Below are 223,877 nucleotides of genomic sequence, written 5' to 3'. Positions count from 1 at the left end.
CGATCCACGGGCCTTGGCAATGACGTCTTCGAGCGAAGCATCGGCCATGTCGGTGCCATCGATCGCGGCGTTCGTCTTGTCGATGTAGGCCTTGTGGTGCTTGCCGTGGTGGTAGCTCAGGGTTTCAGCCGAGATCGCCGGGGCGAGCGCGGTGTCGGAATAGGGCAAGGGCGTAACTTTGAATGCCATGATGAACTCCCGTCAGGTGTGTGCTTACTCGAAACCAATGCGCGAACCGGCCTCCGGTTGCGCGCCATCGTCCTTTTTTCGGTCGACCGCCGCCGCCAGTGCGACATTGGCCGTCACGTTGCCCAGCGTTCGCATGAGATCGGGCATCATCTCGACCGCGACCAGCAGTGCCAGCGGCTCGATCGGCACGCCCATCGCCAAGGCGATCGGGCCGACCGATACGACGAAACTTATGGTGCCGGGAAGGCTGACCGACCCCAGCGCGATTACCACCGCCACCGCTGCGCCTGCAATCAACGCAGCCGGAGACAGTTCGATACCCGCCAGGTGCGCGACGTAGATCGCCACAGCCATGTTCATCGCCGGGCTGGTTGCGCGGAAGATGGCGACCGCAAGGGGCAGCACGAATTCCGCGGTCTCCTCACGCAAGTTCAACCGTCCCGCACTGACGAGCATCGCCGGCAAGCTCGCCAGCGAGCTCTGCGTGGAGAGAGCCACCGTTTGCGCCGGCAAGAGGGCCTTGCCGAAGCGTACCGGCGAAATGCCGCCCGAAATCCAAGCCAGCAGGTAACCGCCGAAGAAGATCACCGAGCCCACCGCCACGACGATCAGGATGTAATGCGCCAACGTGGCAAACGCCGCCCCACCGCTTGCCGCGCCCACTCCGACCGCCAGTGCGAAAACCCCGAGCGGCGCGACCCACAGCACCCAGCCGATGATGATGAGCATGGCGTTTGCCAGCGCGCGGAACACGCCCAGCAGCGTGGTCCGCTGCCCTTCCGGCAGCCGCGTGATCGCCACGGCGAATGCCGCGAAGAACAGGGTCAGTGGCAGCATCGCGGTATCCGCCGCCGCCTTGATCACGTTTGCGGAGATCAGCGATTCCACGAAAGCCGCAAGACCGGGAACTTCCTGCGCTTCACCGCCAGTAGACAGGACGCCTGCCGCTGCGGCAGGCGGCGGAAAGAGGTCGAGCAGCAGCGGCGTAAGGAATGCGCTCATCAAGCCTGAGAAGGCAAGCACAGCGGCCACGATGACAAGCATCCGTCGCGCCGCCGCGCCAGCACGTGCGGCGAGCGCCATCTGGGCGATGCCGATCACCAGCAAGCCGGCGACAAGCGGCACGATCGTAGCCTGCAAAGCCCGCAGCCAGAGCGCTCCCAGCGGCGCGGTTACGGCCAGAACCTCATCCAGAACGTCGGCTCGGGACAGCACGATCCCGACCAGTAGGCCTGCGATCAATCCCGCCAGCGTCCACCCCGCGGGGATGCGCACCGTCACTAGTTGGCGCTCGGTGCGCCCGTCCGCTTCGTTCATGCGGCAGGGTGATAGCGGGTTTCGTGGCCTGTGCTAGTGACATCGCGCTCGCGTCGCGCCATTGCCGCAGTCAGGAAAACGAGGTTCGCAAACGACATGGCACGCAAGTATTTCGGCACCGACGGCATTCGCGGACGCACCAATGCTGGCGTCATGACCGCTGCCACCGCGATGCGCGTCGGCCAGGCGGCGGGACGCCATTTCCTGCGCGGCGATCATCGCCACCGCGTGGTCATCGGCAAGGATACCCGTCTGTCGGGCTACATGCTGGAAAATGCCCTGGTCGCCGGGTTCACTAGCGTGGGCATGGACGTCGTGATGACCGGCCCGCTACCCACCCCTGCCATCGCGATGCTCACGAGAGAGCTGCGTGCCGATGTGGGCGTGATGATCAGCGCCAGCCACAACCAGTACGAGGACAACGGGATCAAGTTGTTCGGCCCCGACGGCTTCAAGCTGTCCGACGAGGACGAACTGGCGATCGAAGCACTGATCGACATCGAGCCGGAACTGGCCGACGCGAGCGAAGTGGGCCGGGCTCGCCGGATCGACGACGCACGCGGGCGCTACATTCATGCTATCAAGCAGGCGGTAGCGAGCGATATCCGCTTCGACGACCTGAAGGTGGTGGTCGATTGCGCCAACGGCGCGGCGTATCAGGCCGCTCCTGCAGCGATCTGGGAACTGGGCGCTCGGGTCATTCCGCTGGGTGTCCACCCGAACGGCGTCAACATCAACCGCGACGTTGGTTCGACTTCGCTCGCCACGATCAAGGCCAAGGTCATCGAGGTGGGCGCCGATATCGGGATCGCGCTCGACGGCGATGCCGATCGGCTCATCGTGGTGGACGAGAAGGGCCAGACCGTCGACGGCGACCAGATCATGGCGCTGATCGCGTTGCGGATGATGGAGCGCGGTTCGCTGCGCGGTGGCGGTGTCGTCGCCACCGTCATGTCGAATCTCGGGCTCGAGCGGCATCTTGCCGCGCATGGCCTTAGCCTCGAGCGTACCGCGGTCGGCGACCGACACGTGCTCGAACGGATGCGCGACGGCGGATTCAACGTCGGCGGCGAGCAGTCGGGCCACATGATCCTGCTCGATCACGGCACCACCGGCGATGGGACGGTGGCGGCGCTGCGGGTGCTGGCCAGCCTCGTGCGGTCAGGCAAGCGGGCGAGCGAGTTGCTCCATCAGTTCGACCCTGTTCCGCAACTGCTCAAGAACGTGCGTTACGGGGCCGGAAAGCCGCTCGAAAACACTGCGGTCAAGGCCGTGATCGCCGATGCGGAAGCCGAGCTTGCCGGCAAGGGTCGGCTCGTCATCCGTGCATCGGGCACCGAGCCGCTTATCCGCGTCATGGCGGAAGGCGACGACGCAGCCCAGGTCGAGCGAGTCGTCGATACCATTTGCGATGCCGTGAAGGCGGCTGCCTGATGCTCGCCATGCGACCGGACTGCGAACGGTGCGGAGCGGACCTTCCCGCCGAAGCGCCGGGCGCGTTCATTTGCAGCTTCGAATGCACGTTCTGCGCCGAATGTGCCGACCAGCTCGACGATCGCTGCCCCAACTGCGGCGGCGAACTGATGGACCGGCCGACGCGGACGAAATTGCTGCAAGCGAAGTTCCCGGCTTCGACCGAGCGAAAGTTTCAGGGATGACCGCCGCTCCTCCCCGTGTGCTGGCGATCGCGGGCTCGGACAGCTCGGGCGGCGCGGGCATACAGGCCGACATCAAGACGATCACCATGCTCGGCGGTTATGCAATGACCGCGATTACCGCGGTGACCGCGCAGAACAGCGTCGGCGTACAGGCGATCGCTCCACTCAGCGGCGATGTCGTTGGCGAACAGATCGCATCCTGCATCGACGACATCGGCGTGGACGCGGTCAAGATCGGGATGCTGCACGACCGCGAGATCATCGCCGCGGTCGCAAAGGCGCTCGATGCCCTTCCCGATCACGTTCCGGTCGTGCTCGACCCGGTCATGATTGCCACTTCCGGTGCCACACTGATTGCGGAAGACGCTATCGCCGAAATGCGTGCGCGCCTGTTTCCACTGGCGACGCTGATCACGCCGAACCTGCCCGAACTCGAACACCTTGCCGGCCGAACGCTGCGCGACACCGTGGAAGTTGCGGATGCCGCTGCCGAGATCGCCCGCACCTATGCGTGCCACGTGCTCGCCAAGGGGGGACATACCGACGACGAGCGCATCATCGATACGCTCGTCGGGCCGGGTGAGGAGCGCTCGGCGGCGTTCGGCGACCCGCGGATCGACACACCCCACACTCACGGCACCGGCTGCACCCTGTCGTCGGCTGTCGCGACCCTATTGGGCCATGGCCTGCCTCTGGAACACGCGGTGCGGATCGGCCGGCAGTTCGTTCGCCGGGCAATCCTTGCCGCACCCGGCTTCGGCCAGGGCAACGGGCCGCTAGGGCACCAAGCCGTTAGGAATCAGTCGCCGAGTTCGTAGAACGCGCGAATGTGCGCCCAGGCTTCGTCGGCCGTCTCGCACCAGCGGAAGAGGTCGAGGTCGGCCTTCGAAATCGTACCTTCCTCGGCGAACGCTTCCCAGTCGATCACGCGCGTCCAGAAATCCTTGCCGAACAGCAGGATCGGCATTGGACGAATCTTGCCGGTCTGGATCAGCGTGAGCAGTTCAAAGAATTCGTCGAACGTACCGAACCCTCCCGGAAACACGGCGACTGCCTTCGCGCGCAGGAGGAAGTGCATCTTCCGCAACGCGAAGTAGTGGAACTGGAACGACAGGTACGGCGTCACGAACCGGTTGGGCGCCTGCTCGTGCGGCAGGACAATGTTGAGGCCGATCGATTCGGCCCCGGCATCGCTCGCACCGCGGTTCGCGGCTTCCATGATCGAAGGGCCGCCGCCCGAGCAGATCACGAACTGGCGCTTGCCGTTCTCCACGATCGCCCGCTCGCTGACCATCTTGGCCAGCTTGTAGGCCTCGTCGTAATATTTTGCCTTGGCGGCGAGCCGCTCGGCAACCGCCGCGTTTTCAGGCGCGGCATTCTTGACCAGAACGTCCGCGTGTTCGGGCGAGGGAATCCGCGCCGACCCATACATGACCAGCGTCGATCCCACGCCCGCCTCGTCCAGAAGCATCTCGGGCTTCAGCAGTTCGAGCTGGAACCGTATCGGACGCAGTTCTTCCCGAAGGAGGAAATCGGTATCCTGAAACGCCAGCCGGTAGGCCGGATGACGGGTCTGGGGGGTATCGGGAGTGCTCTTCTCGGAGAAGGCGGCTTCCTGCTCGGCCCGATAAAACTTGCGACTGCTGAGGTCGCGCTCTTCTCGTTCGGTCATCGAACGTCCGATAGGCGCGGCGCGTCGCCGGTTCAACGAGTTTGCGCGAATTGGATGCCCCGCAAGGATTCGAACCTTGATTGACGGAGTCAGAGTCCGCTCTCTTACCATTAGAGGACGGGGCATCACCGGTGTCGCGAGCGGCCTGCCGTATCGCGAGGGGGCGCACTTAGTTTCGCAAGCCTTCCGGGTCAAGGCCGCGCGCTTCAACGACCGCTCGGCACGCTTGCCGACTTGCCCGCGCGCCGCTAGCATCGGTTTCAGGTCCCCGGCGCACCTTTGGATCGTGTGCGGCGGGAGGAATAGAAAGTATTGAAATGGCGGGTCATTCTCCGCCGGACACGAGCAGGAATTCGGGAAGGAAGACTGGCGGCAAAAGGGGCAGATCGTCCGGCAAGGTAGCCGATTTCCGCTACAAACGTCCCTCGCAGTCCAAAACCCCACTCAATGGCGCGGTCGATCCGCAGGCAGGCTTGCTGCGCGATCACGCGTCGCGCCGTCAGGCGTACGCCGCCCTCGACCTTGGCACGAACAATTGCCGCCTTTTGATTGCGCGCCCCGAAGGTGAAAATTTCACCGTGATCGACGCCTTCAGCCGGGTAGTGCGACTCGGCGAAGGTCTAGCTGCTAGCGGTCGACTTAGCGACGAGGCGATGGACCGCGCACTCGGCGCACTTCAGGTCTGCGCGGAAAAACTGAAGCGCCGGAATGTGTTCCTGGCGCGCTCTGTCGCGACCGAAGCGTGTCGCCGCGCCGTGAACGGCGCCGATTTCATCGAACGCGTCCGCGCCGAGACCGGGATAGTCCTTGACATCATTTCCGCCCAGGAAGAGGCGCGGCTGGCGGTTCTGGGGTGCCATATCCTGCTCGAACAGGGCCACGGCCCGGCGGTGATCTTCGACATCGGCGGAGGATCGACCGAACTTGTGTTGATCGAGCCGGGTGAACGGGTGCCGAGGATAATCGACTGGGCGAGCGTGCCATGGGGCGTCGTGTCGCTCACCGACACCGTCGGGCGCGGCGAGGGCGCGACACAAGAGGACCGGCTCGAGCGGTATCGCGAAATGCGCCGGCTGGTTTCCGAGAGTTTCGCGCCGTTTGCCGAAAGAGTAGCGGAAGCCTCACGTGCGGTGGACATTCGCTTGCTCGGTACCAGCGGCACCGTCACGACGCTGGCCAGCCTGCATCTCGAGCTGCCGCAATACGATCGGCGCGCGGTCGACGGACTGATTGTGCCTGCCGAATCGATGCGCGACATCAGCGAACGTCTGTCGACCATGTCGCCGCAGGACCGACGTGCCCTGCCCTGCATCGGCAACGACAGGGCCGATCTTGTGGTGGCAGGCTGCGCGATCCTCGAATCGATAATGGATATCTGGCCGGCCGATCGCCTCGGCGTGGCGGATCGGGGTATCCGCGAGGGCATCCTGCGCAGCCTGATGGCCGGCGATCCGGCTCCCGCTCGCACCGGAGCGCGTGCAGGATGAGCCGCGGCGGAAAGGATCCGGGAAAGCGCGTCAAGACCGCACGCGGGCGGACGGCCTCCTCGAACCGCTGGCTGTCGCGCCAATTGAACGACCCATACGTCCGGCAAGCCAAGGCCGAGGGGTATCGCAGCCGCGCGGCATACAAGTTGATCGAACTCGACGAGAAGTTCGGTCTGCTCAGGGGCGCAAAGCGCGTGGTCGACCTTGGCGTAGCGCCCGGCGGTTGGGCGCAGGTCGTGCGCAAGAAGCGGCCGCAGGCCGCGCTCGTCGGGATCGACCTGCTGCCGACCGAGCCGCTCGAAGGCGCGACGTTCCTCGAAATGGATTTCATGGCCGACGAAGCGCCTGCCGCTCTTGTCGAAGCGCTGGGCGGCAAGGCCGACCTGATATTGTCGGACATGGCGGCCAATACCGTCGGCCACAAGGCGACCGACCACCTGCGAACAATGGGGCTTGTCGAAGCAGCGGCATGGTTCGCGGTCGAAAATCTCGACGAGGGCGGCGCCTTTGTGGCGAAAGTATTCGCAGGCGGCACCGACGCCGACATTCTTGCCCTGCTGAAGAAGCACTTCCGAACCGTGAAGCATGCCAAGCCGCCTGCCAGTCGCAAGGACTCGAGCGAATGGTATGTGATTGCCCAGGGCTTCAAGGGAATCGCGCCCGACTGAGGGAACGATTAACCGGGGCGAGCGGTTTCAGGTCGCCCGCCTACCCGGATCGGGAGGCGCGAGTGCAGCAATCCCGCCTGCCTCATCGGAGTCGCGAAGTCATGGAAACCCGGCTGATCATAGCCTACGCGCTCATCGCGCTTCTCTCGGCTGCCGTCTTGACGACGATCGTCTACTATCAGCGCAAGCGTGCCGCTCGGCGCAGGATCTGGGAAGGGCGCGGGCGTCGCTAGACCCCAAACGCCCGCCCGTGACCTCGATTACTGAACCGGAACGGTGCTCTTGGTCGCGCCTTCGCCGGCCGGAGCGGCAACCGCGCCGGCGGCGTCGGGACCAGCCGTCGTCGCCGGGCCGGCAGCGGCGGTCGGATCGCCAGCAGCCGGAGCTTCGGCGGCATCGGCTGCGGGCGCCTCGGCAGCGGCCGGAGTCGGCAGCGCCGGACCACCGCCCTGCTGCCTCATGTAAAGGATGATGTTCGCGCGGTCCTGCGCGTTCGAAAGGCCAGCAAAGCTCATCTTGGTGCCGGCTGCGAACGCCTTGGGACTCTTGAGCCACGCGTCCATGTTTTCGTAGGTCCAGTCGCCGCCATGGCCCGACAGCGCGCTCGAATAAGCGAAGCCTGCCGCGTGCTTGCCGATCGGCTTGCCCATCACCCCGAACAGATTCGGACCCTGCTTGGCAGCACCGCCCTGGTCGAAGGTGTGGCACGTGCCGCAGCGGCCCTGCGCCGCCGTCTCGCCTGCAGCCACATCGGCGGACGCCAGGAGGGTCGCGAGGTCCGGACCGGCGTCAGCCCCGCCTTCGCCTTCCTCGACGACGCCTTCGATCGGGTAACCCATTGTCTCAGGCCGTTCCGGCTTGTCGGCGTGAAAATACTTCCCGCTCAAGCTGGTGAGCCCGAGAGCGATGATGCCGGAAAACAGGACCCAGCCTGAGGCGGTGTTGAAATTGTCTTGCATGCGTGCAGTGATCCGCGGGTAAGAGTGGACGTGCGGGTTTGCGCCGCGCTCTAGTCAGCACCGTTCGCGCGCGCAAGGGTCCATCCGGTTTCTGGCCCCGCGAATTTGGCACTTTCATGGGTCATCGCTTGCGGGTGCATGGCCTCACAGCTACGCGCCCGGTCAGGATGACGACGACATGAGCAGCTTTCCCGCCCCGGCACGCGCATTGGTCGATGCGATGCAGGCGTCCGCGGCCCTGGACCCTGCCCGTGCGGTGGCATTCGCCGGCGCACCCGGGGCGAATTCGCACCGCGCCGCACTCGAAATGGTGCCGGGCTGCCTGCCACTGCCGTGCTTTTCTTTCGAGGACGCAATCGACGCGGTGAAGGCGGGCCGGGCCGGATGCGCCGCGATCCCCATCGAGAACAGCCAGCACGGGCGGGTCGCCGATATCCACTTTCTGCTTCCCGAAAGCGGGCTGCGGATCGTTGCAGAGCATTTCCTGCGGATCAACCACGCCCTCATGGCACTGTCCGATGGCCCGTTCGAGGCGGCCTACAGCCACCCGCAGGCGCTTGGCCAGTCGCGCCGCTACCTGCGCGATCGCGGTATCCTCCCGCTGAGCTATGCCGATACCGCCGGCGCAGCGGCGCATGTGGCCGAACGCGGCGAGACGAACATTGCGGCCATCGCTCCGCCGCTTGCGGCAGAGCTGTACGGCTTGCGAATCGTCGAGAACGACGTCGAGGACGCCGCCGACAATACGACCCGCTTCCTCCTGCTGGCGCCGGATGCGCTCGACCCCACAGGCATCGGGCGAACGGCCATGACGACCTTCGTGTTCGAAGTGAAAAACGTGCCCGCCGCACTCTACAAGGCGCTGGGTGGGTTTGCGACGAACGGCGTGAACATGACCAAGCTGGAAAGCTACCAGGCGGGCGCGAGTTTCTCGGCGACGATGTTCTATGCTGACATCATCGGCGCCCCAGGTGAGGTCGCGGTCGATCGCGCGCTCGAGGAACTGGCGTTCCATTGCAAGGAGCTGCGGATGCTCGGGACCTATCCGATGGAGCGTATTCGAGGCTAGGAAGTGGCCGTGGCGGACGAGAACGGCACACGCCGAGCCCGCCCGGCGTCGTCGATCAGGCTAGTCTACTTCTTCCATTCCATCTTGCGCAGGAGCATGTTGCCGTTGACCTCGCGATAGGTCGCGCGGCCCGCCGATTCCTCCTGCAGCTTCTCTTCGGTCCGCTTGTAGCGTGCCATCATCACCTGGCGGCGACGGTCGCCTTCGGCATTGTCGACGAACTTCGGGAAGTAGCGCACCAGATAGACATCGGGTTCGCCCTTGCGCGGGTATTCGTTGATCAGGATTTCGTACCGGGTGGTCCAGCCTTGCGAAACGGCGAAATCCTCGTTCGCGCGCCATTCTCCCGCTAGCCAGAGGGCATACTTGAGGTCGGCGCCGTCGGAGATATCGATGCCCGTGACGCTGACATAGTCCCCCCCATCGAACGGATACGGATCGTCCTGCGCCAGCGCCGGAATCGAAAATGCCATTGCGACCGCACCAATGGCGGCCAGTCCAGATTTCAACATCGTGTATTCTCCCCAAAGCGACCCGCGCAAAAGCGCGCCCCTACGTTGCTTTGGAGTCGGGCGACCCTGCGTTTCCTACCGCAAAAGGACGGCCCCAAGCGGGCGGACCTTACTCCGACGGCGGGAGGAGTCGAGTCCTGCCTGCCCCCCCTACGATGGGAGGTCATTCGTCGGAGAAAATCGCGACTTCGGACAGGCCTGCCGCAGTCGCACGGCCGCGGTACATTCCCTGTGAATTCATTGAAAAGACCGGTTCACCGCTCGGACTGACGACGATCACGCCGCCGCTCCCGCCAAGCTCGCCGACTTCGGCGATCACGCCGTCGACGATCCCCTGCAGGATTTCGGTCGTCAGCGGGACGTCCTGCGTCTCCCCTGCGATCGTCAACCTGCGCGCAGAGCGTACGCGCTCGCAGATCGTGTGGGCGACCGCCACACGGATGAAATATTCGCCCGAGCCTGTGGCGCTGACGGCGCAGGCAGTGTCGTCGGCATACGTGCCCGCACCGATCAACGGCGCATCGCCGATCCGGCCCCAGCGCTTACCGGTCATCCCGCCAGTCGAGGTGCCCGCAGCCAGACGCCCGGTGTTATCGCGCGCCACCGCGCCGACGGTACCGAACTTGAATTCTACCTCCAGGGCGGAAAGCTTGTCGGCCTTCACCATCTCGAGCTGCCGGCGACGCTCATCGGTGGCGAAGAATTCCGGCGGGACGATTTCGAGCCCGCGCTCGCTGGCGAATTCTTCCGCGCCGGGTCCGGACAGCAGGACATGGCGCCCCTCTTCCATGACGGCCTCAGCCAGCAGGATCGGATGGCGTACCGTGCGAACGCCGGCGACCGCGCCCGCCCTGCGACCCTTGCCGTCCATGATCGAAGCATCGAGGTCGTTGACGCCATCCCAAGTGAAAACCGCGCCGCGACCGGCGTTGAACTTGGGGTCGTCCTCCAGGATGACGATCGCCGCCGTGACCGCGTCGACGGCGCTGCCCCCGTCGCGCAGAACTTTCGCACCCGCGTCGAGCGCCACCTGCAATGCCACCCTATAGTCGGCCTGCTGCTGGGGCGTCATGTTCGCCCGCTGCAGCACGCCCGCCCCGCCATGGATCGCGAAACTCCAACTCTGCTCGTTGGGCGTGTCTTTCGCGGAGGCTGCTACGGCGAAGGTCATGGCGATTCCCAACAGGGCGAGTAGATGCAGGCGCATGGCAAGCGGATAGCTGCCCGCCAAGGCGCTGTCGACGACGACCGATCGAGAGGATGGAACCGCGCTATTCAATATCCGGCGTAAATCCCTTAGCCCCGCGAGCCATGAACCTGCGTCACGCCAATGCCGCCGATGTCCCCGCGCTCGTCGACCTGAGCCGCGCGAGTTTTACCGATGCATTCGGCCACCTGTACGACCTGTGCGACCTGGCCGCCTTTCTCGACGTGCATCGCGACCCGAAAAAGTTCGCCGCGGATATCGCATCTACCGACGCCTCGGTCATGCTGGCCGAAGAGGGGGATGAGCTGATCGGCTATTGCGTAGCCTTTTTCGGAGAGAGATTCGAAGGCCGGACAGAACCGCAACCCTCGAATCCGTGCATGCTGAGCCAGCTTTATTGCGCGCACGAGGCGACCGGACGCGGCATCGGGGCAGCATTCATGGAAGCGGTGATCGCCCAGGCACGCGAGCGCGGTTGCGATGCGATCCAGTTGTCGGTCTACAGCGAAAACTTCGGCGCGCAGCGGTTCTACGAACGCTACGGGTTCACGAAGGTTGCGAACATCCATTTCTGGGTGGGCAACCACCGCGACGACGAGTTTCTGCTCGAACGACGGCTCTAGCGCCGCGGCCGCGCTACATCCACTTCCACCGCCGGAAGAGATAGACCGTCACGATCGTGAATGCAGCGCACAGAGCGGTCACGAACCAGAAGCCCGATGGATGGCCGGATATGTCCGCCCACGGCATCCCGCCGACGTTGATCCCGAACAGACCGACAAGAAAGCTCAGCGGCAGGAAGACCGTGGCGACCAATGTCAGCCTCCGGTTGGTCTTTTCCGAGCGGGCAAGCGCCCGGCTTCGCAATTCGTCCATCAATACGACTGCGCTTTCCTTGCTGATGTCGATGTCGTCGATAAACCGGCGCAGTAGCGCGATCGTCTCTGCTATTTCCTGACGGTCGTGCTTCTCGAACCAGTCCGGCGCGTCGCGGCTGATCGATTCGAGCGCAACGTGCTCTGGGCCCATGTGCCGTTGAAGCGACAGCGCGCTTCGACGGATGGCGACGATCTCCGCCAGCATTTCTTCGTTGTCCGAGCGGTCGAATTCGCACTCTTCGAGCCGGTCGATCGCATCGTTCATGTCGACGATCACGCGGCTGATCCGGTTGACCATGTGCTGGGCCAGCGACGTTATCAGCGCGCCCGCATCCACCGGCCCCTTGCCTGCGTCGATTTCTGCCAGCACGTCGTTGGGGGTTTGCTGCGGATGACGCCGCAACGTCACGACCCGCTTGCCGTCAGACCAGAGCTGCATCGAGACCATGTCTTCGGGATCCGCGCCGGGATTGAAGTTGATCGAGCGCAGCGTGGCGACGAGCTGGTCCCCGTCGCGAAAGGCCCGCGGACGCGTGTCGTCGCTCGTCAGCATCTCCGCCGTCGTACGCGGCATGGCGAACTGGGACTGGAGCCAATGCGCGCGGCCGGGTTCGGTTCGGTCGAGGTGCAGCCACAGCACTTCCCCCGGATCGGCAGGTTGCCAGTCCTGGGCATCCTGCCACGATATGAAGCGGCCCCCGCCCTTGCCGTCGAGCACGCGCCCGATCAGCAAGGGCCCATCCGGGGAATGTTCGTCCGTGGGATCGCTGGGCGGTGTCATCGCGGCGATCCATGCCGCAACTTGGCCCAGCTGTCATTGCCCCTTCACGCCGCGCGGACTATATGCGCGCCCATGTCCTCGATCCGTCCTTGGCGCGATATCGCGCGCCGCCATTCGCGCCAGATCATGGTCGGCAAGGTTCCGGTCGGCGGCGATGCCCCGATCAGTGTCCAGACCATGACCAACACACCGACCGAAGACGTTGGCGCGACGATCGATCAGATCCGGCGTTGCGAGGACGCGGGCGTCGACATCATTCGCGTGTCTTGCCCCACCGAGGAATCGACGCGGCATTTCGACCGGATCACGCGCGCCGCGAATGTGCCGATCGTCGCCGACATCCATTTTCACTACAAGCGCGCGCTCGAGGCTGCCGACAAGGGCGCCGCCTGCCTCCGCATCAATCCGGGCAACATCGGGTCGAGCGAACGGGTGGCCGAGGTCATCCGCGCCGCCAAGGCCAACGGCTGCGCGATCCGCATCGGCGTGAACGCCGGAAGCCTGGAAAAGGACCTGCTGGAAAAATACGGCGAGCCATGTCCCGAGGCGCTTGTCGAAAGCGCGCTCGACCACATCAAGCTGCTGCAGGACCACGATTTCCACGAATTCAAGGTCGCGGTGAAAGCCAGCGACGTGTTTTTGGCGGTCGCCGCCTACATGCAGCTCGCCGAAACGGTCGACTGTCCGCTGCACCTCGGCATTACCGAGGCGGGTGGTCTGATCGGCGGCACCGTCAAGTCGAGCATCGGCATGGGCAACCTGCTCTGGGCCGGCATCGGCGATACGATCCGCGTCAGCCTTTCGGCAGAGCCCGAGCAGGAAGTGAAAGTCGGCTACGAAATTCTCAAGAGCCTGGGCCTGCGGACCCGCGGGGTGCGGATCGTGTCGTGCCCCTCGTGCAGCCGCCAGGGCTTCGACGTCATCCGCACGGTCGAGGCGCTGGAGAAGCGGCTAGAGCACATCAAGACCCCGATGAGCCTGTCCGTCCTCGGCTGCGTCGTCAATGGTCCAGGCGAGGCGCGCGAGACCGACATCGGCCTGACCGGCGGCGGCGCGGGCAAGCACATGGTCTATTTGTCGGGTGTGACCGACCATCACGTCCAGTCCGACGACATGCTCGATCACATCGTCGCCCTCGTCGAAAAGAAAGCCACGGAAATAGAGGCCGCGATGAGCGATGCCGGAAACGCCGACGGAGTGGCGGAGGCTGCCGAGTGATCGGTGTCCTGATCCGCCGCACGCGCGACGTCGCGGTCGACAGCTTTCGCATCTGGTGGCTGGCGCCCGTCATCCCACTGATCGCAGTACTACCGGAATTCGCGCAGCACGTGGCCGAAGTGCGGCTCGGGATGTTCGACAGTATCGAGCAGGCCCGCGCGATTGCCAACGATCCGACCCGCTGGGCGTTCGGTTATGCCAAGGTCGCCGGTCTCGTAGTCGCGATCCTTGCCGCGATCCGCTTATGGGCTGCGCACCGGCAAGGCGCATCGTGGTGGTCGCTAAAGGGCATTGCCTGGCGCGTACTCGCACTGGGCATCGGCGCAAACATTGCCATCAGCGTGCTGGGCAGCCTTCTGGAAAGCGCAGTCGCCGGTTTAACGGACACCGCGGCCTTCGCGATCACCTCGCTGTTCACGCTCGCGACCCTGCCGCTCATCATCCTTGTCGTGGCCGGTTTCGCGGGCGATCGCGAGGCCAGCCTTCGGTCGGTCTATATCACCGGATGGCCGGCCACTTTGCGCATTCTCGGCTTCAGCGCACTGGTGATCGCGCCGATGATGTGGCTCCATACGCTGAACCACCAGTGGGCGATGGGCGCCCCGCCGGTACTGTTGTGGGCGCTGATGATCTTCGATTCGCTGGTCGTCGGATTGCTGGCCGTGGGCTGGGGCACCGCGATCGAGCATGGCTATCGACCGCTCGGCGATGACGACCGTTCAGATTCGGTTAGCCAGACTGGGATCATAGTGCCGACATGAAGCGGCGCGATCTCCTCAAAGGAACGCTGGCCGCCGGCGCGGCGCTGGCGGCCCCTGCCGTACGCGCGCAGGTTCCTGCAACACCCGTGTCGCTCAGCCTGCGCGACCGCCGACTGTTTGCGATCGCCCAGGAACAGATGGCCAAGCACGGTGCCGGCTTGTGGCACCGCGACCTCGTCGGCGTGGTCGACTACGGTCTCCATTCCAGCCAGCCGCGGATGCATTTCGTCGATTTCGAGAAGGGCGCAGTCGAAAGCTACCGCTGCGCGCACGGCATGGGATCGGACCCCGAGCACGACGGCTGGCTCAACTGGTTTTCCAACGTTCCCGAATCGCTGTGCAGCAGCAAGGGCGCCTACATGACATTCGGCTGGTACACCGGGCGTTACGGAACCTCGGTCCGCCTTGAGGGTCTCGACGCCAGTTGCTCGAACGCGCTCGACCGCGCGATCGTCATGCATCGCGCCGATTACGCCGAGCCTTCGCACGTCGAGCGGTTCGGCAGACTCGGCCGCTCGAACGGCTGCTTTGCAATGAGCGACGCGGACTTCAAGCTTACCCTGCTACGCCTCGCCGGCGGCCGCCTGCTCTTCGCCGACAAGCTCGGCATCGGGCCCGACGGATCGACCATCAGCGAACCGCCGAAGGACCTAGCCCTCCTCGTGCCCGAAGGCGCGCCGCAACCACCGCTGGTCCCGGGCGCGTTCTAACTTGCCATACGTTCCGACGTTTGGTGGGAATGCTCTTGGCATCGCACCCGTCTTTGGAGCACTGGTCCCGGCGAGCATCATTGCAGCAGGCATCGGAATGGCCTGCTTGGGCGGTTGGCTGGTCCTTTTCAGCGGCGAATTCCCCGTTGGAGGCCCCAGCGAGATCATCGCCTCACTCGTTTTTCTGACATTTGCTCTGGCAGTCGGGATGGTAGGTGCGACATTCATAGTCGCGTTCTACCTATTCATATTCGGAGTTCCGGTCGCATTGCTGCTCGGCGACCGGATTCGCCATCCTGTTGCGCTGGGCGTCTCGCTCGTTGATGCATCCGCAGGAGCTGTTTTCGCAACCACAGGATCTAAGCTGGGCCTCTTGGGATCAGGCGAGTTCGCGCCGCAAGCTTTCGCGCTTGTGCTTTGTTTCGCGCTCCCTGCAGGCTATCTATTCCGGCGCAATATCATCGTCCTGCGCGAGCAGTTGGAATACACCTGAACCGCAATCTCAGGTCGTCTGCAGGTCGTCGACGATCTCGACGGCTTCCTCGCTCGTCGCGCGGGCGCGGTTCGCCTGGCGGGGCTTGTCGAAGCTGGCCAGCACCGGCGCGTCGCGGCCGTAGATGTCGCTGAATTCGCGCAGCCTGCCCTCGATATCGCGGCCCATCGTGAAATAGGTGATGTAGACCGGCATCGACTTCTGGATCGGCACGCGGGTGTACTTGCCGCTTGTACTAATTGCGACCGCCTCGTCCGCGGCGGCCTTCCGGGCTTCGGGCGTGTTCGCAAGGTTGCCGAGGATCGCCAGGGTGATGGCGAGTTCCTGCGCGCGCTCGGTACGGATGCAGCCGTGGCTCAGGGCGCGGTTTTCCTGGGAGAACAGGTTTCGCGCAGGTGTGTCGTGCAGGAAGATCGCGTGCGGATTGGGCATGTCGAGCTTCATCAGCCCGAGCGAGTTGTTCGCGCCGGGCTGCTGGACGACGGTCACGAACCCGGTCTTGGCGTCGCGCGATCCGCGATAGCCGTTGGCCTTCGCCCAACCCGGGTTGCCAAGGACGCGGGCACCCAGGCCCTCGCCCTTCACGATCGACTGCGGGACCGTCCAGGTCGGATTGAAGATGACACCTTCGACCGTCTCGGCAAGCTGCGGGGTCGCGGTGCGACCCGGCTTACCAACGATCGTGCGATACGTGCTGATGATCTTGTCGTTGACCGTCAGGCGAAGCTGGTACTCGGGCACGTTGGTGATGAGGTACTGCTGTCCGAGGTCCTTCGCCAGCCAGCGCCACCGATCCATGTTGGCGCGGATCAGCTTGCGCTTGGCGGGACTCGTGGCGCTCGCGAGTTCCGCCTTCAGCGCCGCGTAATCGGGATGCTCGGGTGCGAGCGCCATCAGGCTGTCGGCGACCGACCGGTTCGCCAGCGCTTCGGCCATGATATCTGCGGTACGGTAGCGATCAGGGTCGGGATCGACGACGAACCACTGCTTGCGCGCTTCCATCGGCGTGCGGCCGTCGCGGAGGTCCTCGACCAGCCAGGCGAAGCTGCGGCTTGCCGCTTGGTTGAGAGACTCACCGGGTCCGGTCGCAATAGCGGCGTCGAGTTCGCCCGGCATATAGTCATTGGGATCGAGACCTTCACTTCCGATCGACGCAATCACGCCGGCAAGAGCGCGGGCATTCGCGATGGACCATTCCTGCACCATCGGCGTGATCTGCTGAACGGTCGCGGCGGGCGTGACGGGGCTCGACTGCGCCTGTGCGGCGGGGGCCGTCGGCGATTCGGGCGGGAGAAGGTTTTCCGGCGTGCTCGACTGCGCCACCACGGCGCCCGGCAGCGCCACCAGCGCCGCACCGATCAGCCAAAACCGCTTGTTGCCTTCGATCACCGCAATAGCCCCTTGTGTCGTCAACGCGCTGACGCGCTCACCAAATAGATACAGCGCGCCATAGCGCCTCTGTCCCCTTTCCATCAACGCACGAGGCTGAAGCTCGGCTGAATCCCGCTTGACCGGTGGCGGGAATGTCACGAACGGCCAGCCGGAGATGCCGAACCGCGATCATCCCCTGCTTCCCGTGTTCGCGGCCATCGCGGCGATCGGGCTGCTGACGCTGATGGATGCGTTCATGAAAGCGGCGTCCCTGGCGATCGGGGCTTACAGCACGCTTTTGCTGCGAGCGCCGATCATATTTCTCCTCGCCGCACCCGCCTGGCGCTTGACCGGCGGCTCATGGCCGATCCGGCAAACGCTGCGGATCCATGTGATACGGGGGCTGGTGGTAACCGCGATGGGTTTCCTGTTCTTCTTCGGCCTGACCTATCTGCCGATGGCGCAGGCCATTGCGATCAGCTTCATTTCTCCGCTGATCGCGTTGTTTCTAGCCAGCATCCTGCTCGGCGAGAGGATCGGTCGGCGCGCGGTCATCGGCGCCTTGCTCGGCTTCGCGGGCGTGCTGGTCATCCTGGCGGGCAAGGTCTGGCGCGAAACCATGGGCGACGGCGCGCTGCTCGGGATTGCCGCCGTTCTGGGTTCTGCGCTGCTCTATGCATGGAACCTGGTGCTGCAGCGCCAGCAGGCGCTCGTGTCGAAGCCGCTCGAAGTCGTCGTATTCCAAAGCGCGATAGCGGGCATCGCCCTCGTCGGATTCGCACCGCTTTTTCTCGCCTTACCCGCAGAAACGGTCACCTGGCGGGATATCGCTATCAGCGCGGTCCTGTCGTTCGCGGGCGCGGCGCTGTTCACCTGGGGCTATGCCCGCGCCGAGACGCAGAAGCTGGTCCCGCTCGAATACAGCGGGTTCCTGTGGGCGGCGCTGTTCGGCTGGGTGTTCTTTGCCGAGGTTGTAACGGGGGCGACGATCGCGGGCGCCGCCCTGATTGTGGCGGGGTGCTGGATCGCCACCCGCGGCAAGCCGCCGGAACCCGAACAGACCGCCCTCTGAAGCCTCCCCCGCCCTTGACCTCGCCGGACGGGGCGCGCAGGAGCGCGGGCGCAATCACCACCTTCTTTTACGCACACTCAGGCCAAGGATTTACGCACGCATGACTCAGGTCGGCAAGGACTCGCTCGGAACCCGCAGCACGCTGACGGTGGGAGGTAAGGACTACGCCTACTACTCGCTCAACAAGGCAGCCGAGACTATCGGCGACATCTCCCGCCTTCCGTTCAGCATGAAGGTCCTGCTCGAGAACCTGCTCCGCTTCGAGGATGCAGGATTCACCGTTTCGGTCGGCCACATTCAGGCGCTCGCAGACTGGCAGAAGAATCCAGCCACCGGCGGCGAAATCCAGTACCGCCCAGCCCGCGTGCTGATGCAGGACTTTACAGGCGTCCCGTGCGTCGTCGATCTGGCGGCCATGCGCGATGCGATCGCCAAGCTTGGCGGCGATACCAAGAAGATCAATCCGCTCGTCCCGGTCCACCTGGTGATCGACCACTCGGTCATGGTCGACGAGTTCGGCCATCCCAAGGCATTCGAGAAGAACGTCGACCTGGAATACGCCCGCAATGCGGAGCGGTACGACTTCCTCAAATGGGGATCGAAGAGCCTCGACAACTTCAAGGCGGTCCCTCCGGGCACCGGCATCTGCCACCAGGTCAACCTGGAACACATCGCCCAGTGCGTATGGACGTCGAAGGACCAGGCGGGCGCGACCGTGGCCTATCCCGACACCTGCGTGGGCACCGACAGCCACACCACAATGATCAACGGGCTTGGCGTGCTGGGCTGGGGCGTGGGCGGTATCGAGGCGGAGGCCGCGATGCTCGGCCAGCCGGTCTCCATGCTCATCCCCGAAGTCGTCGGCTTCAAGATGACCGGCAAGCTTGCCGAGGGCGTGACCGCGACCGACCTCGTCCTCACCGCCACCCAGATGCTGCGCGCGCGCGGCGTCGTGGGCCGCTTCGTCGAATACTTCGGCCCCGGCCTCTCTTCGCTCAGCCTGGCCGACCGGGCCACGCTCGCCAACATGGCGCCCGAATACGGGGCGACCTGCGGCTTCTTCGGTATCGACGACAAGACCCTGGAGTATCTGCGTCTCACGGGTCGCGCCGAAGACCAGATCGCCCTTGTGGAGGCCTATGCCCGCGAACAGGGCCTGTGGATCGACCCCAAGGCCGCCGACCCGGTGTTCACCGATACGCTCGAGCTGGATCTTGGCAGCGTGGTGCCCTCGCTCGCCGGTCCCAAACGCCCGCAGGACAAGGTCATCCTCCCCGAAGTCGACGACCTGTTCAACGCGCAGCTCAAGGACGTCTACGGCAAGTCGGGGCCCAAGCGGTGCGCGGTCGACGACGCCGATCACGACATCGGCGATGGCGACGTGGTCATCGCCGCGATCACAAGCTGCACGAATACCAGCAACCCCGACGTGCTGATCGCCGCCGGCCTCGTCGCAAAGAAGGCGCACGAGAAGGGCCTGACGCCCAAGCCATGGGTCAAGACAAGCCTCGCTCCCGGATCGCAGGTCGTCACCGACTACTTGGTCAAGGCAGGTCTGCAGGCACACCTTGATGCGATCGGCTTCGACCTCGTCGGATATGGTTGCACCACGTGCATCGGCAATTCGGGCCCGCTGGCCGAGCCCATTTCGAAGGCGATCAACGGTAACGACATCGTTGCCGCCAGCGTCCTTTCGGGCAACCGCAACTTCGAGGGCCGCGTGTCGCCCGACGTGCGCGCCAACTTCCTCGCCTCGCCCCCCCTCGTCGTCGCCTACGCGCTGAAGGGCACCGTGACCGAGGACATGGTTTCGACCCCGATCGGCCAAGGCAGTGACGGCGCCGACGTTTATCTCAAGGACATCTGGCCGACCAACGACGAGATCGCGGCGATCCGTGCAACCGCGATCGACCGCAGCATGTTCGAGGCCCGCTACGCCGACGTCTACAAGGGCGACAAGCACTGGCAAGCGATCGACGTGACCGGATCGGACACGTACCAGTGGCGCGCCGGTTCGACCTACATCGCCAATCCGCCGTACTTCGAGGGGATGACGATGACCCCGGCACCGGTGGTCGACATCGTGGATGCAAAGCCGCTCGCGATCCTTGGAGATTCGGTCACCACCGATCACATCAGCCCGGCCGGATCGATCAAGGCCGACAGCCCGGCGGGCACCTATCTTCAGGAGCACCAAGTCGCACGCGCCGACTTCAACTCGTACGGCAGCCGCCGTGGCAACCATGACGTCATGATGCGCGGGACGTTCGCCAATATCCGCATCAAGAACGAGATGGTCCCCGGCGTCGAGGGCGGGATGACCCGCTATGGCGGCGAGACGATGGCGATCTACGACGCCGCGATGAAGCACAAGGCGGACGGCACGCCGCTGGTCGTCATCGCGGGCAAGGAATACGGCACCGGCTCCAGCCGCGACTGGGCGGCCAAGGGCACCAACCTTCTGGGCGTACGCGCGGTCATCGTGGAGAGCTTCGAGCGTATCCACCGTTCGAACCTCGTCGGGATGGGCGTGTTGCCGCTGCAGTTCCGCGATGGCGAAAGCCGCGCCTCGCTCGGCCTCACCGGTGACGACAGCTTCACGATCCGCGGCCTGGCCGAAATCCAGCCGGGCCAGGATGTCGAGGTCGAGGTGACCAAGACCGACGGGACGAAATCCACTTTCGTCGCCAAGTGCCGCATCGATACCGCCAACGAGCTGGAATACTACTTCAACGGCGGCATCCTGCACTACGTCCTGCGCAAGCTGGCCGCGTGATCGCTCGTTTCGCGCCCGTCGCGGGGACGGTGCTTTTGGCGCTGTCGCTTGCGGGTTGCACGGTGTCGGAGGCCAATACGCCCGACACCGCGCTTGCGGCAGTTGCGCAGGGTGTCGACGCGCTGGATGCCGGACAGCTGGCTACGCTGGTCTCCAGTGGCAAGGCCGTGCTGATCGACGTGCGAACGCCCGAAGAGTTCGCCGAAGGGCACATTGCAGGGGCGGTCAACATGCCGCTCGACAGTTTCGACCCTGCGGCAGTTCCGCTGGTGCCCGACAAGCAGACCGTCATCTATTGTCGTTCGGGCAAGCGGTCGCTGGAAGCCGCCCAGCGGCTCGCCGAGGAAACCGGCAGCGCGGTTCACCTCGCCGGCGGAACGATCGCCTGGTCATCGGCCGGCGGTCGCCTCACGCTCGCCGACTAACGTGAAAAGGGGTGACTTCCGTCAGGAAGCCACCCCTTCGCTCGGCGGAGCTGCTTCGAGGCTCAGTCCGCCTGCTTCGCTTGTTTCTTCCGCCTGATCAGCGCGGCAGCAGCGGCCGCACCAAACAGGATGGTCATCGGCGGCGCGGGCACCGGAGTGCCGCTGCTCGATCCGTGACCGCCGCTCGAGCTCGAGCTCGAGGAACTCGTGCTCGAACTGGTCGAGGAGGACGTGCTCGACGACGAACTGCTCGAGGTCGACGACGAAGTCGACGTGCTGCTCGTGATGTTCCCGGACGTCGAGGTGCTGGTCGACACGTTGCCCGATGTGCTGCTCGACACATCCCCTGAGGACGAGCTGGTGCTCGTGACGTTGCCGCTCGTCGTGGTGCTCGTGATGCCGCCGGTGGAGCTGGATGTCGAGGTCGATCCACCGGTGCTCGTCGAGGTGAACCCGCCGGTCGAGGTCGAAGTCGATCCGCCGGTCGTGGTGGAGGTGAACCCGCCAGTCGAGCTCGAGGTCGAGGTCGTCAGGCCGCCGGTCGAAGTAGAGGTCGAGCCGCCGTTGTTCGAATTGTCGATATCGATATCGATATCCTGCCCCTGGCCCTGACTGCCGCTGGTCGAGGTAGTCGACGTCACGGTCACATTGCCGCCGCTCGAACCGCCGCCGCCGAAGAATCCGCCGAAGAAGCCGCCAGAGCCGCCGAAACCTCCGCTACCACCGATAACCGTGACGCCGCCGCTGCTGCCGCCACCGACAGGTGCCGGGGGTGGGAGCATGATCGGCGCCATCGCATAGGCGAACGTGGGCGGGCAGGCGTGATCGGGCAGCGACTGCGCCGCGCCCGACGTGGTGCCATAGGCGCCGATCGCGGCCGGACCGGCGGGCACGCACTCGATCTCGCGGCGCACGGTGCGGACCTTCTGGCGAACCGGCTTGGCGACATGGCGCTTGGTCACGGTCCGATATTTCACCGTCTTGACCGGCTTGGCCTTAACCGACTTGACCGACTTCATCTGCTTCGGGCCGGCGGCCTGGGTTTCGGCCACGTGCGCCGCGCCGCCCACCAGGAGCGCGGTCCCGGCAGCGGTTGCGGACAGTTTCGCCAGAGCCATTTTGACCGACATGAGCTGTACTCTCGATTTCTTCGTCGGGTCGTCCGCCGGCGGGTCCGGTCGAAACGTGCCCCTGTCATCCGAGGAAACGGGAGTGTCGCGGCGGCGGCAATCAAATTAACCATGCCATGCGCCGCTAAGACGCTGATTTCCGATACGTTGGTCGGGTATCGGGCCTGTCTGTGCCAATACGGCACCGGTTGGCTAACCCGGCCTAACGTTCAAGCGCAATTCGAGGTCTGCCAACCACGACCCGGCGTTAGCCGCGAATCGCTATTTTGCCTGATCGAACAATCCGTTCTGGCCGGTCGAGGCGGGAGGCGGTCGCATGTCCAGGTGGGTCCAGCCCGCATCGTTGAGACAGCGCCCGCGCGCGGTGCGGGCGACCAGCCCCAGCTGAATCAGGTAAGGCTCGATCACTTCCTCGATCGTGTCGCGCGGTTCGGAGAGGCCCGCGGCGAGCGTCTCGACCCCCACCGGCCCGCCCTTGTAGATGCCCGCAATCATCCGCAGGTACCGCCGGTCCATCGCGTCGAGACCGAGGTTGTCGATCTCGAGCCGGGTCAGCGCGGCATCGGCCACGCTCGCCGTGACCGGACCGTCGCCGCCGACGTGCGCGAAGTCGCGGACCCGGCGCAGCAATCGCCCGGCGACGCGGGGCGTGCCGCGCGAACGGCGGGCAATCTCGCGCGCACCGCCCGGCCCCAGCGCCAGCCCCAGCAATCCCGCCCCGCGGGTGACTACGCGTTCCAGTTCCTCGACGGTGTAAAAGCTCAGCCGCACCGGAATCCCGAACCGGTCGCGCAAGGGCGTCGTCAGCAGCCCCTGCCGCGTGGTCGCGCCGATCAGGGTGAACGGCGGCAGGTCGATCCGCACGCTGCGCGCCGAGGGTCCCTCGCCGATGATGAGGTCGAGCGCGCGGTCCTCCATCGCCGGATAGAGCACTTCCTCGACCACCGGATTGAGCCGGTGAATCTCGTCGATGAACAGCACGTCGTTGGCTTCGAGGTTGGTGAGCAGCGCGGCAAGATCGCCCGCCTTGGCGATCACCGGGCCGGATGTTGCGCGGAACCCCACCCCCAGTTCGCGCGCGACGATCTGCGCCAGCGTGGTCTTGCCGAGGCCGGGCGGCCCGAAGAACAGCACGTGGTCCATCGCCTCGCCACGCGCTTTCGCCGCATCGACGAACACCCGCAGGTTCTCCCGCGCCGCCTCCTGGCCGACGAACTCACCGAGCGACTTCGGACGCAGCGCGGCGTCCGGGTCGTCGGGCAGGCGCTTGGGGGTGAGGTCGGGATTGTCGGTCATGGGACAGAGTAACCCACCTCTGCCAGCCGTATGCGCGCTGCATCCAGCACAATGTCGTCAAATCTATCGGGATGTTTCAGGGCGACCGCTTCGAACGAGAGATCCAGCAATGCTCTATCGTGAAGCATTTTGAACCCTTCGGAAGCCGAGCCCAAAATCAGGTCGGAAACACATTTTTGAACACCTTGCCGACCGATTTTCTGGCGAGTGCGAGAAAGCATAATCGTTTTCCCGCGTTCTTGTTTCAGAACATCTTCCAACGCAAAAATGGACTGCCAAACGGCGAATTCCAATGTGCCGGGGTCTTCCCCTGGAAGAATACTGTAGAGCTTCAATCGAGCGGCTCTCGCCAAATCCGGAACACCACGAATGTCGGCATTTTCAGCAATTTGCCGCAGCTTTTTCGCGTCCCCACAACTGGCAACAAATTCCATCATCTTCGAGACCTGATCAGTCACCCCGCCGCCCTCTTCAGCGCCACGCGGATAAGGTCCCCCTCGCCCGCTCCCTCGCCCAGTTCCTCGATCGCACGCGTCACGGCCTGTGCGGCAACCGCCGGCTTGAACCCGAGGTTCTGAAGCGCGCTGACCGCGTCGGCACTCGCCCCGCCCCTGGGCAGCGCGGGAGCCATGCCCGGACCGGCGGGCAGCGCGCCGGCTTTGTCCTTCAGTTCGTTGACGATGCGACTCGCCAGCTTGGGCCCCACGCCCTGCGCGCGGGCGACGGTCGCGGCGTCCTGCGCGGCGCACGCGCGTTGGAGTTCGTCGGGCGATAGGGCGGAGAGGATCGCCAGCGCGACCTTGCTGCCCACCCCCTGCACCTGCGTCAGCAGGCGGAACCAGTCGCGTTCGGTGCCCGATGCGAACCCGAGCAGGCGCATGTCGTTCTCGCTCACCTGCAAGTCCGTGTAAAGTGTGCAGCCCTCGCCCGTCTCGCCCAGCGCGGCGAGCGTCTTCGAGGAGCAGTGAACAAGATAGCCCACCCCCGCGACGTCGATCACCGCCCAGTCGGCGCCGGTTTCGTCGAGAATGCCCTTGAGCTTGGCGATCATGGGGCGGGGTTCGCAATCATGCTTTGTTCCTGCCCGACGCGTGCGCGTTTGGCCAGCATTGCCGACGCGTCATCCGCAGGCTCGTTCGCCGAGGGCATGTCACGCTTGTCACACTGTCCAGGGGAAACGTGTCACCTTGCGCGCGATGGCGTAACCTTGCGCGATTTCGCGTCGCCTTGAGCGGGGCCGGTGTCGCCTTGGCGCAGGTCGGTGCGAGAGAAGCAGGGCGGTTCATCGCGCCGACCATGCCAGCCGATCGGCAAGTAGGAAAATGCGCGTTCGGTTGCCGCATCCGGCCAAGCGACCTATCTGGGCGCGATGGACCGCCACCTGTTCCTGTCCCTGCGCCTGTGGGCGGCTGCGATGCTCGCGGTCATCGGGCTGCAGGCGATCCCGGTTCATTCCCTGCCCGAACGGCCGACCCAAGGCTCCGCGTTCAGCGCGAGCACGATCGACGTTGCGCTGGCCGCGAGGGAGGTGGCGGCAAACGAGGTCGCGCTCGATCCGGCTCCCGAGCCGCATCACCCGGCCGTCATCCCGATTTTCGCGCCGGTCCAGCCCGCGCTCCAGAGCGCCTGGCGGGCGCATCCCCAGACCGGCCCTCCCCTTCGCCCCGAGCCGTTGCGCAGCGGGCCCAGTCCCCGCGCGCCTCCCCTGCAGTCCTGATTTCGACACCCCGCGCGTCCCCGCTCCGGTGGGCGCGAACGCATTTTCGACATCACAGGACTGAAAACCATGACCGATACCCCACAGGGCGTCGCCGCGATCGGCGGCGACCGTTTCGATGCCGTCGAGGCCATGCTGGCCCGTTATCCCGACCTCACCGCGGCCGAGATCGACGATCTCAAGCTCTGGTTCCACAAGGAAGCGAGCGCGTTCGACGTAGCCAGCATGGCGGGCAAGGAAGCCATTGCAACCGGATACCGGGCATTCCGCGACGACCACATCGATCGGTTCACGGCGCGCGATCTTGTCACGGGCGCGATCATCGCGATCGTTGGCCTGGCGTTCGCCTATATGCTGCTCGCCCGCGCTTTCTGACCGACGGCGGAGGGGCGGCCTGGTGTTGCCCCTCCGCCTTTGGCGGCCAAGCACGGCTTTCTCCCGCCTTAGCAGCCGCCAATGGACTTGGGACCGCAGTTGCGGCATCCGGTTGCGGCATGAGCTGGAACACCTTCGGGCGCGTATTGCGCATGACCACCTGGGGCGAAAGCCACGGGCCGGCGCTGGGTGCGATCGTGGACGGCTGTCCTCCCGGACTGGCCCTGAGCGAGGCGGATATCCAGCCCTGGCTCGATGCGCGGCGCCCCGGGCAGAACAAGTTCACCACCCAGCGGCAGGAGCCCGATGCGGTCCGCGTGCTATCCGGCGTGTTCGAGGGGAAAACGACCGGCACCCCGATCAGCCTGATGATCGAGAACGTCGACCAGCGGTCGAAGGACTATTCCGAAGTCGCCAAAGCCTATCGCCCCGGCCATGCCGACTATGCCTATGACGCCAAGTACGGCTTTCGCGATTATCGCGGCGGCGGGCGCAGTTCGGCGCGCGAGACGGCCGCGCGGGTTGCGGCGGGTGCTGTCGCGCGGCTGGTCATCCCCGATGTCCGGATCGATGCCTACGTGGTGGAAATCGGCGGCGACGGCATCGACCGTGCGAGCTTCGACGCAGGCGAGATCGGCAACAACCCGTTCTGGTGCCCCGACCGCGCAGCCGCCGAACGCTGGGTCAAGGCGGTCGATGAGGCGCGGCTGGCCGGGTCATCGCTCGGCGCGGTGGTCGAATGCGTGGCGCACGGCGTGCCCGCCGGCTGGGGTGCGCCGATCTATGCCAAGCTCGATGCCGACCTGGCGGGCGCGATGATGGGGATCAACGCGGTCAAGGCGGTCGAGATCGGCGATGGTTTCGCCGCCGCGCGGCTGACCGGCGAGCAGAACGCGGACGCGATGCGTCCCGGCGGCGATGGACCAATATTCGAGGCGAACCATGCGGGCGGCATCGCCGGCGGTATCTCCACCGGCCAGCCGGTGGCGGTGCGCGTGGCGTTCAAGCCGACCAGTTCGATCCTCACCCCGGTCGAGACGATCGACCGCGACGGCAACGCCGCCGAGATCCGCACCAAGGGCCGCCACGACCCGTGCGTCGGCATCCGCGGCACGCCGGTCGTCGCCGCGATGATGGCGCTGGTCTTGGCGGACCACAAACTGCTGCACCGCGCGCAGTGCGGCCCGGAGCGCTAGCACCCCGGGCTAAAGCTTTGCGGACCAATGATATTGGCGTAGAATGGTCCCATGCTGCGTTTCGCCACCTTGGGATTGGCCGCGATTGTCATGGTCGCCGCAAGCGGCCTCTCGGCTGCGAGCGAGTGCGCGCTGAAGGAGCGTCAGACCTATGCGCGGATGGCCGATCTGCCTGCGGACGCAATGGCTGCGCTGAAGGTGCGGATGGCCGAGAAGGGCGCGCCCTACCAACGCTCGGACGTGATGCTGCACCCGAACCTGCCGCTGTATCGGTTCCTGCGTGCGGATCGGACGGGCTGCCGGCTTCGTATCGAATACCTGAAAGGCGGCTTCTTGCTGCAAAGCGGCGCATTTTTATTGAAACAATCCAATGGCAAATGGCGGTTGATCGCGAGTCGGTAGCCAACGTTGGGCATGGCTGCTGGGGACGATCCCGCCCGGTCCTTTGTCGTCGCCAGAGAGGCCGATCGGCGCTTACGCTTTAATCGACCGGCTCACTCAATCACGCGTGATTGATTTATTCGCTCAACCTTATCGGATGATCGCGTTTCCCGTGCAGCGCGCCGCTTGCTAGGGTGCAGCCATCATTTCCGCGCGGCATGAGTCGCGCGCATTCAACATATGTCAGGAGAGCCGACAATGGACGCCAAGACTGGATCGATCGAGGGCGGTTGCCCCATGGGACACGGCGACGGCGGCGTGCGCGGGCTGCTCGGCCGCACCAACAAGGACTGGTGGCCGGAAATGCTGGCGACCGAGATCCTCAACCCCAACGGCCCGTCGAACCCGATGGGCGACGATTTCGACTATGCCGAAGCTTTCAACGCGCTCGACTACAATGCGCTTAAGGCCGACCTGAAGGCGCTGATGACCGACAGCCAGCCGTGGTGGCCGGCGGACTATGGCCACTACGGCCCGTTCTTCATCCGCATGGCCTGGCACGCGGCGGGCACCTATCGCACGGCGGACGGCCGCGGCGGCGCCAATAGCGGACAGCAGCGTTTTGCCCCTCTCGATAGCTGGCCCGATAACGGCAACCTCGACAAGGCGCGCCGCCTGCTGTGGCCGATCAAGCAGAAGTACGGCAAGCACATCAGCTGGGCCGACCTGTTCATCCTCGCCGGCAATGTCGCGATCGAGGACATGGGCGGACCGGTGTTCGGCTTCGGCGGCGGCCGTGCCGACGTGTTCGAACCCGAGCGCGACATCTACTGGGGCAGCGAGGACAAGTGGGTCAACGAAGGCGTGCAGACCCGCATCGCGCCCGAGCATGGGATGCACGAACTGGAAGGTCCGCTCGCGGCGATCCAGATGGGCCTCATCTACGTCAACCCTGAAGGGCCGGGTGGCAACCCTGATCCGCTGCAGTCCGCGCGCGACATGCGCGCCACGTTCGAGCGGATGGCGATGAATTCGGAAGAAACCGTCGCGCTCACTGCCGGCGGCCACACCTTCGGCAAGGCGCACGGCAACGGTGATCCGTCGAAGCTGGGCGCGGCCCCGGCCGGCGGCGACCTCGTCGCACAGGGCTTCGGCTGGGTCAGCCAGAACGAAAGCGGGCACGGCGAGCATACCGTGACCAGCGGCATCGAAGGTTCGTGGGTCAACACGCCCACCGAATGGAGCGAGAACTACTTCCGCCTGCTGCTCGACTACGAGTACGAGTTGGTTCACTCGCCCGCCGGTGCGCAGCAGTGGCAGCCGATCAACCAGAAGCCCGAAGACATGGCGCCGGCGGCATGGGACCCGAACAAGAAGGTCCCGACCATGATGACCACCGCCGACATGGCGCTGAAGATGGACCCCGAATTCCGCGCGATCTCCGAGAAGTTCCGCAACGATCACGAGGCGTTCAAGAATGCCTTCGCGCGCGCTTGGTTCAAGCTGACGCACCGCGACATGGGGCCCAAGGTCCGCTACCTCGGACCCGAAGTCCCCGCCGAAGACCTGATCTGGCAGGACCCGATCCCTGCCGGCACCACGCCTTCGGAGGCGGACGTCGCTGCGGTGAAGGCGAAGATCGCCGACAGCGGCCTGACGGTCAGCCAGTTGATCAAGACCGCCTGGGCCTCGGCCTCGACCTATCGCAAGTCCGACCACCGCGGCGGTGCCAACGGTGCGCGCGTGGCGCTCACCCCGCAGAAGGACTGGGAAGTCAACGAGCCGGAAATGCTCGCAAAGGTGATCGACACGCTCAACGGCCTGCGCGGTTCGATGAGCCTGGCCGATGCGATCGTGCTGGGCGGCGTAGTCGGCCTGGAAAAGGCGATCAAGGATGCTGGCTTCAGCGTACCGGTGCCCTTCACCGGTGGCCGCGGCGACGCGACGCAGGACCAGACCGACGCCGACAGCTTCGCGGTGATGGAGCCCGAAGCCGATGCCTTCCGCAACTACGTCGGCAAGAAGAAGCTGGCTGTGAAGACCGAGGAAATGATGCTCGATCGGGCCAGCCTGCTCGGTCTCTCGGTGCCCGAGATGGTCGTGCTGGTGGGCGGTCTGCGCGTGCTCGGCGCCAACCACGGCGAGCGCGGCCACGGCCACTTCACCAAGCGGTCCGGCCAGCTGACCAACGACTTCTTCGTTAACCTCTACGACATGACCAACGTCTGGAGCGAGAGCGAGGGATCGAACGGCGAAGAGTATGTCGCAGTCGACCGCAAGGACGGCGGCACCAAGTGGAACGCTACCCGTGCCGACCTGATCTTCGGTTCCAATTCCGAGCTGCGCGCCGTGGGCGAGGTCTATGCGGAGACGGGTCACGAAGAGAAGTTCGTGAAGGACTTCGTCAAGGCCTGGACCAAGGTGATGAACGCCGACCGGTTCGACCTGAGCTACGCCAAGTACCACTGATCCGGCCCGACCGGGTTCGCAAAGGGGCCTCCGGCGGCAACGCCGGGGGCCCTTTTCGTTGGCGTGCAGATGACGCCCAATGCGGTGCGCGGTGGCGCAATCGAGTCGAGCCGCTGGCGCCTCGATTGCCCGCAAGCGGCGATGGAGGCATCCTCGTCGCCGGATCGGGATCGAGAAGGGGATAGCGTTCGTGGGCTGGAGACCGTCGCTGGCGGCCATCGCGCTTCTCGCGGCGCCGGCCCCGCTGCTGCCGCAGGACGATGTCGCCCGCATCGGCAGTGAGGCCTGCCCGGCCGAACCCGAAGCATTCGTGATGCCAACGACCGGGGCAGCTTTCACGCTTCCACCCGATCCGGATCAGGCGGCTTGCGCAGAGCCCGCTCCCCCGCCTCCTCCAATTAGGCCACCCGCCCCCAGCCTGTTCCGCATGGTCGCTCTGCCGGTCGGCGACACGGCACCAAGACAGAAATGGGAGCTGGCCCGGCTGGGTGAGGTGGCCGAGCATCGAGGCCCTTGGGACGAGCTTTTGTCGGAAGCGAGCCGCCTGCAATCGGGCGATATGATCGGCATGGTGAACCAGTGGGTCAACTGGCACGTTCGCTTCCGCGACGATGCTGCGGGCGACGAATGGGCGTCCGCGCCCGAGACCCTGCGCCGCGGTTTCGGCGACTGCGAGGATTTCGCGATGGCCAAGATGGGCCTGCTGCTGGCCCTCGGCGTCTCACCCGACGATATGTATCTCGTCCTGCTGCGCGACCAGCGGCAAGCCGAGCACGCAGTTCTCGTCGTCAACCGGGGCGGCCGCCTCGTCGTGCTGGACAATCGCACCGACAAGGTCCTGCCGGCGGAAGCGATATCGGACTACACGCCGATCCTCAGCTTCTCGGGGCAATTCGCCTGGACTTACGGACGACGCCTGGGCTGAACCCGGGCTCGCGAGCAGTCGCGATCAGCGTCCTCGCCTCAACACGATGTAGAGGGCGCCCTCCCCGCCGTGGCGAATATGCGCCTTGCGGATCGCGGCGATGGCCGGGGCGTGGCTCGAGGATGCGAGCCAGTCGAGCACCTTGGCCCGGATCGCGCCGCGCCGCTCGCCCCGGTCGGCGTGCTCCACGGGCCGCGACTTGCCTGCAATGAGCAGCACGACCCGCGCGCCGAGCGCACGCGCCTGCGAGAGGCCATCCATCAGGCGCGTGTGTGCTGTGTCGAGCGTATGCCCATGCAGGTCGAGCGTGAAGTCCGGGTCGATCGAACCAGCGCGAAAACGCCGGTCCCAATGCGAATCGAGCCCGGGATCAGGCCTAGGCGCCGAAGGGGGTGGAAGGGCCTTGCGCTGAGCGGGGCGATCGGGTGCCGACGGTTTCCTGGCGGGAGGCTTGTCCGCGACCTTCTCCGCTGGCGCCGCGGCAGCGGACGGCTTCGCGGCGAGCCTCTCCACGGCATCCGCACGCCGAACGAGGGGCGCGACCGTCGCGGCCACCTTCGCCCAGGCTTCCGCCTCTTCGGCACTGAGCCCGCGCGGCGGCTTCATCGCACCGGCCTCATCGCGAATTGATGCGTGCGACCGTCCCCTTGGGGAGGAAAAGCAGGGCCTTACCACGCGCGCTCATGCCGCCGGCAATTGTGCGCGCGTCTTCTCCTGCACCCCAGAAAGTGTCGAAGCGGTTGGCCCCCTTGATCGCTCCCCCGGTGTCCTGCGCGATCCACATGCCGTCGGCCTCGCTCCGGTCGAGATCGAGCCAGACGGGTGCGCCCAGTGGCACGAACGCCGGGTCGGCGGCGACGGAATGCTCGCGCCGTACCGGCACGCCGAGCGCACCCAGCGGTCCGTCGCCGGTCAGTTCGCGGAAGAAGATCCAGCTCTTGTTCTCGTTCATCACCGCGGCACCGCCGTCCGGCTGGTCGCGCAGGAAGGCCATCAGGCCCTGCATAGACGTGGCATAACCTGTGCCCTCGCCGATCAGTCCGCGATCGCGCAGCAGCTTGCCGATGCCGACGTACTCGCGACCGTTCTGGCCGGCATAGCCGATCCGCACCACGCGGCCTTCCGGATCGCGCAACCGGCCTGAGCCCTGGATCTGTAGGAAGAAGAATTCCACCGGGTCCGCGGCCCAGGCGATTTCCAGTCCGCGATTGGCGAGTGCGCCCGCCTCGATCTCGGACCGTTCGTAAAAGGGCACGAACTTGCCCGATGCATCGCGGCGGCCGAGCGGAGGTCGCCCCGTACGCTCGCCTTCCGGCACCTCGTCGGGCCAACCGCGTTCAAGTTCGGGTGGCAGGCTATAGACCGGGGCGTCGAAGCCGGGACGCCGTGTGCGGCTGCCCGCGATCTCAGGTTCGTAATACCCGGTTGCGAACGCCGTGCCTTCGCCGACTTGCGCGGTTTCGAAATAGCGGTCGAAGAACGCCAGCGCGCTACCCTGACCCCACATGGCCGCCGCGGTGCAGGCAGGCTCCCAATGGCTACCGCTGGTCAATCCACTGGCATCGTCGCGCGAGAGCAGCTTAGGGCAGGACTCGCGGAAACTGGCCAGCGCGCCGGACGCGTCCGATGCGCCGATGCCGAGCGAGGCGATCGTCGGGCCCGGCACGAGTCCGGCGGACAAGGCATTTGCAGCGACCGGCGCAGGAGGCGCGGTCACCGGCGGTGCGGCAGTTTCGGGAACCATTCGGCAGGCGCCGAGCGCAAGGGTCGTCAATGCGATCGACGCCGCAAGCCTCAACCGCATCCCAAATCCTCCGACTACAGTGAAAAATTAGGCTTCGTCGGTCTCGTCGAGCAGCCAGTGCGGATCGGCCTCGCGCACGTCGCGCTTGAAGGTCCAAAGATCGCGCGCCTCGATCGCATCGTCGAGCGAGCCGGCGACTACGGTGCCGTCCTTGTCGCGCGTGACGGCGGCGATGTCGGCGATGAACCGCATGCGAACGCGGGCGATCGGGCCGACCAGTTCGGCCATGTCGATCGTCGCATCCTCGATCCGCACGAGGCGATTGTCGAGTGTCTCGCCCGCAGCCTCGCGCGCGGAAATAGCACCCTCGAAACCGGCATAGACGTCGTCGTCGCACAGTTCGCGCAGCGTCTCGCGGTCGCCCGCCCAGAACGCTTCCAGGATCATGCCGTATGCGCCCTTGGCGCCCTCGACGAAGCCCGACACGTCGAACCGCTTGTCGGCCGCGGCGATGTCGCGCACGCCGCGCTCCACAGCCGGGAGCGCGCCTTCGAGCGCCGCAGGGCGAGCCGGCTGGGCCGGACGAAGCTGTCCCGCGCCTGCGGGCGGCAGTTCGGGAGACTCGAACCGGGTCGGCTCGGGCTGCTCCTCGTGCTCCGCACGGCGGCCGAGCACCGAGTAGAGGCGCAGCCCCAGGAACGCCGCGATCATGGCGAGAATGACGATCTGGAGTATCACGTTTCAGTCCGTTTCCGCTTTGGCCGGATCGGCGCGATATCCGCCGCCCGCCAGTCAAACAACCGTGCCCTAGATAGGCACGAAATACAAACGAACAACGCGCGAAGCCGCCATTCGGGTGCAGCGTTGCGGCAGGTCGCGCACGGTGCTAGGCGCGCCTCCGATTCCGCGCACCGCGACGGCGCGCGCCAACCAGCAGGATACCCGATCATCATGGCCGACGAAGGCGACGTTCTCACCGACCTCAACATGGACCCCGCAAGCGCGGGCAACGGCGCCGACAACCAGCCGGTCGCGGGCATCATCTCGCAGTACGTCAAGGACCTGTCGGTCGAGAACCCCAACGCACCGGCCTGTTTCCAATGGCAGGGTGCTCCCAACATCGACCTGCAGTTCAACATCGCCGCCGAGACGGTGAGCGACGAAGTCAGCGAAGTCGAACTGAAGATCAAGCTGACCGCGAAAGCCGAAGAGGGCGACCTGTACCTGGTCGAGCTCGCATATTGCGGCCTCGTCGGCATGCGCAACATGCCCGACGAGCACGCCCACGCGTTCCTTTATGCCGAAGCGCCGCGCATCCTGTTCCCCTTCGCCCGCCGCGTGGTGGCCGATGCGACGCGCGACCTGGGTTTCCAGCCGATGATGATCGACCCGATCGACTTCAACGGTCTTTACCTGTCGCAACTCCAGCGACGCGCCGAGGAAGAGGCTGCGGCTGCCGGGCAAGTGCCGGCTGGCGAAGCCTGAGGCCTCACCCGCCTCGGCTGAGGCCCTGGGCATGAGGCGATGAGCCTGCTCCGACACGTCGGGACGATCGGCGGGCTGACGATGGTCAGCCGCGTCGCCGGAATGGCGCGCGAGATGATCTTCAGCCGCGTGCTGGGCGCCAATGCGGTCACCGACGCGTGGTTCCAGGGGTTCATCATCCCGAACGTGTTCCGCCGCCTGTTCGCGGAAGGGGCGTTCTCGGCGGCGTTCGTGCCGATGTTTTCCAAGCGTCTCCACGGCGAGGGCGGGCTGGAAAGCGCGCGCAGTTTCTCCGACGACGTGCTCAGCGTGTTCCTGCCGATCCTCATCGCGTTGTGCGCGATCGTCGAGCTGGCGATGCCCGGAGTGATCTGGCTGCTGTCGGACAAGCCGGTCGATCCGACGGAGTTCGACCTCGGGGTCGATTTCGCGCGGATCATGTTCCCGTACATCGTGGTGATCAGCCTGGTGACGCTGTTCACCGGCATGCTCAACTCGGTGAGCCGGTTCGCGCCGGGGGCCAGCTTTCCGATCATCCTGAACATCCTGCTGATCGCAGCCTTGCTGGTCGGCGAGCGGGCGATCGACAACGGCGCGAGCATCGAGCAGGTCGCCTATGGCGTAGCCGCCACGGTTACCGCCGCGGGTGTGGTGCAGCTGATCTGGCTCTACGTCTGGGTGCGGGTCGAGGGATTCCGGCCCAAACTCCTGTGGCCCCGCCTGACGCCCGAGGTGAAGCGGCTGGGCATCATCGCGCTGCCGGCGGCGATCGGCGGCGGCGCATACCAGATCAACACCCTGCTCCAGCTTTACTTCCTCAACCAGCTCGAAAGCGGGTCGGTCAGCTACATGAATTATGCCGACCGGCTGAACCAGCTGCCGCTCGGCATCATCGGCATCGCGCTGTCGACTGCGATCCTGCCGACCCTGTCGAAGTTCGTGGGAGCCAAGAACCGCGAAGGGGCGGACCGAATCCAGTCCGACGCGATCGAGCTCGCCATGCTGCTGACCATCCCGGCCGCGGTTGCGCTCGCCGTCTGCGCGACGCCCTTCGTGACGATGATTTTCCAGGGCGGCCGGTTCGATGCTGCCGACGCCGCGCGGACGGGAGACGTGCTCGCGATGCTCGTCGCCGGGCTTCCGGCATACGTACTGGTCAAGGTGCTGGTGCCGAACTTCTACGCGCGGTCCGACACGCGAACGCCGGTCTATGCCGCCTTCATATCGCTCGCCGTCTTCGTCGCGTTCAACATGGCATTCCTCCAGCGCTTCGGCGTGGTGGGAGTGGCAGCGGCGAGCGTTATCGGTGCGTGGATCAACGTCGCCTATCTCTACATCGTACTGGCCCATCGCGGATATTACCGGATCCACGGCGCGCTCGTGCTGCGGATCGCCCGCCAGCTCGTGGCCGCGGCAGCAATGGGTGCGGCCATGTGGTACGCCCGCGACCTGTTGACCGTATATTTCGCGGCCGGCGTGATCGAGCGGCTGTTCGCGCTTCTGGTGCTCGTCACGGCATCGGTCGTCGTATATTTCGGCGTTGCGTGGATGGTCGGCGCGGTCGACCGCCAACGCATCGCTACCCTCACCAAGAAGGCATCCTGATCGTCATGCCCCCAAGCACCATGCACCCCCAAACCATGCGGGTCGTGTCCGGCATCCAGCCGACCGGCAACCTGCACCTCGGCAATTACCTGGGTGCGATCCGCAACTGGGTTCGCATGCAGGACCAAATTCCCGAAGACGGCCAGTGCCTGTTCTTCCTGGCCGATCTCCACGCAATCTCGATGCCGCATTCGCCCGATGAACTGCGCCGCGCCACGCTCGAGATGACGGCAGCATTGGTCGCCTGCGGCATCGATCCGGCCCGTTCGGTCCTGTTCAACCAGGCCCAGGTTCCCGCGCACGCCGAACTGCAATGGCTGCTCGGCGGAACGGCGCGGATGGGCTGGCTAAACCGCATGACCCAGTGGAAGGACAAGGCGGGCAAGAACCGCGAAGGGCAATCGGTCGCGCTGTTCACCTACCCGGTGCTGCAGGCTGCCGACGTCCTGCTCTATCAGGCGACCCACGTCCCGGTGGGCGACGACCAGAAGCAGCACCTCGAACTTGCGCGCGACATCGCGCAGAAGTTCAACAACGACTTCGCTTCGGAAGAGGCGCCGGTCTTCACCCTGCCCGAACCGATCACTCCGCCCGATGCCGCGCGGATCATGTCGCTGCGCGACGGATCGAAGAAGATGAGCAAGTCGGACCCGTCCGAGATGAGCCGGATCGAACTGGCCGATGATGCCGACACGATCATGCAGAAGATCAAGAAGGCCAAGACCGACCCCGAGCCGCTGCCATCGGAAGTGGCGGGGCTCGAGAGTCGGCCCGAGGCGCTCAATCTCGTCACGATCTACGGCGCCTTGTCGGGCGAAAACCCCGACGCAGTGTTGTCGCGGTTCGGCGGACAGGGTTTCGGGGCGTTCAAGCCCGCGCTGGGCGAGCTGCTGGTCGAGACGCTGGCGCCGATTTCGGCGCGCTTCCGCGACCTGCTCGAAGACCACGAGGCGCTCGACGCGATCCTCGCGCGCGGCGCCGCAAGGGCGCGCGAGATCGGCGTGCCGACGCTCGATGCCACCTATCGCGCGCTCGGTCTTGTCCGGTGATTCCAGGCGGCTGGCATAATCTTTGCTAAGTCGGCCATTCAAACTCGGTTCACCGCGAATCCTTTACTCCCTGCCTCAACGATGACAGCTTGCGTCGGAAGATGCCGGTGCAAGGGGCGCATTCGCCCGCCACTCGAAGGGTTACGCAGATGTCCACATTCACAAATTGGCAGCGCAAGCTGAAGCTGATCGCCGCGCCGCTCGCTCTCGGCGCGCTGGGCGCCTGCGCCACCCCGTTCAACGCCGACGTGCAACGCTTCCAGAGCGCGCTGCCCGCGCCGCAGGGACAGACCTTTGCGGTCGTGGCCGACGATCCGTCGCTCGCCGGCGGTCTCGAGTTCGCGCAGTATGCCGATTACGTCGAGAACAACCTGACGCGGATCGGCTACACCCAGGCCGCTTCGCCCGACAACGCAGACCTGCTGGTCCGGTTCGATTACGGCATCGACAAGGGCCGCGAGCGGGTGCGCCGCACCGGTTTCCGCGATCCGTTCTACGATCCCTGGTTCGGCTACAGCCGGCTCGGCTACAGCCGCTATGGCTATTCGCGCCGTTATTGGGGTCCGAGCTATTATGGCCGCGCCTACGGCCATCCGTGGAGCTACGGTTTCTACGACCCGTTCTTCGACAACGGGCTGGACGTCACCACCGTCTACACCAGCGGGATCGAGCTGAAGATCGACAGCCGCGCCACCGGCCAGCGCCTGTTCGAAGGCAAGGCGGAAGCCCTGTCGACCTCGAACCGGTTGCAGTACCTGGTGCCGAACCTGGTCGAGGCGATGTTCACCGACTTCCCGGGCCGTTCGGGAGAAACCAAGCGCATCTCGGTCGCGCCGGAGAACATGCCGGTCCAGCGCAACCAGCGCCGCTGACACGCCCTCAGGGAGAACATCGAGCGGGCGGGTCGTGGGAAGCCACGGCCCGCCCAATTTGTATTCGGCTGACCATCGACCTGGAAAGATCGTGACGGACCTACCAAAATGGGGCGGCGTTACCGCGAAGGGGAGTTAACCAGCAGCCCGCTCGCAAAGCTCGCCCGGTCGATCTCGTACATGACATGACGGACGGGCCCGCGCGGGGTGTCGGTGAAATCGATCGCGTTGGTCAGCCGGGCGCCGATATTCTCCATCGCGGAGCGCGAGATGATGTTGTCCTCGCCGACCCGGAACACGACCCGCTCGACCGATGCCAGGGCGTGGGTAAGCATGAGGCGCTTCATCTCGGCGTTCGCGCCCGTACCCCACAGGCGGCGGGCGAGAAACGTCCAGCCGATTTCCACGCTGCCGCCGTCGGCGGGATCGTAGCCCTGGAATCGGCTCGATCCGACGATCTCACCGCTCGTCTTTTCGATCACGGCGAGTGCGCCACGGTTGGCGAGCGCATCGTCGAAGAACAGACGGAAGACCTGCTCCTGCCAGCGATCGTGCATCGGGTGGCCCGCCCAGATCTGCGGATCGGCGGCGACCGCGAACAGTGCATCCCAGTCTTCAGCGCGCAGCGGTCGCAGCACAAGCCGCTCCCCTTCGAGGACCGGCTGGCGGTTCAAAACGGCGACACCGTCAGCCCGAAACCTCGGCCAGCCCGCGCACGAACTGGTCGATGTTGGCCGTCGTCAGCCCGGCTACGTTGATGCGACCAGACCCCGCCATGTAGACCCCGTGATCGGCGCGCAGCGCGGCGATCTGCTCCTTCGACAGCGGCAGGACGGAGAACAGGCCATTCTGTCTGCTGAGCGGCGTGAGGTCGATCGTGCCCGCGGTACCGGCCTCGGCGAGGCGCTCGCGCACCTGGCGCATCCGCGTCCGCATCGTTTCGAGTTCGTCGAGCCACTGGGCGGTAAGCGCCGAATCGCGCAGCACGATCCGCACCGCCGCGGCACCGTGATCGGGCGGCATCGACCAGTTAGCCCGCGCGAGCGCTGCGGCGTTCGACATGATCGCGGGCAACTGGCTGCCCTCTGCCGCCATGACGTAGAACGCCCCCACCCGGTCTCGGTAGAGGCCGAAGTTCTTGTCGCAGCTGTAGGCCACCAACGCTTCGGGGACGGCGGCCAAGACCTTGCGCAGGCCGGCGGCATCCTCGTCCATTCCGTGGCCGAGGCCCTGGTAGGCCACATCGATGATCGGCAATGCCTTGCCCGCAGCCAGCGCCGCGGCGATCCGATCCCACTGGTCGGGCGTGTAGTCGATCCCGGTCGGGTTGTGGCAGCAGCCGTGGAGCAGGATCGCGTCGGTGGCGTCCGCTCCCTCGATCGCGGCGATTACGGCATCGACGTTCGCGGTGCCGTCGGCGTTGGCGTGGTCGAACGCGGCCACCTCGAGGTCGAGATCGGCGAGGATTTGCGCGTGGTTGGGCCAGCTCGGCGTGCCCATCAGTACGCGGCGCACGCCCGCCGCCTTGGCCAGCGCGGTTGCAAGCCGCACCGCGCCGGTACCGCCGGGGGTCTGCATCCCTTCGATCCGCCCGCCCATCGTGGGGTTCGCGCCGAACACATAGGGCATCAGCGCCTCGACGAAGCCCATGTCTCCTTCGGGGCCGAGATAGGACTTGGACTCCTGCGTCTCGACCAGCCGGGCCTCCGCAGCCTTGATCGCGCCAAACACCGGGGTGTCGCCCTGGCCGGTGCGATAGACGCCCACGCCGAGGTCGATCTTGTCGGTCCGCGGATCGTCGCGGTGCAGCTTGATCAGCGCGAGCAGCGCATCGGGAGCCTGGGGAGCGAGACGGTCTAGCATGGCCGCCCCATTAGCCCATGCGCGAAGGGCCGCAACAGCTAAGCCGCCGCGACCCCGCGAACCGAAGGGCAGTTTTTCTTAAAGGCTCAAAACGGGAGCCAGCGCTGCTTCTTCGAAAATTTCATGTAGCCCGCGTTGACGCCGAGCCGCAGCCCCGCCCCGACGCGAATGGGAATCAGGACCACGTCGCCCTTTCGCATGTACGATGCGTTGAGCCCGCCGATCGCATAGGCCGCGCCTTCGCCCGAAGGATAGCGTTCGTACAGTTCCTCGCTGTCGTGGAGATTGTAGACGAGGACGAACGTGTTGCTCGCGTTCGCCCCCGCGTCGAAACCGACCGAAGGACCGGTCCAGTAAACCGGACGCTCGCCCTCCACCTTGTGGTGCAGCGTGCCCGATCCGTAGCGTGCGCCGACGACGAACGCGCCGCCCGCCTCACGCCCCACAATGTAGGCGTTGGGCTCGCCCTGCTTGGAGAGCAGGTCCTCGATCATCCGCGCGAGGCCCTCGGCACCCTTGCCGAAGACGCCCTCGGCCGCGCCGATCAGGTCGTCCTTCTTGTAGGTATCGCCTTGGACCGCGGCCACAGTGGGGTTCGCCGCAGCCTGCGAAGCGGCGGTGGAGGCGTTGGCGCTGGGCACGACCGGATCGCTCCATTCGGGAGCGACTTCGGCGGGCGCACCAGCGGGCGGGGTCGCCTGGTAGGTCGTCGAATTGTCGTAGGGGGCAGGCTCGCCTGGCGCTTCTGCCGGCTGCGCCAGATCGGCGTCGATGCCCGCGTTCGGGTCGATCGTCTGAATCTGCGCTACGCTCGGCGCGGCGACGAATGCGGCGGCGCCCAAAGCGGCCAACCAGCCACGGCGCGCGATTGCCTGTAACAAGGCCATGAAAATCCCTCCGTTCCCGCTATCGGGATGCGTCCAGCCCGCAAGAGAGTCCTTTGCCGGTGAAGCGGCAATGAACGCGCGACCAACCGAATCCGATTTGCGACGAGCCGAGTCGCAACTTGCTGCATTCGGCCCCTTGCCGCCCCTCCACCCCCTCGCTATAGCGCCCGCCTGCCGCAGGCCTGGAGACGTGGGTGAGTGGCTGAAACCAACGGTTTGCTAAACCGTCGTACTGGTAAATCCGGTACCGAGGGTTCGAATCCCTCCGTCTCCGCCATCGCCAATCTCAGCTGGTCCGACACGATCGCAGCGACCGCCAGGGAGGCCGCGGCTAATGCGTGGAGGCGAAGAAGGCCGCGGCAACAAAAGGAACCCGGCGCCCCTCCCCAGAATCCACGGGAGGGTCGATGACTTTAGCGCCCCACCTTGGCGGTAAGAGCCAATGCAGCCCCGACGAAGCTGCATAGCGCGGCACCGGCGAGCATCGCCGAGATGCCGCCCATGCCATCAAGCCAGCCAAGCGCGAGACCCCCAATCACCGTACCCAGATTGAGCACCGCCATGAACACCGCGAATTGCGTCGCAGCGATGGCAGGGGTGCAAAGGCGCATCGACAGCGCACCGCCGCCGACGAGACGCAGCGCGCGCACGATCTCGGTGACAAAAATCAGACCGATGAAAACGGCCGGGTCGGCCCAGTGCGCTTGCAGCGCCAGCATCGCTAGCGACGCCATCCCGGTTAGCACCGCAGCGATAATGAAAGTCTTCCGCGCGCCCCAGCGCGCCGCCACAAATCCGAACAGCAGCGCGGCGGGCAGCCCGGCAAGCAACTGCGCCTGGCTCGACCAGCTGGTGAAGGTATCTTTCTCCCAGCCCAGCACACCGGCAGCGAACAGAGGTTTGACCCCGTTCAAAATGCCCGGTGCCGTCATCGCTACCAAGAAAGCCATTATCAGAAGCATGATCTGCCGCTGCGTCATGGCCTTGAATAAGTCTCGGATGATCGGCCACAGCGCACCGAGATGGATGTCGAGATTCCGCTGCGAGGCTTGACCCGGCGTCCAAGGGAGAAGGCGCTCGCCCGCGCGTTCCCGAACTGTGACGACGAGCGCCAGTATGGCAACCAGAATGGCGGCCAACGCCAGCGCGGCGACGGGAATGCCCTGATAGGCGATCAAGGTGCCGCCGAGACCGGTGCCAACGGCGATACCTGCCATCTGGCCGCCGAACATCACGCCGTTGACGCGCTCAATTTCATGCTCTGGGAGGATGTCAGCGGCCAGCCCATCGACCGCAACGTCTTGAATTGCCGAACCCATGCCGAGCGCGAACGCGAAGGATGTGACCAGCGCCACTTCGGCGACGCCGGGATTCATCATCGCCATTCCAATAAAGGTCCCGACCATCCCAAGCTGGCCCAGCATGATCCAGGGCCGCCGCCGCCCCATTGCGAGGAAAGCGTAACGATCCATGACCACGCCATAAGCGAGCTTGAAGGTCCATGGCAGATTGGCCATCGCCAACACCGCGCCGACCTCTCCCGCCGAAGCCCCATTTTGCGCCAGCCAGCCGGGAAGCGCAAAGTTGATGAAGCCAAGTGGGAGGCCCTGCGCCACGTAGAGCAGAAACAGCGTCACGATGCGCAATATCCGATGCTCGCTGAGCGACTTGGGACGCGCCATGCGTAACACGACGGTGCCCGCGGTCATCGTCCGGCCTTCGTCAGAGCTAAGGTCGCGCGAACATTGTGATGCGAGGGCGATAGGGCGAAGGATGAGATCACCATGGACCGGCTCGCGACTTGTTTGCCGCGCCCCATGGCCGGACCGGCACAACCGCGTCGCAAACATACGTGAGGATGGTCAGTCATAGAAATGCCTTTCCTCTGCGATCAGGTTGTCTCGCACGGTGTTGAGCGCGATTTCGGTCAGGGATCGGCGCTCGCCGGTCAGCGGGTCGAGCGTGACGAGATCGAGAAAGAGCGCGAACTGGTCGCCGGTGACGAAGGGGCCATCGATCCCAATTTCGTCGACCAGCGCTGAGCCGAACCGGGCATCGCACTTGATCCGGGCGGCATCGATCCCGGTGACGCTTGCGCGAATACCTCCGGGCAGATCGGCCGGTTCGATGCTGACCACGTCGCTCGCCCAGTATTTCTCGCCCGCGTCTTCGAACCGACCGGCGCGCAGCATCGCGGTGAAATCGCCGGCGATCACGTCGATGGCCGTCATGGCATCGCTCCGCTGTCGAACCCCGATGGATGTGGCAGGCGGAGCGGGACTGTGCCCCGCCTGCCATGATCCCAGGGCCGTTGGCCTACTTCAGGATCATTTCCTGATATTGGACCGAACCCATCTGCTCGCGCATTTTGACGCGTTCAGCGCTGGCCGCGCCGGCCTTGCGATTGTCCTGTTGCAGCATCGCGCCAACCTTCTTGTTGAACGCCTCCCGCTGCGCGGTCGTTTGATAATCCTTGTATTCGATGATCAAAATCACGTCCGGTTCGCCAGCGCGCGGATTGGTGCTGGCCAGAACGTGATAGTCGACGACGATTCCATCGGCCTTCGCCAGCTCGTTCACCTGCTTCCACTGGCCAGCGAGCCAGTCCATGTAATTTTCGAACTGACCCGGCATCACGTCGATCCGGCCGACTTCCCAGACTGTCCCGCGCTTGTAGCTCGATTCCTGTGCCGCCGCGGGCATTGCCAGGGTCGTAGCAAGTGCAAGGGCGGCTCCGGTCACAAATGTCTTGATCCTGTTCATTGCCAATCTCCCCACGAAGCAGGCACGGCTTCGCCGCCGTCAAAAGTCGGATGGTCCGACTTTGCCAGATGCTTCGAATTGTATGCGATCCCCGGTCGCCATAGTGCGATGCCGTAGCGTCAGGGGTCAATCCGCCCCGTCGTCAATAAAGCGTCAATAGCGCGTCAATGCACCGCGGCCGGCGCGTTGCTGGGTAGAGGTAGCACGTCGGGCCAGCCATATTTGTCCCAGGCTGCAGCCATGCCGATCCGCTGGGCGAAGGGGATGAATTCGGGGTGTTGCCAGATCTGGCGGATGGGATCGACGTCGGCCCAGATCGACATCAGGCAACCCATATTCGCAGGCGATATGCGCTCTCCCAGCGTGCGGAAGAGCAGGTCGGCGTAGCCCATGAATACGGCCGGCAGCGTGATCGAGGAATCGGCGTTGTCGTACATGGTCAGGTGAAGGAAATCGAGCGTGCGGCAGTAGGCTTCGCGATCCTCGGCCACTCCGCTGCATACGCCCTTGGCCGCGACGAGCCAGTAGGCGTCCATGACTTCGGGCGTCATCGGAGAGGTGCCGACGGGCGGGAATATGGATTTGTTCAGCAGAAGCCGGGTTTGCTGGTATTGGTCGACGGCCGCTTCGTGCCGTCCCGCGGCGGCGCTCGCAACCGCCAGATGGATCGATGGAAAGCCCAGGTCGACTGCGCGCTGACCATCGGAGATCGCAGCAGCGATATCGCCTTGGTTCAACCGCCCGGCACACCGCAGCATGTATTTGCGGCCATCGATCGGATCCTGCGATATCGCCTCTTCGATGTACCGCATTCCGTCAGCGGTGCGGCCGCAGAACATGAGGTACGAGCCCAGTCGCATAGCGACCTGCGGGTTGTTCGGCTCCATCGCATATCCCTTGGATGCAAGGTCCAGCGCACCGACGAAGTCGTTCTGGCACAGTTGATGGAGGCCCAGCAGCGAATAGGCTTGTCCCAACCCAGACTTGATCGCCAGCGCCTTGTCGACGCACTGCGCCATCCGCGCCGATGCCGCAGGGCGGTCGAGGCAGGCCGTGTATATAGCAATCAGCTGGTGCACTTCGGCCATCACCAGCCAGGCCTCTGCGAAATCCGGATCCAAGATCACCGCCCGCTCGAGCAGCTCGACAGCCTTGTCGAGGGCGCCGTCGCCAAACGGCCGCACCGATAGCGATCGGCCCTGCAAGTAAAGGTCGTATGCCTCCTTGCTTTGCGTCAATCCGCGCAAGAGGGGTGGCTTCAAGGCGATTTTCAGTGCGTCGCCGATCGCCGCGGTGATTGCCTGTGCGACCTGCTCCTGGAACGTGAAGACATCGTCCATCGTGCCGTCGAAACGTGCGCCCCACAGCTCGATCCCGGTATCGCCGGCAATCAAATGGGCATGGATCCGCACCCGGTTACCCTGGCGCCCCACCGATCCCTCGATAAGATGCGATACCCCGAGTTCGGCTGCGATCGCTGACGGAGGCAGGTGACTGTCCCGGAAATGAAAAGACGATGTGCGGCCGGAAACGATCAGTTGCGGCACCTGGCCCATCGCAGTGATCAGTTCGTCTACCATCCCGTCAGCGAAATACGCTTGACCTTCGTCCTCGCCGATCCGTTGGAACGGTAAAACGGCAAGCCGCACTTTCCCGGTAGCCGCAGAAGGGGCCGGGTTTCCGGCAACTGTCGGATTGCGCAGCGACGAAGCCGCGACGAGCTGAGCGTGACCAGCCGAATTACCTTCGCGCAGCAGTGCGGCGAGAGCGCTCTGGACACCGGCCTGCAGTCGCGCCTCGGCATCGGCACGCTGGCGACCGAGCCACTGGTTGAACCCGTCCCCCAGTTCCATTTGGTCGAGGATCGGCTTGTTACCGATGGCGGAAAGCTGTGCCGTCGCTGTCGCAAAGTCGTCATTCGCGAGCGCCTGTTCCAGCCTCCCGAAAGCGGTCGTGATCGCGCCTGGGCGAAGCATCACGCTTGTTCGAGTAACGACCAACATTTCACTTCCGAAAGGCGCAAGCAGCTTGCCAAGCTCCAGCAAGCATTGGCGCAAGCTGGCCTTGGCGTGCGCCTCGAACCGCCCGGGCCACAGCAACTTGCTGAGAAAGTCGCGATCAAGCACCTCGCTTCTGGCGAGACACAGCATTCCCAGGAGTGTTCGAGCCCTGCGGTTTGTAATGACGATTTCACGACCGTTTGCCGCGCTGACCTGAAACCGACCGAATAGCGATGCAAAACAGGAACCTTGGGCCTGTTGAAAAGCCTCAGCCGGTTCGACCTGCCTCATCGTCGATCCACCCCCCTGTTATCGACTGTTTAAACCAACCGCGCGGCGCCACAAACGCTGAATCGAGTGTTCGCGATGGGTGCATTGGGGGATGCAACCCGCCTCGGGCGGCAGCTCTCGCTGACGCCATTCTGCCCCGCCGAGCGGCATTCTCTTGCTCGATTAGCGACTTGGCCCGGTTCCACCCCGTCGCCGAGACGCGCGTTCGTCAGAGATCCGCTTTTTGCTATACTGACATAGCAGCCTCCGATCGCTTGTCGGGCACATCCGCTGGCGCATCGCGTTCAGCATGTAAACGGATTTCGGGAGGGCCAGGTATGCCACGCAAGACGAATTACGATTTTGAGCGCCGTGAGCGCGAAAAACACAAGGCGGCAGAGGCTGCTAAGAAGGCACAGGCGAAAGCCGACAAGAAGGCGTCCGAGCGGATATTTTCAGACTTCAACCCGACGCCGGGCGTGTAGTCGATTGCCCACAATCAGCCAATGAAGCTCCCATGGAAGCTATGAGATCCACTCTTGTCCAGCTCGGCTGGAAGCCATTCTTTCGCGATCAACTTAAACCTGACGAAAGTCTAGGGTGCCAGCCCGCTCGCGTGATGTCGGTTCATCGCGGAATGGTGACAGTCTCAGGCGAGGGGTTCGAGGAATCCATCTCATCCAGCGTGCCGATGGCAGACGGCCCGGAGGGTCGACCCACCGTCGGCGACTGGTTGTTGATAGAAAGGCAGAGTCTAGCAATTCAGCGCATTCTGGGTCGTACGAGCCTTTTCAAGCGCCCCGCTCCGGGCGACGAGAGGCGAGTTCAGCTTATCGCTGCGAATGTCGATACGCTTTTTGTCGTCACATCGTGCGATCAAGACTTCAATGTTGCGCGCCTCGAGCGTTACCTCGTCCTGGCGCATGAAGTGGGCGTGCGTCCGGTCGTCGTGCTCACGAAGGCCGACCTTGTGGACAATCCGGCGACCTTCGTCGCAGCGGCAAAGTCTCTACACCCGCAGCTACACGTCGAACTCGTCAATGGCCTTAATGGCAGGAGCGTCGCTGCTCTCGCAACGTTCTGTCGAGCGGGCGAGACCGTCGCGCTGGTTGGCTCGTCCGGAGTCGGCAAGTCGACCTTGGTCAACACACTGAAAGGTTCGGACACCATCGCAACTCAGGCTGTGCGTGAAAGCGATGGCAAGGGTCTCCATACAACGACGGTACGCGAGATGCACCGCCTCGGAGGAGGGCTCGGGGGAGGCGGCTGGCTGATCGACACTCCGGGAATGCGTGAATTGCAGATGTCTGATGTAAGCTCAGGCGTCACCGAAATGTTTGACGACATCGTGGTGACGACCCTGGACTGCAGGTTCACAAATTGCGGTCATACTGACGAACCTGGATGCGCGATTCAGGCGGGTATCCTGGACCGAACCCTCGATCCCGCGCGCATCGCACGTTGGCGCAAGTTACGCGACGAAGATGCTGCAAGCACGGCAACAGCATCGGTTCAGCGCAGCCGGCGGGCAAGGCCGAACAGGCCAAGGTGACGGCGATCCGCGGCTGACTTGTTGCGCGTTGCTCTCGCACCATCTGGACGAAAAGGCGGAGATCGCCTTCATCGCTTTGGCAGGCTAGGTGGGCAACTCACCTTCCCGAAATCCAGGCGCGGACAAATGGCACGTAAACATTCAAAGCATGGAACACCGGTCGAGGTGCAAGATGACAATCCGTCGACAGGGCCTTCGGCTTGCTGGCTCTGCAGCCGGCCGCTCGGCAAGGTAACTGTCTGGCATCATCCCGTCCCGAAAAGCCGGGGCGGTCGCGATGTCGTGTCCATGCATCCCATTTGCCAACAAACTCTGATCGCGAACTTTACCAACTCGGAATTGCAGCGTCATGCTCTCGACGTCGATGCACTTTTGGCCAATCCCAGCGTGCGGAAATTCGTCGACTGGATCGCGAAGAAGGACCCCGACTTCACCGCCAGCGTTACGAAAAAGCATCGTTGAACACATGCTTGCTGCATGATCTCCGTAGGGCAAAGGCATTCCTGAAATGAGCGTAGCATTCCGCCGCGACAGTGATGAGGAGCACCTCGAGCCAAAATTTGAGCTGCCAATTCCAGCCGGTCCGAACCTGGTTACGGCTCGGGGGCTCATGTTGATCCAGCAGCGCATCGCAGACCTTGAGAGCGCATTGCGCACGGCAGATGAAACCACTGCGACTAATGTAAAGCGAGACCTTCCGTATTGGCAGGCGCGAAAGGCCACTGCCCAACTTGCTCCGGTACCATCGGGCGACAAGGTAGAGTTTGGGGTCAGGGTGAGCTTCAGCCTCAACGGCAAGCCGAAGACTTTCGTTCTGGTCGGGGACGATGAGGCTGAACCCGCCACGGGAAAGATTTCGTTTAAATCGCCGCTTAGCCAGGCGATGCTCGGCGCTGAGGTCGGCGAGACGTTGCCGTTCGGCAATGAAGAAAACGCGTTGCAGATATTGAGTATTGAGGTTCCGTCTGAAATCTCGACGGGCGTCTGAAGACCAACTCAAATGGCGAAGCCGCATGGCACCAGCCTCCACAGCTTCAATGATCGATCCAAATGGCAAGGAAGGCTGGGTGCACGGCAAATATCGGACTGCAATTTCAGCCAGCTAAATTCCGTATGCCGTCCTTCTTCCTGGATGACGCGCAGAAACCCTCAGTCGCATCCGACGCGAAATGTCGCTCTCCCGGTACACTGACCGCGTGATGCATTTTGATACAGGATCGCGCTTGCAAGCTGGCCGGGTATCCGCAAACGCTCGTAAGAAACCGAGTTAAAAGCTTTATGTTCGATTCTCTGCCGAGCCGCCGCAGCCTCTGGCTTGCGCTTTGTTGCTCGCTTGCGATTGCCGGGTGCGCGGGCAGTGAAGAGGGCTCGGATAGCGGTCGCCCCGTGCCGACAGTGGGTTATCTGGTAGTGCAGCCGAGCACTGCCGCGATCCCCACGACCCTTGCGGGTCGGGTCGTGGCGCAAGAAACGAGCGAGGTTCGCCCGCAGATTACGGGTCTGGTCCAGAGCATCAACTTCCAGCCGGGCGGATATGTGCGTGCCGGCCAGCCATTGTTCCGGATCGACGCCAGCTTGTATCAGGCGGCCGCCGCCGAAGCCCGAGCTGCGCTTGCAAGCGCTGAAGCCAACGCCCGTGCTGCGAACGCCCGCGCTGCCAGGTTCAAGCCGCTGGCCGACATGGAGGCCATTTCCAAACAGGAATACGACGATGCCGCCGCCGCCGCCGGTGCAGCCCGAGCGGCAGTCGCGCAGCAACGCGCCAGCCTAGATACGGCGCAGATCAATTTGCGCTTTACCAGCGTCCCGGCGCCGATCAGCGGTCGCATCGGGCGGCCTCTGGTGACGCAAGGCGCGCTTGTCAGCAGCAACCAGGCCGAACCCTTGGCGGTGATTCAGCGAACCGACAGCGTTTATGTCGATATGCAGCAATCCGCCGCTGATCTCACCCGTTTGCGCCGTGCCCTGGCTGCAACGAACAGCGGCACTACCGCGGGAAGCACGTCGGTGCGCCTCAAGTTCGACGACGGTACGGTCTATCCAGCCAGTGGAACCGTGCAGTTTTCCGAAGTCACCGTGAACGAAGGAACGGGCACAGTTACCTTGAGAGCGCGCTTCCCCAACGCGCAAGGCCTGCTTCTGCCCGGCATGTTCGTTACCGCCGAATTCGACCAGGCGATCGAAACAGGCGTATTCCTCGTCCCGCAGTCCGCGCTTCAGCGCGATTTCAATGGCGACGCATTCGTCTACGTGATCGGGAATGACGGCAAGGCCGTGCGCCGCGTAGTGCAGACCGAGCGCACGTCCGGGCAGAACTGGGTGGTGACCGGCGGCCTGAAGGCGGGAGAGCGCGTGATAGTCCAGGGTCTTAACGGCCTGAAGTCGGGCACCGAGGTCAAACCGGTGCCTGCCAATGCGCCGCAACGCATCGGCGCACCCGCACAGGGCGAAGCTGGCGCCAATCGGCGCGGGGGCTGAGGGCTTGTCGCGAATATTCATTGAGCGGCCGATCTTCGCCTGGGTTCTGGCGATCATCGTCATGCTCGGTGGGCTCGGCGCGCTCTATAGCCTGCCAGTCGAACAATACCCGGACATCGCGCCCACCAACGTCAGCATCCGCGCAAACTATCCCGGAGCATCGGCGGAAACCGTCGAAAACAGCGTTACGCAGATCATCGAGCAGCAACTCACCGGGCTAGACGGACTGCTCTACTTCAGCTCGCAATCGTCGTCGAACGGCGCAGCTTCGATCACCGCCACATTCGCGAAGGGAACCGACCCGGACATCGCGCAGGTCCAAGTCCAGAACAAGGTCCAGGCAGCCATCTCGCGCTTGCCACAGCAGGTCCAGCAGCAGGGCGTCCGGGTGACCAAGTCGAGCCCGGACCAGTTGTTGCTGGTCGTGGTTTATGACGAGACCGATACCCGGTCGAGCGATGCGGTATCCGATTACCTGACGTCCAATATCCAGGATCCGCTTTCGCGCATCGAGGGCGTCGGCGACATCAACGTCTATGGCGCGTCGAATGCGATGCGCATCTGGCTCGATCCCAATCGCCTCGCCGCGGTATCCTTGATGCCGAGCGACGTAATCGGCGCGGTGCAGGACCAGAATACCGAGATCGCGGCGGGCGAGATCGGCGGTCTGCCCGCCCCAGACCGCCAGATGTTGAGCGCTACCGTTACGGCGCTTTCCAAGCTCCAGACCGTGGACGAATTCCGTGCGATCGTGCTGAAGACCGAAGCCGACGGCTCCACTGTCCGACTAGGCGACGTGGCGCGGGTCGAGATCGGCTCGCAGAGCTACAGCTCGATGCGGCGGGTCAACGGTCATCCGGGTGCAGGCATCGCGATCTCGCTCGCGCCCGGCGCCGACGCCCTTCAGACCGCCGAACTGATCAAGGCCGAGGTGTCGCGCCTCGAGGCTGGCATGCCCGATGGGCTGGTGATCAGTTACGCCAACGACTCCACCGCCTTCATCCGCCTGTCGGTCAACGAAGTGGTGAAAGCGCTTCTGGAGGCAATCGTCCTGGTGGTGATTGTCATGTTCGTGTTCCTGCAAAGTTGGCGCGCGACACTGATCCCTGCAATCGCAGTGCCGGTCGTCCTGCTCGGGACTTTCGCGGTCTTCTGGATCGCCGGATTTTCGATCAACACGCTCACGCTGTTCGGGCTGGTGCTGGCGATCGGCCTGCTGGTCGACGACGCGATCGTGGTGGTCGAAAATGTCGAGCGGCTGATGGACGAAAATCCGGGTATGACCCCGCGCGAGGCAACCGTGCAGTCGATGAAAGACCTGCAGGTGGCGCTGATCGCGATCGCCCTTGTCCTTTCCGCGGTATTCCTGCCCATGGCCTTCTTTGGCGGTTCGACCGGCGTCATCTACCGCCAGTTCTCGATCACGATCATCTCGGCGATGGTGCTCTCGGTGCTGGTGGCGCTGATCCTCAGCCCCGCGCTCACCGCCAACCTGCTCAAGCGCAAGGACGCGGATGGCGCAGGCAACGGCTGGCTCGCCCGCAGGCATCCGCGCGCGCAGGCCGCGGTCATCAAGGCACAGGACCGCTTCAACACCGGCTTCGAGCGTCTCTCCAATCGCTACCGGGATTCGATCAGCACGATCGTCGACCGGCGCTGGCTGTTCATCGGCATCTACGCGGTGCTGGTAGCGGTGATGGCCGTGCTGTTCCTGCGCCTGCCGAGCGGTTTCCTGCCCAACGAAGATCAGGGCAGCGTATCGATCAATTACCAGTTGCCGCCGGGCGCCACCTTGGAGCGGACGCAGGAAACTGCACGGGCGATCGAGAAGTACTTGATGGAGACCGAGGGCGCGAACATCTCCACGCTGTTCATGGTGGCCGGCGGCGGACGCGGCGGCGGCGGGCAGAATCAGGGGTTCGGTTTCATGCGGCTCAAGCACTGGGACGAGCGGCCGGGGGAAGAGAATACCGCCCAGGCGATCGCCGACCGCACCAGTGCGGCCATGCGCGGGCTGCGCGATGCGCGCGTGTTCGTAAACGTGCCCGGCGCCATCCGCGGGCTGTCCTCGTCCAATGGGTTCTCGATGCAGTTCACCAACACCGGTGGGCTGGCGCGCGACAGCTTTGCCGCTTCGCGCGACGCGCTGCTCGCCGCTGCCAACGCCGCCGGCACGCTGGATCAGGTGCGTCTATCGGACCTGCCCGATCTCGCCACGCTCAAGGTCGATATCGATCCCCAGCGCCTTGCTGCATACGGTCTGTCGCAGGATGCGGTGAATTCCACGCTTTCGACCGCGTGGGGCGGGCGCTACGTCAATGACTTCATCGACAAGGGCCGGGTTAAACAGGTCTATGTCCAGGGCGACGCGCCCTATCGCTCGCAGCCGTCGGACCTGGGCCAATGGTATGTGCGCGGTCAATCGGGGCAGATGACTCCGTTTTCCGCTTTGGCTGAACTCGACTGGTCGTCCGCTCCCCCCAGCATTTCGCGTTTCAACGGGGTGCCGACGTACGAATTTTCGGGTCAGGCGGGATCTGGCACCAGTTCCGGCCAAGCAATGGACCAGATCGCCGCACTCGCCGCCGAATATCCCGGCACCAGCGTCGCCTGGTCCGGCGCATCCTATGAAGAACGCAATGCGTCGAGCCAGGCGCCGCTGCTCTACGCACTGTCTCTACTCGTAGTCTTTCTGTGCCTTGCCGCGCTTTACGAGAGCTGGTCGATCCCGGTCGCGGTTCTGCTCGTTATTCCGCTCGGCCTGCTGGGCGCGGTCCTGTTCACGTCGCTGCGAGGGCTCGAAAACGACGTTTACCTCCAGATCGGCTTGCTCACCACCATGGGACTCGCCGCCAAGAACGCCATCCTGATGATCGAATTCGCCGAGCAGGCCGAGCGCAAGGGTGCGCGGGTGATCGACGCGGCCCTGGAAGCGGCCCGCATCCGCCTGCGCCCGATCCTGATGACCAGCTTCGCCTTCATCTTCGGCGTGCTACCGCTCGCGCTGGCGACCGGAGCGGGCGCCAACAGCCGCATCGCAATCGGCACTTCGGTGATCGGCGGAATGCTCGCGGCGACGCTGCTGGCGATCTTTTACATACCGCTGTTCTTCGTCATGGTCCGGCGCGGCGTCCGCGACGGCCTAGCCGCCGCACGCGCCAAGCTTCAGCGCCGCAGCGAGGGCGATGAGGCCTTGGTGACATGAGCATCCTGATACGCGGCCTCGCAGCAAGCACCTGCTTGCTGGCGTCGGCCTGTTCGCTGGCCCCGCCCACATCGCTGCCACCACCACCGATCCCGCTTAGCTGGCCAGTCGGGGATTCCTATCTGGCGCAAAGCGAAGTGGCTCTCCCCACACTGTCCCATACCGAACTTTTTCGCGACGCGCGGCTGCAGCAGCTGATCGCAACGGCCTTGTCCGAGAACCGCGACCTCAGGATCGCCTTTGCCGACCTCGCCGCCGCCCGGGCGCAGGTGCGGGTCGTTCGCGCCGGGCAGTTTCCTTCGCTCGGGGTCGATGGTGGCATCACCGCTTCGCGAGCCGGTTCGGGTGGTAACGATCAGGATTACAATAGCGCACGTGGCTCCCGTGTCCGCTACACCCTCCAGGGCGGTGTATCGGGCTTCGAACTCGACCTTTTCGGCAAGCTCGCCAACGCGACCGAGGCACAGCGCAATCGCGCATTCGCGACCGAGGCCGTCGCGCGAACGGTCCGCATCGGACTGCTCGCCGATATCGCGCAGGCGTGGGCAACCTACGCCGCCGATCGCGACTTGCTCGCGATCGCCGAGGCGACCGCCGCCAACGCCCGAGAGAGCGTGCGCCTGACAGACCTGCGTTTGCGCGGCGGAGTTGCCCCACGGACCGACCTCAGCCAGGCCCAGCAGGTGCTCGCGAGCGCCGAGCTGGCTATCGCCGAGCAGCGGGCCGCGCTGGCCCAGGACGCGAACCTTTTGCGGCTCCTGGTCGGAGCCGACATCGATCCGGCGCTCCTCCCGAGCGGATTGGATGAAATCGCCGCGAGCTTCGCGCCCGTTCCCGCTGGGCTCGATTCCCGCATACTCTTGCGGCGGCCAGAGGTCATTGAAGCGGAGTATCTGCTGCGCGCAGCCAATGCCGACATCGGGGTGGCGCGCGCGCAAATGTTCCCCTCGCTCTCGCTGACCGGGTTGCTGGGTGTGGTCAGCACGGGACTGGGCAATCTGCTGTCCGGCGACGCGTTTAACTTCACCGCGGGCGCGAACGTCGGTTACTCGATTTTCGACGCGGGCGGCCGCCGTGCAAACGTTGCCGTCAGCCAGGCCCAACGCGAAGCGGCAATCGCCGTATATGAGCGCGCGATCCAGCGGGCGTTTCGCGAAACCGCCGACGCCCTCGCCGATCAGGGCAGCCTGGTATCTCGCCAGAAGGCCGCAAGCGACAACGCCGCCGCCGCCGCGACCACTGCTCGGCTGACCGAGGCACGCTATCGCAACGGCGTCGACAGTTTCCTCGACAGCCTCATCGCCCAGCGCAGCCTTTTCGCGGCGCGCCAGCAGCTTGTCGGAATTCGGCTGGCCGAACTGCAGAACCGGGCGACGCTCTACCGCGTGCTCGGAACGGTCGAGTAGGAACCAGTTTCGAAAAGTACGTTGCGCACGGAGTTTTATCGCGGACTCAACCGCCACTCAGCCGTGCGATTACAGACCTGTTCCCAGTGCTGCCGAGGGAGCTACCATCACGCTATGCGTTCGATAAGCAAGGTGGATTGGAACGATCGTCCGCACGTTCTCAATCCGGTAGCTGCATGGATCTTGCCGCTCAGTTGCTCCGCTCGGCCGCGATCCACGCATCGACGTTTTCCTCCAGGATCGACAGCGGCACCGGACCGCTTCTGAGCACGACGTCGTGGAATGCGCGGATGTCAAAGCTGTCTCCCAGCTCGCTTCGTGCCTTTTCGCGCAGCTCCATGATCTTGAGCTTGCCGATCATGTAGGCGGTCGCCTGCCCCGGATAGACGACGTAGCGTTCGATCGCCTTACGAATGTCGCCGTCCGGGTTCGGGGTATTCTGCTTCAAATAGTCGATTGCCCGCTCCCGGCTCCAGCGCTTCGAATGAATGCCCGTGTCGACCACAAGCCGGGCGGCGCGCCACAGTTCCATCCCCAGCCGGCCGAAGTCCGAATAGGGATCGGTATAGAGCCCCATGTCCTTGCCCAGTTCTTCGGCATAGAGGCCCCAACCCTCGGTATAGGCGGTGACCCCGCCGAAGCGACGGAAGGCGGGCACGTCGTCGCCCAATTCGGTCTGGACCGCACGCTGAAGGTGGTGGCCGGGCAATCCCTCGTGGTAATAGAGCGCCTCGAGTTCGTTGCGGCTCATGTCCTCGAGGCGATAGAGGTTCACGTAATAGGTGCCGGGCCGCGACCCATCGGGGGCAGGGCTCTGGTAAAACGCCTTGCCCGCGCTCTGCTCGCGGAATGCCTCGACCGGCTTCACCACCAGGGGCGCCTTGGGAAGCGTGGCGAAATAGCGCGGAAGGAGCGGCTCGACCTTGTCTTGCACCTCCTCGACCGCGGCGAGATAGTCTTCGCGCGACTTGAAATAGAACTTCGGATCGGTCCGCGCATACTCGAAAAATTGCTGCAGGGTGCCCTCGAACCCGACCTGGCGCATGATGTCGCGCATCTCGCGGTGTATGCGCGCAACCTCGTCCAGCCCGATCCGGTGGATTTCGTCGGCGGTAAGATCGGTGGTCGTGTAGTTGGAAAGCAGCGCGTCGTAATATGCGCGGCCCTGGGGAAAGCGCCAGACTCCGTCGACCGTGCCGGCGATCGATTGCTGCCGCTTCATCTCCCCGAGCAGTCTTTCATAAGCCGGTCGGGCAGATGCGGTCCAGGCATCCTCCGCGCGGGAAAGGAGCGCGTTCTTCTCTGCAGGTGCGATGTCGAGCTTGCCGACCTTGCCGGCGAAATCTTCGAGCATCGCGTTGTCCTTGCGAGCGTCGAGCAGGTTATCGATGTCGGAAATGACGTAAGGATAGACCCACTTGGGCGGCATGACGCCGCGTCCCGCGCGTTCGCGCGATTCGGCGGTCAGGATGTCGAGCACCGGCCCCATTCCCGCGATCCGCTCGATATAATCGTTGGCCTGGTCCGCGTTCGCCACCGAATGGATGTTGATGAGGAATGCGGGCAGGTCGCTCTGCGCACCGTTCATCTGGTCGAAGATGTAGCCGTAGTCGCGGAACTGGAAGGTTTGCGCGCTGCGCTTGGCCACCGCGTCGAACAGGCGAAAACTGAGTGCATCGTCGGTTTGCAGGGTGGCGGGAGAATAGTTCGCGCGCATCGTCGCCGCCGTCGCCTGAAGCAGCTCGTGCTGGGCGATCCGGCCCGCATCGGAGACGTCGCCCCACTCGCCGTAATCCTCGTCGCGAATTCCCCGGTAGGCCTTCGACCTGGGGGACTGTTCGAGCTGACGCTGGTCGTAGGCGTCAAACAGGGCATCGATGCCTCGTGCCGGTCGCTGGGTCGCCACATCGGCGCCCACCGCTTCCTGACGCTGCGTTGCGCAAGCCGAAAGCGCGAACGCACTGACCGAAAATGCGACTATGCGTAAAATGCGACCCATTGGTAACGAACCTCTTCTCGGTTTCCCAGACGTGGTCTTTGGCGAAATCGAGCGCGCTTAGCCAGCCGCGAGCAGCGACGCACCAATACTTTCAACGCCATCCGGTCAATTTGCTCACGGTCGCGGACGAGTCTCCGCTTCCGGACAATGGAATGCAGCCGTCAGATGCCCGAGAGGCGCGCAATGAAAGCCCGACGACAAGCTGACGACTGTAGAGCGACAGAAGCTAGCACGCTGGCTGAACCTGTTGAACGACCGGCAGCTTTTGAATGAGGCACTCAAAGATGAGTACGACAGCCTGTGCCGGATCGTGGCGGTGCTGGCAGGCTAACGCTAACTTATCTCCGGTTCGGGCCCCTACGGTGCGGCCAACCGGGGAGAGACCATGCGGCTGATCTCATTCAAACGGCACCGGTTCCCTCCGGACGTGATCCGGCACGCCGTGTGGCTGTACTTCCGGTTCACGCTGAGCATCCGAGACGTCGAGGAATTGCTGGCGCAACGGGGCGTGGAGGTCAGCCGCGAGGCGGTGCGCTGCTGGGTTAACAAGTTCGGCCCGTTGATCGCAGCCAACCTGCGCCGGCGCCGTGGGCCGCCGACCGGCCGCTGGCATCTGGACGAGATGGTGGTCAGAATCGGCGGCAAGCGGATGTATCTCTGGCGCGCGGTTGACGACGAGGGCGAGGTACTGGACGTCCTGGTCCAGAAGCGTCGCAACAAGGAAGCGGCGCTGAATCTGCTCCGGAAACTGCTGCGCAATCAGGGCATCCATCCGGAAACCATCACCACCGACAAGCTGGCGTCGTACCGGGCTGCGGCCAAGATCCTCGGCCTCACCAGCCGTCATCGACCAGGCGGGATGCGCGAGAACAACCGGGTTGAAAACTCCCACCTGGTCATCCGGCGACGAGAGCGAAAGCAGCAGAAATTCAAATCGCAGGGCTCAGCTCAGAGGTTCCTGGCCAGCCACTCCGCCGTCTACAACACGTTCAATATCCAACCCCACCTGATCTCCCGACCAAGTCTCCGGATCCTGCGCGCCCAAGCGGACAGGGCGTGGGAAGCCGCGACCGTCGCCGCCTGATCCAGGGGTAGGGAAGCGGCCCTTCCGACCAGGCCGACTTAACTTGTCAACACCCCGCGTTCCTACCTTTTCGTCGCCCAGGCAACGTGCGACAGAGCAGGTGAGCAAGCGGTACTGCCTTCAACGGGATTTCAATGGCCGGGACTACAACGAGCTACGTCGTCGAGAAGCTCGTGGGATCCATTCGGGTCAATCCAAAGAACCTGATTGCCACGATATACGGCGACATGCTGGTGCCCCATGGGGGCACTGCCTGGTTGGGAAGCCTGGTGAAGATGGCCCAGCCGTTCGGCATCTCCGAATACCTCTCCCGCACCACCGCCCTTCGCCTGGTAAATGACGGCTGGCTACATCCGACGCGGGTGGGAAAGCTGAGCTACTACTCCGTCACCGACGAGCACGTGCGCAACGTCATCGCCTACTATCCGAGGGTCTATGGTGAACCGGTTCGCAAGGCGAACGGCGTGTGGTGGCTGCTGCTCACCGGCGCCGCCGGGCTGAGCACAAAGGCGTATGCGAATCTTCGTCGGAACCTGCTGTGGAGCGGCGTGGGACAGGTGGCGCCCCACGTTTTCATCAGCGCGGCCGAGGACATCGCAACACTTGAGGCGCTGTTCGAGGATGCCGGCCTTCACGGCCGCATCCAGATCCTGCAAGCCGCCGCGACCTCGCCAGCCAGGCCGGACCTCATGCGCACCATCGTTGCCGACGCCTGGAACATCGCTGCCCTGGAGCAGAGCTACGGCGACTTTCTGGGCCTGTTTCGGCCCGTCTGGTCACACCTGGAGCGCAGCCGCTCGCTGGATCCCGAGGCGGCCTACATGATCCGGTCTCTGCTGATGATGGAGTACCGCCGCATCGCCCTTCGCGACCCGCGCCTGCCCCGCGACCACCTCCCGAACGTTTGGGCTGGCGAAGCAGCCTTCTCGCTATGCCGCAACGTGTACGAAGCCGTGCTGAGCCCCTCCGAGGCCTATCTGGCGGATGTGGTCCGCACCGCCGATGGGCCGATCCGCGGCGCATCGGCGGAGCTCTATGACCGCTTCGGGGGGCTTACGCCGCGCGAATGGCCGACCGCTTAGGCGGCCCCGGCCACCCGAAGCTCGAGTTCGGCGTCGTCCATGGCGTAGCCCATCCTCTGGTCGTAGTCGGGAACGACGTCCTCGACGTACTCGAGGCCGACGTCCTTCAGCCGCTCGCGCGCGAGTTCGAGGTACTGCGCCTGGCACTCCTCCGGCTTCATGATCTTCAGGCCCATCTCGTAATACTTGTCGAAGTACCGTGACTGGACCGAGCCCGGAGCGGACGGCCTTCCGTACATGCCCATGCCCATGGCCAGGAACTTCGGCACCCGCCGCTGGAGCTTTTCACGGGCAGGCTCGCCGCCGAATTCGATGATCCGCTTCACCGCCCAGACGCCGAACCCCATGTGGCCCACTTCTTCCCGGGCAATGCGTTCCGAAACGCGGGCCCAGGGCAGGTATGAGCATTTGGCGTACTGACCCAGAAAGATCACCGCGCCGGGCGTGGCTACGCACGACATCATGGCGACGTCTTCCCAGCACTGGAACTGCTCTCGCCAGTAAGGCCGGCGGAAGCCGTTGATGATGTTGACCTTTGCCGGGTCGGGATTTTCCGGGTTGTCGCGAAGCTCCTCCATGCGGGATTTCACGTCGACCCCGAGGTCCTCCAACAGGGTCCAGAGGTAGAAGGCGTGGCCGTACTCTTCCATCGTCTTCTTCGCCAGCCGGTAAGCCTCCTCCGGCCTGGGGGCGTACTGGATATTCTCACCCACCCGCTGCGCGCCGGCGTACTCGGAGTCCGCCTGGAAGGTCAGGAGGTGAAGCAGCGCGGCGCGGTACTCGGCCGGCAGGTCGTCGCCCTTCTCATACATCCTCATTATCAAACTCCATATAAGACAAGTTTCTTACATGGTATCACGTATTTGTCTCATGTAAACGCGCCGTCGCTCGCAACGCGGCCCAGCTGACAAGCTTTTCCCTCGGGCGAGGCGGCGCCGCGGACGATATCTCCGCCTGGTCGATGCGCTTCCAGGCCGCCCAGTCGAGGTATCCGGCGCCGGACGACGAGATCACCTCGTCAAGCCGTGCGCGCGCCGCCTGCCGAGGCACGGGCCGCATCGTTTCGAGCGCCTGCCGCACCACGCCCAGCGCCTGCGCCCTGCTCGCGGGGATGTCGCCCCGTTCGCCCGAGGCCCAGCCCACGGCATGGACCGCCTCCGATCCCGCCAATGCGGCTTGTTGGCCGATCGCGGAGATCAGCATGTCAGCGTCGAGCGCTTCGACCGACCCGTCCGCACGCTGGAAACGGACCTGCTCCAGGCATCCTTCACCGACGGCTTCACCGGCGGTCAGGCCGAAGCGGAAGCATATCCGCGTCGCCCCGGCGGGCGGAGTGGTCTCCAGAGCCGCAAGGGCCGCAACCACCGGCGCCGATCGATCCGCGCCGGACGGCAGCTCCACCTGGAACGCAGCCGCCTCAAGCCGTGAAAGCGCCTTCAGTTCAGTGGGGCTGAACCGCGTCGCCTCGGGGCCGCCGCGCGCGACGATGGTGATCGACCTGGCGCGGCCGCAAAGATGTCGCGCGTGGGCGCAAAGGTCTGAGGACTCCATCTCCCTCGGAGTCTTGGCCAGCACCCGCGCCACATCCAGGGCCACATTGCCGCCCCCGACGATCACCACCCGTTCCCCGATCCGCGGCTGCAGACTGGCATGGTCCGGATGGCCGTTCAGCCATCCCATGAAGCTGATGGCGGAGTACACGCCGGGCAGATCTTCACCCGCAACGCCGAGCCGTCGCGCGTGCGGCGCGCCGGTAGCCAGGAACACCATGTCGTAGGCGTCGGCCAGCAGTGATAGCGGAATGTCGCCGCCGACCTCGCAGTCGGCGACAAGGCGGACCCGGTCGGTCGCGAAGGCTCGCTCGAACTGACGGACGACGGCCTTCACGCCCTGGTGGTCGGGGGCCACTCCGCTGCGGACCAGCCCGAACGGCGTGGGCAGCCGCTCGAAGACGTCCACGCTTGCGCCCGGCGCCTCCCGCAGAAGGGCGCAGAGCGTGAACAGCCCGGCGGGACCGGCTCCGACAATCGCCACCCTCGGCGCGGCGCCGCTCACGCCAGGGCGTCCACGAAGCCCAGCAGGCTGCGGGCCACCGGCTCCGGCGTCAGCCAGGCGGGGAAATGCCCGCCGCGCTCGTGAACGTCCCACGCCACGACGTCGTAGGCCCGCTCGGCCCAACTGCGCGGCGGAACCGGGAAGAACCCGCCGCCGAACATGGCGAACCCGGTCGGCGTCAGCACCCGCTCGCCGGCCGCGAGGCCGATGCCGGCCACATGGCGATCGGCCCAATAGATCCAGTTGGCCGCGGGCAGGGATCCGAAGATCCAGTAGACGGTGGCGGCGGTCAGCACCGCGTCGCGATCGAAGGGGGGCGGCTGGTCCGGTCCCGCGCCCGACCATCCATGGTATTTCTCAACCAGCCAGGCGACCAGGGCGGCCGGCGAGTCCGAAAGGCCAACGCCGAGGGTGGTGGGCTTCGTCGCCTGTTGCTCGCGATAGCCTCCGTCCTGGTCCAACCGGCGCTTGGCTTCGGCGACCCACGCCAGCTCATCTTCGTCTAGCGGTCGCTCCGAGCGGCCCAGTGGCGGCCGCAGCCCCAGCATGCTCAGGTGGAGGCCGCGCACCGCTTCGGGATGGTCGAACGCCAGCCACGAACTCACCACCGCGCCCCAGTCGCCGCCATGGACCACGAATGCCGGGACCTGCAGCACATCGACCATCAGCTGGCGCCAGAGCTCGGCCATCCGCCGGGCCGCCATCGGGCTTCGGGGCGGCTGCGACAGCCCAAAGCCCGGGAGCTCGGCGGCGACGACCGTGACGGCGCTGCGAGGATCGGCCCCGTACCGCTCCGGAGCGGTCAGCCGCGCGATGAGATCGTGATATTCTATGAGGCTCGACGGCCACCCCGGAGTCATCAGCACGACAGGCGCGTCCGGGCGCGCCGCCCGCTGCACGATCAGGTGCACGTCGACCTGGCCGTCCTCCTCCGCGTCCAGCCGGGCCCGGTAGTGGGGCAGCTCGTTCAGGCGCCGTTCGGCCGCGCGCCAGTCGAAACTTTCGCGCCAGTAGTCGATGAGCGCCTTCAGGTATTGGCCGTCGACGCCATAACGCCAGCCCGCCCCGGCCGGCTCAGGGGGCGGCCTGTAGGCGGCCAGCCGGCGCCGGAGGTCCGCCATGGCCGCCTCGGGGGCGTCAAGGGAGAACGGCTTGAGCCGATCGAGCGACAAGGTCATGGAGCGCGGCCTCCGCTACGCCTGGCCGTCGGGCGAATACATCTGCGCCACGAGATCGGCGTAGGAATCGATCAGAACGCGGCGCTTCAGTTTCAGGGTCGGAGTCATCGCCTCGTCGGCCGGGCCGAACTGACGTGGGATGATCCTGAAGGTCTTCACGCCTTCGGCCCGCGAAAGCTTCCGGTTGGCTTCCGCGACAGCGTCGGCCACCAAGTCACGCGTGCTTTGCGCCTGCGCGAGTTCGGCGAAGGTCTCGTAGTGCTCGCCCCGTTCGGCCAGCGCCTGCCCCGCCACGGCGGGGTCGATCATGATCAGGGCCGCCACGTACTTGCGGCCGTCCCCCACGGCCACCGCATCGGCGACCACGGGCGAGGCCTTCAAGGCTCCCTCGACTTCCGATGGCGTGATGTTCTTGCCGCTCGAACTGATGATGATGTCCTTGATGCGGTCGAGGAGGATGAGGCGTCCCTCGTCGTCGAAGCGTCCGACGTCGCCGGTGCGGAACCAGCCGTAGCGAAACGCCTCGGCCGTCTTGTCCGGCAGGTTCAGATAGCCGGCGAACACATGAGGCCCGCGCACGAGGATCTCGCCGTCCGGCGCCAGCATCACCTCCCCGTGGGGGAACGGTCGACCGACCAGGCCCGGCGTGGTCCTGAAGTCCTGGTTGAAGGCGATCGTGCCGCACTCGGTCATGCCATAGATGTCGTCAACGCGGGCGCCGATGGCGTGCAGCCATTCGCCGAGCGCCACGGGGAACCGCGCGCCGCCCGACATCAGCATGGCCACGCGGTCCAGGCCCATGGCGGCGCGGAGCTCGGCCAGGACGGTCCTTTGGTCGCAGCGCCAGACCGCCGCCTCTTCGGACGAGAGCCGGCCTTCGGCGGATCTTTGGACGGCTTCCAACGCCCGCAACACGGCGGCATCTACCTGCTCGCGCCGCTCGGCCGGCAAACTGTTCAGCCACTCCTGGGCTTGCCCGTAGAGCTTTTCGTAGACGCGCGGCACCGCCAGGATGAAATGCGGGCGCATCGCGCCGATCGAGGCCATCAACTGGTTCGGGCCATCGACAAACCACGACACCATGCCGCTGGCCATGGCCATGTAGGTGAACATGCGCTCGGCAACGTGGCACAGCGGCAGGAAGCAGGGGCGGTTCCACCCGGCCTGCAGGCCCAGGCCGCCCGGCGCGTGCTCCAACTGGTAGAGAATATTGCCGTGGGTGACGATCGCGCCCTTGGGGGGGCCCGTGGTTCCGGACGTGTAGATCAGAATGGCCGGCGTTGACCGGCCCGCCGAGCGGCCCGCCTCGTCGACGGCGTCGGGCCGGGCGTCAAGCAGCGCGCACCCCTCGCGTCGCCATTCGGAAAGCTTGATGAACCACCTATCGTTGGCGGGCGCAGCGTCGTCGTCGATCACCACGACCGCTTCCACCCGCGGACACTCCGCCCGCACCGCCTTCAACTTGGCCACCTGCTCGGCGGAATCGACGAACACCACGCGCGCGCCGCAGTCGTTGAGCACGTAGGCCACCTTAGCCGCCGGCTCGGTCGGATATATGCCAGCGCTGACCAGGCCGCAGGCGAGCGCCCCGAGGTCGGCTTCCAGCCATTCCGGCCGGGTTTGCGCCAGGATGCAGACGGCGTCGCCGGGAGCCAGTCCGAACGCGAGCGCGCCGGCTGCGGTGTCCCGCACGGAGGTGGCCATTTCCGCCCAGGTGACGTCACGCCATCCTTCGGGAGTCCTGCTCCGGAAGGCGAGCATCCCGGCCCGCTCGCGGATCAGCGAATTTATCATGTCGGCCATGTTGGCGGGACGCGACGGGTCGGGCGCGTCCGCCAACGGCAGTGTTTGGGCTTCCATCATCAACCTCCCTTGGCATTATATTCTTATGCGTATGGTAGACTGGCGGCGCTCCACTCAAACCTCTTCCAGCCAGCCGCTTAGCCAGAGCAGCGCCTCCTCGTCGGGGAACGGCTGCGACGACGCGTCGATCTCGCACACCTCACCGGCCCGGCGAGCACACAACCGTTGCAGCAGCCGATCGAACTTCCAGGCGCCGCCGCAGAAGGTAGAATAGGTGCGGTCCCCGAGCCCGATCAGGCCGTACCGCAGGTGTGACAGGTCGGGCGCCCGCGCCTCGAGCCCGCAATAGGCGACGAGGAACTCGTCCGGCAGGTCGCCCTCCCCGTGGCTCGCCACACACGCGACGAGGACATCCGCCTCGGACAGCGCCCGGTCGATTTCGCACCCTTCGGGAAGGAGCTCCACGCGCGCTCCCGCAACGCCGCACAACCGCTTGGCCACCAGCTCCGCCACCATCAGCGCGTTGCCCGACTGGGTTCCGGCGACCACAGCGACCTTCAGCCCGGCCAGCCCTTGGCCTAGCGCGGATTCCCGCTCACCGATCAAGCCAGTCAAGTTCGCCACCACGCTATGATATAATACATATTAAGGCATCATACTTACATCAATGTCTTATATCAACCAGGGTGGAGGAGCATCGAAGCCGCATGCGCGCCTTGCCCTAACCGCGGGCTGCGCCATGCGAGTTCCCCCGAAATCGGAGGTGAGACGCGAATGACACAGGGTGGTATTTTCCAGACGGTAGCGTATTGTGTTGTGTTTGCATTATACGGGACCGTATGTATGTTTCGCGCACGGCCCAAGCCCGGGCCGGGAAAAGAAAATCTGAGGAGGGGGAGTAATGCCATTCAACCGGCGGACCTACTTATGCGGCGTGGCGCTTTCCACGATGGCTGTGACCGGCCTCTCGGGCCAAGCCGCGGCGCAGGCGCCGCAGCCCGCCGAGACGTCCGCGACGGCGGTCGAGGAAATCATCGTCACCGCCCGGAAGCGGGAAGAATCCGTGCGCGACGTGCCCGTCTCGGTGGCCGCCGTCTCGGGCGACACGCTGCGGGCCGAAAAGATCGTCAACCAAGTTGATCTCGCCCTGCGCGTGCCGAGCTTCAAGCAGACGACCGGTGGCGTTAATTCCTATACTTTCGTGCGCGGCGTCGGCTCGGGCGGGAACCCCTCGTTCGAACAGGCGGTCGCAACGTTCGTCGACGGCGTCTATGCCGGCCGGGGCCAACAGTCGCGCTTCCCCTACTACGACCTTGAACGGGTCGAGGTCCTGCGCGGGCCGCAGGTCGCCCTCTACGGCAACAGCGCCATCGCCGGCGCCATCAGCGTGATCTCGCGCAAGCCCGGCATGGAACTCAGCGGCGACCTCAGCGGCAGCTACGAGTTCCAGCACCAGGAGACTGTGGTGCAGGGCGGCGTGACCATTCCGGTCTCGGACACCCTGCGCCTGCGTATCGCAGGCTACGTCGGCGAGATGGACAAGGGCTGGCTGAGGACGATCCGTCCCACAAGCACAAGCCTGGATCCGAACCGCTCCGACCGGGCAGGCCGGATCATCGCCGTATTCGAGCCCACACCAGACCTGGACATGGAGTTCAAGTACGAATCCTATTCTCTCCTGACCATCGGCAACACCAACCAGGCGACCGGGAACATCGGTAACCCGTCGGTCGCCGAGTTCGCCTTCGACGACATCCGCTACATGGGCAACGGCGCGCCGCTGAACGGCAAGACGACCGATACGGCGCGGATGAAAAACCAGACCGTTCAGGCAACGGTGAACTACGAGGTCCCTCTCGGCACGCTGACCTCGGTGACCGCGTACAACTGGTACGGCTTCTCGCAGGACACCGAAGGGGACATGAGTCCGCTGCCGATCTTCGACTATGCCCACCACGAGCACTACAACCAGTTCAGCCAGGAGATCCGACTGACGTCGCCGGCCGGAGGGCGCCTGGACTACATCGTGGGCGCCTACTTCCAGCAGGACGATCTGATCGCCTCGGCCCGCAGTGACCTGAACCTCGCGGCGCAACCGGCTCCATTCGGAGCCCCCCTGCCGCCGTTCGCGCGCTTAAACTACATTGATCAGACGACGAACAACTATTCGGTGTTCTTCGACGTCAACTACCGGCTTTTCGATAACCTGAAGCTGAACGTCGCGGCGCGCTACATGAACGTGACCAAGGACGCCACCCAAAGCGCCCGGGGGACTTACATCACCACCCGCACCCCTTATCCCGGCATCGAGGCCCCGACGGGCCCCGGGGGCCGTTCGATCTACCAGATCGTCTTCGGCGCGCCGCATACCTTCACCGACTTGTCGCTGTCCGAATGGCACCTCATGCCGCAGGTCGGCCTGCAATACGACTTCGCCAATGGCGGGATGGCCTATGCGAAGGTTGTCAAGGGCGCGAAGGCGGGGGGCTTTGACTGGATCTACGCCGGCGCCAACCCGGCCGGAGCAATGTTCCTGCCCGAGAAGGCGATCTCCTACGAGATGGGCTATCGCGGCGACGCGTTTGACCGCCGCCTCCTGTTCGGTGTGACGGCGTACAGGATGGAGGTGGAGGACCTTCAGGTCAGCGTCTTCGACGGCGCCACGACCTACGTCGTGGGCAACGCCGCCGAGCAGCGCTCGCAGGGGATCGAAGCCGACTTCAGCTTGCGCCCGATCAGCCCCCTCACCATCAACGGCACCGTCGCCTACAGCGATGCGGTCTACGAGAGCTATCCGGACTCGGCCTGCTACATCGAGCAGCGCCTCGCCACCCCTGCGGGCACGGTGTGCCGGCAGGATCTGTCGGGAGCCCCCGCGCCGCTGAACTCGAAATGGACCTATGTGATCGGCGCCACCCATAAGGCCGAGGTCGGCGGGTTCGTCCTGACGTCCCAGGCCAGCTACAGCTATCGCAGCAAGTTCAACCTCGGCCTGTCCAACGACCCGCACCAAGTCCAGGAAGGCTTCGGGCTGCTGGACGCTCGGGTCGCGCTCTCGCCGGTTGACGAGCGATGGCAGGTCGCGCTGTTCGGCAGGAACCTGACCGATGAGCTGTACAGCGACTACGGTACTGATGCCCCCTCCGTGACCGGCGTGCGCTTCCGTAACACCCAACGTCCCCTCCAGATTGGTCTGGAGGTGAGCGCTCGCTTCTGATCGGCGATCCTCCCATGGCCGTGCGATGCACAGCCCTCACCTGGTCCCGGGGCGAACCCCCGGGACCTTTTTTTGTGACAGGGGGGCGCGGACGACGGGGAACGGGCGAGAGCGGCCGCCTGGCCGCACACTCGCTACCGGCAGCTAGAGGTCGAGCACGACCTTGCCCACGGTGCGGCCCTCGCCAAGTTCTTGCAGGGCCTGGCGATAATCTTCGAGCGGGAAGCGGGCGCCAACCAGGGGCCGTATCTCACCCGCTGCGGCGCGCTCGGCCAGCTCGGCCTGGATGCGCTCTATCAGAGGCCCGTCGTTTTCAAAGTTCCAATAGACGCCGACCGCGGCGGCGGCCTTCACCAGCAACCGGTTCGCCGGTATCTGCGCCGGTGCGCCCGATGCGAAGCCGACCAACAGCAACCGGCCGCGCCAGGCCAGGTGGTGAAGGCTCTGCAGCGTAATGTCGCCGCCGACCGGATCGACCACCATGTCGACCCCCCGAGGCGCCGCCGCCCGGACCATCCCGGTCCAGTCCGGCTCGCGGTAGTTCACCATGACGTCGGCCCCGTTTGCCTCGGCAACCGCGAGCTTTTGTGATGTGCTGGCGGTGGCGATCACCCAGGCGCCCGCCGCCTTCGCGAGCTGGGTGGCGGCCACCCCGATGCCGCCTGCGGCGGCGTGGACGAGCACTCTCTTGCCCAGCGCGATGCCCCCATCCCGGAACAGGGCGACGTGGGCGGTCGTATAGGACACGGGCAACGCCGCGCCTTGCGCGAAGCTAAGGTTCGGGGGCAGGCGGATGAGGCGGCGCTCTTCCACCGCGCAGTACTGTGCATAGGCGCCGGTCCAGACCTGGGCCGCCACCCTGTCGCCAGGCCGGAACTTCGAGTCGGGCGGCGCAACGGCCACCACCCCGGACAACTCGGCTCCGAGGATGAAGGGCAAGGGCGGCTTCACCTGGTACTTGCCGGCGATCATCAGCCCATCAGCGAAGTTGAGTCCCGCCGCCCGCACCTCGACAAGCACCTCGCCTGCCGAGAGCTCGGGAACCGACACGGACTCGAACCGGAGGTCGGACGGCGCGCCCCACTGGGGCAGTATCCACGCCTGCATGCGTTGGGGTATCGCGCTCACGCCGCCCCCGCCAGGTCAGGGTCCCCGAGCAGGGCCTCTGGCGTCTGGTCGTCTCCTCGCGCCAGCAGGCGGCGGAGGCGCGCCATTTCGCGGCCGCGGTTGAAGCTTACCGCCCCGCACAGCCGATCGTCGCTGAAGTGCAGCAGCACGCCCTCGCGGCCATCGAACGGCCGCGCCCAGCCGACTCGATCGCTCCGCGCGACCTCACCGACCGCCTGGATGTTCAACCCGAACTGATCGGACCAGAACCACTGCGGCTGAGGCGCGGGCGGAGCAAGGCCGAGGAGGGCCGCCGCCGTCTCGCGGGCCTGGACCTGGGCGTTCATGATCGTCTCGACCCGGCGGGCGGGCCCGCCACCCGGCGCGCGCCGCCTTGCTACGTCACCGACGGCGAACACCCCCGGCAGGGACGTGCGACAGGCGTCGTCGACCAGGATGCCGTCGTCGACCTCGGCCCCCGCCCCGCGCGCCAGCTCATCGTTGGCGGCCATGCCGATGCCCACCACCAGAACGTCGCACGGCAGCCTCTCGCCGTCTTCCAGCAGCAGCCCCTGGACGTGTGATCGCCCTTCGACCGCCGCAATGCCGGCGCCGAAGCGCATGTCCGCGCCTGCCTGCTGGCAGACCGTCGCCATGACATGCGCTGCTTCCGCGCCCAGGCAGCGCAGCATGGGCGCGGCCGCCACGTCGACAAGGGTCGTGGCGCAGCCTCGCCTGATTGCGCTCGAAGCGACTTCACAGCCGACCACGCCCGCGCCCATGACGACCACCTCGGCGCCGGGCGACAGGGCGGCCCGCAGGGCCAGGGCGTCGGCCTCGGTGCGCAGCACGTGAACGCCGTCGCGATGTTCGAACGCCGGCGAGCGCCGCGCGCGCCCCCCGGTGGCGATAACCATGACATCGGCGTCGACCTGGCGGCCCGACGACAATTCAACGCGCCCGGGCGCGATCCCACGCACCAGCGTTGCGAATTCGAGATCCAGGCGCAGATCCGCCAGTTCAGCGGCCGTAAGCAGCGGCGCCTCGCAGGCCTGGTCCATCTCGCCGATCAGCAGCGCTTTGGACAATGGGGGCCGTTCGTAGAGGGGGGCGGCCTCGGAGTCGAAGAGCAGGATCCTTCCCTCGAACCCCAGCCGACGAAGCTCCGCCGCCGTCGTCACACCGGCGACGTTGGCGCCAATGATCGCGATGGTCCCGATCATCCGATCGCCCGGATTTCCTGGCCACCGTCGCTGACGATGATCTGCCCCGTGATCGCCCTGGCGTTCTCACGCGATGCCAGCAACACGTAGGCGCCGGCATGGTCCTGGGGCTGCTGGGCAAACCCCAGCGGCAGTATCTTGGACACCGCCGCCGAGATATCCCCGACCTCCTGAATGCTGCGGCGGCCCTCATCCAGCGCATCGACGCCGGACAGCCCCGTCAGGGTCGCGCCCGGCGCCACGCCGTTGACGCGGATATCGGGCGACAGTTCAAGCGCGAGCTGGCGCACAAGGCCCACCACGGCATGCTTGGAAGCGGTGTATAGCACCCCGCCGCCCGCCGCGTTCAGCCCTGCCACCGACGTTGTCAGGATCACCGCGCCCCTGGACTGCCGCAGGGCGGTCTCGGCAGCTTTCACCGCCAGGAGATGGCCCTTCACGTTGATGGCGAAGATCTCGTCAAAGCTTCGCTCCAGCCGTTCGAGGCTGTAGCGGGGAAGCGGCCGCCAGAAGTCGAACACGCCGGCGTTGGCCACCAGCACGTCGACGCGGCCGAACCGCTCCTGCGCCAACGCCACGGCGTCGACATGGGCCTGCGGATCCCGGACGTCGCCAAAGACGCCGAACGCGCGGCCCGGATGGGCCTCGGCCAAGGCCGCCACCGAGGCTTCGTCGCGGTCGAGGACAACCACCTGCGCGCCCTCAGCCAGGTAGCGTTCGGCCACCGCCCGTCCGATGCCGCCGCCGGCGCCCGTGAGGACAGCGGTATAACCGTCAAGCCAACCCTGTTGCGCCATCGTCAGATGAAGGTGTTGAAGTTTTTCGACAAGAGCACCGTCTGGGTGAGGAAGACCCAGCGGCGGACCAGCTTGAGCCCATCGGGCGTCTCGCGGATCAGGTCCTCACGCCGGCCGCCAAGCCAGTTCTCCTCATCCTCGTTGCGAGTGCGCAGGCTTATGGCGACTGAGCGGACCAGCCAGTCCTGCGCCCCTTCAGCGGGGGCGATCTCGATGTTGGTCACATAGTGGACGTTGCGCGTGGGCGGGTCTTCGCTCCAGGCGGTCTTTTCCTTCCAACGTGAGGCCCGAAGCTTCAGCTCCGTGAGCGTATCGTCAAAATGCGCCATGCGACCAGGTTCGTAGGTCGGCTTCTTGTCGCGGCGATAGCGCGACTGGGGAACCGGAACCCAATAGGTGAAGTCCTCGGTCATCAACTCGAACCAGTCGTCGTAGCGCTGTTCGTCCAGCAGGCGGGCTTCGCGATAGAGGAACTGCTGAACCTCATGGACGAAGTCCAGGGAGGCGCGGCGACGCGGGGCCGGCTCGCGCTCCCGGTCGAGAGTGGCGTTTACTGACATTGTGCGGCTCCTCAGCGCTTGGGGACGTCGGCCCAGCGGGACGCGGACATCAGGTCGGCCCATCGCTGGTAGAAGGCGCGTTGGTTCGCGTCGTTCAGCTGCACGTGATAGACGGCGCCGGGAAATTCCTCGTGCTCCATCCTTGAGTCCAGCCCAAGCCCGTAGTGGAGCTTCTGGCGACGGGTGACGACGCCCGCGTTGGAATGGGTGCAGTGCTCCCAGTTCTCTCCGTCGTCGGACTCGAACATGCCGGTGGGCGAGAAGGTGCGGGATACGCCGCGGCGATAGGCCTCCTTGAGGCGTTTGGGCATGTCCCGGTTCACCAGCACCCACGTGTTCAGTTCGATCTCGTGCGGTCCCTTCGGAACCCAAACGCGCCATGTGTTCAGGCCGGTCAGGTAGGCGAGGTTCGGAAAGACATTCGACGAACTCATGGCGCCCACCATGCGCGAGCGCAGCTTGCCCAGCCGCTCGGCGAACCGGGCTTCGTTCTCCTTCAGGTATTCGACCACCTCTGGTTCGGCGAGCGCCATGGCGTTGCCGAACAGGTCGAGACCAAATTCCGTGCCGTGGCCATTGATGTTGGCCTGATAGGAGTGGGCCGGGTTCACCTTCACGTCGCGCTGGAAGAGCGCCGCCGCCGCCGAGGCGTGGGTCCAACCGGCATGATAGGCGTCACCGACAAAGTTCTCGGCCGCGAATTTCCAGTTGCAGCGCAGGCGGGACTTGACGTTGCCGTCGAGAAACTCCGTACCGCCCGGATCGTTGTCCAGCAGGACATCGAGATAGTAGCGATAGTCTCCAAGGTACTCATCCAGCGACGGGGCTTCCGGGTCGAAGGTCGCGAAGATCAGGCCCTTGTAGGTGGCGGTGCGCGCCCGGTGCAGCCCGAGCTTCGACTTGTCGAAGGTGGCGCACCGGGAATAGTGGTGCTCTTCATGGGCGCTGATCAGCCCGCCGTCGAGGCCGAACGCCCAGCCGTGGAAATTGCAGGTGAACTGGCGCGTGCTGCCGGTCTCGGCAAAGCAGACCCTGTTGCCGCGGTGAGTGCAGGAATTCAGGAAGACATTCACCTCGCCCCGCCGGTCCTTGGCGACGATCACGGCGTCCTGTCCGATATAGGTGGTGACGAAATCCCCAGGCGCCGCGAACTGCGACTCGTGGCCGACGAAAGCCCAGCAGCGGGCGAATATCCGCTCCAGTTCGAGCTGGTAGATGCCCTCGTCCCAGAAGATGCGCCTGTCGATCCAGCCGGCTTCAACGTCGACGAGACGGTGGAAGTCGAAGTCGGTCGCCGGAGCTGCGACGGGCGGTTGCAGGGTGTCAACCATTGGGATGTCCTTCACCGGATTGTCGGCCGGCGCCCGAAGCAGCGGGGTCGGTCCTTGCAGCGGAAATGTCCGCGATCAGCCGGCCGTCCTCGACCCACACCGGATAGGTGCGGATCGGGCGCGTGGCCGGAAAGCACAGCGCCTTGCCCGAGCGCACGTCGAACTCGCCCGAATGGGCGGGGCAGATGACGGTATGGCCCTCGAGCCAACCCTCGGTCAGGGAGGCGACGGCATGGGAGCAGAGATCGTCGGTGGCGAACCAGCCGCCCTCGACGCGGTAGACGGCGATCCGGCCGGCGCCCTCCACCGCGAACGCCTTCATCTCGCCCTCGGCGATCTCAGAGGCGTCGCCAAGCGGGACCACGTTCGACATTGCATCCCCGTCTGGCACCAAACGCGCCGTCATCATGCGGCCATGCCCAGTTCGGCGAACCCCAGGCCGGTCACCCCTCCGGGCCACGGCTCGTAGGCGATCACCCTGCCCGCCCCTCCGACAGCGCCCATGGCGCAGAGCAGTTGGCGGATCTCCATCGCGCCGTTGCCGCCGTTTTCCAGCACATGGTCGTCGGACAGGCCGATCAGGGCCTCGGGGTCGCCGCGCTCGACGGCGTCGAGGATCATCCTGTCGAAGGCCTTGTTGATGCGCCCCATCTGGGGCAGGCCGACCCAATGGCTAAGACCGCCGGACCCGATCACGACCACGCGGTCGGACCCGGAGAAAGTTTCGACCGCGCGCCGGATCGAACCGCCAAGGTCGAAGGCCCGGCGGGGGCGGATCAGCGGCTCGACGCCGGCCGCCAGATACACCGGAATCGTCGCCACCGAGCCGTCGGCCGGCAGGCAGCGCCGCACCGGCACACCGATCGAGTGGTCGACGGACATCGACTTCGCGGCCGCCCAGTCGAACCCCTCGCCGTGTCCGACATCCATGATGTGGCGGGCAAGGTCCGGGTTACCGCGGATAGGACCGCGGTCGACGCCAGGCAGGGGATCGACTGGACCTTGCACGTCTCCGATCCCGATCGCCATCTGCGGCAGGCAGGTCGGCCCGAAGAGGATGTAGTGGTCAGCCCCGATCACCACCGCGGCGGTGGCCTCGAGTTCCCGCACCCGCTCGCCGATGGCCTCGTAGGCCGCCAAGACAGGAGAAGGATCGACCTTGCGCGGATTGATGAACACCAGCGGGTCGTGGGACATCAGGAATCCGCCGACAATCGTGGCCATCAGACCTTCCCTCCGCGGCTATCGGAGACCGCCTTCAGATACTCGGGCAGGGCCTGGGGCCCGCGGACGCACATCCACAAGCCGATGGTGAGCATGGGGCTCACTCCGGCATCGAGCAGGGACGGAACGTCGAGGCCCTCCAGCATCGCCTGCTCGGGAGGCTCCAGGCCATACCCGCTCAGGACTTCCCGGGGCTCGGCCACAAAGCGTTTCCTGACGGCGCCCTTGGTCGTGATGTCGTAGAGCGCCATCTCCATGCCATGGACGCTCACGCTGGTGCCCCCTGCGCGATGCGGCGGGCCAGGAAGTCGCGGACCAGACCGATGAAGGCGTCCTCGCGCTCCAGCTGGACCCAGTGGCCGCAGTTGCCGAACACGTGCAGTTCGCTGTCGGGAAGGTTCCGCGCGGCATTCACCGCCACGTCCAGCGGAATGACGAAGTCCTCACGGCCGTGCAGCACCAAGGTGGGCTGGGTGATCGTCGCCAGCCGCTCATGCGGCATTCCGCGCACGATGCGCGGCGCGGTGTCGTCCGCCTTCGGCATCAGCGCCCGCAGCGCGGCATTGTCGGGGTGGAGCAGGCTCATTTCGTGGCGCGCGCGCACCATCTCGTCGGTGACGATGGAGGGGTCGTGCGGGAACCGCCGCAGGATCGCCCGCATATTTTCCAGGGACGGCTCGTACTCGGTCCCCTGGGCCAGGGCCCCGGTCTGTTCGAACTGGCCAGCGGGCGTGCCCATCAACACCAGCCCGCGCACCTTCTGGGGCGCGCGCAGGGCGGCCGCCAGCGACAGGCCGCCCCCGAAGGAATTGCCGACCAGGACCGCGGGGCCGATGTCCAGAGCCTCCAGGAAGCCCAGCAGCTGACCGACCCACATCTTGATGTCGAGCGGACGTTCGGCGTCGAACTCCGTCAGGCCGAAGCCGGCCATGTCCGGGGCGATGACCCGATAGCGGTCCGCCAGGCGCGGGATGACGCCGCCCCAGTTCTCCCAAGCGCTGACACCCGGTCCCGACCCGTGCAGGAGCACGACGGGCAGACCCGAGCCTTCGTCGTGGTAGTGGGTGCGGACGCCGTCCACCGCCACAAACGCCCCTTGCCGACTCGTCATAGTCCGCTCCCTTGCTGTTTGACGGGCGAAAACCATCCGCTACCGTATGTTCTGAATGTATGGCGAGGACGTGATTGTCAAGGACCCTTCCGACTAAGAATCCTCGGCCGGCGCGCGGTCGTTGAGTGTATGAACAGAACGGACGCAAGCGTATCCTGTACCGCCCAGGCGGTGACCGGCGAGGTCAGGCACGGTCGCTCACCTTGCCCGCAGCGGCGGCGGCGAGCTCGCGTTCCCGCAAGGCCTGTCGGGACACCTTCATGTTGGGCGTCCTGGGCAGATCATCCATGACTTCGAGTATCTTCGGCGCCTCTATGGGAGAGAGCTTGCCGGCAAGGTCGGCGCGAAGCTGCTCCAGGGTCAGCGTCTGCCCGGGCCGCAGCCGGACGATCGCCTTGACGGTTTCTCCGCGATAGGGATCCGGCGAGCCGATGACCGCCGCTTCGGCGATAGCCGGATGCTCGGCCAGGACACTCTCCACCTGCGCCGGATAGACATTGGCGCCACCCGCGATGATCACGTCCTTCAGGCGGTCGATGACGTGGACGAGGCCGGCCTCGGTGACATAGCCGACATCGCCGGTCCGCAAGAGGCCGTCCACGAACGAGGCCTCGTTCTCGTCGTCCCGCTTCCAGTAACCCCGGGTGACCTGTGGCCCGGCGAAGCACAGTTCACCGGCCTCGCCCAAGGGTACGCACTTGGACGGATCGTCCTTGGCGCGCACCTGCACCCGGGTGAGCGGCAGGGGGCAGCCCGTGGCGACGTCGCCGCCCGGTGCATTCGGCAGGCCGTACACGACGGCCGGGGACGTCTCCGTCATCCCGAACAGGTTGATCACCTGCTGTCCGGTCGCGGTCTCGAAGCGCCGCTTGAGTTCGGGGGTCAGCGGCGCGGCACCGCACTGCACCAGCTTCAGGCGGGTCCAGTCGACCGGCTGGCGGTCCATCAGATCGCCCATCGCCACCAGCATGGTCGGGGTCAGCAGCAGAACGCTCGTGCACCCCCCATCCACGCCTTTCAGAAGGTCCGCCGGATCGAACCGGGGCTGGATGACGATCTCACCCGCGATGTGGGTCATGAAGTTCAGAGTCGGGCTGATTCCGGCGATGTGCGTCAACGGCGCGCCCACGCACATCGATTCCGCCCCTGCCGTCAGCTGGGGATACCAGCTGTGCATCTGCTGGCAATTCATCGACAGGTTGGCATGGGTGAGCATCACCCCCTTCGGTGTGCCGGTGGTGCCGCCGGTGTAGGCCAGAACCGCCAGATCCTCCTCCGGCGCGATGGTGACGGCGGGAAGATCGCCGTCGGACACGAGCAGGTCGGACAGCAGCAGCGCACCCGCCGCCGCGGCGGCCTGCGAGACCCGGGGCGCGATGTGCATGTCGCCTTCGTCGTGGCGCACCAGCACCATTGCCGGGCGCTGCGGCCCCACCTCCCCGAGCACCAGGTACTGGTCACCCTGGGCCGGATCGTCGGTGGTGAGGATCACCTTCACCCCCGCATCGGCCGCCTGGTCGGCGAGGCGGTTCACCGGATAGAGTGGGTTCATGCTCACCCCCACCGCGCCAAGACGCCAAAGGGCGAAGTGCAGCACGCCGTAGATGGGATGGTTCGTCATACAAAAGCCGACCCGGTCCCCCTTCCCCACGCCCAGGCCAGCCAAGCCGACGGCGAGCCTTTCGGCCAGCTCCAACGATTCCGAGTACGTTATCGTATGGTCCAGGAAGGTGAGGTGCGGGCGCTCGCCGAAATGCCGAGCCGCCCAAAGGAGCATGTCGAAGAGGGCGTACGGCCGCAGCCGGTCGCCCCGCCGGGCGCGCTCGCCATAGTGCGCCCGCCAAGGCGCCGCTTCGTACAGGGCGCGAGGGTCGGCGGCCGGCGACGCGGCTCTGAGTTCAATGGCTTCGGACATGTGCGGCTCCTTGCGCCGGGCGGCGCTCGGTCATGCTGCGACTGGATGGCCGCAGCCTCACCTTCCGATCCGGCTGCCGACATCTAGCCCAGCACAAATCTCGACACAATCCGCCTGCGTATGGTTTTCGGCGCCGACGTGGGCTTGGAACTGCCCGTCACAGGCCGCCGGGGCGGCGGACGGACTTCAGCCGGGCCCGCCCTTCGCCGCCTTGGCGGCTGATCGCGGCTTGGCCCGCGCGGCGGCGGCCGCTTCGCGCGGCGGAGCAGGCGGCTTCTTGGCCACCGGCTCGTCGATCAGGAATTCCAGGAGGCGATCGAGGCGGCTGCGTTGGGCGCGCTTTGCCTCCTGCCGGAAGATGTTGCGCTCCCCGACCGCGAAGCCGAACAGCAAAGCGCCCCGCGCCTCCGCCTCTTCCTGGGAAAGGCCGCACTCGGCAAACAGCTTGGCCAGGTAGGCCATCCGATCACGGTCGCATTGAGTGAGCATTGTCCGCACACGAACCTCACGACGCCCCCAAGCGCGGATGGCCACCTCCATCCGCGCGAGCGGGTTCGTAGGCGACATGTCGATGGCGATATTGGCTAGCAGACGCAGCTTATGCAGAGGCCCCTCACCCTTGGCCTCAACGTAGCGGATCACGTTGTGGGTGGCGGTATCCCGCCAATAGTCCATGACTGCCTGCAGCAGATCGTCGCGATCCTGGAAGTGCCAATAGAAGCTGCCCTTGCTCACGTTCAGCGCGCGCGCCAGCGGCTCGACCCCGACGCTGTCCACACTCTGATCGACGAGCACTTCGAGGGCGGCCTTCACCCAGTCATCCCGATCCAGCCGCTTGCGCGGTTCAAGCCCTACCTTCATACGGCACCGTATTGACCGGGGCGCGGCCGCGCCCTAGTTTCAGAAGGACACCGGACCGTGCGTCCAGCACACATCCGGTTCGTCGAAGCTGCAAATCCCACATTTTTCTCCGAGGCCACATTTTTCTCCGAGGACCGCACCCATCCTCTTCTCCGTCCGGCGCCGCCAACCCAAGCCGAAACCATACGGTAGAGGATGGTGAGTCTTTCCGCCCAGTCACAAGGCTTTTCCGATGCTGCAGAACGTCACTCTAGAAGACAAGTACGAACTGGACGAAGGGCGCGTTTTCATCTCCGGCACGCAGGCCCTTACGCGCGTGCTGCTGGCTCAGAAGCGGGCCGACGCCGCCGCGGGGCTGAACACAGCGGGGTTCATTTCCGGCTACCGCGGCTCCCCCCTCGGCACGCTGGACATGGCGATGTGGCGAGGCCGCAAGCACCTGAAGAAGCACGACATTGTATTCCAACCCGGCGTGAACGAAGAACTCGCGGCCACGGCGGTCTACGGCGCCCAGCAACTCGCCTTCTTTGAGGGGGCGAAGTACGATGGCGTCTTTTCCGCATGGTACGGCAAGGGTCCTGGCGTCGATCGCGCCGGAGACGCCCTGAAGCACGGCAACCTGGCCGGAACCTCGGCCCACGGCGGCGTTCTGGTCTTCGCCGGCGACGACCACGCCGCCAAATCTTCCACGACCGCCCACCAGTCCGAACAGGCGCTGGCCGCGGCCCTGATTCCGGTTCTGTACCCCGCCAACGTCGAGGAGTTCCTGGAGTTCGGCGCGTTCGGCTACGCCCTGTCCCGCTATTCGGGCCTGTGGGTCGGCTTCAAATGCGTCAACGACACAGCCGACGCGACGATGAGCGCCCGCCTCGAGATGGCGGCGAGAAACTTCTACGCGCCAAACGACGTCGCCCTGCCCCCCGAGGGGCTGAATATAATCAAGGGCGAGTCGCAGCTCGGCATGGAGCGTCGCACGGTCCAGTTCCGGTTGCCCGCCGCCCAAGCCTACGCACGCGCCAACCACATCGACAAGGTGGTGTTTGACGCGCCGGACGGTGGCCTTGGCATCATCACGGCCGGAAAAGCCTACCTCGACGTGCGCGAGGCCCTGGCGGCCGCGGGCATCGATGAACGGCGGGCGCGGAAGCTGGGTGTCCGCCTGCTCAAGCTGGGCATGACCTGGCCGGTCGCTGGCGACACGGTGCGGGCCTTCGCCGCGGGGTGTCGCGAGATCCTCGTGATCGAGGAGAAGCGCGCCTTCATCGAGCCCCAGGTGAAGGAAGCGCTCTACCATATGCCGGCTGACCGGCGGCCGGCGGTGTCGGGCAAGACCACGCCCCAGGGGGGGGCCTTCCTGCCCAGCCACGGCGAGCTGTCGCCCGGCGCCGTCCTGCCCGCGATCGCCGAACGGCTTGAAGCGCTCGGCCTTGCGGACGAAGAGGCGCGGGCGGGATTCGAGGCCGCGCGCTCACGGCGCTCCGACGCGGCGCCTGCAGCCCTCACGGACCATACGCGAGCGCCCTTCTTCTGCTCCGGCTGCCCGCACAACACCTCGACGGTGGTGCCCGAAGGCAGCGTCGGCCTTTCCGGCATCGGCTGCCACGTGATGGCCGCGCTGATGCCCCACCGCAAGCACGCCTGGCCAGTCCAGATGGGTGGAGAGGGCGCCAACTGGATCGGCGCGGCGCCGTTCAGCGAAACGACCCACGTTTTCCAGAACCTCGGCGACGGCACCTACTTCCATTCCGGCATCCTCGCGATACGCGCGGCGATCGCAGCCGGCGTGAACATCACCTACAAGTTGCTCTACAACGACGCGGTGGCGATGACCGGCGGCCAGCCGGTGGAGGGCACGCTCACTCCCCTGCAGATCGCCCACGAACTGCGCGCCGAGGGCGTGGCCCGCCTGGTGATCGTCGCCGACGATCCCGGGCGCTATTCGGAGCTCTCGGCGCAGCTCGGGGACATCCCGCTGCTGGGCCGCGACCGCCTCGACGCCGTGCAAAAGGAGCTTCGGGAGATCAACGGCGTGACGGTCATCATCTATGACCAGGTATGCGCGGCCGAGAAGCGGCGCCGGCGCAAGCGGGGCGAATTCCCGGACCCGCCCAAGCGCGTCTTCATCAACGACCTGGTCTGCGAAGGGTGTGGCGACTGCAGCGTCAAGTCCAACTGCGTCAGTGTACAGCCCCTCGAGACGGAGTTCGGCCGCAAGCGCAAGATCGACCAGTCCTCCTGCAACAAGGACTTCAGCTGCGTAAACGGCTTTTGCCCGTCGTTCGTCACCGTGGAGGGCGGCCAGCCCCGCGCGCGCACCCAGACGCCGGGCGGGGTCTCCATACCTTCGCTCCCCGAGCCGGGCCAGGCCGTCGGCGCCAGCTCGATCCTGATCACGGGGATCGGCGGCACGGGCGTCATCACCGTGGGCGCGGTGCTCGGCATGGCCGCGCACCTGGATGGCATGGGCTGCTCGATCGTCGACATCACGGGGCTGTCGCAGAAGAACGGAGCCGTCCTCAGCCACCTGAAGATCGCTCCCAACGTCGATGAAGTATATGCGGCCCGGGTGGACACGGCGTCCGCCGACCTGCTCCTGGCCTGCGACATGATCACGGCCGGCGGCGCCGAGGCGGCGGGGATGGTGCGGCCCGGCGTCACCGCCGGGGTCGTCAACAGCGACGTCACGCCGACCGCCGCCTTCACCTTCCAGCGCTCCATCGACTTCCAGGAGAGCCAGACCGCGCGCAAGCTGCAGGCGCTCCTGAGCCCCTCGCGCGCCCTGTTTCTACCCGCCACCGAGATCGCGGAACGGCTGATCGGCGACTCCATCGCCACGAACATGATCATTGTCGGCGCCGCCTGTCAGATGGGCCTGCTGCCCGTGAGCCGCGATTCGATCGAAAGGGCCGTGCGCCTGAACGGGGTGGCCGTCGAGCAGAACCTCCTGGCCTTCAACCTTGGGCGCTGGGCCGTGTTCGACCCCGACGCCGTGGCCGAGCTCGTTGCGCCGGAGACCGCGGCTCAACCGGGCCCCGATCCCCTTGCGCCCGCCAACCTGGACGAATTGATCGAGCGGCGCGCCGGGTTCCTCGTCGGCTACCAGAGCCCGACCTATGCCGACAGCTACCGGGATTTCGTCGCCAAGGTCCGCGACGCCGAACAGATGCTGGCGCCGGGAAGCGAGGCGCTGAGCACGGCGGTTGCGCGCAACCTGTTCAAGCTGATGGCCTACAAGGACGAGTATGAGGTGGCCCGCCTCTATACCGACGGTGAGTTCGCCCGGAAGCTCAAGGCTCAGTTTGAAGGCGACCTCAAGCTCACCTTCCACCTGTCGCCGCCCATGGTGGCGCCCCGCAACCCCGACGATGGACTTCCCCGGAAGCTGACGTTCGGCCCATGGATGATGACGGCCTTCCGTGTGCTGGCCCGCCTCAAGCCGCTGCGCGGAACGCCCTTCGATCCCTTCGGCCGCACCCACGAACGCCGCATGGAGCGGCGCCTGATTCAGACCTATCGACAGGATCTGGAGCGGGTCTTGCGAAGCCTGAGCCCGGCGACGCTGCCCCAGGCGGTGGAACTGGCGGCGCTGCCCTCCGAAATCTACGGCTACGGCCATATCAAGGAGGGCCGAGTCGCGGAGGCCGAACGACTGCGGGCCCAGATCCTGGCCCGCATCGACCAGCCCCATCTCCTGGCGGCGGAGTGAGCCGCGGACCGCTCGCGCTGGCGGCTTTCAACATACGCACCAGTCTGTTTTCTGTTGCTGGGGTGTTGAATTTCTGTTGCTGGGGTGTTGAAAGCCGATAGATTGCCCTTGGAGTTGTCAGGAGGATCGGATGACCACATACGCCGCAGTCTGCATCGATAAGCGCAATGCGCAGGAGCTGCGGCTCGAACATCGCGAAGCGCATCTGGCCTATGCCCGCCGCAACCTGGACATACTGAAGCTCGGCGGGCCCTTCCTGGATGAGGACGGCGCCATGACGGGGTCCCTGCTGATCGTGGAAGTCGACAGCCTGGAAGCGGCGCAGGCCTTCGTCGATGGCGACCCTTACGTCCAAGCCGGCCTGTTCGAGCGGGTGGAGGTCCGGCCATGGCGCCCCCTCCTCGGCAAGATCTCCTAAGCGCCGGCCCCGCCGCAGCGCGGACCACACGTCGCCCGACCTAACAATGACTGTCATGGCCGCGGAGCCAGGAGGCGCACATGCAAGATCATAACAAGCACCCATCCGGACGTTTCACGGGGCTCGCGGAGTTCCAGCGGACGATCCCCGAGCCGCGCCCTCTCGCCGGACTGCTCGCCGATGCCGCCGACAGGTTTGCGGACCGGCCGCACCTGTCGTTCAAAAAACATACCTGGACGTATGCGCAGACAGCCGCGCTGACCCGCCGCATTTCTGAAGGGCTGCTGCGGCTGGGGGTGAAGGCGGAAAGCCGCGTTGCCCTGTGCATGTCCAACACGCCTCACTACGCCCTGATGTGCTTCGCGCTGTGGCGGATCGGTGCGGCGGGGGTGGGCATGAACCCGCTCTACTCCCTGCGCCAGCTCAAGCTGATCGCCTCCGACGCGGCGGTGGACTGGGTGGTTATCGGCGACGACGAGCCGTCGCTCGCCAAGGGGAGGGAACTGGCGGCCGAGACCGGCGCCCGGCTGATCGTCTGCCGCGCCGACGCCGCCGACCTGGCGGACCTTCAACCGGCGGCGACAGAGGGGAGCGAGGTCGCCCTCGCGACGCTGCTCGACGGCGCACCGGCGAGCGAGCCCGCGGCCCCGGCGGTCGATGCCCTGGCCATGATCCAGTATACGGGCGGCACCACGGGAGCGCCGAAAGGCGCGATGCTGAGCCACGCAAACATCTGGAGCGCCGCGCATCAGATCCGCAATTGGCTGCATCGGATCGAGGACGGCAGGGAGGCCTGGTACGCGGCCGCCCCGTTCTCCCACATCACCGGCCTGGTGAACTATATCGTCGAGCCGACCATCGTCGGCGGAGAGGCGATATTGACCGAGCGCTTCTCCCCCAGTGAGCTGCTTGAGCTGGTGCGCGCCGGCCGCGTCACCATCCTGACGGCCATTCCCACGATGCTGAGCGCGATCCTGGCCGAGTCCGAAGCTCGCGAACTGGACTGGAGCGGCATCATCCACGTGCTGGTGGGCGGTGCGCCGGTGCCTGTAGAACTCGCCCGGCGCTTTCATGACGCCACGGGGCTATGGCCACAGCAGGGCTACGCCATGACCGAAACGACGGGCAGCGGCGTTGCGATGCCGAATGTCAGGCTCGAGGGCCACGAGGGCGCCACCGGCGTTCCGATGGCCGAGACGCCCATAGAAATCCGCTCCCTGGCCGATCCCGCGGCGCGTGCGGCGCCCGGCGAGCAAGGCGAGGTCTGCTTCAGCGGCGCGAACGTGATCGCCAGCTACTGGAACCGGCCTTTGACGTCCGCCGAACTGACCCCCGACGGCTTCTTTCGCAGCGGCGACATCGGCTCGTTGAGCGCGGACGGCGTGCTCTATGTGGTCGACCGGCTGAAGGACGTGATCATCTGCAGCGGCTACAACGTCTATCCACGCGTGATCGAGGACGCCGTGCTCGAGCACCCCTCCGTCTCCGAGACCGTGGCGGTGGGCGTTCCGGACGACTATCGCGGCGAGACGGTGTTGTGCGTCGTTGCGCTGCGGCCGGGCGCGGAGCTCTCCCTGCCCGAACTGCAGGCGTTCCTGGACGGCAAGTTGTCGCCGATGGAAATGCCCAAGCGGCTTGAGATCCTGGAGGTCCTGCCCAAGACCGAGAACGCAAAGCTCTCGCGCCAGGCCATCAGAACCCTGTTCGCGAAGGGTGAGTCGGATGTCCCCGCCTGAGGACGGCCCGGCGGCGCCGGTGATCGACAGCCGCATCGAGGACGATGTCCTGACCGTGCGCCTCAACAAGCCCGACAAGATGAACGCCCTGACGATGGGCGACCTCGACGAGATCGGAGCACTATTGGAACGCTCCGCCCGTGACGATGCCGTCCGCTGCCTGCTGCTCACAGGCGCGGGACGCGCGTTCTGCGCGGGACGGGACCTATCCGAGGCCAGGGAGGGTGAAGACGCCCAGGCCCTCCTGTCGACGAGGATCAACCCCGTAATCGAGGCCCTCTATCATTTCCCCAAACCCACCGTAGCGGCCGTGAACGGCGCCGCGATGGGCATCGGCCTCGGCCTGTCCCTGGCCTGCGACATCGTCTACGCCGCCGAGGGCGCGCGATTTTCCTCTCCTTTCGCGCGGCTCGGCGCGGCCCTCGACAGCGGCGGCCATTACTTCCTGCCCCGCAGGATGTCGGCTGGGCGGGTCCTGGAGATGATCTACACCGGCGATGTGATCGACGGGGCCCAGGCGCACCGGCTGGGCCTGGCCGACCGCCTCGCCCCGGACTCGGTGCTCGCCGCGGCGGCGCGGGACCTGGCGCGTCGCATCGCGGACGGTCCCCAGGCCGCGCTCTGCGCTCAAAAGGCGCTCGTCAGGCGCAGCCTGGAAATGGACCTTGCCGAGGTGCTGGTCGAGGAGGCGAGAACCCAGGGCGCGTTGGCGCGCACCGCCGATTACGCGGAAGGCCTCGCGGCATTCCGGGAGCGGCGCCCGCCGCGGTTTGGGAGAATGGCATGACCGACAGTCCCATCCTGCTGGAACGCCACGGCGCGGTCGGACTGGTGAGGCTTAACCGGCCGCAGGCGCGCAACGCCCTGAACGCCAGCCTGATGCGGGCGCTGGAGGAGGCCTTGGGGGAACTGGAGGCCGACGTCGACATCGGCGCCATCGTGCTGACTGGCGGCCCGCAGATCTTTTCCGCCGGCGCCGACATCAAGGAGATGACGAACAAGACGTTCGCGCAGGCCTATCTGGAGGACTTCGTCACCCGCGACTGGGAGGCGCTTCTGAAGTGCCGCAAGCCGGTGATCGCGGCGGTGGCCGGCCCGGCGGTGGGCGGCGGATGCGAGGTGGCGATGATGTGCGACTTCATCGTCGCCGACGAGACGGCCCGCTTCGGTCAACCGGAGGTGCGGGTCGGCACCCTGCCGGGCGGCGGCGGCACCCAGCGCCTGGCGCGCCTGGTCGGCAAGAGCAAGGCCATGGAACTGTGCTTGACCGGCCGCATCATCGACGCTCACGAGGCCGAGCGCATCGGTATCGTCGCGCGCCTTGTCCCGGCCGGCCAGGCCGTGGCCGCCGCGCTCAGCGCCGGCGCCGAGATCGCCGAGAGCTCGCGCCCGATCGTGATGATGATCAAGGAAAGCGTGGACCGGGCGTTCGAAACGCCGCTGTCCGAGGGCCTGCGCTTCGAACGCCGCATGCTGCACGCGACCTTCGCCCTGGAAGACCAGACGGAGGCGATGACCGCGTTCGCGGAGCGCCGCCCCCCACGCTTCCGCCACCGTTGAGAGGGAGACTATCTGATGCAGACCGTCCGTAGCGCCAACGAGGGAGGACGACGTCAGCTGCTCGAACGATTCGGGTATGGCCTCGGGGATGCGGCCGCCAAGGCCGAGGCTGGATGGACGTTGCTCCATGCAGACTTCGCGCCCGGCGTCCCGATCCCGGCCTTGAGTGCTATGGATCCCCGGACGCGCCTTCTCGTCGAGGGCTATCTCGACCGCAGGGCGCGCCTGGACGTCCTGATGGATTCCTGTGACGCGGCCCATCTGCGGATTCTTCAGGAAGGCGCCAAGCCGACGCTTGTGGAGGCGTATGCAGGCGCCCGTGACGCATACGAGGATGCGGTCGAGGACTTCGGCGCCCATCGCGAACGCGTGCAAGAGGCGCTGGCGTCCGCCGCCGCCCTACCCGCGGCCGGTAGCGACGAGTCGCCGTTGGACTGACAACGCGGTGCTGTCAGGCAAACGCTAACCCGTCTCCACTAAGGGCTTGGTGGGTGGAGCGGAGGCTGCGTTGAGACCGATTTCCTACAAGCGGCACCGGTTTCCGCCGGAGGTGATCCGGCATGCGGTCTGGCTCTATTTCCGGTTCACGCTGAGTCTTCGAGACGTCGAAGAACTCCTCGCTCAACGGGGTGTAGAGGTCAGTTATGAGACCATCCGGTGCTGGACGCTCAAGTTTGGCCAGTTGTTCGCGCACAATCTCAGACGGTCACGACCAAGGCCCACCGGTCGATGGCACCTCGACGAGATGGTGGTGAAGATTGGCGGCAAGCGGATGTTCCTCTGGCGAGCCGTCGACGACGAAGGCGAGGTGCTGGACATGCTGGTTCAGGAACGCCGCAACAAGGGCGCAGCCCTTAGGCTGCTTCGGAAACTGCTGAGAAACCAGGGTGTCCGACCCGAGACGATCGTCACCGACAAACTCGCCTCGTACCGCGCCGCAGCCCGGGATCTGGGACTGACCAGCCGCCACCAGCCCGGCGGGATGCGTGAGAACAACCGGGCCGAAAACTCCCATCTCCCGATCCGCCGGCGGGAACGAAAGCAGCAGAAATTCAAGTCCAGGGCGTCAGCCCAGAAGTTCCTCGCCACCCACGCCGCCGTCTACAATGTCTTCAATCTCCAACCCCACCTGATCCGCCGGCCGACCCTCCGCCTCTTCCGAGCCGAGGCGCATAGCACGTGGGCGGCTGCGACCGCTGCTACTTGATCTCTATGGCGGAGTAGGGGGCTTTGCGACCCTGGCGAGTTAAGCTGACAAGACCCTATTCATGCAATGCGTCGACGTTGCGTACGTCGATGCCCATGCCTCGAGGTGGCCCCATGACATACGAATTCCGCCGTATGTCGGTGCCATAGCTGCGCGCAGACCGCAATTCGCTCTGAGCCAAGCATATGTCGCATCCGATTGTGGGCCGCAGTCAGAATGTCCGGCTTCAAGTGAACTAGATAGACATTTGAATGTCCGCAATTAGGGCGCAAATCTGCCATTAGTGCCGCACGGTCCACCAGTCCGGCCAGCGAACCTTTTCCGGCGTTCGTGCACTCTTCCAAACCTCTCTCTGCTCTTCGAATGACAGCTGCCTCCCCCCAAGTCGCGCCAGCGCGGCCTCGACGACCCAGGGATTGATCTCCCAGCGGACCCTTGCCTCGTCCGTCGGATACTTCAGCCGGGCGAGGTCGAGCGTGTCGAGGATCCCATCGGCTCCGCTGCCCACCGCTTTCCAGACGATTTTCGTGGGCCCAACATACTCGTTGCTCGTTTTGGCGCGCGCCGTCTCGATCGCCTCGAGCGACGCGCGAGCAGCCGTGCTGTCGCCGGCGAGGCCCTTCTGTGTGAGCTGGAGCAGGAACGCCTCGGCGGCGGTGACCCGCCGTTCGCGACCGTCCTCGCGTACAGTGACCATCTGCCCCAATAGGCCGTCATAGGGTATCTCTCGGCGGCGGTTGCGGGGCCGACCTTTCGGATTTCCTGACTGGCCCTTTCGGAAGCGCGAGGTCTTGGGAGGCCGGGCGTACCCCACCGCATCTTCCTCCATATTCACGCGATCCTCCCGCGCGGCCAACGGAGCTTTTCAGCATCGAACGTGAAGGACTTAATGTTCTCGACGTCCCTGGGAGAGATCTTCTTGCGTCCCGGGCGGCTGAGCGCCGCTTGCGTCGCCCAAGTTTGTACCTTCATGCGGCCCTTGAACCCGGGATCGTCGGTCGCGATGCGGAGAATGCGAAGCGCCTCATTCGCATTGTCCGAGCAGTGATGAAGCTCAACCTTTATTGGACCCGTTCGAGGCGGCGATTTACTGGCGAGTGCCGCTTCACGCTTCTCTATCATCTTGAGCACCTTGCGGATCGCCATCCTGCTGCCTTTGAGTGCGGCTTGGTATGTTTGCAGCTGGAGCGCCTCGTCGACCGTCAGCTCGCGCTCGACCCCGCCCTGGGTGACGGTCAGCGTCTTGTCGAAGATGATGTCGAACGCCGAGACATGCGGCCGCCGCTTCTTCGGTCGGCCTGCGGGATTGCCCGATTGCCCGGCACGGAACCGGGTGTCGCCGCCGCGGCTCATGCCGCCTGCTCCTGGTCCGCTCGGCAAACGAGAACGGCAGTCCTGCCGGTGATCTTCTCCCAGCGCTCGATCGCGACATCGACATAGGCTGGATCGATGTCGAGCCCGCGGAACTTGCGCCCCACCCGCTCAGCTGCGACCAGGCTGGTGCCCGAGCCAAGGAAGATGTCGAGTACCAGTTCGCCCTGGCGGGTCACGTCGCAGATTGCGTCGGCAACCATCGCGACCGGCTTTACAGTCGGGTGCAGCTCGAGATCTTCCCGCCGGCTGCCGCGCATCGAGTTGACCGAGGCGTAGTCCCACACGTTGGTGCGGTTGCGGCCATGCCGCCCGAGCTCGACGTTGTTGGTGTGGCTGGCGTCGCCCACGCGGTAGACAAACACCATCTCGTGCTTGGAGCGGTAGAGCGAGCCCATGCCGGCGTTGCTCTTGTTCCACACGCAGATGTTGAGGAGCGCGTTGTAGACCGCGCTTCCGACCACGCTGACATCGTCGAGATGGCGCCAGTCCATGCACACGAAGTGGACCGCGCCCCCGCGCGACACCCGCTCGCAGGCCGACAGTGTCTCACGCAAGAATATGCGGAAGGCGTCCGTGGTCATCTCACCCGAGGCCATCGCGAACTCGCGGTGGCGTCCTATGGCATTGGCGTGACCGTTGATCTTCACATTGTACGGCGGGTCGAGGAACGCGGCATCGACCCTCTGGCCTTCGCCGACGACCGATTGGAGGAAAGCAAGATCGCGCCCGTCGCCGCAGCCGATGCGGTGTTCGCCCAGCTGCCAGATGTCGCCGGGGCGAGCGCGCGGTTCGACCAGCATCGCGGGAATAACCTCCTCGTCGGGATCGACCGTCTCGCTGAGCACGACGTCGATCTCGCCGGTACTGAACCCGGTCAGGCCGAGATCGATCTCGAACTCGGGCAATGACAGGTCTGCAAGCTCGAGCTTGAGGATCTCGACGTCCCAGCCGGCGTTAAGCGCGATCTTGTTGTCGGCCAAGCGCAGCGCCTTCTTCTGCGCTTCGGTAAGCCCTGCGAGTTCGATCACCGGCACCTCGGCCAGCCCCGCCTGCTTTGCCGCCAGCAGCCGTCCATGACCGGCGATCAGCCGTCCCTCGGGATCGGCGAGGATCGGGTTGGTGAACCCGAACGCCTCGATCGAGGAGACGATCTGCTCGATTTGCCGCTTGGGATGGGTCCTCGCGTTGCGCGGATCAGGGATCAGGCTGGCGGTCGCCTTGTAGACGACGGCGAGCGGGCGATGGGTAGCGGCGGCTACCTCCTGGGGTTCAGTCACCATGCCGAGTACATTACCGGAACATCGGCGCGATTCCCAAGGGGCGCCGGCGGATTTTATCCCCAAAGAACTGCCCAGCCTCTTTCGACTGGACTGTCCCTGAACTCCGAGCATTGCTGGTCCTCGCCCGCGACGCGGGCTCGTGCCGGTAGCGGCGAGCTTTCTCGCCGCACGTACCGGAGAACGAAGATGACCAATACCGACAACCTCGCCCCGAAGCGGCAGCGCCGCATGGCGCGCGAGCCTCAGCCGCAAACCGGCTCATCGACCACCGAAGAGTCGTTTTTCGCTCGCGAGCCCAAGCCATCCAAGCTCGACCTGCTGCAGGCAATGCTCGTTCGGGACGGCGGCGCCAGTATCGCCGAGATCATGCTCGCAACCGCATGGCAGCAGCACTCGGTGCGCGGCGCAATGGCAGGCGCGCTCAGGAAGCGGGGTCTTGCGATCACCAGCGAGAAGATCGACGGCACGCGCCGCTACCGCGCGAGCAAACCGTCATGAGCGGCGCTGTCACTGTCGATCGTCTGGTTGCCGAAGTCGGTCGGATGGACCTCGACCAGCTTCGCACACTGTGGGGGGAGCGCTACGGCGCACCCCCACCGCTTCGCTCGGTGCCGATCATGCGCCAGCTGCTCGCATGGCGCCTGCAGGCCGAGGCGCACGGCGGACTGGATCCTGACACCCGGCGCGCACTGGCGCGAACCGGCAGCGTTGTTGCGGAAGGCAAGCACCTCGGGATCGGCGCGCGGCTCACCCGCAAGTGGAAGGGCCGCGAGGTCGAGGTCGTTGTTGAAGAGAAGGGCTTCCGCTGGAACGACCGCCACTTCCCCAGCCTGTCGGCCGCGGCCACCGCGATTGCCGGGTCGAAGTGGAACGGGCCGAGGTTCTTCGGACTGAGGGACGCCGCATGACCAAGTCGCTCCGCTGCGCGATTTACACCCGCAAGAGCTCGGACGAAGGGCTCGAGCAGTCGTTCAACAGCCTCGATGCGCAGCGCGAAGCGGGCGAGGCCTATGTCCGGAGCCAGGCGCACGAAGGCTGGAAGCTGCTGCCGGCCCGCTACGATGACGGCGGGTTCTCGGGCGGAACCATGGAGCGGCCCGGTCTTCGCAAGCTCCTCGCCGATGTCGAGGCCGGGCTCATCGACGTCGTGGTGGTCTACAAGATCGATCGCCTGACCCGCAGCCTCGCCGACTTCGCGCGGATCGTCGAGCTGTTCGACAAGCGCGAAGTCAGCTTCGTCTCGGTGACGCAGGCGTTCAACACGACCTCCTCGATGGGGCGGCTCACGCTCAACGTCCTGCTCTCGTTCGCGCAGTTCGAACGCGAGGTCACCGGCGAGCGGATCCGTGACAAGATCGCTGCCTCGAAGAAGAGGGGCATGTGGATGGGCGGGGTGCTGCCGCTGGGGTACGATCTTCCCGAGGCAGGTTCGCGAACGCTTCGGGTGAACGAGGTCGAGGCGCAGACGGTGCGGCAGATCTATGGCCAATACCTCGAGCTTGGATCCGTCCATGCATTGCAGCGAGAACTCGAGGCCGAAGAGATCCGGTCCAAGCGCCACGTCACGCTCAGCGGCAAGGCCCTCGGCGGCAAGCCGTTCAGCCGCGGAGCCCTGTTCCACCTGCTGCGCAACCGCATCTACCTCGGGCAGATAGTTCACAAGGGCGAGATCCACGAAGGCGGACACGATGCCGTCGTCAGTCCCGAGCTGTTCGACGCTGTGCAGACTGCTCTTGATGGACAGGCGCGGCGTCATCGCGCCTCGACCGAGCGGCGGGTGACAAGGGCGCCGCTCACCGGCAAGCTGTTCGATGCTGCCGGCGAACCCATGAGCCCGACGTTCTCGCAAGGGCGCGGTGGACGGGTCTATCGCTACTACGTCTCGGCATCGCTTCAGCAGGGGGCGGCGCCATCGGACAGCATTACAGTCAGGCGCCTTCCGGCCGGCGACATCGAGCGCATCATCGGCGATGCGATCCAGCGGTGGCTGACGCGGGGAGGGGACCCGTTTGAGCATCTTCGTGCCGCGCGCCTTGCTGGCGGCGGAATCGAGCTCGAGCTCAACGGCCTCGACGCCGAATCGATCGCCAGCCGGTTAGCAGGACAAGAGCGCATCACGCATGCTTCGACCCGCGCCTGCCGGGTGCTGCTGCCGCTGGTCTTGCCGCTTCGGGGCGGACGCCGTCTCGTGATTGCCGGCAGCCGGTCCTCACCGCGGCCCGATCGCACTCTGGTCGAGGCGCTGCGCAGGGCCCACCGGATGCTGTCGCGAGATCGGTCGGGACTTCCCACTATCGAGACGTCACCGCGGTCACCTTATGAGCGCAAGGTACTCCGGCTCGCATTCCTCGCTCCCGACATCCAGCGCGATATTCTCGAGGGACGCCAGCCGCGAACGCTGAACCTCGAGCAGTTGTTGCAGACGAGCATCCCGCCAGGTTGGGCAGAGCAGCGCAAGACCCTCGGATGGCGGTCCGCCAGATAACCCTGTTATGCCGCCGAACAGACCCTGTTCGGGCGATAAACGTCCCTGTTATGGCCGAATAAATAGCCTGTTATGGCGAATATCAGGGAAACGGCATTTTGCTCTTCGTAACCTGCTGATTAGGCGCGCAGTTTGAGCAGGCACTTCGGCCGAAAATCCTGGAATCAGCCTGATTTGGGCCGCAAATTTGCATTTTTCCCTGTTCTTTCCCTGTAATGCAGGGAAACCGAACCGATTACGATCCGCGCGGAGACTGCGCGCGCAAGATGTCCGTGAAAGCCGCGGAGACAGGGCTGGCATTGGCCAGCGGTGACGGATTGGGCCGCGCAAGCTCGCCTGTTCCGCGGCTTCGCGCGGAGACCCTGTTACCAGAGACTGGTGCTGGGGGTGCGTGGCGGAGAGGGTGTCTGCTCCGAGATTTGCCTATGTCATTGTCTGCGCTTACTTTTCCAAAGCCGCTTTTGAGCGGTCCCCACAGTACTCCCCACACCCTTGGTGCGATGAACAGAAGAGGCATCAAATTCTGGGGGAATTCTGTTTTTTTAACAGACACTTCGGGAATGTGGCTTTCCGAAAAAGCCCGGAAAAGGCCCGCAGAAAGCCAGTAACGTATTGGTTCGATGCCTTTTTAGGGACTCGGCACCCAATTTTGGCCCCCTCTGCCGGCGATCGATAAAACTCGCTTTGCGCCCTTAGCGGGCAGCGTGCCCTATCCCATCAAGTGGGTAAACGCACACTCGTTTCGAGATTGGTCGAAATATAACTTGACCGCTGCGATTACCGGCAATATTTCGATCCTCATGGAAATGAGTTCATCCGCTGCCGTCGAGGCGCTTGGCGCCCTTGCGCAGGAGCATCGCCTGGCACTGTTTCGCTTGCTGGTTCAGGCCGGCGATGACGGTATGCCCGCGGGCGCCATTGCCGAGACACTCGGTGTCCCCAATTCGTCCCTGTCGTTCCATCTGGCGCACCTCACGCGCGCAGAGCTGATCCAGCAGCGGCGGCAGGGACGCTCGCTCATCTACACGGCCGACTATGCGGCGATGAGCGCGCTGGTCGCCTACCTCATGGAGAATTGCTGCGGCGGTGCGGCCTGCGCGCCGGCGGCACAATGCGGCGAGGATGCCGCGCAGCCTCAGGAAAGGATTTCCGCATGAAGCGTCTGCATGTCCACGTCGGCGTCACCGATCTGAGCACGTCCATCGGGTTCTACTCGACCCTGTTTGGGGCGGAGCCGACCGTGACGAAGGATGATTATGCCAAGTGGATGCTGGAGGACCCCCGCGTCAATTTCGCGATCTCCTCGGGCAACCACGCTGCCAAAGGCATCGAGCATCTCGGCATCCAGGTCGAAAACGGCGAGGAACTGACCGAGGTTTATGATCGGCTCAAGGCAGCCGATCGTCCTGTACTGGAGGAAGGCGCGACCACCTGTTGCTACGCCAAGTCGGAAAAGAGCTGGATTGCCGATCCGGACGGCATCGTCTGGGAAGCCTTTCTCACCAATGGCGACGCCACAATCTACGGCGATAGCCCCGCACTGGCGGCTCTTTCCACCAATGCCGCCGACGGCGCATGCTGCGCTCCCACCGTGCCCGCTCAAACGGCGAGCTGCTGCGGATGAGCGTCACCATCTACCACAACCCGGCTTGCGGGACGTCGCGCAACACGTTGGCGCTGATCCGCGCAACGGGGACCGAGCCTCAAGTGATCCACTATCTGGAGACCCCGCCAAGCCGGGAGGAACTGGTTTCGCTTATTCGGCGCATGGGCATCGGCCCGCGCGATCTCCTTCGCGAAAAAGGCACGCCCTGCGTGGAGCTTGGGCTTGCGGAGCCGTCGCTCACGGACGATCAACTCATCGATGCGATGATAGAGCACCCAGTCCTGATCAACCGTCCGATCGTGGTGGGCCCGAATGGCGCAAAGCTCTGTCGGCCGTCCGAAGAGGTTCTCTCGGTCCTCGATCGGACACTCGACGCGGTTTTCGTGAAGGAAGACGGGGAGGTTGTGCCCGCCAATGGCTGATGCTGGATTGGCGGCGCGGCCCGCAATGTCGATGTTCGAGCGGTATCTTTCGGTATGGGTGCTGCTCTGCATCGGGGTCGGCATCGCTCTCGGGGCGGCCGTTCCGGGCGCCTTCGCGGCGATAGCCGCTGCGGAGATCGCGCGGGTCAACCTGCCCGTCGCGGTGCTCATCTGGCTGATGATCATTCCCATGCTGCTCAAGATCGATTTCGGGGCGCTCAGTTCGGTCCGGAAGCACTGGAAAGGCGTCGGCATCACCCTGTTCATCAATTGGGCAGTGAAGCCGTTCTCGATGGCGGCGCTGGGCACCTTCTTCATCGGCTGGCTGTTCGCGCCGCTGCTGCCGGCTGGGGAGATATCCTCCTATATCGCCGGCCTCATCATCCTGGCCGCGGCGCCGTGCACGGCGATGGTCTTCGTCTGGTCGAACCTTTGCGAAGGCGAGCCCAATTACACTCTCAGCCAGGTCGCGCTGAACGATCTCATCATGGTGTTCGCCTTCGCCCCCATCGTCGGGCTGCTGCTGGGCGTGGCGTCGATCACCGTGCCTTGGGACACGCTGATGCTCTCAGTTGTGCTTTACATTGTAATCCCGGTTGTGATCGCGCAGCTGATGCGCGCGCGCGTGCTGGCAACGGGCGGACAGCCTGCACTCGACAGATTGCTTGGGGTGCTTGGGCCGATTTCGCTCGTCTCATTGCTGACGACTCTTGTCTTGCTGTTCGGCTTCCAGGGTGAGCAGATCCTGGCCCAGCCGCTAGTCATCGTGCTGCTCGCCGTGCCGATCCTGATCCAGGTCTATTTCAACGCCGGCCTGGCATACTGGCTTAGCCGCAAGTTCGGTGTGGCCTGGTGCGTCGCCGCGCCCGCCGCGCTGATCGGGGCGTCGAACTTCTTCGAACTCGCCGTCGCCGCTGCCATTTCGCTGTTTGGCATCAATTCGGGCGCAGCGCTTGCGACGGTCGTCGGTGTGCTCGTGGAGGTGCCCGTGATGCTCTCCGTCGTCGCCATCGTAAAGCGGTCGCGCGGCTGGTATGAGCGACAAGAAGCGCTCGCCTAGGCCAGACCGCGAACATACGATTAAGGTCCATAGGAACGCGGCACCAGCAGCATTTCCATCCTGGCTCAACGACCACTGGCGGATACCCTTGACCCTGACATGATGTCAGACACCATAAGGTCGCGCATACTGATTCGTTTCGGAGGAGCCGGACATGCACGAGGACCATCATCATCACGACTGCACGCATGGTTCCCGCGCGGTGCCGCAGGGCCAACACGAAGGCGGAATGACGACTGACCCGGTCTGCGGCATGAAGGTTGATAGCCGAACCAGCCCTCATCGGTTCGAGCTCGACGGAAAGCCATACTGGTTCTGCAGTGCGAGTTGTCTGGCAAAGTTCAGCGCCGATCCGGAGCGCTACCTTTCCGGCGCGACTTCGGGAGCTACGACGGCCGATCTCTCGGATGTGCCCGCAGGAGCGATCTGGACTTGCCCAATGCATCTCCAGATCCGCCAGGACGGTCCCGGCACCTGCCCCATCTGCGGCATGGCATTGGAGCCCCTCGAGCCGACACTGGAGGGAGGCCCGAACCCCGAACTCATCGACATGACGCGGCGCTTCTGGGTGAGCGCCGCATTCAGCATTCCGCTTGTCGTTCTGGTGCTCCTTATGGAGATACTCGGCTGGGAAGTGATGCCCATGCGCACGTCCCAATGGGTGCAGCTGGTGCTCGCGGCGCCGGTCGTCCTGTGGGGCGGCTGGCCGTTCTTCGAGCGATTCTGGCAGTCGCTGCGAACACGCAACCTCAATATGTTCACGCTGATCGGGCTCGGGGTCGGGGTCGCGTTCGGCTACAGCGTGGTCGCGACCGTCGCGCCGCAGATATTTCCTCCGGCGCTCCGAACGATGGGCGGCATGGTGCCGGTCTATTTCGAGGCTGCTGCCGTCATCACCACGCTCGTCCTGCTGGGACAGGTTCTCGAGCTGCGCGCACGCTCCGCGACTGGAAAGGCGATCCGCGCATTGCTGGGTCTGGCTCCCAAGACCGCCCGCAAGGTCAACGCAGACGGTACCGAGGAAGACGTTGCGCTGGACCTTGTGCAGGTCGGCGATCTGCTTCGCATCCGGCCCGGCGAGAAGGTGCCGGTCGACGGAACCGTGATCGAGGGCAGGAGCTCAATCGACGAGTCGATGATCAGCGGTGAGCCGGTTCCCGTCGAGAAGGGAGAAGGCGACCGGGTTACCGGTGCCACGGTGAACGGAACCGGCGGTCTGGTCATGCGGGCCGACCGTGTCGGCCGCGACACCATGCTTTCGCAGATCGTCCGGATGGTTGCCGATGCACAGCGTTCGCGTGCACCGATCCAGGCTCTCGCGGACAAGGTTTCCGGCTGGTTCGTTCCCGGTGTGGTGCTGATCGCCATCGCCACCTTCATCGTGTGGAATTTTGTGGGACCCGAGCCGCGCGCCGCGCACGCCCTGGTCAATGCGGTTGCGGTCCTGATCATCGCATGTCCCTGTGCGCTCGGTCTCGCGACGCCGATGTCGATCATGGTGGGCACCGGTCGCGGGGCGACATCCGGAGTGCTGGTCAAGAACGCCGAAGCTCTCGAGCTGACGGAAAAAATCGACACCCTGGTTGTCGACAAGACCGGGACCCTGACTGTCGGCAAGCCGAAGCTGATTAAAGTCCAGCCGACAGGTGGTTTTGACGAGAGCGAGGTTCTTCGCCTGTCCGCCGCGTTGGAACGCGGGAGCGAGCACCCGCTGGCAGCGGCGATCGTGGAAGGTGCGAACGACCGGGGGATCGTGCTGCCGGAAAGTTCCGATTTCGCCTCGGTCACTGGCAAAGGCGTAACCGGGCAGGTGGATGGACGCCAGGTCGCGTTGGGTAACGCTGCTCTCCTGGAAACGATCGGAGCAAACACCGGCCCGCTCGAAAGTCAGGCAGACCAGCATCGTTCAGAGGGCGAAGGCGTCATGTTCGTCGCCGTCGATAGTAAACTCGCCGGCATCGTGGTGGTTGCGGACCCGATCAAGGATAGCGCTGCTGAGGCCGTCGCGGAACTTCGCCAGAGCGGCATCCACGTGGTGATGATGACCGGCGACAACCGCCGGACAGCCGAAGCAGTGGCTCGCCGCGTCGGCATCGACGAAGTAATGGCGGATGTCCTCCCCCAGCAGAAGCAGGCGAAGGTAGAGGAGCTTCGCCGTGCGGGGCGGCGCGTGGCGATGGCTGGTGACGGCATCAACGACGCGCCGGCTCTCGCGGCTGCCGACGTCGGTATTGCCATGGGCACGGGCACCGACGTAGCGATGGAAAGCGCCGCGATCACCTTGGTCAGGGGCGATCTGCGGGGAATCGTCCGCGCGCGGAAACTCAGCCGCGCGACCATGGCCAATATCCGGCAGAACCTGTTCTTCTCTTTCGTGTTCAACGCCGCGGGGGTGCCGATCGCAGCCGGGGTTCTGTACCCGTGGTTCGGTCTCCTGCTGAGCCCGATCATCGCAGGCGCGGCGATGGCGTTCAGTTCGGTGGCGGTCATCGGCAACTCGCTGCGCTTGCGGAGCGCTCGCCTGTGAAGATTGGCGAAGCCTCGAACGCGTCCGGCGTCAGCCAGCGGATGATCCGGCATTACGAGAAGGTGGGTCTGATCCCCGCTGCCGCGCGGCGGGATTCCGGGTACCGGGACTATGATCGGACAGACGTTCACACGCTCGCATTCATCGGACGGGCTCGCGACCTTGGCTTCGGTATCGAGGAAATACGGCAGCTGCTGGGGCTCTGGCAGGATCGCAGCCGCGCCAGTGCCGAAGTCAAGGCACTTGCTCTGGCCCGGGCGGCCGAATTGAAGGCCAAGTCTCGGCAGCTGGATTCGATGCGCCGATCGCTCGAGCGCCTGGCCGCCGAGTGTCACGGCGATCAAATGCCCGATTGCCCCATCCTCGATGACCTTGAGTCCGTGGGATGATGCAGGCCATGGGGACAACCACAGAAAGCCGGCGTGTACCTTCGACCCGACAAGAAAATTGACCCCAGTTCCGCCCGAGCCTAGGACAAATTCCTGATGCTCCGCCGACTCCATCTCATCCTGGCTGCGCTAGCCATGCTGGTCGCACCGCTCGCGATGCAGTCCGGCATGGCCATGGCGGCGATGCCTATGGATCATCGTGAGATGGCGCAGGCAGGGCACTGCGGTGACGAGGATTCCAGCGGCGAAGACGAGCCGGGCGCGATGACCCAGTGCTGTGTCGCGATGTGCTCGGTCGTTGCGCCGCTCGGCGCGGCTTCGCTCGAGCAGATCCCCTATCATGCACCCATTCTGGCCGGCTTCCGACCGACCAAGCATCAACCGTTTCTGGCAGAACTTCCCACTCCCCCTCCCAAACTTGCGTGAAATCGTCATTTTTCGATTTCATGGAGTTAGGACAATGAACAAGTTGATGACCGCGGTCGCGCTGGCGATCGCTCTTCCGGGTGTCGCGCACGCCCAGGCTGCTCCCGCGGAGAAGCCGAAGATGGAATGCTGCGAGAAGATGAAGGACAAGTGCGCGTGCTGCGACAAGATGGCGGCCAAGCCCGCCAGCGGCACGGACGCGCCTTCGTCGGACGCGCACGCAGGGCATGACATGACGCCCGCGGCCCCGGCCGACGGTCACGCGCACCACTAGGCACGATTGACTGCCGGCGGGGGCGTTGCTCCCGCCGGCAGGCGATCGTCTTCACGCCAGTGAGCCAAGGAATCTTCGATGAATGAACTCGTCCTCGGACGGCGTGCGCTGTTGCGCGCCGCCGCCGTATCCGGCGCAGGCTTCGGTCTCGCGCAGGCCCTGCCCGCCTGGGCTCAGCCGCTCTCGAAAGGCCTGGTGCGCCCGCTGCCCACCGTCAGCGGCAACGACATTGCCCTCACCATCGGCCAGGTCAGCGTGGAGGTCGACGGCAAGGTCAGCCGTGCGATCGGCATCAACGGCACCGTGCCCGGCCCGCTGATCCGCCTCAAGGAAGGTCAGCGGGTACGCCTGCGCGTCCATAACACGCTCGACGAGGACAGCTCGATCCACTGGCACGGCCTGCTCGTCCCGTTCGAGATGGACGGCGTTCCCGGCGTGAGCTTCCCTGGCATCATGCCGCGCTCGACCTTCGACTACGAGTTCGATCTCAGCCATGCCGGAACCTACTGGTATCACAGTCACAGCGCCTACCAGGAGGAGGACGGCGTCTACGGTCCGATCGTGATCGATCCCGCCGGACCCGATCCGGTCGCCTACGACCGCGAGCACGTGCTGGTGCTGTCCGACCACAGCCCGCTCGCCGGGGCGACCATCTATCGCAAGCTCAAGCAAATGGGCGGGCCCTATTTCAACCGCCAGCGCATGACCCTGTCCGGCTTGCTCGCGGGGCGTGACTTAACCGCGAAGCAGCGTTGGGAATGGGCGCAAATGCGGATGGACGCCGCCGACATCGCCGACGTTACCGGCTCGACCTACGCCTTCACCATCAACGGCTTCGGCCCCTACGACAACTGGACCGGGCTGTTCACGCCGAACGAGCGTGTGCGGCTGCGGATCATCAACGCCTCGGCGCAGACGACCTTCAACATCCGCATCCCTGGCCTGCCGATGACGGTCGTGCAGGCCGACGGTCTCAATGTCCGGCCCGTGACGGTGGACGAGTTCCAGATCGGCACCGCCGAAACCTACGATGTCGTCGTCACACCTCAGGACCGCGCCTACAGCTTCGTCAGCGAGGCGAGCGACCGGTCGGGCCTGGGCCGCGCGACCCTTGCGCCGCGCGAGGGCATGAGCGCGCCGGTTCCGCCGCTGCGCCCGCGCCCGCTTCTCACCATGAAGGACATGGGCATGGGCGACATGGACCATTCCGGGATGGATCATGGCGCGATGGGCAGTGGATCATCGAACCCGGCGAAGGTACGCGGCGTCGATCCGACTGCCCAACAGAACGCCTCGGGCGAGTTGTGGAAGCTGACCGGCTGGAAAGAGACTGGCGCCGTAGTTGCAACGGCAGCGGCGGCTGGCATGGCGGGTATGGATCACGCGGCGATGGGGCATGGTTCCGTTGCGGCATCTCCGGCGGCAGCACCGATGGACCACGCCGCGATGGGACACACGGTCCCGGCGGCCGCCGGCCAGGCAGCGGCGCCAATGGACCACGGCTCGATGGGCATGCGCGACTTCGCCAACGCGCCGCACGTCGACAAGAACCCCGGCGTGCAGACGATCTCGCCGATGCCGGTTGATCGCATGGGCGATCCAGGAACGGGTCTGGAAGACGTCGGCCACCGCGTGCTGAATTACCGCGATCTCATGGCGCTCGAGCGCAATCCCGACGTGCGCGCGCCATCCCGTCAGCTCGACATCCACCTGACCGGCAACATGGAACGCTACATGTGGTCGTTCGACGGGGTGAAGCTGAGCGAACCGGCCGAGCCGATCCCGTTCCGCCACAACGAGCGCGTGCGCGTGCGGCTGGTCAACGACACGATGATGCAGCACCCGATCCATCTGCACGGCCACTTCTTCGAGCTGGTGACCGGGCATGGCGCCTGGTCGCCGCGCAAGCACACGGTGAACGTGCAGCCGGGCGGGACGGCGACCTTCGACGTCACCCTCGATGCGCAGGGCGACTGGGCGTTCCATTGTCACAACCTCTACCATATGACCGCCGGGATGATGCGTGTCGTCACCGTGCGTCCCGACAAGGGAGACGCGTAAGATGATCTGGCTTCACAGACTTCCCCTGCTTGCCGTGGCGGCTTTCGCCAGCGTGCCAGCAGTCGCGCAAGAACAGGCTTCGCCGGACCAGACATCGGTCCCTACCGCAGCCACGAGTTGCGCTCCCGAGCATGCTGCCATGGGGCATTGCACGCTGCCGGCAAGTCGATCGGCGGTCGCTCAGCCGCAGCCCGCGCGCAAAGCGCCGCCGACCTGCCTGCCCGAGCACGCCGCGATGGGACATTGCACGCTACCGGAAAACCAACCGGCTGCCGCTCAGCCACTACCGGCACCTCAAGCGCCGGGCACTTGCCTGCCCGAACATGCTGCAATGGGCCATTGCACGCGTCCCGCTGCCTCTCCCGCAGCGACGCCACAGAGCGCGTCCCCGGCCCAAACCACTTGCTCGCCGGAGCATGCGGAGATGGGGCATTGCACACTCCCCGCAGCGCAACCTGCGACTCAGGTAACGTGCGCGCCGGAACAGGCGGCGATGGGACATTGCACCCCGGCCGAAACGATCACGGCAGAAGGGACGAACCTCCCTGCCGGCTCGGGCACGGCTCCGCCCGTGCCCACGGACTACGCTGCGGACGCGATCTATGGCCCGTCCGCGATGGCCATGGGGCGTCACCATCTGTCGCTGCATCACGGCGGCCAGAACTTTTCGCTGGTTATGCTCAACATCGCCGAGGTGAAGATCAAGGACGGTCGCGACGCCTACGAATGGGGCGGCGAGGCCTGGTATGGCGGAGACATCAATCGGCTGGTGGTCAAAACCGAAGGTGAAGGCGAGTTCGGCGCCGGGGTGGAATCGGCTGAGGTCCAGGCGCTCTATAGCCGCGCCATTGGCCCTTACTTCGATCTTCAGGCCGGTGTCCGGTACGATTTCGAGCCAGACCCATCGCGCGTCTACGCCACGATCGGATTCGAGGGGCTGGCGCCGGGTTTCTTCGATGTCGAGGGCGCGCTGTTCCTGTCGGATCGGGGCGAACTGTTGGGCCGGCTCGAAGGCTACTACGACCAGCGCATCACCCAAAAGCTGATCCTGCAGCCGCGTGCCGAGCTCAATTTCGCGGCTCAGAGCAGCGAGGACATTGGTGTCGGCGCGGGTCTGACCGATGCAGAGATCGGCGTCCGGCTGCGCTACGACATCGCCCGCGAATTCGCTCCTTACGTGGGCGTCCAATACGAGCGGGCGTTCGGCAGGACGCGCGATTTCCTGCGTGATGAAGGCGAATCTGCCGGAGGCTTTAGCTTCCTGGCGGGCATTCGCTTCTGGTTCTGAGGGGAGAAGAGCAATGTTGATAACGACCATGATCGCAGCCTTGCTGGCGCTCCAGGCGGCACCAGGGCACCATCCTTCAAAAGCGGGGCCGACGGCACCGCAAACCGCGCCGCTCGGCGCCGACGAGAGCGCCGTTCGCGACGTGCTGGCGCGCTACAAGTCCGCGATAGAGCGGCTGGACGCGAGCGGCACCGAAGCGCTCTTCACCGAGGATTCCGCGGTGTTCGAAACCGGCGGGGTCGAAGGCACCTACAAGGAGTATCTCGCGCATCATCTGGGGCCCGAGCTCGCGGCTTTCCGCGCGTTCGCGTTCTCCGACTACGCGGTCGCGGTGCGCATCGAAGGCGATCTCGCGCTCGCAACCGAGACCTACAATTACCGGATCGAGACGGAGAGCGGTGAGATCGCGATGCGCAGGGGCGTCGCCACGAGCGTGCTCACGAGAACGGCGGATGGCTGGAAGATCCTGGTCATGCACAATTCGGCGCGCAAGCCGAAGGGGACCTGAGATGAGCATGTTCATCCGACGATCGCATCGCTTGCTGGCGCGGTCGGTGCTGGCGATGTTTGCAGCCATCGCTGTCCTGTCCATGCCAGCGGCACCTGTATCGGCGCACAAGGATCACAAAGCGAAGCAGGAGGCAGCGCAACTCGAGGCACAACGTGCGGCGGCTGGCGGAACGCGGGACGCGGCTCCCATGGCCCACGATCCTGCGATGCCGGGTCATGCCGCGGCCATGGCGGCGATGGACGCAGCAGACGATCCGCCGCAGAACTTCGCGGCCAGACTGCTCGACTGGCTCGGCCGCTTCCATCCCATGCTGGTGCATTTTCCAATCGCCTTCATTCCGGCGGCGCTCTTCACCGCCATCGTCGGGCGCAAGCGGCCCGGCTTCGCGAAGCCCGTCCAGTTCCTGGTGGTGACCGCAGGAGTGACCGCTCCGTTCGCCCTGCTGTCGGGCTGGCTGAGCGGCGGGTTTGAACTCGGCCTCGACGACTGGATGATGCAGAGCCACCGCTGGCTCGGGACCGGCATCGGGATCGGCGCGTTCGCCTTGGGTGTGTTCGCGCTCAAGCGTCCCGAGCAGGATCGCGGCACAGCCATGATCGTGGTGCTGTCGATCCTGACGGCAGCGATCCTCGTGCAGGGGTGGTTCGGCGGCGCGCTCGTGCACGGCGTCGATCACCTGAACTGGTAAGGAGAACGACCGATGGAAGACCACGCAAAGTCCGCGCATCACGAGGGCGGCTCGAAGCCCTACATGATGCTGGCGGGCAATCTCGGGCTGAGCCTGCTGGTGATGTATCTCGCCATGTTCGCCATGATCTGGAGCTGGGGGGAGTTCATCCAGAACGTGAACTTCTTCTACATGGCTTTGGTCATGTGGGCGCCGATGGGCGCGATCATGCTTGCGACAATGGGAGGCATGTATCGCAACCGGAAGCTCAACGCCGCGCTCTATGTAGCCTTTGCGGCGATCTTCGTCCTGTCGCTTGTCGGCATCCGGCAACAGAGCCTCGTCGGCGATGACCAGTTCCTGCGCTCGATGATTCCACACCACTCAGGAGCTATCCTGATGTGCGAGGAAGCCAAGCTCACCGACCCCGAGATACGCCAGCTCTGCGGCGAGATCATCCAGGCGCAGAAAGACGAAATTGCCGAGATGAAGCGGATCATGGGCCGCCTCTGACCCGATACGACCGAAAACCACGGAGATACTCGATGACCAAACTAACGGGAATTGCAGCGCTTGCGCTGCTCGCGTCGCTGAGCGCCTGCGGAAGCGCCGACCAGCCTACCGAAGACGCCGCGCCCGCTGCCGGCATGACCATGGACGGCCCCTACGCCGAATCCGAGATGACGATGGACAAGTCGATGAAGGCGGCGGTCGGCGTCGATGCCGCCGACACCTGGGTCAAGAAGATGATCGCGCACCACGACGGCGCGATCGACATGTCGCGGATCGTGCTTGGCCTCCAACCCACCGCCGATGTCGCGAAGATGGCGCAGATGACGATCAACAACCAGGGCGCCGAGATCGAAGCGCTCAAGGCGCTCGCCCGCAACGGTGCGGCCGATCCCGCCAGCGCAAGGCCTTACGAAGCCGCGATGGCCGAGATGCACACCGAGATGATGGGGGCATCAGGCGCGACCCCTTCAGAGACCTATCTCGCCAAGATGCTCGCCCACCACCGCGGGGCCGTCGCGATGTCGGACATCGCACTCGCGAACGGCGCGAGCGGGGCCGTGCGCGCGCAGATCGTGGAGACCCGGTCCGAGCAGCTGCAGGAAGTGGGGATGGTCGAAGCGATGCTGCGCGGCGAGCCGATGGCAATGCAAGCGCAAGCCAAGAGCGAAACCGCTGCGCCGGAGACTATCGCGAAACCTGCTGCTCCGAAGGCTGCGGCTGCAAAGCCGGGCCCGGCCAAAGCGGCTGCGCCCAAGCCCTCGCCGGAGCCTGTAGCGGAGCCCGACGCGTCGCCTACCTGCGCTCCCGAACATCGGGAAGCGGGCCACTGCTGATCGCCCCTTGATGGCCCCGGCGAGAACTTCGCCGGGGCCACTCTCATTCAACGCCGGAGCTTTCGTCCGCAGATGCGAACCCACGTAATCGCCCGCAAGACGCATAAATGGATCGGGCTGTTCGTCGGCCTGCAGGTGGTCGTCTGGTCGCTTAGCGGCCTTTACATGACCATCGTCCATATCGATACGATCCACGGCGACCATCTCATTCGCGTGGCGTCCATTCCGGGCGTCCATGCGAACGCCTTGCGGGATCCGCTCGCGCTTGCCGCGCAGGAGAAAGCTTCCAGCATCAGGCTGGCCTGGGTTGATGAGCGCCCGATTTATGTCACCGAAGGGCCCTCGGGAGAGCGCGCCTTCGGGGCAACCTCGGCTACGCGGTTGGACCCGCCGAACGAGCAGGCAATCAGAGCCCTGGCTTCGTCGTACTACACCGGGTCCGAGTCCATCGCATCGGTCGAACTCTTTACGGATGTGCCCGGGGAAATCCGCGGACGAACGCCTCCGCTCTGGCGGGTGGAGTTCGATCATTGGAACAGTCCGACCTTCTATCTCTCACCGGTTACCGGCGAACTGCTGTCGCGCCGGCACGAACTGTGGCGCGTGTTCGACTTCGTGTGGATGCTCCACATCATGGATTATGACGAGCGCGAGAACGTCAACAACTCCCTTCTTCGCGTCTTCACGTGGGGCGCGGTACTGATGGCGCTCTCGGGCATCTGGTTGCTTTTCCATGCCTTTCCCAAGCGCAAGAAGAAGGGGCGCAGCACCCTATGACAATCAAGTCGACCTGGCTGCGGAAAATCCACAAGTGGGTCGGGCTGGCGATCGGCCTGCAGTTCGTGATCTGGGCAATCAGTGGCGCCGCGATGGCGCTGCTAGACATGGAGGCGGTTGCCGGAGGCCCCCGGCCTCAAGCGACCCAAGCGGCAGTCGCTGGCGAAGCGACCGCGTGGCCAGGGATCGTCCGCGAGTTGGGCAGCGCAGAAATCGAGGGTCTGCGGCTGAAGACTCTGCTTGATCGGCCGGTGGTCGAAGTGCGGACCGCGCGATCGACCCGGATGTTCGATGCCCGAACGGGAATTCCAGTGACGATCGATGCGCCCGCCGCCCGCGCCATTGCGCAGTCGAACCATCCCAACGGGGCGAGGCCCGGCGCGGCGAAGCTTCTTACCGAGCGATCGCTGCCGGTCAGGGACCACGAGCCGCCGATCTGGCAGGTCGATTTCGCCGGCGACGACGCGAGCACATATTACGTGTCGGCCACCACGGGCGCCGTGCTCGAGCGGCGGAATGACACCTGGCGCTGGTGGGATTTCTTCTGGATGCTTCACAACATGGATTACGCCGACAGGACAAGCTTCAACCATCCGCTGATCATCACCGCCGGCGTCGCGATGGCGTGGCTGGCGGTGACGGGCTTTTGGCTGCTGTTCCGGACGATGTGGAAGCATGATCTCGCTTGGGTCCGCGCGCGCCGGGAGCGCATATCTCGGTGAGATGCAGCAATCTTCGCGCTCAGCACAACCTTGCGTGGCCAAGACCAGACTGTTCGGCGAATTTTTCACCCGCGTGTTCGATCAGAATCTGGCTGCAACAAGCCTGCACCCGAACTAGCAGCCTCGCGCTGGATAGGCCTGAAGATTATTGGCCGTTCATCTGCCGGTCGCTGTCGCCGCTAGATTCGGGGTACCCCCGCTTTGCACCGCATTACGCACTGGCCGCCCGTGTCCATGAGCGACTGATGGGAAAAGGGACGATGAGCTGAAGCCTAACGCGTCGGCTCCGACACCTCACGTACTAGATCGCCAGTCTCATGCTCACTAGCATGGCGCGCAATATCAGCTTGGGACACGATCCCACAGCACTTACCGGCGTCATCGACGACGGGGAGACGACGGACTTGGTTCTCTTCCATCTTTTTGCAGCACTCAGCAACGCTCGCATCGATGGTCACGGTGACGGGAGAAGATGACATGATCTCCTCCACCTTCGTTTCGGCAGATTTGCCTTGGGCAACGCAGCGGCAAGCGATGTCGCGATCGGTAATGACGCCGACCAACCCACCATCTGCGTCGATCACTGGAATTTGGCCGCAGTCGTTGCTTGCCATCAGCGAGGCGGCTTCCTTCACACTGTCCGACGGGCTGCAGCATGCCGGATCCTTCGTCATCAGTTCGCGAATTTCCACATCGTCTCTCCTAAGCTCTTGAAGTGGCCGCGCGCCAATCGCGCGCTCAGTCGTCCAACGCAGCGCGGGGCTCCGACGTTCCTTTCAGCGAGAGATCCCATGGGCTTCTTTCGCCCCGTTCATACCTCATCGTCGGAACGACGGCATATCTTGAGGTTGTCTAGCTGCAATTGCCGTGGCATTGGCGCGCGGTCGATGACACTTCGCTCAACCTCGCCCTTCCGGACACTCGCGGCCCTGCTGCTGTTGTTCGCTGTCGTTTTCGGCGGCGCGTCCGATGCGGTTGCGTGCGACGATGTGGGAACCTCGATAGAGCAGACGATCCAGTCCATCGACACGTCGCCAGCACCTGAAAAGTCGAGCGACGACGCGCAGCCGCACGTTCTGTGTGCGCATGGCCATTGTCACAATGTCTCGCCGTTGGATCGCGGAGTGGTCTTCGTGACGGAGCAATTGGCGACAACCACGCTGCACTTTGCCCTGCCCATGGTTGCGCTCAGCGCAGCTGAAATCACCTCAGACAAAGAGCCGCCTCGAGCCTGACACCAGCCGTGCTGCAGTCGCAGCGCGTGTTTTGTGTCAGCAGAGGAACTCTCGAAAATGCTTTCCCAATTGCGAGTCCGCGCCCTCTGGCGACGGATTCCCGGCCCGCGATCGAGCGGGATCGGTCAGTCGAGCGAATATGCTCGGCATGTCCTTGCGGCTGCCGTTCTCGGGTGCAGCCCCGCTGCGGCCCTAGCGCAGGTAAGCTCGCCGGCAACGCCCCAGGTGGGTTCGCCGATCATGGGTCCACCCGCGCCGATCGATCGCACCGGAGACGATGCGTTGCTGCCGCTGCTGGTGCCGAGCGACGAGCTCTTGCCTGATAACCTTACCCTCGAAGGGGCTCTGGGCGCGGCGGAGGCACGGTCGCCGGCAATCGCATCGGCGCGCGCATCCGTCGCGGCGGCGCAGGGCAGGCTCCGTCAGGCGGGTTTCAGAGACAACCCCGAACTCAGCGTCGAGGTTGAGAACTTTCTGGGCACCGGAGAATTGGGCGGGCTGCAAAGCACTGAGGTGACCGTAGCCGTCAATCAGCGGCTCGACTTGGGAGGCCGGAGATCCGCGCGCCAGGCCGTCGGACGCGCCGAGCTTGCCGTGAGCGAGCTGCGCTTGCTGATCACGCGCGCGGAACTGGCTCGATCGGTGAGGCAACAGTTTGCCACGGCGGTCGCGGCGCGCGACAGGCTGCGTATCGCGGCGGAGAACGAGGAGAGATCGCGCGAGCTCGCACGGATCGCCAACATTCTGGTCGAAGTTGGCCGGGAGCCGCCACTGCGTGCGCTGCGCGCGCAGGCCGCAGCCAGCCAGGCCGCGGCAGAGCTTCGCGGCGCGCAAGCCGAAGAAGCCGCGTCACGCCGCACTCTTGCGGCTTTGTTCGGTGCAGACACGGCTCCCAGTTCGATTGCGGGCGACCTCGGCGAGCCGATCCCAAACACAAACTTGCCGGTCGAATCCTTGGACGTACGGCTCGCCAATGCCCAGCTCGCTCTGGCCGAGGCGAGTCTCCAGCAACAGCTTGCGGAGCGACGGCTCGATCCCGCGGTTGGGCTTGGCATCCGCCATGTCCAGGAGCTTGGCGATCAGGCGCTCGTCGCGGGGTTTTCGATGCCGCTGCCGATCAGGGACCGCAACAGCGGGAATATCGAGGCAGCTCGAGCCGAAATCCGCGCTGCGGAGGCTGAGCGGGCCAGTGCGCGTGTTGGGGCCAGCACCCGGATCGCCAACGCGACGGCCAATCTCAGCGCAGCCAACGCCCGTGTCGAAGCGCTCGAACGCGGAGCCATCCCCGAGGGACGTGAAGCACTGCGGCTTGCGCAGCTATCGTACGAGGCTGGCAAGATCGAGCTTATCGAACTGCTCGATGCGCAGGCCGCGCTGACAAGCGCCGAAACCCAACTGATCGAAGCTCGCCTGGCGCAGGCCGAAGCCACCGCGGAACTCGCGCGCGCGACGGCGCAGTAAGGACATGACCATGGACCTCAATCCAACTGATGATCGCAAAAAGCTCATCGCCATCGCCGGAGGCATCGCCCTGTTGGCGGGCGTTGGCGGCATACTCATCGGCCGAGCTACGGACCAGCCGACCGCAGCCGGTGCGACTGCCGAAAAAGCCGAGGCGGGCGAGGAAGAGGGCGAGGAGGAGCACGGACCCGAAGGGTTTGTGGCCGTGCCGCTTGCAAATCTGGAAGCGGTCGGAATTCGGACCGAGCGTATTACTGCGGGCTCGCTTGGATCCGAAATCCTTGCCCAGGCGACCGCGACCGCTCCCCCGACCGGTCGCTCGTCCCTGACCGCTCGGGCGGACGGTGCGATCACGAGCATCTACAAGCGCCTCGGCGATGGAGTCGGTGCCGGTGAGACCGTCGCCTTGCTCGAGAGTCGCGAAGCGGCCGCGATCATGGCCGAGCGCGCTTCGGCCGCAGCCCGCGCGCAGGCGACGGCCGCCGCGCTCAATCGTGAGCGGCGTCTGTTCGATGCCAAGATCACCGCTCGGCAGGATCTCGAGGCTGCCCAGGCCGAGGCTGCGCAGGCTCAGGCGGAGCTGCGCCGCACCCAGGCGGGGGTGACCGCGGCCGGGGTGACCTCAGACGGACGGCACATTGCCGTCCGCAGCCTGATCAGCGGCCGGATTACCAAGATGGATGCGGAGCTTGGCGCCTTTGTATCGGCCGGGACCGAGCTGTTCGAGGTCGCCAACCCGCGCAGCGTCCAGATCGAAGCGGCGGTGCCGTGGTCAGACGCTCAGCGCATCCGCCCAGGCGATCGGGCCGTGATCGAGCTGGGCGATGGGGCGACCCTGGATGCGGTGGTCCGATCGACCACACCCTCGCTCGACACCGAGAGCCGCGCCGCAACCGTGGTGCTGTCTCCATCGGGCATTCCTGCCGGGCTGACCCAGGGCCAGGCATTTCGGGTCCGGATCACGCCGCGTGGTGGCGCGACTGGAAATCGCATCGTCATCCCGGAGGGTGCCGTCCAATCGGTGGAAGGCCGCGATGTCGTGTTCGTTCAGGTGAACGGCGGCTTCCAGGCAACCCCCGTGACTGCGGGCCAACGCAGCGGTGGCCGCATCGAGATTCTCGGAGGCATCAAGCCGGGCGCCGTGATCGCCACTGAAGGCGCATTCGTTCTCAAGTCGCAGCTTGGCGCCAGCGAAGCCGAGCATTGATACAGGCACCTCCCCATTTTCGAGGCTTCGGCCGCGCCCGCGATGCTGATCTCGGCATTGCCGACCGCTTACGCCTCCCAGGAACGTATTTATGTTAGATCGTCTCCTCGACGCTTCGGTCCGATTTCGCTGGGTGGTCATCGCCCTTACCCTGCTCGTTGCGGCGTATGGCGCCTACCAGCTATTCCGCCTGCCGATCGACGCAGTGCCGGACATCACCAACAAGCAGGTGCAGATCAACACCCAGGCGCCGGCCTTGGGTCCACTCGACATGGAGCGGCTGGTCACGTTTCCGGTTGAGACGGCGATGGCCGGGATTCCCGGCCTAGAAAGCACGCGCTCGATCTCGCGCAATGGCTTCAGCCAGGTCACGGTGATCTTCGAGGACAGCGTCGATATCTTCTTCGCGCGGCAGCAAGTTGCCGAACGCCTCAACCAGGCACGCGAGAGCCTTCCCGAAGCGGTTGAGCCCCAGATGAGCCCGCTGTCGACTGGCCTCGGCGAAATCCTGATGTGGACGGTCGATTACAAGCGACCGTTGTCGAAGGAATCGCGGATGATCGCCGGGCAACCCGGTTTTCAGCCCGACGGCGCGTTCCTCACCCCGGATGGCGAGCGTCTGACGACCGATGTGCAGAAGGCCGCCTATCTGAGGACGATCCAGGATTGGGTCGTCCGCCCCCAGCTCCGCAGTGTCGAGGGAGTTGCCGGAATCGATTCGATCGGCGGCTACGAAAAACAGCTGGTGGTTCAGCCTGACCCAAGCCGCATGGCGGCTTACGGCGTCTCTTTTACCGAGCTCGCCGAGGCCCTCGAGCGCGGAAACATCTCGATCGGTGCCAACTTCGTGCAGCGCGCCGGCGAGGCCTTTCTGGTGCGCGCGGATGCGCGCATTCGCACCGAAGACGAGATCGGCCGGACGGCCATAGGGACCCGTGGAGGGGTGCCCGTGCTCGTCCGCGACGTTGCGACCGTGCAAAGCGGCGGCGATCTCAGGACCGGTTCGGCTTCCATGAACGGGCGCGAAGTGGTTGTGGGGACCGCGCTGATGCTGCTGGGGGGTAACAGCCGCATCGTTGCCGAAGACGTGCGCGAGCGGCTGGAGGAGGTCGCGAAGTCGATGCCTCCGGGCATCGCGGTGAACGTGGTCTACGATCGTGCCGCCTTGGTCGAAGCCACGATCGGAACCGTCGAGAAGAACCTGCTCGAAGGGGCCCTGCTCGTGGCAGCGGTGCTGTTCTGGCTGCTTGGCAATATCCGCGCGGCGATCATCGCAACGCTCGTGATCCCGCTTTCCTTCCTGTTTATGGCCATCGGGATGAACCGCTTCGGCGTGTCGGGAAATCTGATGAGCCTCGGCGCACTCGATTTCGGCCTCATTGTCGATGGATCGATCATCATTATCGAGAATTGCCTGCGCAGGCTGGCGGAGCGCCAGCATCATGAGGGACGGCTTCTGAGCCTGCCGGAGCGCCTTCACGAAGTGTTCGAAGCCTCCAAGGAGATGCTCCGGCCCACCATCTACGGCCAGGCAATCATCCTGCTCACCTTTGCGCCGCTGCTCACCTTCACCGGGGTCGAGGGCAAGACGTTCTCGCCGATGGCGATCACGGTCATGCTGGCGCTGGTGGGTGCTTTCCTCCTGTCGCTGACCTTCGTGCCCGCCATGGTTGCCGTCCTCATCCGCGGCAAGGTCGCGGAGAAAGAGGTCAAGGCGGTTGCCTGGTACAAGGAGCGGTACGAGCCCGTGCTGCGCCGAGTGGTCCAGCGGCCTTGGCCGTGGATTGGCGGCGGCTTGGCCACCATGGCGGCAGCCTTTCTTGTCTTCACAAGTCTGGGGCGCGAATTCATTCCCACTCTCGACGAGGGCGATCTTGCCATGCAGTCGCTGCGGGTACCTTCGACCTCGCTCGAGCAGTCGACCAAGATGCAGCTGGCGGTCGAGCGCGCGGTGTCCAGCCTCCCGGAGGTCGCCTATGTGTACTCGAAGACCGGTACGGCCGAAGTCGCTTCCGATCCCATGCCGCAGAACGCATCCGATGCCTTCATCATCCTGAAGCCGCGCGACGAGTGGCCGGACGGGGTCGATAGCCGCGAGGACGTTCTCGCCCGGATCGACGAGAAGCTGGGGGGCCTCGTCGGTAACGCCTATGAAACAAGCCAACCGATCGAGCTGCGCTTCAACGAGCTAATCGCCGGTGTCCGCGGCGACATCGCAGTCAAGGTCTTTGGCGACGACATGGACGTTCTCAATCGCGTCGCGGGCGAAGTCGCAGCCGCTATGAGCGGTGTCGAGGGAACTGCGGATCTGAAGGTCGAACAGACCGAGGGCTTTCCCACGCTCGAGGTGCAGTTCGATCGCGAAGCGATCGCTCGCTACGGCCTGGCCATGGAGGACGTGACCGACACGGTCGCGGCCGCCCTGGGCGGACGCGAAGCCGGATTGGTGTTCGAGGGTGACCGCCGCTTCGACATCATCGTTCGGCTCGACAATCTCAACCGTGACGACCTCGACGTGGTCGGCTCGCTTCCCGTGCAGCTCCCCGAAGGTGCTTCCGGTGCCGGAACGTCCGTCCCGCTGCGCGAGCTGGTCGCCTTCCGAACGTCCGAAGGCCTGAACCAGGTCAGCCGTGAGAACGGACAGCGCCGAGTAGTGGTGCAGTCCAATGTGAGGGGCCGCGATCTCGGCTCCTATGTCGAGGAGGCGCAGGAGCGGGTCGCGCAGGTTAAGCTTCCACCCGGTGTCACCATCACCTGGGGAGGGCAGTTCGAGAATTTGCAGGCAGCCTCGCAGCGCATCACCCTGATCGTGCCAGTGGTATTCCTGCTGATCTTCGGCATCCTGTTCCTGGCGGTGCGCAATTTGCGCTCTTCGCTGGCCGTCTATTCGGCAGTTCCGCTGGGGCTCGCCGGTGGCGCGTTTGGATTGGCGCTGGCGGGCTTGCCGTTCTCGATCTCGGCGGCGGTCGGTTTCATCGTGCTATCGGGGGTGACCGTGCTCAACGGTCTCGTGGTGATGACCAGCGTCCGTCAGCGGATCGATGCTGGACGACCGGTGGACGAAGCGATCGTCGAAGGCACTCTGGAGCGGGTCCGCGCGGTGCTGATGACCGGCATCGTGCCGGCGATAGGCTTCGTGCCCATGGCGCTGGCCACCGGGCGAGGGGCAGAGGTCCAGAAGCCGCTCGCGATCGTGGTCATCGGCGGCCTGATCGTCGCCACCATCATGACCCTCTACGTCCTTCCCGCGATCAGCCATCTCATCCTGAGGAAGCGCGGGGAGCCCCATCAGCCGGGCGATTTCGAGGACGGAATACCTAGGTCGGAACCGCTGCCAGCATGATCCGTCCAAGACCTGTCTTCGAGGAGAACACTTTGTGACGACACGCACACGCCTCGACCTTCCGCTCCTTCTCCCGACAGTTCCCGATGAAGCGGATCGCTGTGTCGCGAGGCTGCTTGACGAGCTGACGGAGCACCACGGCGTTAGCGAAGCGCATGTGGTCGGCGCTGCAGAGAGCGAGCCGGCAAAGCTGTGTGTTCATTACGATCCGGAGAAGGTCGGGCTGGCACAGATACGCAAGGCGGCGCGCGCGGCCGGGGCCGCGCTGACCGCTCGCTTTGGGCACATCGTGTGGCAGGTCGAGGGGATCGAGCAGGAGCGGCGGGCGCGAACCGTGGGGGAAACGCTGTGCCGTATCGAGGGCGTGTTCGAAGCCCATGCGACGGGCAGCGGAGCTCTGAGGGTGGAGTTTGACCGGAGCCTCGTCGACGAAGCAGAGATAACGTCGGCGCTTGCCTCGCTCGGCGTAAGTCGCCGAGGCTCTAGTAAACCCGCTACATCGGCTTCGGTCGCTTCTGCCGATCCGGTTACGACCGCGACTGCGACTCCTGCCGGCAAGCACGCGCACGACCACGCTAAAGATGCCGATCACTCCCATGACCATACCGAGGGCGGGGGTCACGCGCACGGCGGCGTATTTGGGTCGAACACCGAATTGTATTTTGCGCTCATCTCCGGCGTCGCGCTAGCTATCGGATTTGCACTGTCCTGGGCCGAGGCCGCGCCGGAGGTTGTCTCCCCTGCGCTCTACCTTGCCGCCTACTTCTTCGGCGGGTTCTTCACTGTCCGCGAAGCTATCGATTCTCTCAAATTGCGCCGCTTCGAGATCGACACGCTGATGCTCGTCGCGGCCGCCGGCGCGGCCCTGTTAGGGGAATTCGCCGAAGGGGCCTTGCTCCTGTTTTTGTTCAGCCTTGGCCACGCGCTCGAGCATTATGCCATGGGGCGCGCCAAGAAGGCGATCGAAGCGCTGGCGGAGCTCGCGCCTCAGACGGCGGTCGTGCGGCGCGGCAGCGCCACCGAGGAAGTGCCTGTTGAGGCGCTGGTCGTCGGCGACATCGTCGTCGTCAAACCCAACGAGCGCTTGCCGGCTGACGGGTTCGTGATCGAAGGCACCAGCAGCGTCAACCAGGCGCCGGTGACTGGCGAAAGCGTTCCGGTCGACAAGCAGCCGGTAGAGGACGCGGCGGCCGCTGCGGCCGCAGCGGACAGCGTCGCGTCCACGTCCAGAATATTTGCGGGCACGATCAACGGCTCTGGCGCACTGGCAATCCAGGTCACCCGTCTCGCCTCTGACACGACATTGGCCAAAGTCGTGAAGCTCGTCAGCGAAGCGGAGACGCAGAAGTCTCCCACTCAACGCTTCACCGACCGGTTCGAGCGCATCTTCGTGCCGGTCGTTCTCGGACTGGTGGTGCTGCTGCTGTTTGCATGGGTCGTGATCGACGAACCCTTCAGTGCCAGCTTCTATCGGGCGATGGCTGTTCTGGTCGCGGCCAGCCCCTGTGCTCTCGCGATCGCAACACCGAGCGCGGTCTTGTCGGGCGTGGCACGGGCGGCGCGCGGCGGGGTGCTCGTGAAGGGCGGCGGGCCGCTCGAGAACTTGGGCGCACTGAGCGCTATTGCCTTCGACAAGACGGGAACGTTGACCGAAGGGCGGCCGCGCGTGACGGATGTCGTTGCGGCGGCCGATGCAACGGAGCAAGAATTGTTGCAGACGGCGGTCGCGGTGGAAGCGCTCAGCGACCATCCGCTCGCCGCGGCGATCGTCCGCGATGGGACGGAGCGGCTCAAGGGCCCGGCCGCGAAGGCGACCGACCTTAAATCGATCACGGGACGCGGTGTCGAAGCCGTCGTCGACGGCCAGACCGTTCACATCGGACGCGACGAACTCTTTGCCGAGGCGGGCGGCGAACCGCTTTCCGATGCAGTGAAGGCCTCGGCGGATGAACTGCGTTCCCAGGGGCGGACCATCATGATCGTTCGCCAGGGCGCGCGGTACCTTGGCGTAATCGGGCTGATGGATACTCCTCGGTCGGCGGCTCCGGCAACGACCGCACGCTTGCGCGAACTCGGCATAACGCGGATGATCATGCTGTCGGGCGACGCGACACCTGTCGCCAAGGCCGTCGCCGCGAGCGTCGGCATCGAGGACGCCTGGGGCGATCTTATGCCCGAAGACAAGGTCGAGGCGATCAAGAAGCTCCGCGCAGCGGAGGGCAAAGTCGCGATGGTCGGTGACGGTGTCAACGATGCGCCCGCACTTGCCACGGCCACGGTCGGAATTGCGATGGGAGCGGCCGGGTCCGACGTGGCGCTCGAAACCGCCGATGTCGCCCTGATGGCCGACGACCTCTCCAAACTACCCTTTGCCGTCGACCTCAGCCGGCGCACGCGGCGGATCATCCGCCAGAACGTGTTCGTCAGCATGGGCGTGGTGGCAGTGTTGCTGCCTGCCACGATACTCGGGCTTGGGATCGGGCCTGCCGTCATTGCCCACGAGGGCTCGACGTTGATCGTGGTCTTCAACGCGCTGCGGCTTTTGGCGTTTCGAGAGGTGCCTTTCGCCGGGCTGCAACCGGCCACGGAGGAGCGCAAGGGATGAGCGAAGCCAATTTCGATCTCGGCTCGGCCGACAAACGAAAGACCCTGTGGCTGGTCCTGGCGCTCAACGTCGCCATCGCCGCAGGCTTTTTCGTGACGGCTTTCCTGGGGGATTCGAATGCACTCCTGGCTAACGGTGTCGACAACTCCTCGGACGCAGTTGTCTATGCTTTGAGCCTGTTGGCGCTGACGCGGTCACGTCGCTGGAAACGAGGCGCCGCGCGTTTCTCAGGCGTGATGCTGCTCATTTTTGCCGCCGGTGTAATGGCCGATGCTGTGCAGCGTTATCTCAACGGATCGACTCCCGGCGGCGCGCTCATGATCGGCATGGCGATCGTGGCCGCTGTCGTAAATCTGTGGTGCCTGCGCCTGTTGAACAAGCTGAACAACAAGGACGTGAATTTGCGCGCGGCAACGACGTTCAGCTTCAATGACTTCGTCTCGAACGGCGGCATCGTCCTTGCGGGGATCGCGGTCATGCTGACAGGGGCGAACTGGCCCGATTTGATTGTTGGCATCGCTGTCGCCTGCATCGCGGTTTATGGTGGGATCGAGATCTTGCGTGATGCTCATAAGGACACCCACCAGTAATTCTCAACCGCTCTGCTCGAGCAGAAAAAGCCGGACCATCCCCCCGGCGTGAGGACAAATTCGAGCGTTCGAGAGATTTCGATCGCGTCGTTAAAGACCAATCCCGCACCAGGTCATATGTGCATACCTTGCCCCAGCAAGACGAGAGCCGCTTCCTTCAGCGACTCCGGCAAGGTGGGATGTGCATGGGTCGTCAGTGCGAGGTCTTCGGCCGTTCCCCCATATTCCATCAACAGCACCGCTTCAGGGATCATTGTGCCGGCGTCGGGGCCAATGATGTGGGCGCCGAGCAGACGATCGGTATTCGCATCCGCCAGCAGCTTGGTAATTCCACGGGTGTCGCCGTTACAGCGCGCGCGGCTGTTCGCCAAAAATGGAAATGTGCCAGACTTGTATTCGACACCAGCAGCCTTCAATTGCTCCTCGGTTTGTCCAACGCTCGCGACTTCGGGCGAGGTGTAGATGACGGCCGGCACTGTATTATAGTCTACCCCAGCGTAGCGTCCGGCGATCCCTTCCACGCACCTCACCCCATCCAAGGTCGTCTTATGCGCGAGCATCGGTCCGGCAATCACATCGCCAATCGCGTAAATCCCTGAAACCTGAGTCTTGAAACCAAGCTCGACCGGAATGCGCCCCTTGGGGTCCAGCGTGATTCCCACCCGCTCCAGTTCCAGGCCGTCGGTGTACGGCCTGCGCCCCACCGCGACGAGTACGACATCGGCGGTGAGCGTCCCGGTTTCGCCGCCTTGAGCCGGTTCGACCGATACGAGCAGGTCGTCAGGGCGCTTCTCGACACTGGTCACCTTGGTTTCGAACTGAAATTCCAGGCCCTGCTGCTTCAGTGCCTTGAGCAGATGCCGCGCAATTTCGCGATCCATGCTGGGGACGATACTTTCGAGGAACTCGATCACCGTGACCTTGGCCCCTAGACGCCGCCAGACGCAGCCAAGCTCAAGGCCGATATAGCCGCCGCCGATCACGACCAGATGCTCTGGCACCCTCGTTAAGGAGAGTGCGCCGGTGTTGGAGACGATGCTCATCTCGTCGATATCGATCCCTGGCAGGTGCGCCACGTCGGACCCAGTCGCGACGAGTATGCCTTTGCTCGCGGTCAGCGATCGGGCGCCGCCTTGGACCAAGTCAACGGTGAGCCGGTCGGCAGCCTCGAACCGCGCGCTTCCTCTCACCCATTCGACGCCGTTTTTCTTCAACAGGTGCTCGACGCCCTTGGTAAGTCCGGTGACGACCTCATCCTTGCGGCTGATCAATTGGCCCAGGTTCAAGGCGACCCCGCCGATACCGATACCGTGCTCCTCCAGTCCCTCGCTCACTTGGGCGAACAATTCCGTGGAATGGAGAAGAGCCTTGGAGGGAATGCAGCCGACGTTAAGACAGGTGCCGCCCAGCGTGGGCCGACGTTCAATGCAGGCGACGCTCATCCCGAGCTGAGCTGCGCGGATGGCTGCTGGGTAGCCCGCGGTGCCACCGCCGATTACGATGATATCGAAGTCGTCGCTCATCCGTGGATCCTTGGTAGCCACATCTTTTGAAGTGAACGCCGCTCATGGCGAACCGGTCCGCAGCAGCCGACGCGCGCTGCTTTGCCCAATGCCACATCGCGATTATATTGAATTGGCGGGGCGGACGCCGGGCGGGATGCTCTTTCGGGCCACTCGCCGATTGTACCAGAAGCCGAACAGCACCGCGGCCAGCATGACCAACTGGGCGAGCACTGACTGCACCGTGGGGGTGAGGCCGAGCAGGTCGATCCGCGGCACGAGTGCGAGGGGCTGCACGTCGATCAACCCCGCCTCCTGAAGGGCCGCTACGCCTTTGCCGGCGAGGACGACGGCCAAGATGGCGATGAGGGCGGAGCTGTACGCGAAGAACCTCGCGATCGGAATTTTCCGGCTGTAACGGAGCATTCCGACGGCGATCACTGCAAGCAGAACAATGGCCGCGAGCGCTCCCGCGGCGACAGCGCCAGAATTGCCCTGGTTCCAGAGCGTTGCATAGAAGAGAACCGTTTCGAACACTTCGCGATAGACGACGAGAAAGGTAAGCCCAAACAGGAACCAGGCAGACCGCTTCGAGAGCGCCTTGCTGAGCCGCTCGTTGATGTAGCGCTGCCATGCCCCGGCCTGGGCTTTCCCGTGCATCCAGATTCCGACCGACAGGAGTATTATCGCAGCCAAGATCGAACCGAAGCCTTCGGTCAGCTCGCGGCTCGCCCCGCTTACACTGATCAAATACGTCGCTGCCGCCCAGGTGGCTACGCCAGCCACCAGCGCTGCCACCCACCCGCCATGAACATAGCCCAGCACATCCTGGCGATCGGCCTTCCTGAGGAACGCGATCATCGCGATAACGAGGAGAAGCGCCTCCAGCCCTTCGCGCAAAAGAATGGTGAAGGCACCCAAGAAGCTGGATGCAGCGCTGGCCTTATCGGGGCTGAGCTGAACTTCGGCGTCTGTGAAGAGGGTCTGTACTATCGCGACCTGCGCTCGCACCTCGTCTACCGGCGCGCCGCGGCCGATGCGGGCGCGCAGCTCGGCCATCGCCCCTTCGATCCGCCTCATCAGCGAAGCATCACGCGCCGTCAGGAGCGGCTCAACGGGTTCGAAACCGTCGAGGTAGGCAGAAAGCGCCAGGTCAGTTGCTCTCGCCCGTTGACCAGCTTCATAGGCGTCGAGCGCCTCCTGCAATCGCTCCTTGGCCAGACTGAGTGAGCCCTCCGGTCCGGAAAGAGCCTCTGGATTGCCGCGCAAGTAGGCGGTGACGGCCCGCGCCTTCTCAGCTCCCAGCTTCTCTTCGAGCTGCGCCGGGGTCATGCCGGCCAAGGCAGTCATGTTTGGGATCAGTCGGCGCAGTGCATCGTCATTCGACCAGGCCGTCTCTCCAGAGCGAGCAAGCTTGTTTGGATACGCGTAGCGGCCAACGTGGAATGCGAGCGCCCATCGGTCATCAGGGCTGAGCTGTGCAAAGGAAGGCATGGCCGTGCCTTCGAGGCCCTGCTCGATGACCTGATAGAGGCCGAAGAGGCTCCGTTCACGCGCTCTAGCCTCGTCGGTGAAGCCGATCGGAGGCGGGTCCATGCCGCCTGCCGCCGAACCTCGCCCGTCGCCCATCGATCCATGGCAGCTGGCGCAGTTCTGAGCATAGAGCGTTGCGCCTCGGCTGAGATCGGGCAGGTTCGACGGGGCAAGCGGCACCGGGTAGGCAGCCAAAAGGACTCTTCCCAGCTCCCGGGCCGACGTGGCGATGCTTTCCGGGGCCGCCTTCGCAGCGATATCGGCCTCGAGTCGCTTTGCTCCTTGCAGCAGGTTTGCCCGCGCTTCGGTTGGCGCTAGCTCGTCGAGGCGCTGGCGCACGCTCGCGGAGAACTCCACCATCTCGACGTATTCGGCCTCGTTCACCACTCGGCCGTCAGAGACCGCACCTGCGTAATCGACTGCGATATAGTCCAGAAGACGCCATATGGTCTGAGCCGGCGCCGTCTGCGCACGGGCCGGAGCGGCGAGGACGCAGCCGAGCAGAAGCGCGAGGGCCAACGCCTTGAGGTAGCGGAAAGTCGTCATGCCTTCGCACGCAACTCGCCGCCAGCGTCTCGGATGATCTCCCACGCCGACTGCAGGAAAATTACGGCAATTACGGCAGCCACGATGATGTCGGGCCACGCGCTGTCGAGGAAGAAGACGAGCGCAGCTGCCGCGATTACCGCCACGTTGTTGATCGCGTCGTTGCGCGAGAACAGCCAGATCGCTCGGGCTTGTGCGTCGCCACCGTCCCGGAAACGAGCGAGGATCAGGGCCGCGGTCACGTTCACGATCAGCGCTGCGATGCCGATGCCCCCCATCAGCTCGGGCTCCGGCGGAATGGCGTTCAGAGCGCGCCAAATGGCCATGGCGATGACGGCGAGGCCGAGCGCGCCGAGAAAGAGCCCCTGTGTTATCGCTATTCGCGCCCGGGTGGATGCCGCCCATCCGAGAGCGAGCAGACCGACGAAAGTGATCGAGCCGTCGCCGAGAAAATCGAGCGCGTCAGCTTTCAGCGCCTGGCTGTTGGCGATGAATCCGCCGACGATCTCGACGAGGCCAAAGCCCACATTGAGGATGACCACCCACCACAGCGCGCGGCGGTACGCGGGATCGGTTTGGGCCCGCTTGGTGTCGCCAGTGCAGCCGCAGCCGTCTGATTCGTTCGCTTCCATTGCCGCTCCCTACAACCTCCAGCCGCTGGAGGATCAAGCCCCTTTCTGCGAATGTGTCGCAATTAATTCCGGAAGGGCTTAATCGCCTGGAAGAGGCTGATCGCACCGGTGGCGGTCGGCACGACGGCTTGAGGTGCGACGGCGGCCTCATCATAGTCGGAAAGGATGCTCTCCAACGCCCCATCTGCGTTTGGCTGCGTGTCTGCCAGGCCGTCGATCCCCTGGACCGTCAGGCGGAACAGCGCACGCATCAACGCGCCGCTTTGGTGAGCGTAATCCGCGATGTGGACTTCGCCACCCGGCCTGATGCTAGCGAACATCGCCGCCACACCCTCTCGTTTGCCCGCGAGCGGAACCTGATGGAAGACCAGGCTCGACACGGCCTTGTCGTAGCTGCCGCCAAGACCGGCGACGTCCCGAGCAAACCCTTGCCGCCAGGCGATCTCGATGCCAGCGGCCTCGGCCTTCTTCCGAGCTAGTGCGAGCACGTGTGGGTCCGGATCGATCGCGGTAATCCGGGCTCCCGGCGCCGCTCGCTTCAACATCAGCGCGAAAGTTCCGGTACCGCAGCCGACATCGATGATCGTCTCGTTGTTATGCGGCGCGACCTGTCGAAGAAGTTCGCTCCGCCAGACGGTCTCACGCGTCAAGAGTCGGATTGCCAGGTCATCGGCACGCGTTAGCCCCGGTCTTCCCAGTGCGGGAGTGAAGTGGTCGCTATCCATCTTGCGGGCGTCTCTACTCCGGCCTTGGCGGCGGCTCTTCGCTCTCCTACATCCTCCAATGACTGGAGGATCAAGCGGAATGTCGAAGATGTTGATGATAGGCGATCTTGCCGCCGCAACCGGAACGAAGGTCAACACGATCCGCTTCTATGAAGAGATCGGGCTGATGCGCCGCGCAGCGCGGACCCAATCAGGCCGGCGGACTTACGGTGCGGGTGACCTGGAACGACTGCGTTTCATCCGGCATGCAAGGAAGCTAGGGTTTGAAACCCAGGAGATCCGGTCGCTGCTCGCGCTGGGTGACGATCCTGAAAGACCATGCGACGAAGTGACGCAAATCGCGGTGCGGCACCTCGACGATGTGAACGAAAAAATCGCCAGGCTCGCGCTTCTGCGCGATGAACTCGAACAAATCGCTCGTTCCTGCGCGGGCGGATTGGTTTCAGAATGCCGGATCATGGATAGCCTTGGCGCCTAGCAGCCCGCCCGCCATCCAGATTGCCTGCGTACACACGGAGATGACGCCACCGCGGGGCAAGCAGGAGCGGAAAAGCCGACTCATTAAGCTGAGCCCGCTGTCCCAGACGACGTTATGGATGATCATTCTAGTCTCGCGGAAATCCAGTGCTCGATTTCATCTTCTGGCCACGCCACCACATAGCCCCCAAGCTGGACCGGTTTCGGAAACCTGCCCTCGGCCATCCAGCGGTAGATCGTCGATCGGCCCAGTCCGACCCGGTGCTTGACTTCAGGGAGGCGGATAAGGCGCGGGACCTTGCGCGGCTCAGGCGCTGCAGGATCGATCGCTTCACCCATGATGGCCTCCCTGGCTGGAGGGGAAACCGTCACCAAGCAGCGCATCCCTGCGTTCGAGTTCCTCGATATGGTCGGACAGGAGCCGGGCGACGCGGTGCGCCGTTCCCTTGGCCCAACGCGGCCTCACATTGTGGACCTGATTTCCCAGGACACGCTCGAGTGCCGACGGCAGTTCGCCGGTAAAATCCTCAAAAAACTGCGCGAGATCCGATTGCAGCCAGGCAATTGCATGATCGCCGCTGCTGACGAGGAACAGCAAGATATGGGCCTGCGGGGTAACGCCGCTCGCGGCAAGAATGCGCAGGGCCTCGCCGAGGCTGGCAGAGCGCTCGCCAGCCAGCACACGGCGCAGGGCATCCTTATGAATCTGCGCGTCGCGCGCGATATCGCAGCGAGTCCGGCCGCTGGCCTCGACTGCGGCAAGCAGCAGCCGGGCGAGATCGGCGCGAACCTGCTGTTCGGCAAGGAGCGCCATGTTGGTCATCGATGGATCCTTTCGTGTGTTGGTGATCGACTCGACGGCTAACCGCGAAGGAAGCCTGTAGGAAAACGAAAAGAACGGAAAGAGAACATAGAGGAAGGAGCGAATCAGCTTCCTACGGCGATTCGCGCGAATTTCGGCTCGCTGATCGCAGTTCGCGGCACGCCGCGCGCAGAAGGCGGCTAAGTTGGCGCACCTGGTCGCAGGGCCAGCGCGAAACTCGGCCCGGACCCTCGTCCATGTCGCTTTTCGCTTGGTCGATGGGGCCAAAGCGCACTCGGCCATTTCCTACACCCCAGCTCCGCGGCGAGGAATGAACATACAGCGAACACGCTCGCTGGTTCGATGTTCAACCTTCCCGGAGTTCCTCCCGATGCTCACCAAGCCGCTCAGCGCCGCCCGTCCCCGGGGCCGCGACTATATTCTTCCCGCCATTGTAGCGTTCGCCTGCGCCGGTGCCGCCTATGCGGGCGCGGACACCACTTTCGATCCGGCGCTGCAGAAGTTCACCGACTTTCTCGAAGGGTCGGGCGGCAAGATCATCACCGTCATGTCGCTCGCCGGCGGCCTCATTGCACTGGCCTCGGGGCGCTTTGCGCTCGGTCAGGTGGCGGTGCCGGTGGGCGTCGGGATCGGCGTCGGCACCGGCGTGCCGATCGTCACCTCGGTCGTGACCGCGGTCATCTGACAGCGGTCGAACGGCAGGAGGGCGGCATCATGGCCGACAGATACCTTGTTCCACGGCGGCTCGACGATCCGGAGCTCATCGGCTTTTGGACCATCGACGAGTTCGCGGGACTTCTCGTCCCGTTCGCCTGGGGCATTCTTGCGCAGCACATCATCATCGGCACGGGCCTATCGGTCGTGACCTGGTTCGCCCTGCGGAAGGCGAAGGCAGGCAATGCTGGGTCGAAACTGGTGCATGCTGCCTACTGGTATCTGCCCGGGAGCTTCCTGGGGTTGAAAGCCACGCCGCCCTCCCATTGCCGCCTGCTGGCCGGGTGAGAGGAGGACAGACATGCAAACCGAATTCGCGCACGCGCAGGCGCAGCGGTATCTCGCCCAGCGCAACCGCTTCGCTGGGCTGAGCGCCATCCTGGCGGCGACCAGCGTGCTGGGCATCGGAGCCGCGATCACCCGCGACGAACAGGTGGTTCTCGTTCCGGTCACCGCCGAGACGCTGACCGTCTCGAGCGGCGGGATCGATACGCATTACCTTGAGCTCGTCACCCGCGATACCGCGCTGATGCTCCTGAACCGCTCGCCCGAAAGCCTCGACTACTGGATGGAGCAGATCCTCAAAGTGGCCGATCCGGCGGCGCACGGCCGTCTCAAGGCCGATCTGGTCAGGATCGTCGACGAGCAGCGCGGCTCCGACGTCAGCCAAGCCTTCGTGATCCGCTCGATGGCGGTCGACACCAAGAGCCTCACCGCAAGCGTCACCGGCACGCTCAAGACCTTCGTCGGAGCGCAGGTGATCGCGAGCCAGGAACGGACCTTCCGCTTTGCCTGGGCGAAGCGCGGGCTTTCGCTCGGCCTCACCGGATTCGAGCAAATTACCACAGACGAGGAGCAGCCATCATGAGCCTCTTTTCCACGCCGCTGAGCGCCGCGCTCGCCGGGACCGGTCTTGCCTGTTTCTGTATCGGCGCGACCCGGATTCCCGACAGCGGCCTGCGCGCGATCGGCGCGGCCTTCGTGGCGGCATCGTTCGCGCTGGTCGCGGTTCCCGCGCATGCGGATCAGTTCATCGAGGCGGCGGACAACGCGACGATCGACTGCGAGCTCGCACGCGGCGAACTGACGCGCATCGCACTGGTCGAGGACGGCTTCGCCAATGTCTCAAAGATCGCCAGCGGCTTTCCCTACAACGATTTTCAGGTGACCCACGAGCCGGTGCGCGGCGACATCTACATTTCGGTGCCGCCGCAGTTCGCCTCGGACAAGGTCAGCTTCTTCGCCACCAGCAAGGCCGGCTACGTTTACCGGTTCGCCTGCCGCCTCGGCGGGGTGGACGCGGGCCAGCTGTTCATCACCAATCCGGCGCTCGTCCGCAGCGAGGCGGCCGAATGGGAACAGGAAAGCGGCCAGAACGAAGCCGCCATCCGTCTGATCGAGGCGATGGCGAGCGATGGGGTGCTGCCCGGCTTCTCGGCGCGGGCCGAACTGTCGCGGCCGCGCCGCACCGGCGCCATCGAGGTTCAGCAGGTCGCGCAGTACGACGGGGCCGCGCTGACCGGCCAGCGCTTCCTCATCCGCAACCGGGGCAAGGAGCCGATCGCGCTCGGCGAGGAACGCGAGGCGCCCGCGGGCGCGCTCGCCTTCGCCTACGGCCGCGACACGCTGCCTCCCGGCGAAGCGACCAGCGCTTTCCTTGTCTTCAGCACTGGAGGGCTCGAGTGATGGTCAACGCATCCGAGGCCGCGCCCGAACGCGCGCAGCACGACACCGGTCATGCCGAAGGCCGACGGACCCTCAACACCCAGATCGCCAGGCGGCAGAAGCTGCTGCTCGCAGGGCTGGGCGCGCTCGTCCTGATCGGTGGGTCGTGGATCGTCTTTGGCGGCGAGGACGATGGCGGCGCCGCGACTGAGGGCGCGGCGACCATCGACACCGGCGGTCTCGTCAACCGCAACCTCTCGCAGCGCGAGTTCGTCGCCACCTACGGCAATCGGCTCGACGCGCAGGGCCGGGCGATCAAGGATCTCCAGGAAACGCAAGTGCCTCGGCCGGCGATCGAGCAGGAGCTCGAAGCGCTGCGTTCCGAAAACGCGCAGATGCGCAGCGACGGTCAGACGGCGATCGATGCGATCTCGGCCGAGAACGCCGCCTTGCGTGGCGAGCTGCAGCAGGTTCGCCAGGCCGAGCCACCGGCACCGGCCGCCCCGCCGCCGACCTATGGGCCGGGGGTCACGCCGCCGCAGCCGCAACAGGGGCCGCAACAGGGCGACGCGCTTGCGTCCGGTCCGCAGGCCGGAGGCCTCAGCACGCTCAGCTTCGGCGAGCCGGGCGAGGCAAAGAGCCGCCCGGCGGTCGAACGCACGCCTGCTCTGATGCTCGAGGCGAGCCGCGACTACCTGCCGCCCAATTCCTATGCCCCGGCGCGGGTGATCGTCGGGGTCGATGCCTCGACCGGCGTTGCCAGCCAGACCGATCCGTTGCCCGTGGTGCTGAGGATCACCGGTCCCGCACGCTCGGTCGTCAGCGGCAAGCGGCTGCTTACCACCGACCTTACCGGCTGCCTCGTCAACGGCGCGGCGCGCGGCGACCTCTCGGCCGAGAAGGTCTACGTCAAGCTCGCGCGGATGACCTGCGCGCAGCCCGGCGGCCGCTACGCGGTGAGCGAGGTCAAGGGCTTCATCGCCTTTGCCGGCAAGTCGGGGGTGCGCGGCCGCGTGGTCAGCCGCGAAGGCAGTCTCGTCGGGCAGGCGCTGCTCGCCGGGATCGTCGGCGGCTTCGGGCGCGGCTTCTCCGCCAATGCCAACGGCATTTTCACCGGGCAGGTGGGCGCCAATGGCCAGCGCGAGGCGCTGTCGCCGACCGACATTCTCGCCGGCGGTTTCGGCCAGGGCGCGGGCGACGCCGCCGACACGGTCAGCCGCTACCTCATCGAACGCGCAGAACAATACCAACCCGTCGTCGAGATGCCGACCGGCATCGAGGTCGAGATCGTCTTTCTCGACGGCGTCCATGTCAGGAGCACCAAGTAACATGAATTTTACGCATACCCGCCCGGGCCTCAAAGCCCGCGCCGCCCATGTCGCGCTCGCGATGACCGGCGCCGCCACGGTGCTGACACTCGGCGTCGCCGCCGTCACCGCGCTTCCCGCCAATGCGGCCGGTCTCGCAAGCGATGTCGCCGCCGCGCTCAAGCTGCGCCTTCCGAAAACGCCGGTCGACGCGCTGACCTGCGACACGCTCGGCCCGTGGTGTGAGGTCGTCTCGGGCGACACGCTGTTCTATATCGACGAGACCGCGCGCTACCTCTTCGTGGGTCGGCTCTACGACATGGAAGAGCGGCGCGATGTTACCGCCGCGCGGCTGCTCGAACTCAATCCCGATCTGCTGGCCGCGGGCGGCGCCCGGGCACGTTCAGAACAAAACGAGACCACTTCGAGCGTTGCGCCGGCTAAAGTCGACTTGGCGAGCCTGCCCGCCGAGGGCGCAATCCGCTGGGGCAACCCGAAAGGCGCGAGGCTGGTGGTCTTCTCGGATTTCCAGTGCGGCTATTGCCAGCGCCTTGCGGGTGAACTCGTCAAGGCGAAGGTCCAGGTCGAGGAGCGCCCGATCTCGATCTTCGGCGCGGCGAGCCGGCAGCTCTCCGAGACGGTGCTCTGCGCGAAGGATCCCACAAAGGCGCTCCACGCTGCCTATGCCGGCGAGCTGGAGGCCAACGGCAAATCCTGCGCCAAAGCCAAAGCGCTCGATGCCAACGAATCCTTCGCGAAGACCAACGGCTTTGCCGGTACGCCGGTCATTGTACGCGCCAGCGACGGCGCGGTGCTCCACGGCTTCCGCGATGCCCAGACGCTGCGCGCGTTCGCCGCGGGCGAAAAAGGGCCGCGGTCATGAGCGCGCGCATCCGCAACCTCGCCTGCGGGATTGTCGCGGCATCGCTGCTCGCCGGCTGCGCCACGCTCGGCGGCAACGTCGAGGGCAATTTCGCCTGCCGCGCGCCCGAAGGCACCTGCGCCCCGACCTCGCTGATCGACGCCCAGGCGACCGGTGTGGCTGCCGGTCAGGAGACGCTGCCCGTCGCTTCCGCACAGGGCCGGACGTCCGTGGGTCGCAGTCTGCGCATCGTGCTTGCCGCGCACCGCGACGAAGCAGGACGCGAGCACGAGGCGCGCGTGGTCCAAGTCGTGCTGCCCGAGCCCGCTGCAGAAGGCTGGCGGCAGCCGAGCGGGACCGGCGAGCTGCTGCGCGCAATCGGCCAGGCGGTCGCTCGCGCGCCGGAGCCCGAGAATTCCCAGGATCCCAACCTCCCCGAATTGCCGGACCAGCTGTTCCTCCCCTCGCAGCCCGGTCCGGCGATACCCGGCGCAGATGCGCCGGAACCCGGGGCACCCGGTCGTAACGCCTCCCCCGGCCGGGTGCCCCATCCGCTTGTCCAACCAGCCCCAGAACAAGGAGACCAGCAGTGAGCTTTTCGCTTGGCGCCGCGCGCGACGCGGTGCTCTCCGGCCTTTTCGCCGATACCGACCGCGCGGAGCATGCCCGTGCGCCGCTGATGCTCGACATGCTGTCGGACTGGCTGCCCTACCGGGTCTATGACGAGCGCACCGGCCTCTACCGCAACCGCGCGTCGAAGGGTTTCGTGCTCGAAGTGACCCCGCTGGTGGGCGCGGACGAGCGCACCGGCGAGATCCTCGGGCAGTTCTTCTCCGAAGGGATGCCGGCGGGCGCCTGCCTGCAGGTGCTCAATTTCGCTTCGCCCCGGATCGGTTCGGTGGTCGGTCCCTGGTTCGCGCCGCGTTACGAGCAGGGCGGGATTTACGAGGCGATCGCGCGGGCGCGCACGCAGCGGCTGTATGATCTGGTCTGGCAATCAGGCTCGGCGCATGCTCCGTTCCACGCGCGCGCCACCCGGCTGATCCTGTCGCTGGGCGTTCCCCTGCCCGGCAATGTGAGCGATGCCGAACTTACCGAATGCCGCGAGGGCTTGCTCGGCATGCTCCATTCGCTGGGATTGCACGCGGCGAGCCTCGAGCCGCACGGCCTCCTGTCGCTGATCGACGAGCTGACCTCGCCGACCACGGCGCGCGAGCCCGACCGGGTAGACTGGAACCGCCACGAGACGCTCGACCTCCAGGCGATCCGCCGCGACATCGAACTCGAGGTCGAGGACGACCGGTTGATCCTGCGCACCGAGCGCTTTCGCGAGACCGGCCGCGACCGCGACGGCGTGCCGCAGGTCGGCGAATGCTATCCCGACCGCTTCGATCTGCGCCACTATGCCGTGCGCTCGACGCCCGAGCGCTGGGCGCCGTGGGAATGCGCGCGCCTCATCGGCGACATGTTCACCGACAAGCTGCGTTTCCCGTGCCCCACGGCGACAATGCTGTGCCTCGTCTATCCCGACCAGGAAGCCGCCGCCGCGCGCGCGGGCTACAAGTTCATGCGCACCACCAGCCTCTCGGACACGAAGAGCGCGCGCTTCCTGCCCCGGCTCGGCGAGCAATCGGCCGAATGGCGCCATGTCCAGGCCGAGCTCCAGGCGGGCAAGAAGCTGGTCAAGCTGTTCTACGGCCTGACCACGATCTCGCCGCTCGGCCAGGGCGACACGCACGAGCGCGTGGTCAAGGCGATCTACAAGGCGGCGGGCTGGGACCTCGCCGACGAGCGCTTTCTCCAGCTCCAGGGGCTGATCGCCGCCTTTCCGCTGAGCCTCGCCGATGGGCTCGCAAGGGACATGACGCGGCTCAAGCGCCTCAAGACCATGCTCTCGACCACCGCGGCGAACATCGCGCCGATGCAGGGCGAGTATCTCGGTAGCGACATTCCGCATCTGCTGCTCGTCGGCCGGCGCGGCCAGCCCTTCTTCTGGTCGCCCTTCGAGAACCGCGCGGGCAACCACAACATCGCCATCTGCGGCAAGTCGGGCTCGGGCAAGTCGGTACTGCTGCAGGAACTGTGCGCGGCGCTACGGGGCGCGGGCGCCAAGGTCGTGGTGATCGACGACGGCCGCAGCTTCGAGCACTCGGTCAAGCTCCAGGGCGGGCGCTTCGTCGAGTTCACGCTCGCCTCGGGCTTCTCGCTCAACCCGTTCTCGATGGTCGACGATGCCCGCGCCCAAAGCGACGAGGATTACCGGCTCGACTGCTTCGCGATGATCAAGGCGATCGTCGGGCAGATGGCGCGTCCGAGCACGGCGCCGAGCGATACCGAGCGCGGCCTCATCGACCGCGCGATTACGCAAGTCTGGGACAGCCTCGGCAGCGGCGGCAGCATCGACGATGTCGCGCATGCGCTCCACTCGACAACAAACGAGGCCGGCAGGGAGCTCGCGACCGCGATCGGTCCGTTCTGCCGCGGCGGCAGCTATGCCGGGTTCTTCTCCGGCAAGGCGAGCTTTGCCTTCGAGGACGATTTCACGGTCTTCGAGATGAGCGATCTTGCTTCACGCGAGGAGCTGCGGAGCGTGGTCCTCTCGGCGATCATGTTCATGACCGGTCAGGCGATGACCCGCTCTTCGCGCTCGACGAAGAAGCTGCTGCTGATCGACGAGGCCTGGGCCATGCTCAAGGGCGGTTCGATGGGCGAGTTCGTCGAGACCTATGCCCGCACGGCGCGCAAATACGGCGGCGCGCTCGCGACCGCCACGCAATCGCTCAACGACTATTACAAGTCGGACGGGGCGCGCGCCGCGCTCGAGAACAGCGACTGGATGCTGGTGCTCCAGCAGAAGGCTGAGACCATCGCCGATTTCCGCAAGGAAGCACGGCTCGAAATGGACGACCGCACCGAGACGCTGATCCGCAGTCTCAAGCGCTCGGGCACCGAATACAGCGAAGTCTACATCAAGGGTCCAGAGATCGAGGCAGTCGGCCGGCTCGTGCTCGACCCGTTCTCGGCGACAATCTTCTCGTCCGATCCCGACACCTATGCCGCGATCCACAAGCATGTCGCCGACGGCATGCCGCTCGACAAGGCGATCGGCCAGGTCGCGGGGATCGCCGGCTCGGCCCGAGGAGCCGCATGATGGTCCTCGACTACGAAACGCCGGTCGATCGCATTGCAAGCGGGCAAAGCCGGGCGAGGCAGATCGACACGAGGTCGCTGGCGCAGGGCACCTGCCTCGTCCTGATCGAGGCCGCGGGATTTGCGATGAACATCGTGCTCGTCGTGCTCGGCCTGCCGCTGTTCGCGTTCCTGTTCCTCGCGGGGTGGGATCTGGGACTGCTGTTCGCGCAGCTCGGCAACCTTGCCGATCACTACCGGCTCGCCGAGCCGGTCGCCCGGCACCTGTTCAGCCAGGACCTCAAGGTCGCGTTCCTGTTTGCCGCGGGTTGTTACGCGCTGCTGCGCCTGCCGGCCTTCCTCCGGCGGCTCGAGCGCCGTCTCGCCGAAGGAGACAGGCGTCATGACTAGACTGCGGCTCCCCCACCCCAGGCTGGCCCTCGGAATCCTCGCGACGCTCGGCCTTGCCGCTGCGCTGCTCTGGGCCGCGTGGATCACGCGCGCGGTGACCGAGAACCCACCGCCGCGGATCGTTACGGTCCGTCTCGCCGAGACCATCGGGAAGTTCGTCGACGAAGCCGCGCGCGCCGATGCCGAGCCGCAGGCCGTGCAGGCGGCGAGCCTTGCCTATCTGAAGGCCGCCGAAGCGTCGGTCGCCGAAATGGGCCGCGACGGACGGGTCGTGCTGGTCGCCGAGGCGGTGCTCGCGGGCGCGGCCGAGGACGCCACACCCGAGCTCGAGCGGCGGATTGCCGCAAAGCTCCAGCAGGAGCCGCGCCGATGAAGCGTCCCTCCATTCACTGGCGCCGCCCGCTTATCCTTTGCGCGCTGTGCGCCTTGCCGCTGGCCTGGGCGCCGCTCGACGCCTTCAGCAAGGACCACGCCCTGCTGCTCAACGCGAGCCCGAGCTTGCCCAACTGGGCGTTCTGGCTGGACAAGCGCGCGCCCATCGAGCGCGGCAGCCTGGTCTTCTTCGAGCCGCCGCCCAGCGCGCTTATCGAAACCCATTTCGGATCGGATCCGCAGATGTTCGGCAAGCGGGTGCTCGGCCTGCCCGGCGATGTCGTGACGCATCACGGCATGGCTGTCCTCATCAACGGCGAGAAGGTCGCGAAGCGCCTCGGCAAGACCCGGCTCGGCGTACCCCTGACGCGAGGTCCCGCAGGAACGATTCCTGCAAACTGCTACTACACCGGCACCGATCATCCACGCGGACTCGACAGTCGCTACGGTGCGATCGGCTTCGTTTGCGCCGGGCAGATCCTCGGCAGCGGGAGGGCGATCCTGTGATCCGCCTCCCGCTTGTCCTGACAATCGCTCTTGCTTTGCCGGCTGCCGCTCAGGCGCGCGACTACGGCCAGCAAGGCGCGGTCTTTCCGGTGATCGAGCGCGATCTGCTCGAGCAGATCCACTCGCGCCTCGTCGCGATGGAAAAATCGGGCGAGACCGCGAAGCTCAACGACCAGTTGAAGCGACGCACGGCGGCGCGCGTCAATCGCCCGGACCCGGTCGCCGGGATCGCGCGCGCGATCGACGATCGCAGCTGGTCGTTCGATCCGACGATCACGCTTGCCGCCGATATCAGGGGCGCGAAGGGCGAGCTGATCCATGCCGCGGGCACCACGGTCAACCCGCTCGACAGCGTTGTATTACGCGCCGACCTCCTCTTCCTCGACGGCGACGACGCGGCGCAGGTCGCCTGGGCGCTCAAGCAGGACCGGCAGGCCAAGTTGATCCTCATCAGTGGCGCGCCGCTCGAGCTGATGAAGGCCCGCCAGCGCCGCTTCTATTTCGACCAGGGCGGCAAGCTCACCGAGCGCTTCGGGATCAGGGCCGTGCCCGCGCGCGTGCGCCAACAGGGCCGACTGCTCGCCGTGAGCGAGATCGCGCTTTCCGCGAAGAAGGAGCCAGCGCGATGAGAGCCCTGCGCAAATTCGCCGCCGCACTGCTCGCTGCCGTGTCGCTGGCTCTGGCGGCGCCCGCCGCGGCCGATGCCGGGCCGGGCAAGTGCACCGGCAGCTTCGTCAACCCGATCACCGATATCTGCTGGTCGTGCCTGTTCCCGATCTCGGTCGGCGGGCTAGAGATCTGGCCCTCGAACCGGCCCGATCCCGACAATCCCGACCTGCCCGTGTGTCTGTGCGGCCTGAGGCCAGGCATCGCGATGGGGTTCTGGGAGCCGGTGCGGCTCGCCGATGTCAGCATGAAGCCCTGGTGCTTCGTAAACCTTGGCGGAATGAAGCTCGATCCCGGCTTCGACATCGGCTTCCGTTCGATCTCCGGGCCGTCGGCGATCGGCGGGGCGAGCCAGTACTATTCGAGCTGGCACGTCCACTGGTACGCCTATCCGCTGATCTACTGGATGGAGATCGTCGCCGATTTCCTCTGCCTCGAGCCCGGTTCGATCGACATTCTCTACATCTCCGAGATCGATCCGCTGTGGCAGGACAGCGAACTCACCGCGATCATCAATCCCGAGGCGGTCCTGTTCGCCAATCCGCTGGCGCTGGCCGCCTGCGCCGCCGACTGCGCGGCGGCGACCGCCAAGCTACCGATCGACGAGATGTTCTGGTGCGCGGGCTGCCAAGGCTCGATGTACCCGATGAACGGCAATGTCTCTGCCTCCATCGGGCACGTGCAAGCCTCGCGGCTCGTGCTCTCGCGCTTCGCCTACAAGCTTCACCGCGAGCTCGTCTCGTGGGGCACGATGGGCTCGAAGGGCCTGTGCGGCAAATACCTGATGCCGGTGATGCGCAAGCAGCAATACCGCTTCCAGGCAACTAATCCCAATCCGGCGACGAGCGGGCGCTACGCCTGCCCGCCGATCGGCACCTCCACCACGCTCCAGGAGCCCGGACAGGTCGTCCCCGCCATCGGCGAGGACATGGGATACCTCGTCTGGCGCAAGAGGAACTGCTGCGCTCTATGACCAAGTCCCTTCTGCTCCTCCCGCTCGTCTTCGCCCTCTCGCTTGGCGGTCTGGCGCTTGCGCAAAGCGCATCGGGCGATCTCGATCTCGATGCGATCCGCGCGCGCGCAGCCGAACATGCCGGCGATGCCGAGGCGCTTGCCACCGCGGTGCGCGAGCGGGCCGATGTGCTCGCCGAGGATGCGCGCAGCACGCAGAACGGCGCGCAGGCCAACCGTGCGGCCTATGTCGAGAGCGTCGGCACCGACCTCACTAATCATGCGCTCGATTTCGACGCAATGGTCCGTGCCCAGGCGCAAGCCGAAACGGCATCGCTGAGCGAAGGACCGCGCTTCATCGCCTTCGCCTCGCTGTCGATGCCGCCCGAGGCCCTCAGGGCGCTGGTGCGCGACATGGGCCGCGCGGGCGGGGTCACCGTCCTGCGCGGGTTTCCGCAAGGCGACAGCGAAGGCTTCAAGAAGCGCCTCGCGGCGATCTGGAGCGACGGCAGCGAAGCCGGATCGCTCGGCGTCGATCCGCGGCTCTTTCGCGCCTTCGACATAAAGGCCGCGCCGAGCTTCGTCATGCTCAGCACCGATTTCAGCCCGTGCGACGGGTTCGATTGCAGAAGCGTGGTCCCGCCGCACGACCGGATCGCGGGCAATGTCAGCGTCGCCCATGTTCTCGAGACCTTCGCGCGAGGCGGCGGCCCCGGCGCGGCGCTTGCGCGGCTTCACCTCGCTCGCCTCGAAGGGGACTGGCCATGACCCGGATGATTGCCGCCGCGCTCGCCATGATCCTCGTTTTGCCGAACGCGAGCACCGCACAGACCACCGAGGCGGCCAAAACCGATGGCAAGCAGACAGCAAGAGACCTGCTAGACACCGCGCGCGACGCGGCTTCGGCGCCCGTCGATGCGAACCGCGTCCCCAATTACGATCCGCAGGCGACGCGCGACTTGCAGGACCTGGCGCAGAACCCCGAGCAGATCGAGGCGCGTGCACGGGCCACCGCAACGACGAACCCGGCGCTGCGCGCGATCCGCGACAGCATGGCCAGCCGCGCCGAGTTCGACCCGCAGGACATCTCGGACATGCTCGCACGGAGCCGCACGATCAGCGAGACCCCGCTCGATTATACCAGCGGCATGGCGGTAGGCGGCGCGCAGGGAACCTGCGTACCGCTTCCTCCCGGCGCCGGATCGGCAGGGACCTACTTTGCGACCTGCAATACCGGCACGCGGATCGACCAGAGCGCCGGCCAGTGCAGGGTTCCGCTCGTCGCAAGCGTTACCCGGCGGCCGCAGTATCACTACCTTTGCAGCAGGTTCGGCGACTTCAACAATTCGGGCGAGCCAGTCTGCGAAGGCTTCGCCGGCGCGAGCTGCCGCGCGACCGGCGAGCGCGAGGGCCGCTGCCTGCAGTGGTTCGACAATGGCTACACGCGGTTCTGCTCGGAACCGGGCGAACCGCTGACCGAGATGACCTGCGACGCTCCGGTGTCGGGCCGGACGCCCTATGCAGTCACAGCCACAACGGATGTAGCTGCCGCCCCCGACGAGAGCCAGTGCGCCGGTTTCGCGAGCAACGGCAATTGCACGCTCGACGCGGAAATCTGCACCGACAGCGCGCCGCAGACCCGGATAGTGGACGGCATCGCGGTCACCCGGCCCTGCTGGGCCTGGCAGCACAGCTATACCTGCGTCACCCGAAGCGCCGCCAGCGACTGCTCCGCGCTTGAGGACCAGGGAAGCTGCCGCTTTGTTCGCGAAGAGTGTTTGAGCGGCGACGAAGCATGCGAGACCTGGGAGCGTGTCTACGAATGCCCGCTTCAGGCCGGTGAAACGGGTGAGACGCAATATGTATGCGACGGCGACGTCTACTGCATCGACGGCTCGTGCGAGACGATCGAGCGCAAGGCGAATGACGAGTTCAAGGATGCGGTGACGGCGCTCCACGCGATGAACGAGGCGCGCGGGCAGTTCGACCCGCAAACGCTGACGCTGTTTCGCGGAACCCGCAACACCTGCTCGTCCAAGGTCTTCGGCGTGCTCAACTGCTGCAAGGGCAAGGGATTCCCGCTCATCCCCGGGATCAGCCTGCTGGTGGCGCTCGGCTGCGATCGCGAGGAAGTCCTGCTGCACGAGCGCGATGCGCAGGGGCTCTGCGCCTATGTCGGCACCTATTGCTCCGACAGCTTCCTCGGCGTGTGTCTGACCAAGAAGAAGGTTTACTGCTGCTTTGAGTCCAAGCTCTCGCGGATCCTGCAGGAGCAGGGCCGGCGGCAGCTGCCCAAGCCCTGGGGCAAGCCGAAGACCGAGACCTGTACGGGTTTCACGCTCGACGAGTTCGCGCGACTCGACCTCAGCCAGATGGATTTCTCCGAAGTCTATGCCGAGTTCACTGACGCCGCGCGGCTTCCGGACGAGCTCGAGACCAGCACCATCATCCAGCAGAAAATCCAGGACTACTACGCAAGGGAGGCACAGTGATGCGCGGCGCCATCAAACTCGCGCTCTGGACGCTTGCAGGCTTGTGCATGGCTGGCCCGCTGGCGGCACAGGACGCAGGTCCTTCAACCGATACGGCCGACGCCCTCTACTGCGCGGAGCGCAAGCTTGGATACTGGTTCTACTGCGTCAGGCCGACGCCCGCGCCTCGCGACGCAGAGCCGCAGGCCCCGCCAAGCGCAACCGAAGAGCTCGACGCGATCACGGGGACGTTGCGCGAACTGAAAGCGCAGGCAATCCTTCACCCCACGCCGGACAATGTCGCCGCCTACATCCGCTTCCAGCGCGAGCAGCTCGACCGCGCCTCACTGTTCTCCGACGTCTGGCAGCGCGCGCTGTGGCAGGACCCGGCACTCGACTACACGCTCGAACGTCCCGTCGGCGCGCTCGCAAAGAAACAGTGGCAGGATACCCGCGCGGCCGAGCGCGACGTCGCTATGGCCCGGCTCTCCGAACGCTATGGCCTGTTCTATTTCTTCGCCCAGACCTGCGGCGCCTGCGAGGTCATGAGCCCGATAGTCAAGGCGGTCGCGTCACGCTGGCGGATCACCGTGCGCGCGATCTCGACCGATGGCGGGCCGTCGCGGCACTTCCCGGATTACAGCGTCGAGAAGGGTCAGCGGCCGCGCATGGGGCTCGAGCCCGGGATCACCCCGGCGGTGGTCCTGTGGGACAGCGTCGGAAAGCGCCCGATCCCCATCGGCTACGGCGTGCTCTCGGCCGACGAGCTGCAGGACCGCATCTATCTCCTCACCTCGAAGGAAGCCGGACATGACTACTAAGCTCAGAACCATTGCGCTTGCGCTGGCCGCCACGAGCATGGTCGCCGCTCCGCTTGTTGCCCCCGCCTCGGCAAATGTCGGCGACAGCATGGACCGGTTCATGGATGACATGGGCGGGGCGGCGAACGTCACCGGGCCGACCGCCTTCGAAGGCCAGTCGGCGGGCTACTACAGCATGGGCAATGTCTGGACGCGCTTCCCGCAGAAGACGACCAACATCGCCAATCTCCAGCTGCCGCGTGCGCGCGCCGGCTGCGGAGGGATCGACATCTTCGCCGGCTCCTTTTCCTTCATCAATGCCAGCGAGATGGTCGCGCTGCTGAAGGCGGTCGCCAACAACGCGGTCGGCTTCGCCTTCAGCCTCGCGATCGATACGATCTGCCCCGAGTGCAACAAGATCATGCAGGAGTTCAGCCAGAAGGCGCAGCTCATGAACGAGCTGTCGATCAACTCCTGCGAGATGGCGCAAGGGCTGGTCGGGGGCGTGTGGCCCAAGGGCGATCTTGCCGACAAGGCGATCTGCGAAGCGATCGGCAATTCCGAAGGCATCTTTACCGATTATGCTGCGGCCAAGCATGGCTGCGGCACCCGGGGGCAGCGCGCCTCGACCAACGAGAATGGCGGCGAGGACTTCGCCGACGTCAACCCAGGGGTGCCGCGCAACTACACCTGGCATGTTCTCAAGCAGAGCGCCTTCTTCAACCCGGGCGGCACCTTCGACCGTGAGCTTGCCGAGTATGCGATGACCTTGATCGGAACGGTGATCTACGTGCCGCCCAAGGACGAGGAGCCCGGCAGGTTCGTGCCCTTTGCGGGCGACGCCTCCTCGACGCTGGTGACCGCGCTGCTCGACGGGACGCAGGGCCAGAGCGTGCGCGTGTTTCAGTGCGACGAGCCCGACCAGTGCCTCAATCCGAGCTTCCAGCAGCTGAGCCTTCCCAGCGCGAAGGCGATCAGGCCACGCGTCGCTCTGATGATCGGCAACATGGTCGAGGCCATCCGCACCGATACCGCGATCGGCGAGACCGAAATGGAACTGCTCCAGGTTGCCTCGCTGCCGCTCTACAAGATCCTCACCGTGCAGGCGGCGTTCGGACGCGGTATGGCGACCGACGACCGGGCGACTCTCGCCGAAGTCGCGAGCATCGATCTGCTCCACGCGATCCTCGAGCGGATCGTCTCCGAAGCGGGCCGTTCGATGGCCAGCTTTATTGCCGCCGACGAAGCGAAGCTCGCGCTGTGGCGCGCGCAGGTGGCGGAGGTGCGCAGCCAGCTCGCGCATCGGCAGGCCAACGGACAGGCTCGCATCACCGCAATTGTCCAGATCATCGAGAAGACCGCGATGATCGAGAACATGCTTGCCGCCTCGATGTCACCCTCGATGGCTGCGGCGCTCGACTGGTCGCGCGGGCTGCAGTCGCGCTCGATCGTACCGTAAGGGATCAAGCAAGTGGTCGAGATATTCACGGTCGGCGGCGGCGAATACATCGTCAACGTCCTGAACGCCGTCGCCGCCTGGACCGGCGCCGGCGGCTACAAGAGCCTGATCCAGGTCGCGCTGGTGATGGGAATGGCGCTGGCGGTCATCGTGCTCGCCTTCAATCAGGACTGGCGCGCCTGGCTCAACTGGTTCCTCGGCGCGACGCTCATCTACATGTGCCTGATGGTGCCGCGGATGGACGTGCACGTCACCGACCGCGTGAATCCCGGCCTCGCTCCGGCCACGGTCGCCAATGTTCCGCTCGGGCTCGCGCTGATGGCGAGCTTCACCAGCCAGGCCGGCGACTATCTCACGCGTTCGGCGGAGCTCGTCTTCGGCCTGCCGGACGATCTCAACTATTCGAAGAACGGCATGATCTACGGCGCGCGGCTGCTCGAGGCAACGCGTTCCCTGCGCATTAACGATCCCGAGTTCGCCGCCAATTTCGACGAGCATGTCCGGCAATGCGTGTTCTACGACCTGCTGCTCGGCCGCTACTCGATGAAGGAGCTGTCGCAGAGCAACGACATCTGGGCGACGATCTCGCCGGGCAGCGCGGCGCGCGCGCAGAAGTTCGTGACCCGCCAGGCTGATGACAGCGTCACCGCCTCGATTGTTACCTGCCGCGAAGCCTATACGTCGCTCTCGAACCAGTGGGCCGGCCTCATCGACGAGATGACGCTGGTCGCGGGCCGCCAGCTCTACCCGCGCCAGACCGAAGCGCTCGCCAGGGCCAAGCTTCTCGCCGACCTGCCGGTCGCCTATCAATATCTGAGCGGCGTCTCGCAAAGCGCGAGCGCGATCTTCCGTCAGGTCCTCACCATCAACGCGATGAACCAGGCGATGCACGGCTTTGCCGGCGCGAGCGGCACGACCAGCGTCGACGTCTTCGCGCAGACCCGCGCCGACATTCAAACCGAGCGGACCTATTCCTCGATCGCGCACAATGCCATGAAATGGGTGCCGATACTCAACGTCGTGCTGACCGTGGTCTTCTACGCGCTGTTCCCGGTTCTCTTCCCGCTGTTCCTGATGCCCAGGAGCGGGCCGCTTGCTCTTAGAGGCTACGTCACCGGCTTCTTCTATCTCGCCGCCTGGGGCCCGCTGTTCGTCATCCTGCACATGATCCTGATGTTCAAGGGCGCGAGCGATGTCGCCGCCGCGAGCGGCAGCACCGGGCTCAGTCTGGCGAACTTTGGCGGAATGAGCGACGTCAACAGCGATATCGGCGTGCTGGCCGGCTATCTCGTCGCCTCGGTGCCGTTCCTTGCGGGCGGTGTGGCCAAGGGCGCCATGGCCATCTCCACCCAGGCGACCTCCTACCTCAACCCGAGCCAGAACGCGGCCGAGGAAGCCGCGCGCGAAGCGAGCACGGGCAACGTCTCGCTCGGCAATTCGAACATCGACAATTCGAGCGTGTTCTCGCGCCAGTTCGCCCAAGGCAACCTTGCGCCCAACATCGCCTATGGCGCGGGTCAGACTCGCAGCTTCGGCGAGAGTGGCACGCAGACCACCAGTTTTCCCGGAGCCGAGTTCGCGCATGTGCCGACGTCGAGCTATCCCTTCAGCCCGACGCTGGGCCAGGATTTCAGTGGTAGGCTCTCGACCATGGCGAGCCAGAGCCGCGGTCAGAGCGAGACCTTCTCCAACCTCGCCCAGCAATCCACGAGCTCGGCGGTCACGCGGTTCAACGAGATCCGCGATGCTTACACGCGCTCGCGCTCGAACGAGAGCGTCAGCGGTACTTCCACCAGCGACAGCATCGGTAGCGCGTTCAACGAAGTCGACAGCGCTTCCAAGACGCTTCAGCAGCAGTTCGGGCTGTCCCGCCGCGCCGCTGACGACATCACGGTGTCATGGTTCCTGAATGGTGACGCGGGTGTGGGAGCTAAAGCTGACGGAAAGGTCTTCAGTGGTACCGCTGGAGTGCGCGGCGGCCGAAACCAGAGTTGGACCGACAGCGATATCGGGATCGCTTCGGAGGAGCGGTCGCGGGTGCTTGGTGCGCTCAGGCAGATCTCCGAGAGCCAGAATTGGTCGACCACGCGCGAAGGGTTCTTGCGCGAGACAAGTTCGAGCTCGGAAGCGCTGGTTTCGAGCAATGCCTCAGGTCTCACCACTTCGCTCACCGAGGCGCAGAGCTACACCGTCGAAGCACGCCGCGCCGAAGAGCTTGCCAGCCGCCTCGAGAATCAGGCGAGCTGGTACGAAAGCGCCACTGCGGCCGGATCGCTCAATCTCAGCCAGGCCTACCGCGAGTGGGGCATGGCCGAGATCGAAGCCAACCGGGATTATTACGGCCCGGTGCACTTCGATGACATCGAGTTCCAGATGAGCGCCCAAGGGCAGCAGTTGCAGGCGCGCTTCGTCGAGAGCTACGCGGACCGGTTGCATGGTGACATCGCCGACGACCTTGTTCTGCCTGCCTTTGCGCCGATTTCACGCCCCGACGTAAGTTCTCAAAGCGATGTGCGTGGTTCGGTCAGGCTCGGAGGACCACCAAGAGAGTTGTCGGGCTCGTCCGGCGATCGCGAGGAGATTGAGCAGGAAGTCGCGAGAGTTCAGGAGCGGGGCGAGCAACGAGTGGACCGCGTTACAGATGACCTGGAGGGTAGAACGCGGGACGCACGAGGTGCGTCAGCGGAAGCTGCCGACAATGTGAAGAAGTGGTAGATCAAATCAACCCGTCGTAGATTATCACATATGCGATGAAGCCGAGCGCAATGATCCCGGCAAAGATCAGGGCCCTTCGCTCCCATGGATCGGCCCAGGCCTTCTTCCAGGTGTATGCAGCCATTCGGTCGTCGGCGATAGCCCGGTCGACCTCGCGAAAGCCCTGCCAATCCTGGCCGCCGGAGTTCCTGGATTTGTCTGGATCACTCATCGACCAACTCCTTCACGAACCAGAACCGCCCACCTCTGCTCTTCCTGGGAGACGTTGGAGGCGCGCAGCCAGCAACTTAACTCAAAAGTTTCGGGAATACGATATGCCGGACTTGGACCTTTGCATCGGCGATGGCAGACAATCCTAATGAAGCACGCGATCCTCAGAACGACTTGGCTGGCATTTGCATGACGTTCCAGCGCAGATCAGAGAAGCAGCGTGTTGGCAAACCGGGGGCGGTGATCTTCGACTTCCGCCAGGAGTTACATCGGCAGAAACGGGCGAAACGCCGATCGCTCGCGATGCTTGTTGGCGGTGGTCTGCTGGCGGGAGCTATCGGCGGGCTCGTCGGAATCAACTGTCGATTCAGTACGGCGAGCGCGCAAGCAAGGGCGATGCATAGCTTCGCCGTGTGCGGAACTATTCGAAAGACGTGCGTGGTAGATGGCGACACGATCTGGCTCGAGGGCGTGAAGATCCGCATTGCCGATATCGACACGCCGGAGATTTCCTCGCCGAAATGCAATGCGGAGTACGAGAGAGGTATTCGTGCGCGCGATCGGCTTGTGGTGCTGCTCAACGGTGGCGAGTTAGAGCTGCGCCCGATCGGAAACCGCGACGAGGACCAGTTCGGACGCAAGCTTCGCGTCATAATTCGAAGTGGCAGATCGTTAGGTGATCAGCTGGTATCGGAAAACCTGGCCCGCACCTGGACCGGTCGGCGGGAGTCGTGGTGCTGATGCGCGATTGGCAGACCGACGAAGAGCGCGCCGAGGACGAAGCGAACGCCTGGAAACTCCATCTCGAAGCGTGGGTGATCGGGGCCGCGATGCTGTTCGCGATCGCGTGCGCTGTCGGTTGGCTGATGTGACGCTCACACGAGAGCAGGAATTGTGGGGCGTGGCGCTTTGGGTTGAGAAGGCACACGGCAATCGCGGGCCTTCTTTCATTGCCGAGAGAATAGACGCCCTTGCTCGATGTGGTGAAAAGGACGGGGCTCGGCTGTGGCAGGAGGTTGCTCGCCGTTTTGACAGGCTCGCGGACCGGCAGGAAGACGATCCGTCCTCGTAAGGCCTTTGCCTTCACTGCCGCGTTCGATCCGATCGAGATAGGCATTCAACCTTTCAAGAGTGCGTCGTCTGGGGCGCCTCCCCGTTCTCAGGTCGAGTACGAACCTTGGGTCACCGACTGCGCGGCGGCCGAAGCGTGTTGCGGAGATGCGGTGCTTGATGAGATGTATCTCGATCCGGTCCAACAACGTCATTGCTACTAACCTCGACTCGCATCTTGCTTGTGTTCCTGTTATGTTCTTATTAGGAAGACTCTCGTGAGTCTAGGAAGAATCCTACACCCGACGAGAAGCATGAAGGACCGACCATGGAGAATGTCAGGGAAGAACTCGACCGGCTGATCCAGAAGCACAAATATGGCTATGCCGCGATCTCCAGGCTGCTGGGGCGCAATGCCAGCTACATCCAGCAATTCATCAAGCGGGGCTCGCCCCGCAAGCTCGACGATGCAGACCGCAAGATCCTGGCGAGCTTCTTCGGCGTCGATGAGCAGGTCTTCGGCGGTCCGGCTAACGTCGTGTGGGACGGCCTTGTGGAAATCCCCGTGCTCGATGTTGAAGCGTCCGCGGGTTTCGGTGCCGTGGCGGCGAGCGAGACTGCTCAAACACGTTTCGGGTTTGATGAGCGCTGGCTGCGTAGTCTGACGGCGGCAAAGAGCGCTAGTCTTTCAATCGTGCGAGTGATGGGCGACTCCATGGAGCCCACTCTCAGCGACGGCGATGAAGTACTGGTTGATGCATCCGATCACGCATCACGGCTTCGTGACGGGATTTATGTCCTGCGCGCCGACGACGCACTTGTGGTGAAGCGCGTCGCCATCAAACCCGGCGGCAAGCAGATTACGATCGCCAGCGACAATCCCGCATACCCGACCTGGAGCGACATGAACCGCTCAGAGGTACACGTGGTCGGGCGAGTGATCTGGTTTGGGAGAGCTCTCTAGGGCGACCGGGTTCTTGGGCCGACAGCGCATCGACTGCTTCGCGATCGGCGCTTGGTAATGCGGACCTCCGGAAAGCAAATCTCAGCGGCCAATCGCCAAGTTCTCCACATCAGTGGATGCACTCCTGGGTCATCGCATTCGCTACGTGCGAGTCCCTTTCCTCACCATGCGCTTAATGTGAATTGGGGGGGCGGTGGCCCTCCACCTCCCGGGCCGGTCAAAGAGCGGCTGATGGCCCAAAACGCGCGGCAGTTGCGTTGAAGCCGACGGTCGCTTTGGCGTCAATTGCGCGGTCGTCGGAACAGCGTCTTGCAAGTCCATTCGCAGAGCCGGCTCCACCACGGCAACCTGGCGCGACGCCCAAAATAGCGCGCACGGCGTGCGGTTTCTCGGTCCCGCCCCCTCGCGATCTGCGCGGGTGTCCACGTTCGTGCCCACTCAATGCCGCCATCCCGGATAACGTAATGAGAGCGGCACGGGAATTGCCAGTTTCCGATAGACGGCCACAAGCTCGGCCCATGCGTGCCGGCGCTTACCTCCCACTCGGTGGGGCCCAGCGGAGTGCGGACTTTGCGCCCGCAGCCGCACGCGCACAGGTGGGCCGCAGTCTCGAATTCTCGCGAAACGTAGAGAACCCCGGGCTCAAGGCTGGGTGGCATCGACCGGACATCCTCACGCCGCATGTGCATCGAAATCCGTCTCCCCCACCGACGACAGGTCGTTAATTGCGAACAGCAGGTGCTTGTAGGCGGCATCCTCGCGGTAAAAGCCGCGCACCTGCTTGTAACGCACCAACGCCAGCGCCGCATTGATGGCGTTAAGTTCGCCGATCTGAATATTGTTGCGATATAGATCGCCGGGTCCATCGCTCAGCTCCGCCAAACCGAGCCGCATCATCGCCAGCGCCTCATCCGCAGGGTAGTGCGTGACCCGAAGCATCCCGGCGAGCCCGTCATCCTTGCGCCTCAGACCCATGCCTACGTCTATGAAAGGAATGCCCAGCTTAGCGAGGAGCGCGAAGATCGCGGCCCGGGCGGACCCCTTATCGACGCAGACGAAAGCGAACGTAACCTCCTCTAGCTCGGCGCGGGAAGTCTCATCGATGTAGATCGGCTTGAGCGTGAGCCCATGGCGAAAGTGGGCATAGCGTTCGCGATACACGTCGGCCTTGAACTGGCCAAGCTCGCGCTCGTCGAGGCGCCCGGGCGAGCGGAAGCTTGTGTGGACGTGGAAACGGTCGCCGTCGAACCCACGGATCTCGCGGACAGGCGTCTTGACGAGGCCATCGAGCAAGTGGCCACCCGTTCCGCCCAGGCCAATGATTGCAACGATATCATTCTCAAGTTTCGCAGTGAGGTCGCTGATCTGCGCGCGACTGGTGAGGGTGTCCTGAAACTTGAACACCGGATGTTCGGCGACGGTCTCGCAAGCGCGGAAGGTGAACGGGTTCGCAGCGTACTTCTCGATCGCGGGACCCGCGATGATTGCTACATAACTTTCTATCTTGTCGAAGAAATCCGCAAAGCGACCCGCGATCCGCGGCTTGTTCGAGAAGGAACGCTCGACCACGATGTCGCTGCAGGACGCTGAAAGCTGGATGGTGGCCGGGCCACCGCCGAGGTTGCGGATCGCCTGCCCATCGAGTCCATGCGGCGGCGAGCCCGCGAAATAGACTTGATGGTCGTCCTGCTCGACGCGTTCACGGTCGATGAAGACGAGCTTGGCGACGAGCGAGCCCCAGGCGAGCGAGCCCGTCTGATCGAGGTAGGGAATATCGCGAACGATCAGGCAATTGCTGTCGAAGGCGATTGCGTAACCCTTGTCGGCCAGGCGGCCGAGGTCGGGATTACGACTGACCAGTTTCTGATACATTGAACAGCATCCCGTCCTTGACCTTGACGCTCGCGCCGGGAACGAGAGTCCCTTCGGGCTTGTTGCCATGGCCGCGCTTGTAGAGCACCGAGTAGGTAACCTCCGGGTGCTGTGCGTAGTCGGGCACCTCTAGGGTCACGACTTCGGCGTAGCTGATGTCGCCTTTGGGCCACTCGTGCTCGGTGCCCTCGACGACGATGGTAACGGTTTTTTTGTCAGGCTTGTTCACGAGTCCATCTCCTACTTCGTCTTGCGGTTAGGGCGCTGGGTCAGCGCCGATGCCGCCGCCGTCTTGGCTGCCTTGCTCGAGCGCGGATCCCGCAGGACCTTGGAGGCAGCGCTGGCGGCGCGGGGGCTGGTGACTTCCGATTTACGTTTCATGGCATTCACTCCGGTCTGTGTGGCGAGAGCCGTTAAAGTGCGGCGCTCGATAGCTATGTAGTAGCCATATTATAGCTAGTCAATGGCCATCTTGTAGCTAATTTCTGTTGACAGGACCGTTCTCTGGCATTACCTGCGCGAAACACGGAGCAAGCATATGAATGACAAGCGGACCATGACGCTGAACCTCAGCGCTATCGAAATGGACATCGTGGAGAAGCTGGCCGACGAGAAAGGCCTCTCGAAAACCGCGCTGGTGCGTCAGGCGCTGCGTCTTTACCAATCGATATCGGATCGGATCTCGCGTGGCGAAAAGGTCTTCGTGGAAGACCCCGCGACAAAGGACAAAGCGGAACTCATGGTTCTGAGCTGAGCTCAATCGCGTGTCTGATAAACCGCTAGCGACGTTCTCGGTTGTCGATCGAGAGACGAACCAGCCGACGGATCTCGATCTGTGGAGCCCAGTCGCGGAACGGCACAAGGATCATTTTCTCACGCGATGGCGCCCCATATTCGATCGCCATCTCGACGAGATCAGGGCCAACGGCGGAAATGTCGACGAAGTTGTCCAGCTGCGCATGATCCAGGATGCGCACTGGCAGTGGGCGAGCAAGGCCGATGCCATTGAGGGTCGGCTTGACTGGGCGTCCTTCGCGCTCGAAGGCCAAGGCGTCACACAAGGCTTGATGTTTGCGCAAACGGCAGGGTTCGCAAAGGAGCCTTCGCAGAAAGGCAAGCCGCTGGTGAAGGTCGTGCTGCTCGCGAGTGCGCCGTGGAATCGGCCAACTCTGGCCGCTGTTCCTCGCTTCAAGGGCGTAGGGCGCATCTTACTCGGCGCGGCGATCTCGCTCAGTTTCCACGAGGAGTTCGCTGGACGCGTGGGGCTGCACGCCCTGCCCCAAGCCGAGGCCTGGTATCGCGACGTTTGCGGCATGACCGACTTAGGGGTCGATGGCACAGGCATGCGTTATTTTGAAACCACCGAGGAACAGGCGACAGCCTTCCTCGCGATTTAGGAAAGGAGCTCGAGATGGAAATCCTTATCTCCCAGGAGTGGCTCCAGCGTCGGATCGACACGGATCCCATTGTCGATACGGATGCTGGAGCGCCGATAATGGTCCTTCAGGACATCGGCATGTTCTTGTCGCCAGAACTGGTTGGCGACAATGCAGTGCGCAGCGAGCGGCTCGCGCATAGCTTTGGCGTGCTCATTCGCCAATTGCGAAGACGAGACAGTCTGTCGATCGAAGACCTTGCGAAGAAAGCGCGGATCGACCCCGAGCATTTGCGCCAGGTCGAGCACGATCCGCACTATCGGGCCAAACCCCGGTTGGTTCACCAACTCGCGAGCGTGTTCGAGATTCCGGAGCGATCGTTGATGGTCCTGTCCGGGGCGATGGTCGCCAATGACAATGCGCTCGAGGAGCAAGCCGAACGATTCGCGGCGATGTCGGATGATATGTCCCAACTGACCCGGGACGAACGGCGCTTGTTAAATGATTTCGTGAAGTTCCTGGCGGAACGGGTGCACTGAGCGAAACATGCTTATCGGGCAAGTCGGCGAATACGAGGCTAGCGATATCGAAGCCATCGTTGCGCGCCTACTGAAAGATCTTGGAAATCCCGAACCGCCGCTAGATCTGGAGATGGTGCGCCGTCAGCTCGATGTCGATCTGAAGTACTACAGTTCGAACGACGTCGGCCTGTTCGACGAAGTGGCCCACCGGCTGAAGATGGCTGGGAAGCAGCTGTTCGACAAACCCACGGCCCTCTTCGATGCTATCCGCAAGGCCGGTCTGTCGGCTTTGTGGGTTCCCTCATCCCGAAGAATTATGATCGACCAAGAGGTGCCCCATCCAAAGCATCGCTGGATCGAAGGGCACGAGATTGGGCACAGCCTGATCCCGTGGCACCGCGAATTCCTGTTCGGCGATGACGGTGTCACCCTCGATCCTGCGTGCCATGCAACGGTCGAGGCGGAAGCGAATTTCGCCTCGGCACGGCTGCTCTTCCTCCAGGAGCGCTTCGGCGCGGAAGCGCGCGACTGCGACTTGGGCTTTGACACAATCAAGATGATGGCGAAGCGTTACGGTAACACTCTGACTTCGACCTTTTGGCGGATCATCGAAGATCGTGAACCCGATCGGCCGGTTTTCGGAATGATGACCGCCCACCCTCGGCACCCGAGCATTGGGAGAGGCGACAACGGCGCGACGGTCCGCTACTTCATCCGCTCTAAGGCATTCCGCGACCAATTCGCCAAGTTCAGCGCCGAGGACGGGTACGCCGTGATCGAAAAATATGCGACTGCTCGCAAGCGCGGCCCGATATTCGAGGAGACCGACATTATCGCCAACGACCGCGACGAGCCATGCGAGTTCTACTTCGAAAGCTTCTGCAACTCCTATAGCTTGCTCACAGTCGGCTCATTTGTAAGCCCACGAGCAATCATCGTCTAGCCACCACGGGACGATCAAAGCGCGTATGCGTCTCTTTACCTCATCACAATTAACCGACCTTGGGTTACGTCTTCAGTGAAACGAGGAAGTTGGAGAACGGTGTGCGCGACCCTCTGCGGGCAACTGGGCCCCTCGCCTTGCTGGCGCTTTCTGCTTTTTCGGTGAGCCCGAGCAATGCCCATCCAGGCGGCCTGGCCGCAGATGGATGTCACAATGATCGCAAGAATGGTGGACGGCATTGTCATCGCGGTTCAAATGCGGGCGGTTCCAGTCAGCCTCAGCGCGCCTCGGATGGACGCGTCTACTATGCCCAACTGCACGGCCGCCCGGAATGCTGGCGCAGCATCGGTTCGGCGCGGCGAGCCTGGCTATGGGGCCATCTGGACCGAGATAACGACGGCGTGGGTTGTGAGCAGCCGCGGCTAGATTCCGATATCGATCGCTTTGGTCTTTTCGCGTGACAATTCACGCTCGGATTCTCGCCCCAACTGCTCGTCTCGGCCCTTTGAAACTCCACTCGCCGCGGCATCTCGCAGGCGTTCGGTGACCTCTAGAGCCGATGCCTTCTCCCCCTTGTTTCGCGCCACCGCGCCTCCCAACCTTGTCGCACTGTCGACCACCAGCGTCAGATGATCGCGAAGGCGCGTCACGGTTACCAGGAACGTCTTCTGATTGGAGAGATTGCGCTCACGGCTGTCCATCACCGCGATGCCCCGGTCCGATGTCAGCCCTTGCGCCATGTGCGCGTTGAGCGCGTAGGCGAGATCGATCCGCTTCAGCATCGGGTCTCCCTCTTTCAGCTGGAGCTGCTCGCCCCTGGATGTCTCAATCGTGACGCGATCACGTTCGATTGAAACAACCGTGGCGCGGTCGGCATTGAACAGTCCGCGTCGGTGATCGTTGCGCGTCCAACGAATCAGATCTCCGCAGTAAACCTCCAGTTTGCGCCGCTCGTACAGCGCCAGATTGTCATCCTTGCCGGTTCGCCCCACTCGGCCGGGCCGGAACGCATGCTGGCGACCGTGATCATCCTGAAGCCGAGCGACACCGTTTGCCTCATCGATGTCGAGGACAGCATATTCGCCGCGCCTCAATCCCAAGGTGCGCTCGGACTTCGCGACCTCCACAACCATGCCGGGCCGGTAGTCTGCGAGGTAGCGCAGTTCCTCGCGGGTCAAGTTCACCCGATCGAGCACTTCGAGCGCGATCTTCTCCGGGCCGATTTCCCCGTTCGCCTGCAGGCCGCGTTGGATTGCTTCGTTGACCGCAGAGCGGATCTTGCGGCCCGACGCATAGATCGCCGTGCGCTCGCGCCCAGAGGGCGGCAACGAGAGCCAGCGTTCCGCCGCGACGATCGCTCCATCGCCTCCGGCTTCAATGGTGTGCCCTTTGAGGTGGTCCAGCGCCGAGCGCACGAGGCCTGCCTGCGCGGCCGCCTGCGCCTGCCGCAGAACGGGGTCGCGGCCGCGCAGATTGGTGTTCATCTCCGCGCGGGCGATTCCGCCCTGCTGGAGCAGCGCGAAGGGCTTGCCGGCATAGACCGCACCGAGTTGGCGGCGATCGCCCATCAGGACCAGGCGATGCACGCCGGCCAGGTTCGCGATCTGGATCAGCTGCTCCTTGTCGGCGTTCGAGACCATCGAGGCTTCATCGAGAACCAGGACATGGTCCTGCAGAGCCGCCTTGGCTTCGGTTCGGTGGGCGCCAACCCCGGGCTCGTCGATCAGCTTGCCCCAATCCGTGAGGAACCGCGCGAGCGTCTGCGAGTGTATGCCCGTGTCACGCTCGAGCATCTGGACGAGCGTGTTCTGTACCGCGAGCCCGATGACCGGATGGCCTTCCTCGCGTAGCACTTCGGCGACCGGCTTCAACAAGCTCGACTTGCCCGCGCCGGCGACGCCCTGGATGGCGATCGTGCGGTCGGCCGACGACAGGATAAGCCGCGCGGCGCCAAGCTGCCCCTCGTTGAGCTTGAACCCATGGTTGATCTCGGCCGAGGCGTGAACGCGGCTTTCGGCTTCGTCACCCGCAATGCCGGGCTTGATCGCGCCGTTGCCTTCGGCCGCCCAGGCAAGAATGCGCGTCTCCACTTCAACCGCCTCGCGGCTCGTGACCCAGCCCCTGTGCTCGCCTGTCCCCTCCAGAAGATGTCCCGATCGAACCAGCGAGCGTACAGCGGTTTCGACATGGCCGATCGTCGTCGGCAGCCCGAAGTCGAGCGCCGCCTTGTACAGCGTCTCGCGCTCGAAGCCGGCCTCGCGCTGCGAGAGATGGCGCACGCCCGAGGCGACCGCCTGCGCCGCCGCGATGGCTTCGGGACCTTTCTTCAAGACATGGCTCGGCACCAACGGGTCGCGCTCTTCGCCCGAAATGCGCGCGGCAAACGCCCGCAGGCTCGCGATACCGCGCTCGACCAGTGTCATCGGACGCGCGGCTTCGCGCTCCTGCCGCGCGGCTCGAAGATGCGAAGCTTCGACCAACGGCTCGAGGTCGAGTCCGATCTCCTTCGCCGCCTGATCCCAGCGAACAGCAAGCGCACCACGATCCTCGATCGACTCCTTCGCCGAACGGGTGGCAAGGGCGGCAATCCGCCCGGCCTCCAGGCCCGAGCCACGGCGCGCATCGAGCACTTCCTGCCGCCGCGTCGAGAACGCCATCAGTTGTTCGCGACTGATGCCGCGCGCTTCGAAATTGCCGTGCTTGAGCGCCGGTCCGGTTTCGTAGCCGATCTTCTCGACGCTCGTGCGAAAGCGCGCCATCGCGATCGAATTGAGGAGCGTGTTCAAGGACCACAGCCGGTCGTTCTTGAGAGTGCGCCACACTCCGTCGGGTCCCCGGGTCACATTGGCGACGACCGCATGGAAATGCAGATTCGGCTCCTGGCTGCGGTTGGTGTCGTGCTGGAACAGACCGATGGCAAGGTTGCCGGTGGCGACCGTGCGCACCTGCCCCTTCTCGACGAGCCTGGTTTCGGCGGAATTCTTTTCCGCCCAGGCGAGCGTTTCGATGACCGCTTCGCGGTAGGCTTCCACGATCCGCTCGTCCTTGCCGAGGAGAGACAGCAGCGACCAGCTCTTGGGCAGCGAAAAGGTGAGGTCGGTGCCTGGCCGATGCCACTGGCCGGGATTGCCGACGTTCGATCCGTCGGGCAGCTCGCCGCGCAGCAGCGCGTCGAAAGCTTTGGTTTCGACGCGACCCTTCAGGCTCAGCAGATCGGCGCCTTTGCCGATCCACTGACCCGAACGGTCGGCATCGGCTCTGGCGTAATAGTTGTCGGCGGCGAAGTAGCTCGCCGCGGCCGACGGCGAGCGGACATTGGCGACAGAAAGCATTGGCGGCGGATCCCGTTTGGCCCCTCAAGCCTCCCGCCAGGCGATCAGATATCGGGCCCGATATCGCCCAGGTCGCGGTCCTGCTGTTCGCGCGCGGCGCCTCCGAGCAGCGCGCGCTGCTGATCCTCCTGTTGCCGGTGGTCGGCGCGGTTACGATCGCGTGCCGCATTGTGTGAGGCTTGCGGATCAGGGACATCCGGGCGCGACGGCTTGTGCGTCAGGCCACGCCTCTCTTCCGAGCTCTCCCTGGCTTCGCCGAGCGGCAATTCGGATTGCGCCTGAGTGCCGTTTTCTGGCCTGGCACTCGACCTTGATGTAGGCCGCGCATCACTTGCCGGATCGGTGCCCAAGGACGGCTTGGCCGAGGCTTGCTTGCCACCTCTGCCCGATTGCGGCGCGTGAGACTGCGCCGTTCGATTGCTCCGCGAAGGTGCCTTCTGCGGTTCAACCGATGGGCGATCCTTGCGGGCCAGACGGCGCGGCTCGCCGCCCTCGTCGTCGCTCCCTCCGCGATGCTCCGCATCTCGCTGAGTATCAGCACGATCGTTGCCGCTACCGTGTTCCGCACTGGCTCGCGATGGCATCTCACGGGCGATGAAACCTTCGGCGACACGGGGCCAATCGCGCGGTGTCAGCGTAACCGGCGCGGCCGGAAATCCATCCGGAAACTTGATGAAGCCCGACAGGCTGGGAAGCTCCATGAACTCGTCGGGAAGGAGCAGCGGAACGACCTGTCGGCGCGGTGTCAGGCTGACCGCGTCGCGGGCGTTGTTGTAGCCATAGCTGTAGCCTTCTTCCATTTCGCGGACCTCGCGGTGTCCGACCACATCGGAGCACCAGGTCGCAGTTTCGCGGTCTGCCGTTGCGAGAATCAGCTTGGTTCTGGCGAGCGAGGACAGGGTCATCGCCATGTTCTCGCCGTAGACCTCCTTGAGCTTGGCAAAGGCATGCACGCCGGTGACGATCGCGCCGCCGAAGTTGCGCGCGGTCTGGAGGCCCTTTTCCAGCGAGGGGAGCCGGTGCAGCGCCCCTAGTTCGTCGATCAGGAACCACAGTTTGAGGTCGCGCGTGCGCCGCCCGGTCATCAGCGTGTTGATCGCGGTATCGAGCCACAGCGTGAGCAACTGCGAGAGCACGCTCAGGTCGACATAGCGCGCCGAGAGGAACAGCAGCGAACCCGGTTCGCATGTTCCCCTGACCCAGCGGCGGATCGAAAACGGCTCTCCGTCCGAAGGCAGCATCTGCATCGCCTTGGCGTTGACGTTGAACACCGCACGCACCGATTCCGCCATCTTGGCAGCGCTCGGCGTGGTGATCGGCCCCGCCATCGTGTCCTCGAGAAGCTTGTGCAGATCGGATAGGTCGGCGTTCATCAGCTCGTCGGCGAGTGCCTGGTTGCTGCCCCGTCCTTCCGCGGCGAGCTTGATGCAGGTCTCGACGAACATGGTGCGCGCGGCGAGCACCCAGAACTGCTCAGAGCCGCCCCCGTCGTGGGGCACGAGCGATTCAGCCGCGGAATGGAATTCGGCGCGCGAGGTGCAGTCGTTGAACACGCTCCACGCCGGGCAGCGGGCGTCGAGTGGGTTGAGAATGACGTCGCGATCCGCCTCGTAAAAGGTCTCGATAAAGGCCCCGGTGAGGTCGAATATCACCGCGCGCTCGCCCCGCTCGCGGATTTCGTCAACAAGATCGGTGAGCGCCACGGTCTTGCCGGTGCCGGTGGTCCCGACAAGCATCGCGTGGCTCTGCTCGCGTCGCCACGGCCAGCTCACGCCGGCGAGATGCGCGGGGGTGTAGAGCCCCGCTTCGCGCAATGATGCGCGACCGGCCAGACGCCATGCCCAACCCATTTCGCTGCCATATTCGCGCGCCCGTTCGCGGGCGTTGTGCCGGGCGATGTCGCGCTCCAGTTCGGGCAGCGTTGCGAGCGAAGAGCCGCGCACATGCTTCTTCTGTTTCGAGCGCTCGCCGAAGCGTTCGGCGATCCACCAGAAAGCAATGAACAGCGGGACGAGGACAATGCTTGCAACCAGGAAAGTACTCCGCAGGGCCTCCCCGAATGCGGCGACCGCGGCGCGCATCGGCGGGTACTGGGTGACGACCGACATGGGAAAGACGGCGGTCTCGCCGTTGCCCAGTTTGAGGTGCACGAGCTTGGCGGGATCGAACTCCATGAAACCGTAGGCCGAGGCGTAGAGATGCATCCACAGAAGATAGACCTCTTGCTCGCTGAGCGAGGATTGGACCTCCCACCAGCCAAGACCGAGAATGACGAGCACGGTGACAAGCAGCGGTCCCTTGAGGCCCGCCGCAAACATGAAGCCGAAGTGGCCCAGCAGCTGGCTGCCGCGGGTGAAGTTGACCAGATTATGCTTCATGCTCGCCTCCCTTGCCGGAAGCCGGAATGAGACCGAGCCGCTCGAGCCGGCGGTGATAGGCAGCCAGCGTGCGCTCCCTCAGAGTCTCGTCGGAGTGGTGGGTTAGCAGCGCGTCGAGCGCGACTGTGGCGAACACCCGCTGCCGCTCCGGATCGGCCCCGGTGGGGCGCAGGAGCGCATCGTTGTCGCGGGTCCAAGCGGCGACCAGCAGGTCGCGCACGACGATGCTGACGCTGACCTGCTTGAGGCGCGCCTGCGCCCTGATCCAGTCCGCGATTAGCGGCGGAACATAGCTCTGCAGACTTTGATGACGTTGCACTTGTCCAAGCTCCTTGAACGATAAGGAACCTGGCTCACCCTGCGGAAGGCGAGGATCAGACTAAATCACGGGCAGCCTGTAGGAAAACGGAAAGTTCGCCCATTTGTTCAAGGCTTTATGGCAGAGTGATTTGCCCGCAAATCGCGAATCCGCTTCATGCATCACCGGCAAATCAGTTGCTGCATCTCGCGAAACGACAGCCTATCCCCTTGAAGCGACAATGAAACATCCGGCAGCACCGCTGCGTACGGTGTGCCCATTGTTCCCCATTGCGCCGCTAGTACCAGTGGCCGAAGACGTTGTGTTCTTAGGGGGCATTTCCCGACTCGCCTCCGGAGCGAGAGCAATCCCTCGCCGGCGAATGTCAGGCAGAAGGGATTGATGTTCGGTCTCTCCCCGACAAGAGATCGCACCTGCGAAAGAGGCGGCGGCAAAGGACCATGTGCGAAGCGGCTGGAACGGGGCTTGTCGTTTCGGCCCGCGCGCGCTGGTCCGACCCGCCGCCGGTTCGCAAGTGCGCGCGGGGCCCAGAACAAGAAGGTCGCGCCCTCAGGAGCGCATCGCCAGATGCGCGGGACAGAGCGCGTCCACAGCCCCGCTCCGCATCCCCGAACCATCGTCCGGCGAGCATGAAAAAGGGCGAAGAACCGTCGCCGGTTCCCGCCCTCTCTTCATCCTCAGAACTCGTCGAGCATTCCCCCGCGCACGGTGTGGACCACCCGGTTCGTCAGGTGCGCCGGCAGGGCGTTGTAGTCGCCCTCGTCGAGCGCGAAGTATCCCAGATCATCGTCCTCGACGATATGCTGATCGAAGTAGCTGTGCAGCGCGCGCCGTTCGGCAACCGCCAGTGCTTCGAAGTAGCTATCCGCGTTCGACGCGATTGGAGCAAGTGAAGCCATGATATCCTCCTGATGTCTGTCCTTGAGACGACAGGAGGTCGGCCGATGGTCTTGCGGATCCCGGGTCCAGGATCGCCCTCCGGGCGACCGCGTCAGCGGCGGTGGGGGCAACGATTTTGTCGGACCGCAGCGAAGCGAAGGGGAGGCAAAATGGTGGGGCCCCGCCGTCCTTGACGCGGGAGCCGCAAGTCCATCACCATGGACGATCCATGAGCCAGGACCATTCCCAACCTCTCGGATGAACCTATGGCCCATCGAGCAGCGCAAAAAGGCTCTTTCCTACACCCGGGTGACCCCGGCAGACTGGACCACGGAGGCATCGACGAGGGACGAGGAAAGGACCCCACGTATGCCCACGAAACGAAGCGCCATTGATGCGCTCCGGAAGCTCGAAGCCGACCGGCAGGCTCTCGACGAACGCCAGCGCGAACTGGAAGAGAAGGCCACCCTAGAGCTGGGGCAGCTGATCCTTGGATCAGGTGTCGAGGCGTTCTCGAGGAAAGGCCTCAGACAGGCCAGCGAGATGCTCGGCAAGCTCGGTGAAGCCGAAGCGCTCCGGCGGCTGGGAAGCGAACCGGCTGCATCCCGTCACAGCGGTACGCCCGCTGGCTCCTGAGCAACACGAGAAGGAGCCCTGCCGCGCATGCGGCAGAGCCCCTTCTCGGTCGCTGGTCAATCGATGATGTCAGTCGATCTCGGGCGCGTCGCGGTTGTCGCCGTCGCCATCCCTGGCGTTGCCGCGCGAGAGGAAGTCGACCTTGTCCGCGAGGATCTCGCAGCCGTAGCGCTTGACGCCTTCCTGGTCTTCCCACTGGGTGTAGTGAAGCCGGCCCTGGACCGAGACCAGCTGGCCCTTGGTGCAGAACTGCCCGACGGTCTTGGAGAGGCCGTTGAAGCAGGTCACGCGGTGGAATTCGCTGTCCTTGGCGGTGTAGCCGTTTTCATCCTTGTAGGTTTTGCCGTCCTTGTCGCGCGCGGGGCGGTCGGTGACAACGGTGATGCCGGTGACGGAGGTTCCGCCCTTGGTCTCGCGGGATTCGGGATCGCGGGCGAGACGGCCGGTGAGGATTACGAGATTGGTCATGTGACTGGTCCTTCGGTGTGCCAAACCGGAAACCATTTCCGGCTTGCGAACATCCAGAAGAAGCAGGGCATGGGAGGACTGCACCGCAGGGCCGTCAGGCCCAAGGGAAACGCTTTTGCTAGGGGTGGTGCGGGCAGGCAGCGCAGCTGCCAACACGGCCCGAAGGCAAAGGCGTTGCCGGCCTCAGCTGACCTGATTCAGGACTGTTCGCGAAGAAGCCGGATTGGGTTCGGGTGGCTGGGCGAAGGCGCCCTGGACCCCGCTCTCCTATCCGCCCGGTCCCTCGCCCTCGCTGGCCGCCAGCAGGTCCATGAAATTGCGGGCCGCCTCGCGGTTGTCAGCATTTTTGAACGCCGCCTCAAGGTCAGGCGCGGAGCCAAGCATGTAAAGCAGCGCCCACAGGGCAAAGCGCTTGCCGCAGTCCTTTTCGAGGCCGAGATCGACCTTACAGCGCTCCAAACCGGAGGCCAGCACATCCGGGCTTGTCGCCGCAAGATCGGTGGATGAGAAGTATCGTCGAAGCAGGTCGTCGAGGTCCATGACGAAGACATAGCGCTATTTCGCAGGGGACCGCATCCTCGGCTTTGCTACGGGACTGATCGTCGCTTTTGGGCCGGAAGCGGAAAGGCAGCTTTTATATCTTTGAGCGGATTAAGCGGACAGCGACTGCTGACCGAATCGCAAGCCGGTGCATTAGAGAATGGTCTGGAGAAACCCCTCTTGGCATAGACTTTTGCCGTCGTTGAAACGCCCCTGCAGGACAGCCAACACGGAGCCGAGAGCCACAAACTAAATCGGTTTACTATTTAGCGCGCCTTTCCTACCATCCGGAGATGGCGAGAGAAACCTTTACGATTGAGGGCGCAGGCGCGATTTCTCTTACAGCCGAGGCTGAGGGGGATGCCTACGCTAAACCCGTCCTTCTTGCGCACGGCGGCGGGCAGACACGGCGCGCGTGGAGAAGGGTGGTCAGCGAGCTGGCTCAAGCCGGCTTTCGCGCAATCGCCTTCGACATGCGCGGTCACGGAGACAGCGATTGGTCGCCATGCGGAGCTTATGAAATGCGCGACTTCGCGGCGGATCTGGTCGCTGCAGCGTCGCGCCTGGACCAGAAGCCAGCGCTGGTCGGCGCTTCACTGGGCGGGCTCGCTGGACTGATTGCCGCAGGGGAGCTTGCTCCAGGTAGCTTTGCTTCACTCACATTGGTCGACATTGCCCCGCGCATGGAGCCCAGCGGTGTGATGCGCGTGGTTGGTTTCATGGAAGAGCATGTCGATAGCGGCTTCGCCTCACCAGAGGAGGCGGCCGACGTGATCGCTCGCTACATGCCGCATCGTCCCAAGCGGGGCGCGAGCGATGGTCTGAAAAACTATCTGCGGCAGAAGTCGGATGGGCGCTTCTATTGGCACTGGGACCCGGTGTTTATCCGTAATATAATGGCGGCCAGACAAGGCGACCCAGACAACCAGGAACGTCAATCGGCAATGCTGAGCCAAGCTGCGGCGAAACTCACGCTTCCGCTTCACCTCATCCGAGGCGCCTCTAGCGATCTTGTTTCCGAAGAGGCCGTTTTGCATCTGCGGCAACTCGCCCCCCATGCAGAATACACGGACATCGCCGATGCCACGCATATGGTCGTGGGCGATGCGAACGACGCCTTTTCCGCCGCTATCGTCGATTTCCTAGGGCGCCATCACTCATCCGATACAACTCACCCACATGGGACGAGGGAGCTATGATCGATCGAGAACGCTTGCAGGAAATGCTGCATATCGCGCCGTTTCACCGATGGCTTGGGCTGGAGATTGCGACATGCTCCGACCAGGGAATCGCGATCACCATGCCATGGCGCGAAGAGATCGTGTCGAACCCTATGATTGGGTCGGCGCATGGAGGGATCCTGGCTTCACTGGTCGACCTCACCGGGCTTTGTACTCTGCTCGCCGGGGGCGTCGCGGCGAGAGCGACGGCCGATCTGCATGTCGATTACCACCGTCCTGCAACCTCAGGACCTCTCACTTCTCACGGACAGATCGTGAAAAACGGGCGACAGATTTCGGTGGCGGAAACCCGGGTTCTCGAGCCCGACGGCAAGTTGGTCGCCAGCGGCAGGGGCGCCTACTTCTCGTCAACCGGATCAATTGATCAGCGCGGCGGGACTATTGATCTCGAACAGGCTCTTGCCACCCAAGGCCCAGCGACTTCTGCAGCGCAATCCACGACAGCGTAAGGGCGCCTTTTGCCCGGACGAGGTCTGCTGAGGCCTGCTGCTGTTCTCGCAGGGCCTGGTTGAGGTCAGCCTTCGAGATCGCTCCTGCGGCAAAACGTTGGCGGTTCAGGTCCGCCGCGCCGTCAGCCTGCTTCTTGATTTGCATACTGGCAGCGAGCGCAACACGCTGCTGGCCGAAGCGAGCCAAGGCACGTTCGGCGTCTTGCAGTGCCAGAAGCACCGTCTGCTGGTAATTGGCGACTGCTTCGTTGCGCGCCGCCCCGGCTTGGTCGATCGCAGCGTCTACCCTGCCGAAATCCAGAAAATTCCACTGGAGGCGCGGGATCGCGAGTGCGGAGAAATCGCCGACATCGACAACGTCGTCCAACGAGGATCCGCCGAGGCCCAGGATCCCCGTGAAGGACAATTTCGGGAACCGCGCCGCCTCGGCCACCCCGATCCGCGCCGTCGACGCGGCAAGAGACCGTTCGGCCGCCCTTATGTCAGGCCGACGCGCCACCAGGCTTGCCGGATCGCCGATCGCGACCTGCTCTGGCGGCATGGGAATGGAATGCGCAGTCGTGAGCGCTGCATCAACTGATCCCGGCACCTGTCCGGTCAGTATAGCGAGTGCATCAGACAGGACTGCGATATCCGCTTCAGCTTCGGCAAGTTGTGACTTGAGCATCTCCAGTTCGGCATTCGCGGTGCCTACCGGGAAAAGCGGCAATGCACCGCGCTGATAGCGTTGGTATGTCAGCGCCAGGATCTCTTCCTGCAACGAAATCTGCGCCTCAAATTGCTCTGCGCGGAATTGGGCCTCCCGCAAATTGACGTAGGTGCTGGCCACTTGGGCAGTCAACTGGACCTTTGCGTCCTCTGCATTGGCCACCGTTGCAGCAGCTTGGGCATTGCTGGCTTCAATGCGCCTGCGCGAGCCACCGGCGAACTCCAGCTCCCAGTTGGCGTTAAGGCCCACATTGAAAAAGCTGAGCGAGTCATCGGTTTCTGCGTCGGAATTGGTTTGCTCTGACGGGGGGGGCGCCCCGCCTTGAATGTCGAGACCAGGAAGCCGGCCCTGCACGGTGCTGGCCTGTGCCCCAAGCGATGGCATTCGACCCGCACGGTCTTGCCTGATGGATGCCCGTGCCTGGGCAATGCGCGCCTGCGCTGCGGCGAGCGAAGGGTTGCCGGACAGCGCAGCCTCCACCAGCCGCGTCAACTCGGGATCGCCGAGCAGCAGCCACCATTGAGCGACAACCGGATCAGATGCGCTCACATCACTGCCAGCGCGCACAAAGCGAGTGCCCGTGTCTGCTGACACAACTTCCGGGGGGCCTGCATAATCGGGCCCTGCCGTGCATCCAGCTAGCAAGGCGATAGTGATAATCGGAGGTAGCAAGTGGCGCATAATCTCGGGCTCAGTGCATCGAAAGGGAGACATTTTCCGGAAGCGGCTTGAGGAACAGAACAAGCGGGACCGTCGCGAGTGTGAGAAGTCCCATCACCAGAAAGACATCATTGTAGGTCATGATGAACGCTTCGCGCTGGAGAGTGCCGCCGAGTGCCGCCATCGCTCGTTCCATATCGCCCAAGCTTCGCGCCAGTCCGTCGAGATAGGTCTGCAGCGAAACGCTGTTCGCATTCAGCGTTTCTTCCATGCGCCTCGTATGGTGCCAAATTCGCTGGTCCTGGAACGAAGCGAGGGCCGAGAGGGCGAATGATCCGCCAAGATTGCGGGCCGCGTTGAAAATGCCCGAGGCATCGCCCGCGTCTTCCTTGGCCACCGACGCAACCGTTGCCTGATTCAGGAACATCATCGCAAGTATCATTCCGGCCCCGCGGATAAGCTGACTTTCAGTGAAGACAGCGCCGCCGGATTCGGCGGTCAGACTCGTGCTGACAAAGCAGCTGATCGCCATCAGCAGCATTCCGGTGCCGACGGCAATGCGGATGTCCACCTTGCGGATCATCAGGGGCAGAACCGGCATCAGGAGAAAGGCCGGGACACCCATCCAGAAGATGACCAGTCCCGTCTGAAAAGCATTATAGTCAGAGATGATCGCCAGAAACTGCGGAATGACATAGGTCGAACCATACATCACCATGCCCAGGGCGAGCGCCATGATCGCGACGCTGGCGAACTGTCGATTGAACAGGAGCTGCAACTTCAAGACTGGCTTGCGTGCCTTCACCTGTCCGTAAATCAAACAGGCAAAGCCGATAATGGTCACCACCGTTAGCCAGCGAATGAGTGAGGACTCGAACCATTCCTCACGGTGCCCTTCCTCGAGTACAACAGTCAGACCGCCCAGTCCGAGGATCAGCCCGAGAATGCCAGCCCAATCGGCGTCCGTGAGATATTCCCACTTGGGCTTCTCGTGAGGCAGCCCGATAAACAGCAAGAGCAGCAGGATTGCGCAGACTGGCACATTGACGAAAAAGGCATAGTGCCAGCTCAGGTTCTCGGTCAGCCAGCCGCCGATCAATGGCCCCATCACGGGGCCAAGAACCACAGTCATGCCGAACAGGGCCATTCCGATTGGCTGTTGGTGCGGCGGTAATCGTTTAGCCACAATAGTCATTGCGGTCGGAATGAGGACTCCGCCCGTGAATCCCTGACCCGTTCGGCCGATGATCATGGTCGTAAGGTCGGTTGCAATCCCGCATAGCACCGAAAATGCGGTGAACGCGCTAACCGCGATGATGAGGAGGGTTCGCAGACCGAACAGCCGTTCGAGCCAAGCGCTCAGCGGAATGACGACGATTTCAGCAACGAGAAATGACGTAGCAATCCAGGTGCCTTCGGCGCCTGTGGCACCGATCTCGCCCTGAATGACGGGGAGTGCGGAATTGACGATTGATATGTCCAGCGTCGCGAGCATGGCGCCAAGCGCGCCCGCGGCCACAGCGACCCAGGCAGTCACGTCTGCGTTCTTTCGGCCCCCGGCCGGCCCGATCGAAGTGTCCTGCGCTGCCAGTATCTCGGTCATTGAGTCCGACTCGAGATCTCTTCCAATTCGCCGGCAGCATTCCGGGTGTCGACCGTAGCCACTACCGACATGCCGGGAACGAGCAGACGCTGCACTTCAGGGGGAGCATCGATACCGATGCGGACGGGTATCCGTTGAACGATCTTGGTAAAGTTGCCGGTGGCATTTTCGGGGGGGAGGATGGAAAATTCCGCGCCCGTTCCCGGCGATATGCTGACCACTCGTCCCGCGATCTCAAGGTCGGGTAGGGCGTCAACTTCGAGCCTGACGCTTTGGCCGGCCCGGATCAGGCCGACCTGCGTTTCCTTGAAGTTTGCCGTCACGTAGATCGCCCTCACCGGAACCACCGTCATCAAACGTTGACCCGGTTGCACGAACTGGCCCACCCTCACCGAGAGATCGCCGACGCGTCCGGCCTTGCTGGCGCGCAGCAAGGTCGATTCAACCGTAAGGTCGGCTGTTTCCAGCTGAGCGCGAGCAGCGTCCGCCTGCGCCTGGGTCTGGTTGATCTGCTCGAACAGGGTCCCTCGGCGCGCGGTCGCGGCAGCCACCGCCGCCTGCGCGGCGACGAGTTCGGCCCGCGCTTGCCGCGCCTGCGCCTCATACTGGTCTAGCTTTTCCCGCGGTTCGGCTCCTGTCGCGGCAAGGGGCCGATATCGCGCCACCTGGTCGTTCGCGAGGTCCAGTGCTGCGCGCGCGGCGGCGAGTTGGCCCCGCACCTGGCGAATGGCTGCATCCTGTTCGGCTACCTGAGAACGGATTGTGTCGGCACCGGCCAGGGTCGCAGCGATCTGTGCGCGCGCCTGTTGCGCTTGCGCCTGATAATCCCGCAGATCCAGTTGTACGAGGGCTCCGCCGCGAGCAACCTGCTCGTTCTCCCCCACGAAGACCTCTTCGACGTATCCCGCTACCTTGGAAGAGATAACGACGCTGTCGGCAGCGACATAGGCGTTATCGGTCGACTGCATGTACTGTCCGTAGGTTACGTGCCGGTAGTACCACCAGATCCCGCCAAGCAGCACGGCAAGACCAACGATGATTAGCGCGATGCGCAAGCCACGCCGCGATTGCGGTTTCGTTGGGGTTGTGCCCTCCTGCTCCGGTTGGTTGGAGTTATCGGTCATCTGACTCTTTCGGCAGCCTCAGTAAAAGGTGAACGCGTCTCGCGCCCTATGAGCCGTGAGTCAGATAGTAAAGGCATTTAGCAGTTTGCATTTGGGCATCCGAGGCTATCCGACTACACAGCGCTATGGATGAAAAACCAGATACCATGTCACGGTCTCAGCGTCGGCAGAAGGTCATCACCGATGATGACCGCATTCTCTATCTTATGGACGAGATCAGTCGCGGCGCGCGCAGAGTGTACGATGCGAGGGTCGCCAGGATCGGTCTCAATCAGACACAGTGGAGGATCATCGGACAACTTCTTCGCGATCCTGCCCTTACGCAGGCTGAAATCGCCAAGAAACTGGAACTGGAATCGGCGACCATCGGCCAGGCGGTTGCAGGTCTTTGCGCACGCGGGCTGATGAAAAGGCTTCGAGCTGAGACGGATCGGCGAGCGTGGCGGCTCATCCTCACGGAGCAGCTAGATGATATGCTGCCCGAACTGAGAGGCTCCGCGGATAGGCTTCATGATCTGCTTTGGCGCGACATTGCCGCCGACGAGAAGCAAACGTTGCAGCAGATTCTTGCAAGGGTATCGGAAAATCTGGACCAACTCCGGGCCGAGGCTGAGTAAAATCATGGCATCGCCCCCGGAAAAGCCTATCAGCAGCATCGCTCGCGCCGCGGAGATCGGCCAAATCCTAATGAGGCACGGCGCGAAGAATCTCGCCGGAGCCTTCGGATTTATTCCCTCTTCGAGCAATGTCATCGATCCTCGCGAATTTCGTCCGGCTGCAGTTGTGGCGTTCCTCCGTGACATCGGGCCAGTCGGCATAAAGCTGGGGCAACTCCTCGCCACCCGAAGCGATCTGTTTACCGAACACTGGATCACGGCATTCTCAACCCTGCACGATCAGGTGTCGTCAGTGCCCTTCGCAGATATCGAGCCCGTACTTGCTTCAAGCTGGGGTGAGGACTGGCGGAGCGACTTTGCGCAGTTCGACGAAAAGCCTTTGGCCTCTGCCTCCATAGCGCAAACCTATTCCGCCAGACTGCGGGACGGAAGCGAGGTCATCGTGAAGGTTCGGCGGCCAGGCACTGCCGCTCGGATGGAGGCTGATGTGCGCCTCCTTATACGCCTTGCCGGGATCGTGGAAGCACGGTCGCCGGACATCGCGCGTTACCGGCCAGTCGAGTTTCTGCGGACCTTCGGCCGCAATCTTGCCTGGGAGATGGACCTCGCTGCGGAATCCCGAGCCTGCGAGCGGATCGGCGCATATCTCGATACCATCGGCGTCAGGTCCCCGGCCATCCATTGGGAACTGACCGGGCTGCGGGTGAACGTTCAGGAACGCCTGTACGGCAGGCCCGCGTCTTCGCTGGGCAGCCCATCGGGCGACCCGCGGGTGGCGGCTTTCGCTAAAAGCTATGCCAACGCTGTCCTGCGGATGATCATCCTGAACGGCGAATTTCACGGCGACCCCCATCCCGGTAACGTCTTCATGATCGGCGAGCAGGATGTCGGCTTCATCGACTTTGGATCGGTCGGGACGCTCACCAAGGCCAGGCGCGACGAGATCGTCCGCCTCGTCCTTGCGATCGCTGGTGAGGAAACCAGCGATGTCGCGAATGTCCTGCTCGCATGGGCGGGGGAGCCGAAGGTGGATCGCGATGCGCTCGCGGTGGATCTGGATCAGTTGATCGGAGAGTTCAGGGGGACCGTGCTATCTGGCATCGAGTTCTCGCAGATTTTTTCCCGCGCTTTCGACCTGTTGCGGGATTATCGACTGGTTCTGCCACCTGATCTGGCCATTCTTCTGCGTACCTTGTTGACTGCAGAGGGCTTCGTCCGATCGCTGGCACCGGACTACAACATCGCCGAAGAGACCCGGCCGATCATGACGGAGCTTCTCGCCGAGCGGTTCTCGCTCGGCAGCGCTCGGTCGGGTTTGAAGAGACTTCGCGGTCAGCTGCTGGGTTTGTCGGCGTCCTTGCCCGACATACTTGCCACTGCGAACTCGATCGCAAAGTCAGGATATGTGCCGGTTCAGCTCGATCCGCTCAGTATCGAGCAGCTCGCTGGACTTCGCAATGAGCGTCAGTCCTTGAAAGGCCCTCTAGCTGCCGCATTGATCATAGCTAGCGCGTTGCTTGTCGATCAATCCTGGCTTCTGGCTGGCGGCGCGCTTGTGATTGCTGGGGTGGTGCTCATCCGAAAGTCATAATGAAGGAGCAACTTAATTCGTGCACGGTCACGATACGGCAAAGCCGAACTTAACGAGGATTTCATGCGCCTCACTTCAGCGACCAAGAAGCATCGCGAAGAAAATTTTTCGACCTATTGCGATTGAAGGCTTATTTTCCTCAATCAGACGAAACTTTGGAACGGCAGCTTTCAAGCGTGTCCTCGCCTGACTTTATGGCCGCTATTGGGGCGCTTAGCTGCCGGAAGGCCTTGTCCCCAGCGGTCCGCGACGATCGACCACCGTGACACGGCGCGCCTTGGCCTCGATGACGAGACGTTCGGTGACGCCGTTGCCGGGAAAGGCGATCACGTAGCGCGGGGCCATCGCCAACATCTGTTCGTTGCGCCTGAACCCGGCCCGGGCGCCCAATCTGCGATCGAGACCGAAGGTGAGTTGCTGTACCTCGTGGCGTTCGGCCCAGGCGGCTGCAAGCCGATCGGCGCCCTTGCCATCGCCGCCATGGACGAGGAGCATATCGGGCACCTGCTCGCGCACTCGGTCGAGCGTGGCCCAGATGTTGTCCGCATAGCTCTTCGCCTCCTCGGTCGTGGCGAAGCTCGCGCGTCCTCCGGCGAAGACCACGGCGGTGCCTTCGGGCGTGAGTGCGGCGCGCCGACGTTCTGAGCGGACCTTGAGGAAATCGCGCGCATCGATGACCGCAGAGGTGAGGTTCTTTCCGTGCGCTACGCGCGACCCCGTCATCGGCTTCCAGGATGCCCCGGTCTCTTCGCGGTACAGCATCGCCGCGACCTCGCGCATGTGCTCGAAGGCGAGCATGCTGGCTTCGGCTGCCTGTGCGCGCTCGACCTGCTCTTCGAGGTTGCTCGAGTGAACTTCCGAGCCATCGGCCGCGGAAAGCAGCGCCCGGATCTCGTCGCTCGCGCGATCGACCTGCGCGGACTTGCGGGTCGCCGCGCGGTGGAAGAGATTGACGAAGCCCCACGCAATGTCCTCGGCATCGGCCTCGAGCGCGGTGTCGGCGAACAGGGCGAACATGTCCGACCAGACGGCCGCGAGGGTTTGCTCGCTCGCCTCTTCGGCGGGAAAATCGGTTTCGTTGAAAGGTGCGGGTTGAACCGAAAAGCCAGTCAGATCGATTCCGGCAAGCTGGGCGGTGAAGCTGTCGTACATGGGTCATTTCCTCCTGAGCGAAGGCGACTGCCGCAGGACAAGAGAGAAGTTTCCTGCGGCCTGTTCGCCGGGCCCAAAAGGGACCGGGTCGAGGGGGCCGCCGCACCGCGCAGCGGGAAACCCCGCAAGGCAAGGCTGGCGCGGGCCACACGGGCCGCAGCCTTGCGCGGGTTGCGGCGGAACCGGACCGGTCCAGGGCCCGCGCGAGCGAACAGGACAGGCAGGAAATCAGACTCCGGCAGGCCGCGCAAAGAGGGACTACGCGAGTCGAGCTTCAGCCGAGCGAAGGCAGTCCGAACCGCTCGGCCGTGAATTCCAGCACCTCGCCGGAAGGAAACGCAGCCAGTGCAATGAGTCGCCGGCCTTCGAGGCGCAGGTGCCAGCCGCGTCCGTGATCGGGCTCGGCCCTGGCAAAGCACGCGGGATCGAACAACGCGAGATTGATCCCCTGCGGGTCGCGCGCCGAAGGCGAGCGGATCGCCTGTCCACCCGCGGCACGAGCAGCTTCGGCGAGATCCTGACACGCCGAATAGTCGGCCGGGTCGATCCAGCGTTCGCTTTCGCGCGACAGCGGCGGCCGCGTGGTATCGAGCAGCCGGGCAATCGAGACAGGAACGGAGAAGCTCAGGTGTTCGCTCGTCCGGTTGCCCGGAAGAAAGCCCGGTGAGCGGCTGATGAAACGGAGCCGCCAGTAGGCGGTCTCGGTGATCGCGGTCTGCTCGCTTTCGCTGGAATAGAAGATGCCGGGCCGCTCGTTCGCACGCCGAAAGCGGCTGGCCACGCCGTGGCCATAGCGAAAGGGCGAGGCGAGCAGGTAATGAAGACCGCGCGCTGACTTGGGCAGATCCGGCTTGGCTGCATCGGCGAGCTCCTCGAGCCGCTTCTGGCCAGCGAGATTGGCGGCGAGCCGGTTGGTCGAGATTCGGTGCTGCGCTTCGACCACGCGCCAGACGGTCCTGCGGTAGCGGCGCAGCTCAGACGCGAGCGCGGTGGGCGTCCACATAGTCGCAAACCGTCATGAGACCCTTGAAGCTGTCGATCAGCTCAAGGGGCCGCGCCTCGAGGTCAAGATTTGGGGTCGCGAGCCAGGCTCGCGCAGCCAGATCGTCGCTCCCGAGCAGCGCGTCGAGCGAGCGGAACAGGCGCAACAGAAACTGGCCGGCTTCGAACGACTTGCTGGCCGGATCGAGCTCGGATTTGCCCGCGCGCAAACGCGAGACGGTGGCCTGAGACAGCCCAAGAATCGATCCAAGCTTGGCATTGGTCAGACCCCAGAATTCCGCAATTCGGGAGATTGCGTTGGTCAGAACCTTGCCATCTCCCTCCTCGACTTCAGCGGCTCTCGTTGCCATCGGCGCATCCTTTCATATGCACAATATAGCACCTAGCTACTCACTTGAACAGGTCTGCGTTCAAAGATGGCCTCGCCATTCGAAAACCGCCCAATCATGCGGAGCTCGCCGAATTTCGCTTCGAACCGGCTCGCCACCTGCGAAAGCCAGCGCTGCGCGCGCCCGGATCGCGGGTGATAGGCATCGGCATCCCAGTAACCACCGTCGTCGCGCTCGGCGAGCCAGATGGCGACAAGGTCGCAGTAGGTGGAGATCCCGCAATCGGCAAAGGCGTTGCGTAGCAGGATTCGATCTTCGCGGCCGCGCCACCCGTTGCAGGCTTCAAGTGAGGGAAAGGTGATGCGTGCAGTTTCGGTCACCTCCTCTACCAGACACTCATATTCCCACTCCCAATCGTCCTCGTCGTCGATCTCCAGAGTGCGGAAGGCGACGATTGCGCCGGACGGATAGCTAACGGAACGTCCCATCATGCACCTCCCTCAAGCCGCTTCGGCGAGATCGGCTGCCGCAGCCTCGCTACCGGCACCCGAACGCCCTCCGAGCCTCAGGATGAGGCTCGCAGCCTCTTCTGCCTTCGCGGCTGCCGTGAGCATGGCTCGATCATCGGATTTCAGAAGCTCAAGCCATTGCGCGATGTAGCTCGCATGGTGGTCGAGATGCGTGACGGGAAGACCGAGCTCTGCGCCAAGGATCGCGGCGGACAGCTCCGCCACCAGTTCTTCGGCCGCGTAGGATTCGCTTCCGAAGCGGTTCTTGAGATCCCGACCCAGACGTGAACCATGCCCGGTCCAGTGCGAGAGTTCGTGCGCCAGCGTTGCATAGTAGTGGTCATAGCCGTCGAACAGCGCCGCCGTTGGCATCGTAATCCGATCCAGGACAGGCTCGTAGTAGGCTTCGGCCCCCTGATGCCGAAGGTCGGCGCCCACATCTGAAAAGAAGGTGTCGAGCCGCTCTTCCCGCCCGGCAGGTTCGACTGGTTCGAGTTCATGCTTGGCACGATACATTTCGGGCAAGTCATTGCACTGGTCGGCGTTGAAGACCGCATAGGCCTTCAGGACACGCCGCTTCTCGGTGCCATCTTCGCCATCTTCGCGCTCCACCTGCTTGTCGTAGCTCTTGTAGAAGATCGCGATCGTCGATTTCTCGCCCTTGCGAACCTGCCCACCGAGCTTCTGGCACTGCTGGTACGTCATCCAGTAGGGCGACAGGAACCCGGCAGCATCGGCGATCATCCAGAGCCAGAAGGTGTTCATGCCCCGGTAGGGCGTGCCGCAACTGCGCAGGGGTCGTGATACCGGAACCCCGCGCCATGGCTTTACCCATGGTCTGGTTCCTTGCTCGAGTTTCTCGATAATCACGGAGGTGATTTGTGCAGCAGGGGATTGCCCGCCGCTGCGGCGTTTGAACTTGGACATGAGGTGTCTCCCGATTGCCGGAACGAGATTGTCCCGTGGCAATCAGAAGAAGCCTTCTTTCCTCTCATCTGGACGTCGTGTCAGCTTTGCGCTCTGCGACGACTGCTGCGGAGAGCCTGTAGATCTCGCCCATGAGTCGCATAGGTGCGGCCGGCGTCTTCCGCCTCGAGCGGTGCGGCGCGGGGAATATCTGCTATCCAGCCCCGCAGCATCCGGACGGCGAACCGGATTGTTGGGCTTCCTGAATCGGCGGGCACGGAACATCTGCGAAGGAGCAGAAGACGCAACAATCGCCGGAGAGCGGTCTAAGCTTCACGCCGCAATGGTGACAGTCGTAAAAAAACCAGCAGGCATCGGTCGGCATCGTTTCGACTGAGGTGCCGCCGCACTTGGGACATGTGATGGTAGAGGTGGTCTGCATCACGCGCCGCCCAGCACGCGCATCAGCGGCTGCTCGATAAAACCCCACAAAGCGCTGATAACGACGATCACCGTCGCACCCACGAGCATCGCCAGCGTGGCTCGACCTGGCGCCGGCACCGCGCAGTCCGCGTCAGCAGAGCAAGCGCGATGCTTGCGCAGGTAGAGCATCCAACCCGCAATGATCAGAACCGAGGCGATGATTGTCATCGGCCATCGGTAGGGGACGAATACAGCGAGACCGCCTGCTCCGAGCCCTAGTCCGGCGAGCGCGAGAGGCAGCACGCAGCACGCAGCAGCAGAGAACAGGGCGGTCAAGCTGGCCGCCGTTCCCACGGCAGCGACACCTCGCTCGGGTCCCTGCAATCGGATAACGGGAGGGGCACTTCGATCAGTCAGGTCTCGTCTCCAGCGCGATTCGGCGCTATGTGCCACCTGTAGTAGCTACAGGATCAAGGAGTTTATGCGTGGGCGGTCTTTCGATAGGCGAACTCGCCCGCCGCACAGGCGTGCATATCGAGACAATTCGCTACTTCGAAAAAGTTGGCCTGCTCGCCGAGCCCGATCGAACAGAAGGCGGCCACAGGGTCTTTACCGACCAGCATGTCAGGGCCCTGAGCTTTATAAAGCGGGCGAGGGAGCTTGGCTTCACGCCTGGCGAAGTGCGCGCCATCCTTGAACTGGGCGGCCCCGAAGAGGCGTGCTGCGATGAAGTTCGCGAAATCGCGGTTCATCATCTGGACCAGGTCAGGCGCAAAATGGCGGACCTCGAGCGACTGGAGCGGCTGCTCGCCTCGACGGTCGAGCGCTGTTCGGGTGGGCACGTGCCCGACTGTCCGGTCATCGACATGCTGGACGGCGTTGCCCCCTAGAGCATGTAGCCTACGTCCGATGCCCCGGTAGGATAAGCAAACATGGTGCTCTTCAGATCATCGGCGGTGAGATTGTGCCGGATAGCCAGGGCGAAGATGTTGATGACCTCGTCCGCGTGAGGACCGACGAGGTGCGCACCCAGAATTCGACCCGTGCCTTCCTCGACCAGCGTCTTGTATCCGTAAACCGGCTCGGCAAGCCGCCTCGCAGTGTACCAGCGCGAAGCACGCTCGCATTTCAACCGGAATTGCGCTCCCGATCTGCGCGCCTCCTCCTCGCCCATTCCCACAGCGGCAATGGGCGGCAGTGTAAAGGCGACACTCGGCACGCCACGATAGTCGGGCGTTCGCTGGTTGCCTCCGAGCAAGTTGTCCGCGACCACCTTCGCATCATGGCTCGAAACAGGCGTCAGCGGCGGTCCTTGCTGGGCAGCATCGCCGGCCGCATAAACTGTCGGATTGGTGACGCTCTGCAGGTACTCGTTGAGTTTGAGCCGACCTTGAGCGACAGCAACATCGGCTGCTTCGAGGTTCAGTCGGTCGAGAGCAGGGGCGCGGCCAGCGGCGTGGACGACCAGGTCGGCCTCCACCGTGATCCTGTCGTCGCGTCTTTCGCCATGCACGACAAATCCGCTGTCGTTGCGCTCGATCGCAACCACAGTCGTATCGGTCATGACTTGCACCCCGATACTGTCGAACGACTCCGTCAACCAGCCGACGAGCTCCGGCTCGAAATGCGTCAGCATGCGCGAACCGCGCTGGATCACCGTCACCTTAGCGCCAGCGCGTGCCGCAATGTTGGAAAACTCCGCTGCAATGTAGCCGCCGCCGACCAGGACGATCCGCCGTGGCAGTTGCTCCATGGCCAGGAAGAACTCGTTGTCGACCAGATGATCCTCACCTGCGATCCCGAGCGGCACGGGAGCGGCGCCGGAGGCGATCAGTACATGACGGCCGCTTAGCTCTGCTGCATCGACCTTGAGGGTGTTCGGGCCGGTGAACTGGGCCGCACCGTGCAAAGTGTCGATGCCCTTATTGCGGTAGCGGTGCTCGTGCTTCTCCGGCACGGGATCGGTAAAGGTGCGCTTGAAACCGATCAATTCCGGCCAGTCGATCCGCAAATCACCGTCGATGCCGTGTCCGCTCATCCGGCGCTCCGCATCGATGACCTCCGCTCCGGAGACGAGCATCTTCTTGGGATCGCAACCGCGCAAGGCGCAGGTGCCACCAAACGGCTTCTCGTCGACGACAGCAACCGTCCAGCCTGCATCGCGCACCCGCATCGCTGCGACCATTGCCGCCGTGCCCGTGCCGATGATGATCAAATCGTAGTGCATTTGCGCGCTCCTCAATAGGAGAACGATGCTGTAGTTGGTACGGGTTCCCCAAGAGGATCAAAGGCTGTCCACTGGGATGTGACCCCGCTGACAATCAATGCGCTCGTCGATTTCTGGTGACCTTGAAGGCCGGCGCGGCAATCAGTTTTGGATAAGGCGAATGAGGGTTCCGTCCGGATCGATCAGGGCTCCGATCAGGAGACCGCCATCTTCCTGCTGCGGGGGCTGAGCCCGGGGGTGACCCCAACATTGCTCTGGCACTCCAGCGTCTAAACAAACCGAGTAAAACGCGGCCACGTCATCAAGCCGAAGACAGCAACTGAACCAGCTTTCGGCTGGGTTCAGGTCTGGATGTGGGAAGAACTCCAGTATCATGCTGTCACGCTTCAAGATCATCCAGCCGTCATCCCGCCAGTCCTGCCCGAACCCCAACTTGGCGAAAAATTTTGAGGTGACCTCAAAATCCCTCGACGGCAGGTTGGCTGTAGCGTGATCGATCTCGCATCCCCTCGCTGCTCATCATGGAGCTCCAGGCAGACGTTCGCAACGGCGTTCCTGCTGAATATCTAGCGAAGACGTCTCATCCACTAGGTAGAACGACTGACGGTTCAGACTTGGTCAAAACGACTAAAGGCGGCCCGTCCGGAATGGACGGGCCGCCAACCGCGCAAAACCACCTGTCAGGAGGTTCAGGCAGCTTGCTCGGTCAGTTCGTTGCCAGCGTCCTCCGACCCAGCAGACGTTTCTTCGTCGCTAGCGGCTTCCTCCTTAAGAATGCCAAAGCGCATGACGGCCGGAAGCCAAGCCAATGCCTGCTCCTTGACGTCCTTCTCGCCGATGAACTCGCCCGAGAAGATGCGTTCGGCAGCCGAAGCAAGATCGGCCTTCTTGGAACCGGCATAGCGGCTGACAAGCTCGGGCCCGCCCACGGCATCGAAGGCTTCGAGGATGCGCGCTTTGGGCACGCGATCGAAGAAGTTCGCCGCCGTCGGCCTCCACCAATGCGCCATCTCGATCTCGAGCAAGGCGCCCAGCGCGTCGTGGAGCGGGAGTCCGCGCTCACCATCGGTATTGAGGCTGGCAATGAGCGTACGGGCGACCACGAAGCCAAGCCAGAGGCTCCGTGCTTCATCGGGAAGCCCTCGGAACGCTGAGAAACGCTCGATTTCCGAAGCGCCGGCGCGCCAACTTTCGTCGAGCGAACCAGTGAACTCCGCCAGCGCCGCACTCGCCGGAGCATCCTTGGCTTCGAACCCCGAGACCGGGCCGCTCGCAGCCGGCCCAGAGATCGTGACTGCCGTTTTGGCGCGCCAGTCGTGACCATCGGCATCGGCCAGCGTGAAGATCATAAGGTCGAGCGCCAGGCCTGGGTCGTTGACGAGATGGATGGCGAGGACATCGCGGCGCTGCATCGCCAGTTCGTCGAGGAGTCGCTGCGAATAAGTTGCAGGCTTGCTCGACGCATCACCGCCATCTTCGACGGGCTCGATGATGCCCTCGTCGGACTGTGCTACCTCACTTGCGGTGTAGTACTGCGGAACAAGGGTAGGCTCGCCACCGCGCGACAGGACCAGGAAGGCTCCCGCTTCTTCCTTCAGATCTTCGGCAAGCACCGGCGGGCGATCGTTGAGCGCTCGCATGGCCCGATCGATGCGGGCCAGTTGCTCCTCGGCTCTGGCGACCTCCTCCTCGCTGCTGTCCTCGTCCTCGAGGACTGCCGCTTCACGGTCGTAGTCTGCCTCGAGTATCGACAGCTCCACGGCTTCCGCTTCATTCAGCGGGGCCGGCTCGGCGGAAAGGCGGCTGAGCCCCTCGATCAGTTCGTGGCAGACATAGGCCCCGAGTGTCGGACGGACCCACGCTAGGCCGAGTTCCCGCGCTTTGACGCTCGCTGCCTCCTCCATTTTCTTTTGAGCGAGACCCTCGAGCAGCGCGATATCGACCCAGCTCTCGCTGGCATCGTCGTCGAAAAGCTCGCGCTCGATCCGCCCGCCGGCTTGAAGATAGGCCTCGCGGCCAACCAGGATCGCGCGCGGGTCGCTGCCGCGCACGGTCGCGTCCAGCACCATTCGCCGGATCGTGTCGGGCGTGACCTGATACCAGGCGTCCTGCAGCTCGGCGAAGACATGAGCTTGCCGCTCGGTATCCGAGACCGCGCCATAGGCCTTGGCCATGTCGAGGGTGATCGCGCCTTCCACCAGCGCTTCGAAGACGCACGGCGCAAGCGAAGCGAGCCGCAGTCGGCCCTCGACGAAGCGGACGGTCAGGCCGAAGCGCCGGGCGACGTCCTCCGTGGTGGCGCCCGCTTCGATGATTGCGGCGAAGGCCTGCGCTTCGTCAGCGGGATTCATGGCCAGGCGCTGGAAGTTCTCGGCCAGGCTTGCTTCGCGCATTTCGCATTCGTCGCCTTCGATGACGAGGCAGGTCACTTCGTGGGTTGTGGGAATTGCGGCGTCCTCGGCAAGCGAATGCAATGCGGCAAGCCGCCGGCCGCCGGCCTCGACTTCGAACTTGCCGCGCGTCGCCTTGCGCACGACCAGATTCTGGAGAAGGCCGCGAGCGGCGATATCGGCCTTGAGCTGGGCATCGGCGGTAGCATCGCTTACTTTCCGGACGTTGCGGGGGCTCGGGACGAGCTTCTTCAAGGGAATAGACTGGATCATCGATCGTCTCCTGATGGATTGAACGAACCGGTGCGGGTGCATCCCACAAGGTTCGCCAGCCCAAGGCACTCTCTTCTCTCTGCTGTGGGACGTACTGCCACTGATCAGGGAACAAGCGCTTCGAGAATGGCCGGCCCATTGGCCACAGGCACGAACAGGCGCGTCCGGTAGCGGATGATCTCGGAGAAGCAGCCCTTGGCCTTGTACCAGTCGAGCCGGTCGGGCGCGAAGCCAGTCAGCTCGATGCGCTGCTCGCCGCCGACGAGACTGCGCTTGACCGTCAGCGGATCATGGCTCTGCAAGGACTGTGCGGTGCCGCTCGAGAGGACGAGAGCGGCCAGTTCGCCGGGAGTAGGCAAGACCGGGTTGCCGAGGCCGAAGGTCTGCGACACCTTGGCGATATCCGCGGCCGCCACCTCGCGGCCGATGATGGAGGTTCCGTCGGCCGAGACGATACGGGTCACGCGCACGTGATCGTCGGGCAGGCGCTTCCAGACCGGGAGTAGCAGCCCGGTTGCAAGGTGCACGCGTTCGCGGACCGGCTCCTTGGCGGCTTCGATCTCTTCGGCGCGCCAGAGACGTTCGAACGAAGCCGAATCGATGGCCTCCCAGGCGCTTTCGGCGAGCGCCTCGCGGGTCCAGTTGTCGGATTTGAGCGGTCGCAGCAGACGCCGCCGCTCGATCACACTGCCGTCGTCGGCAATCAAACGGCGCGCGGGAACGCTGAGAGCCACCCGGCCCGAACGGGCGTTGTGGAGTGGTATGGCACCAGGCGAGTCAATGTCATGCAGCCGCGCGAGCCGCCCGAAGCGCAGTGGCCGCAAGTGCCGCTCGATCTCCAGCGAGAGGAGGCGGGTTTCGGCGCCGGTCAACGGGTCGGTCCGAAGGATCTGATCCGAGATAACTCGACAGCTGTCGACCTTGACCGTTTCGAGCCCGAGATCGAGTGTTCCCGCTTCTCGCGCAGCTTCGATGCGCGCTTCGATGAGGGCAAGGTACTCGTCAAAGATCGCATTCTGCATCCCGATCGGCAGCGCGAGCACGCGGTTGAGCCAGCGCTGGATCGAGGGCAGGTCGTCTGTAAGACCGCCCTCGGGACCTTCGAGCCGTAGGCCGGTCTGGCGCACGAAATGGGCGAAACTCGTCGCCTCGAGCTTGCCGTCGTATAGCAGGTGGAACCAGCGGGTCAGCGCGTCTCTGGCGTAATCGCTTTCCAGATTATCGGCCGGATCGAACAGGTTCTGTCCACCCGTTTGCCGCTGTCCGCGGGTGAGCGCGCCGAGGCTGTCGAGCCGCCGCGCGATCGTCGAGATGAACCTCCGCTCACCCTTCACATCGGTGGTCACGGGACGAAACAGCGGCGCCGAAGCCTGGTTGGTGCGGTTGGTCCGCCCCAGGCCCTGGATCGCATTGTCGGCGCGCCACCCCGGCTCAAGCAGGAAATGCACGCGCCGCTGCCGGTTCTGGCAATTGAGGTCGGCGTGATAGGACCGGCCCGTCCCGCCGGCGTCGGAAAAGACAAGGATGCGCTTGGCGCCATCCATGAAGGCCTGAGCCTCGGCAACATTGGCAGACCCGCCGCGGCGTTCGAGCCGCTGCTGTCCGTCCCGCCCCAGGACCAGCCGTCTCGTCCTGCCCGTAACTTCGGCGACGATGCTGGTTCCGAAGTGTTCGATGATCGCATCGAGCGCGGTTGCGATCGGCGGCAGGGCGCAGAGCTGTTCGATCAGCGCATCGCGCGCGGCGACGGCGCGTGGACACATGACCGGATTGCCATCGTCGTTGCTCATCGGTTCGGAGCGCAGATTGCCGTCTTCGTCGGTGAAGATCTGCATCAGGCGAGTGGGGAAGCTCTTTGCGAGATAGTCGATGACATACTCGCGCGGCGAGAGGTCGATATCGAGCGCTTCGCGTTCCTCGGGAGTGAGATCGGCCAAGCGGCGGTCGAGCATCGCCTCGGCGGTCGAGACCAGCTGCACGACGACCGAGTGGCCGGTCGCGAGCGACTCCTCCATCGCGGGAACTAGGCTCGGGCGTTTCATTGAGAGCAGGAGCTGCGCAAAGAACCGCTGCTTGGTGCCTTCGAAAATGGACAGCGCAGCAGCCTTAGCGTTGCGGTTGAGTGTGTCGCCGCTGTCCTCATCGACTATCCGCGTCGCCTGAAGCGCCTCGTCGAGATTGCGATGAATGATTGCCCAGGCTTCGGCATAAGCATCGTAGATGGCGATCTGCGCATCGGTCAGACGGTGCTCGAGGATTTCGTACTCGACTCCCGCGAATGACAAAGCGCGGGAAAGGTAGAGGCCCTGAGCCTTTAGATCCCTGGCGACGAGCTCCATCGCCGCGACACCGCCTGCCCGGATTTCGGTCGTGAACGCCTCATGTGTCGGGAAAGCGGTTTCGGCCCCCCACAAGCCGAGGCGGGTCGCATATCCGAGGTTGGAAATGTCCGAAGCGCCGGTAGCCGAGGCGTAGAGGATCCGGGCGCGAGGAAGCCGGTTCTGCAGTCTTAGTCCAGCCATGCCCTGTTCGGAGCCTTTGGAAGCGCCGCGCGCATTACGGCTGCCTATGGCGTTGGCCATCGCGTGGGCCTCATCGAACGCGATCACGCCGTCGAAATCATCGCCAGTCCAAGCGAGGATCTGGTCAAGCCGCGTATCGTCTGCGCGACCCGAGCGAAGCGTCGGATAGGTAATGAAGAGGATGCCCTGGGACCAACAAACCGGTACTCCCAGCTTCCAACTGGAGAGTGGCTGAATGTCGAGGCGCATGCCGCCGAGTGCTTCCCAGTCGCGGCGGGCATCCTCGAGCAGCGCCTCATTCTTGGTAATCCAGATGTGTCGGCGTTCGCCGTCAAGCCAGCGATCCATGATCACCGACGCAATCTGCCGCCCCTTTCCCGCTCCGGTGCCGTCGCCGAGAAAAAAGCCCTGGCGATAACGGGCTCCATCATCCGCCTGCTCGAGCGTGGTTCCTTCCTGAGTGGCTCGGAAGCGCCCTGGCAGATCGTGCGAAAACGCCTCGCAGGCATAGACGAGCGTTTCGAGTTGGGCTTCGGAAAGCAGTTCGCGTGTTCGCCAGTCGGCGGGCATCTTTGGGCGCACGGTGGGTTTCGGAGCCGCGACCGACCCCATCGCGATGGATTCCACAAGCGGCGTCGGATGGACGGGCGCGCCTCCGATCTGAACCCGGCTCGGGCGATAGGGAAGATAGATCCCTGTCTGCTCCGGGACGGGCGCGGGCTCATCGAGCGTCACATAGCCGAGCTCTTCGAACGGCTCGCCAGGTGCAGGGCGAGTTCCAAACGGAGCCGCGGGCCGGGCGTTCGCTGGCTTTCTCAAAGTGCCGGTCGCGGGCCGCGCGGTCAGCACGGGAATTTCCGGAGTATCGCGAGTGCGCGGCGGGAGTTGGCCGATCAGCGTTGCCAGATCGGACAAATCGTCCGCTTCCGCAGTGACCACCGGCTGGTCGACGACGGTTTTGTCGAACACCACCATGCGCACGGGAATGCCTGTGCCGTTCCTGCGAAACGCGCCGGTGATGCGCACATCGAGCCGCAGGCTGGCATCGCTCAACGAGCTGGCGAAGCGAGAAGCATCGAATCCTTCCGGCATGATCGCGACGAGCCGTGCGCCTCTCTTCGAGAGTCGGAGCGCGCTGCGAAGATGGCGCAACGCCGTTGCCGCACTGGCCCCGCGTTCGCGACTGCGCGCAAACGGCGGATTCATGAGGACGACGGTTGGCGGCCTGTGGGTCAGGAGATGTTCGATGACCTCACCGTCGTGAGCGGTCACTGCTGCGTCGGAAAACAGATGGGCAAGTGACTGTCGGCGAGCAGGATCGATCTCGTTGAGCGTGAGGTCGGAGCCTTGAATGGCCGGCCATAGGGCAAGTGCGCCGTTGCCGGCCGAAGGCTCGAGGGCATGATCGGATGAGCGAAGCTGAGCCGCTCGCGCCATGAGCCAGGACAGCATGGGCGGGGTCGAGAACTGCTGCAGCTCGATCTGACCTTCGCTACGCACATGGCGGGGAGGCAAGGCGGTTTCGAGCCATTCAAAGCGCGCGTCCGCTTCATGAATCGCGGTACCGAGCGTAATCCAGCCGTGAGACTTCAGCCACACGAGCGCGCCGATCTCGATCGCATCGTTGTAGTCGTCGATGGACCAACCCGTCCCCCAGGTCTGGATCCCGGTCTCTTCGGCAAAGAGCGCAGAAATGGAGCTACGCGTAAGATGGCAGCCGTCGGCCAGACGAGAGGCTATCCGTTCGCCGATCGTCACCGCCAAGGGCTGGGCACGAGGTTCAGCATCGGGTTCTAAAAGTTCGAACTGAAGCATTGTTGGTCCTCCTGATGGAGGCATCGGGCACGAAGCCTTCTGCCGATCACGAGGCCAAAGCTTTCTCTTCTCTACGAAGCCCGCTTGCGGGCGAGCCAGTTCACCAGTTCGTCGTTCCAGTCGGTGTCGCGCCTTGAAGGACGCCGGACATGGATGGTCCGGCCTTCGAGCGCATGGCTCTGGAGCGCGCGTTCCACCGCCACTTGGCCGCCTGCATCGTAATCGACAAAGAGATGGAGCTCGGTGACACTCTCGGGGATCGAGACGAGCGCAAAGCGCTCATTACCAAGCGTTGCCCAGCACGGGACGCCGGTGAGTGCGCGAGCTGAGAGCGCGCTTTCAACACCTTCGGCGATGCCCAGCACTCCATCGATCGCAGGGAACAGTCGCACGGCGGCTGATCGGAGCGCACCGAGTGCACGCTTCGGGCCGTCGAATGCAGCGAGGCTGGGCGCCTCCGCATCGAGAAATGTTCGGTGAATAGCGATTGGCCCTTCGTCGAGGCTGACGGCTGCAATCATTGCTGGAATGAATTGCGCGCGGCCTTTGGGCCCTAGAGGCGTTCGGGAGTTGAAGCGCAGCGCGGGCGAGACAGCCGTGATACCCCGCGCTTCGAGATAAGCTTTGGCCGGGCTGTCGTTCAGGGGCGAGGCGCCATGCCATGTCCGGAGCGCACCCCGCGAGGGCAACCGCTCAACCGTCGATTCTCCGGCATTCGGCGGAAGGCCGCCGAACAGCTGCGCGGGCGAAAGCCCCTCCCTTCTGAAAGCGTCAATCACGCTCGCTTGGTCGCACCCGGCAAAGCAATGGAACAGGATAGCACGTCGGCCCAGCGTGACGCCGAGCGAGGGAGTGCGATCATCGTGAGCCGGGCACCGGGCCATGCCCTTGGAACCGGACCAGCGCCCGCCGCGGCTTTTGCAGAGCTGGCGAGCAGTTGCTTCGAGGGATTGTGTGTTCTGACCTTCACTTCGGACCTGCATCGGAAGACTCCGTATCGTCTGCTCGCGTCCCCAGCGCTGCCTCTCCTCTTTGCGGTGTTTAATCGCTTTCCTACAGGTTGATGTTCTTTTTATGTTCTCTTGTGATTCGGAGTAATCGAGGAGAACGCGAAATGGTAAGCCGGTTCATTGCAGGCTTGATCTGTGCAGCGAGCCTGACGGCTGCCGAAGGAGCAATCGCTCAGGAATTTCGAATTTTCGATCACGACTATGGAGCGTCGGTTGGGCCCAGTGCGGAAAGCTTGGGCAGCGAAAGCAGTCCGCGCTCGACGGAAAGTACACTTGCGTTTCGCGCAGTCGTTTCCGGCTATCGGGAAGCGATCTACCTGCCGCTCATCCGCGACGCCGAGTTAAGGTATCGGCTACCGCCGCGGCTTCTTCAGGCTCTGATCTGGGCGGAGTCCCGGTTCAACCCGCTTGCGGTCAGTCCCGCAGGGGCGGCAGGTCTGGCCCAACTGATGCCGGCCACCGCCCGCGAACTCGGCGTCGCAAACCGGCATGATCCGAGGGAGAATATCGAGGGTGGTGCGCGCTACCTCAGGCAGATGCTAGATCGGTTCGGATCGGTACATCTCGCCCTTGCCGCATACAACGCTGGACCCGGCGCCGTGAGGAAGGCAGGCGGGATTCCAAGGAATCGCGAGACGCCGGGTTATGTGCGCAACGTTCTCGGTCGTTGGATGGCATACACAAATTAATCGACATGAATCGCAAACGCATCACCGGACGCCTTGAACACACTCCCCGCGGATTCGCGGTCATTACCGATGCAGGTGAACGTTGGATCCTCGAAGATTGCGCACCCGATAGCGCTCTTGTGGGTAACGACATCATTGCCGAAGGCGTAGTTTCAGGACTCGATCGGCTGCGGGCCGCCTGGATCGGTTCTCCGGCCCATTGACCTTTGCTCCCTGCTTAAACAGAAATCCGCCCAATCCCGCATCAGGTTCTTGCGCTTCGCGAAGAAATCGGTTCGCCGATACGCGGCTTCAACCTTGTTCGAAATTGTGTGGGCGAGAGCCGCCTCTGCCACTTCTCCCTGATAATCAGTTTCCTCGGCGACCCAATCGCGAAACGAGGAGCGAAAGCCGTGGACGGTGCAATCGAGATCCATGTCACGCACGATCTTCAGCAATGTCATGTCGGACATCGGAAGCTTCGGTCGTTGCCCAGGGAAGACAAGGTCGCTCGCCTCACAGCGGAATACCTGGGCTCTTTCAAGGACATCCAGGGCTTGGGGCGTAAGTGGAACATGATGCTCGCGGTTAATTTTCATGCGCTCGGCAGGAATCGTCCAAACCGCTGCCTTGAGATCGATCTCCGACCAACATGCCCCCCGCACCTCGCCCGAGCGCGAAGCGTTGAGGATCAGGTACTCCAAGGCCAAGCGGCCGATTGAGGTGCGGCTACGCAACTTCGCGAGAAACGCAGGGACCTCTTCAAAAGGCATCGCCGCAAAATGGCCCGACTTCCTGGGCTGCCTTGGCAATCCCTTCGCGATTGAGCGCATTGGTGCTTCGGTAGTCCGATAACCCTTCGCATAGGACCAGTCGAGGATCGTGCCTATTCGCTGCCGAACCCGGCGGGCGGTTTCCGGCTTAGCGAGCCAGATTGGTGCTAGGGCATCACGAATTGCCGGGCCTTCGATCTCCGAGACGAGCCGCTCGCCAATGTGAGGAAATACATAGGTCTGCAACGTCGCCAACCATTGGGCCTGATGCTTGCCGTTCTTCCAACTGGCCTTGTGCTCTTCGTGGACTCTCACGGCGGCGCCGCGGAAGGTGGGAATGACGTTCTTTTCCTTCTTGCGCTCGGCGATCACGTCGATCCCGGCCTTGGCCTGTCGGCGCACATCCGCAGCGGTCTCGCGCGCCTCGCCCAATGAAATTTCAGGATAGGAGCCGATTCCTATATCCCTTCGGCGTCCGGCATTCTGCACACGCACGATCCAGCTAGCCTTGCCCGACTGGTTGAGGACAAGGATCAACCCGCTGCCGTCGGAATAGCGTCCGGCATCCTTGAGGTTTCTAACCTTGATTGCGGTTAGGCTTCCCATGCGTCCGCCACACTCCTTTCCCCACATTCTTCCCCACACCATGCGGGAGATGTCGTGAAACATATAGAGAACAACTGAGATGACAGCAAGCCAGAAAATGGCGGAAATCCGCCGCTTTTAGAGACAATCCGGGAAGTATAGGGAATTGGTAATTGGCGGAGAGGGTGGGATTCGAACCCACGGTACGGTTTCCCGCACACCGCATTTCGAGTGCGGCGCATTCGACCACTCTGCCACCTCTCCGCGAGGTTCGTGCGCTTGAGGCCCGATGGACCCGGTCGAAACGAGGGCGCCGCCTAGCCGAGGCGTTTGCACTTGCCAAGAGCGAACCTCGCATCCGGTGGTGGACGATAATCCGGCCTTGCTTGTTTCGCACCTGCGAAGGCCTATATTCGCTGGCGAAATGGACCGTGCACACTTCTTCTCCGCCACCGCTGGCCGCACCATCGAGGCGCCGCGCCACGCGCGTGCTCGCTTCGCGATCGGAGAGGTCGTGCGCCACCGGGTGTTCGATTTCCGCGGCGTGGTGTTCGATATCGATCCGGTCTTCGCCAACAGCGACGAATGGTACGAGGCGATTCCCGCGGCAGTACGCCCGCACAAGGACCAGCCGTTCTATCACCTGCTCGCCGAGAACGGCGAATCGTCCTACGTCGCCTATGTCAGCCAGCAGAACCTGCTGCGCGATGCGGAGAACGGGCCAGTCGACCACCCTCAGGTAGGCGAGTTGTTCGACGATTTCGCCGACGGCCGCTACAAGCTGCGCCGCGGTCTCACGCACTAGCTCCTGAGCTTCCACCCGCTGCGCAGCAGTGCGTAGGTCGCTCCGCCCAGAACCAGATTGAACATGGCAAGGCCAGCCGCGCTCCACAGCACGGCCTGATTGGTGCTGCCGATGTCGCTCTGGCCGAGGAACCCGAAGCGAAAGCCCGAGATCACGTAGAAGAACGGATTGGCGCGGCTGATCGCCTGGAAAGCCGGGCTCAGGTTGTCGATGACGTAGAACGTGCCCGACAGGAGGCTCAGCGGCGCGACGACGAAGTTGGTGATCGCCGCCGCGTGATCGAACTTCTCTGCCCAGATGGAGGTCAGCAGGCCCAGCAGCGCGAGCATGGTGGCTCCCATCAATCCGAACCATGCCACGGCCCACGGGTGCGCCATCGTCAGGCTGACGCCCGGATAGAGCAGCATCGCAAAGCCGACCGCGGCGCCGACCAGCACCGCTCGGGTCACTGCGGCGGCGACGATGCCGGTCATCAGTTCGCCATGCGACAACGGCGGCATGAGCAGGTCGATGATCGTTCCCTGGATTTTGCCCGACAAAAAGCTGAAGCTGGAATTGGCGAACGCGTTCTGCATCATCCCCATGACAATCAGGCCGGGGGCGACGAAGGTGGCGAACGGCACGCCGAGCATTTCACGACCCTCGCGTCCGAGCGCGACGGTGAATATGACCAGAAACAGCAGCGTCGTGACCGCCGGGGCCCAGACGGTCTGCGTCTGCACCTTGAGAAACCGGCGAACCTCCTTAATATAGAGACTCCACAACCCGATCCGGTTGACGCCCAGGATTACCGGCTCGCCCCGCGGACGAAATGCAGCGGTGGCGGGCGCGGTGCTCTCGATGGGCTGGACTTGATCGGCCATGGCGCGGCGACTAGGGCCAAGCGCCCCCGGTGACAAGCAGCTCGGTTGGCACCGCGCACGAATGACAGGACGAGATACCTTCGGATGAGCTGGACTGACGAACGCATCGCGACGTTGAAGAAGATGTGGGAGGGCGGGTCTACCGCCAGCCAGATCGCCGACGAACTGGGCGGCGTGAGCCGTAACGCCGTTATCGGCAAGGCGCATCGCCTCGGGCTCAAGGCGCGCCCGTCTCCGGTCAAACCGAACGAGGACAAGCCCGAGCCAAAGAAGGCCGCCGCCACCTCCGCGCCCGCGAAGCCCGCCGTGAAGAAGCCCGCCCCTGTCGCACCGCGTCCGGCAACCGCCGCTGCGCCCGCGGCTGCACCTGCGCCCTCTCCTGCCGCCGAAGCAGCGCCCCGCGCGCCGCAAAGCGACATCCCGAGCCAGCCCATCCCCAATCCGACGCATGGCCTGCCCAGGGTCGTCTCGGTCGGCCCCGGCGGCTTCCTGCGCCAGGGACCCGGCGATCAGCAGGCTCCGATCCCGCCGGCTCCGCCGCGCCGCCTGGTGCCCGCCAAGCCGAGCCCGGAAATCGCCGGCAAGACCAGCCTGCTGGACCTCAGCGAACGCGTCTGCCGCTGGCCGATGGGCCATCCGGGCGAACCCGACTTCCATTTCTGCGGGCAGGCGGTGAACCCCGGCTTCCCGTATTGCGTTGAGCATTGTGGCCGGGCCTACCAGGCCCAGCTGCCTCGCGGCGCGCGCCGTCCCCCTCCGCCGCTGCCCTTCGGCGGTCCTCGGGTCCGCTGATCATCACAACAACGACAAGGCCCGGCCGTCGCGAGACTGCCGGGCCTTTCGATTGAAGGAGAGCATGATGCCGATTTCGCTCCACGCCGCCTATGTCCCAGGCGCGCTCCAGATGCTGGGCACCGCCCGCCACCTCGTCGACAAAGCCGAAGCTTGGTGCGCCGAAACCGGGTGCGACGAGGCGGAACTGATCGGTACGCGCATCATCGACGACATGCTGCCGTTCTCGTACCAGGTGAAGTGCGTGGCCGAGCACACCCAGGGCGCGGTCGAGGGCGTACGCAAGGGTGTCTACTCGCCCGACCTCGCGCCGCCCCCCGGCGATTTTGCCACCCTGCGCACGAAACTGGCCGACGCGGTCGCGGCGATGGAGGCCCTTACCGAAGCCGACATGGAAGGTTTCATGGGCCAGCCGATGCGCTTCGAATTCCGCGATAGCGCAATGAACTTCACGGCAGAGGATTTCCTGTTGAGCTTCAGCCAGCCCAACTTCTATTTCCACTGCGCGACTGCCTACGACATCCTGCGGATGAAGGGCGTGCCGGTGGGCAAGCGCGACTTCATGGGCCGGGTCCGGATCAAGCCCTAGGGCCGCCGGGCGAACCAGATCGTGTGGCGCGGGCCCTTGTTGTTGGGCCGCGCGCGCACCGTCCGCTCGTCGACCACGAAGCCCGCATCCTTGAGGCGCCGGGCGAACTTGGGATCGGGCGCGGCGGACCACACCGCCAACACCCCAGCGGGTGCCAGGGCATCGCGTGCGCGCGCCAATCCGGTGCGGGTGTAGAGCCGTTCGTTGCCGTCGCGGACGATCCCGTCGGGACCGTTGTCGACATCCAGCAGGATCGCGTCCCAGCGCTCGCTCGTGCCGTCGACGGCATCGTCGATCAGGGCGGCAACGTCGCACAGTTCGATGTGAACGCGCGGATCGGACAGGCTGTCGCCGGTAAGGTGCGCGAGCGGGCCCTTGGCCCACTCCACGATCTCGGGGACGATTTCCGCCACGGTCACGCTACCCCGCTCGCTCATGCGCGCGAGTGCGGCGCGTAGCGTGAAGCCCATGCCATAGCCGCCGATCAAGAGCCGCGGTGCGTCGGTCTCGAGTTCGGCGATCGTCAGTTCGGCAAGCTGTTCTTCGGAAAAGCGCATCCGCGTGCCCATCAGCTCGTCGCGGCCGAGCATGACGACGTGGTCGCCGCCGTGCTTCACCAGCGTCAGCGTATCGCCGCCCGGAATCCGCGCGGTGGCGATCGTTTCGCGCGGGATCATCCAAGCACCGGGGGTTCGGGTTGGGCCAACTCGATCTCTAGACGGGCGATCGTCCCGCGTCCCACCGGCGCGGCCGCCAGCGAAAACCGCCCGCCGAGCGATACCGCCAGCGTGCGCGCGATCCTGAGGCCGAGGCTTTCGCTGGCGTCTACGTCGAAGTTTGCGGGCAGACCGGCGCCGTCGTCGGCGATGGTCACCTCGACGCCGGTTTCGATCGGCGCAACGGTCACAACCACGTGGCCGCCCCCGCCCGCGCCGAAGCCATGCTCGATGGCGTTGTTAAGCGCTTCGGCGACGACCAGCGCGGTGGGGATCGCCTTGTCGGCGGGGAGCGCCGGGTCGGTCTGCGCCTCGAACGCATAAGTCAGGTTGTCGCGACCCGATGCGGCGATCACGTCGCGCGAGATCTGGTCGATGTATGCTGCCAGGCTGAGCTGAGCGCCTGCGGGATCGTAGAGCTGGCGGTGAATGCGCCCGACTAGGCCGAGTCGACGGCTCGCCTCGTCCAGCGCGCTGATCGCCGCCTTGTCGGTCAGGCGGCGCTTCTGGAGAGCGATCAGCGAGGACACCATCTGCAGGTTGTTGCCCACCCGGTGCTGCAATTCCTGGAACAACAGCTCGCGGTTTTCCGCAAGGTCGAGGCTTCGCCGGCGCTCTATCAGAAGATCGCGATTGGCAGCTTGCATCCAATTCACCAGCGCGATCTCCACCGCCACGATAAACACATAGAACAGCAGAGCGAGGGCCGTGTCGAATCCGACCGCGAAACTGTTGAGCGGAGGGATGAAGAAATACCAGGCGGCGAGCCCCGAGAGCGCCGCACACACGATCCCCGGTCTCAGCCCGAAGAAGAAGGCGGTGACGATCACCGCTGGGAAGAAAGTCAGGAACGGAAAGCCCGGGGGCAGGCCTTCGCCGATTTCCCAGCGGACGAACCACGCCAGCAGAGCCAGTCCCACCGCGACCGCATAGCCCATCCACGGCCGGTCCCGCGCGAGCGGAAGCCGGGTCAGGAAAGGCACATGGCCCGTTACGTTTGCTTCACTCATCGCGCACCCCTCGGCGAAAGTTCGCCGCATACAGGAAAGGCCGCGTGAACCAGGGTCCGCGCGGCCTTTCCGGCATTTTCAGACTTTTAGCGGGACATCAGTCCTTGAGGAAGTCGGGAATGTGGTTGTCGCCACCTTCCCGCGGACCTCGATCGCCGCGGTCCGAACGAGGACCCCGGTCGCCGCCACCGCGGCCTCCGCGATCGCCGCCACGTCCACCACGGTCGCCGCCGCCGCCGCCGCTGCGCGGTCCGCGACGATCGCCGCGGTCACCGCCACGATCCGGACGGGGTTCGCGCGGGGGACGGGTGTCCTCCAGCTCCTCGCCGGTTTCCTGGTCGACGACGCGCATCGACAGGCGAACCTTGCCGCGCGGATCGATCTCGAGGACCTTGACCTTCACTTCCTGGCCTTCCGACACGACGTCGGTCGGCTTTTCGACGCGCTCGTTGCGCATCTCGGAAACGTGGACGAGGCCGTCCTTGCCGCCCATGAAGTTCACGAACGCGCCGAAATCGACGATGTTCACGACCTTGCCGTCGTAGATCTTGCCGACTTCGGCCTCTTCCACGATGCCGGAGATCCACTTGCGGGCCGCTTCGATCTGGCTGAGGTCGGACGAGCTGATCTTGATCAGGCCCTCGTCGTCGATGTCCACCTTGGCACCGGTTTCCGCGACGATCTCGCGGATGACCTTGCCGCCCGTGCCGATGACGTCGCGGATCTTCGCCTTGTCGATCTGCATCGTCTCGATGCGGGGAGCGTGAGCCGACAGTTCGGTGCGAGCCGAACCCAGGGCCTTGGTCATCTCACCCAGGATGTGCGCACGGCCGGCCTTCGCCTGCTCGAGCGCCTTGCCCATGATCTCCTGCGTGATGCCGGCGACCTTGATGTCCATCTGCATGGTGGTGATACCCTTTTCGGTACCGGCCACCTTAAAGTCCATGTCGCCCAGGTGATCCTCGTCGCCGAGGATGTCGCTGAGGACGGCGAACTTGTCGCCTTCCAGGATCAGGCCCATCGCGATGCCCGACACAGGACGGGTAACCGGCACGCCGGCATCCATCATGCTGAGGCAGCCGCCGCAGACCGTCGCCATCGAACTCGAGCCGTTGGACTCGGTGATGTCGGACAGGACGCGGATGGTGTACGGGAAGTCGTCCTTTTCGGGCAACACGCTCTTGAGCGCGCGCCAGGCGAGCTTGCCGTGGCCGGTGTCACGCCGCGAAGGCGCACCGAAGCGGCCCACTTCGCCGACCGAGTAGGGCGGGAAGTTATAGTGCAGCATGAAGCGCTCGTAAGTCAGGCCTTCCAGCCCGTCGATCATCTGCTCGGATTCCTTGGTGCCGAGCGTGGTCGAGCAGAGCGCCTGCGTTTCCCCGCGAGTGAACAGCGACGAACCGTGCGCACGCGGCAGGACGCTGACCATCGCCTCGATCGGGCGAACTTGGTCGAGCTTACGACCGTCGATGCGGGTTCCGTCCGCCAGGATCGCGCCGCGCACGATGTCGGCCTCGATCTTCTTGGTCAGCTTGATCGCGGTCATGCGCTGCTGGCCGTCGAAGGTGTCGGCGGCATAGTGCGCCTTGACCTTGTCGCGAGCGGCATTGAGCATGTCCGAACGATCGGACTTGCTGGTAGTCTTGTAGGCCTTGGCGATGTCGTCGCCGATCATCGCCTTGATCGAAGCCTTCATGTCGGCGTTGCCGTCCTGCGAGGCGACGTCCCACGGATCCTTCGCGGCCTTTTCGGCCAGGTCGATGATCGCGTTCACCACCGGACGGATCGCGTCGTGTGCGAACATCACGGCGCCGAGCATTTCCTCTTCGGTCAGCTCCTTGGCTTCCGATTCCACCATCATCACGGCATCGCCGGTGGCGGCGACGACCAGGTCGAGACGGCCATCGTCGGCCAGCGCGGTCGCCTGCTTCGGGTTGAGGATGTACTCGCCATCCTTGAAGCCGACGCGGCAGGCGGCGATCGGACCCATGAAGGGCACGCCCGAGATGGTCAGCGCGGCCGAAGCGGCGATCATCGCCAGGACGTCGGGCTCGCACTCGCCGTCATAGCTGAAGACCTGCGCGATCACGTTGATTTCGTTGTAGAAGCCTTCGGGGAACAGCGGACGGACCGGACGGTCGATCAGGCGGCTGGTCAGCGTTTCCTTTTCGGTCGCCCCGCGCTCGCGCTTGAAGAAGCCGCCCGGGATGCGCCCGGCCGACGAGAACTTTTCCTGGTAGTGAACGGTAAGGGGGAAGAAATCCTGCCCTTCCTTCACGCTCTTGGCCGCGGTGACGGCGCACAGGACCACGGTTTCGCCGTAGGTCGCGAGGACCGCGCCATCGGCCTGACGGGCGATACGCCCGGTTTCCAGAGTGAGGGTCTTGCCGCCCCACTCCAGCGATACAGTCTTGGTGTCGAACATCTGGTTTTCCTTGCCCGCGCCGGCCCTATTGCAACGGCGCAGGTTTGCTGCCGGGTAATCCGTCCCGGTCCGGTGCGGGGCTCTTCGCGCCCCATGGGCCGTGCCGCCGGATGCGGCAGGCCGGATAAACGAAGGGGCGACCGAAGCCGCCCCTCCGAGAAACTCTTACTTGCGAAGCCCGAGCTTCGCGATCAGCGCGTTGTACCGCTCTACGTCCTTCTTCTTCAGGTACGCGAGCAGGCTGCGGCGCTTGTTGACCATCATCAACAGACCGCGGCGCGAGTGGTTGTCCTTGTGGTGGTCCTTGAAGTGCTCGGTCAGGTTGCGAATACGCTCGGTGAGGATCGCGACCTGCACTTCCGGCGAACCGGTATCGCCCGATGCCTGGGCGTTGTCCTTGATGATTTCCTGCTTCTTTTCGGCAGTAACGGTCATGTTTCGTCTTTCTTCGCGGTATCGGGGAGATTGAAACCCCTGACGACTTTCGCCGCCACCCCGTCGGATTCCATCAGCGCCACCGGAATACCACCGGCCGTGCCAAGGAAGAGCCCGTCGGGAAGGGCATGTCCGGAAACGACCCGGCCCTGACGGGCCGCCTGCGCGCTTTCCGGATCGAGAGGGTGGGCCGGGATACCGTCCAGCCCCGCCTCGAGCGGCAGGAGGTGGTCTTCAAGGCGCGCGCCCTTACCGATTTCGTTCAGCAAGTCCAGTGAAATCGCTGTCGCTTCGGCAAACGGCCCGGCCTTCGTGCGCCTGAGGTAGGTCACGTGACCGACCGTGCCAAGCGCGCGTGCGATGTCCCGTGCCAGGCTACGGATATACGTACCTTTGCTGACGTGCGCGATCAGGGTGACGCTGTCGGCCAGTTCGAGCGGAGGCGATGGATCGTATGGGTCGGAGCGGCCCGTCGTGGTGGCGAATGCCGAATCGACCGGCATGGCTGCCCTGTCATGGGCGAGGTCCAGCGAATGGATGGTGACCTGGCGCGGCTGCAGATCCACGTTTTCGCCCGCACGCGCGCGGTCGTAGGCGCGCTTGCCGTTCACCTTCAGCGCTGAATAGGACGGCGGCACCTGCTCAATCGCGCCGGTGAAGTGCCCCAGGATCGCCTGCACCGCGGCTAGCGGCGGACGGCGATCCGAGCGCGCGACGACTTCGCCCTCGGTATCGAGGGTATCGGTCTCCTCGCCGAAGGCGATTGTGAAGGCGTAGATCTTGCTGGCATCAAGCATGCGCCCGGCCAGCTTGGTCGCTTCGCCCAGCGCGATCGGCAGCACGCCTTCGGCCAGCGGGTCGAGGGTGCCGCCGTGGCCGACCTTGGGCATGTCCTTGCTTCTCGGGCCGTAACCCGCTTCGCGCAGCACGCGTTTGACCGCCCCGACCGCCTGGGTGGAGCCCAGACCGCGCGGCTTGTCGAGGATCAGCCAGCCGTGGACACCGCTCAAGCGCCGGCCACCCACTGGGCAAGGCGCAGGAACTGGCCCTGAACCCATTCGACTGGGACGCCGACGGTGTTCTCGATTATCCCGGCCTCGGGGAAAGCCCAAGTCGCCGCGATCAGGCCGATGAACAGCAGCATCCCGACGTTGCGCAGTTTCGCGTAGTGGTGCGCCATGCTGCGCGGCAACATCCCCTCGACGATGTGCGACCCGTCGAACGGGGGGATCGGCAGCAGGTTGAACAGGGCGAGGAAAACGTTGATCATGATGAACAACTGCAGCCCGCCGAACACGTATTCGCTCACGCCCACCGGCGGCGCCACGAGAGTTCCGGCATAGAGGCCCAGCAAAATCGCACCCAGCGCCGCAAGCAGGATGTTGGTCCCCGGCCCCGCCGCCGCGACGAGCATCATGCCAACGCGCGGATTGTTCAGCCGCGCAAAGTTGACCGGCACCGGCTTGGCCCAGCCGAAGATCGGCCCGCCGAACAGCGCCAGCGCGCCCGGCACCAGCAGCGTGCCGATCGGATCGACGTGGCGGATGGGATTGAGGCTCAACCGCCGTTGTTCCTTCGCAGTCGGATCGCCGAGCGCGAGTGCAGCCCACCCGTGCGCGACCTCGTGGAACACGATCGCGACGATCAGGCAGGGGATGAGGAGCAGCGCAAGCTGGATCGTTTCGGACATGCCGTTCATATGGGGTGCCCGCCCGAACCCGCCAGCGCCTCGCTGAAGTGCTTGCGACACAGCGCGACATAGCGGTCGTTGCCGCCGATCTCGGTCTGGGCGCCTTCCCGCACCGCCGCGCCGCTCGCGTCGACCCGCAGGTTCATCGTCGCCTTGCGCCCGCAGTGGCAAACGCCCTTCAGTTCCACGAGCTTGTCCGCGATCCCCAGCAGCGCCGCCGATCCGGGAAACAGCTCGCCCTGGAAATCGGTGCGCAGGCCGTAGCAGACCACGGGAATGCTCGCCTCGTCGGCCAGCCGCGCGCATTGCCAGACCTGGTCCCGCGTCAGGAACTGCGCCTCGTCGATCAGCACGGCATCGAGCGGTTCGGTCCAATGTGCCGCGCTCACCGCGGCCCACAGGTCGGTTTCACCGGAATAGCGGTGCGCATCCGCCTCCAGCCCGATGCGGCTGCGGACCATACCGTCGCTGCGGCTGTCGAGCTGCGCCGTCCACAGCATCGTGCGCATGCCGCGCTCGCGGTAGTTGAAGTCGGCCTGCAGCAGGGTCGAGCTCTTCCCCGCGTTCATGCTTGCGTAGTAGAAATAGAGCTTGGCCATCAGGCCGCGTCGTCCGGTTCATCGCCTTCGTCGAGATCGCGGGCGACCTTTGGATCGTTCAGCAGGCGCTCGATCCGCTCGGCCTCGTCGAAGCTTTCGTCGGGCTTGAACTGCAGCTTGGGGGCGAACTTCAGGCCGAGGCGCTTGGCGACCTCGCGCTGGAAGAACGCGGTGTTGGTCCGCAGCGCCTTCAACACCACCGCCTCGTCCTTGCCGAGCAGCGGTTTCACGTAGGCCGCGGCATTGCGGAGATCGGGCGTCATCCGCACTTCGGTAACCGAAACCGAGTGCGCGGTCAGCACGTCGTCGTGCACTTCGCCCCGCGCGAGCAATTCGGAAAGGATATGCCGCACCCGCTCGCCCACCTTGAGCACGCGGACGGACTGCTGTTCAGATGTCGTGGCTTTCTGCACCATAAATCAGGTCATCTTATCACGGATGCGCTTGAGGGACGTCATGTTGCGCGCGGTACCGCGGCATCCCAGCCGGCGTTGAAGGAACGGTCCGGTGAGACTGGATACTCCCGCCCCGTGGACATAGTCGAGATAAAGGACCCGCGGACCCAGCGCCAGCCGTTCGCTGCCTTTGCCGCGATGTTCGGCGAGCAGGGCGTCGAAGCTCTCCATCGATGGCTGCCCGTCGAGGAAGATCGAATGCACGAACTTGTCCTCGCCATGATCGGGGCCATCGCCGTGGAACGGGTTATCGTCGATCGCTGACGACAGTTCGGACCGATCAAGGACAACGACGAGGCTCGCGAAGCCGAACTCGCGCTGCACCATGTCCGCGATTCTCGCGGCGAGTGCATCGGCAGGTTCGCTGTCGTGATCGAACAACACGTTCCCGCTGGCGACGACCGTGGCGACATCGGAGAAGCCTTCGGCCTCCAGCGCCGCCCTGAGGTCGGCCATCTTCAGGCGATTCCCGCCGACGTTGACCGACCCGAGCAGGGCGACGTAGCGCGGCATGGCAGAAGCCCGAGCGGATTACAGAATCCGCTCGCGCTCCTCGACCTCGAACACCTCGAGCTGGTCGCCCGGCTTGATGTCGTTGGTATCGGCCAGCACGACGCCGCATTCGAGGCCCGCGCGGACTTCGTCGACGTCGTCCTTGAACCGGCGCAGCGACTGGATGGTCGTGGCCGAGACGATGACGTCGGCGCGGGTGAGACGGGCGAACAGGCCCTTGCGGATCGCACCTTCGACCACCAGCAGGCCGGCAGCCTTGTCCTTCTTGCCCGCGGGGAAGACCTGCTTGACCTCTGCACGGCCGAGCACGTTCTCGATCTTGAGCGGGCCGAGCACGCCGGCCATCTCTTTCGCGACGTCCTCGGTCAGGTGATAGATGACGTCGTAATACATCATCCGCACCTTGTCCCGCGCCACCAGTTCGCGTGCCTTGGGATTGGGACGGACGCCGAAGCCGACGATCGGCGCGCCGCTGGCAGCGGCCAGCGTCACGTCGCTCTCGGTGATCGCGCCCACCCCGGCGTGCAGCACGCGCACCTTGATGTCGTCGTTAGAGATGTTGTGCAGCGCGTTGACGATGGCTTCGGCCGAACCCTTCACGTCGGCCTTCACCACCACCGGCCATTCGACCACGTCGCTCTTGAGGTTCGAGAACATCGTGTCGAAGTTGGTCGGCGCCAGCGCGGTGCGCTTTTCGGTGGCCTTCGCCTGACGGAACGAGGCGACTTCGCGGGCGCGCTGTTCGTTCTCGACGACGGTCATCCGCTCGCCGGCATCGGGCACGCCGCCCAGGCCGAGAACCTCGACCGGAAGCGAGGGACCCGCTTCCTTGATCTGCTGGCCCTTGTCGTTGACCAGCGCGCGCACCTTGCCGCTCTCCGTCCCGACGACGAAGGTATCGCCCTTCTTGAGCGTGCCGCGGGTAACGAGCACGGTCGCGACTGGGCCGCGGCCCTTGTCGAGCTGCGCTTCGACCACGATCGCTTCCGCGTCGCGATCGGGATTGGCCTTCAGCTCGAGCAGTTCGGCCTGGAGCAGGATCTTCTCGACCAGCTCGTCCAGACCGGCACGGGTCTTGGCCGAGACTTCCACGTCCTGCACGTCGCCGCTCATCGCCTCGACGATGACTTCATGTTCGAGCAGGCGTTCGCGGATCTTCTGTGCGTTGTATTCGTCGCGGTCCGCCTTGGTGATCGCGACGATCATCGGCACGCCGGCCGCCTTGGTGTGATTGATGGCCTCGATCGTCTGCGGCATGATCCCGTCGTCGCCCGCGACTACCAGGATCACGATGTCGGTCACATTGGCGCCGCGCTGGCGCATTTCGGTGAACGCGGCGTGGCCCGGCGTGTCGAGGAAGGTGACCTTGTCGCCGCCCTTCGTGGTGATCTGGTAGGCGCCGATGTGCTGGGTGATGCCGCCGGCCTCGCCCTTCACCACGTCGGTCCCGCGCAGCGCGTCGAGCAGGCTGGTCTTGCCGTGATCGACGTGGCCCATGATCGTGACGACCGGGGGACGCGGCTGCAGCGTGTCCTCGGGATCGGTATCCACTTCGGCCACGATGTCGACGTCGCTTTCGGAGACGCGCTGGATGGTGTGGCCGAATTCCTCGACCAGCAACTCGGCCGTATCCTGGTCGATCGTCTGGTTGACCGTGACCATCATGCCCATGTTGAACAGCGACTTCACCAGGTCGGCGCCCTTCTCGGCCATCCGGTTGGCGAGTTCCTGCACGGTGATCGCATCGGGTACGACGACGTCGCGCACCTGCTTCTCGCGCTTCTGCACGGGTCCGCCGTGAAGTCGGCGATCCTTTTCGCGGGCACGCTTCAGCGCGGCGAGGCTGCGGGCACGGCGGCCCTCGTCCTCGTTGAGCGCGCGAGTGACGGTCAGCTTGCCCGAACGGCGATCGCCGGCCCCGCCCCGTTCGGGGCTCGGGCTGCCGCGCTTCTCTTCCTTCTTCTTCGGCTCGGGCTTCTTCGGCTCGGGACGGGCGACCGGCGTGAAGCGGCGCGCGGCAGGAGCCGGCGTCGCTGCGGATTCGCCACCTGCATCGGCTTGCTCGGCCTCACCGGCGTCGGCCTGCTCGGCGGCGGCTTCGGCCACCGGCTCGGCTTCGGTCGCAGGCTGGTTCACCACTGCGGCCTCGGCCTCGCGATTGGCTTCGGCGCGGCGCTTTTCGCCTTCGAGCGCGGCGGCGCGTTCCTCGGCCTCACGCGCCGTCTGTTCGGCGAGCGTCGCCAGACGCGCTTCCTCGGCTTCGCGCTGCAGGCGGGCAACGCGCTCCTGCGGGGTTTCGCCAGCGGGGGCGGCCTTTTTCTTCGGCGCGGGCGCTTCGGCGACCGGCGGTGGAGGGGGCGGCGGGGGAGGAGGCGGCGGCGGGGGAGGCGGCGGCGCGACCTCGCCCGGCTTCAACAGCTTGCGACGCTGCTTGACCTCGACCACAACCTTGTTGGTGCGGCCGTGGCTGAAGGTCTGCTTGACCTCGCCTGCGTCGACCGACCGCTTGAGGCCAAGCGGTTTGCGTTCGCGCGGAGTGTCGTTGCTATCGCTCATAAAACTCGTCTTCGTCCTTCGATCAATCGTCCAGAGCGGCAGGCGTATGCCTGTCGCCATCGGAAGCGGCTTGTCGGCCGCCTTGGAAATGTATCAGGCGCCCCAGCGCGAGCGAGACTCGCGCGGCAGCGGCTTCATCGGCCAGCGCCATATGGACGACGTTGTCGCGGCCCATTGCCACAGACAAAGCCGCCCGGTCCAGTGGCAAGGTCGTTCCCGCCTGCCCCGACCCTTCGGCATCGCTGCCCACGCGCCAGGCCTGGTCCAGCTTGCGGCTTCCGTCGGCGCTGGCATCGGCGGCGTGGAGCAGCAGTTCCACCGCGCCCCCACGGGCATTCTCCGCGATCCGGTCCGATCCCAGGATCAGGTGGCCTGCGCGCAGTTCAAGGCCCAGCCGGTCGAGCAGGGCCCGCTTAAGTCCTTCCTCGATCCGTTGGGGCAGGTCGTCGGGCACCGTCAACACGGCACCCTTGAAGGCGCGCGCCAGGGCGCCCTTCAGCTTGCCCTTGGCCATGGCCGTCTCGAGTTCCCCGCGCGGTACGCCCAGCCACGCGCCGCGACCCGGAGCCTTGGCATGAATGTCCGGCAGGACCAGCCCGTCGGGCGAGATCGCCAGGCGAACGAGCGCTTCGCGCGCACCATGCTCCCCCGAAAGGATGCACTTGCGCTCCGGATTGCTCCCCTCCCGCTTGCGAGAGGTGCCGGCGGTGGGCGCGTCTACAGGTGGCGGACCATCTGACTGGCCCACCCCTGACCCCTCCCGCAAGCGGGAGGGGGATTTAGCGATGTCGGGCGTCAGGCGCTCATTGTTCGGAGTCCGCATGCGCGGCCTCCTCGGATGCTGGCCCGGACGAATCCTCGTCGTCGAACCAGTGCGCGCGCGCGGCCATGATGATCTCGTTGCCCTGCTCTTCGGTCAGGCCGTATTCGCCGAGCACCCCGCCCTTGTCTTCCTGCTTCGGACGATCGGTGCGGAGGCGCGGACCGTCGGTAGCTGCCGGCTGGCGGCGACGCGGGGCCTCGCGCTTCTTGGCGATCAATTCGTCGGTGGCGAGGTCGGCAAGATCGTCGAGAGTCTTGATTCCGGCCTTGCCGAGCGTGACCAGCATCGCCTCGTTGAGGTGCGGAAGTTCGGCCAGCGCGTCCTCGACACCCAGGCCCTGCCGCTCGGTGCGATAGGCGGCTTCCTGCCGGTCGAGCGCTTCCTTGGCGCGGCTCTGCAGTTCCTCGGCCAGATCGTCGTCGAAGCCCTCGATGCTGGCGAGTTCGGCCAGCTCGACATAGGCGACTTCCTCGAGCTCGGCGAAGCCTTCGGCAACGAGAAGCTGCGACAGCGTCTCGTCCACGTCGAGCTCCTCCTCGAACATCTTGGAACGCTCGGCGAATTCCTTGGTGCGCTTCTCCGAGGCTTCTTCCTCGGTCATGATGTCGATCTGGTGACCGGTCAGCTGGCTCGCCAGGCGCACGTTCTGGCCGCGGCGGCCGATCGCAAGGCTAAGCTGGTCGTCGGGCACCACCACTTCGATCCGCCCGTCGTCCTCATCGAGCACGACTCGGCTGACGGTGGCCGGCTGGAGCGCATTGACGACGAAGGTCGCGGTGTCCTCGCTCCAGGGAATGATGTCGATCTTTTCGCCCTGCAATTCCTGCACGACGGCCTGCACGCGGCTGCCCTTCATGCCGACGCAGGCGCCGACCGGGTCGATCGAGCTGTCGCGGCTGATCACGCCGATCTTCGCGCGCGAACCCGGGTCACGGGCGGCGGCCTGGATGGTGATGATACCGTCGTAGATTTCGGGCACTTCCTGCGCGAACAGCTTCTTCATGAAGTCGGGATGCGCGCGGGACAGGAAGATTTGCGGGCCGCGGTTGTTGCGCTCCACCTTGGTGATGAGCGCGCGCACGCGCTCGCCCGGACGGGCGGCTTCGCGCGGAATCTGCTGGTCGCGGCGGATGACGCCCTCGGCCCGGCCGAGGTTGACGATCACGTGGCCGAATTCGACCGACTTGATCACGCCGGTGATGATCTCGCCCGCACGGTCCTGGAACTCCTCGAACTGGCGCTCGCGCTCGGCGTCGCGGACCTTCTGGAAGATGACCTGCTTGGCACTCTGCGCGTCGATGCGGCCCAGATCGACCGGGGGCAGCGGATCGACGATATAATCGCCTACCTTTGCATCGGCCTGCAGCTTCGCGGCCTGTTCGAGGTTCACCTGCTTGAAGTAGTCATCGACTTCCTCGACCACCTCGACGACGCGCCACAGGCGCAGATCGCCGGTCATCGGGTCGAGCTTGGCGCGGATGTCGTTCTCGTTGCCGTAGCGCGAGCGGGCGGCCTTCTGGATAGCCTCTTCCATCGCTTCGATGACGATCGCCTTGTCGATCATCTTCTCCGAAGCGACCGAGTTGGCGATCGCGAGCAGTTCTGCCTTGTTGGCGGAAATCGAACTGGCCATTGTTCCTAGTCTTCCTCTGCTTCGAGCACTTCTTCCTCGGCACCAGTGGTGTCGAGCGGTCGGGTCGCGGCGATCAGCGCGTCGGTGAGGACGAGCTGCGCCGTATGGATCTGGTCGCGGGGCACGGTGACGTCGCCCGCCTTGCGATCGACGATGGTCACGGCATCGCCTTCGATGCCCTTGAGGTCGCCTTTAAGCACGCGCTGGCCCTCATAGTCCTTGGCCATGACGATCCGCGCTTCGTGTCCTGCCCAGTTGGCGAAATCCTTCGCGCGGGTGAGCGGACGGTCGATGCCCGGGCTCGACACCTCGAGGTGGTAGGCGCCTTCGATCAGCACTTCGCCGGCTTCTTCGCGCGCGTCCATCATGTCGGACACGCGGCGGCTCAATGCGGCGCACTGGTCGATGATGAGCTGCCCGGTCGCCGGATCCTCGGCCATGATCTGCAGCGCCTCGCCGCCGTCGCCGGCTTCCGAAGGCATCATCTTCACGCGCACGAGATCGAGCCCGAGCGCGGCGGCTTCGGGTTCGATCAATTCTGCAAGGCGCGCGATATCGGCCATTCGGATTCCTGGTTGCGACTGCCGCAAGCGCCTTCGGTGCCGGCCCCTGTCGGCGCCAGCCCCTCAGTCTCGCGATGTCGGGATTGGCCGGGCAGATAGGCGCACCCGGCGCCGAAGGCAAGTGCGATCGGAATGCGTGCTACTGGCTGCCCCAATCGTCCGCTTCCGGCTCCGCGTCCGGATCAACGTCCGCTTCGTAATCTTCCGCACCCGTTCTCGCAGCTGTGCTGGCGTCGGATTGCACGGTAGTTCGGGGGCCCGTTGCAGCGGTTCGCGGAGCCTGCTTCGCTGGATCGACGCACGGCTCTCCTCCGGGCGCCTGCAACGATGGAATCTTGATGCTCAGCGGATTGGCCTTGCAGACAATAATCGAAATAGTCTCGCCGACTTCGATATTGTCCAGCTGACCTGGGCGCCCCAGAGCGTTCTTACGAACCGTCCGCCGCTCGCCGAGGTTGTCGGTGTATTCCACCGCGATCATACCGTTCAGCATAGGATGGTCGCGCGGCTTTACGTCGACGACGACGGCGGTCTGCTGTTCGTACAGCATTGCCATGCCCACGATCGCGCCGCCATAGACGACCAACAGGCCACCAAACCATTTTCCGACTTCAGTCTGGAGGAGGAAGTAGACTCCCGCCACCAGCACTCCGGCCAGCCCCAGGCAGCCGATCTTCCGCTTCGACATCCGGTTGCCCTCAACCACCAAAAGCCGACCGCAAGGCACTGATGGCGACGAATACCGCGACAATCGCGGCGGCAAGGGTCGCCCGGTAACGACCGCTCTTGAAACCCGAAAGCGTTTTCAGATAAGCTTCCCGGGACCTGCCTTGCCGCACCGCAAATGGCACGACCATCGCCATCATCGCGGTGATAATGACCAACGGCAAGATCGACGCCTTCATCCGCGCAGCAAATGATCGATTTGGGTTACGACCACAATCGCCAGGACCGCGGCGATAACGAATACTGCCCTCGGTTTGGCGATCCGAAGGTCGCCGCCCAGTTGCCGCATACGATCGGCTTCCGCCCTCGCGGCCCTTTGGGCAAACGGCCACACGCCCAGCAGCAGAATTGGCCCTGCCAGCAAGAGCAAAACGGGCATCAAGCCTTCCATGACCGCAGCATAGCCGAGTTGCTACTGACGTTCGGTTAATCGCCTTCATCGATCTGCATCAGGCCATGCTTGCGAATGCAATGGCGTAACTGATCGTATGTCAGCCCGAGCGCTCTGGCGGTCTGGCGCTGATTCCAGCGGTGGCGGCCGAGCGCGCTTTCGACGATCGCGCGTTCGTGCGAGTCCACCGCCGCGCGCAGGTCTTCGATCGAATCAAAGTCGGGCGCCGCCTGGTGCGGGGGTGACTGGGTCTGACCCTTCTGTGCATCCTTGGGCGCCGCGGTGAAGGCCGGCTTCCATGGACTGTCGAACGGATCGAACACGATGTGAGCGATGGGCGTTTCGGCATCGCCCCAGCGATAGACCGCGCGCTCGATCACGTTGCGCAGTTCGCGCACGTTGCCCGGCCACAGATAGTTGTGGAGCTGTTCGCGAACATGATCGGCAAAACCGGGCCACTTCTCCCACCTCAGCTCGCTGGCCATGCGACGACCGAAGAATTCGGCCAGCACCGTCACGTCTCCGTCGCGCACCCTGAGCGGTGGCAGCGTGATGACCTCGAAGCTCAGGCGGTCGAGCAGGTCGGCACGAAAGCGGCCTTCGTCGGCCAGCCGCGGCAGGTCCTCGTTGGTGGCGGCGACGATCCGCACGTCGACCCGCATCGGGCGGTTCGATCCGATCCGCGTGACCTCGCCGTACTCGACCGCGCGCAGCAAGCGCTCCTGTGCCTGCATCGAAAGCGTCGCGAGCTCGTCGAGGAACAGCGTACCCTTGTCCGCTTCCTCGAACCGGCCGGGACGGGCGCGGGTGGCCCCCGTGAAGGCGCCGGCCTCGTGCCCGAACAGCTCCGCCTCGATCAGTGTTTCGGGGAGCGCGGCGCAGTTCATCGTGACCAGCGGTTCTTCCCACCGGTTCGACAGGCGATGAAGACGCTCGGCGATAAGCTCCTTGCCCGTTCCGCGCTCACCGATCACCAGCACCGGACGGTCCATCGGCGCGGCCTGGCTCGCGCGGTCGACCGCGTCCAGAAAGGCGTCCGATTGGCCGATGAACTGGCTTTCCCGTTCCACGCCCCAACCAATAGCGAAAAATCCCAACAGTCGGCAATGGGGACCATCATGTCGTTCGTCGAAAAGCGCTCCTCATCCGTAAATCACAATTGGCACGCGCCTTGCTGATTGGTGAACGTAATCCAACGGGAGGTATCCATGTTCGACCGCCGCTTCTTGCAAACCCGCCTCGGCCATGCCGCCATGGCGAGCGTTGCCGCAATGGCGCTGTTCGTCGCGCTGAGCGCGCAGATCCAGGCGACCCCGGCCTATGCCGGCGACCGCCTGATCGTGACGACGGAACTGGCATGAACAAGCCGACATCATCCGATGGCCTTGGTAGCGACCCCTTAGGGCCGGAGCGCGACGAAACCCCCCTGCGCGGATCCCAGTCCTCCCGCGCCGACGATGCTCCGGCCCGCCACCAGCAATTCACGCATGGTTCGCGCCTCGACGCCGAAGTCGAGCGCCTGCGCCGCAGCCCCACCCCCACCCAGTCCCCCAACCAATCGCAAGCACAACGGGACATCGCCAATTACGGAGTCGCCTTCATGGGTATCTTCAGCCGCACCCGGGATATCATCGCGGCCAACTTCAACGAAATGCTCGACAAGGCGGACGACCCGACGAAGATGATCCGCATGATCATCCTCGAGATGGAGGAAACGCTGGTCGAAGTCCGCGCCAGCGCCGCGCGCACGATCGCCGACCAGAAGGAAATGCACCGCCACACGGTAAAGCTTGAACGTCTGCAGGCCGATTGGTCCGAAAAGGCGCAGCTCGCGCTCAGCAAGGATCGCGAGGATCTGGCGCGCGCAGCGCTGGTGGAAAAGAAGAAGGCGGCCGACATGGCTGAGCAGCTTCGCCAGGAGATCGCCGTGCTCGACGATGCGCTGCGCGCTTACGAGCAGGACATCGAGAAGCTGCAGGTCCGCCTGCGCGAAGCGCGCAGCCGCCAGACGGCGATCGCCGCGCGGCTCGAAAGCGCGGAGAACCGCGTCAAGCTGCGCAGCCTGATGACCAACGAACGCACGGACGAGGCGCTGGCGCGCTTCGACCAGCTCGAACGGAGGGTGGATTACGCGGAAGGCCGCGCCGACGCGCTGTCGATCGCCGACGGCACCGGCAAGCCGACGCTGGCCGACGAGATCGCCGCGCTCGCGGGCAAGGACCAGATCGACGACGAACTCGCCGAAATGAAGCGCGCGCTCGGCATGGATGACAAGGCCGGCAACGGCGACAAGGAGTAAGGGGCAATGGATTTCGACGTCGTCATAGTGATGGTCACGCTGTTCATCGGACTGCCGTGGATCATCCTGCACTACATCACGCGGTGGAAGACCGCCGCCACCATCACCACCGACGACGAAACGTTGCTGGAAGAGCTCTACAGCCTGGCCAAGCGGCTGGACGAGCGGATGGACACCGTCGAACGACTGGTTGCCAGCGACGACCCCTCGTTCAGGCCCGCCCGGCTGACTCACGAGCGTGAGATCGACGACGAGCCGCTGCGCGAATTCGACCGCCTGCTGGCCGAAAAGAAAGCCGAGAAGAAGGGAGCCCTGAAGTGAACAGCCCGCGCACCACGCTTTATCGCGACAAGCAGAATGCCAAGCTGCTGGGCGTCTGCTCCGGGATCGCGGACTACACCGGCGTCAACGTCATGTGGGTCCGCCTGGCATTCATCTTGCTGCTGATCACCGTCGCGCCGATCCTGCTTCCTGGCTACTTCGTCGCAGGCCTGTTGCTGAACAAGAAGCCGCCACACCTCTATGTCGACCAGGAAGAGACCAAGTACTGGCAGCGCGTGCGGCAGAGCCCGAAGCGCACGGCGCGCGAAATCCGCGGCAAGTTCCGCGAGATCGACCGCCGCCTGGCGGACGTCGAAACCTATTACGTGACCAGCAACCCGCGCCTGTCCGCCGAAATCGAGCGACTGCGCTGAGGACCTGAAGGGGGAGGAATACCAATGGAAGGCACCATCGCAGTCTTCATTCCGATCATTGCGCTGATGATCCCGATCGTCGCGATCTGGACCAAGCACCAGCAGAAGATCGCCGAGATGCAGGTCCACACCACCGCCGATGCGACCGCCGAAAAGGCAGCCCAGTACGCCAGCAAGATCACCGCGCTGGAAGACCGTGTCCGCGTCCTGGAACGCATCGTGACTGACAAGGGCTACGACGTCGCCACCCAGATCGAGGCCCTGCGCGACCAGAGGCGTGTCGACGAATCGGATAGCGGCGTCTCGATCGAAACCCTTCGCCGGGAGCGCGTGTGATGGACTGGGGCGGCCCCGCTTTCGTCATTGCTATCATCGCCGTGAGCACGGGCGGTTGGCTGATCAACAACTGGATCCGCGCGAAGCACGGCTACTCGCTCGAAAACGAGTGGGGCGGAATGACCGAACCCACCGAGTCGAAGGCAAGTGCCGAGCTTAAGCGCGAGAATGCCGCCCTGCGCGGTGAGCTGAAGACCGTGCACGATCGTGTCGCGGTGCTTGAGAGGATCGTCACCGACAAGGGTTACGGCGTGGCCGAACAGATCGAAGCCCTGCGCGACGACCGCCAAGCCAGCGGAGTGTCGATCGACACCCTTCGCAAGGAGCGCGTGTGATGGAATTCACCGACTTCATTCCATACCTCGGCTTCCTGATCGCCGGCGGCATTGCGCTTGGCGCGGCAGGGATCGCGGCATCGGTCCATACCACCAAGCTGAAGATCAAGAACGGTTACCCGCTCGAAGGAATGTGGGGCCAGTCATTGAAGCCGCACACCGACAAGGAAGCGATGGCGCGGGTCCATCTCCTCACCCAGGAAAACGCCCAGCTCAAGGCCGAACTCGGCGCAATGCGCGAGCGGCTGGAAACGGTGGAGCGGATCGTGACCGACGGCGGTTATCGCCTCACGCACGAAATCGAACGCCTGCGTGACGGCAAGGAGAAGGTGCAATGAACATGTGGGTCGCCCTCGTGATCATCGTCCTGGTGACGATGGGTGCAGCGGTCATCATGAAGCGTTACGAGACGCTGGGTCGGACCGAGCGCGCGAAGGGCGCGAGGGATGCCGACGAGCGCCTTCTGGCCGAACAGCGTGAAGCCGAGCAGCGCGAGATCGCCGAGCTTCGCGAACGCATCAAGGTGCTCGAACGCATCGCGACCGACAGCAACTCCGCATCTGCCCTCGAGACGCGCCGCGTGGCGGACGAGATCGAGGCGCTTCGGACCACGGAAAATTCGTAACGGCCACGGGTTCAAGGGAAGACCAACGTCATGATCACCGACCAGATCATTACTGCTGCGACCTCGCTTACCGCGATCGCCATCGTCGCATTCGCAATGCTGCGTGGCTGGCAGGGCTGGCTGACGCTCAAGGAGCACGAGCTGGAACGCATCGTCGCGGACGCCCGCCATGACGGCGCCCAGCGAAACGAGCGTGAAACCGGCAGTGCGCTGGGCGCCGCGCGGATCGAGATCTCGGACCTGAAGGAGCGAATCCGCAAGCTGGAAGCCATCGCCAGCGGGGTCGATCTGTGAGCGGCCCGGCCACCAATGCGGCTCAGGCCGGGATCGGCCTCGGAAGCGCGATCGCGGTTGCCATATCGTGGTCGCTCCACAAGTCGATCCTGTGGGCGATCGTCCAGGGGTTCTTCGGCTGGTTCTACGTCATCTATTACGCCTTCACCCGGCCCGGCGGGCTGGCGGGATAGGACCGGCTGGGCTAGAGGCGCGCGCCATGCGCACCGCCTCCCGGCCCTTGGCCGACATCGCCGAAGAATACGACTTCCTCGACACCGACGACCGCTATCGCCTGCTCATCGATCTGGGGCGCGAGCTGGAGCCGATGCCCGATGCGCTCAAGACCGATGCGACGCTGGTGCGCGGCTGCTCCGCCGCCGTCTGGGTCTATCCCACCGGCGATGCGGCCAAGCTGCATTTCCTCGCGGACAGCAACGCCGCGATCACCAAGGGCATCGTCGCGCTCGTCATTGCGGCCGTGCAGGATCGCCCCGCCGCCGAAGTCGCCGCGATGGATATCTCCGGAGCGCTGGCGCCGTTCGACCTCAAGAACCAGTTGAGCTCGAATCGCACCCAAGGGGTCCCCAACATGATCTCCCTCGTGAAACGGCACGCCGAGCGTATCGCTGCCGGATAGCTCCCAAGGCATGCGCGTTGACCTCGATAGGAAGAGGTATACGATGCGCGGCGACTGGAGATTGCCGATGGCCCGCGCATTCCACTTCCTCGCTTTCGCAGCAGCCACCACCTTCGCGGTGCCGCTCGCGGCGCAGGACGCCGCCGAAACCGCGATCATCCTTAGCGGTACCGGGCAGGCGCAAGGCAAGGCGCAGAAATCGCTCGGATCGTCGATATCCCGATCGATGGGCAATGCCGCCAACGCGGTCGCCGCAGCCAACCGGTCCCGCGTCCAGCCTTCTTCGGTAACCACTCATCCGCGCCGAACCAGAGGCGGCGCCAACTTCGCGATACCGCTTCCTGCCGACGTCGATCCGCTCGAGCGGACCGATGCGCCATCCTATGTCCTGGGCAATGGGTCGACCATCCGGGTGAGCGGCGGCCTCAGGCGCGCCGGTGTCAAGGCCGCAGAGGCACCGCCGAAGCCTTAGCGGAGCATTTGGGTCAGTAGCCCACGCTATCCCGCACCACGGCAATTCCAGCCTCGCGCTGGCGTTTGAGTTCGGCTTTCAATTTGGCGGGATCACGGGCGAACACGAAGCCGAAGCTGACCCCGCCTTCCTTGCCGATCGTCGCGTGGTGCAGCTTGTGCGCCTGCACCAGCCGCTTGGCGTATCCGCGCTTCGGTACCCAGCGGAAATACCGCTGGTGGACAAGTCCGTCGTGCACCAGCGTGTAAATGATCCCGTAAACTAGGATCCCGATCCCGATCCAGGTCGCCGGAATCCACGCGGCATCGCCGAGCACGAGCGGGCTGCCCCAGACGAACATCGAGATACTCATCGCAGCGCCGACCAGCGCATACAGGTCGTTCTTTTCCAGTACGTTGTCGTGCGGTTCGTGATGGTCGCGGTGCCACGCCCAGCCGAACCCGTGCATCACGTACTTGTGGCTGCTCCATGCGACGAGTTCCATCGCGAGAACGGTTGCAATGACGACGACGACGGGGACGATCCAGGCCATGCCGATCATATAATGTGCCACGCCCGAAGGTGCGACCATTCTTTCATCCAGCTCACTATTCGGTTTCCGCTTCGTTCATATTGAAAGGCCCAAACCTGAACGTGAGGCCGAATCAGCGGCTGAAGAAAAGGAGCACCCCCATGGGTATTCGCACCAAGCTCATTGCCTCGGTCCTGGTCGGCAGCGCCGCGCTTGCCACCGCCATCCCGGCCCAGGCACAGAATTACTCGCAGTCGCGCGACTGGCAGAACGATCGCTACGACCGAGATGACCGCTACGAAGATCGCCGCGACGATCGTCGCTACGATCGCTGGGATTCGCGCGGTCAGGCCAATGCCCTCCGTACGCAGATCGCGCAGCTTGAACAGCGCGTCCGCCGGACCGACAACCGGGACCGTATCTCGGAACGCGAAGCGGCGAGTCTGCGCCGTGCGGTCTACGAACTGCGCCAGCAGTATAACGTCTACAGCCGCAACGGGCTTACCCAGCGCGAAGCGCAGGTCCTGCAGCAGCGGATCCAGCAGGTGCGTCAGCGCCTTGCCTACGAACGTCGCGACAACGACGGTCGCCGCTGGTAATCGCTGAATTGTGAAACGATAGGGCGTCCCACCGAAAGGCGGGGCGCCCTTTTCGCGTTCAGTCGGCGGGGAAGAAGAAGCGCGAGATTTCCTCGCCGATGCGCGCGGGGCGCAAGGTCCCGGCATCGACGCAGCACCAGCTCGAACGGACTTCGGCCAGCACTTCCTCTCCGCGCTCGATGACCGTGTGATAGAACGCGCGAGCGCCGTGGATCTTTTCCAGGACGGTGCGGGCAATCACGTCGTCTTCCAGGAACGCGGGACGGCGATAGGTAATCTCGTGCTTGAGGGCGACCCAAAGACGCTCTGCCACCGCATCGGGCGGCGCCAGGTCTTTCCAGTGCGCGAGCACGGCGTCCTGCACCCAGCCCAGATAGCGGGCGTTGTTCACGTGCCCCATGAAATCGATATCGCCGGGGACGATCCGAATCGGGAAATGGAAGGGGGCTGCTGACATATCTGTAAGTTAGTCGCAAACCCGTTGCGTTTCCATGACCGGGGCGAAGTTTATTCGATCCGGAACCTCACAACCGTTGCGACACGCCAACCTTTGGGCATGGCGCGGGCAAGATTTCCCATCTTGTCCAGCCCCGTAACGCACGCCTAGCCAATCCCACATGGCCAGCCGCCCCCGTACGCTTTACGAAAAGATCTGGGACACGCACGTCGTCGAGACCCGCGACGACGGAACCGCGCTCATCTACATCGACCGGCACCTCGTCCACGAGGTCACGAGTCCGCAGGCGTTCGAAGCGCTGCGCGTTTCGAACCGTCCGGTCCGCCGTCCCGACCTGACCCTGGCCGTTCCCGATCACAACCTCCCCACGACCGCACGGACCGACGCGGCGGGCAACCGCCTGCCGATCGCCGACCCGCAAAGCGCCGCCCAGCTCGCCGCGCTAGAAGCCAATGCCCCGGCCTTCGGCATCCGCTACATCGGCGCGACCGATGCATCGCAGGGAATCGTACACGTGGTCGGTCCCGAACAGGGCTTCTCGCTTCCCGGCGCCACGATCGTTTGCGGCGACAGCCATACCGCCGCCCACGGCGGCGTCGGTGCCCTTGCGTTCGGTATCGGCACCAGCGAGGTTGAGCACGTCCTTGCAACCCAGACCCTGCTCCTCCGTAAGTCGAAGACGATGGAGGTGCGGGTCGAAGGCGACCTCGGCCCCGGGGTAACCGCCAAGGACCTGATCCTGCACATCGTCGGCGTGGTCGGCACGGCGGGCGGAACCGGCCATGTGATCGAGTACCGCGGTCCCGTGTTCGAGACGATGAGCGTCGAAGGCCGATTGACGGTCTGCAACATGAGCATCGAGGCTGGCGCACGGGCCGGATTGATCGCGCCGGACGACAGGACCTTCGCCTATCTCAAGGGTCGGCCGCTGGCCCCCTCCGGCGCCGATTGGGACCGCGCCGTCGCCTGGTGGCGCTCGCTTCCGACCGATGAGGGCGCACAGTTCGACAAGTCGGTAGTCATCGACGCGACCGCAATCGAGCCGACGGTGAGCTGGGGCACCAGCCCCGAAGACGTCGTTCCGATCGGCGGCAGCGTTCCGGCGCCAGAGAGCTTCGCCGACCCGTCGAAGCAGGATGCCGCACGCCGCAGTCTCGCCTACATGGGTCTGGAGCCGGGCCAGCGCATGACCGACGTTTCGATCGAAAACGTCTTCATAGGAAGCTGCACGAACAGCCGCATCGAAGATCTGCGCGCCGCCGCCGAAGTGCTGCGCGGTCGGCGCAAGGCCGCCGGGGTGAAGTGGGCCATCGTCGTTCCCGGATCGGGCCTCGTGAAAGCACAGGCAGAGGCCGAGGGGCTCGACAAGGTATTCATCGACGCTGGCCTGGAATGGCGCGAGCCGGGCTGTTCCGCGTGTCTCGGCATGAACCCCGACAAGGTGCCGCCGGGCGAACGGTGCGCATCGACCAGCAACCGAAACTTCGTTGGCCGCCAGGGACCGGGGTCGCGCACCCACCTCGTATCGCCCGCGATGGCGGCGGCTGCGGCAGTCACCGGGCGCTTGACCGATGTGCGGGAACTCGTGAAACAGCCGGCATGATCGGCCAATGCTTGTGCAACCGGGTTTCCATCGAAGTGGAAAAGGCACCGGAATTCATCAACGTGTGCAACTGCAAATTCTGTCGCGGGATGGGCGCGGCGTGGGGCTACTATTTGCCCGCCGACGTCTCCATCACCGGCACGACCGCCGCTTATGGTCGACAAGACCTGGGCGAACCGCAGGCGCGCGGCCATTTCTGCCCCACGTGCGGCTGCACCACCCACTTTGAGGTCATTCTTCCGGGCGCGGAGGGCACCGGCGTGAACACGCGCCTGTTCGCCCAAGAAGAGCTCGAGGGAATCGAGGTGCGCTATTACGATGGGCGGTCGCGGGAGCGCGGTGACAGCGAAGTCCCCTGCACCGCAACCGGCAGGATCGGCGACGGCATGGCGTTTTGAGGCGGGCATCCTTCGCTCCGGTTGCCGCACCCGATGCGCGGGTCCTGATTCTCGGCAGCCTGCCCGGCGAGGCATCGCTAGCGGCCCGCCAATATTATGCCCATCCCCGGAACCTCTTCTGGCCTCTCGTGGGCCACGCGGTCGGCATCGATCTGACACCGCTGGAATACGAAGATCGCCTTGCAGTCCTGCAGGCGCGGCGGATAGCGCTTTGGGACACGGTCGAGTCGGCATGGCGCGAGGGCAGTCTGGATGCGGCGATCCAGCAGGCCGAACACACCCCGTTGGCCGAACTGATCGAGAAACTGCCCGATCTGCGTGCGGTCGCTTTCAATGGTCGCAAGGCGGGTGCGATCGGACGCGCCCAGCTATTGGAATGTCCTCTTGCGCTGATCGATCTTCCGTCTTCCTCGCCCGCCTACGCAGCGATGCCTCTCGCGCAGAAAGAGCGACTTTGGGCGCGACTAGGCGATTTCCTGTGATGCCCCCTTGCGCGGCTCCGCGCCGCGCAGCATGGATGGGCCATGACGAAGAAACTTACCGGAAAGGCCCTTGCTGCCGGCGCCGCGATCGGCTCCGCCGCAGTCGCCGCCGCACTTCTCTACGCGAACAAGCGCAAGGACGAAAAAAAGGCCGCCAAGCCGCCGCAGGCACCTTCCGGCGAGCCGCCCGAGACCGATTGACAGCGGCATTTCCGAAGGAGAGCCAGTGATGGAACCTCTTCGCGAGGTCGAGGGCCGGGCGATCCCGTATGGCGCCAAGAACGTCGATACCGACGTCATTATCCCCGCGCACTGGCTCAAGACGATCACCCGCGAGGGCCTGGGCCGAGGCGCATTCGAAACGGTGCGTACCCAGCCCGGCAACGTGTTCGACGATCCGGATTTTGCCGGCGCGCCGATCCTGATCGCGGGCGACAACTTCGGCTGCGGATCGAGCCGCGAACATGCGGCGTGGGCGCTGCTCGACATGGGCGTCCGGGCAGTCGTCGCGCCCAGCTTTTCGGACATCTTTGCCAGCAACGCGTTCAAGAACGGCGTCCTCACAGTCGAATTGCCGCAGGAGCAGGTCGACCGACTGCTTGAAGTCGCGCGGGATCATCCGGTCTCGATCGATCTTGAATCGCAGACCGTGACCACACCTTTTCAGGATCGCTTCGCATTCGATATCGACCCTTTCCGCAAGCACTGCCTGCTGGAGGGTCTCGACGAGGTTGGCCTGACGATGGCCCGCGATGCGGCGATCGGACACTACGAAGCCCGTCAGGCGCGCGAGATGCCCTGGCTGGTCACAGGAACGGAGAAAGCTGCATGAAAGCCCTACGCTCGCACGCCGTCGGAGGCCCGGAGACGCTGACGCTCGACGAGATCGACGTGCCCTCGCCGGGCAAGGGCCAGGTGCTGGTCGACGTGAAGGCCTGCGCGATCAACTATCCCGACGGACTGATCGTGCGCGACCTGTACCAGTTCAAGCCCGAGCGGCCCTTTTCGCCCGGTGGCGAAATCGCCGGCACGATCGAGGCGGTCGGTGAAGGCGTGGAAGGCTGGGCGGTCGGCGACCGCGTTCTCGCGGGCATCGGGAACGGCGGTCTGGCCGAAAAGGTCTGCGTGGCCGAGGGCCGGTTGTTCAAGGTGCCCGACGGCGTGCCCTTCGAAAAGGCCGCCTCCCTGATGATGACCTACGGCACGACGATCCACGGCCTCAAGGATCGCGGGCACATCAAGCCCGGCGACGTGATGCTGGTGCTCGGCGCGGCGGGCGGTGTCGGCCTGTCCGCTGTGGAACTGGGCAAGGCGTTCGGGGCGAAGGTCATCGCCGCCGTCTCGAGCGAGGCCAAGGGCGAAGTCGCGCGCAAGGCGGGTGCCGACGATGTCGTGATCTATCCGCGCGACGCGATGGACAAGGACGCATCGAAGGATCTGGCAAACCGGTTCAAGTCCGCCTGCGGCCCGGAAGGCGCCAATATCGTCTACGATATCGTCGGGGGCCAGTATTCCGAGCCGGCGCTGCGCGCGATCGCGTGGGAAGGACGCTTCCTGGTGGTCGGCTTCCCGGCGGGCATTCCCAAGATGCCGCTCAACCTGACGCTGCTGAAGAGTTGCGACATCTGCGGCGTGTTCTGGGGCGCCTTCACCGCGCGCGAGCCGGAGAAATTCCGTGCCCAGGCCGACGAACTGTTCGCGCTGATGAAGGCGGGCAAGATCGATCCGCTCATTTCCGAGACCTTCCCGTTGGAGCGCGGCGGCGAGGCGATCGCCAAGCTCGAGGCGCGCGAGGCGGTGGGCAAGCTCGTCGTCACCATGGACTAAGCTTGCCGCGCTGCTGAGGAAGGCCTATCTGCGCCTCCCATATTGCGAGAGGACCATATGACCGATTTCAGGGATCGCGAACGCGCCGAGGAAGCCAAGTTCGCCATGGATGAGCAGACGGCCTTCCGCGTCGCGGCACGCCGGAACCGTCTGCTCGGCCACTGGGCGGCCGAAAAGATGGGGCTGACGCCGGAAGAGACCGACGCCTATGCCAAGGCGGTGGTCCAAGCCGATTTCGAGGAAGCGGGCGACGAGGACGTGATCCGCAAGGTGCTCGGCGATCTCACAAGCGCCGGATGCGATATCGACGAGGCCGAAGTGCGCGCCGCGCTCGATGAAAAGTCGGTCGAAGCACGTCGCCAGTTCATGAGCGAGGGCTGATAGCGTGCCCATGCAGGCGGCGGACATCGAGGCGCTGATCCGCGCCGCAATTCCCGATGCCCAGGTCGAGATCCGCGATCTTGCGGGCGACGGCGACCACTACGCCGCGCATGTGGTGAGCGCTTCGTTCGCCGGAATACCGCGCGTGAAGCAGCACAAACTGGTGTACGATGCGCTCGGCGGCCGGATGGGCGGCGAACTGCACGCCTTGCAACTGACCACCGCCCTCCCCAACTGAATCTCCATTCCACCCCTATCCACAGCAAGGTTGCGGCCATGTCCGACGTCAATCAGCGCCTCGCCGACATCGTCGAAAAGAACGATGTCGTGCTTTTCATGAAGGGCACTCCGCTCTTCCCCCAATGCGGGTTTTCCAACCGCGCGGTGTCGATCCTCGATCACTGCGGCGTCACGTATGAGAGCGTCGACGTGCTGCAGGACATGGAAATCCGCCAGGGCATTAAGTCGTTCAGCGACTGGCCGACGATCCCCCAGCTTTACGTCAAGGGCGAGTTCGTGGGCGGCAGCGACATCATGATGGAGATGTTCGAGGCCGGGGAACTGCAAACGCTGTTCAGCGACCAGGGCGTTCCGACCACCGCCAGCTGACGGCTCCAACTGTCGCGAAATGAAAATCCCGTCCGGCTGGGTAGGCCGGACGGGTTTTTCGTATGGGTTCGGGTGTTCGGGGAGGCAGGACCGGGAGACCGGTGGTCCCGCCTCGTTGGGAAGACCGTTTGGGTATCGGTTACTGTGCACGGTCCGTGCCAACTGTGCGAAATGACCGGAAACCGGGCGTCGTGATGGTTAAGGCCATTAAACGAGAGAGACGCGGTGTAAGGTTTTCCGACAGGTTCTGGCTCGATAATCGGTATTGGCACGAAACCGATCGCACGGCACACTCGCGCAATGACCGACAGCGAAGATCGCCCCACAATTCCCGCAGCCACCGTCGTCGTTTTTCGCAATTCTCGTAGCGGCGGACCGCCTGAAATCCTCATGACGATCCGTCACCAGGCCATGACGTTTGCGGGTGGAATGGCCGTCTTCCCGGGAGGCCGGGTGGATCAGGCGGACCGAGATCTCGCCGCGAGCCTGCCGGGGGACCGGGACGAGGTGGCGCACCGGATCGCCGCGGTCCGAGAGGCCCTTGAGGAAACCGGCCTCGCCATCGGGATCTCCCAACAGCCTACGGTGGAGGACGTACGGCGCGCACGAGAGCTGTTGCTCGCCGAAGGAGCTCTTGCACCGGTGCTGGCCGCGATGGGCTGGACGCTCGACCTCGACAGCGTCGTTCCGTTCGCGCGGTGGCACCCGAAGAACGAGCGCATCCCGCGCATTTTCGACACACGCTTCTACCTGGCCGACCTCGGGACAGGGGCGGTCGAACTCGAAATCGACGAGACCGAAACGACCCACCTGTTCTGGACAACAGCGAGCGATGCGCTGGCCGCGGCCGAGCGAGGGGAACTGGGGTTGATCTTCCCCACCCGCCGCAACCTCGAACGCCTCGCCGAATTCGCTTCATTCGCCGAAGCCCGCGCGCAGGCAGAGGCCATACCGGTGAAGACCATCACGCCGTGGATGGAGGATCGCGACGGAGAACGATGGCTGATGATCCGCGACGATGCCGGCTACCCCGTACCGGGCGAGCCCCTGAGCACCGCTGCGCGGGCCTGAGCCCGGCCGATAGCCCTCGATCCGTCACATCGGACTGCTAAGCCGCCGAAAACCAACCGCTTCCTTGACCCTATGGGACCAGCCGCTACCCTTGGGGCCACACCAAATCGACTGAGGGGACTAGTCATAATGCGCCGCACCACCCAGCAGCTACGCCGCTTCAGTCTGGCGACACTGGCCTTCCGCGCGTCGACGCTTGCTATAGTCACTGCCGGCGGCTCCCTGCTTGCGCTCCCAGTCGCAGCACAACAGGCGCCCGCGCAAGCCACCTCAACGGGCATACCCGCATGGCAGATCGCCAGTACCGACCTTCCGGCCGATCCCGCAGTCCGGTTCGGGACCCTGCCCAACGGAATGCGGTATGCGATCCAGCGCCACGAAAATCCCAAGGGAACGGCTTCGGTCCGCTTCGCGATCGAAGTCGGCAAGCGCGAGGAAGGCGAAGGCGAAATCAATGCCGCGCACTTCGTCGAACACATGGCCTTCAACGGTTCCAAGAACATTCCCGAAGGCGAGCTGGTCAAGCGGCTGGAGCGTCTCGGCCTGGCATTCGGCGCGGATACCAACGCGGTGACGGATGTCGACTACACCAGCTACAAGCTCGATCTGCCCAAGGTTCAGCCCGAAATCGTCGATGCCGCGCTGACCTTCATGCGCGAAATCGCCTCCGAGCTGACGATCAGCCCGGAGGCGGTCGAGCGTGAACGCGGCATTCTCGTTTCCGAATACAACCAGCGCAACACCCCGCCGCTGCGCCGCGCGCTCGATGTTCTCGAGGAGGGCGTTCCGGAATCGCGCTTCGGCCCCGGCCTCGTCGGCGATCCGGACAGCATCCGGGCGATTACGCCGGAAAGTCTGCGCGCGTTTTACGAAGGCTATTATCGCCCCGACAGAGCGACGCTCGTCATCGTCGGCGATGTCGACGTCGATGCGATGGAAGCGGAAATCCGCAACCGTTTTTCCGACTGGAAGCCGACCGGCGAAGCGCGCGCGAACTATCTGCCGGACGTCACGATCCCCGGCCAGCCCCGGATCGCCACGTTCTCCGATCCGTCCACTGCCGAGCTGATCCAGTTCGACCGCGTCACGCCCTTCGTGCCCGCGGCCAACACGGTCGAGGAAACGCGCCGCGATTACCTCAAGGCCATCGCCAACCAGGCGCTCTCCAATCGTCTCAACTCGCTCGCCCAGCAGGAAGGCAGCCCGATCATCGGCGGTCAGGCCCTGGCGCAGGAAGTCGGTCGCAGCGTCGACACATCGAGCGTCCTCGTCGTTGCGAAGGACGGCCAGTGGCAGGCCGCCACAGTTCTGGGCGAGCAGCAGTTGCGGCAGGCGCGCGAGTTCGGTTTCACCGCTTCGGAAATCACGGAGCTGACCGCCAACATCCGAGCCAACCTGACCAACGCGGTCGAGCAGGCGAATGGTCGCACCAACGCCGCAATCGCCGACAGGCTGGCATCTGCGTCGCTGGCAGACGAAGTACCGGTCGCACCCGAAGCCGCGCTTGCCCTGTTCCAAGCGATCGAGCCGTCTATCGATGCCGCAGCGGTCAGCAGCGCATTCAAGTCTGCCTGGGACGGCGGTCCGACCCTGGTCCATATTTCGACCAAGGCCGCAGTCCCCGGCGGAAACGAGGAGATCGCAGCAGCGCTGGCGGAAAGCGCGAAGGTGGCCGTTACGGCTCCGGTCGAACAGGCCAGCAAGGCTTTCGCCTATGACTCGTTCGGAACACCTGGAACAGTCGCGTCCGATGCGACCGTTGCCGATCTGGGGATCCGCACGGTCCGGTTCGCAAACGGGGTGGCGCTCAACCTCAAGAAAACCGATTTCGTGCCCGGCCAGGTTCTCTGGCGCGCCGAGATCGGCAGCGGAACGCGCACCTTCGCGCCGGGCAAGCCGGGGCTCGATACCGCGGTGGCGATCATGACCCAGATCGACGGATTGGGTCAGCACGATCCCGACGAGCTGCGCCGCATCGTCGCGGGACGAAAGGTGGCGACCGGCCTTACCGCGGAAACGGATGCACTGGTGTCCACGGGTGCGACCACGCGCGAGGATATCGCGCTGCAGCTCAAGCTGATCGCAGCGCAGATTTCCGATCCTGCCTGGCGGGCCTCCACCGCATCGCAATGGGCCGGACTTGCACCGGTCGTCGCCAAGAACATCTCTGGCAATCCGACCCAGCGGTTCATGTCCGCCCTGCCGAATGTACTGGCGGGCGGCGACAGCCGCGTGGGCCTTGGCGATCCAACCGCGCTGACCGCCATCACCCTCGACGATGTTCGCGCAGCAATCGGGCCGCAGATCGCCAATGGCCGGATCGAGATCGCGATCGTCGGCGATATCGATGAGCAGGCGATGATCGATGCGGTCGCCGCCACCCTCGGTGCCCTTCCTACGCGCCAGCCTGCCGGATCGGTCGGCCAGGATGTACGTCCCCTGCGTTTCCCGACAGATCGGGCGATCCAGACGGTCGCTCATGACGGTGCTGCAGACCAGGGACTCATCGCGCTGGCCTGGCAAGGCGATGACGGCATGGACCAGAAGTCGATGCTCGAACGGGATATGCTGGCAGCAGTGCTGCAGCTTCGCCTGACCGACGTGCTGCGCGAGGAGCTGGGCGCTTCGTACACCCCGCAGGCCTTGTCCAGCGCGTCGCTGACGTTCGAGGACTACGGTTTCCTCGCTGCGTTCGCCCCGGTCGAGCCCGCGTCCATGGATACCGTCGCACAGGCCGTGAAGCGCATCGCCAGTGACCTGCGCAGCGCACCGCCGACAGCCGACGAAGTGCTGCGCGCCCGACAGCCGGTGCTCGAACGGTGGGAGCGGCAATCGCGTGAGAACGCGGGATGGACCAGTGTCGTGGTTGACGCACAGAGCCGGCCCGAGATACTGGAGCGGCGACGGATGCGGGTTGCCAACATGGAGGCGATCACCCCGGCCGACATCCAGGCTGCGGCCCGCCTCTATCTCGATCCCGCAGCTGCGCTCGAAATCCGCGGCGTCCCGCGCGCGGCACCCGGACAGTAAGGGGCGATCTGTCAGTCTCCCTCCTGCCGACCGGGGGAGGGAGACTGGCGCGCCCGGCAGGACTGTCCGCTCGCTTCGCTCGCGTTCGTCTCCGCCGCTACGCGGCTTCGACCCCGAACGGGTGCGATCCTTTATGGACCCGCCAAGCCTTCGCCCTCCGCCTCTGGCGAGGGGAAGGCTTGGCGCGCCCGGCAGGACTCGAACCTGCAACTCCAAGCTTAGAAGGCTCGTGCTCTATCCAGTTGAACTACGGGCGCGCTCGGGCCGCGCATAGCGTGCTTTTCGCGGCGCACAAATCGCGATAATCCTGCGTGCATGAGCGAACCGGTAGCCGCGATCGAAGGAAATGCCGCGGCCCCGCGGCACTTCCGCTATTACGACCTCATCATGGCGGCCTTCGTCGCCATCCTGCTGCTGTCGAACATCATCGGTGCGTCCAAGCCGAGCTACGTGACCTTGCCCGGCGGTACGCAGTGGGCGTTCGGTGCGGGCGTGCTGTTCTTTCCGATCAGCTACATCATCGGCGACATCCTGACCGAGGTGTACGGCTACGCCCGCGCACGGCGGGTGATCTGGACGGGTTTCGCCGCGCTCGCCTTCATGGCATTCATGGCCTGGGTGGTCGTGAAGCTCCCGCCCGCGGCGGGCTGGCCGGGGCAGGAAGCCTACGAGTTCGTGTTCGGCAATTCCTGGCGCATCGTGCTCGCGTCGATGACGGCGTTCTGGGTGGGCGAATTCGCCAACAGCTTCGTGCTCGCGAAGTTGAAGGTTTGGACCGAAGGCCGGCACCTTTGGCTCCGGACGATCGGCTCTACTTTCGTCGGACAGGGGCTCGACAGCCTCATATTCTATCCGTTGGCCTTCTATGGCATCGCCGGTTGGCCGCCGGAGCAACTGATGATGGTCGTGCTGTCGCAATGGGCGATCAAGACCGCGTGGGAGGTATTGCTGACCCCCGTCACCTACGCCGTCGTCGGGGCGCTGAAGCGCCGCGAGGGCGTGGAGGTGTTCGACCGCCAGACCGACTTCTCACCGTTCGGGCGCACCGCATAGCAAAAGGGCCGGACGTTTCCGCCCGGCCCCTTCGTTACCGTTCGGACCGAAGTCAGAACTTGGTGCGTACCGTCACGCCGTAAGTGCGCGGCTCGTCGAGGAAGGCGATGCGCGAACGCTGCCCGGCCCCGCCCCGCAGCGGCGTGTTCGCCGTGATGCCCCGGGTGATCTCGTTCGACAGGTTCACGCCCCATACCTCGACCGCGAACCGATCGTTCGGCGCGCTGAAGCCCAGGCGAGCGTTTACCTTGAAGAAGTTCTCCTGGTAATCGAACGGCAGCGGAGCGAACGGCGCTGCCGTCTCGGTCGGCGTCGTGCTGGTTCGGCGCTTGTCCGAATAGTTGACGTTGACATTGGCGAGCAGTCCCCAGCCCGACGCGTTGAGCGGACCGTCGTAGGTGATCCCCGCAACGCCGCTGAACTTCGGCGCATTGGTCAGCGGTTGGCCGCACAACGTCTGCACCGTCGGCAGGGCGGAACCGGTGATGCCCGCGTCGCAATCGTCGCCATATTTCGCGTCCGCATATGTGGTCGAGAAATTGACCGTGATGTTGGGATCGAACCGACCCACCATTTCCAGCTCGACGCCGCGCGAACGGGCGTTCGCGACGTTGAAGGTCTGGAACTGCACGCCGGTGAATTCCAGGACCTGGAAATCGTCCATGTCCATCTGGAACAGGGCGACGTTCGCGGTGATGCGGTCGTTGGCGAAGCTGGTCTTGAAGCCGATTTCCATCGCGTCGACCTTTTCCGAGGCGAAGCGCGGGTCGAGACCACCCGCCGCCGCCGCCGGATCGAGGTTGAAGCCGCCCGATTTGAACCCGTGGGCATAGCTTGCGTAGGCCAGGAACCCGTCGTTGTTGTTGTAGGCGATCTGCGCCGTGTAGGTCAGCTCGTCGTCCTTGAACGTCAGGTCATACTCACGCGGCAGGGGCAGCACTGTCGATGCAGGCAGGTTGGCCTGCGTCGCGAAAGGGAAGCAGCTGAGGCCGAGCGCGCCACCGGCAAGGACATTGGCAGTGGCAGCAGGCAACCCGACGACAGTCGTCAGGTTGGTGATTATGTTGTTGAAACCATTCGCGATCGCAGTACACGCCGGCGAACTTCCGGCGAGCTGGTCGAACGCGCCGTCCTTCTTTTCGTCGACATAACGAGCACCCAGGGTCAGGCTGATATTGTCGGTCAGGTCGATCACGTTGTGCGTGAACACCGAGAAGCTCTTTGCATCCTGGGTAAAGCGATTGACCGCGAAGCTGCCGTTCGAATTGATGCCGACGACATTGGGCAACGCGAAGTTCGGCACCGGCCCCACATTCGGGATGACCGTGATCCCGGTCGCCTGCGCCAATCGGGTAAGGGCGAACAACGGGTTGGGCCCGAACGGCGCAAAACCGTTGCCCAGCGCGTTGAAGAGCTGGGTCGAGGCGTAAGCCTGGTAATCCGGCCCGAGCGTCATCGCCTGCGTCTCGTCGATCTTTTCGTCCGAGTAATAGGCGCCGAGCAGCCAGTCGACCCGGTCGTCGAACGCCGTGCCCTGGAACCGCAGCTCGTGCGTCATGACCTTGTTGGTCCCGCCGCTGAACGGGGCATTGGGCGCATACGAAGCAGGACCGACGTTGTAGACATCGAGGCCCACGAAATCGTCCTGCGCGGACTGCGCGGTGAACTTGCGATAAGACCCGATGTAGGTGACGTCGGCAGCGCCGAGTCCGACCTTCAGCTCGCCGGAGACGCCCCACTGCTTGGTGGTGTTGATGTAGCCGTCATCGCTCGACAGGCGGTTTTGCACGGCGTTCGATCCGGAATCGATGACTCCGCCGTTGGCCGGCGGGCCGTAGGCGGCGAACGCACCGGCGGCGCGCAGTTCGGTTTCGCGGATGATGACCGCGGTACAGCAGTTTTCGTCCGATTCGGCATAGTCGCCGATCAGGCGCACGCTCACGTCCGCCGAAGGCTCCCACAGCATCTGTCCGCGAAGGATGTAGCGATCGCGGTTGCCGCTCTCGGCGCCGCTCGTTGAACTCGTGATGATCCCGTCGCGCTTGCGATAGGCGCCCGACAGACGCACGCCCATCTGGCCCTCGACGATGGGAACGCTGACACCGGCCTGCGCGCCGTAATAATCGAAGTTGCCGTAGGTCGCGTTGGCGAAACCCTCGACCTCGTTGAGATTGGGCCGCTTCGTCGAGATGTTGAGCGCACCGGCGGACGTGTTGCGGCCGAACAGGGTGCCCTGCGGCCCGCGCAGGATTTCCAGCCGCTCAAGGTCGAGCAAGTCGCCCAGCGCGATGCCGGGACGCGACAAGTACACGCCGTCGAGGAACACGCCGACCGAGCTTTCGAGGCCCGTGTTGTTGCCCGTGGTACCGACGCCGCGGATGCGGATCGAGGTGCCCTGGGTCTCGGTTTGCGAGGACTGGATGCTGAAGCTGGGCGAAATGGCCGACAGCGTCTTGATGTCGACGACGCCCTGCCGATCGAGTTCGGCGGGCTGCACCGCGGTCACCGCGATGGGAATGTCCTGAACGTCGGCGGCGCGCAACGTCGCGGTGACGATGATGACGCTCGGATCGCTCTCGTCGTCGCCTGCGTCCTGCGCCATGGCGGTTACGGGAATGCGGATGCGCAAATGCCTGCAAGCAGGGCGGCTTTACCCCTCATGTGTCCTCTCCTTTGAATGGGCCGTCTAGGCGCGGCCTCGTTCAGGAAGGGAAGCTAATGCAATTTCCATCATACTGGCAATAGGTTGCCGATCGATCCGCACAGATGCGAATTTGCGATACAATATTGCGCAGCGTCAAATTGCTGGGGGCTGACGATTTCCGCTACGGAATCTTACACCTTCGTACGAATGACGTTCGAGCAGCAGACTTCCGCCCTCGACCAGACGTCACACCAGCGTCGCACTTTCGGCTATGGCAACTATGCCGCGCTTGCCATTCGCATCACGGCCGAGCTGCACGATCACGTCGATAACCCCCGATGCATAGGCGATGGTATCGCTGCGCGTCAGGCCGATCCCCGTCTGCATGACCATCAGCGCCAGTTGCTCGAGCGCACCGCGCAGGGAGTTGGCGTGAATGGTGGAAAAGCTTCCCGGATGGCCGGTGTTGATAGCCCGCAGGAAGCTGACGCTCTCCGCCCCGCGAAGCTCGCCCAGGACGATGCGATCCGGGCGAAGGCGCAACGCAGCCTGCAGCAATTCGTTGGCGGTGACCTTCGCCTCGCCCAGTTCGCCCTTCACCGCGACGAGCCCGACGCCGTTCTCGCCCGGAAGCCGCAATTCGGGCGTGTCCTCTACCAGGATGACCCGCTCGCCGCGCGGAATTTCGCCGAGCATCGCGTTGAGAAACGTCGTCTTGCCGGTGCTCGTGCCACCGGAAATCAGGATGGTCCGTCGCTGGCGAATGGCCTCGCGCAGGAAAGCGATGGGCTGGGCCTGCGAGTCCGGCATCGGCGGCGCTTCCGCAGCGCCCAGCGGCCCCGAGTCATACGCGTCGAGCGGCAGGTCGAGCCGGCGGTGCCGACGAATGGCCATCGCCCAGTGGCGGCGGGCCGAAGGCGGCCCGCAGAACTGGACGCGCGCGCCATCGGGCAAGGTCGCGCCGAGCAGCGGGTGCTCGCGGTTGATGCCCTGATGGCTGACACGCGCGACCTGCTCCGCCAGACGTTGGACCAGCCGATCGTCGATCTCGGGCGCGTCGATCCGCTGCATTCCGGGATGCGCGGCGTCCTCTATCCAGACCTCGCCGGGCCGGTTGACCAGGATTTCGGTAATCGTATCGACGTCCAGCCAGCGCTGGAACGGCGCGAGGTAGGCGTCGAGATAGACGCTGCGCTCGCCGCCGGGACCTCCAACGGTCGGCAGGGGATGGACGTCTGCGGCCACCGCCCTACTTCACCGCCGAGAAATCGAGATCGCGCGCGGTGAATACGCGGATCGGCTCCCCCGCCCGGACGCGCACGGTCGGGGCAATCTGGCCATTCTGCTGGAGTGCGGTCGATGCTGCACTCGTTCCGCCACCAAGCACGACCGAAGCTCCCCCGGTCGTCAAACCTCCGATGACCGAAAGCAGCATCGAAGACCCGAACCGCCGGAAGAAGTGGCTGCTGACCTGCCCGGCAAGCCCCGTCGTCCCGTCGAAGCCGGTCGCGGGCGAAGCCAGGTTCACCGATGCTCCGTCGGGGCGGATCAGGCGGGTCCAAATGACGTAGGCCCGCTTCTGCCCGGCCTGCAGACCGGACTGGTACTGGCCGATCAGCCGGCTCGAGCGGGGGACGAGAACGCGGGTACCGTCGAAGCTGCGCACGTCCTGGCTGACGACCGCACGGACATAGCCCGGCACGTCGGTATTGATCGCGGTCTCCAGAACGGCCGGGATCAGCGTTCCCTGCGTAACCGTGGTCTGCGGATTGACCATGGCAGCCGCGCGCGCGGGAGCACCGCCGACGCCGCCGATCCTGCTGGCGAAGTCGCTGGCGCCGGCGCCGCCGGGCGCTGCCTCTCCCGGCTGGCCGGGCGCGGCTTCGCCAAGACCGCCCGGGATATTGCTCGCGTCGAACACCACGGTGGGGTTGGCATAGGGATTGGCGACCGGCGCAATCGATTGATTGGGCATGGAAGCCAGCACCGGCTGCGGTGCCGGGTCCGCGCGGGGCGCGCCGACCGGCTGCGGTTGCGCTTGCGGCGGAGTGACGGGCGTGATCGCCTGGGGTGGTACCGCGGGCGCGGCCTGCGCAACCTGGGGATTGCCGACACCTTCGGGCTGGTCGGTCCGCGCCGCGTTCATGCTCCAAAGCGTGATCGCACCGATCAGGCCGATGACCCCGATGCCCGCAGCGAGGCCGAGCCCATCGGACTTGCCCTTGCGCTGGGTGACCGCGGGAAAGGCGTTGCGACTTGCCAGATCGATGATCTCGGCGCTTTCGCCTTCGCGCGGGTCGCGGTCGTTGGCGGCGGTGTCGCCCGGCTTCTTGGCAGGCAGGCGCATGGCGAGACGCATCAGCGGTTCCCTTCGGATGTGGGCATGTCGGACCGGGCGAGCGCGGCTTGCGGGCTTGCCGGGGTTGCGGTCGGCGCGATGCGCGCGGGGCCGCTGTTCGTGAGGGTCGCGGCCTGTTTCCCCGATCGCAGCACGATTTCGCGGGGCACGCCTTCGACCACGATAACATCGCCGCGCACAGTGAAGTTGACGGGCCCCTCGGTGCCTGCCTCGTCCTTGATCAGGATCGCAGGAACGGGATTGCCCGCCGGCCAGGCGAGAAACGTCGCGCTGCCGTCGTCGTAGGTGCGTGCGGGCAATAGCTTGCGGTCGCCGCTGCCGTTCCACGCGAAGTTCAGGTCTGCGGGGTCGGTCACCGCCTGCGGCTGGGTCGCCGCGGCGATCTCCTCGGCGGTCGGAGCCTGGGCACCGGCCATCTGCACCTCCCGTTCCGGTTCGTCGGGGTAGGTGAAGCGCAACACGTAAAGCGGCCTCGCCCCGGCGCTCGCGACCAGATCGAACAGGTAGGTACGCCGGTCGGTCACCACCGTCATGTTGGTCGTGGCGGTCGGAGAAAGCGGCTTCACGAACAGCAGGTTGGCCCGCTTGTTCGGCGTGACCTGCCATGCCTCGCTATCGCCGATCGCCACGTTCTCGATCCGCTCGTCCTCGGCGAACTGGATCGTTGCCTGGACCTTGGCCTTGCCGTCGATGCGGACGACCTTGCCGGCGTCGTAGAACCGCTCGACGATGCGATTATCTTGCGCGGCGGTTGCCGTGGAAGCGGCAAGGAGGGCGAGCGCGAGGCTTGCGCGGATCATTTCATTTTCTCCGATAATCCCGCCGACGATCGTGGCGGAGGAGCCTTGAAGCGGCTGCCGATGCCGCGAACGCGCGACGTGGCGGCGGTGGCGGAAGCAGCCTGTCCGGGCACCGAAGCACCCATCTGTTCGACGACGCGAACGTCGCGGCGCCCCGCTTGGGGAATCGATCCGCCGTCGTTGGCGGCAGGAGCGGTCGCGAATGCGGCCACGGGTATGCGCCGGTCGCCGGCGGCGGACGACTGCGCCATCGTGGCAGCTGCCGCCGTCGACATGGGGGTAGCGGATGCGCCGCCGAATGCGCCGCTTCCGGTGTCTCCGCGTTCGCCCTTTTCCGGAACGAGGCCGAATACGCGCCAACCGGCGACCATCGTGCTGGTCACTTTGAGGATCATGACCATCAACGCCATGTGGACCGCACCGACGAGGAAAAAGGCCATGGCCGCTTGCGGATCGATCTGCCCCGGCGTCGCGGCAAGCGCCGCGAGGATCGGGACCGCCAGTTCCAGCATCACGCTGCCGCCGAGCACCGCGAACAGCGGCACCAGCGCCAGCATCACGATCCCCTTGAGCCAACCGGTGAACAGGCCGCGGGTGCCGTTGAACAGCGCCATGACCACGAAGATCGGCCCGACCGCTACCAGCACGGCCAGTGCGATCCGGGCGGTGACGAGAACGCCCACCGTCCCAAGCAGGAACAGCATCGCCCCCAGCCACATCATACCTTCGGGAGAAAAGGCACTGACATCGCGGTTGCCGCCTTCCGCGCCCGCGGCATCCTGCGGGCTTGCCTGCTGAAGCGCCTGAAACACCACGTCGATCTTTTGCGCGAAGACCTGTGTCGCGCTTTCGCGGCTGCCGGTAATGACCCCAGCGATCCAGTCGGGGCCGCCGATCGCCAGGTTCCAGACCATCGTGCTGTAGGCGACCCAGCTCGTGACGAACGTCAGCACGAGGCCGATCGTCATCATGCGCGGCGTGACCGATCGCACGCTGAGGCTGGCGCGGCCGAGCATCAGGTTGATCGCGAACCACGCGATCACGAGGGTCAGCAGGATGGTGAGCGATGTGACCAGCGCTCCGCCGGGCGCGAACAGCCGGCCGAACGATGCCGCCATCGTCTCGCCGGCCACGCAATCGACCGCCTGCAGTGCGGCGGAAACCCCGTTGCCGACGTTGGCGGCGATCTGATCGCAGGCCGCGCTCATTCGGCGGCCAGCTTCAGTGCTTCGACGCTTGCGGGCACGTCTTCGTCGACAGTCGTCCCTCCGGGCCAGGCGTGGCCGGTGAGCGCCGGGAACCAGTCGGCAGGACTATCGCCGACGGCCTCGCGCAACAGGTCGAGACGGCGGACGGTGCCCTCGCGGCCCGACAGCACCGCAAGCACTTCGGGCGCGTTGGAAAGGTCGAGCCTTACCACGACGCTCGCATCGGGCTGGCGGATGAGGAACGCGCGGCTGTGGGCCGGCAGCGAGCGGATCAGGGCAAGCTCGTGGCTGGTCAGTCCGAAACCGTCGCAATAGTCCTCCGCCCGTGCGCGGGCGTTGGGCATGAAGATCATCGTCGCCGTCTGCTCGACCAGCGCGGTGGCGATGCGGCTATCCAGCGCATCGCGCGCCGACTGGGTGGCAAAGCCGACCAGCGCGTTGCGCTTACGCAAGGTCTTGAGCCAGTCGCGAATGCGGGCCGCGAACACCTCGTCGTCGAGCGCCTTCCACCCCTCGTCGATCAGGATCATCGTCGGCTTGCCGTCGAGCCGTTCCTCGATCCGGTGGAACAGGTACATCATCGTCGGCGTGCGCAAGCGCGGATTCTCGAGCAGCGCGGTCATGTCGAATCCGAGCACGCGCGCACCCAGATCGAGCCTGTCCTCGGCGTTGTCGAACAGCCACGAATGCTCGCCGCCCGCGATCCAGGCGGAGAGCCGGTCGGCCAGGTCACCCGGTTGCGGCCGCTTGGCGCCCGACAGCAGTTCGCGGAAATGCTTCAACCTGCGCAATCCGGCATCGTTGGCATAAGCGGCATCGACCGCTCCGGCGATCGTCGCCAGTTCCTCTGGTCCATCGGCCTTCAGCAGCACCGCCAGCCAGTCGCGCAGGAAGGCGCGGTTGCCGGGCGTGTCGGGAAGAGCGAGCGGATTGAATCCGGTGGGTTCGCCGCTGGCGATCCGGTCGTAGCGCCCGCCGATGCCCCGAATGAAGAGTTCTGCACCGCGATCCTTGTCGAAAAGGATCGTCCTAGGGCTGAATTTCTGCGCCTGCGCGGCGACGAAATTCATCACTACCGTCTTGCCGGAGCCCGAGGGACCAATGACCGTGAAGTTGCCGAGGTCGCCGTTGTGGAAGTTGAAGAAGAACGGGGTCTGGCTGGTCGTCTGCAGCAGCGTGACCGCATCGCCCCAGTGGTTCCCCTCGGCCTGGCCGAGCGCCATGCCGTGCAAGGACCCGAAGCTCGCCATGTTGGCGCTCGAGATCATCGCGCGGCGGGCGATATAGCCCTCGTTTCCGGGAAACTGGCCCCAGAACGCCGGCTCGAGGTTGGTATCCTCCCGAACCACGATGGCGCCCGTATCGGCCAGCGCCGCGGCGCAGGCGGCGGTCGCCTCGTCCAGAAGCGGCAAGGTCCGTTCGCGCACGAGGACCGTGAGGTGGTGGTCGCCGAAACCGACAGCTCCATTGCCCAGCGCGTCGCGGGCGGCGAGCATGTCGTGCCGCTCGGCCATCGCCTCCTCGTCGGCGCTCTTCAAGCGGCGGATCGCCAGGTCCATCCGCTCGCGCGCCGTCGTGCGTTCGGACGGAGCATAGCTTTCGGACACAACCATCTCAAACGGCTGGCGCAGCAGCGCGTCGAGCAGGCCAGGGCTGGTCGCCTCGGGGTAGTCCTTGAGGCTGAGGATCGCGGCAAAGTCCGGTTCGCCGCTGCCGCGCAGCTCCATCGCGTCGAGGCCGAAGCTCGCCCGGCGATAGGGCAGCATCTGGCCGATGTCGGTCTCGTCGGCCGGACGGCGCACCGGGCGCATCTCGCCGTTGTAGAGCGCGCTCAGCAGTTCGAGAATCTCGTTGTTGAGGGCGCCGCTCGGGCCCTCGTAATCGTCGAGCATCGTCGCGCCATAAGCCTGCAGCGAGGCGACGAGCCCGGTGGCCGCCGCCCTTAAGGCGCGCACGTCCTTGGGATCGGCGTCGACTTCCCGCTGCCCCTTCCTGCTCCACATCTTCGCCGCCTTTTCGGCGAGGCCCGCCTTGCCGCGCGCCGGTCGCCGAACGAGCGTGACGAACTGATCGTTGACGAACAGCGAACCACTGCCCAGCCGCTCTTTCCAGCGGCGGTCGATGTGCGCGCTGAGGGGATCGGGAAACTCCGCGTCGAGCTCGATCTGCACCCGGCGGCGAATGACGTGGTGATACAGCACGAACCGCGCATCGAGCGTCGAGCGCAGCATCACCTCACGCGTCGCGGCATGGTGGTTGAGCGCGTCCGAATCCTCGGTCTCGAACAGCAGTCCGGGGACCTGCAGAGCGGTCATCACGCTACCGTCGCGCAAAAGCACGGTATTGCCGTCGATGAGGCGGGCGTAGGGCAGGCGGTCGCCAGCGCGGGCTTCCTTCGCGCTCCAGGCGGCGGCGCCGATCCATTTCTTCATTCGCCGAATCCTTCCATCAGGCGGCGTAACTGTTGCAGCCCCAGCGCTTCCAGTTGGGTACACGGGGACACTTGCTGACCTTGGTGAGCCAAAGGTCGAA

The 223,877-nt window shown here is 64.7% G+C and carries 231 protein-coding genes, 4 tRNA genes and 3 pseudogenes (1 of these 238 running past the window's edge); 132 read left to right on the top strand and 106 right to left on the bottom strand.

The window, feature by feature from the left end; genetic code table 11:
* Positions 1-189 carry the 5' end (the start) of a superoxide dismutase gene (locus AR323_RS07865; protein ID WP_057883414.1) on the bottom strand. Its footprint begins 423 nt before the window's first position, so only the first 189 of its 612 coding nucleotides appear in the window; the start codon lies at positions 187-189; the stop codon falls past the left edge of the window.
* A gap of 24 nt (positions 190-213) precedes the next feature.
* Positions 214-1,506: a dicarboxylate/amino acid:cation symporter gene (locus AR323_RS07860; protein WP_057883413.1), complete on the bottom strand. Its 1,293-nt coding sequence runs from the start codon at positions 1,504-1,506 to the stop codon at positions 214-216.
* A gap of 96 nt (positions 1,507-1,602) precedes the next feature.
* Here AR323_RS07860 and glmM point away from each other — a divergent pair, with 96 nt between their 5' ends.
* The 3 genes from glmM to thiD are packed head-to-tail and all read left to right on the top strand — an operon-like array spanning position 1,603 to position 3,982.
* A complete protein-coding gene (gene glmM, locus AR323_RS07855) occupies positions 1,603-2,940 on the top strand; it encodes a phosphoglucosamine mutase (protein ID WP_057883412.1) in 1,338 nt (445 codons plus the stop codon).
* A complete protein-coding gene (locus tag AR323_RS07850) occupies positions 2,940-3,164 on the top strand; it encodes a DUF1272 domain-containing protein (RefSeq protein ID WP_057883411.1) in 225 nt (74 codons plus the stop codon). Before glmM ends, AR323_RS07850 begins: the two co-directional genes overlap by 1 nt.
* The gene (gene thiD / locus AR323_RS07845; protein ID WP_057883410.1) at positions 3,161-3,982 is read left to right on the top strand and encodes a bifunctional hydroxymethylpyrimidine kinase/phosphomethylpyrimidine kinase; all 822 of its coding nucleotides are present in this window, start codon (positions 3,161-3,163) and stop codon (positions 3,980-3,982) included. Before AR323_RS07850 ends, thiD begins: the two co-directional genes overlap by 4 nt.
* Here thiD and AR323_RS07840 read toward each other — a convergent pair.
* On the bottom strand, positions 3,964-4,836 hold the full coding sequence (locus tag AR323_RS07840; RefSeq protein ID WP_057883409.1) for an LOG family protein: 873 nt from the start codon (positions 4,834-4,836) through the stop codon (positions 3,964-3,966). The genes thiD and AR323_RS07840 overlap by 19 nt on opposite strands.
* 51 nt (positions 4,837-4,887) lie before the next feature.
* Positions 4,888-4,961 (bottom strand) — tRNA-Gln (locus tag AR323_RS07835).
* Positions 4,962-5,153: 192 nt separating this feature from the next.
* Here AR323_RS07835 and AR323_RS07830 point away from each other — a divergent pair.
* Both AR323_RS07830 and AR323_RS07825 read left to right on the top strand, forming a co-directional pair.
* Positions 5,154-6,323, top strand: a complete 1,170-nt coding sequence (locus tag AR323_RS07830) for a Ppx/GppA phosphatase family protein (protein WP_057883408.1) — start codon at positions 5,154-5,156, stop codon at positions 6,321-6,323.
* The gene (locus AR323_RS07825; protein ID WP_057883407.1) at positions 6,320-6,991 is read left to right on the top strand and encodes an RlmE family RNA methyltransferase; all 672 of its coding nucleotides are present in this window, start codon (positions 6,320-6,322) and stop codon (positions 6,989-6,991) included. The genes AR323_RS07830 and AR323_RS07825 overlap by 4 nt, the downstream gene beginning before the upstream one ends.
* Positions 6,992-7,251: 260 nt before the next feature.
* On the opposite strand, the gene AR323_RS07820 is transcribed toward AR323_RS07825, so the two are convergent.
* The gene (locus AR323_RS07820; protein WP_057883406.1) at positions 7,252-7,950 is read right to left on the bottom strand and encodes a c-type cytochrome; all 699 of its coding nucleotides are present in this window, start codon (positions 7,948-7,950) and stop codon (positions 7,252-7,254) included.
* Between the two features lie 178 nt (positions 7,951-8,128).
* Here AR323_RS07820 and AR323_RS07815 point away from each other — a divergent pair, with 178 nt between their 5' ends.
* Positions 8,129-9,019: a prephenate dehydratase gene (locus AR323_RS07815; RefSeq protein WP_057883405.1), complete on the top strand. Its 891-nt coding sequence runs from the start codon at positions 8,129-8,131 to the stop codon at positions 9,017-9,019.
* A 65-nt stretch (positions 9,020-9,084) separates the two neighbouring features.
* Here the strand turns inward: AR323_RS07815 and AR323_RS07810 are convergent, their stop codons facing one another.
* A complete protein-coding gene (locus AR323_RS07810) occupies positions 9,085-9,492 on the bottom strand; it encodes a hypothetical protein (RefSeq protein WP_152980315.1) in 408 nt (135 codons plus the stop codon).
* Between the two features lie 202 nt (positions 9,493-9,694).
* On the bottom strand, positions 9,695-10,702 hold the full coding sequence (locus AR323_RS07805) for an isoaspartyl peptidase/L-asparaginase family protein (RefSeq protein WP_057883732.1): 1,008 nt from the start codon (positions 10,700-10,702) through the stop codon (positions 9,695-9,697).
* 140 nt (positions 10,703-10,842) lie between these two features.
* Between AR323_RS07805 and AR323_RS07800 the strand changes: the two genes are divergently transcribed.
* Entirely contained in the window at positions 10,843-11,361 is a 519-nt protein-coding gene (locus AR323_RS07800; RefSeq protein WP_057883403.1) for a GNAT family N-acetyltransferase, read from the top strand.
* Between the two features lie 13 nt (positions 11,362-11,374).
* Here AR323_RS07800 and AR323_RS07795 read toward each other — a convergent pair whose 3' ends face one another.
* A complete protein-coding gene (locus tag AR323_RS07795) occupies positions 11,375-12,397 on the bottom strand; it encodes a CorA family divalent cation transporter (RefSeq protein ID WP_057883402.1) in 1,023 nt (340 codons plus the stop codon).
* A gap of 72 nt (positions 12,398-12,469) precedes the next feature.
* Here AR323_RS07795 and ispG point away from each other — a divergent pair, with 72 nt between their 5' ends.
* Genes ispG through AR323_RS07775 form a run of 4 tightly spaced genes read left to right on the top strand, consistent with a single transcriptional unit; the run spans position 12,470 to position 15,579 of the window.
* Positions 12,470-13,615: a flavodoxin-dependent (E)-4-hydroxy-3-methylbut-2-enyl-diphosphate synthase gene (ispG, locus tag AR323_RS07790; protein ID WP_057883401.1), complete on the top strand. Its 1,146-nt coding sequence runs from the start codon at positions 12,470-12,472 to the stop codon at positions 13,613-13,615.
* Positions 13,612-14,376, top strand: coding sequence for a hypothetical protein (locus AR323_RS07785; protein ID WP_057883400.1), 765 nt, complete (start codon positions 13,612-13,614; stop codon positions 14,374-14,376). The genes ispG and AR323_RS07785 overlap by 4 nt, the downstream gene beginning before the upstream one ends.
* Positions 14,373-15,086 (top strand): murein L,D-transpeptidase catalytic domain-containing protein, encoded by a 714-nt coding sequence (locus AR323_RS07780; protein ID WP_057883399.1) that lies wholly within the window; start codon positions 14,373-14,375, stop codon positions 15,084-15,086. The genes AR323_RS07785 and AR323_RS07780 overlap by 4 nt, the downstream gene beginning before the upstream one ends.
* Position 15,087: 1 nt before the next feature.
* Positions 15,088-15,579 (top strand): hypothetical protein, encoded by a 492-nt coding sequence (locus AR323_RS07775; protein ID WP_152980314.1) that lies wholly within the window; start codon positions 15,088-15,090, stop codon positions 15,577-15,579.
* Positions 15,580-15,588: 9 nt separating this feature from the next.
* Here AR323_RS07775 and AR323_RS07770 read toward each other — a convergent pair whose 3' ends face one another.
* Positions 15,589-16,968 carry a L,D-transpeptidase family protein gene (locus tag AR323_RS07770; protein WP_057883397.1) on the bottom strand — a complete coding sequence of 460 codons (1,380 nt, stop codon included), beginning with the start codon at positions 16,966-16,968 and terminating at the stop codon, positions 15,589-15,591.
* A gap of 157 nt (positions 16,969-17,125) precedes the next feature.
* Here AR323_RS07770 and AR323_RS07765 point away from each other — a divergent pair, with 157 nt between their 5' ends.
* The 3 genes from AR323_RS07765 to AR323_RS07755 all read left to right on the top strand — a co-directional run bounded on the left by AR323_RS07765 (position 17,126) and on the right by AR323_RS07755 (position 21,223).
* Complete coding sequence (locus AR323_RS07765; protein WP_057883396.1) at positions 17,126-18,022, top strand: DMT family transporter; 897 nt, start codon at positions 17,126-17,128, stop codon at positions 18,020-18,022.
* A gap of 100 nt (positions 18,023-18,122) precedes the next feature.
* A complete protein-coding gene (gene acnA / locus AR323_RS07760) occupies positions 18,123-20,798 on the top strand; it encodes an aconitate hydratase AcnA (RefSeq protein ID WP_057883395.1) in 2,676 nt (891 codons plus the stop codon).
* The gene (locus tag AR323_RS07755; RefSeq protein WP_057883394.1) at positions 20,795-21,223 is read left to right on the top strand and encodes a rhodanese-like domain-containing protein; all 429 of its coding nucleotides are present in this window, start codon (positions 20,795-20,797) and stop codon (positions 21,221-21,223) included. Before acnA ends, AR323_RS07755 begins: the two co-directional genes overlap by 4 nt.
* Positions 21,224-21,285: 62 nt before the next feature.
* Here the strand turns inward: AR323_RS07755 and AR323_RS07750 are convergent, their stop codons facing one another.
* The 4 genes from AR323_RS07750 to ruvA form a co-directional block, all read right to left on the bottom strand.
* Positions 21,286-22,341 (bottom strand): PEP-CTERM sorting domain-containing protein, encoded by a 1,056-nt coding sequence (locus AR323_RS07750; RefSeq protein WP_235510498.1) that lies wholly within the window; start codon positions 22,339-22,341, stop codon positions 21,286-21,288.
* Positions 22,342-22,614: 273 nt separating this feature from the next.
* Positions 22,615-23,649 carry a Holliday junction branch migration DNA helicase RuvB gene (gene ruvB / locus AR323_RS07745; protein WP_057883392.1) on the bottom strand — a complete coding sequence of 345 codons (1,035 nt, stop codon included), beginning with the start codon at positions 23,647-23,649 and terminating at the stop codon, positions 22,615-22,617.
* Entirely contained in the window at positions 23,646-24,107 is a 462-nt protein-coding gene (locus tag AR323_RS07740) for a hypothetical protein (RefSeq protein ID WP_057883391.1), read from the bottom strand. Before AR323_RS07740 ends, ruvB begins: the two co-directional genes overlap by 4 nt.
* Positions 24,104-24,700 (bottom strand): Holliday junction branch migration protein RuvA, encoded by a 597-nt coding sequence (gene ruvA / locus AR323_RS07735; protein ID WP_057883390.1) that lies wholly within the window; start codon positions 24,698-24,700, stop codon positions 24,104-24,106. The genes AR323_RS07740 and ruvA overlap by 4 nt, the downstream gene beginning before the upstream one ends.
* A 318-nt stretch (positions 24,701-25,018) precedes the next feature.
* Here ruvA and AR323_RS07730 point away from each other — a divergent pair, with 318 nt between their 5' ends.
* From AR323_RS07730 to AR323_RS07705, 6 genes are all read left to right on the top strand, one after another.
* Complete coding sequence (locus AR323_RS07730; protein WP_057883389.1) at positions 25,019-25,366, top strand: hypothetical protein; 348 nt, start codon at positions 25,019-25,021, stop codon at positions 25,364-25,366.
* Between the two features lie 69 nt (positions 25,367-25,435).
* Positions 25,436-25,741, top strand: a complete 306-nt coding sequence (locus AR323_RS07725) for a hypothetical protein (RefSeq protein ID WP_057883388.1) — start codon at positions 25,436-25,438, stop codon at positions 25,739-25,741.
* A 119-nt stretch (positions 25,742-25,860) separates the two neighbouring features.
* On the top strand, positions 25,861-26,937 hold the full coding sequence (gene aroC / locus AR323_RS07720; protein ID WP_057883387.1) for a chorismate synthase: 1,077 nt from the start codon (positions 25,861-25,863) through the stop codon (positions 26,935-26,937).
* Positions 26,938-26,988: 51 nt separating this feature from the next.
* Entirely contained in the window at positions 26,989-27,339 is a 351-nt protein-coding gene (locus tag AR323_RS07715; protein WP_057883386.1) for a hypothetical protein, read from the top strand.
* A 237-nt stretch (positions 27,340-27,576) separates the two neighbouring features.
* Positions 27,577-29,787 carry a catalase/peroxidase HPI gene (katG, locus tag AR323_RS07710; protein ID WP_057883385.1) on the top strand — a complete coding sequence of 737 codons (2,211 nt, stop codon included), beginning with the start codon at positions 27,577-27,579 and terminating at the stop codon, positions 29,785-29,787.
* A 190-nt stretch (positions 29,788-29,977) separates the two neighbouring features.
* Positions 29,978-30,712, top strand: a complete 735-nt coding sequence (locus tag AR323_RS07705; protein WP_161808725.1) for a transglutaminase-like cysteine peptidase — start codon at positions 29,978-29,980, stop codon at positions 30,710-30,712.
* Between the two features lie 24 nt (positions 30,713-30,736).
* Here the strand turns inward: AR323_RS07705 and AR323_RS07700 are convergent, their stop codons facing one another.
* From AR323_RS07700 to AR323_RS07690, 3 genes are read right to left on the bottom strand one after another with little or no spacing between them, the layout of a single operon-like run.
* Positions 30,737-31,318 (bottom strand): Smr/MutS family protein, encoded by a 582-nt coding sequence (locus AR323_RS07700; RefSeq protein ID WP_057883383.1) that lies wholly within the window; start codon positions 31,316-31,318, stop codon positions 30,737-30,739.
* Positions 31,319-31,328: 10 nt separating this feature from the next.
* Positions 31,329-32,516, bottom strand: coding sequence for a murein transglycosylase A (mltA, locus tag AR323_RS07695; protein WP_057883382.1), 1,188 nt, complete (start codon positions 32,514-32,516; stop codon positions 31,329-31,331).
* Positions 32,517-32,543: 27 nt separating this feature from the next.
* Positions 32,544-33,194, bottom strand: a complete 651-nt coding sequence (locus AR323_RS07690; RefSeq protein ID WP_057883381.1) for a Tim44/TimA family putative adaptor protein — start codon at positions 33,192-33,194, stop codon at positions 32,544-32,546.
* Positions 33,195-33,407: 213 nt separating this feature from the next.
* Here AR323_RS07690 and secB point away from each other — a divergent pair, with 213 nt between their 5' ends.
* From secB to AR323_RS07670, 4 genes are all read left to right on the top strand, one after another.
* Positions 33,408-33,941 (top strand): protein-export chaperone SecB, encoded by a 534-nt coding sequence (gene secB, locus AR323_RS07685; RefSeq protein ID WP_057883731.1) that lies wholly within the window; start codon positions 33,408-33,410, stop codon positions 33,939-33,941.
* 39 nt (positions 33,942-33,980) lie between these two features.
* Positions 33,981-35,546 carry a murein biosynthesis integral membrane protein MurJ gene (gene murJ, locus AR323_RS07680; RefSeq protein ID WP_057883380.1) on the top strand — a complete coding sequence of 522 codons (1,566 nt, stop codon included), beginning with the start codon at positions 33,981-33,983 and terminating at the stop codon, positions 35,544-35,546.
* A gap of 35 nt (positions 35,547-35,581) precedes the next feature.
* Positions 35,582-36,595, top strand: coding sequence for a tryptophan--tRNA ligase (gene trpS / locus AR323_RS07675; protein WP_057883379.1), 1,014 nt, complete (start codon positions 35,582-35,584; stop codon positions 36,593-36,595).
* 149 nt (positions 36,596-36,744) lie between these two features.
* Entirely contained in the window at positions 36,745-37,467 is a 723-nt protein-coding gene (locus tag AR323_RS07670; RefSeq protein WP_057883378.1) for a DUF4136 domain-containing protein, read from the top strand.
* 119 nt (positions 37,468-37,586) lie between these two features.
* Here the strand turns inward: AR323_RS07670 and AR323_RS07665 are convergent, their stop codons facing one another.
* From AR323_RS07665 to AR323_RS07655, 3 genes are all read right to left on the bottom strand, one after another.
* The gene (locus AR323_RS07665; protein WP_057883377.1) at positions 37,587-38,141 is read right to left on the bottom strand and encodes a GNAT family N-acetyltransferase; all 555 of its coding nucleotides are present in this window, start codon (positions 38,139-38,141) and stop codon (positions 37,587-37,589) included.
* Positions 38,142-38,154: 13 nt separating this feature from the next.
* The gene (locus tag AR323_RS07660) at positions 38,155-39,330 is read right to left on the bottom strand and encodes an amino acid aminotransferase (RefSeq protein WP_057883376.1); all 1,176 of its coding nucleotides are present in this window, start codon (positions 39,328-39,330) and stop codon (positions 38,155-38,157) included.
* Between the two features lie 86 nt (positions 39,331-39,416).
* Complete coding sequence (locus AR323_RS07655) at positions 39,417-40,217, bottom strand: DUF1134 domain-containing protein (protein WP_057883375.1); 801 nt, start codon at positions 40,215-40,217, stop codon at positions 39,417-39,419.
* 184 nt (positions 40,218-40,401) lie between these two features.
* Between AR323_RS07655 and AR323_RS07650 the strand changes: the two genes are divergently transcribed.
* Positions 40,402-40,494 (top strand) — tRNA-Ser (locus AR323_RS07650).
* Positions 40,495-40,630: 136 nt separating this feature from the next.
* Here AR323_RS07650 and AR323_RS07645 read toward each other — a convergent pair.
* The 4 genes from AR323_RS07645 to AR323_RS07630 form a co-directional block, all read right to left on the bottom strand.
* Entirely contained in the window at positions 40,631-41,926 is a 1,296-nt protein-coding gene (locus tag AR323_RS07645) for an MFS transporter (protein WP_057883374.1), read from the bottom strand.
* 153 nt (positions 41,927-42,079) lie between these two features.
* Entirely contained in the window at positions 42,080-42,448 is a 369-nt protein-coding gene (locus AR323_RS07640; RefSeq protein WP_057883373.1) for a SnoaL-like domain-containing protein, read from the bottom strand.
* A gap of 85 nt (positions 42,449-42,533) precedes the next feature.
* Positions 42,534-42,980 (bottom strand): hypothetical protein, encoded by a 447-nt coding sequence (locus tag AR323_RS07635; RefSeq protein ID WP_057883372.1) that lies wholly within the window; start codon positions 42,978-42,980, stop codon positions 42,534-42,536.
* Positions 42,981-43,144: 164 nt separating this feature from the next.
* On the bottom strand, positions 43,145-44,959 hold the full coding sequence (locus tag AR323_RS07630) for a tetratricopeptide repeat protein (protein WP_152980313.1): 1,815 nt from the start codon (positions 44,957-44,959) through the stop codon (positions 43,145-43,147).
* A gap of 629 nt (positions 44,960-45,588) precedes the next feature.
* On the opposite strand from AR323_RS07630, the gene AR323_RS14960 reads away from it, so the two are divergent.
* The 7 genes from AR323_RS14960 to AR323_RS07600 all read left to right on the top strand — a co-directional run bounded on the left by AR323_RS14960 (position 45,589) and on the right by AR323_RS07600 (position 53,891).
* A complete protein-coding gene (locus tag AR323_RS14960) occupies positions 45,589-45,735 on the top strand; it encodes a hypothetical protein (protein WP_164461513.1) in 147 nt (48 codons plus the stop codon).
* Positions 45,736-45,767: 32 nt separating this feature from the next.
* Positions 45,768-46,802 carry a ribosome small subunit-dependent GTPase A gene (gene rsgA / locus AR323_RS07625; protein WP_057883370.1) on the top strand — a complete coding sequence of 345 codons (1,035 nt, stop codon included), beginning with the start codon at positions 45,768-45,770 and terminating at the stop codon, positions 46,800-46,802.
* Between the two features lie 126 nt (positions 46,803-46,928).
* Positions 46,929-47,264: a hypothetical protein gene (locus tag AR323_RS07620; protein ID WP_057883369.1), complete on the top strand. Its 336-nt coding sequence runs from the start codon at positions 46,929-46,931 to the stop codon at positions 47,262-47,264.
* Positions 47,265-47,310: 46 nt separating this feature from the next.
* On the top strand, positions 47,311-47,790 hold the full coding sequence (locus tag AR323_RS07615) for a GreA/GreB family elongation factor (protein ID WP_057883368.1): 480 nt from the start codon (positions 47,311-47,313) through the stop codon (positions 47,788-47,790).
* 422 nt (positions 47,791-48,212) lie between these two features.
* Positions 48,213-49,280, top strand: a complete 1,068-nt coding sequence (locus AR323_RS07610; protein WP_321164536.1) for an efflux RND transporter periplasmic adaptor subunit — start codon at positions 48,213-48,215, stop codon at positions 49,278-49,280.
* 4 nt (positions 49,281-49,284) lie between these two features.
* A complete protein-coding gene (locus AR323_RS07605) occupies positions 49,285-52,485 on the top strand; it encodes a multidrug efflux RND transporter permease subunit (RefSeq protein WP_057883730.1) in 3,201 nt (1,066 codons plus the stop codon).
* Positions 52,482-53,891: an efflux transporter outer membrane subunit gene (locus AR323_RS07600; RefSeq protein WP_057883366.1), complete on the top strand. Its 1,410-nt coding sequence runs from the start codon at positions 52,482-52,484 to the stop codon at positions 53,889-53,891. The genes AR323_RS07605 and AR323_RS07600 overlap by 4 nt, the downstream gene beginning before the upstream one ends.
* Before the next feature lie 190 nt (positions 53,892-54,081).
* Here AR323_RS07600 and AR323_RS07595 read toward each other — a convergent pair whose 3' ends face one another.
* Positions 54,082-55,890: a DUF885 domain-containing protein gene (locus AR323_RS07595; RefSeq protein ID WP_057883365.1), complete on the bottom strand. Its 1,809-nt coding sequence runs from the start codon at positions 55,888-55,890 to the stop codon at positions 54,082-54,084.
* A gap of 385 nt (positions 55,891-56,275) precedes the next feature.
* On the opposite strand from AR323_RS07595, the gene AR323_RS07590 reads away from it, so the two are divergent.
* Positions 56,276-56,974, top strand: coding sequence for an IS6 family transposase (locus AR323_RS07590; protein ID WP_057883364.1), 699 nt, complete (start codon positions 56,276-56,278; stop codon positions 56,972-56,974).
* A gap of 134 nt (positions 56,975-57,108) precedes the next feature.
* Positions 57,109-58,056, top strand: coding sequence for a PaaX family transcriptional regulator (locus AR323_RS07585; protein ID WP_057883363.1), 948 nt, complete (start codon positions 57,109-57,111; stop codon positions 58,054-58,056).
* On the opposite strand, the gene AR323_RS07580 is transcribed toward AR323_RS07585, so the two are convergent.
* Genes AR323_RS07580 through AR323_RS07560 form a run of 5 tightly spaced genes read right to left on the bottom strand, consistent with a single transcriptional unit; the run spans position 58,053 to position 63,707 of the window.
* Positions 58,053-58,874: a Phenylacetic acid catabolic protein gene (locus AR323_RS07580; RefSeq protein ID WP_057883362.1), complete on the bottom strand. Its 822-nt coding sequence runs from the start codon at positions 58,872-58,874 to the stop codon at positions 58,053-58,055. The genes AR323_RS07585 and AR323_RS07580 overlap by 4 nt on opposite strands.
* Before the next feature lie 37 nt (positions 58,875-58,911).
* A complete protein-coding gene (locus tag AR323_RS07575; protein ID WP_057883361.1) occupies positions 58,912-60,111 on the bottom strand; it encodes an FAD-dependent oxidoreductase in 1,200 nt (399 codons plus the stop codon).
* Positions 60,108-61,289, bottom strand: a complete 1,182-nt coding sequence (locus AR323_RS07570; RefSeq protein WP_057883360.1) for an epoxide hydrolase family protein — start codon at positions 61,287-61,289, stop codon at positions 60,108-60,110. Before AR323_RS07570 ends, AR323_RS07575 begins: the two co-directional genes overlap by 4 nt.
* Before the next feature lie 15 nt (positions 61,290-61,304).
* Positions 61,305-63,152: an AMP-dependent synthetase/ligase gene (locus AR323_RS07565; protein WP_057883359.1), complete on the bottom strand. Its 1,848-nt coding sequence runs from the start codon at positions 63,150-63,152 to the stop codon at positions 61,305-61,307.
* A 54-nt stretch (positions 63,153-63,206) separates the two neighbouring features.
* Positions 63,207-63,707 carry a flavodoxin domain-containing protein gene (locus AR323_RS07560; protein WP_152980312.1) on the bottom strand — a complete coding sequence of 167 codons (501 nt, stop codon included), beginning with the start codon at positions 63,705-63,707 and terminating at the stop codon, positions 63,207-63,209.
* Positions 63,708-63,993: 286 nt separating this feature from the next.
* Here AR323_RS07560 and AR323_RS07555 point away from each other — a divergent pair, with 286 nt between their 5' ends.
* A complete protein-coding gene (locus tag AR323_RS07555) occupies positions 63,994-66,309 on the top strand; it encodes a TonB-dependent receptor (RefSeq protein ID WP_083495294.1) in 2,316 nt (771 codons plus the stop codon).
* Between the two features lie 144 nt (positions 66,310-66,453).
* Here the strand turns inward: AR323_RS07555 and AR323_RS07550 are convergent, their stop codons facing one another.
* The 11 genes from AR323_RS07550 to AR323_RS07500 all read right to left on the bottom strand — a co-directional run bounded on the left by AR323_RS07550 (position 66,454) and on the right by AR323_RS07500 (position 76,390).
* Positions 66,454-67,437, bottom strand: coding sequence for an NADPH:quinone oxidoreductase family protein (locus AR323_RS07550; RefSeq protein WP_152980311.1), 984 nt, complete (start codon positions 67,435-67,437; stop codon positions 66,454-66,456).
* The gene (locus tag AR323_RS07545; RefSeq protein ID WP_057883355.1) at positions 67,434-68,639 is read right to left on the bottom strand and encodes an NAD(P)/FAD-dependent oxidoreductase; all 1,206 of its coding nucleotides are present in this window, start codon (positions 68,637-68,639) and stop codon (positions 67,434-67,436) included. Before AR323_RS07545 ends, AR323_RS07550 begins: the two co-directional genes overlap by 4 nt.
* Entirely contained in the window at positions 68,636-69,436 is an 801-nt protein-coding gene (locus AR323_RS07540; RefSeq protein ID WP_057883354.1) for an SDR family NAD(P)-dependent oxidoreductase, read from the bottom strand. Before AR323_RS07540 ends, AR323_RS07545 begins: the two co-directional genes overlap by 4 nt.
* Before the next feature lie 2 nt (positions 69,437-69,438).
* A complete protein-coding gene (locus AR323_RS07535) occupies positions 69,439-69,996 on the bottom strand; it encodes a 3-phenylpropionate/cinnamic acid dioxygenase subunit beta (protein WP_057883353.1) in 558 nt (185 codons plus the stop codon).
* Between the two features lie 11 nt (positions 69,997-70,007).
* The gene (locus tag AR323_RS07530; protein WP_057883352.1) at positions 70,008-71,327 is read right to left on the bottom strand and encodes an aromatic ring-hydroxylating oxygenase subunit alpha; all 1,320 of its coding nucleotides are present in this window, start codon (positions 71,325-71,327) and stop codon (positions 70,008-70,010) included.
* Positions 71,320-71,700, bottom strand: coding sequence for a non-heme iron oxygenase ferredoxin subunit (locus AR323_RS07525; RefSeq protein ID WP_057883729.1), 381 nt, complete (start codon positions 71,698-71,700; stop codon positions 71,320-71,322). Before AR323_RS07525 ends, AR323_RS07530 begins: the two co-directional genes overlap by 8 nt.
* 32 nt (positions 71,701-71,732) lie before the next feature.
* A complete protein-coding gene (locus tag AR323_RS07520; RefSeq protein ID WP_057883351.1) occupies positions 71,733-72,551 on the bottom strand; it encodes a DODA-type extradiol aromatic ring-opening family dioxygenase in 819 nt (272 codons plus the stop codon).
* On the bottom strand, positions 72,551-72,823 hold the full coding sequence (locus AR323_RS07515; protein ID WP_057883350.1) for a hypothetical protein: 273 nt from the start codon (positions 72,821-72,823) through the stop codon (positions 72,551-72,553). The genes AR323_RS07520 and AR323_RS07515 overlap by 1 nt, the downstream gene beginning before the upstream one ends.
* Complete coding sequence (locus tag AR323_RS07510; RefSeq protein ID WP_235510496.1) at positions 72,820-73,638, bottom strand: alpha/beta fold hydrolase; 819 nt, start codon at positions 73,636-73,638, stop codon at positions 72,820-72,822. The genes AR323_RS07515 and AR323_RS07510 overlap by 4 nt, the downstream gene beginning before the upstream one ends.
* Before the next feature lie 208 nt (positions 73,639-73,846).
* Complete coding sequence (locus AR323_RS07505) at positions 73,847-75,577, bottom strand: AMP-binding protein (RefSeq protein ID WP_057883348.1); 1,731 nt, start codon at positions 75,575-75,577, stop codon at positions 73,847-73,849.
* A 186-nt stretch (positions 75,578-75,763) separates the two neighbouring features.
* Positions 75,764-76,390, bottom strand: coding sequence for a TetR/AcrR family transcriptional regulator (locus AR323_RS07500; protein WP_161808723.1), 627 nt, complete (start codon positions 76,388-76,390; stop codon positions 75,764-75,766).
* 280 nt (positions 76,391-76,670) lie between these two features.
* Here AR323_RS07500 and AR323_RS07495 point away from each other — a divergent pair, with 280 nt between their 5' ends.
* The 7 genes from AR323_RS07495 to AR323_RS07465 all read left to right on the top strand — a co-directional run bounded on the left by AR323_RS07495 (position 76,671) and on the right by AR323_RS07465 (position 85,065).
* Entirely contained in the window at positions 76,671-80,144 is a 3,474-nt protein-coding gene (locus tag AR323_RS07495) for an indolepyruvate ferredoxin oxidoreductase family protein (protein ID WP_057883346.1), read from the top strand.
* Between the two features lie 130 nt (positions 80,145-80,274).
* Entirely contained in the window at positions 80,275-80,562 is a 288-nt protein-coding gene (locus AR323_RS07490; protein WP_057883345.1) for a YciI family protein, read from the top strand.
* A gap of 80 nt (positions 80,563-80,642) precedes the next feature.
* On the top strand, positions 80,643-82,298 hold the full coding sequence (locus AR323_RS07485) for a class I adenylate-forming enzyme family protein (protein ID WP_057883344.1): 1,656 nt from the start codon (positions 80,643-80,645) through the stop codon (positions 82,296-82,298).
* Positions 82,285-83,085 (top strand): enoyl-CoA hydratase/isomerase family protein, encoded by an 801-nt coding sequence (locus AR323_RS07480; protein ID WP_057883343.1) that lies wholly within the window; start codon positions 82,285-82,287, stop codon positions 83,083-83,085. The genes AR323_RS07485 and AR323_RS07480 overlap by 14 nt, the downstream gene beginning before the upstream one ends.
* The gene (locus AR323_RS07475) at positions 83,082-83,858 is read left to right on the top strand and encodes an enoyl-CoA hydratase-related protein (RefSeq protein ID WP_057883342.1); all 777 of its coding nucleotides are present in this window, start codon (positions 83,082-83,084) and stop codon (positions 83,856-83,858) included. The genes AR323_RS07480 and AR323_RS07475 overlap by 4 nt, the downstream gene beginning before the upstream one ends.
* 15 nt (positions 83,859-83,873) lie before the next feature.
* Positions 83,874-84,296 carry a hypothetical protein gene (locus AR323_RS07470; protein ID WP_057883341.1) on the top strand — a complete coding sequence of 141 codons (423 nt, stop codon included), beginning with the start codon at positions 83,874-83,876 and terminating at the stop codon, positions 84,294-84,296.
* A 70-nt stretch (positions 84,297-84,366) separates the two neighbouring features.
* Positions 84,367-85,065: an IS6 family transposase gene (locus tag AR323_RS07465; RefSeq protein ID WP_057883728.1), complete on the top strand. Its 699-nt coding sequence runs from the start codon at positions 84,367-84,369 to the stop codon at positions 85,063-85,065.
* Positions 85,066-85,345: 280 nt separating this feature from the next.
* Here the strand turns inward: AR323_RS07465 and AR323_RS07460 are convergent, their stop codons facing one another.
* From AR323_RS07460 to AR323_RS07450, 3 genes are read right to left on the bottom strand one after another with little or no spacing between them, the layout of a single operon-like run.
* Entirely contained in the window at positions 85,346-85,894 is a 549-nt protein-coding gene (locus tag AR323_RS07460; RefSeq protein ID WP_057883727.1) for a DUF5681 domain-containing protein, read from the bottom strand.
* 2 nt (positions 85,895-85,896) lie between these two features.
* Entirely contained in the window at positions 85,897-86,418 is a 522-nt protein-coding gene (locus AR323_RS07455) for a DUF5681 domain-containing protein (protein WP_057883340.1), read from the bottom strand.
* Positions 86,415-87,719: a site-specific DNA-methyltransferase gene (locus AR323_RS07450; RefSeq protein WP_083495292.1), complete on the bottom strand. Its 1,305-nt coding sequence runs from the start codon at positions 87,717-87,719 to the stop codon at positions 86,415-86,417. Before AR323_RS07450 ends, AR323_RS07455 begins: the two co-directional genes overlap by 4 nt.
* Before the next feature lie 186 nt (positions 87,720-87,905).
* Between AR323_RS07450 and AR323_RS14955 the strand changes: the two genes are divergently transcribed.
* The 19 genes from AR323_RS14955 (at position 87,906) to AR323_RS07355 (ending at position 104,280) form a co-directional block, all read left to right on the top strand.
* Entirely contained in the window at positions 87,906-88,217 is a 312-nt protein-coding gene (locus AR323_RS14955; protein ID WP_057883339.1) for a DUF3489 domain-containing protein, read from the top strand.
* The gene (locus AR323_RS07440) at positions 88,214-88,627 is read left to right on the top strand and encodes a DUF2924 domain-containing protein (protein WP_057883338.1); all 414 of its coding nucleotides are present in this window, start codon (positions 88,214-88,216) and stop codon (positions 88,625-88,627) included. The genes AR323_RS14955 and AR323_RS07440 overlap by 4 nt, the downstream gene beginning before the upstream one ends.
* Complete coding sequence (locus AR323_RS07435) at positions 88,624-90,204, top strand: recombinase family protein (RefSeq protein WP_057883337.1); 1,581 nt, start codon at positions 88,624-88,626, stop codon at positions 90,202-90,204. The genes AR323_RS07440 and AR323_RS07435 overlap by 4 nt, the downstream gene beginning before the upstream one ends.
* A gap of 806 nt (positions 90,205-91,010) precedes the next feature.
* Positions 91,011-91,361 carry an ArsR/SmtB family transcription factor gene (locus AR323_RS07430; protein ID WP_057883725.1) on the top strand — a complete coding sequence of 117 codons (351 nt, stop codon included), beginning with the start codon at positions 91,011-91,013 and terminating at the stop codon, positions 91,359-91,361.
* Entirely contained in the window at positions 91,358-91,828 is a 471-nt protein-coding gene (locus AR323_RS07425) for an ArsI/CadI family heavy metal resistance metalloenzyme (protein WP_057883336.1), read from the top strand. The genes AR323_RS07430 and AR323_RS07425 overlap by 4 nt, the downstream gene beginning before the upstream one ends.
* A complete protein-coding gene (gene arsC, locus AR323_RS07420; protein WP_057883724.1) occupies positions 91,825-92,232 on the top strand; it encodes an arsenate reductase (glutaredoxin) in 408 nt (135 codons plus the stop codon). The genes AR323_RS07425 and arsC overlap by 4 nt, the downstream gene beginning before the upstream one ends.
* Positions 92,225-93,292 (top strand): ACR3 family arsenite efflux transporter, encoded by a 1,068-nt coding sequence (gene arsB / locus AR323_RS07415; RefSeq protein ID WP_057883335.1) that lies wholly within the window; start codon positions 92,225-92,227, stop codon positions 93,290-93,292. The genes arsC and arsB overlap by 8 nt, the downstream gene beginning before the upstream one ends.
* Positions 93,293-93,446: 154 nt before the next feature.
* Positions 93,447-95,819, top strand: a complete 2,373-nt coding sequence (locus tag AR323_RS07410) for a heavy metal translocating P-type ATPase (protein ID WP_083495290.1) — start codon at positions 93,447-93,449, stop codon at positions 95,817-95,819.
* The gene (cueR, locus tag AR323_RS07405; RefSeq protein ID WP_057883334.1) at positions 95,816-96,208 is read left to right on the top strand and encodes a Cu(I)-responsive transcriptional regulator; all 393 of its coding nucleotides are present in this window, start codon (positions 95,816-95,818) and stop codon (positions 96,206-96,208) included. The genes AR323_RS07410 and cueR overlap by 4 nt, the downstream gene beginning before the upstream one ends.
* A 96-nt stretch (positions 96,209-96,304) precedes the next feature.
* Positions 96,305-96,634: a hypothetical protein gene (locus AR323_RS07400; RefSeq protein ID WP_057883333.1), complete on the top strand. Its 330-nt coding sequence runs from the start codon at positions 96,305-96,307 to the stop codon at positions 96,632-96,634.
* 34 nt (positions 96,635-96,668) lie between these two features.
* Positions 96,669-96,908, top strand: a complete 240-nt coding sequence (locus AR323_RS07395; RefSeq protein WP_057883332.1) for a hypothetical protein — start codon at positions 96,669-96,671, stop codon at positions 96,906-96,908.
* A 78-nt stretch (positions 96,909-96,986) separates the two neighbouring features.
* The gene (locus AR323_RS07390) at positions 96,987-98,969 is read left to right on the top strand and encodes a copper resistance system multicopper oxidase (RefSeq protein WP_057883331.1); all 1,983 of its coding nucleotides are present in this window, start codon (positions 96,987-96,989) and stop codon (positions 98,967-98,969) included.
* A 493-nt stretch (positions 98,970-99,462) separates the two neighbouring features.
* Positions 99,463-100,257 (top strand): copper resistance protein B, encoded by a 795-nt coding sequence (locus tag AR323_RS14370; protein ID WP_057883330.1) that lies wholly within the window; start codon positions 99,463-99,465, stop codon positions 100,255-100,257.
* Between the two features lie 13 nt (positions 100,258-100,270).
* The gene (locus tag AR323_RS07380) at positions 100,271-100,765 is read left to right on the top strand and encodes a YybH family protein (protein ID WP_057883329.1); all 495 of its coding nucleotides are present in this window, start codon (positions 100,271-100,273) and stop codon (positions 100,763-100,765) included.
* A 1-nt stretch (position 100,766) separates the two neighbouring features.
* The gene (locus tag AR323_RS07375; RefSeq protein ID WP_057883328.1) at positions 100,767-101,456 is read left to right on the top strand and encodes a DUF2231 domain-containing protein; all 690 of its coding nucleotides are present in this window, start codon (positions 100,767-100,769) and stop codon (positions 101,454-101,456) included.
* A 12-nt stretch (positions 101,457-101,468) separates the two neighbouring features.
* Complete coding sequence (locus AR323_RS07370; RefSeq protein ID WP_057883327.1) at positions 101,469-101,948, top strand: DUF305 domain-containing protein; 480 nt, start codon at positions 101,469-101,471, stop codon at positions 101,946-101,948.
* A gap of 32 nt (positions 101,949-101,980) precedes the next feature.
* Complete coding sequence (locus AR323_RS07365) at positions 101,981-102,781, top strand: DUF305 domain-containing protein (protein WP_057883326.1); 801 nt, start codon at positions 101,981-101,983, stop codon at positions 102,779-102,781.
* A 72-nt stretch (positions 102,782-102,853) separates the two neighbouring features.
* Entirely contained in the window at positions 102,854-103,558 is a 705-nt protein-coding gene (locus AR323_RS07360; protein ID WP_057883325.1) for a PepSY domain-containing protein, read from the top strand.
* Positions 103,555-104,280 (top strand): PepSY domain-containing protein, encoded by a 726-nt coding sequence (locus tag AR323_RS07355; protein ID WP_057883324.1) that lies wholly within the window; start codon positions 103,555-103,557, stop codon positions 104,278-104,280. The genes AR323_RS07360 and AR323_RS07355 overlap by 4 nt, the downstream gene beginning before the upstream one ends.
* A 272-nt stretch (positions 104,281-104,552) precedes the next feature.
* On the opposite strand, the gene AR323_RS07350 is transcribed toward AR323_RS07355, so the two are convergent.
* Positions 104,553-104,972: a CBS domain-containing protein gene (locus AR323_RS07350; RefSeq protein ID WP_057883323.1), complete on the bottom strand. Its 420-nt coding sequence runs from the start codon at positions 104,970-104,972 to the stop codon at positions 104,553-104,555.
* Positions 104,973-105,167: 195 nt separating this feature from the next.
* On the opposite strand from AR323_RS07350, the gene AR323_RS07345 reads away from it, so the two are divergent.
* The 6 genes from AR323_RS07345 to AR323_RS07320 all read left to right on the top strand — a co-directional run bounded on the left by AR323_RS07345 (position 105,168) and on the right by AR323_RS07320 (position 114,721).
* Entirely contained in the window at positions 105,168-105,515 is a 348-nt protein-coding gene (locus AR323_RS07345) for a hypothetical protein (protein WP_057883322.1), read from the top strand.
* 240 nt (positions 105,516-105,755) lie between these two features.
* Positions 105,756-106,976, top strand: coding sequence for a TolC family protein (locus AR323_RS07340; RefSeq protein WP_235510495.1), 1,221 nt, complete (start codon positions 105,756-105,758; stop codon positions 106,974-106,976).
* A 10-nt stretch (positions 106,977-106,986) separates the two neighbouring features.
* Positions 106,987-108,183, top strand: a complete 1,197-nt coding sequence (locus tag AR323_RS07335) for an efflux RND transporter periplasmic adaptor subunit (RefSeq protein ID WP_057883321.1) — start codon at positions 106,987-106,989, stop codon at positions 108,181-108,183.
* Between the two features lie 91 nt (positions 108,184-108,274).
* Positions 108,275-111,526, top strand: coding sequence for an efflux RND transporter permease subunit (locus tag AR323_RS07330; RefSeq protein ID WP_057883320.1), 3,252 nt, complete (start codon positions 108,275-108,277; stop codon positions 111,524-111,526).
* Positions 111,527-111,560: 34 nt separating this feature from the next.
* A complete protein-coding gene (locus AR323_RS07325; RefSeq protein WP_057883319.1) occupies positions 111,561-114,131 on the top strand; it encodes a heavy metal translocating P-type ATPase in 2,571 nt (856 codons plus the stop codon).
* A complete protein-coding gene (locus AR323_RS07320) occupies positions 114,128-114,721 on the top strand; it encodes a cation diffusion facilitator family transporter (RefSeq protein WP_057883318.1) in 594 nt (197 codons plus the stop codon). Before AR323_RS07325 ends, AR323_RS07320 begins: the two co-directional genes overlap by 4 nt.
* A 113-nt stretch (positions 114,722-114,834) precedes the next feature.
* Here the strand turns inward: AR323_RS07320 and lpdA are convergent, their stop codons facing one another.
* The 4 genes from lpdA to AR323_RS07300 form a co-directional block, all read right to left on the bottom strand.
* Positions 114,835-116,244: a dihydrolipoyl dehydrogenase gene (gene lpdA, locus AR323_RS07315; protein WP_057883317.1), complete on the bottom strand. Its 1,410-nt coding sequence runs from the start codon at positions 116,242-116,244 to the stop codon at positions 114,835-114,837.
* A 102-nt stretch (positions 116,245-116,346) separates the two neighbouring features.
* The gene (locus tag AR323_RS07310) at positions 116,347-118,302 is read right to left on the bottom strand and encodes an FTR1 family protein (RefSeq protein ID WP_057883316.1); all 1,956 of its coding nucleotides are present in this window, start codon (positions 118,300-118,302) and stop codon (positions 116,347-116,349) included.
* Positions 118,299-118,934: a cation transporter gene (locus tag AR323_RS07305; RefSeq protein ID WP_057883315.1), complete on the bottom strand. Its 636-nt coding sequence runs from the start codon at positions 118,932-118,934 to the stop codon at positions 118,299-118,301. Before AR323_RS07305 ends, AR323_RS07310 begins: the two co-directional genes overlap by 4 nt.
* Positions 118,935-118,996: 62 nt before the next feature.
* Positions 118,997-119,659 (bottom strand): class I SAM-dependent methyltransferase, encoded by a 663-nt coding sequence (locus AR323_RS07300; RefSeq protein WP_057883314.1) that lies wholly within the window; start codon positions 119,657-119,659, stop codon positions 118,997-118,999.
* Between the two features lie 79 nt (positions 119,660-119,738).
* Here AR323_RS07300 and AR323_RS07295 point away from each other — a divergent pair, with 79 nt between their 5' ends.
* Complete coding sequence (locus tag AR323_RS07295) at positions 119,739-120,137, top strand: MerR family transcriptional regulator (RefSeq protein WP_057883313.1); 399 nt, start codon at positions 119,739-119,741, stop codon at positions 120,135-120,137.
* A gap of 122 nt (positions 120,138-120,259) precedes the next feature.
* On the opposite strand, the gene AR323_RS07290 is transcribed toward AR323_RS07295, so the two are convergent.
* Together AR323_RS07290 and AR323_RS07285 are read right to left on the bottom strand one after the other, a co-directional pair.
* A complete protein-coding gene (locus AR323_RS07290; protein WP_057883312.1) occupies positions 120,260-120,475 on the bottom strand; it encodes a helix-turn-helix transcriptional regulator in 216 nt (71 codons plus the stop codon).
* On the bottom strand, positions 120,468-120,959 hold the full coding sequence (locus AR323_RS07285; protein ID WP_057883721.1) for a hypothetical protein: 492 nt from the start codon (positions 120,957-120,959) through the stop codon (positions 120,468-120,470). Before AR323_RS07285 ends, AR323_RS07290 begins: the two co-directional genes overlap by 8 nt.
* Before the next feature lie 370 nt (positions 120,960-121,329).
* Here AR323_RS07285 and AR323_RS07280 point away from each other — a divergent pair, with 370 nt between their 5' ends.
* The 18 genes from AR323_RS07280 to AR323_RS07195 are packed head-to-tail and all read left to right on the top strand — an operon-like array spanning position 121,330 to position 138,988.
* Positions 121,330-121,644 (top strand): hypothetical protein, encoded by a 315-nt coding sequence (locus AR323_RS07280; protein WP_057883311.1) that lies wholly within the window; start codon positions 121,330-121,332, stop codon positions 121,642-121,644.
* A gap of 29 nt (positions 121,645-121,673) precedes the next feature.
* Entirely contained in the window at positions 121,674-121,961 is a 288-nt protein-coding gene (gene traL, locus AR323_RS07275; protein WP_057883310.1) for a type IV conjugative transfer system protein TraL, read from the top strand.
* Positions 121,962-121,974: 13 nt separating this feature from the next.
* Positions 121,975-122,541, top strand: coding sequence for a type IV conjugative transfer system protein TraE (locus tag AR323_RS07270; RefSeq protein WP_057883309.1), 567 nt, complete (start codon positions 121,975-121,977; stop codon positions 122,539-122,541).
* Positions 122,538-123,359 carry a type-F conjugative transfer system secretin TraK gene (locus AR323_RS07265; protein ID WP_057883308.1) on the top strand — a complete coding sequence of 274 codons (822 nt, stop codon included), beginning with the start codon at positions 122,538-122,540 and terminating at the stop codon, positions 123,357-123,359. The genes AR323_RS07270 and AR323_RS07265 overlap by 4 nt, the downstream gene beginning before the upstream one ends.
* Positions 123,359-124,666: a TraB/VirB10 family protein gene (locus AR323_RS07260; RefSeq protein ID WP_057883307.1), complete on the top strand. Its 1,308-nt coding sequence runs from the start codon at positions 123,359-123,361 to the stop codon at positions 124,664-124,666. Before AR323_RS07265 ends, AR323_RS07260 begins: the two co-directional genes overlap by 1 nt.
* A 1-nt stretch (position 124,667) precedes the next feature.
* Positions 124,668-125,528 (top strand): DsbC family protein, encoded by an 861-nt coding sequence (locus AR323_RS07255; RefSeq protein WP_057883306.1) that lies wholly within the window; start codon positions 124,668-124,670, stop codon positions 125,526-125,528.
* Positions 125,525-126,100 (top strand): hypothetical protein, encoded by a 576-nt coding sequence (locus tag AR323_RS07250; protein ID WP_200956688.1) that lies wholly within the window; start codon positions 125,525-125,527, stop codon positions 126,098-126,100. Before AR323_RS07255 ends, AR323_RS07250 begins: the two co-directional genes overlap by 4 nt.
* The gene (gene traC, locus AR323_RS07245) at positions 126,097-128,658 is read left to right on the top strand and encodes a type IV secretion system protein TraC (RefSeq protein WP_057883305.1); all 2,562 of its coding nucleotides are present in this window, start codon (positions 126,097-126,099) and stop codon (positions 128,656-128,658) included. The genes AR323_RS07250 and traC overlap by 4 nt, the downstream gene beginning before the upstream one ends.
* The gene (locus AR323_RS07240; protein WP_200956687.1) at positions 128,655-129,047 is read left to right on the top strand and encodes a hypothetical protein; all 393 of its coding nucleotides are present in this window, start codon (positions 128,655-128,657) and stop codon (positions 129,045-129,047) included. The genes traC and AR323_RS07240 overlap by 4 nt, the downstream gene beginning before the upstream one ends.
* Entirely contained in the window at positions 129,040-129,420 is a 381-nt protein-coding gene (locus AR323_RS07235; RefSeq protein WP_057883304.1) for a TrbI F-type domain-containing protein, read from the top strand. The genes AR323_RS07240 and AR323_RS07235 overlap by 8 nt, the downstream gene beginning before the upstream one ends.
* Positions 129,417-129,926: a S26 family signal peptidase gene (locus AR323_RS07230; protein ID WP_057883303.1), complete on the top strand. Its 510-nt coding sequence runs from the start codon at positions 129,417-129,419 to the stop codon at positions 129,924-129,926. Before AR323_RS07235 ends, AR323_RS07230 begins: the two co-directional genes overlap by 4 nt.
* Positions 129,923-130,555 (top strand): type-F conjugative transfer system protein TraW, encoded by a 633-nt coding sequence (traW, locus tag AR323_RS07225; RefSeq protein ID WP_123321792.1) that lies wholly within the window; start codon positions 129,923-129,925, stop codon positions 130,553-130,555. The genes AR323_RS07230 and traW overlap by 4 nt, the downstream gene beginning before the upstream one ends.
* On the top strand, positions 130,552-131,565 hold the full coding sequence (traU, locus tag AR323_RS07220) for a conjugal transfer pilus assembly protein TraU (protein WP_057883302.1): 1,014 nt from the start codon (positions 130,552-130,554) through the stop codon (positions 131,563-131,565). Before traW ends, traU begins: the two co-directional genes overlap by 4 nt.
* Entirely contained in the window at positions 131,562-132,311 is a 750-nt protein-coding gene (gene trbC / locus AR323_RS07215) for a type-F conjugative transfer system pilin assembly protein TrbC (protein WP_123321791.1), read from the top strand. Before traU ends, trbC begins: the two co-directional genes overlap by 4 nt.
* Positions 132,308-134,035, top strand: coding sequence for a conjugal transfer protein TraN (locus AR323_RS07210; protein ID WP_057883300.1), 1,728 nt, complete (start codon positions 132,308-132,310; stop codon positions 134,033-134,035). Before trbC ends, AR323_RS07210 begins: the two co-directional genes overlap by 4 nt.
* A gap of 47 nt (positions 134,036-134,082) precedes the next feature.
* Complete coding sequence (locus tag AR323_RS07205; protein WP_235510527.1) at positions 134,083-134,835, top strand: conjugal transfer protein TraF; 753 nt, start codon at positions 134,083-134,085, stop codon at positions 134,833-134,835.
* Positions 134,825-136,273 (top strand): conjugal transfer protein TraH, encoded by a 1,449-nt coding sequence (locus AR323_RS07200; RefSeq protein WP_057883298.1) that lies wholly within the window; start codon positions 134,825-134,827, stop codon positions 136,271-136,273. Before AR323_RS07205 ends, AR323_RS07200 begins: the two co-directional genes overlap by 11 nt.
* A gap of 12 nt (positions 136,274-136,285) precedes the next feature.
* The gene (locus tag AR323_RS07195) at positions 136,286-138,988 is read left to right on the top strand and encodes a conjugal transfer protein TraG N-terminal domain-containing protein (RefSeq protein ID WP_057883297.1); all 2,703 of its coding nucleotides are present in this window, start codon (positions 136,286-136,288) and stop codon (positions 138,986-138,988) included.
* A gap of 1 nt (position 138,989) precedes the next feature.
* On the opposite strand, the gene AR323_RS07190 is transcribed toward AR323_RS07195, so the two are convergent.
* Entirely contained in the window at positions 138,990-139,199 is a 210-nt protein-coding gene (locus tag AR323_RS07190; protein WP_057883296.1) for a hypothetical protein, read from the bottom strand.
* A gap of 131 nt (positions 139,200-139,330) precedes the next feature.
* Between AR323_RS07190 and AR323_RS07185 the strand changes: the two genes are divergently transcribed.
* The 4 genes from AR323_RS07185 (at position 139,331) to AR323_RS07175 (ending at position 141,212) form a co-directional block, all read left to right on the top strand.
* A complete protein-coding gene (locus AR323_RS07185) occupies positions 139,331-139,939 on the top strand; it encodes a thermonuclease family protein (protein ID WP_235510494.1) in 609 nt (202 codons plus the stop codon).
* Complete coding sequence (locus AR323_RS15270) at positions 139,939-140,070, top strand: hypothetical protein (RefSeq protein WP_268810503.1); 132 nt, start codon at positions 139,939-139,941, stop codon at positions 140,068-140,070. Before AR323_RS07185 ends, AR323_RS15270 begins: the two co-directional genes overlap by 1 nt.
* Entirely contained in the window at positions 140,010-140,270 is a 261-nt protein-coding gene (locus tag AR323_RS15355; protein ID WP_407701072.1) for a DUF6961 family protein, read from the top strand. Before AR323_RS15270 ends, AR323_RS15355 begins: the two co-directional genes overlap by 61 nt.
* Before the next feature lie 306 nt (positions 140,271-140,576).
* A complete protein-coding gene (locus AR323_RS07175; RefSeq protein ID WP_057883294.1) occupies positions 140,577-141,212 on the top strand; it encodes a S24 family peptidase in 636 nt (211 codons plus the stop codon).
* A 281-nt stretch (positions 141,213-141,493) separates the two neighbouring features.
* Here AR323_RS07175 and AR323_RS15350 read toward each other — a convergent pair whose 3' ends face one another.
* From AR323_RS15350 to AR323_RS14950, 4 genes are read right to left on the bottom strand one after another with little or no spacing between them, the layout of a single operon-like run.
* On the bottom strand, positions 141,494-141,871 hold the full coding sequence (locus tag AR323_RS15350) for a DUF6527 family protein (protein WP_407701071.1): 378 nt from the start codon (positions 141,869-141,871) through the stop codon (positions 141,494-141,496).
* Positions 141,872-141,884: 13 nt separating this feature from the next.
* Positions 141,885-143,084, bottom strand: coding sequence for a ThiF family adenylyltransferase (locus AR323_RS07170; protein ID WP_057883293.1), 1,200 nt, complete (start codon positions 143,082-143,084; stop codon positions 141,885-141,887).
* Complete coding sequence (locus AR323_RS07165; RefSeq protein WP_057883292.1) at positions 143,059-143,313, bottom strand: multiubiquitin domain-containing protein; 255 nt, start codon at positions 143,311-143,313, stop codon at positions 143,059-143,061. The genes AR323_RS07170 and AR323_RS07165 overlap by 26 nt, the downstream gene beginning before the upstream one ends.
* 11 nt (positions 143,314-143,324) lie before the next feature.
* Entirely contained in the window at positions 143,325-143,465 is a 141-nt protein-coding gene (locus AR323_RS14950; RefSeq protein WP_164461512.1) for a hypothetical protein, read from the bottom strand.
* 157 nt (positions 143,466-143,622) lie between these two features.
* Between AR323_RS14950 and AR323_RS07160 the strand changes: the two genes are divergently transcribed.
* The 6 genes and pseudogenes from AR323_RS07160 to AR323_RS07140 all read left to right on the top strand — a co-directional run bounded on the left by AR323_RS07160 (position 143,623) and on the right by AR323_RS07140 (position 146,350).
* Positions 143,623-143,838, top strand: a complete 216-nt coding sequence (locus tag AR323_RS07160) for a ribbon-helix-helix protein, CopG family (RefSeq protein ID WP_057883291.1) — start codon at positions 143,623-143,625, stop codon at positions 143,836-143,838.
* Between the two features lie 10 nt (positions 143,839-143,848).
* Positions 143,849-144,481: a hypothetical protein gene (locus tag AR323_RS07155; protein ID WP_057883290.1), complete on the top strand. Its 633-nt coding sequence runs from the start codon at positions 143,849-143,851 to the stop codon at positions 144,479-144,481.
* A gap of 14 nt (positions 144,482-144,495) precedes the next feature.
* The gene (locus AR323_RS07150; RefSeq protein WP_057883289.1) at positions 144,496-144,999 is read left to right on the top strand and encodes a helix-turn-helix domain-containing protein; all 504 of its coding nucleotides are present in this window, start codon (positions 144,496-144,498) and stop codon (positions 144,997-144,999) included.
* A 112-nt stretch (positions 145,000-145,111) separates the two neighbouring features.
* On the top strand, positions 145,112-145,924 hold the full coding sequence (locus AR323_RS07145; protein WP_200956686.1) for an ImmA/IrrE family metallo-endopeptidase: 813 nt from the start codon (positions 145,112-145,114) through the stop codon (positions 145,922-145,924).
* A gap of 101 nt (positions 145,925-146,025) precedes the next feature.
* Positions 146,026-146,160 (top strand): annotated as a pseudogene (locus AR323_RS15345) (YHYH domain-containing protein); the annotation flags it as partial.
* On the top strand, positions 146,099-146,350 hold the full coding sequence (locus AR323_RS07140; RefSeq protein ID WP_057883288.1) for an excalibur calcium-binding domain-containing protein: 252 nt from the start codon (positions 146,099-146,101) through the stop codon (positions 146,348-146,350). The pseudogene AR323_RS15345 and the gene AR323_RS07140, both read left to right, overlap by 62 nt.
* Here the strand turns inward: AR323_RS07140 and mobF are convergent.
* The 4 genes from mobF to AR323_RS07120 form a co-directional block, all read right to left on the bottom strand.
* The gene (gene mobF, locus AR323_RS07135) at positions 146,347-149,256 is read right to left on the bottom strand and encodes a MobF family relaxase (protein ID WP_057883287.1); all 2,910 of its coding nucleotides are present in this window, start codon (positions 149,254-149,256) and stop codon (positions 146,347-146,349) included. The two genes, AR323_RS07140 and mobF, sit on opposite strands and share 4 nt — an antisense overlap.
* 44 nt (positions 149,257-149,300) lie before the next feature.
* Positions 149,301-151,634 carry a type IV secretion system DNA-binding domain-containing protein gene (locus tag AR323_RS07130; RefSeq protein WP_057883286.1) on the bottom strand — a complete coding sequence of 778 codons (2,334 nt, stop codon included), beginning with the start codon at positions 151,632-151,634 and terminating at the stop codon, positions 149,301-149,303.
* The gene (locus AR323_RS07125; protein ID WP_057883285.1) at positions 151,624-151,953 is read right to left on the bottom strand and encodes a hypothetical protein; all 330 of its coding nucleotides are present in this window, start codon (positions 151,951-151,953) and stop codon (positions 151,624-151,626) included. The genes AR323_RS07130 and AR323_RS07125 overlap by 11 nt, the downstream gene beginning before the upstream one ends.
* A gap of 677 nt (positions 151,954-152,630) precedes the next feature.
* Positions 152,631-152,852 (bottom strand): hypothetical protein, encoded by a 222-nt coding sequence (locus AR323_RS07120; protein WP_057883284.1) that lies wholly within the window; start codon positions 152,850-152,852, stop codon positions 152,631-152,633.
* Between the two features lie 238 nt (positions 152,853-153,090).
* Here AR323_RS07120 and AR323_RS07115 point away from each other — a divergent pair, with 238 nt between their 5' ends.
* Complete coding sequence (locus tag AR323_RS07115; protein ID WP_235510493.1) at positions 153,091-153,468, top strand: DUF6437 family protein; 378 nt, start codon at positions 153,091-153,093, stop codon at positions 153,466-153,468.
* Between the two features lie 69 nt (positions 153,469-153,537).
* Here the strand turns inward: AR323_RS07115 and AR323_RS07110 are convergent, their stop codons facing one another.
* Together AR323_RS07110 and AR323_RS07105 are read right to left on the bottom strand one after the other, a co-directional pair.
* Positions 153,538-153,936 carry a single-stranded DNA-binding protein gene (locus AR323_RS07110; protein ID WP_057883283.1) on the bottom strand — a complete coding sequence of 133 codons (399 nt, stop codon included), beginning with the start codon at positions 153,934-153,936 and terminating at the stop codon, positions 153,538-153,540.
* 267 nt (positions 153,937-154,203) lie between these two features.
* Complete coding sequence (locus tag AR323_RS07105) at positions 154,204-154,476, bottom strand: hypothetical protein (protein ID WP_057883282.1); 273 nt, start codon at positions 154,474-154,476, stop codon at positions 154,204-154,206.
* A 293-nt stretch (positions 154,477-154,769) separates the two neighbouring features.
* Between AR323_RS07105 and AR323_RS07100 the strand changes: the two genes are divergently transcribed.
* Positions 154,770-155,675, top strand: a complete 906-nt coding sequence (locus AR323_RS07100; protein WP_038283498.1) for an alpha/beta fold hydrolase — start codon at positions 154,770-154,772, stop codon at positions 155,673-155,675.
* Entirely contained in the window at positions 155,672-156,166 is a 495-nt protein-coding gene (locus AR323_RS14355; RefSeq protein WP_083495285.1) for a hotdog fold thioesterase, read from the top strand. The genes AR323_RS07100 and AR323_RS14355 overlap by 4 nt, the downstream gene beginning before the upstream one ends.
* On the opposite strand, the gene AR323_RS07095 is transcribed toward AR323_RS14355, so the two are convergent.
* The 3 genes from AR323_RS07095 to AR323_RS07085 are packed head-to-tail and all read right to left on the bottom strand — an operon-like array spanning position 156,096 to position 160,193.
* On the bottom strand, positions 156,096-157,556 hold the full coding sequence (locus AR323_RS07095) for an efflux transporter outer membrane subunit (RefSeq protein WP_038283496.1): 1,461 nt from the start codon (positions 157,554-157,556) through the stop codon (positions 156,096-156,098). The genes AR323_RS14355 and AR323_RS07095 overlap by 71 nt on opposite strands.
* A 10-nt stretch (positions 157,557-157,566) precedes the next feature.
* Entirely contained in the window at positions 157,567-159,138 is a 1,572-nt protein-coding gene (locus tag AR323_RS07090; RefSeq protein ID WP_051051456.1) for an MDR family MFS transporter, read from the bottom strand.
* The gene (locus AR323_RS07085) at positions 159,135-160,193 is read right to left on the bottom strand and encodes an HlyD family secretion protein (RefSeq protein WP_235510492.1); all 1,059 of its coding nucleotides are present in this window, start codon (positions 160,191-160,193) and stop codon (positions 159,135-159,137) included. The genes AR323_RS07090 and AR323_RS07085 overlap by 4 nt, the downstream gene beginning before the upstream one ends.
* Positions 160,194-160,387: 194 nt before the next feature.
* On the opposite strand from AR323_RS07085, the gene AR323_RS07080 reads away from it, so the two are divergent.
* Both AR323_RS07080 and AR323_RS07075 read left to right on the top strand, forming a co-directional pair.
* A complete protein-coding gene (locus AR323_RS07080; protein ID WP_057883280.1) occupies positions 160,388-160,879 on the top strand; it encodes a MarR family winged helix-turn-helix transcriptional regulator in 492 nt (163 codons plus the stop codon).
* A gap of 4 nt (positions 160,880-160,883) precedes the next feature.
* A complete protein-coding gene (locus tag AR323_RS07075) occupies positions 160,884-162,470 on the top strand; it encodes an ABC1 kinase family protein (protein ID WP_057883279.1) in 1,587 nt (528 codons plus the stop codon).
* A gap of 213 nt (positions 162,471-162,683) precedes the next feature.
* Here AR323_RS07075 and AR323_RS07070 read toward each other — a convergent pair whose 3' ends face one another.
* The 7 genes from AR323_RS07070 to AR323_RS07045 form a co-directional block, all read right to left on the bottom strand.
* A complete protein-coding gene (locus tag AR323_RS07070) occupies positions 162,684-163,622 on the bottom strand; it encodes a DUF2493 domain-containing protein (RefSeq protein WP_057883278.1) in 939 nt (312 codons plus the stop codon).
* A 274-nt stretch (positions 163,623-163,896) separates the two neighbouring features.
* Positions 163,897-164,625 (bottom strand): RES family NAD+ phosphorylase, encoded by a 729-nt coding sequence (locus tag AR323_RS07065; RefSeq protein ID WP_057883277.1) that lies wholly within the window; start codon positions 164,623-164,625, stop codon positions 163,897-163,899.
* The gene (locus AR323_RS07060) at positions 164,597-164,974 is read right to left on the bottom strand and encodes an antitoxin Xre/MbcA/ParS toxin-binding domain-containing protein (protein ID WP_057883276.1); all 378 of its coding nucleotides are present in this window, start codon (positions 164,972-164,974) and stop codon (positions 164,597-164,599) included. The genes AR323_RS07065 and AR323_RS07060 overlap by 29 nt, the downstream gene beginning before the upstream one ends.
* A 32-nt stretch (positions 164,975-165,006) precedes the next feature.
* Positions 165,007-165,441, bottom strand: coding sequence for a hypothetical protein (locus tag AR323_RS07055; protein WP_057883714.1), 435 nt, complete (start codon positions 165,439-165,441; stop codon positions 165,007-165,009).
* Between the two features lie 12 nt (positions 165,442-165,453).
* On the bottom strand, positions 165,454-166,389 hold the full coding sequence (locus AR323_RS07050; RefSeq protein ID WP_057883275.1) for an ArdC family protein: 936 nt from the start codon (positions 166,387-166,389) through the stop codon (positions 165,454-165,456).
* 193 nt (positions 166,390-166,582) lie between these two features.
* Complete coding sequence (locus AR323_RS15290; RefSeq protein ID WP_083495284.1) at positions 166,583-166,810, bottom strand: GDCCVxC domain-containing (seleno)protein; 228 nt, start codon at positions 166,808-166,810, stop codon at positions 166,583-166,585.
* Positions 166,810-167,019, bottom strand: coding sequence for a hypothetical protein (locus AR323_RS07045; RefSeq protein WP_057883274.1), 210 nt, complete (start codon positions 167,017-167,019; stop codon positions 166,810-166,812). Before AR323_RS07045 ends, AR323_RS15290 begins: the two co-directional genes overlap by 1 nt.
* Before the next feature lie 218 nt (positions 167,020-167,237).
* Between AR323_RS07045 and AR323_RS07040 the strand changes: the two are divergent.
* Positions 167,238-167,543 (top strand): annotated as a pseudogene (locus tag AR323_RS07040) (MerR family transcriptional regulator); the annotation flags it as partial.
* Between the two features lie 134 nt (positions 167,544-167,677).
* Here AR323_RS07040 and AR323_RS07035 read toward each other — a convergent pair.
* The 5 genes from AR323_RS07035 to AR323_RS15415 form a co-directional block, all read right to left on the bottom strand.
* Positions 167,678-169,018 (bottom strand): dihydrolipoyl dehydrogenase family protein, encoded by a 1,341-nt coding sequence (locus AR323_RS07035; RefSeq protein ID WP_057883272.1) that lies wholly within the window; start codon positions 169,016-169,018, stop codon positions 167,678-167,680.
* Positions 169,019-169,159: 141 nt separating this feature from the next.
* Positions 169,160-169,516, bottom strand: coding sequence for a bleomycin resistance protein (locus tag AR323_RS14945; RefSeq protein WP_057883271.1), 357 nt, complete (start codon positions 169,514-169,516; stop codon positions 169,160-169,162).
* 191 nt (positions 169,517-169,707) lie between these two features.
* Positions 169,708-171,681 (bottom strand): ParB/RepB/Spo0J family partition protein, encoded by a 1,974-nt coding sequence (locus AR323_RS07025; protein ID WP_057883270.1) that lies wholly within the window; start codon positions 171,679-171,681, stop codon positions 169,708-169,710.
* Positions 171,682-171,785: 104 nt separating this feature from the next.
* Complete coding sequence (locus tag AR323_RS07020) at positions 171,786-176,018, bottom strand: strawberry notch family protein (protein ID WP_057883269.1); 4,233 nt, start codon at positions 176,016-176,018, stop codon at positions 171,786-171,788.
* A gap of 71 nt (positions 176,019-176,089) precedes the next feature.
* On the bottom strand, positions 176,090-176,902 hold the full coding sequence (locus AR323_RS15415; protein ID WP_123321790.1) for a DUF7146 domain-containing protein: 813 nt from the start codon (positions 176,900-176,902) through the stop codon (positions 176,090-176,092).
* A 230-nt stretch (positions 176,903-177,132) separates the two neighbouring features.
* Between AR323_RS15415 and AR323_RS07010 the strand changes: the two genes are divergently transcribed.
* Both AR323_RS07010 and AR323_RS15115 read left to right on the top strand, forming a co-directional pair.
* Positions 177,133-177,717 (top strand): lytic transglycosylase domain-containing protein, encoded by a 585-nt coding sequence (locus AR323_RS07010; RefSeq protein ID WP_057883267.1) that lies wholly within the window; start codon positions 177,133-177,135, stop codon positions 177,715-177,717.
* Between the two features lie 5 nt (positions 177,718-177,722).
* Positions 177,723-177,920 (top strand): DUF5818 domain-containing protein, encoded by a 198-nt coding sequence (locus tag AR323_RS15115; RefSeq protein WP_235510491.1) that lies wholly within the window; start codon positions 177,723-177,725, stop codon positions 177,918-177,920.
* On the opposite strand, the gene AR323_RS07005 is transcribed toward AR323_RS15115, so the two are convergent.
* Positions 177,870-179,075 carry a tyrosine-type recombinase/integrase gene (locus tag AR323_RS07005; RefSeq protein ID WP_057883713.1) on the bottom strand — a complete coding sequence of 402 codons (1,206 nt, stop codon included), beginning with the start codon at positions 179,073-179,075 and terminating at the stop codon, positions 177,870-177,872. The two genes, AR323_RS15115 and AR323_RS07005, sit on opposite strands and share 51 nt — an antisense overlap.
* A 153-nt stretch (positions 179,076-179,228) precedes the next feature.
* A tRNA-Ser gene (locus tag AR323_RS07000) sits at positions 179,229-179,318 on the bottom strand.
* Between the two features lie 160 nt (positions 179,319-179,478).
* On the opposite strand from AR323_RS07000, the gene hspQ reads away from it, so the two are divergent.
* Positions 179,479-179,859 (top strand): heat shock protein HspQ, encoded by a 381-nt coding sequence (hspQ, locus tag AR323_RS06995; RefSeq protein ID WP_057883266.1) that lies wholly within the window; start codon positions 179,479-179,481, stop codon positions 179,857-179,859.
* Here the strand turns inward: hspQ and AR323_RS06990 are convergent.
* The gene (locus AR323_RS06990; RefSeq protein WP_057883265.1) at positions 179,856-180,722 is read right to left on the bottom strand and encodes an ABC transporter permease; all 867 of its coding nucleotides are present in this window, start codon (positions 180,720-180,722) and stop codon (positions 179,856-179,858) included. The two genes, hspQ and AR323_RS06990, sit on opposite strands and share 4 nt — an antisense overlap.
* An 84-nt stretch (positions 180,723-180,806) precedes the next feature.
* Here AR323_RS06990 and AR323_RS06985 point away from each other — a divergent pair, with 84 nt between their 5' ends.
* Complete coding sequence (locus AR323_RS06985) at positions 180,807-181,514, top strand: GcrA family cell cycle regulator (protein WP_057883264.1); 708 nt, start codon at positions 180,807-180,809, stop codon at positions 181,512-181,514.
* Between the two features lie 64 nt (positions 181,515-181,578).
* Positions 181,579-182,103, top strand: coding sequence for a DUF1993 domain-containing protein (locus AR323_RS06980; RefSeq protein WP_235510490.1), 525 nt, complete (start codon positions 181,579-181,581; stop codon positions 182,101-182,103).
* On the opposite strand, the gene AR323_RS06975 is transcribed toward AR323_RS06980, so the two are convergent.
* The 17 genes from AR323_RS06975 to pspF form a co-directional block, all read right to left on the bottom strand.
* Positions 182,100-182,780, bottom strand: coding sequence for a spermidine synthase family protein (locus tag AR323_RS06975; RefSeq protein WP_057883263.1), 681 nt, complete (start codon positions 182,778-182,780; stop codon positions 182,100-182,102). The two genes, AR323_RS06980 and AR323_RS06975, sit on opposite strands and share 4 nt — an antisense overlap.
* On the bottom strand, positions 182,777-183,829 hold the full coding sequence (locus tag AR323_RS06970; protein WP_057883262.1) for a sensor histidine kinase: 1,053 nt from the start codon (positions 183,827-183,829) through the stop codon (positions 182,777-182,779). Before AR323_RS06970 ends, AR323_RS06975 begins: the two co-directional genes overlap by 4 nt.
* Before the next feature lie 97 nt (positions 183,830-183,926).
* A complete protein-coding gene (gene pnp / locus AR323_RS06965) occupies positions 183,927-186,254 on the bottom strand; it encodes a polyribonucleotide nucleotidyltransferase (protein WP_057883261.1) in 2,328 nt (775 codons plus the stop codon).
* A 165-nt stretch (positions 186,255-186,419) separates the two neighbouring features.
* Positions 186,420-186,689, bottom strand: a complete 270-nt coding sequence (rpsO, locus tag AR323_RS06960) for a 30S ribosomal protein S15 (protein ID WP_057883260.1) — start codon at positions 186,687-186,689, stop codon at positions 186,420-186,422.
* Positions 186,686-187,699 (bottom strand): tRNA pseudouridine(55) synthase TruB, encoded by a 1,014-nt coding sequence (truB, locus tag AR323_RS06955; protein ID WP_057883711.1) that lies wholly within the window; start codon positions 187,697-187,699, stop codon positions 186,686-186,688. The genes rpsO and truB overlap by 4 nt, the downstream gene beginning before the upstream one ends.
* Positions 187,696-188,379, bottom strand: a complete 684-nt coding sequence (locus AR323_RS06950; RefSeq protein WP_083495336.1) for a site-2 protease family protein — start codon at positions 188,377-188,379, stop codon at positions 187,696-187,698. The genes truB and AR323_RS06950 overlap by 4 nt, the downstream gene beginning before the upstream one ends.
* Positions 188,380-188,384: 5 nt before the next feature.
* The gene (locus AR323_RS06945; RefSeq protein ID WP_057883258.1) at positions 188,385-188,978 is read right to left on the bottom strand and encodes a thymidine kinase; all 594 of its coding nucleotides are present in this window, start codon (positions 188,976-188,978) and stop codon (positions 188,385-188,387) included.
* A complete protein-coding gene (gene rbfA, locus AR323_RS06940; protein ID WP_057883257.1) occupies positions 188,978-189,394 on the bottom strand; it encodes a 30S ribosome-binding factor RbfA in 417 nt (138 codons plus the stop codon). The genes AR323_RS06945 and rbfA overlap by 1 nt, the downstream gene beginning before the upstream one ends.
* Before the next feature lie 3 nt (positions 189,395-189,397).
* Complete coding sequence (locus AR323_RS06935; protein WP_057883256.1) at positions 189,398-189,946, bottom strand: DUF1697 domain-containing protein; 549 nt, start codon at positions 189,944-189,946, stop codon at positions 189,398-189,400.
* An 18-nt stretch (positions 189,947-189,964) separates the two neighbouring features.
* Positions 189,965-192,502: a translation initiation factor IF-2 gene (infB, locus tag AR323_RS06930; protein WP_057883710.1), complete on the bottom strand. Its 2,538-nt coding sequence runs from the start codon at positions 192,500-192,502 to the stop codon at positions 189,965-189,967.
* Positions 192,503-192,524: 22 nt separating this feature from the next.
* The gene (locus tag AR323_RS06925) at positions 192,525-193,325 is read right to left on the bottom strand and encodes a DUF448 domain-containing protein (RefSeq protein WP_083495280.1); all 801 of its coding nucleotides are present in this window, start codon (positions 193,323-193,325) and stop codon (positions 192,525-192,527) included.
* Positions 193,306-194,958: a transcription termination factor NusA gene (nusA, locus tag AR323_RS06920; protein WP_057883254.1), complete on the bottom strand. Its 1,653-nt coding sequence runs from the start codon at positions 194,956-194,958 to the stop codon at positions 193,306-193,308. The genes AR323_RS06925 and nusA overlap by 20 nt, the downstream gene beginning before the upstream one ends.
* Before the next feature lie 5 nt (positions 194,959-194,963).
* Positions 194,964-195,521, bottom strand: a complete 558-nt coding sequence (rimP, locus tag AR323_RS06915) for a ribosome maturation protein RimP (protein WP_057883253.1) — start codon at positions 195,519-195,521, stop codon at positions 194,964-194,966.
* Between the two features lie 139 nt (positions 195,522-195,660).
* Positions 195,661-196,227 carry a PrgI family protein gene (locus AR323_RS06910; protein ID WP_152980310.1) on the bottom strand — a complete coding sequence of 189 codons (567 nt, stop codon included), beginning with the start codon at positions 196,225-196,227 and terminating at the stop codon, positions 195,661-195,663.
* Positions 196,220-196,426 (bottom strand): hypothetical protein, encoded by a 207-nt coding sequence (locus AR323_RS06905; RefSeq protein ID WP_057883251.1) that lies wholly within the window; start codon positions 196,424-196,426, stop codon positions 196,220-196,222. The genes AR323_RS06910 and AR323_RS06905 overlap by 8 nt, the downstream gene beginning before the upstream one ends.
* Entirely contained in the window at positions 196,423-196,638 is a 216-nt protein-coding gene (locus tag AR323_RS15110; RefSeq protein WP_057883250.1) for a hypothetical protein, read from the bottom strand. Before AR323_RS15110 ends, AR323_RS06905 begins: the two co-directional genes overlap by 4 nt.
* A gap of 35 nt (positions 196,639-196,673) precedes the next feature.
* The gene (gene pspF / locus AR323_RS06895) at positions 196,674-197,708 is read right to left on the bottom strand and encodes a phage shock protein operon transcriptional activator (protein WP_057883249.1); all 1,035 of its coding nucleotides are present in this window, start codon (positions 197,706-197,708) and stop codon (positions 196,674-196,676) included.
* A 138-nt stretch (positions 197,709-197,846) separates the two neighbouring features.
* Between pspF and AR323_RS14940 the strand changes: the two genes are divergently transcribed.
* The 12 genes from AR323_RS14940 (at position 197,847) to AR323_RS06845 (ending at position 202,313) form a co-directional block, all read left to right on the top strand.
* Positions 197,847-197,999 (top strand): hypothetical protein, encoded by a 153-nt coding sequence (locus AR323_RS14940; RefSeq protein ID WP_164461511.1) that lies wholly within the window; start codon positions 197,847-197,849, stop codon positions 197,997-197,999.
* Positions 197,996-198,937 (top strand): phage shock protein PspA, encoded by a 942-nt coding sequence (gene pspA, locus AR323_RS06890; protein ID WP_235510489.1) that lies wholly within the window; start codon positions 197,996-197,998, stop codon positions 198,935-198,937. Before AR323_RS14940 ends, pspA begins: the two co-directional genes overlap by 4 nt.
* A 6-nt stretch (positions 198,938-198,943) precedes the next feature.
* On the top strand, positions 198,944-199,258 hold the full coding sequence (gene pspB, locus AR323_RS06885; protein WP_057883248.1) for an envelope stress response membrane protein PspB: 315 nt from the start codon (positions 198,944-198,946) through the stop codon (positions 199,256-199,258).
* Entirely contained in the window at positions 199,255-199,632 is a 378-nt protein-coding gene (gene pspC / locus AR323_RS06880; protein WP_057883247.1) for an envelope stress response membrane protein PspC, read from the top strand. Before pspB ends, pspC begins: the two co-directional genes overlap by 4 nt.
* A 24-nt stretch (positions 199,633-199,656) precedes the next feature.
* Positions 199,657-199,968: a hypothetical protein gene (locus tag AR323_RS06875; protein ID WP_057883246.1), complete on the top strand. Its 312-nt coding sequence runs from the start codon at positions 199,657-199,659 to the stop codon at positions 199,966-199,968.
* A complete protein-coding gene (locus tag AR323_RS06870; protein WP_057883245.1) occupies positions 199,968-200,303 on the top strand; it encodes a hypothetical protein in 336 nt (111 codons plus the stop codon). Before AR323_RS06875 ends, AR323_RS06870 begins: the two co-directional genes overlap by 1 nt.
* Positions 200,303-200,641 carry a hypothetical protein gene (locus AR323_RS06865; RefSeq protein WP_057883244.1) on the top strand — a complete coding sequence of 113 codons (339 nt, stop codon included), beginning with the start codon at positions 200,303-200,305 and terminating at the stop codon, positions 200,639-200,641. The genes AR323_RS06870 and AR323_RS06865 overlap by 1 nt, the downstream gene beginning before the upstream one ends.
* Positions 200,638-200,928 (top strand): hypothetical protein, encoded by a 291-nt coding sequence (locus AR323_RS06860; protein WP_057883243.1) that lies wholly within the window; start codon positions 200,638-200,640, stop codon positions 200,926-200,928. Before AR323_RS06865 ends, AR323_RS06860 begins: the two co-directional genes overlap by 4 nt.
* A 30-nt stretch (positions 200,929-200,958) precedes the next feature.
* Positions 200,959-201,222 carry a hypothetical protein gene (locus AR323_RS06855; RefSeq protein WP_123321789.1) on the top strand — a complete coding sequence of 88 codons (264 nt, stop codon included), beginning with the start codon at positions 200,959-200,961 and terminating at the stop codon, positions 201,220-201,222.
* Entirely contained in the window at positions 201,219-201,395 is a 177-nt protein-coding gene (locus tag AR323_RS14935) for a hypothetical protein (RefSeq protein ID WP_164461510.1), read from the top strand. Before AR323_RS06855 ends, AR323_RS14935 begins: the two co-directional genes overlap by 4 nt.
* A gap of 26 nt (positions 201,396-201,421) precedes the next feature.
* Positions 201,422-201,841, top strand: a complete 420-nt coding sequence (locus tag AR323_RS06850) for a SufE family protein (protein ID WP_057883242.1) — start codon at positions 201,422-201,424, stop codon at positions 201,839-201,841.
* A 67-nt stretch (positions 201,842-201,908) separates the two neighbouring features.
* Positions 201,909-202,313 carry a hypothetical protein gene (locus AR323_RS06845; RefSeq protein ID WP_057883241.1) on the top strand — a complete coding sequence of 135 codons (405 nt, stop codon included), beginning with the start codon at positions 201,909-201,911 and terminating at the stop codon, positions 202,311-202,313.
* Positions 202,314-202,326: 13 nt separating this feature from the next.
* Here the strand turns inward: AR323_RS06845 and AR323_RS06840 are convergent, their stop codons facing one another.
* Complete coding sequence (locus tag AR323_RS06840) at positions 202,327-202,845, bottom strand: sterol desaturase family protein (protein WP_057883707.1); 519 nt, start codon at positions 202,843-202,845, stop codon at positions 202,327-202,329.
* Between the two features lie 140 nt (positions 202,846-202,985).
* Here AR323_RS06840 and AR323_RS06835 point away from each other — a divergent pair, with 140 nt between their 5' ends.
* Entirely contained in the window at positions 202,986-203,423 is a 438-nt protein-coding gene (locus AR323_RS06835; RefSeq protein WP_057883240.1) for a hypothetical protein, read from the top strand.
* Positions 203,424-203,481: 58 nt separating this feature from the next.
* On the opposite strand, the gene AR323_RS06830 is transcribed toward AR323_RS06835, so the two are convergent.
* Positions 203,482-203,880 (bottom strand): acyl-CoA thioesterase, encoded by a 399-nt coding sequence (locus AR323_RS06830; protein ID WP_057883239.1) that lies wholly within the window; start codon positions 203,878-203,880, stop codon positions 203,482-203,484.
* 160 nt (positions 203,881-204,040) lie between these two features.
* Here AR323_RS06830 and leuC point away from each other — a divergent pair, with 160 nt between their 5' ends.
* From leuC to AR323_RS06775, 11 genes are all read left to right on the top strand, one after another.
* Positions 204,041-205,483, top strand: a complete 1,443-nt coding sequence (gene leuC / locus AR323_RS06825) for a 3-isopropylmalate dehydratase large subunit (protein WP_057883238.1) — start codon at positions 204,041-204,043, stop codon at positions 205,481-205,483.
* Positions 205,480-205,881, top strand: a complete 402-nt coding sequence (locus tag AR323_RS06820; RefSeq protein WP_057883237.1) for a GFA family protein — start codon at positions 205,480-205,482, stop codon at positions 205,879-205,881. The genes leuC and AR323_RS06820 overlap by 4 nt, the downstream gene beginning before the upstream one ends.
* Positions 205,878-206,363: a DNA-deoxyinosine glycosylase gene (locus AR323_RS06815; protein ID WP_057883236.1), complete on the top strand. Its 486-nt coding sequence runs from the start codon at positions 205,878-205,880 to the stop codon at positions 206,361-206,363. The genes AR323_RS06820 and AR323_RS06815 overlap by 4 nt, the downstream gene beginning before the upstream one ends.
* A gap of 42 nt (positions 206,364-206,405) precedes the next feature.
* Positions 206,406-206,564, top strand: a complete 159-nt coding sequence (locus AR323_RS06810) for a hypothetical protein (RefSeq protein WP_057883235.1) — start codon at positions 206,406-206,408, stop codon at positions 206,562-206,564.
* Positions 206,565-206,592: 28 nt separating this feature from the next.
* Positions 206,593-207,195, top strand: a complete 603-nt coding sequence (leuD, locus tag AR323_RS06805) for a 3-isopropylmalate dehydratase small subunit (RefSeq protein ID WP_083495279.1) — start codon at positions 206,593-206,595, stop codon at positions 207,193-207,195.
* Positions 207,192-208,190 (top strand): NADPH:quinone oxidoreductase family protein, encoded by a 999-nt coding sequence (locus AR323_RS06800; protein WP_057883233.1) that lies wholly within the window; start codon positions 207,192-207,194, stop codon positions 208,188-208,190. The genes leuD and AR323_RS06800 overlap by 4 nt, the downstream gene beginning before the upstream one ends.
* Before the next feature lie 57 nt (positions 208,191-208,247).
* Positions 208,248-208,571 (top strand): DUF1476 domain-containing protein, encoded by a 324-nt coding sequence (locus AR323_RS06795; RefSeq protein ID WP_057883232.1) that lies wholly within the window; start codon positions 208,248-208,250, stop codon positions 208,569-208,571.
* A 4-nt stretch (positions 208,572-208,575) separates the two neighbouring features.
* Positions 208,576-208,809, top strand: coding sequence for a BolA family protein (locus AR323_RS06790; protein ID WP_057883231.1), 234 nt, complete (start codon positions 208,576-208,578; stop codon positions 208,807-208,809).
* Positions 208,810-208,847: 38 nt separating this feature from the next.
* Positions 208,848-209,180, top strand: a complete 333-nt coding sequence (gene grxD, locus AR323_RS06785; protein ID WP_057883230.1) for a Grx4 family monothiol glutaredoxin — start codon at positions 208,848-208,850, stop codon at positions 209,178-209,180.
* A 300-nt stretch (positions 209,181-209,480) separates the two neighbouring features.
* Positions 209,481-210,251, top strand: a complete 771-nt coding sequence (locus tag AR323_RS06780) for an NUDIX hydrolase (protein ID WP_057883229.1) — start codon at positions 209,481-209,483, stop codon at positions 210,249-210,251.
* A 129-nt stretch (positions 210,252-210,380) separates the two neighbouring features.
* On the top strand, positions 210,381-213,281 hold the full coding sequence (locus AR323_RS06775; protein ID WP_057883228.1) for a M16 family metallopeptidase: 2,901 nt from the start codon (positions 210,381-210,383) through the stop codon (positions 213,279-213,281).
* Positions 213,282-213,461: 180 nt separating this feature from the next.
* On the opposite strand, the gene AR323_RS06770 is transcribed toward AR323_RS06775, so the two are convergent.
* A tRNA-Arg gene (locus AR323_RS06770) sits at positions 213,462-213,538 on the bottom strand.
* Positions 213,539-213,596: 58 nt separating this feature from the next.
* On the opposite strand from AR323_RS06770, the gene AR323_RS06765 reads away from it, so the two are divergent.
* Complete coding sequence (locus AR323_RS06765) at positions 213,597-214,334, top strand: queuosine precursor transporter (RefSeq protein WP_057883227.1); 738 nt, start codon at positions 213,597-213,599, stop codon at positions 214,332-214,334.
* 52 nt (positions 214,335-214,386) lie between these two features.
* On the opposite strand, the gene AR323_RS06760 is transcribed toward AR323_RS06765, so the two are convergent.
* From AR323_RS06760 to AR323_RS15105, 7 genes and pseudogenes are all read right to left on the bottom strand, one after another.
* Positions 214,387-216,936 (bottom strand): TonB-dependent receptor, encoded by a 2,550-nt coding sequence (locus AR323_RS06760; protein ID WP_057883226.1) that lies wholly within the window; start codon positions 216,934-216,936, stop codon positions 214,387-214,389.
* 288 nt (positions 216,937-217,224) lie between these two features.
* A complete protein-coding gene (gene virB11 / locus AR323_RS06755) occupies positions 217,225-218,223 on the bottom strand; it encodes a P-type DNA transfer ATPase VirB11 (RefSeq protein ID WP_057883225.1) in 999 nt (332 codons plus the stop codon).
* A 4-nt stretch (positions 218,224-218,227) separates the two neighbouring features.
* Positions 218,228-219,337, bottom strand: a complete 1,110-nt coding sequence (locus AR323_RS06750) for a TrbI/VirB10 family protein (RefSeq protein WP_235510488.1) — start codon at positions 219,335-219,337, stop codon at positions 218,228-218,230.
* The gene (locus AR323_RS06745; protein WP_057883224.1) at positions 219,337-220,137 is read right to left on the bottom strand and encodes a TrbG/VirB9 family P-type conjugative transfer protein; all 801 of its coding nucleotides are present in this window, start codon (positions 220,135-220,137) and stop codon (positions 219,337-219,339) included. Before AR323_RS06745 ends, AR323_RS06750 begins: the two co-directional genes overlap by 1 nt.
* Positions 220,134-221,345, bottom strand: coding sequence for a type IV secretion system protein (locus tag AR323_RS06740; RefSeq protein ID WP_057883223.1), 1,212 nt, complete (start codon positions 221,343-221,345; stop codon positions 220,134-220,136). Before AR323_RS06740 ends, AR323_RS06745 begins: the two co-directional genes overlap by 4 nt.
* On the bottom strand, positions 221,342-223,777 hold the full coding sequence (locus AR323_RS06735; protein WP_057883222.1) for a VirB4 family type IV secretion/conjugal transfer ATPase: 2,436 nt from the start codon (positions 223,775-223,777) through the stop codon (positions 221,342-221,344). The genes AR323_RS06740 and AR323_RS06735 overlap by 4 nt, the downstream gene beginning before the upstream one ends.
* Positions 223,778-223,793: 16 nt before the next feature.
* Positions 223,794-223,877 (bottom strand): annotated as a pseudogene (locus tag AR323_RS15105) (type IV secretion system protein VirB3); the annotation flags it as partial.

Source organism: Tsuneonella troitsensis (assembly GCF_001441535.1).
GTDB lineage: Bacteria > Pseudomonadota > Alphaproteobacteria > Sphingomonadales > Sphingomonadaceae > Tsuneonella > Tsuneonella troitsensis.
This window is presented reverse-complemented; position numbering and strand designations above follow the sequence as displayed.

Bases quoted from the DNA above. Each gene is read 5' to 3' on its own strand.
- AR323_RS07860 (WP_057883413.1), bottom strand. From the start codon at position 1,506: ATGAACGAAGCGGACGGGCGCACCGAGCGCCAACTAGTGACGGTGCGC.
- glmM (WP_057883412.1), top strand. From the start codon at position 1,603: ATGGCACGCAAGTATTTCGGCACCGACGGCATTCGCGGACGCACCAAT.
- AR323_RS07850 (WP_057883411.1), top strand. From the start codon at position 2,940: ATGCTCGCCATGCGACCGGACTGCGAACGGTGCGGAGCGGACCTTCCC.
- thiD (WP_057883410.1), top strand. From the start codon at position 3,161: ATGACCGCCGCTCCTCCCCGTGTGCTGGCGATCGCGGGCTCGGACAGC.
- AR323_RS07840 (WP_057883409.1), bottom strand. From the start codon at position 4,836: ATGACCGAACGAGAAGAGCGCGACCTCAGCAGTCGCAAGTTTTATCGG.
- AR323_RS07830 (WP_057883408.1), top strand. From the start codon at position 5,154: ATGGCGGGTCATTCTCCGCCGGACACGAGCAGGAATTCGGGAAGGAAG.
- AR323_RS07825 (WP_057883407.1), top strand. From the start codon at position 6,320: ATGAGCCGCGGCGGAAAGGATCCGGGAAAGCGCGTCAAGACCGCACGC.
- AR323_RS07820 (WP_057883406.1), bottom strand. From the start codon at position 7,950: ATGCAAGACAATTTCAACACCGCCTCAGGCTGGGTCCTGTTTTCCGGC.
- AR323_RS07815 (WP_057883405.1), top strand. From the start codon at position 8,129: ATGAGCAGCTTTCCCGCCCCGGCACGCGCATTGGTCGATGCGATGCAG.
- AR323_RS07810 (WP_152980315.1), bottom strand. From the start codon at position 9,492: ATGGCATTTTCGATTCCGGCGCTGGCGCAGGACGATCCGTATCCGTTC.
- AR323_RS07805 (WP_057883732.1), bottom strand. From the start codon at position 10,702: ATGACCTTCGCCGTAGCAGCCTCCGCGAAAGACACGCCCAACGAGCAG.
- AR323_RS07800 (WP_057883403.1), top strand. From the start codon at position 10,843: ATGAACCTGCGTCACGCCAATGCCGCCGATGTCCCCGCGCTCGTCGAC.
- AR323_RS07795 (WP_057883402.1), bottom strand. From the start codon at position 12,397: ATGACACCGCCCAGCGATCCCACGGACGAACATTCCCCGGATGGGCCC.
- ispG (WP_057883401.1), top strand. From the start codon at position 12,470: ATGTCCTCGATCCGTCCTTGGCGCGATATCGCGCGCCGCCATTCGCGC.
- AR323_RS07780 (WP_057883399.1), top strand. From the start codon at position 14,373: ATGAAGCGGCGCGATCTCCTCAAAGGAACGCTGGCCGCCGGCGCGGCG.
- AR323_RS07765 (WP_057883396.1), top strand. From the start codon at position 17,126: ATGCCGAACCGCGATCATCCCCTGCTTCCCGTGTTCGCGGCCATCGCG.
- acnA (WP_057883395.1), top strand. From the start codon at position 18,123: ATGACTCAGGTCGGCAAGGACTCGCTCGGAACCCGCAGCACGCTGACG.
- AR323_RS07750 (WP_235510498.1), bottom strand. From the start codon at position 22,341: ATGGCTCTGGCGAAACTGTCCGCAACCGCTGCCGGGACCGCGCTCCTG.
- ruvB (WP_057883392.1), bottom strand. From the start codon at position 23,649: ATGACCGACAATCCCGACCTCACCCCCAAGCGCCTGCCCGACGACCCG.
- ruvA (WP_057883390.1), bottom strand. From the start codon at position 24,700: ATGATCGCCAAGCTCAAGGGCATTCTCGACGAAACCGGCGCCGACTGG.
- AR323_RS07730 (WP_057883389.1), top strand. From the start codon at position 25,019: ATGGACCGCCACCTGTTCCTGTCCCTGCGCCTGTGGGCGGCTGCGATG.
- AR323_RS07725 (WP_057883388.1), top strand. From the start codon at position 25,436: ATGACCGATACCCCACAGGGCGTCGCCGCGATCGGCGGCGACCGTTTC.
- aroC (WP_057883387.1), top strand. From the start codon at position 25,861: ATGAGCTGGAACACCTTCGGGCGCGTATTGCGCATGACCACCTGGGGC.
- AR323_RS07715 (WP_057883386.1), top strand. From the start codon at position 26,989: ATGCTGCGTTTCGCCACCTTGGGATTGGCCGCGATTGTCATGGTCGCC.
- katG (WP_057883385.1), top strand. From the start codon at position 27,577: ATGGACGCCAAGACTGGATCGATCGAGGGCGGTTGCCCCATGGGACAC.
- AR323_RS07700 (WP_057883383.1), bottom strand. From the start codon at position 31,318: ATGAAGCCGCCGCGCGGGCTCAGTGCCGAAGAGGCGGAAGCCTGGGCG.
- mltA (WP_057883382.1), bottom strand. From the start codon at position 32,516: ATGCGGTTGAGGCTTGCGGCGTCGATCGCATTGACGACCCTTGCGCTC.
- secB (WP_057883731.1), top strand. From the start codon at position 33,408: ATGGCCGACGAAGGCGACGTTCTCACCGACCTCAACATGGACCCCGCA.
- murJ (WP_057883380.1), top strand. From the start codon at position 33,981: ATGAGCCTGCTCCGACACGTCGGGACGATCGGCGGGCTGACGATGGTC.
- trpS (WP_057883379.1), top strand. From the start codon at position 35,582: ATGCGGGTCGTGTCCGGCATCCAGCCGACCGGCAACCTGCACCTCGGC.
- AR323_RS07670 (WP_057883378.1), top strand. From the start codon at position 36,745: ATGTCCACATTCACAAATTGGCAGCGCAAGCTGAAGCTGATCGCCGCG.
- AR323_RS07660 (WP_057883376.1), bottom strand. From the start codon at position 39,330: ATGCTAGACCGTCTCGCTCCCCAGGCTCCCGATGCGCTGCTCGCGCTG.
- AR323_RS07655 (WP_057883375.1), bottom strand. From the start codon at position 40,217: ATGGCCTTGTTACAGGCAATCGCGCGCCGTGGCTGGTTGGCCGCTTTG.
- AR323_RS07645 (WP_057883374.1), bottom strand. From the start codon at position 41,926: ATGACCGCGGGCACCGTCGTGTTACGCATGGCGCGTCCCAAGTCGCTC.
- AR323_RS07640 (WP_057883373.1), bottom strand. From the start codon at position 42,448: ATGACGGCCATCGACGTGATCGCCGGCGATTTCACCGCGATGCTGCGC.
- AR323_RS07635 (WP_057883372.1), bottom strand. From the start codon at position 42,980: ATGAACAGGATCAAGACATTTGTGACCGGAGCCGCCCTTGCACTTGCT.
- AR323_RS14960 (WP_164461513.1), top strand. From the start codon at position 45,589: ATGCCACGCAAGACGAATTACGATTTTGAGCGCCGTGAGCGCGAAAAA.
- rsgA (WP_057883370.1), top strand. From the start codon at position 45,768: ATGGAAGCTATGAGATCCACTCTTGTCCAGCTCGGCTGGAAGCCATTC.
- AR323_RS07620 (WP_057883369.1), top strand. From the start codon at position 46,929: ATGGCACGTAAACATTCAAAGCATGGAACACCGGTCGAGGTGCAAGAT.
- AR323_RS07615 (WP_057883368.1), top strand. From the start codon at position 47,311: ATGAGCGTAGCATTCCGCCGCGACAGTGATGAGGAGCACCTCGAGCCA.
- AR323_RS07600 (WP_057883366.1), top strand. From the start codon at position 52,482: ATGAGCATCCTGATACGCGGCCTCGCAGCAAGCACCTGCTTGCTGGCG.
- AR323_RS07595 (WP_057883365.1), bottom strand. From the start codon at position 55,890: ATGGGTCGCATTTTACGCATAGTCGCATTTTCGGTCAGTGCGTTCGCG.
- AR323_RS07590 (WP_057883364.1), top strand. From the start codon at position 56,276: ATGCGGCTGATCTCATTCAAACGGCACCGGTTCCCTCCGGACGTGATC.
- AR323_RS07585 (WP_057883363.1), top strand. From the start codon at position 57,109: ATGGCCGGGACTACAACGAGCTACGTCGTCGAGAAGCTCGTGGGATCC.
- AR323_RS07580 (WP_057883362.1), bottom strand. From the start codon at position 58,874: ATGAGGATGTATGAGAAGGGCGACGACCTGCCGGCCGAGTACCGCGCC.
- AR323_RS07570 (WP_057883360.1), bottom strand. From the start codon at position 61,289: ATGACCTTGTCGCTCGATCGGCTCAAGCCGTTCTCCCTTGACGCCCCC.
- AR323_RS07565 (WP_057883359.1), bottom strand. From the start codon at position 63,152: ATGATGGAAGCCCAAACACTGCCGTTGGCGGACGCGCCCGACCCGTCG.
- AR323_RS07555 (WP_083495294.1), top strand. From the start codon at position 63,994: ATGCCATTCAACCGGCGGACCTACTTATGCGGCGTGGCGCTTTCCACG.
- AR323_RS07545 (WP_057883355.1), bottom strand. From the start codon at position 68,639: ATGATCGGGACCATCGCGATCATTGGCGCCAACGTCGCCGGTGTGACG.
- AR323_RS07540 (WP_057883354.1), bottom strand. From the start codon at position 69,436: ATGGCGCAACAGGGTTGGCTTGACGGTTATACCGCTGTCCTCACGGGC.
- AR323_RS07535 (WP_057883353.1), bottom strand. From the start codon at position 69,996: ATGTCAGTAAACGCCACTCTCGACCGGGAGCGCGAGCCGGCCCCGCGT.
- AR323_RS07530 (WP_057883352.1), bottom strand. From the start codon at position 71,327: ATGGTTGACACCCTGCAACCGCCCGTCGCAGCTCCGGCGACCGACTTC.
- AR323_RS07525 (WP_057883729.1), bottom strand. From the start codon at position 71,700: ATGTCGAACGTGGTCCCGCTTGGCGACGCCTCTGAGATCGCCGAGGGC.
- AR323_RS07520 (WP_057883351.1), bottom strand. From the start codon at position 72,551: ATGGCCACGATTGTCGGCGGATTCCTGATGTCCCACGACCCGCTGGTG.
- AR323_RS07505 (WP_057883348.1), bottom strand. From the start codon at position 75,577: ATGTCCGAAGCCATTGAACTCAGAGCCGCGTCGCCGGCCGCCGACCCT.
- AR323_RS07495 (WP_057883346.1), top strand. From the start codon at position 76,671: ATGCTGCAGAACGTCACTCTAGAAGACAAGTACGAACTGGACGAAGGG.
- AR323_RS07490 (WP_057883345.1), top strand. From the start codon at position 80,275: ATGACCACATACGCCGCAGTCTGCATCGATAAGCGCAATGCGCAGGAG.
- AR323_RS07485 (WP_057883344.1), top strand. From the start codon at position 80,643: ATGCAAGATCATAACAAGCACCCATCCGGACGTTTCACGGGGCTCGCG.
- AR323_RS07480 (WP_057883343.1), top strand. From the start codon at position 82,285: ATGTCCCCGCCTGAGGACGGCCCGGCGGCGCCGGTGATCGACAGCCGC.
- AR323_RS07475 (WP_057883342.1), top strand. From the start codon at position 83,082: ATGACCGACAGTCCCATCCTGCTGGAACGCCACGGCGCGGTCGGACTG.
- AR323_RS07470 (WP_057883341.1), top strand. From the start codon at position 83,874: ATGCAGACCGTCCGTAGCGCCAACGAGGGAGGACGACGTCAGCTGCTC.
- AR323_RS07460 (WP_057883727.1), bottom strand. From the start codon at position 85,894: ATGGAGGAAGATGCGGTGGGGTACGCCCGGCCTCCCAAGACCTCGCGC.
- AR323_RS07455 (WP_057883340.1), bottom strand. From the start codon at position 86,418: ATGAGCCGCGGCGGCGACACCCGGTTCCGTGCCGGGCAATCGGGCAAT.
- AR323_RS07450 (WP_083495292.1), bottom strand. From the start codon at position 87,719: ATGGTGACTGAACCCCAGGAGGTAGCCGCCGCTACCCATCGCCCGCTC.
- AR323_RS14955 (WP_057883339.1), top strand. From the start codon at position 87,906: ATGACCAATACCGACAACCTCGCCCCGAAGCGGCAGCGCCGCATGGCG.
- AR323_RS07440 (WP_057883338.1), top strand. From the start codon at position 88,214: ATGAGCGGCGCTGTCACTGTCGATCGTCTGGTTGCCGAAGTCGGTCGG.
- AR323_RS07435 (WP_057883337.1), top strand. From the start codon at position 88,624: ATGACCAAGTCGCTCCGCTGCGCGATTTACACCCGCAAGAGCTCGGAC.
- AR323_RS07430 (WP_057883725.1), top strand. From the start codon at position 91,011: ATGAGTTCATCCGCTGCCGTCGAGGCGCTTGGCGCCCTTGCGCAGGAG.
- AR323_RS07425 (WP_057883336.1), top strand. From the start codon at position 91,358: ATGAAGCGTCTGCATGTCCACGTCGGCGTCACCGATCTGAGCACGTCC.
- arsC (WP_057883724.1), top strand. From the start codon at position 91,825: ATGAGCGTCACCATCTACCACAACCCGGCTTGCGGGACGTCGCGCAAC.
- arsB (WP_057883335.1), top strand. From the start codon at position 92,225: ATGGCTGATGCTGGATTGGCGGCGCGGCCCGCAATGTCGATGTTCGAG.
- AR323_RS07410 (WP_083495290.1), top strand. From the start codon at position 93,447: ATGCACGAGGACCATCATCATCACGACTGCACGCATGGTTCCCGCGCG.
- AR323_RS07400 (WP_057883333.1), top strand. From the start codon at position 96,305: ATGCTCCGCCGACTCCATCTCATCCTGGCTGCGCTAGCCATGCTGGTC.
- AR323_RS07395 (WP_057883332.1), top strand. From the start codon at position 96,669: ATGAACAAGTTGATGACCGCGGTCGCGCTGGCGATCGCTCTTCCGGGT.
- AR323_RS07390 (WP_057883331.1), top strand. From the start codon at position 96,987: ATGAATGAACTCGTCCTCGGACGGCGTGCGCTGTTGCGCGCCGCCGCC.
- AR323_RS14370 (WP_057883330.1), top strand. From the start codon at position 99,463: ATGGGACATTGCACCCCGGCCGAAACGATCACGGCAGAAGGGACGAAC.
- AR323_RS07380 (WP_057883329.1), top strand. From the start codon at position 100,271: ATGTTGATAACGACCATGATCGCAGCCTTGCTGGCGCTCCAGGCGGCA.
- AR323_RS07375 (WP_057883328.1), top strand. From the start codon at position 100,767: ATGAGCATGTTCATCCGACGATCGCATCGCTTGCTGGCGCGGTCGGTG.
- AR323_RS07370 (WP_057883327.1), top strand. From the start codon at position 101,469: ATGGAAGACCACGCAAAGTCCGCGCATCACGAGGGCGGCTCGAAGCCC.
- AR323_RS07365 (WP_057883326.1), top strand. From the start codon at position 101,981: ATGACCAAACTAACGGGAATTGCAGCGCTTGCGCTGCTCGCGTCGCTG.
- AR323_RS07360 (WP_057883325.1), top strand. From the start codon at position 102,854: ATGCGAACCCACGTAATCGCCCGCAAGACGCATAAATGGATCGGGCTG.
- AR323_RS07355 (WP_057883324.1), top strand. From the start codon at position 103,555: ATGACAATCAAGTCGACCTGGCTGCGGAAAATCCACAAGTGGGTCGGG.
- AR323_RS07345 (WP_057883322.1), top strand. From the start codon at position 105,168: ATGACACTTCGCTCAACCTCGCCCTTCCGGACACTCGCGGCCCTGCTG.
- AR323_RS07340 (WP_235510495.1), top strand. From the start codon at position 105,756: ATGGGTCCACCCGCGCCGATCGATCGCACCGGAGACGATGCGTTGCTG.
- AR323_RS07335 (WP_057883321.1), top strand. From the start codon at position 106,987: ATGGACCTCAATCCAACTGATGATCGCAAAAAGCTCATCGCCATCGCC.
- AR323_RS07330 (WP_057883320.1), top strand. From the start codon at position 108,275: ATGTTAGATCGTCTCCTCGACGCTTCGGTCCGATTTCGCTGGGTGGTC.
- AR323_RS07320 (WP_057883318.1), top strand. From the start codon at position 114,128: ATGAGCGAAGCCAATTTCGATCTCGGCTCGGCCGACAAACGAAAGACC.
- lpdA (WP_057883317.1), bottom strand. From the start codon at position 116,244: ATGAGCGACGACTTCGATATCATCGTAATCGGCGGTGGCACCGCGGGC.
- AR323_RS07310 (WP_057883316.1), bottom strand. From the start codon at position 118,302: ATGACGACTTTCCGCTACCTCAAGGCGTTGGCCCTCGCGCTTCTGCTC.
- AR323_RS07305 (WP_057883315.1), bottom strand. From the start codon at position 118,934: ATGGAAGCGAACGAATCAGACGGCTGCGGCTGCACTGGCGACACCAAG.
- AR323_RS07300 (WP_057883314.1), bottom strand. From the start codon at position 119,659: ATGGATAGCGACCACTTCACTCCCGCACTGGGAAGACCGGGGCTAACG.
- AR323_RS07295 (WP_057883313.1), top strand. From the start codon at position 119,739: ATGTCGAAGATGTTGATGATAGGCGATCTTGCCGCCGCAACCGGAACG.
- AR323_RS07290 (WP_057883312.1), bottom strand. From the start codon at position 120,475: ATGGGTGAAGCGATCGATCCTGCAGCGCCTGAGCCGCGCAAGGTCCCG.
- AR323_RS07285 (WP_057883721.1), bottom strand. From the start codon at position 120,959: ATGACCAACATGGCGCTCCTTGCCGAACAGCAGGTTCGCGCCGATCTC.
- AR323_RS07280 (WP_057883311.1), top strand. From the start codon at position 121,330: ATGCTCACCAAGCCGCTCAGCGCCGCCCGTCCCCGGGGCCGCGACTAT.
- traL (WP_057883310.1), top strand. From the start codon at position 121,674: ATGGCCGACAGATACCTTGTTCCACGGCGGCTCGACGATCCGGAGCTC.
- AR323_RS07270 (WP_057883309.1), top strand. From the start codon at position 121,975: ATGCAAACCGAATTCGCGCACGCGCAGGCGCAGCGGTATCTCGCCCAG.
- AR323_RS07265 (WP_057883308.1), top strand. From the start codon at position 122,538: ATGAGCCTCTTTTCCACGCCGCTGAGCGCCGCGCTCGCCGGGACCGGT.
- AR323_RS07260 (WP_057883307.1), top strand. From the start codon at position 123,359: ATGGTCAACGCATCCGAGGCCGCGCCCGAACGCGCGCAGCACGACACC.
- AR323_RS07255 (WP_057883306.1), top strand. From the start codon at position 124,668: ATGAATTTTACGCATACCCGCCCGGGCCTCAAAGCCCGCGCCGCCCAT.
- AR323_RS07250 (WP_200956688.1), top strand. From the start codon at position 125,525: ATGAGCGCGCGCATCCGCAACCTCGCCTGCGGGATTGTCGCGGCATCG.
- AR323_RS07240 (WP_200956687.1), top strand. From the start codon at position 128,655: ATGATGGTCCTCGACTACGAAACGCCGGTCGATCGCATTGCAAGCGGG.
- AR323_RS07235 (WP_057883304.1), top strand. From the start codon at position 129,040: ATGACTAGACTGCGGCTCCCCCACCCCAGGCTGGCCCTCGGAATCCTC.
- AR323_RS07230 (WP_057883303.1), top strand. From the start codon at position 129,417: ATGAAGCGTCCCTCCATTCACTGGCGCCGCCCGCTTATCCTTTGCGCG.
- traU (WP_057883302.1), top strand. From the start codon at position 130,552: ATGAGAGCCCTGCGCAAATTCGCCGCCGCACTGCTCGCTGCCGTGTCG.
- trbC (WP_123321791.1), top strand. From the start codon at position 131,562: ATGACCAAGTCCCTTCTGCTCCTCCCGCTCGTCTTCGCCCTCTCGCTT.
- AR323_RS07210 (WP_057883300.1), top strand. From the start codon at position 132,308: ATGACCCGGATGATTGCCGCCGCGCTCGCCATGATCCTCGTTTTGCCG.
- AR323_RS07205 (WP_235510527.1), top strand. From the start codon at position 134,083: ATGGCTGGCCCGCTGGCGGCACAGGACGCAGGTCCTTCAACCGATACG.
- AR323_RS07200 (WP_057883298.1), top strand. From the start codon at position 134,825: ATGACTACTAAGCTCAGAACCATTGCGCTTGCGCTGGCCGCCACGAGC.
- AR323_RS07190 (WP_057883296.1), bottom strand. From the start codon at position 139,199: ATGAGTGATCCAGACAAATCCAGGAACTCCGGCGGCCAGGATTGGCAG.
- AR323_RS07185 (WP_235510494.1), top strand. From the start codon at position 139,331: ATGGCAGACAATCCTAATGAAGCACGCGATCCTCAGAACGACTTGGCT.
- AR323_RS15270 (WP_268810503.1), top strand. From the start codon at position 139,939: ATGCGCGATTGGCAGACCGACGAAGAGCGCGCCGAGGACGAAGCGAAC.
- AR323_RS07175 (WP_057883294.1), top strand. From the start codon at position 140,577: ATGGAGAATGTCAGGGAAGAACTCGACCGGCTGATCCAGAAGCACAAA.
- AR323_RS15350 (WP_407701071.1), bottom strand. From the start codon at position 141,871: ATGCCACCCAGCCTTGAGCCCGGGGTTCTCTACGTTTCGCGAGAATTC.
- AR323_RS07170 (WP_057883293.1), bottom strand. From the start codon at position 143,084: ATGTATCAGAAACTGGTCAGTCGTAATCCCGACCTCGGCCGCCTGGCC.
- AR323_RS14950 (WP_164461512.1), bottom strand. From the start codon at position 143,465: ATGAAACGTAAATCGGAAGTCACCAGCCCCCGCGCCGCCAGCGCTGCC.
- AR323_RS07160 (WP_057883291.1), top strand. From the start codon at position 143,623: ATGAATGACAAGCGGACCATGACGCTGAACCTCAGCGCTATCGAAATG.
- AR323_RS07150 (WP_057883289.1), top strand. From the start codon at position 144,496: ATGGAAATCCTTATCTCCCAGGAGTGGCTCCAGCGTCGGATCGACACG.
- AR323_RS07145 (WP_200956686.1), top strand. From the start codon at position 145,112: ATGGTGCGCCGTCAGCTCGATGTCGATCTGAAGTACTACAGTTCGAAC.
- AR323_RS07140 (WP_057883288.1), top strand. From the start codon at position 146,099: ATGCCCATCCAGGCGGCCTGGCCGCAGATGGATGTCACAATGATCGCA.
- mobF (WP_057883287.1), bottom strand. From the start codon at position 149,256: ATGCTTTCTGTCGCCAATGTCCGCTCGCCGTCGGCCGCGGCGAGCTAC.
- AR323_RS07130 (WP_057883286.1), bottom strand. From the start codon at position 151,634: ATGAAGCATAATCTGGTCAACTTCACCCGCGGCAGCCAGCTGCTGGGC.
- AR323_RS07120 (WP_057883284.1), bottom strand. From the start codon at position 152,852: ATGGCTTCACTTGCTCCAATCGCGTCGAACGCGGATAGCTACTTCGAA.
- AR323_RS07115 (WP_235510493.1), top strand. From the start codon at position 153,091: ATGAACCTATGGCCCATCGAGCAGCGCAAAAAGGCTCTTTCCTACACC.
- AR323_RS07110 (WP_057883283.1), bottom strand. From the start codon at position 153,936: ATGACCAATCTCGTAATCCTCACCGGCCGTCTCGCCCGCGATCCCGAA.
- AR323_RS07105 (WP_057883282.1), bottom strand. From the start codon at position 154,476: ATGGACCTCGACGACCTGCTTCGACGATACTTCTCATCCACCGATCTT.
- AR323_RS07100 (WP_038283498.1), top strand. From the start codon at position 154,770: ATGGCGAGAGAAACCTTTACGATTGAGGGCGCAGGCGCGATTTCTCTT.
- AR323_RS14355 (WP_083495285.1), top strand. From the start codon at position 155,672: ATGATCGATCGAGAACGCTTGCAGGAAATGCTGCATATCGCGCCGTTT.
- AR323_RS07095 (WP_038283496.1), bottom strand. From the start codon at position 157,556: ATGCGCCACTTGCTACCTCCGATTATCACTATCGCCTTGCTAGCTGGA.
- AR323_RS07090 (WP_051051456.1), bottom strand. From the start codon at position 159,138: ATGACCGAGATACTGGCAGCGCAGGACACTTCGATCGGGCCGGCCGGG.
- AR323_RS07080 (WP_057883280.1), top strand. From the start codon at position 160,388: ATGGATGAAAAACCAGATACCATGTCACGGTCTCAGCGTCGGCAGAAG.
- AR323_RS07075 (WP_057883279.1), top strand. From the start codon at position 160,884: ATGGCATCGCCCCCGGAAAAGCCTATCAGCAGCATCGCTCGCGCCGCG.
- AR323_RS07070 (WP_057883278.1), bottom strand. From the start codon at position 163,622: ATGTACGACAGCTTCACCGCCCAGCTTGCCGGAATCGATCTGACTGGC.
- AR323_RS07065 (WP_057883277.1), bottom strand. From the start codon at position 164,625: ATGTGGACGCCCACCGCGCTCGCGTCTGAGCTGCGCCGCTACCGCAGG.
- AR323_RS07060 (WP_057883276.1), bottom strand. From the start codon at position 164,974: ATGGCAACGAGAGCCGCTGAAGTCGAGGAGGGAGATGGCAAGGTTCTG.
- AR323_RS07055 (WP_057883714.1), bottom strand. From the start codon at position 165,441: ATGGGACGTTCCGTTAGCTATCCGTCCGGCGCAATCGTCGCCTTCCGC.
- AR323_RS07050 (WP_057883275.1), bottom strand. From the start codon at position 166,389: ATGTCCAAGTTCAAACGCCGCAGCGGCGGGCAATCCCCTGCTGCACAA.
- AR323_RS15290 (WP_083495284.1), bottom strand. From the start codon at position 166,810: ATGCAGACCACCTCTACCATCACATGTCCCAAGTGCGGCGGCACCTCA.
- AR323_RS07045 (WP_057883274.1), bottom strand. From the start codon at position 167,019: ATGACAATCATCGCCTCGGTTCTGATCATTGCGGGTTGGATGCTCTAC.
- AR323_RS07035 (WP_057883272.1), bottom strand. From the start codon at position 169,018: ATGCACTACGATTTGATCATCATCGGCACGGGCACGGCGGCAATGGTC.
- AR323_RS07025 (WP_057883270.1), bottom strand. From the start codon at position 171,681: ATGATCCAGTCTATTCCCTTGAAGAAGCTCGTCCCGAGCCCCCGCAAC.
- AR323_RS07020 (WP_057883269.1), bottom strand. From the start codon at position 176,018: ATGCTTCAGTTCGAACTTTTAGAACCCGATGCTGAACCTCGTGCCCAG.
- AR323_RS15415 (WP_123321790.1), bottom strand. From the start codon at position 176,902: ATGGCCCGGTGCCCGGCTCACGATGATCGCACTCCCTCGCTCGGCGTC.
- AR323_RS07010 (WP_057883267.1), top strand. From the start codon at position 177,133: ATGGTAAGCCGGTTCATTGCAGGCTTGATCTGTGCAGCGAGCCTGACG.
- AR323_RS15115 (WP_235510491.1), top strand. From the start codon at position 177,723: ATGAATCGCAAACGCATCACCGGACGCCTTGAACACACTCCCCGCGGA.
- AR323_RS07005 (WP_057883713.1), bottom strand. From the start codon at position 179,075: ATGGGAAGCCTAACCGCAATCAAGGTTAGAAACCTCAAGGATGCCGGA.
- hspQ (WP_057883266.1), top strand. From the start codon at position 179,479: ATGGACCGTGCACACTTCTTCTCCGCCACCGCTGGCCGCACCATCGAG.
- AR323_RS06990 (WP_057883265.1), bottom strand. From the start codon at position 180,722: ATGGCCGATCAAGTCCAGCCCATCGAGAGCACCGCGCCCGCCACCGCT.
- AR323_RS06985 (WP_057883264.1), top strand. From the start codon at position 180,807: ATGAGCTGGACTGACGAACGCATCGCGACGTTGAAGAAGATGTGGGAG.
- AR323_RS06980 (WP_235510490.1), top strand. From the start codon at position 181,579: ATGATGCCGATTTCGCTCCACGCCGCCTATGTCCCAGGCGCGCTCCAG.
- AR323_RS06975 (WP_057883263.1), bottom strand. From the start codon at position 182,780: ATGATCCCGCGCGAAACGATCGCCACCGCGCGGATTCCGGGCGGCGAT.
- AR323_RS06970 (WP_057883262.1), bottom strand. From the start codon at position 183,829: ATGAGTGAAGCAAACGTAACGGGCCATGTGCCTTTCCTGACCCGGCTT.
- pnp (WP_057883261.1), bottom strand. From the start codon at position 186,254: ATGTTCGACACCAAGACTGTATCGCTGGAGTGGGGCGGCAAGACCCTC.
- rpsO (WP_057883260.1), bottom strand. From the start codon at position 186,689: ATGACCGTTACTGCCGAAAAGAAGCAGGAAATCATCAAGGACAACGCC.
- AR323_RS06950 (WP_083495336.1), bottom strand. From the start codon at position 188,379: ATGTCCGAAACGATCCAGCTTGCGCTGCTCCTCATCCCCTGCCTGATC.
- AR323_RS06945 (WP_057883258.1), bottom strand. From the start codon at position 188,978: ATGGCCAAGCTCTATTTCTACTACGCAAGCATGAACGCGGGGAAGAGC.
- rbfA (WP_057883257.1), bottom strand. From the start codon at position 189,394: ATGGTGCAGAAAGCCACGACATCTGAACAGCAGTCCGTCCGCGTGCTC.
- AR323_RS06935 (WP_057883256.1), bottom strand. From the start codon at position 189,946: ATGCCGCGCTACGTCGCCCTGCTCGGGTCGGTCAACGTCGGCGGGAAT.
- infB (WP_057883710.1), bottom strand. From the start codon at position 192,502: ATGAGCGATAGCAACGACACTCCGCGCGAACGCAAACCGCTTGGCCTC.
- AR323_RS06925 (WP_083495280.1), bottom strand. From the start codon at position 193,325: ATGCGGACTCCGAACAATGAGCGCCTGACGCCCGACATCGCTAAATCC.
- nusA (WP_057883254.1), bottom strand. From the start codon at position 194,958: ATGGCCAGTTCGATTTCCGCCAACAAGGCAGAACTGCTCGCGATCGCC.
- rimP (WP_057883253.1), bottom strand. From the start codon at position 195,521: ATGGCCGATATCGCGCGCCTTGCAGAATTGATCGAACCCGAAGCCGCC.
- AR323_RS06905 (WP_057883251.1), bottom strand. From the start codon at position 196,426: ATGAAGGCGTCGATCTTGCCGTTGGTCATTATCACCGCGATGATGGCG.
- AR323_RS15110 (WP_057883250.1), bottom strand. From the start codon at position 196,638: ATGGAAGGCTTGATGCCCGTTTTGCTCTTGCTGGCAGGGCCAATTCTG.
- AR323_RS14940 (WP_164461511.1), top strand. From the start codon at position 197,847: ATGTTCGACCGCCGCTTCTTGCAAACCCGCCTCGGCCATGCCGCCATG.
- pspA (WP_235510489.1), top strand. From the start codon at position 197,996: ATGAACAAGCCGACATCATCCGATGGCCTTGGTAGCGACCCCTTAGGG.
- pspB (WP_057883248.1), top strand. From the start codon at position 198,944: ATGGATTTCGACGTCGTCATAGTGATGGTCACGCTGTTCATCGGACTG.
- AR323_RS06875 (WP_057883246.1), top strand. From the start codon at position 199,657: ATGGAAGGCACCATCGCAGTCTTCATTCCGATCATTGCGCTGATGATC.
- AR323_RS06870 (WP_057883245.1), top strand. From the start codon at position 199,968: ATGGACTGGGGCGGCCCCGCTTTCGTCATTGCTATCATCGCCGTGAGC.
- AR323_RS06865 (WP_057883244.1), top strand. From the start codon at position 200,303: ATGGAATTCACCGACTTCATTCCATACCTCGGCTTCCTGATCGCCGGC.
- AR323_RS06860 (WP_057883243.1), top strand. From the start codon at position 200,638: ATGAACATGTGGGTCGCCCTCGTGATCATCGTCCTGGTGACGATGGGT.
- AR323_RS06855 (WP_123321789.1), top strand. From the start codon at position 200,959: ATGATCACCGACCAGATCATTACTGCTGCGACCTCGCTTACCGCGATC.
- AR323_RS06850 (WP_057883242.1), top strand. From the start codon at position 201,422: ATGCGCACCGCCTCCCGGCCCTTGGCCGACATCGCCGAAGAATACGAC.
- AR323_RS06845 (WP_057883241.1), top strand. From the start codon at position 201,909: ATGGCCCGCGCATTCCACTTCCTCGCTTTCGCAGCAGCCACCACCTTC.
- AR323_RS06840 (WP_057883707.1), bottom strand. From the start codon at position 202,845: ATGGCCTGGATCGTCCCCGTCGTCGTCGTCATTGCAACCGTTCTCGCG.
- AR323_RS06835 (WP_057883240.1), top strand. From the start codon at position 202,986: ATGGGTATTCGCACCAAGCTCATTGCCTCGGTCCTGGTCGGCAGCGCC.
- AR323_RS06830 (WP_057883239.1), bottom strand. From the start codon at position 203,880: ATGTCAGCAGCCCCCTTCCATTTCCCGATTCGGATCGTCCCCGGCGAT.
- leuC (WP_057883238.1), top strand. From the start codon at position 204,041: ATGGCCAGCCGCCCCCGTACGCTTTACGAAAAGATCTGGGACACGCAC.
- AR323_RS06820 (WP_057883237.1), top strand. From the start codon at position 205,480: ATGATCGGCCAATGCTTGTGCAACCGGGTTTCCATCGAAGTGGAAAAG.
- AR323_RS06810 (WP_057883235.1), top strand. From the start codon at position 206,406: ATGACGAAGAAACTTACCGGAAAGGCCCTTGCTGCCGGCGCCGCGATC.
- leuD (WP_083495279.1), top strand. From the start codon at position 206,593: ATGGAACCTCTTCGCGAGGTCGAGGGCCGGGCGATCCCGTATGGCGCC.
- AR323_RS06800 (WP_057883233.1), top strand. From the start codon at position 207,192: ATGAAAGCCCTACGCTCGCACGCCGTCGGAGGCCCGGAGACGCTGACG.
- AR323_RS06795 (WP_057883232.1), top strand. From the start codon at position 208,248: ATGACCGATTTCAGGGATCGCGAACGCGCCGAGGAAGCCAAGTTCGCC.
- grxD (WP_057883230.1), top strand. From the start codon at position 208,848: ATGTCCGACGTCAATCAGCGCCTCGCCGACATCGTCGAAAAGAACGAT.
- AR323_RS06780 (WP_057883229.1), top strand. From the start codon at position 209,481: ATGACCGACAGCGAAGATCGCCCCACAATTCCCGCAGCCACCGTCGTC.
- AR323_RS06775 (WP_057883228.1), top strand. From the start codon at position 210,381: ATGCGCCGCACCACCCAGCAGCTACGCCGCTTCAGTCTGGCGACACTG.
- AR323_RS06765 (WP_057883227.1), top strand. From the start codon at position 213,597: ATGAGCGAACCGGTAGCCGCGATCGAAGGAAATGCCGCGGCCCCGCGG.
- AR323_RS06760 (WP_057883226.1), bottom strand. From the start codon at position 216,936: ATGGCGCAGGACGCAGGCGACGACGAGAGCGATCCGAGCGTCATCATC.
- AR323_RS06750 (WP_235510488.1), bottom strand. From the start codon at position 219,337: ATGCGTCTCGCCATGCGCCTGCCTGCCAAGAAGCCGGGCGACACCGCC.
- AR323_RS06745 (WP_057883224.1), bottom strand. From the start codon at position 220,137: ATGATCCGCGCAAGCCTCGCGCTCGCCCTCCTTGCCGCTTCCACGGCA.
- AR323_RS06740 (WP_057883223.1), bottom strand. From the start codon at position 221,345: ATGAGCGCGGCCTGCGATCAGATCGCCGCCAACGTCGGCAACGGGGTT.
- AR323_RS06735 (WP_057883222.1), bottom strand. From the start codon at position 223,777: ATGAAGAAATGGATCGGCGCCGCCGCCTGGAGCGCGAAGGAAGCCCGC.